Here is a 225,690-nt window from a genome sequence, read left to right on the forward strand (position 1 = left end):
GCGTACGTCCCGATAGCGGCTGACCAACCACAGCCCGGAATTGGGATCGAAATGCACCGGCGCCTGGTCGCGCAACGCCTCCAGCCACGGGTACGGATCGTGAGTGAAGTCGTCGCCGAACAGGTCGAGCGCAGTGATATCGGGTGCCGATGCGCCCAGAGCCGGGGAAGTCACGGCCGGGACGCTAACACGCGCCCGCGTGCCCTCTGCGGGTATGTGCGCGGCATCACTGAGGGCCTGGCAGGGAGTATGTCGACCTCTGGGCTGACGCCCCCGACCGCAGACCTTAGATGATGGATCAACTAACGGCTACACTTTCGGCATGACTGAGACGGTGCGTTGGCTGACGGCGGAGGAGCAGCACGCCTGGCGGTGCTTCGTGCGGCTGCAGGAGAGGCTCGGCGGCCGGCTGGCGCGCCGGATGCAGTCGGAGTCGAAGCTGTCGGCCGCCGACTTCCAGGTGCTGGTCCAACTGACCGACGTACCCGAGGGGCGACAGCGGTTTCTGGATCTTTCCCAGGCGCTCGAGTGGGAGAAGAGCCGGATGTCGCATCACATCGCCCGGATGACCAAGCGCGGGCTGGTGACGCGCGAGGAGTGTCCCGAGGACGGGCGCGGCGCGTTCGTGGTGATCACGCCGGCCGGCCGGCAGGCGATCGAAGCGGCCGCCCCGCTCCACGTCGAAGCGGTGCGCTCCCTGTTCCTCGACCATGTCACCCCGGCGGAACTCAGGACGCTGGCCCAGATCTCCGAGCGAGTCGTCGCACAGCTGGACGAAGACCCCCGTCCCTGACAGGCGTACCGCTGGAATAGCGGAGACCGGGCCCGCGTTACGGCCATATGGTTGATGTATCAACCTCATGGAAAGGCTGATCACGATGCAGTTCGGCATCTTCACCGTCGGCGACGTCGCCACCGACCCGACCACGGGCCGCACGCCCACGGAGCACGAGCGGATCAAGGCGATGGTGGCCATCGCGCAGAAGGCCGAAGAGGTCGGCCTGGATGTCTTCGCGACCGGGGAGCACCACAACAAGCCGTTCGTGCCGTCGTCCCCGACCACGATGCTGGGCTGGATAGCCGCGCGCACCGAACGCATCATCCTGTCCACCTCGACCACGCTGATCACCACCAACGACCCGGTGAAGATCGCCGAGGACTTCGCGATGCTCCAGCACCTGGCCGATGGCCGGGTGGACCTGATGATGGGCCGCGGCAACACCGGCCCGGTCTATCCGTGGTTCGGCAAGGACATCCGCGACGGCATCAGCCTCGCCATCGAGAACTACGCGCTGCTGCACCGGCTGTGGCGCGAGGACGTCGTGAACTGGGAGGGGAAGTTCCGTACCCCGCTGCAGGGCTTCACCTCCACGCCGCGGCCGCTGGACGGCGTACCGCCCTTCGTCTGGCACGGTTCCATCCGGTCCCCGGAGATCGCCGAGCAGGCCGCGTACTACGGCGACGGCTTCTTCCACAACAACATCTTCTGGCCGAAGGAGCACACCAAGCAGCTGATCGAGCTGTACCGGGAGCGGTACGCGCACTACGGCCACGGCACCGCCGAGCAGGCGATCGTCGGACTCGGCGGGCATGTCTACATGCGCCGCAACTCCCAGGACGCCATCCGCGAGTTCCGCCCGTTCTTCGACCACTCACCGGTGATGGGCGGTGGGATCTCCATGGAGGAGTACATGGAGCAGACCCCGCTGACCGTCGGCACCCCGCAGCAGGTCATCGAGAAGACGCTCACCTTCCGTGAGCACTTCGGCGACTACCAGCGGCAGTTGTTCGTGGTGGACGGCGGGGGAGTCCCGCTGAAGACCGTGCTGGAGCAGATCGACCTGCTGGGCGAGGAGGTGGTCCCCGTGCTGCGCAAGGAGTTCGCCGACAACAGGCCGGCCCAGGTGCCCGACGCCCCCACCCACGCGTCGCTGCTCGCCGCGATCGCAAACGAGGACTAACGAGGACTGAGGAGGACTGAGGAATGACGACGGAGAGCTTCAACGACTACACGGCGCACGACGGAGTCGCCCCCGACCGCTGGGCCAGCGCCCTGCACCTGTTCGACAACGGCGCCGGCGTCCCGCACGAGGAGACCGTCCTCGAGCGCTGGGAGAGGGCCCAACTCCTCTTCGGGGCCAAGGACTACATCGGCGCCGCCCGCCTCCTCACCGACGTCGTCGAGGAGGCCCCGGAGCAGACCGGCCCCCGTCTGCTGCTGGCCCGCGCCTACTACCACTCGGCCCAACTGAGCCGCGCCGAGGAGCAGTTGCGCCGGATCATCGACCGCGACCCGGTCGAGCACTACGCCCACCTGATGCTGGGCCGCACGCTGGAACGCCAGGGTCGCCGCGACGAGGCGGCGCCGTGGCTGCGGATGGCGGCGGCCTTTGCGGGCGAACTGCCCGGGGAGGACTGAGCGGCACCTGAGACGGGGCACCGGGCAACCGGTGCCCCGCCCCGTGCCCGCTATGCATGGGCCAGAGCGCTCGGCGTCCGGCAGCCGACGATCGCCGGGGCCTCCTGGACGAGCGTGTCGTCGGTCAGGGCCTCGACCATGAACAGCGCGAAGTCCACCCGGCGGGTGAGATTGCTGGCCAGCACCGGGTCGCCCACGTGCCGGCTCCACACGGGCAGGCCCTGGCTCTCGCCCTCCTCCAGGGAACTGCCGCGCACCACGGTCCACCGGGTGTCACTGGCGAAGATCCGACGGCAGGCCTCGACCTGATCGTCGATCTCGACCGCGCGGACCAGCTTGGCCAGCACGGCGGCGACCCGGACACCCAGGGTGAACAACCGTGAGTACTTGTCCTTGCCGTCGCGCGTGATGTGCCAGCCGCAGGAGAAGATCAGGCGCGCGCCCGGCCGTGCGTGGTCGAGCACCGCCTGCGCCGTACCGGACGAATACTGCTGCACACCCCAGGGCGCCAACACCGTCAGCACTCCGTCGCACCCGGCGACCGCCTTCCGGATCACCTCCGGGTCGTTCGTGGGCCCGGGCACGACGGTCATCCGCCCCTCGAACGCGGCCAGCTTCGGCACACTGCGCTCCCGGCACACGCCGACCACCTCATAGCCGCGCTCCAGCGCGTGCCCGACCATGTACTGCCCGAGCTTCCCCGAGGCTCCGACGATGCAGACCCTCTTGATCCGATCCGTGCTCATGGCGCAGCCCCTTCGCCGGCATGCTGACCTTATGTTGTAAGGCACGCTAGCCTTATGGTGTAAGGCAGTCAATGAGGGAGTGGTGAATGACCGGGGATGGCAAGAGTCGGCGCGTCCCGCTCAGCCGTGAGCGCGTGATCCGTACGGCCGTGGCGGTGGCCGACGAGAAAGGCTCCGCCGCGCTCACCATGCGGGCCATCGCCGAACCCCTGGGCGTCGAGGCGATGTCGCTCTACCACCATGTGAAGGGCCGGGAGGACATCCTCGACGGCATGGTGGACGCCGTGTTCGCCGAGATCGAGCTGCCGCCGGGTGACGCGGACTGGAAGAGCGCCATGCGTGACCGCGCCCTCTCCGCCCGTGCCGCCCTCAAGCGCCACCCCTGGGCCATCGGCCTGATGGACTCCCGCTCCCAGCCCGGCCCCGCGACCCTGCGCCACCACGACGCTGTGATCGGAGCGCTGCGCGCCGGAGGCTTCTCCGTCCCGATGACGGCACACGCGGTCTCGCTGATCGACAGCTACCTGTACGGCTTCGTGCTCCAGGAGCTCAGCCTGCCGTTCAAGGGCGAGGCGGAACTGGACGAGGTGGCGGGCGCCATCCTGGCCGAGATGCCCGCCGACGCCTACCCGCACCTCACCGAACTGGCCACCGAGCATGTCCTCAAGCCCGGCTACGACTACGCCGACGAGTTCACCTACGGCCTCGCCCTCATCCTCGACGCCCTGCACCCGGACGCCTAGCTCGTTCATGTCCATGAACATTGCTCACGTAGGTGTTCAACGGGTGGGCGGCTGTGCCAGACTCCTCAACTCCCGGACCTGACTGTGAAGTTGGAGAGGCGGACGATCTGTGACTGTTTCCCGGCGAACCGTGCTGGCAACTGCGGCGGGTGCCGCGGCCCTTGGCGCCACCTCGGCACAGAACGCGCAGGCACTGCCCGGACAGCCCCCGGCTTCCATAGCGCGCATCTTGCGGGACGCGGCCGACTACGCCGTCGAGAAGATCAGCGCCGTCTCACCGCGTGTGACCGCCTTCCCGTCGGCACCAGGTTCGAGAAGTGGGTCTACTCCCAGAACGGCGACTGGGTAGGCGGATTCTGGCCGGGCACGCTCTGGATGGCCTGGCTCCACAGCGGCGACGACGCCCTGAGAGCGCGGGCCATCGAATCGGCGAGAAAGCTGGCGCCCCGTCAGAGCGACACCACCACCCACGACCTGGGTTTCCTCTTCTACCCCTCATGGGTCACGGCCTGGCGTCTGACCGGCGACGACACCTGGCGAACCGGAGCCCTGAAGGCGGCCGACTCGCTGATCAAGCGCTACAACCCGCGCGGCCGCTTCATCAGGGCATGGGGAGCGCTGAGCGACCCGAACAACGCGGGCCGCGTCATCATCGACACGATGATGAACCTCGACCTGCTGGCCTTCGCGAGCCGGCAGACCGGTGACACGCAGTACCTCGACATCGCCGTCGAACACGCGAAGACAGCCCAACGAGTGTTCCCACGCCCCGACGGATCGACCCCGCACGTCTACGACTTCGACCCGGCGACCGGAGCACCGCTCGGCCCGGGCACCGTCCAGGGATACAGCGCCACCTCGTGCTGGGCCCGCGGACAGGCATGGGGCCTGTACGGCTTCACCACCATCTACCGCCGTACCGGAGACAAGGAGTTCCTGAACACGGCGCGCAAACTGGCCGACTACGCACTCGGCGCCCTGACCGCGGACCACGTCCCCGTCTGGGACTACCGCGCTCCGCAACAACCGCACGACATCAAGGACGCCTCGGCCGGAGCCATCATGGCCTGCGGCCTGCTCGACCTGTCCACGGCAACCGGCAGACCGGAATACCGCACAGCGGCACTCCGTATCCTCACCGCCCTGTCCCAGACCTGCCTGACGCAGAACTCCACCCGGGCCGAGGCGGTCGTAGCCCGCTGCACCCGCCACCGCCCGGCCGAGGACGGGGTCGAGATCTCCCTGCCGTACGCCGACTACTACCTGCTGGAGGGCATCCTGCGGGTGCTGCGACCGCAGGACGTGGACCGGGCGATCGACCTCTCGTCGGTGTGAGGGGCTCCGGCCGACGGGCAAATAGACGGATGTATATTTCATGTGTCGTCGTGAATGCGCGGAGGCACTGATGGGCATACGGGACCGGATCACCGACGAGCTCAAGGCAACCGTGCACGGCGGCGACCTCAAGCTGGAGCGCTATGCGGGGCCGCCCGGTGATCCCGGACTCTTCGGCATCGCCCCGGACAGCCCGGCCTGGCGGGTGCACGGCCATCCGACCGGCATGCTCACCGGCGGCTTCGCGGCGCTCATGCTCCAGTCCCTGCACCCGCTGGCGATGGCCGGCGTCGACCAGCACTCCGACTTCCGTACCGACCCCGTCGGCCGCCTCACCCGCACCGCACGGTTCATCACCACAACCACCTTTGGCTCGCAGCAGTCGGCGCGGGAGGTGATCGACGTCGTACGGCGGATCCATACGCACGTCCAGGGGACGGCGCCGGACGGGCGGCCGTACCGCGCGGACGACCCGGAGCTGCTGACCTGGGTGCACACCGCCGAGGTGTACAGCTTCGTGACGGGTTACCAGGTCCACGCGCCGCGCAAGTCCCGTCTCACCCGGGCCGAATGCGACACCTACTACATGCAGGTCGCCCCCGTCGCCGAGGCGCTGGGTGCGAGGGAGGTGCCGCGCACGGCACGCGAGGTCACGCGCTATCTGGCTCGCATGCGGCCCGAACTCCACGTCACCCCGGCCGCGTTGGAGGCCATGCGGTTCCTGCGCGGCTTCGGTCGCAACCGGCGGGAACGGCTGGTCGCGCGGCTGTTGATGAACGCCTCGCTGGGACTGCTGCCGAGCTGGGCGAGGGCCGAACTCGGCATCCGGCGTCCCGCCCTGGTGCGCGTCGCGTGGGACCGGCCGCTCGCCACCGCGGTCGGCCGTGGGCTGGAGTGGGCTCGCGGCCCGTCCCCGATCCACGCCGCCGCCCGCGCCCGTCTGGCCACGGCGACACCGAAAGCGCAGCCGGGGCCGCTGCGCTGACCCCTCGGGGGGCGAGTTCGGCCTGGCGAAGGCCGCGGAACACTTCGGGGGTCGCCCAGCCGCGCAGCACGGCGTTAACGCCTTCCTGCGCGATCACAAATAGCCGCGCCCACGGCCGTACTGTGGCCACCATCGCCCCACCGTCGACCTCCGGAGGCATCGGCACCATGGACGAGCCGCAACCGCTCACCGGCGACTCGCTCAGCGAAGCGGCGGACGCGTTCGAGCGGCTGCGGCCGCGGCTGTTCGGTATCGCCTACCGCATCCTGGGCAGCGTCGCCGAGGCCGAGGACGTGGTGCAGGACGTGTGGGTGCGCTGGCAGGGCGTGGAGCGCGGGGCGGTGCTGGATGCCGGGGCGTTCCTGGCGAAGACCACCACACGTGTGGCGATCAACGTGGCTCAGTCGGCGCGCGTCCGCCGCGAGGCGTACGTCGGGCCCTGGCTGCCGGAGCCGGTGGACACGAGCGTGGATCCGCAGGTCGGGGCGGAGCGCGGCGAGGCGCTGGAGCTGGCGGTGCTGCTGGTCCTGGAGAAGCTGAACCCGGTGGAGCGGGCGGCCTATGTGCTGCGGGAGGCGTTCGACTACGCGTACGAAGAGATCGCGGGCATCCTGCAGCTGACCCAGGCCAATACACGGCAGATCGTCAGCCGGGCCCGCAAGCGGCTGGCAGCCGAGCGCCGTGCACCCGTCGACACGGCACAGCACCGGCGCCTCCTCGAGGCCTTCGTCGCCGCCGCGCGGGACGGTGACGTCGGCGCGCTCGAAAGCGTGCTGTCGGCCGACGTCGTCACCTACGCCGACGGCAACGGCCTGCGCGGTGTGGCCCGGCTGGCGATCGTCGGCGCCGAGCGCGCGGCCAGGGTCACCGCCTTCGCCCAGAAGTTCTTCCCCGGCGCCGAGTACGGCGTGGTCGAGGCCAACGGCCGGCCCAGCCTGCGGCTCACCCAGGACGGGGCGACGGTGGCCCTCGTGAGCATCACGCCGGGACCGGACGGCATCGACGGTCTCTACTGGGTCATCACGCCGGAGAAGCTGCGCGCGTACGAACGGTCCGCGCGCAGGCTCACCGGGCGGCCGTAGCGGTCAGTTCCGCTGGAGCCAGTCCTCGTAGCGGGTGGCCGCGACCTGCACGGTGTCGTCGCCGGCCAGCACATCCGGCATGCCCGCGAAGAGGCCGGCGGACTCGTCCGTGACGACGGTACGGCCGTCCGGCTTCGCCGCCAGGGTGATCTCACCGAGCCGGTCCAGCCCGTACACCTCGGGCCCCGCGATATTGCGGATGCCGTTGGACGGCTCGCCCTGAGCCGCCCCCGCGACCGCGGCGGCGACATCCGCGGAGGCGATGGGACGCAGACGCGTGGAGGTCAGGCGTACCTCGCTCCCCTCGGTGGACATGTCCATCACCGGAGCGATGAACTCGAAGAACTGGGTGGCGCGCACGATGCTGTACGGCACGCCGCTGCCGCGCACGGCGTCCTCCTGGGCGACCTTGGCCCGGTAGTAGCCGTAGTCGGGCACCTGGTCGACGCCGACGATGGAGAGCCCGACGTGGTGGCGGACCCCTGCCTCCTTCTCGGCCGCGAACAGATTCCGCGCCGAGCGGGTGAAGAAGTCCAGCGCGGGCTCGGGGTCGAAGGACGGCGAGTTCGACACGTCCACGACCACGTCCGCGCCCTTGAGCGCCTCGGCCAGCCCCTCGCCGGTGAGTGTGTCCACGCCGGTGGAGGGAGCGGCAGGCACGACCTCGTGCCCGTTTGCCCGCAGCAACGCAACCACCTGGGACCCGATACGTCCCGTACCGCCGATAACCACGATCTTCATCACTGTCTCCGTCACCTGATTCGCGCTCAACGGACCCCGACGACACCCGCCGGACCCGGTGCGTCACACCGCACATCAGAAGGACAGGACAGCAGCCGGATCTGTGACAGCTCGGCGGCGCCGGTCAGAATGGAGAGGCCGAGACCGGCCCACTGTTTGTCCGAGCGTTGCGTTCAGCCGCGGCATGCCACCAGCCGGGCGGCGACGGACCTACGACCTTGGAGGCGGGCTGATCGGGATGGAGCCCGAGCCGCCGCAGCGCGTCGCCCCGGACACTGACGTCGAACCAGCCCCGCCAGTGGCCTTCAGGCCCGACGCCACAGGCCAGACCCCACTGGATCTCGTCCGGCCGGAAGGGCATCCAGTCGACGCCCCGATCACGCAGTCAAGCGCGGACCGCGGCCATCGGGTGGAGGCAGCCCGGCAGGTTCTCGTAGGCAGCGACGGTGATCCACGAGGTGCTGGAGGTGTCCATGGCATCCATGATGCCGGTGGTCCGCGCACCTGTCACAGCCATTGATCGAGGCCGGTGCAGAGCGCCCCGCCGCCGCCTCCGCCTCCGCCTCCGCAAAGAAACTCGCGTGCCCCACGCAGCCTCGTACGTAGCCGATCCTGCGTTGCGCGACTGTCCAGGCGCACCTCCAGGCCCCCGGGCAGCGGGGTGTCGGCTCGGCGCCCGGTGGGCAGCAGCTCGCTGTCGAGTCCGTCCCGCCGGGCGATGAGCACACCGAGTTCATGGCGGCTCACGGCGTCCGCGCCGCCGAGGTGGAAGACCCCGGCCGCGTCGGACAGTGCGAGCTCCCACAAGGCAGTTGAGAGGTCGGCGACGTGTACCGGACAGCGGATGTCGTCGGTGAACAAGACCCCTTCACGGGTACCGGCCGCCAGAGCATGCACCATGCGCTCGTGGACGGACCGGCGGTGTCCGACGATCAGGGAGGTGCGGGCGACGACCGCGCCCGGTACCAGGAGCCGCACCGCCGTTTCGGCGGCCGCCTTCGCGGCGCCGTACGGCGTGACTGGATCGGGCAGACAGCTCTCGTCGTAGTGAATGTCCGCACCGGAGAACACCGCGTCACTGGAGACATGCACCAGGCGGCAACCTTGCTCGGCCGCGGCCAGCGCCACACGGACCGCGCCGTCGGCGGTGGCGGCCCAGTTGGCCCCGCCGCTCGATGCGTTGATCACCACAGACGGTGTCACGTCGGCGATCACTCGTGCGACCCGAGCAGGGTCCCTTACGTCCAACGGATGCCAGGCGGCCTGCGGAACTGCGCCGGGTCGCGAGGCGAACGTCGCTGCTGTCTCATGCCCCATCTCGGTGGCCCGGCGGACCAGTTCCGTGCCGAGGAACCCACTGCCGCCGATGATCAGGACGGTCATGGACCGACACGGTAGCGAACGCCCGCATTCGGCCTTGCGCCGGACGGCCTACAGCCCCCGAGCCCGCTGTGCGGATCCCTCCCGAACAGCCCCCCGCCGCCGTTCCGCCCACACCCCCGACATCCACCGCATCCCCCGATTGGCCACCGCCGCATATCCGATCCCGAACAGAAGCGCGGCAATCAGCGCCAGCCAGCCCGAGAAGTCGTCGATCAGTGGATAGATCTGCCAGTGCGTCAGATAGATGTACAGCGAGCTGCCGGCCAGCACACCCGCCACTTTGTTGACCACCCCCACGCTCGGCAGACTCCGCACCCACACCAGCAGTACGAACCCGCCCGCGATCACCGCGTCCCGGAACGGCTCACCGGGAAAGAACCCCGGAATCGTCGCCACCGCGACCACAGTCACCAGCACCCGCTGACGCGTGCCGTCCGCCTTCGCCGCCGCCCACCCCAACGCGAACAGCCAGAAGATCACGACCGCCGACGGGATGTGCATGCGATCGCGCAGCCCGAGAAGGTCGTAACGCGTGATGAGCCCCAGCGCCACGATCGACATGGGCAGGGCGAACGGGAAACGCCTCTCGGCGCGGTCCACGAACCGCAGGCCGAGCAAGGCCACGGCAGCCAGCAGGATGTACGTCAGCGCCTCGATGAACCAGAAGTGCATGGCCGTATCGCTGTCGTGCGGCCCGAGGACGCTGTGCAGCAGGAAAAGGTTCGTCAGGCCGTAGTCGTCGGTGAGCGGAAGGAGCACGGCGATCCAGGCCAGGCTGGGCAGCACGATCCGCGCGATGCTCCGCAGCCCGTGCCGGACGCGTTCGCGGCGCTCGGCGGACGGGGTGAGGTGGAAGCGCGCGAGGTTGTACCCCGCGACCGCCAGCAGCAGATGGGCGCCGCCTTTGACGTAGACGACATGGATGTGCGAGCCGACGATCAGGACGATGGCCGCGGCGCGCAACGCGATGCCCGTCTCCAGCGTGCGTCTGCGCGAGGTCTTCAAGGGCTGTGCGGGGCGGCGCAGTTCGCGGATGGGGCGCGTGTGCCAGTCGGGCGGCAGATGGCCGAGCACCTGTTCCAGGTTCAGCGACATTTCGACGTACGACAGTGAATCGCCGCCGAGCGACACGAAGCTGCTGTCCTCGGTGACGTCGGGTCGGTCCAGTATTCGGGCGTACAACTGGCAGAGGTTCGATGGCGGTTCGGACGGTGGTGAGCCGCCGGCCAGTTTCCGCACCGTCTCGTAGTCCGGCTTTCCGGTGGCCAGCCTGGGCAGTTCCGGCAGGACATGGACCGCGACCGCCCGCGCCGGAAGCCCGCACTCACTGGTCACCATGCGCCGTACCGCCTCGGGAGCCGTGCTCCCGTCGCCCGATACGGCCACCACGAGTTCGTCGTCGCGCCCCGCGCACATCGCACGGAATCCGTGCCGCAGCAGCAGTGTCTCCACCCGCTCCGGATCGATCCGCAATCCGAGGATCTTCGCGAACCGGCTGCTGCGGCCGACGATTTCGTACAGCCCGTCCGGCGTGCGCCGGGCGATGTCGCCGGTGTGCAGGTCATGGGTGGTGCGGCCCAGGGCCAGGTCGCTCGGGTGCTCCGCGTAGCCGAGCATGACGTTGGGGCCCGAGTACACCAGCTCGCCGGTGGAGTCGGCAGGCCACTCGGGGTGGGGTTCCAGGTGGAAGGAGCCGCCGGGTATCGGGATGCCGATCGCGGAGGGGTGGGTCGAGGCCAGGTGCGGTGGCAGGTAGGCCATGCGGGCGGTGGCCTCGGTCTGGCCGTACATCACATAGAGGTCCCAGCCGTCGCGTCGGCCCAGCTCGGCGTAGCGGCGCACTCGGTCGGGTGCGAGGCGGCCGCCTGCCTGGGTGATGTAGCGCAGGTGGGGGAGGGGCAGGTCGGCGAAGCCGATGCGGTCGAGCAGATCGAAGGTGTAAGGGACCGCGGCGAAGGTCGTGGCGCGGGCGGCGCGGAAGAGGTCCCAGAAGCCGTCGTCGGCGACGGAGAGGTCGGTGAGGATCAGTGCGGCGCCGCGCAGGAGGTGGCTGTTGATGACGGACAGGCCGTAGCAGTAGTGCAGGGGGAGGGTGGTGGCGGCGCGGTCGGTCTCGCGGATGTCCAGGTAGGTGGCGATGGATTCGGCGTTGGCCTGGAGGTTGGCGTAGGACAGCCGGACCAGTTTGGGGGATCCGGTGGAGCCGGACGTGCTCAGCAGCAGGGCGAGGTCCGGGTGGAGTTCGTGTACGGAGACCGGCCGTCGCTCGTCCATCCGCAGCCGGCCCGCGGCATCGGTGGTCACCACGATGTCGGGGTCGTAGGCGGCGGTCAGCGACCGTACGGCCTCGGGGTTGTCGCCGGGGACCAGCAGGACCGGGTGACCGGCGGCGAGCGCGGCGAGGTAGGTGACCAGGACGTCCGTGGTGTGGGCGCCGGTCAGGAGCACCAGGCGCCGGTCAGCGCCCAGGCGGGTGGCGGTCCGGGTGACCATTTCGGCCAGTCGGCGGTACGACAGTTCGCCGTCCGCGGTCAGTAGGGCCGGACGGTCGCCGTGCGTGGCGAGGTGTTCGGCGAACAGCGGCGAGCGGACGCCGGGTCTGCCGGACAGCAGGTCGGAGGGGTTGAGCACAGGCGCATATTAGGTTTGCCTAACCTCAAAGGAAAGGCACAGGAAGGTCACGGCGGTCGCACGGCGGGCGCACAGATGCGCGCATCGCAAGTTGAGCAACGCCCGTTATCAAGCCGTTCTTGACGGTGAGGTTAGCTTTACCTTATTCATGGCTCATTCACAGCATTCTCCTCGGCACCGCTCCCGCGCTCGCTCCCCTTCGCCGTCCCCACGGCGCGTTGCCCGGCACCGGAAGTGAGCCACTGTCAGGAAGGCCTCACCATGCGACGCTCCTCGGTCAGACGTCTCGCCCTGCCCGCTCTCGCCCTCGGGCTGCTCGCCCCGGCCCTCGCGGCGTGCAGCGACGAGCCGGCCGACCTGGTCATCTACTCCGGCCGCAACGAGGACCTGGTCGAACCGCTGCTGGAGAAACTGGAGAAGGAGCTCGACGCGAACGTCGAGGTGCGCTATGGCGACAGCGCCGAGCTCGCCGCCCAGATCCTGGAGGAGGGCGACAAGACCGAGGCGGGCCTGTTCTTCTCGCAGGACGCCGGCGCCCTCGGTGCCCTGTCGAAGGAGGGAGTCCTGACCCCCCTTCCGCAGCCGACGCTCGACAAGGTCGAAGAGGCCTACCGCGGCGGCGAGGGCGACTGGGTCGGCGTCTCGGGCCGCGTCCGTGTCCTCGCGTACCACCCGGGCAAGGCCGGCACCCCGCCGGACAGCGTGCACGAACTGACCGGGCCGGAGTGGAAGGGGAAGGTCGGGTTCGCGCCGAACAACGCCTCCTTCCAGGCGTTCGTCACCGGCATGCGCGTCCTCGAGGGCGACGACGCCACCCTCGAGTGGCTCAAGGGCTTCAAGGCCAACTCCCCGAAGACGTACGAGAGCAACACCGACATCCTGGAGGCCGTGGACTCCGGCGAAGTCTCCGCGGGCCTGATCAACCACTACTACTGGTACGAGAAGGCCGCCGAGGAAGGCGAGGACAAGCTCACCGCCAAGCTCCACTTCCTGCCCGGCGGCGACCCGGGCGGTCTGGTCAACGTCGCCGGTGTGGGCCTGCTCAAGGGCGCCGACACCAAGGAGGCCGACTACGCGCAGCGGGCCGCCGACTTCCTGCTCGGCGAACAGGCGCAGACCTACTTCGCCGAGGAGACCAAGGAGTACCCGCTGGCCGCCGGCGTCGCACCGGCCGAGGGCCTGCCCGCACTCGACTCCCTGGAGGCACCCGAGATCAACCTCGGTGAGCTCGACTCGCTGAAGGAGACACTGGCCATGCTCCAGGAAGCCGGACTGGTCTGAGGCCGCGGCCCGTCATGGGGGTATCCGTCGGGAAAGACCCCGGCACCCGCCCGGTCCCGCGGCTGCGGCCGCCCGGGCGGGTCCCGTGGGCACTGGCCCTGCCGGCGGCGCTGGCCGCCGCCTTCGCCCTGCTGCCGCTCGTGTACCTCGGCGTACGCGCCCTCGAACACGGGCCCGGCTACGCCTGGAACATCGTCACCACCGAGCGCGCCGCCCAACTCCTCGGCCACAGCGTCGCCCTGGCGGCAGTCGTCGTGACGGCCTGTCTGGTCCTCGGCATCTCCCTGGCCTGGCTGACCACCCGTACGAACCTGCCGTGGGCGCGCGGCTGGGCTGTACTGGTCACCCTGCCGCTGGCCGTGCCGAGCTACGTCGCCGCCTTCGCCTGGCTGTCGGCGGTCCCGGAGCTGTCCGGCTTCACCGGCTCGGCCCTCTCCCTGACCCTGGTGAGCTTCCCGTACGTCCATCTCCCCGTCGCCGCCGCACTGCGCCGCACCGACCCCGCCCAGGAGGAGGCCGCCCGCTCCCTCGGCCTCGGCCCGCTGCGCACCTTCCGGCGCGTCACCCTCCCGCAACTGCGCCCCGCCGCGGCGGGCGGAGCGGTCCTGGTGGCGCTGTACGTGCTCTCCGACTTCGGCGCGGTCTCCCTCATGCAGTACGACACCTTCACCCGCGGCATCTATACCTCGTACCGGGCGTCCTTCGACCGCACCCCGGCCGCCGCGCTCAGCGTCGTCCTGGTGGTGCTCACCGTGGCCCTGGTCGCCACCGAGGCACGCACCCGCGGCCGAGCCGGATACGCCCGCACCGGCACCGGCACCGCACGACCCGCAGACCCCGCCCCTCTGGGCAAATGGCTGGCCCCGGCGCTCGGTTGGTGCGCCGCCGTGACAGCCGCCGCCGTCGCCTTCCCGCTCGCCACCCTCGGCTACTGGCTAGCCGTCGGCAACTCCGCGACCTGGGACCCGGCCCGCCTCACCGAGACCGCCACCGCCACCCTCGGCGTCGCCGCCGCGGGCGCCGCGCTGACGACCGTACTCGCCCTGCCGATCGGCGTGATCGCGGCGAGACACCGAGGCCGCACAGCCCACCTGCTGGAACAGGCGGCCTACGCGGGCCACGCACTGCCCGGCATCACCATCGCCCTCTCCCTCGTCTTCTTCGCCGTCCGCTACGCCCACCCCCTGTACCAGGAACTACCGCTGCTGGTCGGCGCGTACGCGGTGCTGTTCCTGCCCGTCGCGGTCGCCGCCACACGCGCCGCCGTCCTCCAGGCCCCGCCCCTCCTGGAGGACGTGGCCCGCTCCCTCGGCCGAGGGCCCTGGCGGGTCCTGCGCGAGATCACCGTGCCGCTGGCCGCACCCGGCGTGGCAGCGGGAGCCGCGCTGACCTTCGTCGTGTGCATGAAGGAACTCCCCGCCACCCTCCTGCTCCGCCCCACCGGCATGGACACCCTGGCCACCCGCCTGTGGACCGAGACCGGCACCGCCTCCTACGCCGCCGCGGCCCCGTACGCCGCCGCCCTCATCCTGCTGGCCGCGATCCCCTCCTACCTCCTCGGGAGGCACCGAACATGACCGAACTGCGCATCGAAGGACTGACCAAGTCCTACGGCCCGCAGGCCCCGCGCGTCCTCGACGGCCTCGACCTCACCGTCCCCGCCGGCGCCCTGGCCGCGGTCCTCGGCCCCTCGGGCTGCGGCAAGACCACACTGCTGCGCATCATCGCGGGCTTCCTGCGCTCGGACGCGGGCAGCGTCACGGTCGCCGACCGCGTCCTGTCCGCCCCCGGCGTCCACCTGCCACCCGAGCGCCGCCGCATCGGCATCGTCCCCCAAGAGGGCGCGCTGTTCCCGCACTTGAGCGTGGCCCGCAATGTGGCCTTCGGTCTCACGGGCGCGGACCGGACGGAGCGCCGCCGCCGAACGGACGCCATGCTGGAGCTGGTAGGGCTGTCCGGCTACGGCGACCGCATGCCCCACGAACTCTCCGGCGGCCAGCAACAACGCATCGCCCTGGCCCGGGCCCTGGCCCCACGCCCCGCACTGGTCCTGCTCGACGAACCCTTCAACGCCCTCGACAGCGCGTTGCGCGCAGGCGTCCGCGCGGACGTCCGTACGGCCCTGCGCCTCAGCGGCGCCACCGCCGTCCTCGTCACCCACGACCAACAAGAGGCCCTGTCCACCGCGGACCTCGTCGCGGTCGTACGCGACGGCCGCGTGGCCCAGTGCGACACCCCGGAACAGATCTACCGCCGCCCGACCGACCCGTGGGTGGCGGGATTCGTGGGCGACGCGGTACTACTCCCGGCGACGACGCAGGCCGGCGGCACGGCGGAGACGGCACTGGGCGTCGTTGCGCTCGCCGGAGACGCGCCTGCCGGCGCGGGCACGGTGCTGCTGCGCCCGGAGCAACTGGAATTGACGGCCCCATCCCCCGCGACGGCCCACGGCACGGTCACCGACGTGCGCTTCTATGGCCACGATGCGATGGTCACGGTGACGGTTGACGGGCTTGCCGAGCCGGTGGACGTACGGGCGGCGGGGCCGGTCGTCGTACGGCCGGGGGAGCGGACCGGGATTCGGGTGAACGGGGAGGCGGTTCTGCATCCGTGAGGGACGGTAGACCTCCGAGCCGTGCCTGGATAATCGCGGTGTGCTGCTGGGCGCCGCCTTTGAGCGCACCGCTGCAGCCCTCCGGCTCCGTATCCGCGTATCCGCGAGATGGGCCATGTCGGCGTGGCGACGTTCTACGTCTGGCACGACATACAGGCCGGCCAACTCCGTTGCTCAACCGGCTCGGTGGCCGCGGACGACTTGCCCTTCGGCGGCGCATACCTGCCACACGACGACCTCGGCCCGCTCATCGACGGCTTCCTCAATGACCGGCAGCCAGGGGTGATCCCTTGGTCGGACCTGGAAGACGGCCACGACATGGCGCCAGAGCCGGAGGTCGCACCCTTTGCCGTGTGGGTGCGCAGCGTGGGAAACGGCGCGTAGGGGCTCGGTCCGAACGTTCTGCCCTCGACCGGCGTCGTAGCAGCAGTAACCGTGTCGAAGGGACCGCACCATGAACCCACGCGCCCGCGCAGTCTCCGCCGCCCTACTGGTGGGGGCTCTCCTGTCCGTGACCGTCGCCTGCGGCGCCGAGGACGAGGGCAACGGCAGTCCGGCGCAGAGCGGGGCGGTCTGGGAAGAGCCCGCCGCGTACACCTACACACTGGAGTCGACGCAGGGAGAGCGCGCGCTGATCGGCAAGTTCCAGGTGACGGTCCGGGACGGCGCCGTGACCAAGGCGGTCGGACTCGACGACAGCGCGCGACGGCTGGTCGACCAGTCTCCCGACCAAGTCCCCACGATCGGCGACCTGTTGGACGAGCTGAACCAGGCCCGCAAGGAGAACGCGGACAAGGCGGAAGCCGAATACGCCGACGACGGCCACCCTGAACGCATCACCCTCGACTGGCTGGAGAACGCGATCGACGACGAGGCGTTGTACGTCATCAGCGACTACGAGCCGGCCGACAAGTAGGTCAGGCAGCGCGGTTACGAACCCTGCGTGGGCCCCATTCCCTGGAGCCGCCGGATCGTCCCACCGAGCTTCTCGCGGAACGCCCCGAGCAGCTCCGGCTCCGCGCTGACCACCCAGCGCGAACCGACCAGATACGTCCCGCCGTAGACACTGGCCGAGTCCAGCCACGTCCGCTTGTACTTCTCCTCGGGGAACGTGGTGATGAGGTAGTCGGCCTTCTTCGTATGGCACAGCCCCTGGCGCAGTTCGTCCGCCTCGATGCGGATCTTGGCCTTGCAGCCGGTGAGACCGGCGATCACTTCGACCTTGGCGGGCGCGACGACTCCGGCGGCCGGGGCGGCGGACACCGTCGACGACTCGGTCGCCCTGTCCTCCCCGCCACCACAGGCCGTGGCCAGCGGAAGGAACACCAGACTCCCGACGACGGCCAAGCGTCTCGCGGACGCGAAAGACTCCTTACGGCCGATGGATCCCAACGGTTGCTGCTCGGGCACGTCACCCCACCCTGTCCCAGTGCTGATGGTCGTCGGCCGGAAGTACGGATGAACACCCGGCCCCGTTCACCGCGCAGGAACCGCACGCAACATCTAGTCAACGTTGACTAGAGTGAAGTCATGACTGAGAAGACCATCCCGATCCTCCCGTGCCAGACCCTCCAACCCGTGCTCGACTTCTACACCGCCCTCGGTTTCGAGGTGACCTTCGAGCAGCGAAACCCCAATCCGTACGCGGTCGTCGAGCGCGGTGACATCCAGCTCCAGTTCTTCGGCATGAAGCGGTATGAGCCGGCCGACTCGTTCAGCACCTGCTACGTCCAGACCGACGACGTCGACGGGCTGTACGAGGCGTTCCGGGGCGGGCTCAAGGCCGAGTACGGAAGGATTCCGACGCGAGGGCTGCCGCGCATCGGGCCGCTGAAGGACATGTCGTACGGCGTACGGCAGTTCCTCATGACCGATCCGGGAGGCAACTGCATCCGCATCGGGCAGCCGACGAGCGACGACCCGCACCACCGGCCCGCGCCCAAGGATGCCTTCGCGCGCGCCCTGCACCACGCGTCCCTCCTCGCCGACTCCAAGGAAGCCCCGGCAAGCGCCGCGAAGATCGTCGACCGTGTGCTGGACCTGGAGGACGAGCAGCCGACGCGCGTGCAGCTGTTCCAACTCCTGGTGCTGCGTGCGGACATCGCCGGGCACCTCGGGGACAAGAAGGCGGCGGCTTCGGCGCTTGCCCGGGCCGAGGCGATCCGCCTCACCCCCGAAGAACAGCACGCAGCCCGTGATGCTCTCAGGCGCCTGGAGGATCTGGAACAGGGGACGTGACGCTTGTGCGGCCAAAGTCAGTTGAGGCACCGCCACCTGTGAGGGAGGCTCTGCCGTCATGGAGTACCTCTGCTACCACCGCGACCGCCCCGGCTCCCTCCCCCTGCGCGACGAACTGCTCGAAGCGCACTGGTCCTACATGGACGGATACGCGGCGCAGATGATCGCACGCGGCCCGACGCTCGCCGACGACGGCGATACACCGACGGGCAGCGTGCACATCGTCGACCTGCCCGATTCCGCCGCGGCCCGCGCCTTCGCCTTCGACGAGCCCAACTACCAGGCAGGCGCGTACCGGGACGTGCTGGTGCGCCGGTGGCGCAACCTCCTCGGACGCACGATGTGGGACTTCCCCGGCGGCCGCAGCGGCGGCAACCGATACCTCGTACTCGGCCTCGGCGAAGGGCAGCCCGCCGACCTCACCGTGCCACCCGACCGCAACGAACTCATCGCATACGGCCCCCTGCTGTCCGACGACGGCGACACCTGGCTGGGCACCGCGATACTGCTCAGAGCCCCCAACCCGGACACGGCACGCGCCGCCCTGACCTCGGACCGGTACGCCGAAATCGAGGTCCACAACTGGCAGTTCGGCGGACGGGAGTAATGAACCGTACGGCGCCTCGATCGCGCGCCGGCCCTGGCCAGCGCCACCCCGTCCGAACCGACGCTGAGCCGGGTCGCCCCGCCACAGGCGACGCCCAGGACCGCACCGGCGAGGCCCAGGGTTGATCCCCTTCTCAACCCTGGGGTGGAGCAGTGACCGGTTACTCGATGTAACCGGTGGTCGGATCGACCTGGGAGAGGAAGTCCCGGACGGCCTCTTCGAGCTCGGCCCGGCCGACCGGCGCCGGGGGATGGATGCGGAAGCCGAAGCCGTACTGGGGATCAGGTCCGGTCACCCAGCTGAGGTGGTACGTCCCCAGGCTGTCGTACGGCTGAACGACCTCGAACTCCTCGCCGTCGACCGTGATCCGCGACCGCTCGCCGTCCTCCGTCATGACGTGATCCCGGAAACCGTCGCGGCTCGGTCGGACTCGCTGCGCAGAACGCAGAATTCATTGCCCTCGGGGTCGGCCAGTACCGCCCAGCCGGTGCCGTCGGGATTCCGCAGATCCGTGACCAGGGTGGCACCGAGGCCGAGCAGCCGTTCCACTTCCTGCTCACGTGTGGTCTCGGGGCGTAGACACAGATGGATGCGGTTCTTGTCCTTCTTGGCCTCGGGCACCTGGTTGAAGTACAGGACCGGGCCCTCCGCCAACATCACCTGCGTCTCCCGGGCACCCGGTTTGTCCTCCGGATGCAGCGGACGGCCAGTCACCCTGCTCCAGAACAGGGCCAGTTCATAGGCGTCCGCACAGTCGATCGCCACGTTCTGCAATACCGAAACCATGCGCGCGAGCCTTCCTGATTTCCACGCCGGACGCCACCGAGTTCCGCGTCGGCCGTACCGCGGGGATGATGACCCCATGCTCCTTCGCATCGACGCCGACGACCTGCCCGGCCTGACCTGCCTCACCGCCGAGGGCGAGGACCCGGGCTACCGCAACGTCCACGTCGCCGTACAACGCCGCGACCGCCCGGCCGAACTCCTCGACCTCCAACCGGGCGATGCGCCGCACGCGACCTGGACCCTGGAGTGCACCACGACCGCATCGGCCACCGGCATCGACGTGCGGGGCCCGTACGTGCAGGGCCGCCCGGGCGAGCGGTTCATCTACCTGTCCTGGGGCACCGTCGACGAATCCGGCACCTTCACCATGTTCCGCCGCGCCAAGCTCATGCTCGACGCCGTCCCCACCGACATCCTCGACACCGCGGCCCGCGACGGCCTGTTGGTCGGCCACCTGGGCCTGACCGACGCATGCGGCATGCCGCTGTGCGCGCGGGTCGTACCGCCGCGAATCACCTGGACCGCGGAACGCATTCCCGTTCGCCCGGGACAGGCAGGCAGGGTTTCTTGAACGAGGACGATCGGGGGGAGAGCGCAGGCTCCGTATACGACCGCGTTGAGCGGGCGCTCGTGAGCGAGATCGAGGCTGGGACTTACCCCCTCGGCGCGATGCTTCCTCCCCAACGTGAAATGGCCGACCGTTTTGGCGTGTCCCGCGACACGGTGCAGCGTGTGCTGAAGTCGCTGCAGGACCAGGGATACATCGAGTCACGGCAGGGCAGCGGAAGCCGCGTAGTCCGGACACCGAGCGGACGCGGAATTCCAACGAGGACGGCGCGCGTTGCCCCCCACTTACGAGAGGAGACCAGCCGCGGGGAGAACTCAGGCTCCGTACACGATCGCGTCGAGCGGGCGCTGTTGAGTGAGATCGAGGCTGGGACTTACCCCCTCGGTACGAGGCTTCCAACCCAACGTGACGTCGCCCGGCGTTTTGAGGTGTCTCGCGACACGGTGCAGGGCGTGTTCAGGTCGCTGCGGGACCAGGGGTACATCGAGTCACGGCAGGGCAGCGGAAGCCGCGTTGTCCGGACGCCGAGCGGACGCGGAAGCCGGGCGAGGACGGACCAAGGTCCTGTGCGCCTTGACTCCCATATAGACGAGGCCTTCAGGTCCCGGGACGTCACCATCGATGCCTTCACATTGACGGGTGAGTCGCTGGACCTGCACATGCGTTTGTGTGCCGAGAAGATGCGGGCCGGGGAACTCAGGCCCGAGTCGATTCGTGTGCGACTGCTGCAGCCCCGGACCGACGGCGACTTCAAACTGGCCACGCCGGTGGGTGATCCCGAAGACCGACGGGCACTTGAGCGTCTCCGAACTCTGCGGTTTTCGTTCACGGCCTCGATCAGCGGCGTGCTCCGAGAGCTTCAGGCCGTGGGGCAGGTGGCGAGCGTCAGCTTCGAGCACAGGGAGACTCCGATGGCTCCCATGCAGAAGCTGTACCTGTTCAACGGCACCGAGGTCCTCGCCGGCTACTACACCGTCCTACGGCGCCCGGTACACCTCGAGGCGGAGGAACAGATCGAGATATACGACGTCCTCGGACTCGGCGCGGCCCTCTACCACCACTCCGCGACCGGCGCGCCCCCGGATCCGGAGAGCACCGCCATCGTGAACAGGGCCAGGCGATGGTACGAGCACATGTGGGCGAACGCGGAGTAGTACTCGGCACCGGACTGACCCAAGAGCGAATTCCCGCTGCTCACCCCGCGCTATGGTCGTATCCGGCAAAGGGAAGGGCCAAGGGGGCGAGAGGGTTTGCGGGTCCTTTGTATGCACGGCACGGGCGTCGGAAAGTTCCCCGCGGCCCGCCGGTCAGGGTCAGAGGCGGCCGGGTGACCCCTCAGCCCGACGACCTGCCCGACATCGCAGCCCAGCGAACGTACGCCCTTGTGGTCGGGGTGGAGTCCTACGACGTCAGCAGCGGCTGGCGGCTACCGGGAGCGGCCCTCGACGCCCACCACTTCGCCCGCTGGCTCACCGGTTCCGGCCAGGTGCCGCCCGCCAACGTGCGTCTGTTCCTCTCCCCGTTGCCCTCGACCACCGTCCCCTGCGTGGACGACTTTCCGGAGCATCTGCCGGCGACCGAGGCGAACATCAAACAGGCCCTCCTGCATGAACTCCCGTCCTGTGACGGCGACCTGCTGTGGATCTACTGGGCCGGACACGGCTTCGTCGACGACCACGGAGACGCGCTGCTGCCCTACTCCAACGCCGCCGCCCCCAGCATCAGCAATCTCAACCTGGGCTCGGCCCTGCGCTTGTGGAAGTCCACCTCCGTGGCGCATGGACGCTTCCGGCACCAGGTCGCCGTCGTCGACGCCTGCCGCGTGGACCGTCGGCGCACCCCCAAACTGCACTTCGAGGCACACGAATACGGCAAGGGGGCCATGACCGACGAGCGCCGTCAGTTCGTTCTCTACGCGGCACCGCCAGGAGGGGCGGCCCGGAACGAGGCGGGTCGGCAGTCGGGCCTTTTCACCAGGTCGCTGCTGCACAGGCTCGATGGTTTGAGCGTCGGGCAGGGCACGCACCGCCTGACGGCCATCGCGCATGGAGTCCAGGCCGACTTCGATGAACTCCGCCAGGCGAAAGGGGGCATCTGGCAGACACCGACCTTCGAGATCCACCGCGGATGGAACGGCTCAGCGATCTTCGGCGACGCCTGGACCGCATCCGCCCCCAGCGGCGCCCCGCAACTGGACCAGGAGGCCTGGAACCGACTCGCCGCCCTGACCAAGGGCCGTGGTCTGCCGCCGTACGCCCACGACGCCTACCGCTGGGCCTTCGACGTCTGCGAGTGCGCTGCCCCACTGGCCGGCAGCCCGCCCATGGTCGGGCTCACGGAGATCGTCCGCGATCTCGACGCGCGGCAGGGGCGGCCCGGCATCCCGCTCACCCTGCCGTTCGTCCGTTACCTGGCCGCTCACGCCCAGGACCGGGAGTGGGGCGCAAGGCTGGACGCCTGGGTGGAAGACACCCGCGCCCGGATCGGCGCCGGGCCGGTACCACCCGCACCGGAACCCCCGACGGAGCCTGCCGCACTCCACGTCCAACTCGCCAAGGACCACAGGCAGGATGACGCGTACACGGTGCGTATATGGCGGTACGAGGGCCGATTCACCTCGGAGTGGGAGTCCGAGGCCTCCCTCAAACTGTCGGAGGCACGCAGCGAGGTCGGCGGGCGCATCGCGGCCCTCATCGAGGAGTTCGACGACAGGGACCCGCAGGGAATCGCCCCGGGCGTCGGACGCATCGAGGTGCATATCCCTCGCAAGCTGATCGACGAGGAGTTCGAAGGCTGGGCGGTCCCCGCCGGGCCGGAGGGCACGTTCGAGCCCATGGGGGTCCTTTTCGAAGTCGTGGTGCGCTGCCCCGACGAGAGAAGGGGAGCCGCACGTCAGAAGTGGCGGCAGAAATGGGAGTCGTTCGAACGCCACGGCAAAGGCCGGTGGGAGGCGCCCACGCTCGATGCCCGCCACCCGATCTGGCTCCTCGCCGAAGACCAGGCGCCGGGCATCCTCTCCAGGCTCCTGCAAGCCGGGGAGCTACCGGTGTGCGTCCTGGTCCCCGGTGACCGTGCACTGCTGAGTGACGCACTGGACGCCGCGCACATGTCCGGGGTCCCGATCGTGGTGTGGCGGCGGGGCGCACCGCTGAACGGCTCCGCAGGCGATCTACCCTCCGCGCTGACCGCGTCCGGCGACGAGATCGACCTGCGGAACCTGCCGAGCCGGCTGCGCAGACGGCGTATCGAAGCCAGTGTCGCTCTGTCGTCGGAGCAGGCGGACCAGGGCGACAGCCACCCCTTCGCACTCCTGTGGGACGATCCGAACCGGAGACCCGACCCCAGGGCACTGAGACCGTGATCGACAGGCTGCACCAGATTCTCGCGGGCGCCGGCGTGGAGACGGGGCCTGAGGAACTCGCCGACATCCTGTGGCTGGCCCGCTGCATGGCAGCCCCTCACCAGGCCCCGGTGGCGGACCATCACCCCAGCCCAACCGGTCGGCCGGGCCGTGCCAAGGGCCCCGAACCCGCCGTACGGCAATCTCCCGCCCCTGGGCCGCCCCGGCCCAAGTCCCGCCGTACGGGCCCGAAGAGGGGCGACGCCCTGTTCGCCGCCACCGAGCCGCCACGGAAGCCGTCCACCGAGCCCCGGCCCCCGGGCGGTCCCGAAGCCTCGCAGGAGCGAAGTCGACAGTACGGCGTACCGGTGCGCGTCAGCCGGGCAGCGTCCCTGGACGACCCCCTCGCCGTCATGCGTGCGCTGCGCCCCCTGGGCCGCCGCCGTATCGCGGGCAACCGCATGGAACTGGACGAGGAGCTGACCGTCGAGGCCGGCATCGACCATCACATGCTGCTGCCGGTCCTACGCCCGATCCGGGACCGATGGCTCGACCTGACCCTCGTCGTGGACACCCACCGCTCGATGCTGCTCTGGCACGACCTGCTCGCGGAAATCCACACGCTCCTCACCCAGACCGGTCTCTTCCGCACCCTGCGGATATGGTTCCTGCGCGCCACCGACAGCGCGCGACCGGGCGAGCGCATCACCGTGTCCGCCACCCCCGACGGCCAGCCACGCAGCCCCCGGGAAGTCACCACCGGCCGGCAGCACGGCCTGATCCTGCTGGTGAGCGACACGGTCTCCGACGTATGGCACCGGCCCGAACTTCGCGAGACGGTCGGACAGTGGTGCACACACAACGCGGTGGCGCTGCTCAACGTTCTGCCCGAACGCCTTTGGGCCCGCGGTGCCGTCCACCCGGCCCCCTGCCTGATACGCGCCACCGGACCCGCCACCCCCAACATCTCCTGGAGCCTCGCCGCACCGCCCGATGACCCCGCGAGCGGCCAACCCCGTCCGCAGGCCGTGCTGCCGGTGGTCGACGCGTCCCCGCAGATGCTGTCCGTGCTCGCCTCGCTGGTCTCCGGTAGCGGCCGCCGGCACAGCCTGCCCTGCCTTCCGCTGGACGCCGACTGGTCCAAGGGCGAGTTCCCCGGCGAGCCGCAGCTCGGGCCGGGCGACGACGGGCCGACCGACGCCGGCGACACGGACCGGGCCGCGCTGCGCGCGGTGCGCTGGTTCGAGGAGAGCGCCTCGCCCGCCGCCAGAGAACTCGCGGGATACCTCTCGGCCGTTCCCCTCACCCTCCCCGTGATGAATCTCGTACGTCGCGTCATGCTCCCCGATTCGGACCACGGGCATCTCGCCGAAGTGGCGTTGGGCGGACTCCTGGAGCCCTGGGAGGAGTACCACCGGGCCGACCCGACGTATCTGGAGTTCCGATTCCTCCCCGGTGTCCGCGACGCGCTCATCGGCGGCCGGCTCCGGCAGCAGATCGCCACCGTGCGCGAACTCGTACGCCAAGAGGTCACCGCCTACCTGGACGAGCGCCGCACCACCGACGACTTCCCGGCGCTCCGGCACACCACCGCCGAGACCGCCACCCGCATCATCGCCCCCGACGCGGTCCCTTTCGCCCGTACGACGGCTCCCGGGGCCCCGGCCGTCTCCGACCTGCTCCTGGACGGCATCGCTCGCGCCTTCGAGGAACCCGAGGTCAGCATCGACGCTGTCGTCGGCAGTGCCATAGCGCTGCTCGCGGCGGTCCTGCCGCAGGTGCGCCGCATCACCGAAGGGCAGGTGCTGCCCGCGTCGATCCGCGTGCGCCTGCTTTCCCTGGGCGGCGAGGGGGACAGCGGCGACATCGAGGCACTGCGCCACCTGCTGGAAGATGTGCGGAGCTCACCCATCGAGGTGACCTTCGAGGCGAGGGCCTCCGCGTCGCAGCCCCCCACCGAGCTCTACCTGATCAATTCGCGCACCGTGCTGACGTCGTACTTCCACCTGCCCGGGGAGAGCGCGCAGGAACTGCACGCGCAGCCCGAGGAGCGGCTGGAGGAGACCCTGGAGTGGTTCAACTCCTGGTGGGAGCTGCTCGGGGAGCGCTAGCCGCGGCGCCTACGGGGCCTTGCGCACGGCCTCCGCCACCTGAGCCTCGATCCCGCCGAGGGACGCACCCTGCTCCTTCGCGTACTCCGTAACGGCCGTATGGGCGTCCCGCACAAGGTCCCGCCAGGCCCGCCGAGCGGTGTTGTACGTCTGCGTCTGCGTATCCGACCAGCCGACCTCGGCCGGGGGACCGTACTGCTCCCGCAACGCCTCGACCCGGCGGTTCGCCTCGTCCGCGGCGCGCTGCTTCTCGATCAGCTCCTCGAAGGTGTGTGCCACATGATGATCGTAAGAAGCCTTGCCGCGGACCGCGCGCTGAGCGCGGCCCGGTCGCTGTCTGTGAAGGCGTCGGGCGACGGCTTACGATCATCGGCCATGGACTGGCTCGAACGCACCGCGAAGCTCAGGCAGTGGGCGAGAAACGGGACGCGCGCTCCCCATAAACCGCTGCTGCTCCTGTACGCCCTCGGTCGTTTCCAGGAGAACGCCGAGGGCGAGCTGCGGTACAGCGCGGTGGAGGAAGACCTCCAGAAACTGCTGACGGAGTACGGCCCGCCCAACAAGACCACCCCTGCCTACCCGTTCCACCACCTGGTCAGCGACGGCGTCTGGGAGGTGCGCACCGATCGCGGACCCGGCAGCCCCGGACCCGTACTGCGAGAGCTCCGGGAAACGGGAGCCGCCGGACGCCTCGCACCCGAACTGAGATCAGCGCTCCGACGCGACCCCCAACTGCTCGGCCGGATCGCACGCGTACTGCTCGACCTGCACTTCCCGCCCTCACTGCACAGCGAGTTGTGTGAATCCGTCGGCCTGGAAATGGAGCCCGTGGAGACCGAGCGGCTCTCGCCCGCGCGGCGCCAACGTGACCGGCGCATGCGCGAGTTGGTGCTCACTGCTTACGAGTACCGGTGTGCGTTCTGCGGCTACGACGGCAGGATCGGCGCCGTACCGGTCGGCCTGGAGGCGGCGCATGTGCGGTGGTGGGCGTTCGACGGCCCCGACGACGTCGACAACGGACTGTGTCTGTGCTCGCTGCACCACAAGCTCTTCGACAAGGGAGTCCTCGGCGTCGGCGACGGTCACCGGATCCTGGTCTCGCAACGCTTCGTCGGCCACAGCCCCGCCGCCCGCGAGCACGTCATAGCACTCGCGGGCCGCCCGCTCGTCGGCCCACAGCCGGGCGCCCGGTCGGTCGCGACCGCCCACCGCGACTGGCACACCCGCCAGGTGTTCCACGGAAGTCCACGCCCGGCGGCTGCCGGCCCGCGAGGCGAGCTCGCTTGCCGATTCGGCAAGTCGGGCTCCCGGCAGGAAATTCGCTCGCCCGCGATGAGCCCGCGCCGTTAGGCTCCCGCCCCGAAGCAGGGCGCGACACGCGACCGCGAGGGGGAGCCGGCATGGAGATCTCGGGCACGCGAACCGACCGTCTGGGCCTGCTGATCGACCAGTTCGACCGCGCCAGGGAGATGGCCCAGGTACGGCTGGCAGGACTCGGCGACGAGGAGTACCTGTGGGAGCCCGCCTCCGATTGCTGGTCGATCCGGCGCCGGAGCGAGGCGACGACACCCAGGGCCTTCGGGCCCGGCGAATGGGTCCTCGACCAAGGCGCCCCGGAGATCCCTGCGAACGAGTACGAGGAGGTCGCCCGCCAGGCAGCCGGCGGCATGAGCGTCGCCAAGATCGCCGATGACTGGAGCGTGAGTGTCGAGCGCGTCGAGGAGATCCTCAACCACACCGGCCCGCTGGAGCCCGACACGTCACCGGTCACGACCATCGCGTGGCGGCTGGGGCACCTGCACTTCTGCTTCGCGGGAACCTGGGAGTGGACCTTCGGCGAGCGAAAGCAGGAACCGAAGTCACTGGTCGACTTCACGCCTTCCGCCGCCGTAGCGGCCGAGCGCTTCTGGGCAGTGATGGACCGCTGGCGGGCCGGCATCACCGCCCTGACCGACGAGCAACTCGACACGGTCGGCTTCTCGCAATATCCCTACGGCTCCGACCCCGACGAACCGTTCATCAGCGTCCTGTGGGGCTCCAACCTCGAGTTCATCCACCACATGGCCGAAATAGCCCTCCTCCGCGACCTCTGGCAGGCACGCCACAAGAGCGCCCCATGAGTCGACGCAGGCCCTAAAACCCCGCCATCGACTTGTCGAGCACCCCTCCCAGCGCACCGTAAAGGCTGCACCGGACGGAGTGCCTCGCCTTGCGGCGGAGGGCGAACCCGACGAGGAAGAAGAACGCGAAGAGCCCACCGAGGACCGCCGCCACCAGCGGGTCGTAGACGACGTACACGAAGCACGCGACGCCGCCCCACACGAGGATCGGCAGGAAAGAGCCGAGCAGTACCACCCAGAACGGGATGCGTTCAGGGCCCGACGGCAGCACGCGCCCGTGCCACACCTCGATGTGGTCCCTGGTCACGCAGTGCTCAAGACGCATGGAGTCATCAGACCACCACGCCGGCGGGCGCCGACATGGTGGTCCGAAAAGGATCGCCTACGTCGCAGAGTTACGACGGACCCCGCGGCGGTCGGAACCGCGGCCGCCGCTGGCACCAGCGCCGCCCGTGGCTCCGCCGGCCGTCGCGCGTCGGGCGGTTCCGCGGACAGCCTTGCCGGAGGCAGCGCTGGTCCCTGTACCGGCTGCGGCCCGGCGGTCGGTGCTACGGCCGCCCGCGGCGCCGGCAGCAGTCGTAGCACCCGCTGCTCCGGTCCGGCGGGCAGTACCGCGCCCCCCGGTCGTGGAGGTCCCAGCAGCCGCGGGGGTTCGGCGGTCGGAGCCGCGGCCCCCGGTTGCGCTCGTAGTACCCGTCGCCGCTCCGGCCCGGCCACCGTTGCGGCGGCGGCCCTTGCCGGCCTCGGCGCCGGACTTCCGGCCCGGGCGGGACGCCGTCGGTTGCGTCGGCTGGGGGACCTCGATGATGACGGGCACGCCGGAGGGCTCGCGGGCGCCGGTGATGGTGGTCAGTTCCGCGTCGCTCGACGTGATGCGGGCCGTCCGGGGACGGATTCCCGCGTGCGACATGAGCTGGGTGACATCCCGCTTCTGGTCGGGCAGGACCAGCGTGACCACGCTGCCGGAGCCGCCGGCGCGGGCCGTGCGGCCGCCCCGGTGGAGGTAGTCCTTGTGGTCGGTGGGGGGATCGACGTTCACGACGAGGTCGAGGTCGTCGACGTGTATACCCCGGGCCGCGACGTTCGTCGCGACCAGCGCGGTGACCTGGCCGGTCTTGAACTGTTCCAGCGTGCGGTTGCGCTGCGGCTGGGAGCGGCCGCCGTGCAGGGCCGCCGCGCGCACACCGACGGCCAGGAGCCGCTTGGCGAGCCGGTCGGCGGACCTCTTGGTGTCCAGGAAGAGGATGACCCGGCCGTCACGGGCCGCGATACGCGTGGTGACGGCCTTCTTGTCGGTCTCGTCCAGGACATGGAGCACGTGGTGCTCCATCGTGGACACCGCCCCCGCGGACGGGTCCACGGAGTGCACCACGGGGTCGGTCAGGAACCGCTGCACCAGGCGGTCGATGTTGCGGTCCAGAGTGGCCGAGAACAGCATCCGCTGTCCGTCGGACCGCACCTGCTGGATCACCTTGGTGATCTGCGGCAGGAAGCCCATGTCCGTCATCTGGTCGGCTTCGTCCAGCACCGTGATGCGCACGTTGCCGAGCACGCAGTCCCCGCGCTCCACAAGGTCGTTGAGCCGGCCCGGAGTCGCCACGAGGACCTCGGCGCCGCGCCGGAGCACAGCGGCCTGCTTGGTGATGGACAGCCCGCCCACCACGGTGGCCATCCGGAGGTTCACGGCCGTCGCGTAAGGCGTCAGCGCGTCCGTCACCTGCTGGGCGAGTTCACGGGTGGGCACCAGTACGAGCGCGAGGGGCGCCTTGGGCTCCGCGCGCTGTCCGGCCGTACGGGCCAGGAGCGCGAGCCCGAAGGCGAGGGTCTTGCCGGAGCCGGTGCGGCCCCGTCCCAGCAGGTCACGGCCGGCGAGCGAGTTCGGCAGCGTGGCGGCCTGGATGGGGAAGGGGGTGGTGACGCCTTGCGCGGTGAGGGTCTTCAGCAGCCCCGCGGGCATGTCCATACCGGCGAAGTCCTCGACGGCGGGAAGTGCGGGTGTCGTGCTTTCCGGCAGCCGGAATTCCCTGGGCGACGACACGGAGGGTGAGGGGGACGAGGCGCGCCGGTTCGACTTCTGGGGCCTACGGGTCATGCAGTGATTTGCCTTCCTGGAAACAGCACAAACCGGGGTCCGCACCATGCGGTGCGGACCCCGGTCGAGCGGATACGCGTCCGAGCGATTAGGCGGGGACGATGTTCTCCGCCTGCGGGCCCTTCTGGCCCTGCGTCACGTCGAAGGAAACGCGCTGGCCTTCCTGAAGCTCACGGAAGCCCTGCGTCGCGATGTTCGAGTAGTGGGCGAAGACGTCGGGGCCGCCGCCGTCCTGCTCAATGAAGCCGAAACCCTTTTCGGCGTTGAACCACTTCACGGTTCCCTGTGCCATGACGTTCTCCTTCTGGTAGGCAGAGGCCCCATCCGGAGATGCCGGTAAAAACAAAATATGCGCCCGATGGAACATTCCCGTCAGGCGCACATAGGTTCATGGGTACCACAACTGCAACACGAAAACCGTAGCACAGATCGGCGGCCGATGTCGATCACTGAGGCGGGCCTCACCGCCGGATCAGCCCGGCTCGCCGTCGGCGGGCAGCGGCTGCTCCACCCAGATGGTTTTGCCGCGCGAAGTGGGGCGGATACCCCATCGCTCGGAGAGCTGCGCGGTGATGAAGAGCCCGCGGCCGCCCTCGTCGTTCTCCTCGGCACGTCGCAGGTGCGGCGAGGCGTCGCTCTGGTCGGTGACCTCGCAGATGAGCGTCCGGTCGCGGATGAGCCGGAGCTCGATGGGGCCCTGGGCGTACCGGAATGCATTGGTCACGAGCTCGCTGACGATGAGCGCACTGCCGTCGGCGAGGGCGTCCAGGCCCCAGTCGGAAAGGCGCGCGGTCACCTCTTTGCGCGCGCGGGATGCGGATCGCGGGTCGTTGGGGAGTGTCCACGTGGCCGTGTGATCGCTGTCCAGTGGACTGACTCGGGCCAGGAGGAGGGCGACACCCTGGGTCGGCTGCCTGAGGGCGATCGCGTCGGTGATCGCGTCGCACATGGCCTGCAGGGAGGGCGGGGGAGGTGTGGCGACGCGGCGCAGCTCGTCCACGTGCAGGGCGGAACCGTGATCGGCGTCCTGGAGCAGGGAGGTGCCGGACAGCACGAGGGTGCTGTGCTCGGGAAGGACGTGCTTCACGGCGGTGTGCCGGGCAATGCCATGGCCGAGCGGCGGACCCTGGGAGACATCAAGCAGCTCGACGCCACCGTGGGCATGGACGAGAGCGGGCGCCGGATGCCCCGCGCTGACCATCGTGCAGACGCGCCTGACAGGGTCATAGACGGCATAGAGGCAGGTGGCGGGCGAGTCGCGGTCGGGCGAGCGTGATCCGCCGACTGTGTCCCGGGGCGCGGGTACGGGTCCTGCGGCCACGTCGTGGAGCCGCTCCATCAGCTCGTCCGGCGGGATGTCGAGCTGGGACAGGGCCGCGACGGCCGCTCGCAGTTCGGCCATGGATGCGACGGCGTCGAGGCGGTCCCCGGGGCTGTCCCCGGCCACGAGGGCGACGCGAGCACCGGACAGCGGGATGACGTCGAACCAGCCGGCGTCCGTGCCCGTGGGCAGGTAGGCGTGGGCGGTCTCCACGGCGGGGGAGCTGGACGTCGCGGACTGCCGGACGTGGTGGTGCAGCATCCGGGCGGCGGCCAGCTCGCGGTGGTACAACCGGGCGTTGTCCAGACACAGGGCCGTGTACGCCGACAACTGCTCCGCCAGTGCCAGGTCGTCGGCCTCGAAGGGAGCCGGATTTCGCCAGCGGTAGAAACGGGCGAGTCCCAGCAGCCCGCCGCGTGCCCGCAGCGGCATCACCATCATCGAATGGACACCGGTGGCGAGGAGCGCCGCCTCTCGAATACGGGTGGGGTCCAGCCACGTATTGTCCGGGTCCGGGAGGCGGACCACCCGAGGCGCCAGGGTGGACAGCACCTGTTGGTAGGGCGTGCCGATGGGGTGGATGTCGGCCTCTCCCATGGTGCGCGGGTCCGGGGCGTGGGCGCCGACGCCGGCCGGCGCATGGAAGCCCACGCGACGCAGCAGCGCGCTCTCATTCATGGCCAAGGGAGCCGAGGTCTCGCCGCGCAGTACGGGGTCGAGTACGTCCACGGCCACTGCGTCGGCCAGCTGCGGCACGGCCAGGTCGCACATCTCCTCGGCCGTACGGAACATGTCGAGCGTGGTCCCGACGCTGACGGCGGCTCGGTTCAGCAGTCCGAGGCCGGCCTGCACACGGGTCTGCGCGCTGATGTCGGTGACCGCCGACGACATCCCCAGGACCGTGCCGTCCGTGTCGTCCAGACGGAAGAGGGCCACGGAAAGCACGAGCTCTGCCGCTGGATTCCGAGGGGACCTTGCGTGGACGTGCAGGTCGAGCACCGGATTCCCGGTCTCCAGAACACTTCTGGCCGTGTGGAGCACAAAGTCGGGGTCGGTGACGGCGAAGGCGTGCAGTACCTCATGGAGCGGTCGGCCCACCAGCTCCTCCAACGCGACGTTCTCGATACGGCGGGCGGCGGTGTTGGCCCGGACCAGCCGCAGCTCCGTGTCCCAGACCTGGAGGCCGATCGGCGACTGCGAGAAGAGGGCGGACAGCAGCGCGTCGTCCAGACTCCTTCCCGCCGACGTCCGTCCACGGTGCGGCGTACTCACAAGACGGGCCTCCTCGCGGTTGAAGCGGATGCGGAAACCGTCTGCTGAACAACATCCTGCTGAAGAACATCAAAGACCCCACCATGAGACATTTCCATTCGATACGCCTCAAAGTCTCCGCCGGTACGCGGCAGCGCTCGCACGCCTGGTGCGCGAGCGCCCCAGGTCAGGGTCTCGCAGGAGGGCGATAAAACCGTGCGACCGTCGGGCATGCTCGTCCGCTGCCTCCGGCGCCCGATCGGTGTCTGGCCGGCCGTGTGCGTCACCGTGGCCGTGCTCGCGGTGACCAACGTCGCCAACCATCGCTGGGCGTCCCCCATCGAGCCGGTGACGGCGGTCGCGGTCAGCGCGCTGCTGTTCGGCGTCCTGTGGTGGGCCGGCGGCACCTGGGCGGAAGCGGGGCTGGACCCGGCGTCATGGGCGCGTGGCGCGCGCTGGGCAGGGGTGCTGGTCGGCATCGTCGCGGTGGTCTACCTGGCCGGTGCGCTGCTGCCGATGACGCGTGACCTCTTCGAGGACGAGCGCTACGACCGGCTGACGGGGGCGCAAGTGGCGTGGCGGGTGCTGGTCACGGTCCCCTTCGGCACGGTCCTGCTGGAGGAAGTGGCCTTTCGCGGAGTGCTGTACGGCCTGCTGCTGCGGGCGCGCGGCGTTGTGTGGGCCACGGCGGTGTCGAGCACGCTGTTCGGCCTGTGGCACGTTCTGCCGTCCCTGCATCTGACGGCGGCGAAGCCGGCTTTGACACCGGTGTTCGGAGACGCTCCGCTGGGCGTGGTGGCGGCCGTACTGTTCACCGCGGCCGCGGGCGTGCTCTTCTGCGAACTGCGCCGCCGCAGTGGGAGTCTGCTGGCGCCGATGGGCCTGCACTGGGCGGTCAACGCGCTCGGCTACGTAGCGGGCTTCCTCCTGCGATGACCGGGTGCCTGCCGCTGCCGTCTCTCAGGCCGAGGAGGCAGACACCGGGAACAGCATGCAGCTGCTGGTGGCGTGGGCGAGCAGGCGGTCCTCCGCGTCGACCAGCTTGGCCTCGGCGAGCGCAGTCCGCCGACCCCGGTTGACGACCGTGCCGATGGCCCGGACCCTGCCCGTGTCCACGGTGATCCGCTTCAGGAACTTCACGTTCAGGTCGAGCGAGGTGTACCCCATGCCCGGCGGGAGCGTGGACTGGACGGCGCAGCCCGCCGCCGAGTCGAGCAGGGTGGCGTAGACGCCGCCGTGCACGCTGCCGATCGGGTTGTAGTGCTCCTCGCCCGGCGTCAGCGAGAACACCGCCCTGCCCTCCTCCACCTCGTCGAGCGTGAAGTCGAGGGTGGACGAGATGGGGGGCGAGGGCAGCCGGCCCGCCAGCATCTCGCGCAGGAAGTCCATGCCGGAGGCGCCCCCGACAGCGGCCGCCGTGACGGCGGGGTCCTCCCACTCGTACGTACGTGTCCGTCCCATGCCTGAGCATCCTCCCCGCTGGCTTCGTCGATCGAAGCTAGCCCTGCCCGCACCTGACTGTCAATGACGAAGCCAGGGTTCTATGATGTCGGGATGGAGTGGCTCGACGTCAGCACCGACAACTGTCCCGTCCAGCGCACGCTCGACGTGGTCGGCGAGAAGTGGACGCTGCTGATCCTGCGCGACGCGGCCAACGGCGTACGCCGGTTCGACGACTTCCGCCGTCATATCGGCCTGTCCGACGCGGTCCTGAGCGACCGGCTCCGCAAGCTGACCGCGGCCGGCATCCTCACGACCGTTCCCTACCGGGAGCCGGGCAGCCGCGCGCGCAACGAGTACCGGCTCACCCGCAAGGGATGGGACCTCTGGCCCGTCCTGGTCGCCCTGCGCCAGTGGGGCGAGACGTACGATCCGGACCCCTCGGGCCCGGTCCTGGACATGCGCCACGCCGACTGCGGGGCCCCGGTGCACGTCGTCGTCGAGTGCGCGGAGGAGCACGTCGCGCTGGCGCCCAGGGAGGTCGCCGCCAAGCCGGGACCGGGCGCCCGGCGCCTGCGCTGAGACCGGGGGCGCATCCTCACGCAAGCATCCGAGGGGGCGAGGCAGTCACGGTCGGGTTTGTGGCGCCACGGCGGCCATGGCCTTGTCGAGGGCGGCGGCGGTGATCGCCCGCAGGGTCGGGTCCCCGGCGGGGTAGGGGGTTCCGGCCGCGGCGGCGCGTTCGCTCAGCGCGGCGACGATCACGTCCTGCATCTGCTGCTGCTTCGACAGGTAGCCGGCGAGCAGGTTCGGCGTACTGAAGATGACCCGCTGGATCGGCGGATCGACATCGTCGTCGTCGAACCCGGATCGATCCGCACCGGATGGGGCGCCATCGCCGCCGAGACGCTCAAGGAGACCTCCAGCAAGGGCGCGTACGCGACCATGGTCGGCAAGGTCGCCACCAATTGTTCAGGCGTCCGGACTCGGGGGAGGGTAGGCGGCGAGCACGAGGTCGATGAGAGCTTTGGCCGCGGCGGACGGGCGACGGTCGGCCGCGGTGATCAGCGAGGGCACGAACAGCGGTTCTGGCCGCACCCTCCGCAGGGTGACACTGCGCGAGCCCGAGGCCACTGACGCGCTCAGAAACGCGAATCCGAAGCCTGCTCTGACGAGTTCGACGACGGTGGGGATGTCGGCCACTTCGACGGCGACCACGCGCCGCAGACCGTTTTCCTGGAACAGCCGGTCGACGCTGAGGCGGGTGCCCCATCCGGAGGGAACGTCCACGAACGGCTCGCCGTCGAGCTCGTCGAGCGCAATGACCTTGCGCTTGGCGAACGGGTGGTCGTCCGGACAGGCCAGCAACATCGGCTCGGACGCCAGCGGGTGCACCGTCAGGCCAGGCGGATAGTCACTGGGCAACGCGGCGAAGGCCAGGTCGAGTCTGCCGTCGATCACCTGGTTGACCAGCTCGACGGAACCGCCCAGGGCGGCGCTCGGGATGATCTGGACCTGCGGGCGTTCCCGGTGGAAGCGGGTCAGCACGGCGGCCAGGTCGATCACGGTCATCGAGTGCATGATGCCCACCCGCACCGAGCCGCGGAGTCCCCCGTGCACGGCGGCGACGGCGTCCCGGGCGGCGTCCGCAGCGGACAGTGTGTTGCGTGCCTCGACGAGGAGCGCCCGGCCGGAGTCGGTGAGTTCGACGTGGTGCGTGGTGCGATCGAACAGCTGGCTGCCGAGCTCGCGTTCCAGTGACCGGATCGAAACGGACAGCGCCGACTGTCCGAGATGGACGCGGGCGGCGGCGCGAGTGAAGCTGCGCTCCTCGGCGACGGCGACGAAGTGTTCCAGGTGCCGCAGCTCCACGTCATGCTCCGGATCAATGACTTTCTTCGAAATTCTTTGTTGGACAGCATAACCGCACCACAGGAGGCTGAAGGGGCTGGGCGCGGCAACGGGCTGCGGCCATCGATCGTCTATCGCGACAAGGACACCCCCTTCATGTCTTCTGTCATCAGCGCCGGAGGTGAGCGGGCCGGGCTCGGTCACCTGCACCCCTCGCATCCCGCGCATCCGCGACGCCGCCTGCACCACTCGTTCGGTTTCTGGGCCGCGACGCTGGCCTTCCTGGTGAACATGGGTTTCTCGGCGGTCCCGACGCCGCTGTATGTGCTGTACCAGCAGCGCGACCACTTCTCCACGATCATGCTCACCGTCGTGTACGCCGTGTACGCGGTCGGGGTGATCGTCAGCCTGTTCCTCGGCGGTCACCTGTCCGACTGGGTGGGGCGCAAGTGGGTGTTCGTGCCCGCGCTGCTGCTCAACGTGGTCAGCGCAGTGATCTTCCTGCTCGCGCCGAGCCTGTCCGGACTGATGGTCGCCAGGATCATCTCCGGCATATCCATCGGCCTCACGACGGCCACGGCCACCGCCTACCTCGGTGAGCTGCACATCGGGGTGCTCGGCGGCGACACGAGCTCGCCGCGCCGCGCCCAGGTCGTCGCCACCGCGGCCAACCTGGGCGGCATCGGCGTCGGCCCGCTGGCCGCCGGCCTGCTGGCCGAGTACGCGCCGCAACCGCTGCGCCTGCCCTACATCCTGTTCGCCGCCGTGCTGCTGGTGCTGGCCCTCCTGGTCGCGCTCTCACCGGAGACCGCGGACCGGCCGGTTCCCGCCCCGCGCTACCGGCCGCAGCGGATCGCCGTACCGCGGCACGCTCGTGGGATGTTCTTCGCCGCCACCGCCACGGGCCTTGCCTCGTTCTCCGTCTACGGCGTGTTCAACTCGCTGGCTCCGAGTTTCCTGGCCGGCACGCTGCACCAGGGCTCGCACGCGGTGGCCGGCGCGGTGGCATTCGCCGCGTTCGCCGCGGGCGCCGTCGCACAGATCGCACTGAGCCGGGCCGACCTGCAACTGTCTCTCCGCATCGGCCCGTTCCTCCTCATCCCGGGCCTCGCGCTCCTTGCAGGCGGGATGTGGCTGCCGAACCTGGCGACGTTCGTGATCGGTGGCGTGCTCACCGGCGCCGGAGGAGGTCTGGCCTTTCGGGGTGCGCTGGTCGCCGCGGGGTCGACGGCCCCGCCGGAGTCTCGGGCCGAGGTGCTTTCCGGCTTCTTTCTCGGCGGGTACATCGGGCTGTCGGTTCCGGTCGTGGGGCTGGGCATCGCCACGCAGTACGTGTCTGCTCGCCTGGTGATGCTGGTGTTCGTGGTGCTCGTGGCCGCCGCCGTGGTGCTGTGCACCCGCTCGGTGCTCGCGCAGCACGCCCAGGGCGACACGGGGGTGCGACCCGAGTGACCTGGTCGCTGACAAGAGTGACCTGGTGGCGATCGAGAAGGACAACTCCCGCATGCCGTAGAGCAGCCGCGCGTGCGCCTGAAGGGGGAAACAGCCACGACCACCACCAATTCACCCCGGCCGGCAGCTCTTGGGCCGGCTCCGACGGAGAGGGGCCTTCGATGCCTCGGTCCATCACCAACACTCTGGTCTCCACTGCGGCCAGAACCGCGACGGTAGGCGGTAGAACCGGCCGACACCGCGGACAGCGCGCAGAGGATGACGGGCCTGTGCCTGGCACACCCGGCACCGGGCACGGGCGTCACCGCCGCACCGCCCCCGCACTATCGATGCGGTCCGACACGAAACGAGGCGTGCCGGGTCGGGAGCGAATCCGACGCGGAGCGCAGCGCGCGCTTCGAACGGGACGCGCTGGCCTTGCTCGACCGGATGTACTCGGCCGCGCTGCGCATGACCGGCAGCCCGGCCGACGCGGAGGAGCTGGTGGAGGAGACGTACGCGAAGGCGTGCGCGTCGTTCCACCACCTCCGTACGGACAGTGAGCTCAAGGCCTGGCTCTACCGCACCCTCATCAACACGCTCATCGACTCCCACCGGGGGAAGTGGAGCGGCAACGTGGCGGAGATCGAGGCGTTGCCGCCGGCGAGCGGCCAGTCCCGTATGTCGACCGGCATGCGCGGGGCCGATGCGCAGGCACTCGAGGCCCTGCCCGCCGCGCGCGTCAAGGCCGTCCTCCAAGCGCTGCCGGAGGAGGAAAGGACCGCCGTCTTCCTGGCGGACGTGGACGAGTTCACCCGCAAGGAGATCGCCGACATCATGGGCAGGCCCGTCGCAACGGTGAACTGATGCCTGCGCCGAGGGCGGCGACAGCTACGTGGGCTGCTGGAGGACTGCGCACGTGAGCGCGGGCTCCTCCCGGCAGGCGGGCGAGATGGTCAGGAATCGGGCTGGTGAGTGCCACCTTGGCACGGGCCCTCGGCCCGGCAGCCGATCTCTCCTGACAGCACCACGCGTTGCGCCACCTCGCCGAAGGCGTCGAAGTCCCGCGTAGCGGAGGGCGGCGCCAACCTGCCCGCCCTGAACCGCCCTTCGGGCGGTCGGATGGGATCCCGGGCTGACGGCAGATCTGTCCACGACCTTCGAAGAAAGTCGCGTGCAGCGCGCTGATCTGGGGCGACTGGGGGGTGTGCTGTCTCGGGAGGTTGGTGCCGCTAGGCGGAACCAGTGGTGTCGGTCGGCAGGGCCTGTTGATAGAGCGCCACCAACACACCGTGCACGGGCTGGTCCTCGGCATCCTCCTCGGCCTCATCGACCAGTTGGGCGAGGGCTTCGCCGAGTTCTCTTGCCTTCGCAGGGCTCAGTCGCAGGTGGCGCAGTGTCAGGTGAGGCTCGACAGGAGAGCGGTCCAGCTCCTGGGCGACCGCGGCGAGCATCGCGGCGGTGCCTGCCGCTTGGGGTTCGGCTACGACCATCTGGCGGGCCGTGCGCTGGTAGTACTGCTCGGTGCCGCCGCGGACCTGGCGGGTCTCGGCGATGTGGACCAGCCCGGCTTCGCGGAGCACTTTGAGGTGGTGGGCCACGTTGCCCTTCTTCGCGTCGAGCTGCGCCGCAAGCTGGCTGGTGGTGGCAGGCCGGTGGCCCAGGGCGAAGAGCAACCGCTGACGCAGTGGGTGGGAGAGCGCCGCGAACTGCTCAGGCGCACCGATCTCCAGGACGTCCTCAGGAGGCGGCGGATAGGGAGGCTGATCACGCATACCGAAAGTGTCTAAAGCCTTTGACGCTTTCGCAAGGGCAGTGCTCTACTCCCTGCCATGACGACTGTGACGAAGCTTGTGCCGGCCCCTGTCATCGACGAGACGGCACGGCTGCTGACCGAGCACTACGTTTTCCCCGAGATAGCTGAGCAGCTGGCCGGTCTGCTGCAACGACGCCTCACCGAGGGCGCCTACGACGTCGACGACGCCGAGGAGCTCGCCCGCCTGGTCACCGCGGACCTGCAGTCCGTCAACGGCGACCGGCATCTGAGACTGAAGCACCACGCCGCCCCGGTCTCCCCGAAGCAGGGGGCGGCCACCCGGGACGCCATGCGCCGGGACTTCGACTCCTCTCTGGGCGGTGCGCCCCGGGTGCAGTTGCTCGACGGAGGGGTCGCCGTGGTGGAGCTGGCGCCGATGCTGTTTCCGCTGGAGTGGGCCGCCGAACCGCTGAGCGCCGCGCTCACCATGGCCTCCCGTGCCCAGGCGCTGATCGTGGACCTGCGCGCCAACCGGGGCGGCGACCCGGACACGGTCGCCTTCGTCTGCAGCTACCTGCTCGACGAGCGCACCCACCTCAACACCATGTACTGGAGCGGCGGCGAGCGCAGCGAGCAGTCGTGGAGCCTGCCGCACGTTCCCGGCGCGCGCTTCGGCGGCAGCAAGCCGTTGTACTTGCTGTCCAGCGACAGCACCTTCTCTGCCGCTGAGGAGCTGGCGTACGACCTCCAGCAGCTCGGCCGCGCCGTAGTCGTCGGCGAGCCCACCCGCGGCGGCGCGCACCCGTGCCAGGGCTGGACCCTGCACCCACACCTGGAAGCCACCGTCCCCGTCGGCCGCGCCATCAACCCCGTCTCCAGCACGAACTGGGAGGGCACCGGTGTGCAGCCGGACATCCCCTGCGCCGCTGCTGACTCCCTCGACCACGCTCACGCCCTGGCGCTCGACCGACTGGCAGGCTGACCCAGTCCAGCTCATCGACAGCACTGCGCGCAGCTCGACGCGGTCGCGGGTGGCGATCACTCGCGATGTTCATGAGTGTTCAGGCGCCGGCGGGGGGTGTTTCTATGTGTTCGGTCAAGGTCTGCGGGCTTGGTCAGGCTGCTTGTTCGCGCCCGGGTTGGTAGAGGGTGCGGTGCTTGAGCATGGCGTGCAGGACGTCCACGCGGCGGCGGGTGAGGCAGATGAGGGCCGCGTTGTGACCCTTCTTTTCCGCCCGTTTCCTGTCGTAGTAGGCCCGCGACTCTGGGCTGCTCAGCGAGGCGAACGAGGCCAGGAACAGAGCCCGTTTGAGCATCTTGTTGCCGCCTCGGGGTGGCCCTTCGCCGCGGATTGAGGTTCCCGAACGACGTGTGGTGGGGGTCAGTCCCGCGTAGGAGGCGAGGTGGGCGGCAGTGGGGAACGCGCCGGCGTCGCCGACCTCGGCCAGGATGCGGGCACCGGTCCTGACTGCGACCCCAGGCATGGAGGTCAGGACCTTCGCGAGAGGGTGGGCCTCCAGCAGGGCCGTCATGCGGGTCTCCAGGATCTCGCGACGCCTGAGGAGAACGGCGAGAGACTCGGCCAGACAGGAGATGATGTCGCCGGCCGAGGCCGTGCCGTGGTGGGTGGACTTGCCCACGTCCAGGGCGCAGAACACGTCGATGGATGTGAAGTCGTTGCTGGTCACCGGGCTTTCCCTCCCCGGAGTCACCACCGGTGGCCCGCCCAGGCACCGGAGATCGGCAGCCACATTACGCAGCCCTGCCCATCGGCGGACACGCTTCCATCAGCGACCATCCGGTGCCGCCAGAACCGGCGACAGCCCCGGGGAGTTCCGCGTACGCACTCAACGCCCACCGCCCTCTCGGACTCGAACTCCCGCCCGGTGGTGCTGCCGTCGGCTCCCGACGTCTCGTTGGGCGATGCCCGTAGTGGGGGCGGGTGTTGTTCTATGCCGCGAGGACGGGTTCGGTCGGCGTCTGCTGGTGTCTGACCGGTGGTGCGGTCCGGGCCGTGCGGCGGGTGGTGAAGACGTAGAGGCGGAGGGTGAGGTAGCGGGCCGTGCCTGCGAGGGCGGAGGCGCTGAGGTAGACGGTCTGCTCGGTCAGCATGCCGGGGCAGGGCTGTATGAGGTGCAGGGCCCATATGGCGAGGCTGGTCGTGAGGTAGGCGGCGGTTGCTGTGCCGGCTGACTGCCAGTGCTCTCGCCATCGGGCGCCGCGTCCTCGGGCGAAGGTGTAGCGGGCGTGAAGTTCGGTGCACAGCAGGGTGGAGACGATCGTGATGACCGCGTTCGAGGCCGCCCAGGGCATGGCCATGGCCAGCAGCGGTACGGCGAGGCTGGCGAGGATGCCGGTGCCGCCCCCGAGGATGACGAACCGGATGAAGGAGGCGAGGGGGCCGGGGCCTGCCGGGGTCGCCGCCTTGGGCTTGTGTGAAAGCGGCGACTTCATGGCGATGTCCTTCCCGGTGGGTTGGGTGTTCCTGTCAGAGGCTGCGGGCGGTGATGTCGCCGTGGGTGGTGGTGGCGCGGATGTCGAGTTCGGCGGTGCCGTCGTTCTTGAGGGCGTTGCTGATCCGGCCGTAGCCGGTGCCGGCGTCCAGGGCGGCGGAGACTCCGGCGGCGGCGGTGACCGAGATGTCGCCGGACTGGGTGCTGAGGACGACCTCGCCGCGTACGGCCTCGGCGATGCGGATGTCGCCCCGCTGGGTGCTGATCTTCGCGGGGCCGCCCAGCCGGCCGACCTCGACGTCGCCGTCGGTGGCGGTGAGGCGCAGGCTCGCGGCCTCGTCGATCTTGATGCGGTGGTAGGCGCCGTCGAACTCGACGTCCCCGAGGCGGCCGACGACGCGCAGTTCGCCGGCGGCCGTCTTCGCCTCGACGCGGGAGCCGGCGGGCAGCTTGACGGTGACCTCGACGGACCCGGACGGGCCGAGGAGCCGGTTGCCTCCTTCCGGGGCCTGGATCCGCAGGACGCCGTCGTCGTAGCCGACCTCCAGCTGCTCCGCCGCTTTCACGTCACGGGACTTGGCGGCGTTGGCGGGCCGGACCTCGACGACGGTGTCGGGCCGGTCGGCGGCGATGAGCTGGATGCGTCCGGCGGGGATGTCCAGGACGGCGGAGATCGGGGCGGGGGTCTTGAACGTCTGCATCGTGCTCTCCTTCGTCTTCCGGCGGGCGCCCTGTCGGCCCGGCCGTTTCTGACGATGGAAAAGCTACGTTGCGTTCAAGAAACTGGCAACACACTCGTTGCGCTAAATCACCGTCACAGCAGCTCACAGCCGCTAAATCATTGCAACGGCTTGGAAAGTAACGCAACAGCCACACCCTCATCCGTTGCAATGGTGCGGCGATGAACGCTCCCTTGGCCCAGGGCCTCAAGCGAAGGAGGCCCCTCTGTTGTCAGCGGCTCGTGAGACAGTCGCCCCGCGCCGGGCACCGTGGGAGGGGATGCATGAAAGCGATGCCTGAGATTGTCGGGCGGGATGAATTCGACGCTCTGGTCATCAGGACTGACTTCGATGACGCCGCCGCATGGCAGGCGGTGGCGGCGGCCTTGGCTCAACCATGGGGAGACAACGGCGAGTTCGAAGCCTCCGTGTACCTCATCGACGATCCTGCTTGGGCCGAGCTCGGGCCCGATGAGGTCCTCAACGCCGTGAGACGCGACGAAAACCTGAGCGTGGTGTTCCTCGCCGACCGAGTCACGATGCAGTCTGTCCATCACGCGCTGCTGGCCCTCGACATCGCCGAGGACGAAGACGACGACCTCGACCCGATGTACTACCAGGAGCTCATCGACTCCCCGCCACCTCGCGAATTCCGGACTGTTCCGGCGGGCGTCCACGCGGTGCACGGAAACCTGTCGATCGGCAACATGGACTTCGCGGAGTTCGCAGAGGCGGCGTTCGCCGATCCCGACCGGATCTATCGGTCCTTCTGAGCGCGCTGCTCCCGCCAACAGCCTGCTGGAGGCGATGCGCACACGCACGCGGACCGAGAGCGCTGACCTCGCCGTCGAGGAGCGTTGCTGCGCGGGGCTGTTACGGGTGGTTGGTGCGCGGGCGGTCCTGGGCCTCGCCGTTGAGGATGAGGCGCTTGTACGTCCAGAGCTTTGTGCGTTCCTCGCGGGTCAGGTAGTCGGCGAGGCGGTTCACTTCGTCCCAAGCCGCCGAGCGTGCGGTGCGGGCGGCCTGCCAGTCGCGTCGGCGGATGGCTTCCTCCAGCTGTCCCATGAGCTGGGTGAGCTGCTTGCGGGCTGCCTGCTGGCTCCTCGTGAACCCGGCCTGGCGGGGTACCGCGTGTCGTTCCTCCCACGCGGGACCGCCCGTGACCAGATGCACGCGAGGGCGGGGTCGGTGTGCCATGAAAACCTTGTCTGTCGGTAGCCGGGGCACCAGTGTGCCGTGCGGGTGGCTTCCCTCGCCGGCGGGGCCGGGCGCGCAAGGCGGATGGGCCGCCTGATAGCCAGTCAGGACAAGGGCCATGGTGGCTGGTCCGGGGTGCGCGCAGTGCATCGTGTGAGCGAAGCGGGTCTTGATCACTCGTGGATAGGTTTGGGTCGTGACAGGTGACAGGTGACAGGTGACAGGTGACAGGTGACAGGTGACTGGCGGACGGACCGGATCGGTGCTGCTCTGCGTGGCGAGAACCCGACCGTGCTGCGGAGGCTTGAGTCGGGGTTTGCGGTGATCGGCGATGTGCAGTTCCTGCCGGGCTACTCGGTTCTCCTCGTGGATGAACGGAAAGTTCAACGGCTGTCTGACTTGCCGAGGGCGAAGCGGCTGTCGTTTCTGTCCGACATGGACCGGCTCGGCGAAGCGGTCGAACGGGCCTGTCGCCAGCTGGACCCCCAGTTCCGCCGGGTCAACCTTGAGATCCTGGGGAACACCGACCCGTTCCTGCACGCCCATGTCTGGCCGCGGTTCGAGTGGGAACCAGCCGAGTTGGTGGGCCGGCCGGTGTGGCTGTATCCGCGTGAGCGATGGAGTGACGAGCGGTTCAGGCTCGGTCCGCAGCACGATGTGCTGCGGGACGCGATCGCCGGCGAACTGGACAGGCTGCGTTTGATGGGCTGACGGCGCGGGCTCGGTGATCAGTGACGATGGGTGGACGTCGTCGCCAGAAGACTGCCTCCCGCTATTGCGGTGCGATCGCTTTGAGCCAGTCCTCGACGGCGAGGACATCTGCCCACTGAGGGAACAGCCTCTCGGTGAGCATCGTGTGCACCTCGGGGTCGGGGTCGAGGCAGGCATCCGCCAGGACGGTGAGGCCGAAGTCCAGGTCGATGGCGCGCCACAGGGTGGACAGCACTACAGCGCTGGTGGCGATGCCGGTGAGAACAAGGCTGTCGATATCGCGAGCCCTGAGTACCAGGTCGAGGTCGCTGCCCGAGAACGCGCTCCCTCGCCTCTTGGTCACCACGACGTCGCCCTGCTGAGGCGCTACGTCGTCATGGATCTCGGTGCCAGGGGCACCCTCGCGGAACAGTCCGGCCCGCACGGCGTTTGTGATCACCTTGTTGCGAGGGCTGACTTCCGGATCGCCCGGCCGTAACCCCATCACCACGTAGATCACGGGGATGTCGGCGGCCCGGGCACCGTCGATCGCCCTGCGCAGGCGCGGCAGATATCCGGAACCGTCGTCGGCGATGGCCACGACGTCCCGCTGGACGTCCATCACCAGAAGTGCGCTGCTCGCCATGCTTGCCGTCCCTTCTCCGTTGGGAAACAAGAGCAAGTCTGGCTGATCAACCGTCAAACAGATAATCAGTTGCGGGCCGGCGACGGTGGTGGTTGCAATGTGCGCATGATCACCCGGGTGCCCCCGCAACGGCTGGATGAGATGAACGTGTACGACTGTGCCGTGCCTCCCTGCGGTCGGCGCGAACTGCGCTCGAACCGTCACGCGGGAAGCGCCGACGCATGAGTACGCCGCCATCGCCGCCTGGAGCGGCACAGGCTGACGGAACATCAATCCGCATCGGCGCTCTCGTCCCGCTGACTCGGCCTGGCTGGGTCGAGGCGGGTCGGCACCTGCTCGCTGGACTCGAACTCGCCGTTCACGAAGTCAATGACGCGGGCGGGATCCTCGGAAGGCCGCTCGAGTTGGTGGTCCGGGACACCGCTGCTGATCCGCAGAGAGCTGCGGCAGCCGTCGACGAATTGGCCGGCCTGGGCGTGACCGCGGTGGCGGGGGAGTACCACAGCGTTGTCGCCCGCGCCGCTGCCACCAGGGCGGACGCGCTCGGCCTGCCGTTCCTGTGCTCGTCAGCGGTCCTCGACGCGCTCACCGAACAGCCGACGCCATGGGTCGCGCGCCTCTCCCCGCCGCAGTCCCGAGGCTGGCAGCTCTACGCCGACTTCCTCCTCGGCGCGGGCCACAGCCGTATCGCCGTAGCAACCCAGCCGAGTGTCTACTGGGCAGCCGGGACCCGCATTTTGCGGGACTACCTCGCGCCACGCGGCGGCACCGTCATCGAACTCGACATGCCGGCGCTCAACCCCGCGGCCGTGTGCGACGAACTCGCCGACCAACGCGCGACTGCCCTCCTTCTTCTGGTCGGCCACCCGGAGCCGGCCGTGCCGATCGTGAGATCTGTCCGCCGCGACGAGCGCCTCGCCGGGCTCATGATCGGAGCTCCGGCCGGGCAGCCGGAGTTCGCGGAATGGGCCGCGTTGCTCGGCGACGACGGCGCAGGGGTCCCGTTCCTGCGCTACCTGCCCGAGCGCCTCAGCCCACTGGGTGCACGAGTCGAGACTGCCCTGCGCGAGCGGCTGGCCGAAGCGCCCTCCTTCGTTGCCTTCGAGGGCTACGACACGATCGCCGTCCTTGCCGATGTGCTGCGTTCTCACGGCGCGGACCGGGCGCGCCTCGCCGAATCCTGGCCGCGCGTTGCGGTCGAGGGCACCCGCGGGCAGGTCCGGTTCTCCCGTACGCCGGGCATCAGCGTGTGGCAATGGGTCGGGACGCCGATCCAAGTCGTTGATCGAGATCCGGGGGAACCGGGCCGCTTTCGGGTCCTTCACGCAGCGCACGAGACTTCCTGATCTGCTCCCGTCCTCAATTGAGGGGCGGCGCCAGGCCGTCGGTTTGGAGGGTCGTGGCTCGTTCGCGGGCCTCTGCGGCCTCCCGCTCGGCGCCGGCGCGCAGATAGGCGTCGGCGGAGTGCTGCCAGCAGGTGCGCGCTTCGGCCTGACGGCCCATGCTCTCGTAGGTTTCTGCCAGGTATTGCTGTGTTTCGCCTACGGCGTGCCAGTCCTCGAACTCATGGTGGGCCTCGAGAGCTTTCTCGTACGCGTGCACCGCCTCCACCGACCGTCCCGTGGACCACAGTGCGCGTCCCGCGTTCTGCCAGGCTTTGGCCTCGCGGTCCCGGTTGCCGGCCGCCCGGAACAGGTCACGGGCCTTGTTGTGCGCGCTGACGGCCTCCTCCGGGCGGCCCAGGTCCACGAGAGTGAGGCCCAGGTTGTTCCACACGTACGCCTCCCCATTGCCGTCGTTCATGGCTTGGAAGAGCGCGGAGGCTTGTCCGAGGACGTCGACGGACTCCTGCAGTCGGCCGGCCACGCGTAGCGCGGACCCGAGGTAGTTCCAGGCATAGGCCTCTCCATTGCGGTCGCCGACCGCCTTGGACAACTCACGTGCGCGGGTGAGGGCATTGATGGACTCATCGGCGCGGTCCGCCGACCGCAGGGCCAGGCCCAGGTCGTTCCAGGCACGGGCCTCTGCCTCGTGGTCGCCGAGATGCTCGGCGGCCGCCTGGGTGTAGCCGCTGATGACGACGAACTCGTCGAAGTATCGGCGGAAGTACAGATACCTGCCCAGCATGTAGCCCAGCTGGATCACCGCGGTGTTGTGGCGGGCGTCGACGGCCCATTGCATGGTGGCCAGCAGGTTGACCCGCTCGGTGTCGAGCCATGCGATGGCCTGGGCCCGGCTCTCGAACTTCTGTGACACGAGCGTGCCCGGCCACCAGCGCAGCCGTTCCACCGCGGCTGTGGTGCGCTCGAGATAGTGATCGAGTAGGCGCCCGCGGGCGACTGTGGCCTCCTGCATGAACGCGGCACTGCGCTCCGCGACCTCCACGGCGTACTCGCGGACCAGATCGTGCATGCGCCAGCGGTGTCGGCCGCTGCCCCTTTCGACCAGGTGCGCGCGTTCCAGTGCGGCCAGGTCGCCGAGCGGTGGGCGGTCGTCGCCCAGCAGCGCGGTCAGGGCGTCGATACCGGTCTCCGGTCCGGGAGCCAGAGCCAGCATGCGCAGCAGCCTGGCTTGTTGCTCGGGGAGGGCGCGGTAGGAGAGTTCGAAGGTGGCACGCATGCTGCGGTCTCCATCGTCCAGTTGGTCAAGACGGTTGCGAGATGCGCTCAGTGCGCGGCCGAATTCGCTGATGGGCATGTGCTGGTCTGCGATCAGCAGGGCCGCGGCGATTTGCAGGGCGAGCGGGAGGCAGCCACACAGCTGTGCCAGTACGGACGCCGACGTGACGTTGTCCGCCACACGTGCGTCGTCGGGATTGGCCGTACGGAGCGCGCGCCGGAGCAGGTCGCACGCGCTGTCCGTGGATAACTCGTCCAGGGTGAGCAGGCGTGCTCCGAGAGTGGGGAACTTGTGTCGTGAGGTGGTCAGGAAGCGGTGAACGGAGTCGCCGGGCAGGAGGGGACGGACCTGCGTGACGGACGACGCGTTGTCCGCCAAGATCAGCGCCGCCCCCTTCTCGCGGGCAAGTCGGGCCAGCGCGGTGCGGTAGAAGGCGGCCCGGTCCTCGGCTCGTACGGGGATGTGCTTCGGTTGGGTGCCGAGTGCTCGGAGCAGTGACTGCAGCGCCAGGTCGGCGGTGACCGGCGTCTCGTCGTACCCGTGCAGGTCGATGAAGAGCGTGCCACCGGGAAACCAGCCCCGGTTGCGCGCTTCGTGTGCGGCTTCCACGGCCAGTGCTGTCTTACCGATGCCACCGAGGCCCGAGACGGCAGCGACCAGCACGGCCTGCGGCCCCGGCTTGGTGGGGTTGAGCGCGTCGAGCAGGGCGCTCAGTTCGTCGTCGCGGCCGGCGAATCCGGTTGCCCTCGCCGGCAGCGAATCGAGCGCCGTGGGCGCGACCTGGTACGGGTGGTACTCGACCTTGCCGATTACCGGTCCGGTGAACTCCCCACCTGCGAAGTCCAGATGGTCGTCATACCTGGCACTCATCGCGCGCTCCCCCCCCGCAACGGTGTGCCCCAAAGGTACGTCACCGACACGAAGATGGGTGACAGGCTTGTCGTGCTCCTCGTAACGTGGAGGACGGCGAGTCCTGGAGGGGGGATTAGTCAGGGTGAGCGTGATCGCGGATCTTGAACGCGAGCTGTCCAGACGCATCGCGGATTACATCAGCGGCAGCCAAGAGTCCCTCGCCGAAGCCTTGTCCGTAGTGGCTCGCCCCTCGGCCTTTCCCCGTCTGATCTACGCCATCACCAGGGACGAGGACAGGTTCTCCGGCGTCGTCCACCGTTCGGTCGTGCACCCGAACGGGTTCGTCAAGATCGTGCTGCTTTCCACCGTCGACTATCGGCTCCGACTCCACGTCTGGCGCGAAAACGGTACGGCGCCAATGGAGTTCCAGGAGAGCATCCACAATCATCGCTGGGACTTTGCTTCCACGATCCTCGCAGGAGCTTATCGGCATCAGGAGTACCAACTGTCTGAAACCGGAGAGCCGTTCCTCGAATACCGCTACCAGCCGGCCGAGGACCGCCGTTCCTACACGCTCGTCCCCGTGGGAAACCGGACTCTTCGCTGCGTTTTCGACGCCCGCCTTGCCCAAGGCACCGGCTACTCGATGACCAGCGTTGTGCTCCACAGGGTGGTACCTGACCTTGCGCACCCTACGGTGAGCCTCGTGCTGGAAGGGCCGCATCAGCCCACCAGGGTCAAGGTGTTCGCCAAGTACGATCTCGGACTCAAGACGTCGACCTCGTTTGCCACGCTCGCTGCGTCCTCTTTGAAAGACCATCTCGATGCAGTCGTGGCTCTGCCAGTCTTCAGCGGGGGTCCTGCGTGAGTTCGGCAAGGGGGCAGGTGAAGGCGGCTGGGGGATGAGGTCCCGCTGCCGAAGTTGACAGGTGCGCACCTGGGGCCCGTACATCAGGGATCATGCAGCATGCGCCCAGATGACTGGCACCTCACCGAAGACATCGACGACTTCCTCGCCCGAGCCGGTGACTTCCTGCGCTCGCGCCCTGCCCTGCACAACACGCCGCTGACGGACATCGAGAGACTGCGAACACGCGGGGCGGGCGCACCCGGTACCGAAGGCACCTTCTTCGGCCGGCTGGAGTCAGAAGGCGAAGTCCGCGCCATCTGTTACCGCACTCCGCGCGGCTACCTAGGCCTCACCCCCCTCTCCGCAGAGCAGGCCGGCACCCTCACAACTCACCTGGCTGCGCTCGGTTACTCCCCCTCCGGCGTCATCGCGGACCACGACACCGCCACCGCGTTCGCCGAGGCATGGCAGCGAGGCACGGGCGCAGCGCCGGTGCCCTTCTGGCGCACTCATCTCTACCGTCTCGGCACGCTCACCCCACCGCTGCCGCGCCCCGAGGGACGGGGCCGCGTGGCGGGCGAGCAGGACCATGAGCAAGTCGTGCGCTGGTGCCGTGAGTTCTGCGTCGCTGTCGGAGAGAGCGTCACCATAGACCTCATCGACGCCGATGCCTGGGCCGATACACGTTTCGCGGACAAGCACTTCACGTTCTGGGAGACCCCGGACGGCGTTCCCGTCTCCATGGCGGGCTCGACTTCCATGGTCGGCGGCATGGTCCGGGTGGACCCCGTCTCCACCCCGGCCCCCTTCCGGGGCCGCGGCTACGCGGGCGCCGTGACGGTCGAGGTGAGCAGAGCCGCCCTGACCGCGGGCGCGACGGACGTCGTCCTGTTCGCGGACCCGGCCAACCCCACCAGCAACGCCCTCTACCAGCGCATCGGGTACGTCCGCGTGGCCGACTTCACCGGGTACAAGTTCTCCTAGGGCGCACCAGAAGTCTGCGGTACGGATGCAGAGCGGGCACGCAGAACGTCGATACGGCGTGCCGTCTGCGCGTACGGCCCGACCAGGACCGCCTCGTCGATTCGGTCGTCACTTCCCTGACCGAGGCGTATGCGTACGGGGAGGTTGCCTGGCCCCGTGTGACTGAGCGCGCTACTTGGCCACTGCGCGCTTCACTTGGCCAGCTGAGCACGATAGTGGCCCCGAACACCTCGCTCATGGTGTCCTGTCGCACTGAGGCTGTCGGATTCTCACTCGTTCTCGTTCGTGCTGTCGGATTCTCATTGCGTCGTGCGCTGAGCGACGGTGTTTGCCCCGTACGTGGGGTTTGATCTCATTTTCTTGGTCCGGTTCTCGCTGTACCTGTCACGGTCGTTTTCGGCAGGTACGCGGAGCCGGGGGCGGCGATGAATTTGGGTCTGGTCGATGTCGAGTGGGCTGACGGTGAGGGTGGCGGGCTGCGGAAGTCCGTGCTGGAGGCGGTGTCCCGGGTTCGGTTCGAGTCGGTGCTCCCGGTACGGCGGTTCACGTCGTACCGCGGGCAGCGGCACTTCACGGGCTGGTACTGGGCGGCGACGACGCAGTCGCTGGTGGGGTTCGAGTCCTGGCTGGAGCGGGACCGGGCCATGCTCCTCGATCATGACCGGAGGGTGGTGGGGCTGGCCTCGCAGCCGTTCCGGGTGACCTGGCAGGGGGAGAAGCGTCGGCTCTCCCATACGCCGGACTACTTCGCACGGTTGGAGGACGGCTCGGGCCTGGTCGTCGATGTCCGGCCAGCGGACCGGGTCGGCCCGGAGGACGCGGTGAAGTTCTCGGCGACCGAGGCGATGTGCCAGGAGATGGGCTGCTGGTCCTTCGCGCTGGTGCACGAGCCCGATCCGGTGGAGATGGCCAACGTCCGCTGGCTGTCTGGCTATCGGCATCCACGCAACCGGGTCGGCGACGTCGCGAAACGGCTCATGGACGCCTTCGGTGACCCGCGGTTACTCATGGACGGTGCCGAGGCAGTGGGGGACCCGCTGTCCGTCCTGCCGACGCTCTTCCACCTGCTGTGGTGCGGTGACCTGCGTCTTGACCTGGCGGTGCCGCTGGGAGACGGCTCCATGATCGGCTGCGCGGCGGTGAGTCATGGCTGAACTGGCGCCACGCGGGGTTCTGCGGGTCGGGGACCGGATCCGGTTCGAGGGCCGGAACCAGCAGGTCATCGGGCTGGAGGGAACGGCCCTGCGGCTGCTCAGCGACGAGGGTGACACCAGTGTCATGGCTGCGGCTACGTGATGGCGGCCGCCGATTTCGAGGTGCTGGACCGGGGGCTGGAGGCGGTCCAGGAACGAGTCCTGCCGCCGTTCGCGCTGGTGGACGCGTTGCCGCGGTCGGCTGTCGAGCAGGCCCGGTTCTGGGAACAGCACGTGGTGGAAGTACTCACCGGGCTGCCTCCGAACGCTCCGGAGGGCACGTCTCCTCGGCCCGAGTACGACCCGGCCTGGCGGACGCTGATGGAGCGAGAAGCTGCGAAGGTCGCCGAGCTGGCGGCCGGCGGGCAGCAGATCAGCAAGCGGACCTTCCGGCGGATGCGGCAGCGCTACGAGGCCGAGGGGTTGTGGGGACTGGTGGACGGCCGGTCCCGGAAACCGCCGGCCCCGGTCCCCGGCACCGGAAGGACGGACGAGCGCGTCGTCGAGGCGGTCACCGAGGCACTGGCCGGGCAGACGGACCTTTCCACGGGCGACCGCAAGCGGCTCATGCTGCAGGCCGAGCAGATCCTCGCCGCGAAGCACGGCGAGGAAGCGGTGAAGCTCCTGCCGACGAGGGCGACCTTCTACCGGCTGGTGAACAGCCTCGCCAAGAACAACGAGTCCTTCGGGTCGGACACGGTCCGCCGTCAGCGGGCGCTTCGGCCCGTGGGGCCGTTCACCCCGTCCATGGCCGCCCGCCCCGGGGAGATCGTGCAGATCGACTCCACGCGGCTGGACGTGATGGCGGTGCTGGACGACGGAGTCGTGGCCCGCCCGGAACTGACGATCGCGGTCGATGTCACGACGCGCACGATCTGCGCGGCCCTGCTCAGGCCCGCGGGCACGAAAGGCGTGGACGCCGCGGTGCTGCTGGCGAGGATGCTGGTTCCCGAGCCGATGCGGCCGGGCTGGAGCCAGACCCTGGCGATGTCGGACTCGATCCTGCCGCACCAGCGGCTCATGGCGGTGGACGCGCGGTTGGAGAAGGCCGCGGCCAAGCCGGTCATCGTCCCGGACACCATCGTGATCGACCACGGCAAGGTGTTCGTCTCCGATACGTTCTCCTCCGCCTGCTCGCTGCTGGGGATCTCCTTGCAGCTCGCCCGGCCCAGGACCCCGACGGACAAGGCGATCGTGGAGAGGACTTTCGCGTCGATCAACTCGCTGTTCTGCCAGTACGTCGCGGGCTACACCGGCTCCGATGTCACCCGTCGCGGACGCGATCCGGCCTCCGAGGCGGTCTGGACCCTCGCTCAGCTCCAGGACCTGTTGGACGAGTGGATCATCTGCTGGCAGCAGCGTCCCCACGAGGGGCTGCGCAACCCCTATATGGCGGGGCGGACGCTGTCGCCGAACGAGTCGTACGCCATCGCCGTCGCCCGCGCCGGATACTTGCCGGTCGCTCTGTCGGCGGAGGATTACATCGAACTGCTGCCCGCGGTCTGGAGGGCCGTCAACGACTACGGCATCAAGGTCAACTACCGCACCTACGACAGCCCCGAGCTCAACCGGCTGCGGAGGCAGCCGTCCGGGGTGACGGGCAAGCAGGATTTGTGGGAGGTCCACTACGACCCCTACGACGTCTCCCGCGTCTGGGTACGGCGAAGCGACAGCCGCCGGTGGATCGAAGTCCCGTGGACCCATCTGCCCATGGTCCGGGCTCCGTTCGCCGACTTCACCTGGCGCCACGCACGCCAGCTCCTCGCCGACCAGGGCCGCGACGACACCAGCGAGACCGCTATTGCCCAGGTCCTGGCCAAGCTGCTGCGCAGGTCGGGGAAGCCGCCGACCGGATCGGAGCAGGTCATGGCTCGCACCCGGGCAGCCCTTGAGGCCCCCGCACGGCCCGCACTCCCGCCTGCCCGATCCGCCGATGCGGACGACAGCGAGAACGAAGGGCCGGAGGAGGGGCCGGTCACCCCGTTCGGCGTCTTCAACCCCCTGGAAGAGGAAGTGAATCCGCTGTGGTGACTCCGCCCGACGCCCATGACGGCGAGCACAACCCGCTGACCACCAAGGACGGCTGGCGACAGTTCGTCGACGACGCCCCGGCCTGCCCGACCATGCTCTCGCTGCGGGCCTTCAAGGCCCTGACCAAGGAGAAGCGGCTCGCCTACAACGAGCCCCGGCTGGACTACCACTCCCGGCTCGTGATCGTGGCCACCCCCACCGTCCGCAACGTGTTCACCACCGGACGGCGCCTGGTCCTGCTCAACCGGCACCAGATTTCCGGCCGCCGAGGGCTGATCGTCACCGGCCAGGCCGGGACCGGCAAGACGACCGCCATCGCCCAGCTCGGACGCAACCATGAACTCCTGGTCCGCAAACGACTCGGCCCGGCCGCCGCAGGGCGGCTGCCGGTCGTCTACGTCACCGTCCCGCCCCGGGCCACCCCGAAGATGCTCGCCATCGAGTTCGCCCGGTTTCTGGGCCTCCCGGTCATCCGGCAGGAGACCCAGGCGTCCATCACCAACGCTGTCTGCGACCTGCTGATCAAAATGCGCGTCGAACTCGCACTCGTCGACGAGATCCACAATCTCAACCTCGCGACCCAGGCCGGGGCCGAAGCCTCCGACCAGCTGAAATACTTGTCCGAGCGGATCCCCGCTACCTTCGTACTCGCCGGCATCGACGTCGCCGCGAGCGGCCTGTTCAGCGGTGTCCGGGGTCAGCAGATCGCCGGTCGATACACCGTCACCGAGACCGAACCGTTTGCCTACGGCACCACCGCACAGCGGCAGAGCTGGCGGAACCTGGTCGCCTCGCTCGAAGACGCCCTGCGACTCCACCGGCACAAGCCCGGCAGCCTGCTCAAACTCGACGGCTACCTCCACGAACGCACCGACGGCGCGATCGGCAGCCTCTCCCAACTCGTCCGCGGCGCCGCCCTTGAGGCCATCATCAACGGCAGCGAGGCCATCACCCGCAAAACGCTGGAGGCCATCGAGGTCGACCAGACCGCCGAGGACGCTCACCAGGAACACCGCCGCAAGCGGCGTCCCCGCCGCGGGAGGCCGGATGCCGACGCAGCCTGACCGACTCCGCCAGCTGCCTATCGCTCTCGGCCCCGTCCATAACGAGACCCTCGGTTCCTATCTCCACCGCCTGGCCGTCGCCAACAACCGTCCCGCGGGCTTCCTCGCCCGCCTCCTGGGCCCGCTGCCGCCGGAGTTCTCCCCGCTCAGCAACACCGCGGCCGGCTGGACTCCCCACTCGCCTGAACGCCTGGCCACACTCTCCGGGCGCCCAACGTCCCAGCTCGCCCGGGCCCTGCCCGCGCTCGCCGACTTCCTCAGCCCGCATGATCCCGGGCGGCGAACGGAACAGCTGATCAGCCGCCCCTGCCGCTGCTGCACAGCCCGCCGCAGCCCCACCGCTTCCGTGGTCATCACCCTCTCGCCCGCCCACGTCCACCTCTGCCTGCGGCATCAGCTCTGGACCCGCTCCACTCACGACATCCCGCTCGTCTCCTTGCCGGAAGTCATCGAGGCCCAGCGTCGACTCGACCAGCTCGCCCGCTGTCACCGCACGGTCCGGCAAGCCCTCGACCTGGCGCGGAGAATCGTCGAGGACTGGTCGGCCTCCGGAATGCCGATCGACCTCGGAAAAGAGTGGACCGATCGCCTCGACCGAGTCGAAGCTCTCGCTGTCAGCAAGAAGGTCTCGGCTGAGGACCGCAGTCACCTCGCGGCGTTCCCCGAGATCGTGGTGCTGACGCACCTGATCCTCGACCCGCCCACCACTGCCCTCGATCCCAAGGAGCTCTATCTTGCGACGACCGCCGAGCTGAGCCGACAATTCGCGCGGATCTACACCACCCTCGGAACCCAGGACCCCCTCTACCGGCGCTTCTGTCTCTACCGCGAACGAGACTTCCGTGAGGCTCCGGGCTAAGTTCGACTCGTGGACGGCACTGAGATCACCATCAAGCTCACCCCCGACGAGGCACTCGTCCTCTCGGACTGGCTGGAGCGAGTTCAGATGACGGACCTCAGCCGTCTGGTCGACGATCCGGCCGCCTGGGCCCCGATCCACAAGCTCGCGGGGACGCTGGACAAGGCACTTCCCGGGATCTTCGCTGCTGACTACGCGGAGCGTCTGGATGCAGCACGGCGCCGCCTGAGGGAGACCATGGGCAGCTTCGCTGAAGAGCAAGACGGCTGAGTCAGCTATCCCATCCGTCAGCACGATTCCGTGAAAGCCATGTCGATTGAGAACGCTGAGGGCCAGCGTTCTCAATCGACTTGGCACCCCACCAGGTCAGCGGCTCGCCATCTGACAGATGCACTTCGACAGGACAACTCATGTCCAGAAGGTCGTCGTGGTGGTGCTGAATCGGGTGAGCCGTGTGCGGGCGCTTCCTTCCGTGTTCAGCAGTCCTGTGGCGGGCCGAGTATGCGGTGCAGGCCCGGCTCGATGTCCGGGGCGCTGATCGAGCCGTAGCCGAAGACGAAGCCCGGGCGCGCGGAGCGGTTTGCGGCGACCTCCGCCAGGGTGTAGACCGCCACGCCGGATGCCCGGACGCGGCCCGCCCGGTTCGCAAGGGCGTCGGGCTCGGCGAGATGGCCCCGGGTGAAGACGGTCACGTGCAGGCCCGCGGCGGACGGCACCAGCTCGGCCAGGCCCGCGAAGTGGTCGGTGAGCGCACGGGTGATGGTTTGGTGCCGGGTCGCGTACGTGTGCTGCATCCGGCGGATGTGCCGGGCGAGCAATCCGTCGTCGACGAAGCGGGCGAGCGCCGCCTGCGTGGGGACCGCTGTGTGCCAGTCGGCGGTGTACTTGGCGGTGCGCAGCGCTGTGCGCAGTGGGGCGGGCGCGACCAGGAAGCCGACGCGCAGGGAGGGCAGCATCACCTTGGAGAAGGACCCCACGTAGATGACGTGTCCGTCCCGGTCCAGACTCTGCAGCGTCTCGACCGGCCGTCCGCCGAACCGGAATTCGCTGTCGTAGTCGTCCTCGATCACGGCCGCGCCGTGCCGCCGCGCCCATCGCAGCAGCGCCGTTCTGCGCCGCAGGGACATCGGCATGCCGAGGGGGAACTGGTGGGCGGGGGTGACGTACACGGCGCGGGTGTCCGGCGGGATGGCGTCCACCAGCAGGCCCTCGGCGTCCACCGGTATGCCCGTGACCTTGGCGCCCTGCGCCAGAAACGCCAGCCGGGCCGGTGGGTAGCCCGGCTCCTCGACGGCCACCCGGTCGCCTGGTGCGAGCAGCACCCGCCCGATGAGGTCCAGTGCCTGCTGCGTGCCGGTGGTCACCAGCACGTCGTCCGGGCCGGTCCGCACGCCGCGGGAGAGTCCGATGTGCCGGGCGAGTGCGGCCCGCAGTCCGGCGTGGCCGGCCGGATCGCCGTATCCGACCGCCCCGGCCGCCGAGAGGCGCAGTTCCCGGGCGATCAGGGGACGCCAGGCGTCGTACGGGAAGAGCCGGGCGTCCGGCAGGCCCACCCGGAAGTCGTGGGCCGCTGTGGTCGGTCCCGTGGTCTCCGGGGCTGCCCATGGGGACAAGTCCGCCCACAGGGCACGCGGGCGCAGTCCCGAGCCGGTGGTGTCGGTGGCGGTCGCGGTCCCGCGCGTGGGCAGGCCCGTCGTACGCACACGGGTCCCGGAGCCGACCCTGCTGTCCGCGTAGCCCTCGGCGACGAGCCGTTCGTAGGCCACGCCGACGGTGTTGCGGGCCACCGCCAGGCGGCGGGCCAACTCCCGGGTCGGGGGCAGCGGATCGCCGGGCCGTAGCAGCCCGTCGTGGATCGCGGTGCGCAGTTGGCGGTAGATCTGGCCGGACAGGTCGCGCTGCCCATCGAGCCTGACGTGCATGTCCATCCCGGCTTTCCGTTTTCGGCTCGGTTGTTGTTGGCTTTCAGGCCGGCGATTGGCTCAATCGATTGGCAGCTTATTGGCTCTGGAGCTGAACCGCTGTGGATTTTACGCTCCGGCCATGGACATACGACGACTGGACCGCCAGGCGCTGTTGCTGACCGGGGAGGTGGTCTCCCAGGTGAAGACCGACCACCTGAGGTTGGCGACGCCGTGCGCGGATTGGACCCTGTACGGCCTGCTTCGCCATCTGGTCAGCCAGAACGAGGGGTTCGCCGCCTCCGCCCGCGGTGCGGGTGAGCCGTGGGCCGTATGGCGCGACGGCGACCTCGGTGATGACCCGGCCGGAGCGTATGAGGCGTCGGTGGGCGAGGTCACCGCGGCGTTCGCGGAAGACGACGTGCTGGAGCGGCGGTTCGCGCTGCCGGAGGTGGGCGAGGGCTTCGCTGTCCCCGGGCGGACAGCGATCGGCTTCCACCTGCTCGACTACGTGGCGCACGCCTGGGACGTCGCGGTGACGATCGGCGCCCCGTGGGAGCCCGCCGCCGAACTCACCACGGCTGCGCTGCGCGTCGCTGCCTTGGTCCCTGACGAGGGCCGGGGGGCCGGTGCCGCGTTCCGCCGGCAGATCGCCGTTCCCGACGACGCCCCGCCGGGCGACCGGTTGCTCGCCCTGCTCGGCCGCGTCCCGTCCTGGACGCCGGGGCCATGCTGAGGAGCCGCTGGTGCCAGGGCCCGGCCGGGGACATCCTTGGCGACCGTGCCGCAGCGAATGGCGTCGGCAGCGGCATGCGCGGTCGCCGGGACGGCCCGCTGATCGTCAGCGTCACCGACTTCACCAGCGACGCATACCGAGACTTGCCCGGCATCGCGCGCCGCGGCCTCGCGCTGCGGCGCCGCTGGCCGCATCTCGACGGAGCGGTCGGCATGTGGCTATGGGTCGTACCCTCGGCCCGGCGCTGCGGATCGGTCTCGGTGTGGACCGGACGGCGAGCCCTGGCGGAGTTCGTACGCCTGCGGAGCATGTCGCGATCATGGACGAGTACCGCGAGCGAGGCACGATCAGGTCGGTGATCCGGGAGTACCGGAGCTTCGACGCGGCGCGGATCCGCCAGGACGCGGAGGCATGGCTGATGCCGGACGATCGCTGCCGTGCCGCGCGGGGGGCGCCACGGCAGGGCGGCTGACAACGGCTTCTCAGCTCAGGGGCCAAGATCATGAGACAGAACCAGACTGGCCCACGAGCGAGACAGACCCAAGGCCCAAGGTCAGGGCACCGATGAAGGCCAGAAGAAACGAGAACCTACATGAGGTGTAGGTTCGCATTTCGCGTGTCCCTTTCTCATTGACCGTGGCCTTTGTCCGGCCCAAAGGACAGCGCGATGAGACGAACTCCTTGTCCTGTCGCATTGAAGCTGTCGGATTCTCACTCGTTCTCAATCGTGCTGGCGGATCTCATTGTGTCGCGCTCTGAGCGGTGGCGTCGTGTCTCATCTCGTTGGTGTTGGGGCAGTCTCACTGATTAGGTGAGTCAGCTGCGCTGGTCTGGTCAGATGATTTTGATCGAGTCGAGGAACCTAACGGCGTAGTCTGAGTCGCCGGTGATGGACAGGTCATGCTCCCGCCAGTTCTCCCGGCCGGTTGCCCAGGCGGGGAAGTCAATTGACCGGCCAGTGATAGATGCGGCGGCTGTTGGTCCAAGAGTGCCGGAAACGACGGTCAGCCGACCCCCGCCAGCGGGGGAGACTTTCCAGAATCCACCGGCGGGGGCGGTCAGTTTGAGGTCGATGGTGCGGTCGAGCCAGCCCATCGTCGCCGTATTCATCTGTTCCAGCCCCGCCATCATCCATTCCAGTACGCAATACATCCGGTCGAAATCGGTCTGCGGGGTTGGCCTAGCGAGCGCAGGCACGATGTCGTGACGCAGATGGGTGTGCCATTCGAACATCAGGAAAGAGGGGAGGAAACGTAGTGGGTAGCGGCCGAGGTTGCCGAAGGACACTTCGAAAGTATCGAGGCTCCCATGCAGCCGCATGACCTTCAGCACAAGATTGCTCCGCCGGTCGTACTCACGGAGGATGCGACTGGCTGGCCAATCACGGCGTGCATCGACCTGCACCTCGTTCGCAGCCTCGACGTCGTCACTCCTGAGCAGCCTAATTTTAGATAGGTTAGGCAGTATTCGGCAGCTGGCACCAAGGTGCGCCACCACGTCGCGGACCCGCCATCCGCTGGCACGACTGCCAGTCTCCCACTCTGACCCGCCGAGGTCCCGATAAAGGGCCAGCGCTGCCTGTCTCTCGGCGCGCAATGCAGCCAACTGGTACTGGAACATCCCGTCTCCTGGCAGCGTGCTTCCCACCGGGCTCGGCAGGGTAACGGACTCAAACTCGACAAGACCGCTGACGTCAACCCGCCGCCACCGGAACACAACTCGACGCGCGACAGGCCAACTGCCCCATGAGTAGCTAGGTAAACAGGGTCTTCGAAGTAAGCGGTGCGACATGGCCATGCCATCTCGGCGACCGTAGACCAGGAGCCACTCCGGGCAGTTGCCGCACAGACGCCGAGCCGCGCCAGCACTCCCGTCAACGGCTGTCATGTACGCGCGCACCGCTTAACTTCGAAGACCCGGTAAACAGCCCACTGCTGCGCAGCTCAACGGGCTGTCCGGGACCCCCTCTGCCTCCGCGAACGTGACTTCCGCGAAAGCCAAGTTGCTTGAGAACACCGATCGCCCGCCTTCTCAAACCACCTGTCACCCCCGCAGGTCAGCGAACCGATAGCTGCCAGATGCACTTCGACAGGACACATGGCGCCGTAGGTGCCGTGGCCACGCTCCTTAGAGGTCCTAACAGAAGCTGTTGATCATGTGACCTTCGGCTTGGATGGTCGTTGGTCTGGTCGTGGGAAAGCGACAGTCGCGGCCTTGGATCGTGTCGGATGAACTGTGGTCGCTCATCGAGCCGTTGCTGCCCGAGCCGGGGCCGAAGCTGGTGGAGGGCCGGCCGCGGGTACCGGACCGGCAGGCCTTGTGCGGGATCCTGTTCGTGCTGCACACCGGCATCCAATGGGAGTACCTCCCACAGGAGTTGGGCTTCGGCTCGGGCATGACGTGCTGGCGGCGGCTGGCCGCCTGGAACGAGGCCGGCGTGTGGGACGAACTGCACCTGATACTGCTGAAGAAGCTGCGGGTAGCGAAGAAGCTGGACTGGTCGCGGGCGGTGATCGACTCCTCCCACGTGCGGGCCGCTCGGCGCGGCCCAAAAGCGGCCCCAGCCCGGTCGACCGCGCACGGCCGGGCAGCAAGCACCACGTCCTCACCGACGCCCAGGGCATCCCGCTCGCGGTGTCCCTGACCGGCGGAAACCGCAACGACGTCACGCAGTTGCTGCCCCTGCTGGACAAGGTCCCGGCCGTGGCCGGCGTCGTCGGCCGGCCCCGACGCAGACCCGATGCGCTCCTCGCCGACCGCGGCTACGACCACGACAAGTACCGCCGATTGCTCTGGGCCCGCGGCATCCGTCCGGTCATCGCCGAACGAGGACAGGAACACGGCAGCGGCCTGGGCATGTTCCGCTATGTGGTCGAGCGCACGATCGCCTGGCTGCACGGTTTCCGCCGCCTGCGGATCCGCTGGGAACGACGCGACGACATCCACGAAGCCTTCCTCGGCCTCGCCACCTGCCTCATCACCCACCGCCACGTCCAACGCCTTTGTTAGGACCTCTTAGACGCCATCCGCTTATCGATCACGGGGCTGGGCTGGTCGAACAGGGTTCCTGATCGGGTGATCGCGGGAAGGCCGACGCATGGCAGCAGGGCCTCTTGGTAGTTCGGGGGTGCGATCCCAACCGAGCACCAGGAGGCCCTGTTGCCGCAGTCTTTCGCGTCCGCGTGCGTGGAGTCCAACTCGCTGCCACCGTCGTGTGACTGTCTCGCGCACAGGTTCGGCAATGCGGCGGACCGGCCGGACCGCACTGCGAGTTATGGCTCCGACATGACGGAGGCGGAGTGGCGGGTCGTACGGCCGTTGCTTCCGGTTCCGGCCTGGCTGGAGGGGCGAGGCGGGCGGCCGGAGGGCTATTGCCACCGCGTGATGCTCGACGCGGTGCGCTATGTCGTGGACAACGGTGTGAAGTGGGCCAACCTGCCCGCGGACTTCCCGCCGTATCGGCGTGTGCATGCCTTCGCCCGCCGCTGGCAGGTCACGGGGCTGCTCGCTGAACTCCACGACCGGCTGCGCGACCGCGTCCGGGAGAAGGAGGACCGCACGGCGGACCCGACGGCCGCGATCGTGGACTCCCAGTCGGTGCGGGCGGCGGTGAACATCCCGCGCTCGACGTCCGGCTGGGACGGCGGGAAGAAGGTGGGCGGCCGCAAGCGACACCTGGTGGTGGACTGCCTCGGCCTGGTCCTGGCCGTCGCGGTGAGTGCGGCGAGCGTGCAGGACCGCGACGCCGCCGTCCCGCTGCTTCAGCGGCTGCGACGAGAGTACTTCTCCATCCGCCTGGTGTGGGCGGACGGCGGCTATGCCGGCCGGCTCGTTGACTGGGCCCGCGAGAAGCCCCGGCTCACCCTTCAGATCGTCAAACGCACCGATGACACAGTGGGGTTCGTGGTGCTGCCGCGCAGGTGGGTGGTGGAAAGGACGCTGAGCTGGCTGATGCGCTCGCGTCGCCTGGTGCGCGACTACGAAACACTGCCGGCCATGCACGAAGCCATGGTGCTGTGGTCGATGACCATGCTCATGAGCGGTCGCCTGGCCGGACGCCGCCCCGGCGCTTTCAGACGGCCGGCACCGCGAGAGCGGTGAACACTCCCGGCCGCACCTGGAGTGCCCATCCCCGCTCCACCAGGCGTTTCGCCTTCGATCGCAGTCCCTCGACCTTCGCCGGGACGGCCTCGAGCCCGAGAGTGACGGCCAGTTGCTGACAGCGCATGCCCTCCCGGCCCGCTTCAGACTCCAGCACCGACAGGATCCGCTGGTAGTCCGGCGCGAGGGCTGTCGCCGCCATGCCCGTCTCCCGCCGGGGCACCGTCGAACCCGCCACCGCGCTTCCCATCGGCTCCGGGACGACCGAGGGCGGCCCGGCCAGTACCTCGGTCACTGTCACCCGGGCGTCCACCAGCCGCTGAAGCACAGCTTCCGCCTCACCGAGCGCGGCCTGCACCCGCTCGGCCTCCTCCCGCAACCGCGCGATCTCTTCCCGGACCCTCTTCTCCCTGGCCTCCAGCAGACCGAGCACCGACGCCACCAGCGACCTCCACGAACCAGACCAGCGGACGAACCACGCCCATCACTCCCGCCACGAACGGGAGTTCATGCCCACCCACCCGAACTAAACGATCACGTTCGGAAAGCGGATGGCGTCTTAGACCCGAACCGCGCCTGACCGATCCGGCGCCGGTCCCGTACGCACCCGGTAGACGCCGGGGCGCACCTCGTCGGACTGCTCAGCGACAACCGATGCCAACTCGGCAGGCCATGTAGTTTCCCAGTCCCAGATTGCTCCTGGCGGAAGACGCATGCCCACGGCACCCATGAGCTGTGCACCGGTCAGGTCCGCGCCGGCCAGGTCCGCGTAGCTCAGCTCCGCGCGAGTCAGGTCTGCGCGGGTGAGATGCGCCTCGGTCAGGTCCGCGTTGGTCAGGTCTGCACCGGTCAGCTGCGCATCGGTCAGGTCTGCATTGGTCAGCTGCGCATCGGTCAGATCCGCGCCAGCCAGGTCCGCGCCAGCCAGGCGTGCGGCGGGCAGGGACGCGTAGCTCAAGTTCGCGCCGTTCAGGTGCGCTGCGGTCAGGATCGCGTCGCGCAGGAACGCGCGGTTCAGGTGCGCGCCGACCAGGTCCGCGCCGGTCAGGTCCGCGCCGACTAGGCGCGCGTCGCTGAGATACGCGTCGGTCAGGATCGCATTGGGCAGGTGCGCGCGGTTCAGGTACGCGTCGACTAGGTTCGCGCCGGTCAGGTCCGCGCCAGCCAGATTCGTGTCGCTCAGGAACGCGTTGGTGAGGTCCGCGCCGACCAGGCGCGCGTTGGTCAGGTCCGCGCCGCCCAGGTCTGCGCCAGCCAGGTCCGCGCGGCTCAGGTGCGAGCCGACCAGGCGGGCGTTGCCCAGGTCCGAGCCGACCAGGTTCAGGAAACCGCCAGACGGTGGTGAGTGCTTCCTGAGCTCTTGGGCCTCGGGAACGGCCTCTCGGGGTGTTTCCTGTGCGCGCTGTGCGATGGCCTCAGCAGTTGCGGTGATAGCTGTAGCGGGTGCGTCGGGGCACGCGAGATAGAGCAGTCCGCGCAGGGCGGCTGCACGCTGGGCGCGTTCGGCGTCCGTCACCACGTCTCCAGGGTAGGCCGGGGTCTCATAGCGGACCGCGCCGCCGTTTGATGCAGATGGGACAGCGGTAGTCGGGCCGGTTGTTGACTGCCAGCAAGAAGTCGATGGCTGCGTTCTCAGCCTGTCGCACGGTGGCTGCGGCGCCGGTCTGTGGGGCTGCGGCCGTTCCCATGATTGCCTCGATCAGGTAGGTGAAGTGCTTCTCTGCCCATTTCCAGTCCGGTTCGGCGTCCGGTCCGGCGCCTTGAGGGCGATGGCGGGCACCGAACGCGTGGACCGCGGCCTTGACGGCGTCGCTGCCCTGTTCGTACACGTCGTGCAGGGAGATCACGTGTGGGCCCCGGATGAGGGGGGCGGATCGGATTGCTCAGCCAAACGACGCAGTTCGTCGAGGACGTCTCCCAGTTCACGCGCGTGGTGAGCCTGGATCTGCTCGGTGATGACGTAGCCGGCCGCAGCTCCGATGATGGCGGGGATCGCGGCCCATCCAATCAGGGACAGCGGCCACGCGCACCACTGAGGGCGCACGTCCGCGGGGGAGGTGATCCCCGTCAGCACGTTGTAGGCGTTCGCCCACCCGATCAGAAACCCGTCGAGGACGTACAGCGCCCCGCACACCGTGAGCACGACGGCGCCCCGGCTGAGCAGCCAGTAACTGAACCGGGGGAGGGCGTGCCGGTCGGCCCACCACGCCCGCAGTCGTTGCCACCGACCAGGTGGCGGGGGACCGCCGGGCGGGGACACGGGTTCTGTGGACACTCTGATGACCATATGGGCCAGGGCGTCCTCCCGGGAGGAGAACGGCGGTCATGAACTCCCAGAATATTCTGATGAGTTACTTGTCCCCTGCCATCTGAACCAGGACGACGGGCCGTTTTGCAGGCGAAGGGCTTACCGCGTGCGGGCAGGCTCACCAGTCGAACGGTGTGGCCAACTGCCTTGCACAGGGTGGCCAAGTAGCGCACTCAGTCACACCTCGGGTGATCTGCGACGGCGGGCAGGTGGTCGAGTTCGTGATGGCCGGCTTCGACCCGGCGCATGAGGTGGAGCCGTACCGCAGCTATCTCTGGCGGCTCAACATTTCCGCGGACCGGCAGGGGCAGGGGTACGGCACCTTCGCGGTGGCGGCGGTGTGTGCCGAGGCCCGGAGCCGCGGCCAGCGCCGGCTGTGGGTGTCCTGGCAGCCGGGGGACGGCGGGCCGGAACCCTTCTATGTACGGCTCGGCTTCCGGGTATCCGGCGAGGTGGTGGACGGAGAGATCGTCGCCGAACGGGAGCTGTAGCTCCGCTCCGTTGTGGATTCGTGCGCGGCGGACCGCTCACTCTGACGGGCCATCCGAGTACGCCACACCGACCCCCGAGCACGGGCTCAACTGCTTCGATCCGCAAGGAGTTCCCGGCGGCCTTTCGCAAGATGCGTCGAGGCCGTACCTACCTCAATGTCGGCCTGTTGTCTGCACCGCGCCGGATCCTGTGGGGGAGAGGCCATGCCCGCGGCCATCGTGACGGATCCCGAGCGGGAGCTGCGGATCGCGGCCGAACTCGCCGCGGCGCGCGGCAGAGTGGCATGCCTCCAGCTCCCGAGCAGCGACCAGTTGAGCCACCACCCTCGTGACCCGGTGCGCACAGCCGGACTTCTCCCGCCCTCTGCCCGGCCCTTAATCGCCTTTCGTGCCTTGCCGGGCGGGAGCTAGTGTGCGCGCAGGGAGTGACCCATGAGGAGCGAAGACATGGTCGGTCGTCCGAGCACGCGTTGACGTCTGAGGCCGTGAGCGGCCTGTCATCGCGTGCTGCCCTTGATGCGCGGCACAGCGAGCGTTCCTTTTCCCGCTGCCTGACATGTTGGCGGGTCTCGTCTTCGGTCATCCGAGGGGTCCCTGTGCCGTCCTCTTCCTCCGCTGTATCCGATTCCGGTCGGCCTGTTCCGTCCACCCTGTGGCGGGACGGCGACTTCCGCAGGCTCTGGGTGGGCCAGACGGCGTCCCAACTGGGCGAACATACAAGTCTGGTGGTTCTGCCGCTCTTCGCCGTCCTGACGCTCAAAGCCGGTGCCGGCCAGTTGGGCGCGCTGCGCGCGGTGGGGCAGACGCCGATCCTGCTGCTGTCGCTCTTTGTCGGCGCGTGGGTGGACAGGTGGCGGACCCGCACGGTGATGGTGGTGACGGACGCCGGTCGGGCCCTGGCACTGGGCGCCGCTGCCGTGGCAGGCCTCCTCGGTGTGCTCGGCCTGCCGGCGCTGTTCGTAGTCGCCTTCGCCGTCGGGGCTCTGTCCGTGTTCTTCGACGTGGCGTACCAGGCGTCTTTGGTACGGCTGGTGAAACGCGATCAGTTGGTGCGCGGCAACAGCGCGCTCGAGGGCAGTCGGTCCGCTGCGCAGATCGGTGGTCCCGCCCTCGGCGGTGCCTTGGTGTCTGTGCTCTCGGCGCCGATCGCTGCCGCCGCCGGCGCAGTGTTTTTCGCGCTGTCGTTCCTGTCGATCCGACGGATCGGTCGCCGCGAATCCATCCCGGAACGCCCGGAAGGCCCTGCCCGGGTCTGGCGCCGGATCCATGAGGGCCTCCGCTTTGTCGCCGGCGACACCTCGCTGCGGACCGTGTGCCTCGCCTCGGCCGCCTTCCAGTTCTTCTTCGCGGCCGTGATGACGGTCTATCTGCTGCTTCTGACACGGGACCTGCACCTGTCGGGCACCGCCGTCGGGCTGGCGCTCGCGGCGACGGGGCCGGGTGCGCTCCTGGGCTCGCTGCTGGCCGCCCGCCTGCCGAGCCGTTTCGGATATGGCACTGTGCTTGTGTCCGCGGCAGCACTCGGCGATGGCGTGTTCCTGTTGGTGCCGGCACTGCACGGCTCCTCTGTGGTGACGGTTGTGGCCCTCCTTGCGGTCAATTTCGTCTTCGGGACCTTCAGTCAGCTGGTGAATGTCACGGTCATGGCCGTCCGGCAGACCGTCACTCCGGACGGGATGCAAGGCCGCGCGGCCGCGACGATCAACTTCGTCGGCATGGGGCTGACCCCGCTCGGCTCGCTGCTCGGCGGCGCTCTCGCGGACGCGTGGGGGACGCGCACCAGCCTCCTGGTAACAGCCGCAGGCATGCTGCTGTCGCCGGCGCTGATGGCCCTGTCCCCACTCGCCCGCCTGGGACGGACGCTCCCCGCCCCTCCGAAGCCTCCGGTCCCGTCCGCATGAGAGCTTCCAGTGCCGCGAACAGCCGCAACTCCGTCCTGCCCGGGGCGCGGTGGTCAGTAGGTGAGCGCGTCCTCAGCGGTGCCGAAGAAGCTGGTGACCTGGCCGTCGTTGACCGTGACGGGGCCATCGTTGATCGGCACTGTCGTAGGGCTCTCGGAGGCGGAGAGCGCCACCTCCACCTGGTCGGCGCTCTTGCCGCCCGCGGTATCGGCGCGCGAGAACATGATCCCGGCATAGGCGTTCTCACCGGCCTTCAGAATCCAGTCCGCACCGTCGGGTCCCATGTGCTCCGCGGCGCCGTCGAGCCCCGGAATCGTGATCACCAGCTCGTTTGCCGGAAGCAGACAGGGGTCACTGCCCTTGTTCTGGGCGGTCAGCAAGGCGTGGTTGACGGGCCGGGACGCGACGGTGACGTCATAGCTCAAGTCGGTTGTCTCGCACATGCCGACGCCTCCGTCCTGGCCGTCGTCGGCCCCGGGCGCAGCCGACGGCGGGGTGCTGCCACCGCTGCCCGAGGAGCCTTCGCCGGCGCTGTTGTCGTCACCCGGGCCGGCGGTCGGGGGCGTGTCGGAGCCCTGATCCGTACCGGTAGCGGACGGGTTCGCTGTCGCGCTCGGAGCGGCCGTGTCCTTCTCGGCTTCGCTGTCGCATGCGGTCAGTGCCAGGAGGCCGAGCGAGAGAGCGGCCAGTACGGCGGTGGTACGGCGTGAACGAGCTGCGTAAGCCATGTGAAGTCCCCCGGGAGTTGGAATGTCCCGGTGATCGTGCCGTATGGGAGCGATGCTTTCGCCTGCTCACATGGAGTGAGAGCCGTTTCCGCACACGTCTGTGACACTGCGACAGCGACCACGGCACAGCAATAGCGGGCAGGGAGCGACGCCCCTGGCCGCGGTCAACACCTCACGGTGCGGCAGCTGCGTCCGCTGCCGGGCGCCAGCAGGGACGGGTCAGCGTCGGCTGGACACCCGTGCCTGGGCGGGCGGTTGGCCCGGACGTTGGATCGGGGTCGGTTCCGGAAGGGCGGGCCAGTAGTGCTCGGTGAACAGGCGCGCGACCAGCTCGCCCCGGCTGGAGACTCCGGCCTTGGCGAAGACGGTCTTGAGGTGGTCGCGGACGGTGTGTGGGGAGATGACCAGCGTCGTGGCGATCTCGGCGGTGGTCTTGCCGCGCGCGACGAGTTGGGTGATCTGCAGTTCCCGCGAGGTCAGGCCGTACGCGTCGGCGACCAGGACCGCGAGATCGGCGGGGGTGGCGGGCTCGATGACGAGCGCCACCGGGCCCGGCAGGCCGCCGGGGCGGGTGAGGCAGGAGGCATGGCAGGTCAGCCAGCGCCCCTCGGTGGTCCGGATGCGCATCCGCGCGTCGCCGTGGTCGCGGCCGTCGGCAACAGCCCGGGCCTGCAGCGCCGTGCCGATCACCCAGATGGGCAGCCTCAACCCCAGGGGTGACGGGAAGGACGGTCCCTTCGGCAGCAGCGCGAGGTGCTGCCGCGCCTCGTCGTTGATCGACATGGCCTCGCCGGACTCATCGAAGAGGATCAGGCCGGGTGCGGGCTGGCCGGTGCGGGGTTCGGACTCGGGCGGCCGGGCGCACCTGCGCAGCTGTTCGGCGAGCGGGCGGGACAGGCCGGCGAGCAGCATGACGTCGTCCGTGCCGAACGAGTCGGTGGTGCGGAACAGGCTCACCAGGCCCCAGGGCCGTTCGCCGATCCGCAGCACGGCACGCAGCTCGTCGTGCATGCCCTGGCCGAGCATGAGGCGGCGGAAACGGGAGCTGCGGGCGGGCAGATCGCCGGTGGCCGCGCGCAGCCCGGCCGCCGGCACGGAGGCCCGGGCCAGCTCGCGGAACGGTACGACGTTCTCCTCCAGCAGTTCGCTCTCCCAGTAGTCCGCACAACCCTCACCGGAGCCGAGGTTCTCCACCAGCATCGGCGCCGTGATCAGCCCGGTCTCGGGATCGGCTGCCGTCCACACGGCCGCGTCGAACGGCACCAGCCGCCGCAGCCCGGCCGAGGCCCGGCTGAACAACTCGAACGCGTCGACGGCCCGTTCGGCGCCCGAAACCACCCGACTGGTCATACGCATCCCTCCGCCGGCCATCCTGCCCGGCCTGCTGCTCGGCACCAACCGTTCCTATTCAGTGAGCAGGGGTGAGTTGTGGACCCACGCCTGCGCATCTGGCGCATCCCGAACGGTTTTGGATGCACTGGTCGCCCGCTTTCGCTCCGTGTCCGGCGACACGCATCCTGTGCGTGGTCCGGGAATGCGGGGGCGGGTTTCCTCACGCCCGCGGGATCCGTGTCCGGCCTGGGCGGTCCGATGCCCGCGACGATCGCTCCGGTCGTCGCGGGGCGGTGCCGTCCGTCGCCTGATCGGGTGCCCGAGGGCGCGTCTTGCGATGGCCACCGCGGCGGCGTCGTGCCGCGTGGTGGCCCGCTTGGAGCTGGCCAGGGGCTTGCGCCAGTGCTGGGCGCCCCACTTGCTGGTGTAGGCGGGATCGACCGCGACGACGCAGATGCCCAGTTCGGCGGCCATCGACACCAGCCGGGCCCGCAGTCTGGCGGTGGGCATGCCCGAGATCAGCTTGCGAAACCGCTTGTGCCGTCCGTGCTTCTCACGGGTCTTCTCCGCGGCGAAGTCGAGGTCCTCAACGGCGACGGCGAGATGCCGGCGTTTCGCGAAGTGCAGCAGCCGGATCAGGGCGTGCCGGATCTGGGCGTCGCGGTGCGCGGCGGTACCGGACAGGTCGTAGCCGAACCGCAGCGGCGCGCCGACCGGGTTGCCATGCTGGTCCAGGCGCCAGGCGGCGAAATGGTCGGCGTTGGTGTCGATCCCGATCAGCCCCTTGGTGCGTGCCGCCGCCAGCGGCACCTGTGGCACCGGTGGGATGGTCCAGGAGGCGGTGAGATACCAGCGGCCGCGGAGCACGTCTTCGTGGATGCGGTACGCCACGGCCCGGTTCGCGGTGATGCGGTCGCGCCACTGCTCGCCCCGGTGCGCGAACCGCACGCGCGCCGTGAGCACGTACCGGCCGTGCGGCGCGTTGGCCAGATGGACCAGCGGCACGGGAAGCTTGATGCTCACCTCACCCTCTGGCGTCACGCGGATGGTCTCGTTGCCGTACCGCTTGCCCGACTCCCCGTCGGCCGTAAGGAACCGCCGCCCGGCCTCCCACCGCTGCCGCCACTCCTCTTCGGTGAGCTGGGCGGCATCCAGGTGGTGGCGGGTGTTCAGCAGCTGCTTCCCACCGCGCACCACACGCACGACGCCGGCCTGCCGGTCGGCACGCGCCGCCTCAAGCCGGTCCTGAAGCACCCGCAGACGGCGGGACTTCGCATGCCACTCCCGCCGCGAACAATAACCCCCGGGCGCATGCCTGCCCGCCTTCTCCCCCAGAGGCTGCGACAACCGGCACGCGACCGTCCGGACACCGGCCTCAAGCCCCTGGATGTGCCCGAGCTGGGCGCGGCGGGCCAGAGCCCACTGATCGTGCGTGGCCTTCGTGATCGACCCCGCCCACCGCGACGACGACTCCCCCGTCAGCACCCGCTTGCGCTCCGCCCACGCCTGCCCGTCGTGATCCAGCCCCGCCGCACACCGCGCCCGCAGATCACGCGAGGCGAGCGAGCCGAGATGGTCACCGACCAGGCGCAGCACCCGCTCGTCAGCGGCGGTCAGCTCCTTGAGCCGGTCCCGGACCGCCACCCCGGACGGGCCGGGCACCACGAACGGCGCCGCCACGTCCCGCAGACCATCCAACCCGACCACCCCCGCCCACAGACCGACGCTCTCCCCAACACACCCAACGACCACCACCCACAAAAGGTCACCCATTCGACGAAGGAACTCCCGTTCCCCACCCAGGCACGACAGCCTCAATACCCGATCAAGCGCACTCACACACGCCCAAGCAGACTCCTGCACAGCCATCCCGCAACAGTTCACAACCCCTCGTTTGAGGGGGGCGCGCCAAGCCGATCGCCCGCAGGCGGGGGATGGGGCTCTCCGCCGCTGACGGCGAAGGTCGAGGCATACGACCGGCGGAGAGGGAGATCATGGACATCGCGATTGTCGGAGGCGGCGCGGCAGCGGTCGGCCTGCTGGACGCGCTGGCCGCGGCGGAGGAGGGCGAGACCGGCACGATCACGGTCTTCGAGCCGTCCGAGCACCTGTGGCGCGGGCGCCCGTACGGGCCGGACCTGGATTCGGTGCGGGTGAACGCGCCGCCCGCCATCATGTCGATCCGGCACGGCGACCTCGGTCACTACGCGGCCTGGCTGGGCCAACGAGGCAGCGCGCATCTCGACGAGCTCCTGGGGCAACCACTGGTACCCCGTGCGCTGTACGGCGACTATCTGGCGCACACCGCCGAGAAAGCCGTAGCCGCCCTGGGCGAGGCGGGCCGGCTCGTGCGTGTCGTCCCGGCCCGCGTCAACGAGGTCGTCCGCTCCGGTGTCCGTCTCGTACTGCGCACCGAGGACACGCGGGAGTACGAGGCCACCCATGTGGTGCTGTGCGTGGGCGCAGGGGCGCCACCGGACCTGTACGGCCTCGCCGGGGCCCCGGGCTTCACGTCCGACCCATATCCGCTGGCCGCCACGCTCGCCCACGTTGACGCGGGCGACGAGGTGGCGGTCATCGGCAGCGGCCTGACAGCCGTGGATGTCGTCGTGTCACTCGCCGCACGCGGACACACGGGGCGGATCACCCTCCTCTCGCGCACCGGAGTGCTGCCGCACGTCTGGCAGCGCCCGATCGACCGCCGTCCGCGGCACATGACCGCCGAGCGGCTGACGGAGCTTCACCAGGCAGGGGCGGGCCACGTCGGGCTCGACGACCTCATCGGGTTGCTGCGCGCCGAACTGGCGGACGCGGGGGAGGACTTCGACGCGTTCGCGGACGAACTGCTGGCCACCGAGAACGAGGATCCGGTCCGGCGGCTCCGACGCCAGATCGACGCCATCGACGACCCGCGCATCGGCCGACGCGTGCTGCAGGAAGTGGCGCACACGGTCGGGCCGTACGCCTGGCGCCTGTTGCCCGAATCCGGTCGCGCGCACCTGCGGCGCCACCTCCGCACGGCCACCAGCGTGGCCTCGCCCATGGTCCCGGTGAACGCGACCACCCTCATGCGGCTCCTGGATTCACGACAGCTCGCTATCACCCCCGGCGTCCGCGCGATCGAGCGAGTGAACGGACAATTCCGGGTCTACGGCGTTGACCACGGCGAACGCACCGCGGACACCGTCATCAACGCCGTGAATCCGGCGCCGCAAGCCGTACCGGACCGGGCCCGGCAACTGGTCCGTTCGCTGGCGAGCACCGGTCTGGCCACGCTGCACCCGTCAGGCGGGCTGATACCGGCCGACCCGCGCCTGCACGTGATCGGCGATCTGACCGGCGGCGGCCCGTTCATCACCGCGAGCATCCCCGGCGTAGCGGCCCAGGCATCCCGCACGGCACAAGCACTCCGCGCACCGTGATGTTCCTCGCGCCGGCGGAGTGGGCTATGCGCCGTGGGATGTTTCGTGTCCGGGTTTTGCTCCGGCTGTCATGAGGAGTTCGGCGGTCTCGGGATGAGGCCCATGGTTCGCCCAGTCCAAAGGGGACCAGCCCGTTCCGCCATCCTCACGAAGGTTCGGATCGGCTCCGTGCGTCAACAGCACGCGCACCGTCGCGGTGTGTCCCCAGCACGAGGCCGCGCACAACGGTGTGCCTTCCGAGCCGACTCCGCTGCTCTCGGTGGCAGGTGATGCACCCGCTTCCAAGAGCAAGCGCGCCACCTCAGCTTCTCCCTGCACAGCCGCCAGATAGAGAGGCGTGGTGCCCTCGCTGCTCCCGCGCTCGGGATGCGCCCCCTTCCGCAGCAGCGCCTTCACTCGTGCAGGGTCAGCGGCCAGAGTTGCCTCGAAGAGATGACGGGTGAGCTTCTTTTGCTGCCGCTGTTTCATGTCGGCGAGGTTAGCGATCACGGACGCGATGCGACCACTCAAGCCGGTGCGGTGCCAGGATGCCTGATCACGGAGCGCACGCGCCCGCCCCGCAGCACGCGTCGTCGAGGCCCACCGGCCGCGTCGACCAGCTCGCCCTGGCCGTCAAGTTCCATCTCGGCCGTTTCCCAGACCCAGTCCCGCAACGCGTGGCTGTGTCGCCCCCCGTCGAGTGTCGTCAATCTCCGCCTCGGTCCTCACCCTGGAACGCCAACGCTCCAAGAACGCAGTGGCGCAAGGTGCAAGTGGGCGGCGGCTTTTCTCAACTCCTGTATGTGGATGAGCCGCATGGAAGGATGTCGTGGGTGACCGAATTGTCTTCGTCGCCCGTCGCCGGGAGCAGGCAGCGCGACAATGGCCTGGGTTCCCGTGCAGCTGTCCTGCTTGTGTTCGCCTCCTCGGCCGCGGTCCTGGTGGTCGAGATCGTCTCCTTGCGACTGCTGGCTCCCTACCTCGGCCTCACCCTTGAGACCAGCACCATGGTGATCGGCATCGCCCTTACCGCGATCGCCCTCGGCTCCTGGCTGGGCGGGCGCCTCGCCGACCAGGTCAATCCACGCCGGCTCATGGGCCCCGCGCTGGGGCTGTCGGGAGCGGTCGTGGCGCTCACTCCTGCCGTGCTGCGTACCACGGCCGAGTGGGCACCGGCGCTGCTGTTCTTGATTGCCTCGCTGACCATCCTCGTGCCGGGCGCGCTGCTTTCTGCGGTGACGCCGATCGTGACCAAGTTGCGTCTCACCAGCCTCGCCGAGACCGGAACGGTGGTCGGCCGGCTGTCCGGCGTCGGCACCGTGGGGGCCATCGTCGGCACCGTCCTCACCGGTTTCGTTTTCGTGTCGCGGTGGCCGGTCAGCGGCATCCTGATCGGTCTGGGGACCCTACTGGTGGCCGGTTCGGCGCTGGTTGAGTGGCGAACACGCGGGTGGAGCAGTTTCCCTGCCCTGGCACTCGTGATCGTTGCCGGCGGCCTCGCGACCACGGTCGCACCCGGTGGCTGCGACACGGAGACCAGATACCACTGCGCAAGGGTCGTCACAGACCCCGACCGGAGCAGCGGCCGCACACTCGTCCTGGACGGCCTGCGACACTCCTACGTCGACCTCGACGACCCGACCTATTTGAAGTTCACGTATGTGCGCGCCATCGCGTCGGTGGTCGACGCTGCCTTTGTCGAAGCCGAGCCGCTTGCTGCCTACCACCTGGGCGGCGGCGGGCTCACGTTTCCCCGCTACCTTGCGGCCACGCGGCCCGGGACACGCAGCCTTGTATCCGAGATCGACAGCGGGGTCGTGCGTATCAACCGCGACCAACTCGGCCTGAGATCACAGGCCGGCATCGACGTACGCGCCGAGGACGGCCGACTCGGCCTGCGGCGACTGGACGCCGGCAGCCGTGACCTCGTCGTCGGCGACGCCTTCGGAGGCGTCAGCGTGCCGTGGCACCTCACCACGAGGGAAGCGGTGACGGACGTACGGCGGGTGCTCGACGAGGACGGCCTGTACGTCGCCAACCTCATCGATCATGGTGATCTGGCCTTCGCACGTGCCGAAGTAGCCACCCTCAGCGAGACTTTCGAGCACGTCGCCCTCGTCGGCGAACCCGCCGATATCGGCCTCGACCCGACTGCCACCCCCGAGGGCGGCAATCTGGTAGTGCTCGCCTCCAACCGCCCCGTCGACCTACCCGCGGCCCAAGTGGCGCTGGACGACCGGAAGACCGGCTGGAAGATCGCCAGCGACGACGACCTCACCTCCTGGATCGGCGACGCCCAACTCCTCACCGACGACTACGCACCCGTCGACCAGCTCCTTCAGCCCTACAGCCCGCAAAGCAGCCAGTGACGGGACACACGCCCAGGCCCTGCCGGCGCACCTGAACAGAGAACTGCCGCGTGGGAGTCACGGCCGGGCGGCTGACCCAGAACCGGGCAGCCAATCGGGTTGTTGGGGGCGACCGGCCCGGCGGGCCTGAGGCTGGCCCGTCGGCTTCCTCTTACGCTCGCAGGGGATCAAGGGAGGCTGTAGCGCACGCGCACGCAGCCGCGGGTTTCCCCGGCTCCGGCTCCCGAGATTCCGCTCCTCTCCCTGCCGAAAGGTCGCACTGTCGTGCCCGAAACCGCCCTGACCGGCGCGCCGCCGTCGGCCGGCCGCATCCGACGCCGCCGGACCCGCGCCACGCTCATCACCGTCCTGTGCACGCTCCTGCTCGTACTGCCCGGGTCGTTCACGGCAGCCACGGCCGACGAGCACCCGGTCCAGCTGAGGGTCCTGACCCGCAACATGTACCTGGGGGCCGATCTTCGGCCCGTCCTCGGAGCCACCGACAACGCTTCGGTCATCGCCGCCGTGACCAGGGTGTACGCACAGGTCGAAGCCACGAACTTCCCCGAGCGTGCCGAGGCCATGGCCGACGAGATCGCCGACTCCGACCCCCACTTGGTGGGCCTGCAGGAGGTCAAACTGTGGCGGAGTCAGACCCCGGCCGACTTCAGCCCCACACCCAATGCCACCGTTGTCGAGTACGACTTCCTGCAGACCCTGCTCGACGAGCTCGCTGCGCGGGGCAAGCACTACGCCGCAGTCGCGACCAGCACCAACAGTGACCGCGAGATCCCCCGGTCCACGCCCACTGGCCTGCAGGACATCCGCCTCACCGACCATGACGTGATCCTGGCCCGCACCGACCTGCCCGCGAAGAGGTTCTCCGTCGCCAACCCGCAGCAGGGTCGCTTCGACGCCCGCCTGGTGATTCCCCACCCGGTGCTCGGCAGCATCGCCTTCCCGCAGGGCTGGGCCGCCGTCGACGCCACCCTGGGCGGCCGCACCATGCGTGTGGTCAACACACACCTCGAAGCCCTCAGCCCCGCCGTCCAGGCACGGCAGGGCGCCGAACTGCTCGACGGCCCGCTCGACACCGAACTTCCCACCGTGCTCCTGGGCGACCTCAACTCGGCTGCCGGTGGCGTCGGAGCGGTGCCGGGCATGAGCGACACACCGACCTACGCCAACTTCCTGGCAGCCGGCTTCCGCGACGTCTGGACGGAAACCCGCCGCAGGGACCCCGGCTTCACCTGCTGCCAGGCTCCCGACCTGCGCAATCCCACGTCGACCCTCAGCCAGCGCCTCGACTATGTGCTGTTCCGCAACGGTTTCGAGGCCGTGCGGGCCGAGCGCGTGGGCGAGGAGCCGGCCGACCGCACTCCGTCAGGTCTGTGGCCCTCCGACCACGCGGGCGTCGCGGCCGCGCTCAGGCTGCCGCGAGGCTGACGGTCTCGTTCTGCTCGTATGGGCGCCGGTCAGGTCAGGGAGTCGCAGGCTGCTTCGGCTCGGCCGGCGTCAACTGGGTCAGCGTGCATCGCCACCCCTTGCCGTCCCATACGAACAGGTCGGTGGCCCACTCGTCCGCGGTGAACGGGGCACCCCGGAAGGCGCCGCTGTTGGTGCCGCGGGTCGTCACCAGCACCGTCGTGTCAGACACCGACGTTACGCGTTCGACTTCGAGGTTCATGGTGTCGTGGGTCAGCTCGCCGGCGGCCACCAGCTTGAGGAACGTCGAGCCCGGCGTGATGCCGTTGTTGGCGACGAACATCCAGTCCGGGGTGGCGAAGCGCCCGATCGCTTCGGCGTCGTTGGCGACGATGGCGGCGGCCCATTCGTCGAGGAGGGCGGCAAAGGTCTCGCGATCGGCCTTCGGCGCCGCGCCCTCGCCCCGATAGGTGCCGAAGCTCCAGAGGTTGCCTTCGGTATCGCGGACGGTGAAGCCGCGTGAGCCGTAGTCCTCGTCGACAAGGCCACGAACGATCTCGGCACCGGCGGCGACGGCTCGGTCGAAGAGCGCGTCGGGCTCGTCGCACACGACGTACACCGCGTCGTTGCCCGGTGCGCGTCGCCCCCAGGCGGATTCGTCCTTGTCGGCGGTACCCAGCATCACGCCACCGCCGAGCGGCCAGCGCAGCTCGGCGTGCTCGACGATCGAGGGGGCGTCCTCACGGGCGTAGACCGCGCTCTCCTGGAAGCCGAAAACCTCGGTCAGAAAGGCGATCGCGGCGCGCGCGTCACGGTAGGTGAGGCACGGCCAGACGGTAGTTGTCGTTGTCGTGGTGGTTGCGTTCATGCGATGACGATGCCTCTGCGCCATGGGGGCTGTCTTGGACGGATGGAACATCCCCCGCGAGCAGCTCGGTCGGCGTGCAGCCGGCCAGCGCGGCGAAGTCCCGGGTCAGATGCGCCTGGTCGTAGTACCCGCACGCCGCCGCCACCTGGGCGATCGACACGAAGGGCGGCGAGCGCCGCAGCATGTGCTGGGCTCGCTCGAATCGCACCACCCGGGCCGCGAGTTTCGGCGACAGGCCGAACTCGCTGCGGAAGCGGCGGGCGAGGTGCTGGCGGCTCCACCCGCTCTCCTCGGCCAGGTCACGAACGGACACCCCGCCGCTGGAGGCGACCACCCTTTCCCACGCGAAGCGGAGCTCGGGCGCCGGCGCGCCGTCCCCGGCCAAGCGGCCAAGGACGGCGTCGCAGACGGCGAATCGGTCCCCCCATCCGGCAGTTCCCTGCAGGCGTTCCCACAGCTCGCGGCCGACGGCCCCGACCACATCCACGAGCTCGACCGAGACGTTCCACAGCTCGCCCGCAGGCATGCCGAACAGGGCCCGGCTTCCGAGGGGCGTCAGCTCGACCGCCACTCCCTCCTGGTCGCCGCTGTGGGAGATCAGTGCCGACGAAGCCTGGAGGCCGCTCAGCACGCACCCGTAGTGCTGCGGAGGCTGCGCCGGGTCCGTCTGAGCCACCACGTCGATGTCGTCGCCGATGCTCACAATGAACGTCATGTGCCGCGACGGCAGGCCGCGGTGCATCGCTGGCGGGAAGCCCGTCAGCCGGTAGCCGCAGTAGCGCTCGATGTACGGCCGCAGCGGCGACGCCGGTGCGGCGGCCACCCACTCCTCACGCCGCTCCACCATCCCAAAAGTGTACAAGCGGCGCCTCATGGGCAGCAGGACATCTGCTCGCCGACTACGAGGAGCAGCAGCCCGAACTGCCCGTCCCCGTGCTGGGCTGTCCGCCGTGGAGGTCGTCGTCGTGGCCTGCGGCGAGTCTTGCCCATTGCGCGGTCGGCCGTCCGTCCCTGCGGAACTGCTGGCCGAGCGCCTCGTACGGCTGCGGCCAGCCGCTTGGGGAGTCCTCCCAGGTCTCCTGGCGGCCGTAGAGGGTCATGTCGAGGATGCCGTAGGACGGCGCCATGGGTTCGACGCCGCGGCCGGTGGTCCAGTACGTCTCGTAGACGCGGTCCCCGTCGCGCAGGTAGCACGCCTTCATCCCGAAGTGGCGGCCGGCGACGAGCCGTTCATGCGACTCGGCGGGTACGGAGTACCAGGGCATGTCCCAGCCCATGAACCGGCGGTAGCGGTCGGACTCCTCGTAGGGGCCCTGGCAGAAGACGGCGAAGGTGACGTCACGCTGGTGCAGATAGGACAGTTCGCGGACCTGGCCGGTGAAGAAGGTGCAGCCCTCGCACTGGTCGGCGGCAGTGTGGCCGTCGTGCCACATGTGGTACGACACGAACAGCTGGGTGCGGCCCTCGAAGACGTCGATCAGGGGGACGTGCCCCTTGTCTCCGACGAGCGGGGCCGAGGGATCCACCTCGGTCATGGGCAGCCGTCGCCGGGCGGCGGCGATCGCGTCGCCCTCGCGGGTGTGCGCCTTCTCCCGGACGCGCAGGGCGTCTATCGCGGCCAGCCACTCCCGGCGGGAGGCGACCGGCGGCTTGTTCACATCAGTCATGGCCCTACTGACCCTGCAGCTCACAAGAAATCATCGGTGGAGCCGATGGCGGCCGGCGGCACGGACGTCGGAAACGGCGCTCGTAGCGCGGGAGGGGGTGATCAGTCGTTGCTTTTCCGCTCACGCGAGGGGATGTTCGCCTGCCCGGCGCGGCGCATGGCCTCGTAGAGGGCGTCATCCTCCGGCGGGTCCGGCAGGGGCCCCGACGCAGGGGCCTCGAATGACTGCATCATCAGGGCGACGAGGCGGCGCCATGCGTCAGGGAGGGTGTCGCCGGCGAAATTGACGACGCCGGCGTTGGCGACGAGCAGGAGGACGAGGTCCTGGCTCGCGAAGTCCTCCCGCAGGCGCCCGCTGTCCTTGGCGCGGCCGATCAGGTCCAGGAAGCCGTGGTACGCCGCTGCGTGGCGCGCTTGCAGGGCCTCGGAGGCCGGGAAGGTCGCCGTCAGCACGTCGGCGAAACCGCGATCGGCGGCCTGCATGGCGCAGACGGCCTCGATGAACCCGCGGAAGCCGTCCCAGGGGTCGGGGTCGTCGAGGGCGTCGTTGACGGCGGCGACGTACGCGTCCATGCGGTCGGCGAAGACGGCGGCGATCAGATCTTCCTTGGTGCGGAAGTGACGAAAGAGGGTGGCGATCCCCACCCCTGCTTCCCGAGCCACTGAAGCCATCGACGCACCCAGACCGTCGCGCTCGAACGCCGTGCGTGCAGCAGCGATGATCCGCCCGCGGTTGCGCTCGGCGTCGCTCCGCAGGGGCTGAGCAGCGGGCTGCTGGGGGTCTGGGGTCATGCCCGCCACCCTATCAATCGGAATGTCCTATCCATTTTCAGTGTTACGCTGCCAGAGGTAAACGGATAGCACTTTCCGTTTTCCTGGTTCTCAACCGGATAGCCCCGCCCGGTCCGAATCGGCGGGCGCGTGCGTTGCCCGCACCACAGGCAGACACCCACCGCCCCGACATCGCAAACGGTTCCCCCGTGACGCCGTACGAAAGGATCGCTGTGACCAGCATCGCCATCATCGGAGCCGGGCCCCAGCTGGGCCTGGCCATCGCGCGCACCTTCGGCTCCCGCGGCTTCGACGTCGCCCTGATCTCGCGCAACCCCGACAAGCTCGACACCCTCGTCGGCGCGCTCACCGCCGAAGGCATCTCCGCCGCCGCGTTCCCCGCGGACGTGCTCGACCGCGGCGCGCTCACCCAGGCGCTTCAGGACGCCGCCGCACGGTTCGGCGGCATAGACGTCCTGGAATACTCCCCGGTCGGCGGGTTCGACTCGACCGTCCTGACAACTCCGAGCACGACCGAACCGTCGCATGTGCAGCATGAGATGGAGTTCCAGCTCTACGGCGCGATCGCCGCCACACAGGCGGTCCTGCCCGCAATGCGCGAGGCGGGCGCCGGCACCCTGCTCTACACCACCGGCGCCGGATCCATCGACCCTGTGCCGCAGGTCGGCAACGTCAACGCCGCCGCTGCCGCGCTGCGCAACTGGGTGATCAACCTCCACAAGGAACTGGCCGACACCGGCATCCAGGCCGCCCACATCGGCATCGACGTCTCGATCGGCACGTCAGTCATTCCCGGCTTCCCGACGGCCAAGCCCGAGGAGATCTCCCCGGTCTACTGGGAGTTGCACACCAGCCACCGCGAGGAGGCCGAACGCGTCTTCAGCGGCTGACGCCTCACGGGGTCCCGTACCCGCCCTTCGCGGGGGTTCTGATCGCGTCGCGGCCGTCCGGTCGCGACGCGATCCTCAGAGGCCTGCTGCAGCGAGGGCGGACACCGCCTCATGCCTGGCCGACGTGGATCCGGCCGTGTCGCCGCCCCGCACGATGCGAGGGCAGCCGTGGTGGCTGCCGCCCATGTGGTCCGACGCATGGGCGAGAAACACCAGCTCATCGGAAGGGCGTCCTCGACAGACCCCAGTCGTCGAGCCGACTTGGCCGGTCATCCCGCGGAGCCGATAACCCGGTCTGGTCAAGACTCTCCCCGCGCGAGAGCCTGCAGGTGGGAGAGAGCGATTCGCCGTCGAGTGGGGTCGACGTCGAGGATCTTCACGCAGAGAGCGTCGCCGACCTGGATCACGTCCTCGGGGGTGGCAGCGGGTTCCTCGGACAGCTCGGTGATGTGCACGAGTCCTTCGAAGCCATCCTCGCGGTCTTCGATACGGACGAAGACGCCGATCGGCACAAGTTTGGTCACGACACCGGTCACCACTTGGCCGACCTGTTGAATGAACTGAGTCATCGGGTCCACCTGCAATGACTTCAACGACAGCGGCACACGCTCTCTCACCAGGTCGACGTCGAGGACCTCGGCCGCGATTTCCTGCCCGACGGTGACGACGTCGGAGGGATGATTGATGTGCCTCCAGGACAGCTCTGGAACGTTGATCATTGCAGTGAAGCCGCCGATGTCCACGAAAGTGACGCCGAAGTCGGCGATCTCCGTGACCACTCCGGTGACGACCTGCCCGCGGTGGAGATTCTTCAGAAAGGCCCAGTTCCGGTCACTGCGGCTCTGCTCGGTCCTCCACCGGGCCCGCAGAACGCCGTCACTGTCGGGCAGCACGGCGGAGAACAGGGGTTGACGTGAATCGACGTCCAGGGGCAGTGCGGCAGCGGCCCGCGCGCCCGCCACGTGGGCGGCCAGTGCTTGATACTCGGTTTCGTCGGTGATTGTGCTGGTGATGGCGCCGTTCCTGTCTTCCCAAACGAGTTCCACCAGGCCTTCGTCGGGGAGTGTGGCGAGAACGGCATCGACGTCGGCGGACAGGTCCGGCCAGACAGACAACTTGGCGCGTGGGGTGAGCTTGGCGCGTACTGCGTCAAGGGTGTGCTCCGTTATGCGGTGCCAGCGGGCGGCGTTGTCGACGTACGCCTCCTCCAATATGGCTGCCTGCCCCCCTGTGATGGACCAGCGCAAATGGGCCCAGAAGTCCTCGTCGGCGGGGCGCTGCACGCCGGGCTCGTCGAAGTCCGCCTCGTAGGGCGACGCCTGCAGTCGTTCCGGGAAGAGTCCGAGGGCCCGCGTGCGTGCAAGGGCGCTCTCGCAGGGCTGCTCGCTGCTGACATAGACGTACTGGTCCCACCCCACGTGCACAGCGAATGCGTCCTCCACTTCCAGGTGGCACCAGGCGCCGTTGTCGCGGAGCATGACCCGCACCAGCTCCAGACCGACGGAGAGGGAGACCTCTGCGCCGTCGTGGAATCCGCGGAGATCACGTGGGAAGAGATCGTCCAGACCGTGGCCTTCCATGGCCGGCTCCAGGCCGAAATGGGCGACGCCAGGGATCTGCGGCTCGCGAATGGCCAAGTGGTCGATGCCGGCGGCCGCGGCAAAGGCAGCGACAGCCTGCAAATAGGCGGACTCCACTGCCCCGTGGTCGCTGGTCGGCTCCTCGACACCGATGTAGTGGCCGTGCTCGTCGCGATCGGCGGGGTTGTACTTGGTAATCCGGTAGACGAAAGGCGGCACACTGCTCCCTGTGGTGTCAACTGCGCGCTCAGCGGTCGATCTCGTGACCTGGGAGCGTAGGGCAGGGCGGAATGGGCGGACACACGGTCGTGCGTGCCGCGCGTTCGCTCTGGCCTGCCGCCTTGGAGAGAGCTCGGTTCTGCCGGTGCGGGCCTCAGTCGGCTGTCAGGGCCGTGTTCGTCAGACGCAGGTGCAGGCGAAGTGCGCTGTGGCCGTCGGCGGTCAGCTTCACGATCCGTGTGTCGCGTGTGTGGACAAGCCAGGACTCCCCGACGGCGTGTCGGAAGACGGCGGCCCCGACACCGCCCGCCAGGTGGAGCCGTTGCTCGGTCCAGTCGAGGCACGTCCGCACATGCGGGCGGGGCGACGACGCGGCGGGTTCGTCGACGATGCCCAGCTCCCGCATCCAGCGGGCTCCCGCAGCAGTGAGCGTCGGCCCGTAGTCCCAAGTCAGGAACCGTTCCTAAAGACTGAGTGGGAGAAGCTCCTATAGATCGTCAAGCGGCTTGCTTGAACTGTTCGGCGGTGATGTGCGGGCGGGGCAGATGCTGGTAGACCTCGCGGGCGACGAACCGTTTCAAGCAGCGCATGATGTCCTTCTTGGTCATGCCTTCGGCGGTGCGTCTGGCGACGTACTCGCGGGTGCGCTGGTCGTGGCGCATGCGGACCAGCACGATCGTGTGCAGGGCCCGGTTGGCTTGGCGGTCGCCGCCCCGGTTGAGGCGGTGCCGGTTGGTGCGGCCGGAGGAGGCCGGCAGCGGGGCGGCACCGCACAGGTGGGCGAAGGACGCTTCCGAGCGCAGGCGGTATGGGTTGTCGCCGACGGTGGTCAGCAGCTGGCCCGCGCTCTCGGGGCCGACGCCGGGCAGAGCGATCAGCCGTGGTGCGGCCCGGGTGACCAGCGGGCCCAGGTCCACGTCGGCTTCGGTGATTTCCTCCTCCAGCCGCTGGCAGCGGCGGGCGAGCCGTCGCAGCGTGATCCTGACCGCGCAGTGCGGATCCGCGAGGTCGCCCGCGGGCCGGGACCGGGCCAGGGCGTCGATCAGCTCGCCGGTGGCCAGGCCGCGCAGCCTCTCGCGCACCGCGGCCGGTGCGGTGATGATGAGTGTGCGGATCTGGTTGATGGTCTGGGTGCGGGCCTTGATGGCCGAGCTGCGGGCCACCCGCAGGGTGCGGATGGCCTCCACGATCCCGTTGCGAGTCTTCGGAATGCCCGAGGCCCGGCCGGACAGCACGGCGGTCGCGGCGGCGTAGGCGTCCACCGGGTCGGACTTTCCGTTGTCCCGCCTGGCCTTGCGGTCGGGCCGGTCGACCTCGATGACGGTGACACCCTGTGTGGTCAGGAAACGGGCGATCTCGGCACCGTAGGCGCCGGTGCCCTCGATGCCCACTGCCAGAACCTCGCCATGCGAACGCAGCCAGTCGAGCAGGCTCTCATAGCCGGCGGGACCGGTCGGGAACGGCTCGGTGGCCAGGTGCCGGCCCACGGTGTCGATCACGGCCGCCTGGTGCAGGTCGGTGTGGGTGTCGATCCCGCCAATGACCGCTATCTCATCTGCTGCCATGCTGGATGTGCTGTCCTTCCGTACGACGCGTCAGGGAGGGCACGCGCCGGTCGGACGGACGGACAAGACAGTGATGGGACCTTTGGCCGGGCTCCTATGAGGTCACGAACGCCTGACCGGCACGCGCGCGGTGGCACCGCCCGACAGACCGACGGTTCTCCCGACAGACAGCCGAAGCGCCAGTGAGTCCTTGAGTCAGGCCTCCGAGCGGTGCCACCGCAATCATCACTGTGAGTCCTGGTGCCAGGACTCGTGCTCAGCCGAGCGCCCCGAACGGTGTTGGGCGTTCTGGTCGACCGCTTTCGCTCCGCGTCCGGGCGGCACGGATCGTGTCCGTGGTCCGGGGATGCGGGGGCGGTTTCCCTCGCGCCCTGGGGCGCCCGGTGGGGCCTGGACGGTCCGATGCCCCGCACGATCGCTCTGGTCGTGTGGGGGCGGTGCCGTCCGTCGCCGGATCGGGTGCTCCAGGGCGCGCCTGCCGATCGCCACGGCGGCTGCGTCGTGGCGGGTGGTCTTGCGTGTGGTGCTGGTGAGGGGCTTTTGCCAGTGCTGGGCGCCCCATCGGCTGGTGTAGGCCGGGTCCACGGCCACGATGGCCAAACCCTGTTCGGCGGCCATGGAGATGAGGCGGGCCCTGAGTTTGCTGGTGGGCATGCCGGAGATCAGCTGCCGGAACCGTGTGCGACGCCCGTGCTTCTCGCGGGTCTTTTCCGCGGCGAAGTCGAGGTTCTCGATGGCGATCGCGGCTACGCCGCGCTGCTGGGCCCAGTGCAGCAGGCGGGTGATCGCGTGCCGGACCTGGGCGTCGCGGTGGTCGGCGGTGCCGGTCAGGCCGAAGGAGAAGCGGTGCGGGTTGCCAACAGGGTTGCCGTGCCTGTCCAGTGTGTAGGCGGCCAGGTGGTCGGCGTTGGTGTCCACGCCGATGAGGCCGTGGGCGCGGGCCGCGTCCAGCGGGATCGGCTCGACGGGCGCTGCCAGGACGCGGTGAGGTACCAGCGGCCCCGGCCGGTGTCGTAGTGGATGCGGTAGGCGACGGCCCGGTTCGCCTCCACGCGGTCGGCCCATTCGCTGCCCCGGTGCTTGAACTGCACGCGGCCGGTGAGCGTGTACCGGCCGTGCGGGGCGTTGGCATGTGTGGCGAGGGGTGCGGGCAGTTTGATGCTGATCTCGCCGTCGGGGCTGACGCGGATGGTCTCGTTGCCGAACCTCTTGCCGGACTCGCCGTCCGCGGCCAGGAACCAGCGTTCGGTCTGCCACCGCTGCCGCCACTGCACTTCGGTGAGACCGGCCGCCTCCAGGTGGTGGCGGGTGTTCAGCAGTGCTTTGCCGCCGCGGACGATGTGCACGCGCCCGGCCTCGCGGTCCGCCCGCGCCCGCTCCAGCCGGTCACTGAGCACGTGCAGGCGGCGGGACTTCGCCAACCACTCCCGCCTGCTGCCATAGCCGCCCGGCGCCTTCTTGGACCCCTTCGCTCCGAGGGGCTGGGACAGCCGGTGCGTGATGGTGCGCACACCCGCCTGCAGACTCTGGATGTGCGCGAGCTGACTACGGCGGGCCAGCGCCCACTGGTCGTGCGTCGCCTTCGTGATCGACCCGGCCCAGCGCGAGGACGACTCGCCGGTGAGGATGCGCTTGCGCTCAGCCCATTGCTCGCTGCCGTGGTCCGGCCCGGCCTGGCAACGGGCTTTGAGATCACGAGAGGCCAGCGTCCCCAGATGCTCCCCGACCAGACGCAGAACCTTCTCGTCCGCGGCGGTCAGGCCCTTGAGCCGGTCACGAACCGCGACCCCGGCCGGGCCGGGCACCACGAACGACGGCCCCACCTCCCGCAGCCCGCCCACCCCGCCACCTCCCTGCCGTGGACTGAAGATCCTGCCATCACATCCAACGACCGCTACCCGGCAAGGTCACGCACTCGACGGACGAACCTCCGTTCCCCTGCGGCATCACGATCTCCGCGGACAAGGCGCCCACACGCGCACGCCAGAACACACTCATACACAGTCACTGAGCAGCAGCTCCCAACCCCCGCACCACGCATGTGCTCTTCAGTGACGAACTGCACGGCAGGATCGCCCAGTTGCCGAACGTCAGCTCGATCAAGATCCCGGGTGTTCCCGAGGACCCGGCACAGGCCAAGGCCCGGATCGACGCACTGCGGACGCTGGTCCCCGACACGGTCACCATCGGTGTGAGCGGCGACTGGATGGCCGTCCGCGGCCTGAACGCAGGGTGCGACGCGTGGTACTCGGTGATCGGTGGCACCTTCCCGCTGACCGCCCTCGTACTCACCCGCGCCGCTCAGGCCGGTCATGCAGGGTCGGCCCTCGGCCTGTCCGACGCCCTTGATCCCCTGTGGGCACTGTTCCGCCGCCACGGCAGCCTGCGGGTCATGTCCGCCGCTGCCTCCCACCTCGGCCTGACCGGAGAGCCGAACCTGCCGCGTCCTCTGCGTGGGCTGGACGAGACCGCACGTCAGGACGTTGTCGCAGCGCTGGACGCACTCGGGCTCACCGCCTGAGCCCGGTCGCCATGAATCACCATCACATCGCGACCAGAACGAATGCAGTGCCTCGTCAAGGCAGGCGAGTCCTTTGCCGGCGGTCACCTCCTGGCGGTGCCGGCTTCCGCCTCGAGGGGCTTGCCGCCCAGGCCCGGGATCAGCACCGCTGCCACGGCCAGGTGCATCAGTGCGAGGCAGAGTCGGGTGCTGCCGTCCATGCCGTCGCCGATGAACGGCAGGAAGGACACGGCCAGTACGGTGCCGGCCGCCGCGGTCCAGATGGCGCGGGCGCGCCGCGCCCCGGACCGTTCCAGGGCGGCCAGCAGTGCCCAGCCGGAGAGCGATGCGAGCAGTGCGGCGACCGCTACGGGCAGGGCGCCGATGTCGAGTGTCTGCTGGCCGTCGGCGATCCGCAGCCGGTGCCCCAGCAGTGGGTCCGCGACCAGCCACACCAGGACGGGGGCCAGGACGGCCAGGGCCGTAATCCCCAGGCGCCTTCTGGGCGTGCTCACTTGGCGCCCCTTGAGAGTGCCCCGTGCAGGAAGACGTCCACCAGCTCCTTTGGGGTCAGGTCGGGCTCGTCGTCCGTGCGCGGCTGGGTGAACAGCAGCCCGAAGAAGAGGGCCGCGATCTGCTCCGGCGGCCGGCGCAGGTCGGCCTTGTCGGGCTCCAGCAGCTCTGTGAGGGCCGTGCGGATACGGGTCGTTGACTCGTCGCGGCCCGCGCCGCGTACCGTGCCGGGGTGTTTGCCGCCGCGATGGCCCAGCGAGCCGGCGATGGCGCCCATCCTGGACAGGTGGGCCTGCAGCGCTTCGGCTGCTTCCGCGAGCCGGTCGGGCAGCGGCTGGGATACGTCGATCGCGTCGAGCTCGCGGACCGCGTGCTCGGGGGAGAGTGCCTCGGCCATGCAGGCGTGCAGCAGCTCGTCCTTGTCGGCGAAGACCCTGAAGATCGTGCCCTCGCCGATGCCCGCGGCGCGGGCGATCTTCGCGGTCGTCACCGCGGCGCCGTACTCGGCGATCAGCGGGATCGCGGTCTGGATGATCATCGTGCGCCGCTGCTCCGGCGACATGGCGGGGGCGCGGCGGCGGGTGGTCTGGTTCTCCTTCGGTGCTGTCATGACCGCGAGACTACGGAGTGAGGACTCACTCCGTCAATGAGTGAGTCCTCACTCCGCTCGCTGTTTCCGTGATCGACTGCTTGAGGGGCATGTCCAGTTCGGCTGGTGCGGCCGTGGCTACTTGCGAGTAGGATCCTGATCCGTTGTCAGAATTCAGCACCGCCCTGCAGCCAGGAGGACGCGTGGCCGACGACACGCTGACGGATTTCGCCCGGGAGCCGTTCACGCACGAGGGCCGATCGCATGTCGTGCTGCGCTCCGGGACCGGCCCGGCCGTAATCGTCATGGCCGAGATTCCGGGCATCACTCCCAAGGTCGCCCAATTCGCGCGGCGGGTCCGCGACATCGGCTGCACGGTGGTTCTGCCGGACCTGTTCGGCGTCGCCGGCCGCGATCCCGATCCGAAGGCCCACGGGCGGACCGGAGCGGCGATGACAGGCCTGCGCGCTGCCGCCCACATCTGCGTGAGTCGCGAGTTCACCATGCTCGCGGCGGGCCGCACCTCACCCGTGGTCACATGGCTGCGGGCACTCGCGGTCCACGAGCACGAGCGGTGCGGCGGCCCGGGCGTCGGCGCGCTCGGCATGTGCTTCACCGGCGGCTACGCCCTCGCTATGGCCACCGATGAACGCCTCCTCGCGCCCGTGCTCTGCCAGCCCTCCCTCCCGCTCGCCGTCACCGCGCGAAAGCGCCGCTCCCTCGACATCTCCCCGGGCGACCTGCGCACCGTCCAGCAGCGCTGTGAAGCGGGCCTGACCGTGCTCGGCCTACGCTTCCGCGGCGACCGGGTCGCACCTGCCGAACGCTTCGCACTGCTACGAGAAAAGCTCGGCAAGGCGTTCGTCGGGATCGAACTCGATGACGGGGCGGCGAACCCCGACGGGCTGCTTCCCCCGCACTCGGTTCTCACGGAGCATCTGATCGACGAACCCGGCCAGCCCACCCGCCAGGCCCTCGACCAGGTCCTTGACCACTTCCGCACCCGGCTGCTTGCGCTGCCTGATCCGGCGTAGAAGTTCGGGACTGCTCGGCCACGATGGTGCAAGCCGGTGTCGACGACCAAAGCGCCGGATGGCTCTCTCGCGCCCGCACGTGCTGCTGAGGACCTGCGCGTACGCTCCTGTGTCGGTAACAGCCCCACACGGCAAGGAACGCAACATGCCCAGGTGGATCCGCACGCTCCGTCAGGCCGGCATTACCGAACCGGGCTTGACGGCTGCGTACGGTCAACAGCGTGCACTCGTCCGGCGCTTCAAGGCCGAGGAGTATCTGGCGGTCCGACTCCTCCTGCCGACGCGCCTGCACCCCGCGGTGATCGCCGCAGCCGCCTTCATGCACGAGACGGACCGGCGCATCGACACCGGCACAAGCGACGCCCGCAGGAAAGCGCTGGAAGAGTGGGGGACCGCTGCTCTGAAGGCCCTCGACGGCGCGCCTGCCACTTGTGCGACTCTTAGCGCCCTCGGGGACGCGGCCATGCGCCATCCGCAGTTGAAGCAGCGGGTTGAGGCATTCCTGCAGGGAGCACGACACGAGGTGGACTACGCCGGGTTCGGCACTGAGGACGAACTGCAGTCCTATGTCGACGGGTACTCACTGCCCGCCTTCATGCTCCTGGCCTGTCTGCTGGAGCAGGAGAACAGAGCAGAAGCCGCCGCCTTCGAGAGCCGCTGCCGCGACCTCATTGAGGCGATGCAGCGCGTCGACTTCCTCGACGATCTGGCTGAGGACGCGGCACAGGGCCACGTCGGCCTCCCCGGCGAGGAGTTGCGGCGTCACGGACTGTCCGTCGAGGGCCTTCGGGCGCCCACGGAAGCAGTCCGTGCGGGACTTGAGCAACTGGTCCGTGAGCAGGCGGAACTTGCACATGAACGGCTGACCGCGAGCCGGCCACTGGTGAACCTGGTGCCACGCCATACGCGCCCCTTCATCACAGCCATGGTGCAGGTGCAGGAACTCCGGCTCCGAGCAGTCCGCCGGAAGGGCGGCAGCCTGGCAGACGGAGGTGCTCGACCGGCTCTGCCCGCCCTGCTGCGGGTGTTGGCTCGCCAGTACCGTGCCGCACGGCGGACGCGGTAGGCCACTGGCACCGCCGATCAGGCTGACCTTCTGCGGTGTGAACGGGCCGAGGTGAATGGCCGGAGTTCCCCCTGGGCGCGTCCCAGGTGGCTTCCTACGATGCAGTCGCCCCGGCTCTTCACAGAAGCTTCATTGGTTGTCCACACAATCAAACTGGGGAGGGTTCGGCGCATTCACCCCCCACCGATCCGAGCGAAGGGGAGAGACCATGACAGGTGGGCTGTTCCTGAGCGGCGCTGCTGCCGTTCTCACCGCCGCCGTGCTGCCCGCGCACAACCCGTCCACCGGGTTCGTCGACCCGCCCCCGGACAAGATCGTCATCAACGTCGCCACCGTCAACGGCTCAGGCTGCCCGGCGGGTACCGCCGCCGTCGCCGTCTCCGAGGACAACACCGCCTTCACGGTGACCTACAGCGATTACCTCGCCCAGGCCGGGGGCAACTCCGCCCCCACGGCGTTCCGCAAGAACTGCCAGCTGAACCTGGTCGTCCATGTCCCACAGGGCTTCACGTACGCCATCGCCAGCGCCGACTACCGGGGCTTCGCCTCGCTCCAGCCGGGCGCCACCGCCGTCCAGCGAGCCTCGTACTACTTCCAGGGCTCATCGCAGACGGCGTTCGTCAACCACCCCTTCGCCGGCGCCTACAACGACAACTGGCAGGCCACGGACGTCACCGACTGGGCGCAGCTCGTGTGGGCACCGTGCGGGGTTCAGCGCAACTTCAACATCAACACGGAGATCCGCGTCAACGCGGGCACGTCCTTGCCGGACAAGGTCAGCTTCATGACGATGGACTCGACCGACGGGGACATCAGCACCGTGTACCACGTGGCCTGGAAGGAGTGCCCCGGTAGGTGAGTGAAGGGGGGCCGCCCGCTGAGCGGGCGGCCCTGACTCTGGGCCCGGTCAATGAGTGGCCGTCGTGCTCAAAGACCCTTGACCTTGCCGCTTGCGGAGAGTTCGTACACGAGGGTGACCGTGTGGCGGCCGCCGGGTGGTAGGGCGATGTCCCAGCGGGCGATGCCTTCGTCGTCAACCGCGTCGGGGAGAGGGGAACAGTCCTCCTCGCGCAGCCGTACGTTTACTGCCGAGACTTCGGAGACCGGTATCCGTTCCCGCAGCACGACGGTCTGATCGCTCTCCGCCCCCGGAGCGGAGAAGCGGGACAGGTGCAGGCGTACCGTGTGGGTGACAGTGGTCCGTTGGGTCATGGTGGCGGTGTCGTGGGACTCCTCGGCGTACCGCAGCACGCGGTAGTCGTCGTGGCTGCCGAACGCGAGCTCGACCGGTCCGCCGGGAGCGGTGAAATCCAGTGTTCCGCGGCCGCTGAACCCGCTGCCGCGCACCAGGTCCACAGGACCGGCGAGCAGTGCGTGGCCGGAGCAGTTGTCGAACCGCACTACCTGGGTCACCAGCGGCGACAGTTCGGGGGAGCAGGCGTACTCGGTGCCGGCGGGCGTCGCGATGGAGGAGAGCGGAATGCGGTGGGCGCGTCCGTCGGCGGGGACCGAGACGGGTGCGAGAGCGCGCAGCACCCTGGTTTCACCGCCGTCGTCCACGCCGGGCAGGCCGAGCACGGGGGCCGGGCCGAGATCGGCGATCTCCTGCTCGCGCAATTCCACCTCGACCGTGCGCCGCTCGGCGGGGGAGCTGTCGGTCAGCATCAGGCGGTCCTCGACCAGGCGCGGTGGCTCGTTCGCCGAGGCCGAGCGGGCCGTCGACAGCGTCAGGGTGACGTCGGACCAGTTCTCGCCGGTGCGCTGCCAGACCATGGCATCCGTCTCCAGAGTCACGGCTTCCTCGTCGAGCACAGCCCGGTAGGCGGGGCGCCACAGTGCACAGGGGACGAGATGGGTCAGCCGTAGCTGTGCCTGCCCCGCGGCTGCGGACCGCACGGTCAGCTCGACATGGCCGAGCAGCTCGGCGGGTTGCTGCTCGGACAGAAGAATGGCGTGTTCGGTCTCCTGGAGTTCGGTGGCCAGGACCGCCAGCCGGGCCTGTGCGGCGCGCAACTGCTCGCCGTACGCATCGCGTTCGTCGTCCACGCGGTCGAGTTCCTCGGTCCAGCGAGTCGTGTCCGTCTCACCCGTACCGGCTCCCTCGCCGATCTCGCGCAGGAGGTCGGTGGCGAGCCGGCCCAGCAGGTCGAGGCGGGCGCGCAGCCGGTCGGTTCGCTGTTCCAGCGCGAGCCGTTCCTCCTCCAGAGCGTGTACGCGCAGGCGCAGAGCCGAGTCCTCGGCGGTGGGCAGCGGCCCGCGCGGTGTCCAGGCGCGGACGATTCTGGCGTCGAGAATGCTTGCCTGATGGTCGGCGGTCAGCTCGGCGTGCAGCGTGCGGTCGACGGCCAGCGCGCTGACCGGTCCGAGGCGCAGCTGTTGCACGCCGGCTCGCAGGTCGAGGGCGAGGGTGCGTTCGACCTGTGCGCGGTCTTCCAGGCAGGTGACGGCGGTGACAGGGGCGGGGATCAGTTCCGGATCCGTGGGCATGGTGACTGTCAGCTCCTGCGGTTGCCGCCGACCAGGGCCTTCGCGGCCGGGATACGGATTTCGTAGCCGCCGTGCAGGACGGCTGTGCCTCCGGGGGACAGATTGACACGCCACACGCGGGTGCCCGGGGTGTGGTGATCGGGCCCCACGGCGTCGTCGGGGACCGTCCAGTCGGCCCGTTCGTCGATCCGCACGTCCGGATCGGAGGTGACCGGCACCTGTTCTCGGACCTCGACGCAGACGGTCCGGGCGAGCCGGTTGGCCAGGTCCACCTGTACGCGGTGGTCCAGCACGGTGATGTTGTTGCGCAGGCCCGCCGTCGACTCGTTGAGGTGCGCGCGCCGGGTGACCTGGACGCCCTCCGCGGGCCCGAGCCCCATCCGGCGGACGCCGCCGGGTGCGAGCGTGGGCAGCGCGGCGGTCAGTAGGAAGTCGTCGTCGACGGTGACCTCCACCGGGCCGGCCAGCAGTGCCTGGTCGGTGGCGTTGGAGAGGACGAGCGTCCCGTACACCCGTTGTTCCACGGACGGGACGCACAGGTACTCGGTACGCAGACCGACAGGGATCTCGCCGATGGTGACGGTGTGCCAGGTGCCGTCCGAGGGGATGTCCGCGCGGGCGACGGCGTCGTAACGATGGTCGAAGGAGCCTGCCGACTCGCGGGGCCGGACGGCATGCCCGGGCAGCGGCAGCGATGCCACCGCTTCGGCACGACGGCGGTGTTCGACCATCACCGGGTGGAACGGCGCGTCGGGGAACAGACGGCCCCTGCGGCCGGCGGGCTCGTCCGGACCGCTGAGGTGGAGAGCGGCGTAGTCGAGCTCGTCGTTGGTGGGCCGCGGCGGACCGGTCACCGGCGTGGGGGGCGCCGGTGGCGGCGGGGCGGTCGGGTTGGCGGGGGCCGGTGGCATGGAGGCGGGAGCGGGGACCGGCGCGCCGCCTGTTCGGGGACGGCCGAGTTGCTGCGGTGGCGCCTGCGCGAAGGCGGGCGTCGGTGGCATGCGGGTGCTGCCGGGATCGGCGGGCCGCGCGGGCGCTCCGCTGTACGGCGGCGCCGTCGGGGGCACAGGGAGTGGAGGGGGGACGGGGAGTGGAGGGGGGACGGGGCCGCCGACGACCGGTGGCGCGGGCGCGGCTCCGACGGCGGCAGGTGCGGCGTGGGATCGCGGCTGTGGGCGCGGGCCTGCCGCGTCGTACCCGGTGAACAGGTCGGCAAGGCCCGTAGGCGGCTCCCGCCACCCGGATGGCGCGGGAACGGGCTGACGGCGGCCGATCCGAAGGGAGCGCAGCTTCGGCAGATCGGTGCGGCGTCGCAGATCGGCGGTGGCCAGAGCGATACGGACCCCGGTCCAGTCCTCTCCGGTGCGCTGCGCGATCGAGGCACGCAGCACCAGGCTGCCCGAGTCCGCGCTCTGACGGTAGGCCAGCCGGTAGGCCGGTACCCAGAGGGCGCCAGGAACCCCGTACTCCAGCTCCAGTTCCACCTCACCTGCTCCGTCGAGGGTCAGGACGGCGCAGACCGTGGTCTCGACGTGGGCGGAGGGCGCGTCGGTGGAACCCCGGGCCAAGCGGTCGGCTGCGACGGCGAGTTCGTGCTCGACGTGCCGCAACTCCTCCTCCAGCCCGGCGAGGCGGCCGTGCAGGGTCGTCAGCCGTTCCTCCACGAAGTCGGCGAGCGTCAGCCACGCTTCGGCGGGGGTGCGGCGATGCGGGTCCTCACGCTTGCGCGGTGGTGGAACCGGGCGCAGTTCCGTGATCTCCGTGATGCGAGCGAGAAGCCGGTCACGGCGCTCTTGCACCGCGTCATAGGCATCGCGCAGCCGCTCCACTTCCTGCCGCAACCGGTCGGAGGAGTCAGTGCCGGACGGCTCGGCGTCCACTTCCACCCGCACCTCGGTGACTCGCGCACCGCTGTCGCCGACCACGCGGGCGCGCAGGGAACCCGGGTCCATCGAGCGAGGCAGTCCCGTGACCCGCAGTCGCCCCTGCGGCGGCACGGAGCCCCGCGCCCGGCGGCTGCACAGCGCACCCTGCGCATACACCACAACCGCGTCGAGGGCCGATGCCCACCGCGGTGTCTCCTCGGACTTCATATGTTCCGCCCCCGTCATGTCCGTGCCGGGCGAAGCCTAGCGCCCGTGGCGCGGAGGCCTGAAAGCCTCCCCTGGCCTGCCCACTTGGGCCGATGCCGCGCGTCGTGGTGATCCGCAGGACCTTGTCGGCGCTCGAAGGCAGGGGCGGTCAGAACTCGCAGAAGCCCGAGGACTTCAATGCCTCGTTGATCTTCGCAGCCTGTTCTTCCGTAGTTGTCACGTCCTTGTACGTGAACCGCTGCGCGGCGAGATAGTCGAGCATGCCCGCGCCACCGTTGATCGCCGAGCACTGATTGCGGGCCGCGTCGATCGCCTCGTCCTCGTACTGCACGACGTCCGGGGCCGCAGATGCCAGGGTGTCGAGGAGGGCCTGGCGGTCGGCGCCGGTCGGTACGGGTGGGATGCCGGCGGCAGCAAGAGCCTCGTCCTTCTCCTTCTGGGAGACCTCACTCGCGGTGGTTTCCGCCTCGGAGCTGGGCTGGTCGGTACTGCTGGAGCAGGCGGTGAGCGCGCAGACGAGCGCGACGGTGGCGACAGCGGCAGTGCGGATGCGCATGGTTCCCCTTGAGCACGGTGACGGACGGGCATCATCGCGCTGCTGGCGGTGGCGCAGTAGGGGTGTGGCGGTTCTGTGACTTTCCGTTATCTGAGGCAGGGAGTGCGGATGGTCCCGCTGCGAACCGTCAGGGGCAGGCGTACGTGAACTGAGCGGTGACCGTTGTGTGGGTCGGCGAGAGGATCTGAAGCTCGGCCCGTGCTGGGCGGTGACCCTTGCCCTGGAAGGTCCACAGCAGGTGCAGGCGGGCGTGTTTCTGGCCGCGGACCATCACTTCACGCAGGACGTCGGAGGCGGTGCCGTCGCTTCTGGTCCAACGGTAGGTGAGCGTTCCGGGACTGCCGTTCGTTGTGATCACGCCGACGATGTCCGCTGTCTCGTCGCACCCCAGAACCGTCGGCTGGGCCGTGACCGTCACCGTGCTCACCTCGACGGACGGCCCGAGGCGCTGCCAGGCGAGGAAGGCGAGGACACAGATCAACACCAGGGCGGGCAGAGCGTGTCTGCGCAGCGGTCGACGAGGGGGTGCTGGGGGTGCCGTCACTGCGGGGAGTGTCCCGTGCGTGCGGTGCGCGACGGCGGCGGTGACGCCGGGGCCGAAACGCAGGACGGTGCCTTCGACACGGTCGGGCGGGGGCGTCGCCTGTGTCGGTGAGGGGGTCTCCTCGACGAGCGTGGTGTGCGATGTCGGTCTCTGTATCCAGTGGCTGGCCAGCACGGTGGCGCTGTACTCGGCGTCGAGGACGTGCGTCGGTTCCCGATCCTCGGCGGGCGGGGGAGCGGGGTCGTTCTGAGCGGTCATCTGATGTCACACCGCCTGGTCAGGAGCTGTTGAGAGGCATCACCGCCGGCGGCGCCCGGGTCGGTTGCCGCATAAATCGACCAGTAGCAGCCGGTGTTCTGGAACGTGTGGTCGACGGTGATCGAGTACGTGGTGGCTCCGCTGCGCGTGAAGGTCTGAGGAGCACCATCGGCGGCGCCGAGTTGTCCCGCGGCGTTGCTCGTGAACCACGAGGCGGTGATGGAGATCGGCCCGGTGCCGTCCGTGGTGACGTCGATGGTGGCGGTGGCGGTCGTGGGACCTGTCTGGCTGAAGCCCGACACCGCAACGGCCTTGACGGCGGGCGCGGTCGGCGATGGGGGAGAGGCGGTCGTCGGCGTCGCCGTGCTCCCTGTGCCTGCGGTCGGAGTGGTTGTCTCCTCCCCGGCTGATGTGGCGGATGCGGGGGGTTCGTCGTTACCGGGGGTCGCCGGGCCTGTGGGCGACTGGCCGGGTGGCGACGAGGGGCTTCCCGAGGCGGTGGAGGTCGGGGACGGGGAGGCCGACGAAGTCGGCGCTGTGGTCCCGGCCGGTTCCGCGTCGGGCTGGGCGCTGGTCGTGGCCAGGGCTTGGGCCGCCTGCTGCGCCGCGGTCCCGGGGTTCATCGGGATTCCGTAGGTCAGGAGCACTCCGAGGATGACGGCAGCGACCGATACCAGCATTCCGGGTCGGCCGGGCAGCCATGATCGTGCCGGGACGGGGCGCGGCCCTTGGGGCAGGACTGTGCGTGCGGTGTCCGTGGTGGTGCGGGGGGCGCTGTGGGCCGAAGGCAGCAGCAGCGGCAGGAGTGCCACCAGCGCGGCGAGCCGGCCTCGGCCCCGTTCCTCCCAGTCGTGCCCATAGGCGGTGCCGGCGACCGCCTCCAGTTCTGTGACGAACTCCTCTGCCTGCGCGGGCCGTTCCGCCGCGTCCTTGGCCAGGCCGCGGCGGACGAGCGCACGCACGGCTTCGGGGGCCTCCTCGGCAGGGACGGGTGCCTCGACGTGCTGCAGCGCCAGCTCCGCGAAGTTGTCGCCCGAGTACGGCTTGTGACCCGTCAGGCACTCGAAGAAGGTGGCCGTGGCCGCGTACACGTCGGCGGCTGGTGAGGCGGGCGCGCCTGTCCACTGCTCCGGGGACATGTACGACGGGGTTCCCGCCACACCGGCGCTGGTGCCCGAGTCCACCGCGATCCCGAAGTCGACGAGTTTGGACGAACCGTCCGGCACGACCAGGACATTCTCGGGTTTGTAGTCACGGTGGACGACGCCGATGCGGTGGGCGTCGGCCAGGCCGAGCAGTGATCCCTTGAGGATGACGAGCGCGGCTTCAGGGTCGAGGGGGCCGTGGCGGGCCAGCAGGGTCCGCAGGGAGACGCCGTCCACCAGCTCCATCACGATGGCGGCGCCGTGCGGGCTCTCGACGTACTCGTACAGACCGGTGACGTACGGGCTCTCAAGTCCGCCGAGCAGCCGTGCTTCCGCTCGGAAGTCGTACACGAAGCCAGGCCGGGTGAGCAGGGACTCGCTGAGGTACTTCACCGCGACCGCGACGCCGGTTTCCTGGTGGACGGCCAGGACGACCCGCCCGCTCGCTCCCGCGCCGAGTTCGAGTGACTCGGCGTATCCGGGCACTGCCCATGTGCTCATCGCATCCCCCAAGTGGCGGAGCCTCGGCCACTCCCCAGCGGCCATGCCACGCGCTCAGAGACACAATTTCGGCCACGGCGGTTGCGGGGCCAGACGTATCGGTGAGGCGTGCCCGGACCGTGACAAAGCTGTCGCGGGGGCGCCCTGGCCCGCATGGTGGCCGACGGTCGGCCTTCAGAAGCATGATCGGAAAGGGAACAAAGCGATAACGGCGGGCAACGGGAAGGAGGTTGAGGAGGTCTAGTCCGCCATGAAGATCTCTTTCCTGATCCACAACGCCTACGGCATCGGAGGCACGATCACCACGACCTTCAATCTGGCCCAGGCGCTGGCCACGCGGCACGATGTGGAGATCGTCTCGGTGTTACGCCATCGGGAGCGCCCGAATTTCACCCTGGACCCGAGAGTTTCGCTACGACCGCTGGTGGACTTGAGGAAGGAAAAGGACCATCCGCTGCATCTGAGACCTGCGCGGGTGTTCCCGGCCGCCGAATACCGTTACCAGCAGTACAGCGAGTTGACCGATCAGCGGATCGGTGAGTGTCTGGCGGCGACCGACGCCGATGTGCTCATCGGCACGCGACCCGGGCTCAACGTGCACCTTGCAGTTCAGGCCCCGCGACACGTCGTCCGTATCGGGCAGGAGCATCTCACCCTCGACAACCACTCACCGTCGCTGCGCACGGCGTTGCGTCAGGCCTACCGGCGGCTCGACGTGCTCACCACGGTCACGGAGGCGGACGCTGCCGCCTACCGGCGCAAGATGCGGTTGCCCGGCGTCAGGGTGGAGGCGCTTCCCAACAGCGTCCCCGATCCGGTGCTCCCTGCCGCGGACGGCCGCGCGAAGGTGGTCGTCGCGGCTGGTCGGCTGGTTCCGGTGAAACGTTACGACCTGCTCGTCGAGGCATTCGCCCGGGTGGCCGCCGAACACTCGGACTGGCAGCTGCGGATCTATGGAAAGGGGGAGGAACACGCCCGGCTGCGTCAGCTCATCCAGAGCCTGGGCTTGTGCGACAACGTCTTCTTGATGGGTGCGGCCGCCCCGATGGAGGCGGAGTGGGTCAAGGGATCGATCGGGGCGGCCGCGTCCAACTTCGAGCCGTTCGGCATGACCATCGTCGAGGCGATGCGCTGCGGACTCCCCGTGGTCAGCACCGACTGCCCGCACGGACCGGGCGAGATCATCAAGGACGGGGTCGACGGCCGGCTGGTGCCGGTCGGGGACCGTGACGCGCTTGCCGACGCTCTGCTGGAACTCGTCGGTGACGACGAGCGGCGCAGACGGATGGGCCGCACGGCCATGGAGAACGCGCGACGGTTCGCCCCGGTCCCCGTCGTGGAGCAGGCCGAACGCCTGATCGGCGAGGCGATATCGGCGAGAAGGGCCGGGCGGCCGGTCGCACCGGAGCGCGACCGGATCCATCGCGGCCTGATCAGCTGGGGCTTCGCCGCGCGCGACGCCGCCCATGCCGCGGCCGGCAGTGCGCTGCGCGCAGTACGGAGGGGACAGCGATGAACAGGGAACAAGACACGACGCAGGACACGCAACTCCGTGCCCACTGCACGGCCGAAGCGGACGGCCGAATCACCTTTGACCTTCCCGCACTTGAGGCATCGGATTCCCAGTCGGCTCAGCTGCTGCTGCGGTTGCGCCCCAAGAAAGGACAGCCCGAGGAAGTCCTTTGTGTCCTCCCCCTCGAAGCGGTGGACGACGGTGGCCGGCGCGCTGTCCTGGAGTCGCAGCCCCCTCTCGCCGAGGGACGGTGGGACGTGTACCTGCTCCCCGAACCGGGAGCGCCGCGGCGGCGGCTCCGCCCCGGTCTGCGGGACCTGCGAGCGCTGGTCGACGGACACACCCGTGACTGGCCGTCGCCGGTGGCGGTGCGGATTCCGTACACCACCAAGGATGGGTATCTCGCGGTACGGACATGGCTGCGCACCGCCCAAGCCGAGGTCGAGGGCATTGACGTAACGGACCGGTCGATGACGGTCAAGGCGCGGTTGCATGGCGCGGCCCTCTCCGCGGGAGCCGTCGTACGGCTGCGTGCGAGGGGTTCCAACGGCGTGGTACGGACCCGGGAGCCGCAGGCCGCGAGCGCCGGCCGGCGATTCTGCTTCACCGTGGACTTCGAAGAGTTGATCGCCGTCGAGGCCACCGGAAATCGCGTCTGGGACATCAGCGTTCAGACGGGACCCGCCGAGGGCGCGCCTGTCATCCGTGTCGGCCGTCTGTTTGACGACGTGGCGGACCGCAAGGAGATCTTTGTGTATCCGTCGGCCACGGTGGGCGGTGTCGCCGTGCGTCCCTACTACACGGTCGACAACGACCTCTCTGTGGAGGTGACAGCTGCCGAGTGACTACGCCGCCCTCGCACCGGAGGCCTGGGGGACACGACGTGCGCAGCGGCACTCGACCGGTTCGCCGCTGCGCTGCCCGTAGAGCCGGTGGTGCTCTGCACTCAGACCGCCGACGACCGCGCGATGCTGGGGCTCACGGAGGTGGAGCGGTTCGAGGAGAAGTCAAGCCGTGCGGGGCAGTCATAAACCCCGTTGAGGCCGTTCCTGATCTCTCCTAGGTTGGGCCGCGTGACGATCGAGGTGCCCTACGAGCCGCTTCCGATTCACCAGTCGGACGTGCGCTATGCCCATGGCCCCGACTCCGCCGTGCAGTCAGGCGTACCGGCTGGCGAGACGATCGAGCTCGACTGGAGCGACAGCGCGATCTACCCGGGAACTTCACGGAAGTTCTGGTTGCATGTGCCCGCGCGGTACGACCCCTCGGAGCCGGCGTCGCTGATGGTGTTCCAGGACGGATGGTGGTACCTGGACCCTGAAGGGGAGGTCCGAGGCGCGATCGTTTTGGACAATCTCGTCCACCGCGGTGACATCCCGGTCACCATCGGAGTGTTCGTCGACCCGGGTGTCTTCCAAGATGCTGAGGATCCGAAGAACCGCAATACCGAGTACGACGCCTACGACGATCGGTACGTCAGCTTTCTCCTGACAGAGATCATCCCTGAGGTCACGAAGCGCTATTCGATCGTCGAGGACCCCGACCGGTGGGGCATCTGTGGTGGCAGTAGCGGCGGCAACTGCGCCTTTACCGCAGCCTGGCTGCGCCCGGACAAATTCCGCCGGGTGATCGGGTACCTGTCCAGCTTCACGCAGATGCCAGGCGGCAACCCATACCCCGAACTCATCCCCCGCGTCCCTCGCAGGCCGCTGCGCATCTTCATGCAAGCGGGCCATCGTGACCTGCGCTGGAACGAACCCCGGGCAAACTGGCTCGCCAACAACCTGCGCGTCGCGGCCGCGCTCGCAGAAGCCGGCTACGACTTCCGCCTCGTCCTGGGCGATGGCGGCCACAGCCCCAACCACGGCGGGGTCCTGCTTCCCGATGCCCTCCGCTGGTTGTGGCGGTCGGACGATCGCAGGGACCAACCGGTGGGTCGAGGCGCGGCGACTTCGTAGAGGCGGCCGTCTCGGATCAGGGGCGCGCCGGCCAACACCGTCACGATCGGTGTCATCTCCACGGTGCCGCAGCTGCCGTTGGCGCTCGGTCTGGTGCACCTGCTTGGGAGAGCGCACACCCCGCCACGAACAGGGGGCGCTGGGACCGTTCCTGAGCGGACCGTACGGTCCGTTGGGCCTGTCCGAGGAGTACGCTGGGAATACCGAGGATATTTCGCGCACCGGCTTTCAGGCTCGTGTCGTTTTCGGCGATTGAATACGCCGGGCCGGTTACGGCCGGTCCGGGGCAGGGTTCGCGTCATGACTGCGACCATTTCCCTACCGCCGACACTCGAAGCCGATGACCGGTTCTCCTCGTCCTCTCTCCGTCTGTCGCTGGCTCCTGTCGGTTCCGCACCGGCTCTGCTGGACGGCGCCTGGTGGCCCCGCTCTCGCGATCTCGGGGCGGAACTCCCCTCTCTGACCGACGTACTGGATCCGCTGTGGGGGAGGATCACCCGGGTCACGGTGAATCCCACCCACTGGCCGATCGTGCCGCGCAAGGTGCCCGTCGCCGGGCACGTGGTGAAGGTGGGCTGGTTCCTGGCCGAGCAGGACCCGCACGAACTGCTGTTGCTCTCGCTCGGCATGGGCCGCTGGAACCTCCTGGTGGTCCCGCCGCAGACGACTCCCGTCTCGGCCGCCTGGCTGATGGCCGCCGCGAGCGCCCCCCTGGGCACGTCGACCGCGAGCCGGTTGATGGAGGAGGCGGCGCGCCTGCGGACGGTGTCCGAGGCCGACCGGGCCGTGGAAGCGGTCTGGGACTCCGAAGGAGGACATGAGGCCCGCGATCCGGCCGCACGTCCACAGATCCCGACCGTGACCGCCGCGATGCCGCATCAGCCGACGGGGTGGTGAGAACCATGCAGACGCTCGTGACCATGGTGGTGATCCTGGCGATGATCGCCCTTGGGGTGCTTCTCATTCACCTGCTCAACTCGCAGCACAGCGACCGCATCGCGGCCTTCCACTACGGCCGCTCCGGGATGCCCGCTGCGGGGCCGGCCCCGTCGGCTCCGCTGAAGGCCCGAGGTCGGGCGGGGGAAAGCGGCCCCGGCGGCCGCCGTGACCATCGCGACGGCGGACGCGGGCGGCGCCGCCCCCGGCGCCGCACCCGTAAGGGAGCGGGATGATCCCATCGTTCCCGCAGGCTCTCCCGGCCCGTCGAACGGGCCGAACTCACAGCACAGCCCGCAGCCCGAGACCCCGGCCGCAGCACCGCACAGGCCGGGGTCTTCCCGTGTCCTGTGCCCCGAGCCCGGGCTGCCCGGGCTCGGGGACGGCACAGAGCCAAGGAGGCGGATGAGCCGTCCGTGCCTCGGACGGCACCCCTCCAGGACACGATGCCCGCCGGGCGCGGACCTTCCGACCGATTCCACGGCGCATCCCCGGACGACCGATCCGCCCCCGTGCTCGCCAACTCGGGCCGGCGGACCGGCCGTCACCCGTCATCGCGCACCCCCGTATCGGCGGCACGCCGCGACGGCCGGACCCGGCCCTGCCGCGCGGCACTCTCCGACGGGCACCCCGAACCGAGGAGCCATGCCCCTTCCCCAGCTGAATGTCTACCGGCACGACCACACCACCCGTGCGCTGATCACCCTCGCAGGAGAGATCGACCTGGCCACCGCCCCGCTCGTGCGTGACGCACTGGCCGCATGCCTCAGCGACGGTATCCGCTCCGCCGACGTCGATCTCACGGCGGTCACCTTCTGTGACGCCAGTGGACTCAACGCCTTCCTGACGGCATCCCGGCTCGCCACCGGTGCCGGAATGACCCTCCAACTGCACTATCCGCCGCCGTCCATGACCCGCATCATCGAGATCACCGGCTGCGGCTTCCTGCTCCACGAGCTCCACACCGCTCGACCACCATCACTTCGGGTTCCCGCAGCCGCGGGCGGTGCGCCGTGATGGCCCCGCTCCGCCGCGAGCCGCCACGGGGTGAGGCAAGCAGACCGACTTCCGCCCACGCGGTACGTCTGCGCCGGCTGAACCGCTGGCAGGCCGAGACCCTGCGGGAGGACCTGGCCGATCTGTACGTGGAGTCCTCCCGCGCGCAGCCAGGCGAGGAGTACCGAGGCCGGGAGACGTTTCTGCGGCGGCTCACCGGCGACATCCGGCGCGCCGGATTCGCCCTGTTGATCGCGGAGGAAACAGCCTTCGCCGGGTGTGCCTACGGATTCCCCGTACCCCGCGAGGGGACATGGTGGAGGGGGTTCGACGGGACACTTCCGCAGAGCGTCGAGCAGCTCACCGCGTCCGGACACGTCTTCGCGATCACCGAGATCGTGGTGCACCCTCATACGGACGACCAGGACCTCGCCCGCCGACTCCAGCAACGGCTGCTCGCCGACCATCATGCCTCGCTCGGGGCGACACTGGTCGACCAAGCCGACGCTCTGGCCTACGACGCCTTCCTGTCGTGGGGATGGCAGGACATCGGGGCGATGCGTCGGCCGTCGGATCCCACGGTCCTCCGGCCATCGCACCCTGTGCTGCTGCGGGCCCTGGTCCTTCCCTTCGGGCCCCGCACGCACGGCCTCGCTCACGAATACCGCACCCAACGGCCCGACTGACGACCACCACGCGGCCGCGCGAACGTTCGGGCGGCGTCGTTGGGAGCGGGGCGCTCAGTCCCAGAGCGGATAGGACTGGGTCTGCGAGAACCGCTCCGGCCGACTGTCCGTGTACACGAGGGTGATCCGGGAGTAGTGCGAGAGCTGAGGCCGCTTCTTCCAGGGCTGCGGATGGTCGAGCCGTACGGTCACCGGATATGCGTGGAAGCGGCCTGCCGCGCAGTACGGCTTGCAGTCGTTGACCCAGTTCACACCTTCGGCCCGCGCCGAATCCGCGCCCCACTGGGACCAACGCAGTGAGGCCAGGCGGCTGTTGCCGTCGCCGCAGGCAAGCATGAATTCGGATGGACGCACCTGCGGGTGCCACAGACAGTCGACGAGGACCGGAAGACCGGTGCGCTGCTGTGCGGTCTGCGCGGCGGGTGCCGGGGCCGGCCGGGCCCCAGGAGGCGCGCCTGCCGCGGCGGCGAGGGCGGCGACCGCGCAGAGCGTGACCGTCGTCGTGAGTGCGCGTATATGCATGGCCGTTCCCCGCTGCCGCTCGCCGACATGTCCCGGACTCGACGCTACGACCGGGGGCCTGAACGCACCACTCGAACGGAGTAGCGCGCCGTTGGTCATGCGGCCAGGGATCGCAGCGCGGGCGTCAGCGGCCCTTGCGTACCCTGGCCGCCGCGCGGGCTTCCGCGGTCTTGCGGGCCTCGGCGGCTTTGCGGGACTCCTTCGCGGGGCGGCCCGTACGGGAGCCGAGACCGCGGAAGGGGGCGTTGCCGCTGCTCTTCTTCGCCGCGGTCGGCGGGCGTTTCGCGCCGGTGATGGCGGTCAGCGTCGCCTCGCCGGAGCGCACTTGCGTGACCGTGGGCCGGATCCCGGCCTCGGACATCATCCGGTTCACATCGCGCCGTTGGTTGGGGGTGACCAGGGTGACCACGGTCCCGGCCTCGCCGGCGCGTGCCGTGCGCCCGCCACGGTGCAGGTAGTCCTTGGCGTCGGCCGGCGGGTCGACGTTGACGACGAGGTCGAGCGTGTCGATGTGAATGCCCCGCGCGGCGACATTGGTGGCCACCAGCACGGTGATCTCACCGTCCTTGAACTGGCCGAGCGTGTGCGTACGCTGCGGCTGCGACTTTCCGCTGTGCAGGGCACCGGCCCGCACGCCGCTGGCACGCAGGTGACGGGTGAACTGGTCCACGCCGGCCTTGGTGTCCAGGAACATCAGTACCCGGCCGTCCCGCGCGGCGATCTCGGTCGCGGTCGCGTACTTGTCGGCGGCGTGGATGTTCAGCACATGGTGTTCCATCGTGGTGACCGAGCCCGCCGCCGGGTCGACCGAGGCGAGAACCGGGTCATGAAGGTAGCTCTGCACCAGCTGGTCGACGTCTCGGTCGAGGGTGGCCGAGAACAGCAGCCGCTGTCCGTCGGGGCGCACCTGGTCCAGGATTTCCGAGACCTGCGGCAGAAAACCCAGGTCGCACATCTGGTCAGCCTCGTCCAGCACCGTGATCCGTACCTGGTTGAGGTGGCAGTCGCGGCGCGACACCAGGTCGGTCAGCCGTCCCGGCGTGGCGATGACGACGTCGGCTCCGGTCCGCAGCAGGGCCTGCTGCCGGTTGATCGACAGCCCGCCGACCACCGTCGCCAGTCGCACATTCAGAGTCTGCGCGTACGGGGCCAGCGCGTCGCTCACCTGCTGTGCGAGTTCTCGGGTCGGCACCAGGACCAGCGCGAGCGGCCGCTTCGGCTCCGCTCGCAGACCGGCGGTCCGGGCGAGGAGGGCCAGCCCGAAAGCCAGGGTTTTGCCGGAGCCGGTCCGGGCGCGGCCGAGGACATCGCGGCCGGCCAGCGCGCCCGGCAGGGTAGCCGCCTGGATCGGGAACGGCTCCGTCACTCCAAGGTCGGCCATCGTCTTCATCAGCTTCGTCGGCATCCCGAGTGCCTCGAAGGACGCGGCCGGAGGCAGGCCCGGAGACACCGTCTGCGGCGTCGACGGCTTCGCGTTCATGGGGGAACCTTCCTGATCAGGCGCCCCGGAATGATCCGGGGCCCGTACCCCTTGGTACGGGCCCCGGCGAAGTCGAAGCGAGCCTTCATTTTACCAGCGGGTGCCTGGATGCCCGTATAGACCCCGGACACAGCCGCTGCCAATGCCGTGCCGCCGGCGAGGTGGCCTGCTGGACAGAGCGGTGTATGGCGGCCTGAAGCCGCAGCCCGATCGGCGTGTGCGCCGTGGGTGCTCGGGGCGCTGGGATGGAGTGGTGGCGGGGCTACCGTGGGTGCACGGCGTAGGTCAGGTGTGTCACCCGCGACGAGGGCTCCGAACGGACCGGCTCCAGCGCGACCCTGGATGCGTCCACGCCGTCGAACAGACGGGTGCCGGCGCCGAACAGCACCGGTGACAGCGTGATCGAGAACTCGTCGACCAGACCGGCGTTCAGGTACTCCAGGATCGTCGCGCCGCCGCCCGCGATGCGGACGTCGCGGTCGGCGGCGGCCTCGCGGGCCTGGTCGAGGGCGTGCTCGATGCCGTCGTTGACGAAGTGGAACGTGGTGCCACCGGGCCGCTCCCACGGGTCACGCTCGGTGTGCGTCACGACGAAGACCGGGGTGTGGAAGGGCGGCTCCTTCGGCCATGCCTGCTCGCCGAGGTCGAACATGCGCTTGCCCATGACGCTCGCGCCGGTGCGCTCGAACGTCTCTCGCGCGATGTCGTTGTCGCGGCCCTCCTCGCCGCCCTCGCCCAGCTTCAGGTTCTCCCGGAAGAACCGCAGCGGGAAGACCCACTGCTGCAGCTCCGTCCACTGCGCCATCCAGCGCTGAACGTCCGGGTCGCCCTGCCTGTCGGGCGCGAAGAGGTCAACGGGCTCGGGCTCGGGCGCGATGAAGCCGTCCAGCGACATCGTCACACTGAAGAACACCTTCCCGGCCATCAGCCCTCCGCCTCCTTTCGCGCGAGGTCGGTGACGTAGGCCGCCAGGCTGCTCAGGGTCTGCCGGCCGCCCTCGATCGCGTGGTACTTCTCGACCGCCTCGTCGCGCAGTTCCTTGGTGGGGAACACCGTGCGCATCACGATCCGGGTCGCCGCGCCGTCCGGCGCGAAGGTCAGGACCGACTCGAAGGCGTTCGGGTCGTCGCGGGACTCACCGTGCAGCAGCGCGATCCGCTCCGGTGGGGCAATCCGCAGCCAGCGGATCCACTCGGAGTAGTCGGTCCCGTCCGGCCCGTGCAGCACGAAGTCCCACTCCCCGCCCTCGCGGAACTCGAAGGACCGCGTGGTGGTGGTGAACCCCTCCGGGCCCCACCATCGCGACAGGTGCCGGACCTCGGTGAACGCCTCGAACACCAGCTCCCGCGGGGCGTCGATGACCCGGGAGATCACGATCTCCCGGTCGGTCGTCGCCGACTCCGCCCGCGGTTCTTGCCTTGCCCCTGCCATCGGTCATTCCTCCTGCCGTGTCTGCTTGAGGTCCTGCACGTAGGTGTCCAGCCGGTCGAAACTCTCGTTCCAGAACCGCTCGAATCCGCCGACCCACTCGTGGACCGGCCGCAGCCCGCGGGCGTCCAGGCCGTAGAGGCGCTGCTTGCCCACCCCGCGGACCCGCACCAGCCCCACTTCCCGAAGCACCCGCAGGTGCTTGGACGCCCGTGGCTGGCTCATCCCCAGCTCCTGGGCCAGGTCGGTCACCGGCCGCTCACCCGCCCGCAGCAGCGCGAGGATGTCCCGGCGCTGCGGCTCGGCGATCGCATTGAACGCGTCCGACGTCGTCGCTGCTCGTGCCACGGCAGCCATCATATGCCTATATCGGAATATGTGAAGCCGGTTGGAGAGCGGGCGAGTCTTGTCGGATCACGATTGCAGCGTCATACGGCCACGGATGCCCCAACTTTCAGGGGCGTAGGGCGTAGCAGCGGAGCACGTCGAGATCGGCCGTACGGACAACAGACCAGCCCACGGTGAGCATCTCGATTTCGGCTTGAGTGATGCCGAGATTCGTGCGTGGGTCGGATTCGGCGCGGTGGCCGGCGATCTCAGTGACGACCCAGAACGTCCCGCCGGGTGCGAGAACACTACGGACGCGGTTGAGGAAGGCCGGCTTGTCGTCCATCCACCGGTAGACGAGTCGGCAGGTGATGACCGCGTATGGCGGATCGGGCAGCTTGCCGAGGTCGTCGGTGGCGAAGTCCATGCACTGCCATGCCGGGCCGGGGGCGGGGTTGGTGTCCTGGGCGGCGAGGGTGATGGCGCTGGGGGCGCAGTCGATTCCGGTGGTGTGGTAGCCGAGACGGTGGTGGAGGTGGCGGGCGAGGTCACCGGCGCCGGTGCCGATGTCGAGGGCCGGCCGGCCGCGGCCAGGATCGAGATGCTCGGCCAGCAGTCTGGTTTCGGCGTCGGTGATCTGGCGGTAGCGGCGGCCTTGGGCCCACAGTGGCTCCCAGTACGCCTGGGTCGAGGTCGTCATGATGTTCCTTCACGTGTGGGGCGGCACGGCCGCCGGTGTGGGCGAGTTGGGCATCTCGCGCAGGACGCGCACGGAAGGCCATGGTGCTCACGGACGGGGAACACCGGATCTGGTCTGTAGTCCGTTCGGCCAAGAGCTCAACCAGCCGGCCACGATCCGCTCCTCCCTCACCGATCGTGGGGACACCCTGGTGGACCCTCCTCCTTGCGCCCTGCGCGTATTACCGCACCGAGGCCATGTGGGTGCCTTACGGAGTGCACACCCGGACTCGATGACGTACGCCCTGGCCGGCGCCCCTCAGTGATGGTCCCGCCTCGTCTCCGTCTGCCGGAGTTGGGGGTTCGGTTTCGGAATGAATGATCCGTACAACTCGGTGGCGTCCTCGCGGGTCTTCCCCACATCCGGACCATGATCCGGCCCCTCGTGCTGGGAGAACCATGCGCAGGCATTACACCGTGGTCGTCACCGTCGCCCCCCTGGTCGTCCTTGCCGCAGTGGCGCCCGCGGCCCACGCCGACACGACCGTGGGAGACACCCGCATCACGTCCATCACCTTCGGCAAGGCGACCACGGGCGTCGGCGCCACGCTCGGGGCATCGGTCAGCGTCACGCTGACAGCCATGGACGACTCCGGGATCGACAGTGTCATCGGCCCCAAGGTGGTGGGCCCCGACGGGCTGGTCATCCGTCCCACCCGCAACGAGTGCACCGAGCAGAGCGCGACCACCGTGCAGTGCGTCTACAGCTTCCCGCTCTCGCCGGACGGCACGGACGCGCAGGACCTGCGGAACAGTTCGGCGGGCGCCTGGCACTTCAAGGCCAAGGCCGTGGCCGCCGACGGCGACTCGCACCACCTGTCGCCGGGCGCACCGCTCAGCGTCAAGCGGCACGCCAAGCTGGAGAACGCCCAGGCCACGCCCGAGCCGGTCGACAATGGCGACAAACTCACCGTCACGGGCTGGCTCCGGCGGGCCAACTGGGACACCAACGTCTGGGACGACTACGCGGGCAAGCTCGTGGCCCTCCAGTTCCGCAAGTCCGGCACCGACACCTTCAAGACTGTAAAAACGGTCACCACCGACAGCGCAGGCAAGCTGCGCACCACGGTCACCGCGAACACCACCGGCACCTGGCGCTGGCGGTTCACCGCCAACACCATTGCCACGGGTGCGACTTCGCAGGGCGACCGGGTCGTCGTGAGCTAGCGCCGGAGGCGTCCCCGGCACAGGCGAACCGGGAGTCCGCCCTGTCCGCGAGCACCCCGTGCGGACAGGGCCTGCGGCCGCGATCAGGCGACCATGAGCCGGACCAGGGGATCCGGCCGCCCGGCGCGCAGCCCCGGCCGCGGCTGGCCAGCGGCGCGCGGGCGGCTTCTGCAGCGAATTGGATGGCGGGTGCCATCCAATTTTGAGGGGCCTGGGTCACTTACTCATGTGGCTCATCGACGGTCGACGGGTCGGTCCGCACGGCGGCAGGCGTCTTCACGGGCGCTGCAGCCACTCGGTGTACCAAGTGCGAAAACCGGGGCTCACTTGAACGAAACCGCCCCAGTCCGGATCCATCCGCCAGACCTCGCCCGCCCGCGGGCCGTTGAGGATCAGCCGGATGTAGATGCCGCAGCCCTCTTCGGCCAACATGAGCGTGCCCCGGGTCAGTTCATCGCCTGGTGCGTCAATCGGGCTGGGCAGGGGTTCGGTGAGGACGAACGGCTCGGCGAGCCTGCCCGAAAGGCGGTCTTCTTCCCACTCGTCGTCCACGGCCCACTCCTCGCGGGCCTTCGTGCGGGGGACGGCCAAGGGCATCAACCCGTAACCGGGACCGGCGGGGCCGTCGCCTACCTGCGCGACGAAGGACCGGTACTCGGCCGGCAGATCGATGCCGTGGGTTGCCTCGAACGCCCGAATCTCGGCCTCCGGCACTACAGGCGCCAATTCGTACCGGTGCGTGTCCGACCCGAAGCGCTCCCGCCTCGGGTCCTGTGACGCCATCTCCCGTATCCGAGCGCGTACGCCCCCCTGGTCCCAGCTCTCCATCCCGTGACCGTAACAATGACGTCGGCTCCCGGTCCGCCGCACCTCGCCCTGCCTGCGGCAACGGCCGCTGTGCACCAGGGCGTCTCCCTCCTGGAACGACCGAACACCGAGCTGTTGGCGCGGCTGGAGGAGAGGGGTGCGGAGCTGGAGGCTGCCCGGCGGTAAACCCCAAGTTGGTCCGGGCTCTGGATCAAAAGGGGACCGTGGACCGCAAGGGTCGGCCCGGTCGTCCGGCTTCCGGGCGACGTGACGCAAGGTCTGCTCCGCCGGGCACCTGCCGCCTCGACCGTCGCCCCGAGACCGCCGACGCGACCCCGACCGATCTTGTGCAGCACGAGCGGCAGGAAATACTTGGCTAGCCACATGTTTGCTGTTAGGTTAATTATGTGTCCAGCCACCTAAATGGGTGGCGGCACGAGAGGAGTCGTCATGAAAGCCATCCTGTTCGACCGATTCGGCGGCACGGACGTGCTGCGCGAGGCGGACATCGAGGTCCCGCAGCCCGGCCCCGGCCAGGTCCGCGTCCGCGTCAAGGCGGCCGGGCTGAACGCCCTGGACGGCAAGATCCGCTCCGGGGCACTGGAGGCCGTGTTCCCCACGCCGCTGCCCTCCGTCCCCGGTCACGAGCTCGCCGGCGTGGTGGACGCCCTGGGCGAGGGCGTGAGCGACGTGCAGGTGGGGGACGAGGTGCTGGGCTGGTCGGACACCGGCTCGTACGCCGAGTACGCGCTGGCCACCACCGTGGCCCCCAAGCCCGCCGGCCTCGACTGGAGCCACGCGGTCGCGCTGCCGGTGGCGGGCGAGACGGCCGAGCGGGTCCTGAACCTGCTCGGGGTCGTCGCCGGGGAGACCGTGCTGATGCACGGCGCGGCCGGATCCGTCGGCACCCTGGCGGTCCAGCTCGCCACGGCCCGCGGGGCGCGTGTCATCGGCACCGCCGGCCCCGCGAACCAGGAGTACCTCGCCTCGCTCGGCGCCACCGCCACCCTCTACGGCGAGGGCCTGGTCGAGCGGGTCCGGGCGCTCGTCCCCGAGGGCGTGGACGCGGTGTTCGACCTGGCCGGGAAGGGAGCCCTTGAGGACTCCATCACCCTGCGGGGCGGCACCGAGCGCATCGTCACCATCGCCGACTTCCGCGCGCACCAGCTCGGCATCACCTTCGCCAACGGTCCCCAGGAACGCTCGACCGCCCGCCTGGCCGCTCTGGCCCAGGACGCCGCGACCGGCAAGGTCGTCACCACCGTCACCGCCTACCCGCTCGACCAGGCCGCCACGGCCCAGCAGGTCAGCGACGCCGGGCACGTCCGGGGCAAGCTCGTCCTCACCCTCGACTGATCACGCCCGCCACTGCACCATCCGCCGCTGTCCCGATGACCACCTGTTCATTACCGCACCTTAGGACCCACTCATGCTGAACTCCCTGTGGACGCCGATCACCGTCGGTGACATCTCCCTCCCGCACCGCCTGGTCATGGCCCCCATGACCCGTGACCGCTCCACACCTGAAGGCGTACCGACCGAGCTGAACGCCGAGTACTACGCTCAGCGTGCCTCGCACGCGCTCATCATCACCGAGGGAACCCAGCCCAATGCCGACGGCCAGGGCTACCTCCTCACCCCCGGCATCCACAATGACGAGCAGATCGCCGGGTGGCGCAAGGTCACCGACGCCGTGCACGCGGCCGACGGACGGATCGTCATCCAGCTGATGCACACCGGACGCATCGCCCACCCCGACAACACCCCGCACGGGCGCCAGCCGGTCGCCCCTTCGGCGATCCGGCCGCAGGGCCAGATGTTCACCGCGTCCGGGCCCCAGGAGATGCCCACGCCCCGCGCCCTGTCCACACACGAAGTCGCGGCAACCGTCGACGACTTCCGCCGCGCCGCAGCGGCTGCCGTCGCGGCAGGCGCCGACGGCGTGGAGATCCACGCAGCCAACGGCTACCTGGTGCACCAGTTCCTGTCCGACAACACCAACCAGCGCACCGACCGCTACGGCGGTTCCCTCGAGGGCCGCATCCGCTTCGCCGTCGAGGTCGCCGCTGCCGTGGCCGACGAGATCGGCGCCGACCGTACCGGCCTGCGCATCTCTCCCGGCAACCCCTACAACGACATCGCCGAGTCCGACACTGCCGAGCTGTATCCGGCTCTCCTGCGCGCCCTCAGCCCGCTCGGCCTCGCCTACCTCCACGTGATGCACGCGGGCGACGACGCGCTGCTGGGCATCCTGCGCGCGCTGTGGCCGACCACGCTGATCCTCAACCGGGCCGGTACCGACCTGCCCACCCGCGCCAAGGACATCGACCACGGCGCGGCCGATCTCGTCTCCGTCGGCGCCCTCGCGCTCGCCAACCCGGACCTGGTCGAGCGGCTACGCTCTGACGCGCCGCTGAACACCCCCGACCCGGCGACCTTCTACGGCGGCGGAGCGGCCGGCTACACCGACTGCCCCACCCACACCGTCTGAGGAACCAACCATGGCCGCCCCCACACCCCGCACCCCCTCCACGGCGAGCGAGGGACCGATGAGCTACGCGATCTTCCAGCTCGCCCGCGCTCACCGCGCCCGCGCCGCCGCCATGCTCCGGGGGATGGACCTGCATCCCGGACAGGAACTGCTGCTGATGCAACTCCTCGACCGGGACGGCCAGACTCAGTCCGAGCTGCTCGAAAGCGTCGGCCTGGACCACTCCACCGTCTCCAAGTCGCTGCGCCGCATGCAGGACGCCGGCCTGCTCGTCCGCGAGCCGGCCGAACACGACCGGCGCGTCATGGTCGTCCACCTCACCGACAAGGGCCGTGCCATGCGCGAACCCATCGCAGCCATGTGGCAGGCCCTGGAGGAGACCTCCGCGCGGAACCTGTCGGCGCAGCAAGCAGAGTCCTTCGTCCGCACCGCCTACGCCATCGCCGACGCGATCAACAGCCCCGCTCTTCCGCAGGAAGAGTCCGCGTAACTCCCTGCTGTGCACTCCCGGTCCGCGTACGCCATACGACGCATGGAGAAGTTCCGGAGGAGACACGCGGGCACCCCTGCGCGGACAGTGGCCCCTTCCCCACTGCCTGCCGACTGCACATCGAGGACGGCCGCACCACCCGCGTGCGCGCCCCGTCGACGTCGGCGGGCTGCTGCGTGCCGACGCGCCGGGGATGCGCCCACCACAGGCCCGCCCCCTGAGTTGCCCGGTCCGACGGCGCCCACGTCCGCGGCCACCACTGCCCTGCCTGCCCAATCCCCCCACCACTGACCTGACCTGATGGAAAGTGAGCCTCCCATGAGCACCACCCTCCCCGTCCTTGTTGTGGGCGCGACCGGCTCCCTCGGGGGCAAGGTCGTCGACGAACTGCTGGGGCGCGGTAAGGAGGTCCGTGCCCTGGTCCGGCCGACCACCGACGCGAGCAGGCTCAAAAGCCGGGGTGTCGAGATCGCCCGCGGCGACATGCTCGACCTCGACTCACTCGTCGCCGCCATGAACGGCGCCGATGCCGTCATCACCACCGCCGCCGGCTACACCCGCGGCGGCAAGAACGCGTACGACATCGACACCGTCGGCAACGCCAACCTCGCCGAGGCCGCCCACCGCGCAGGCATCCGGCGGTTCGTCCTGACCAGCATCCTCACCAGCGACCAGACGCCCCAAGTCCCGCACTTCTGGCACAAGAAGGTCGCCGAGGACAAGCTCGAACAGCTCGGCGTCCCGTTCGTCGCGCTGCGCCCGGGGGCGTTCGTCGACCAGATCGCGAGCATGGCGGGTGACCCGGTCGACAGGGGCCGCCTGATGTGGGTGGGCAAGACCAGCGTCCCGCTGACCTTCGTCCACACCTCCGATCTCGCGGCGTACCTGGCGGCCGCCGTAGATGCCGAGGCCGACGACGGCGAGCGCATCGACATCGGCTGGGACCGTCCGGTCAGCATGCGCGAGGTGGCCCACCTGATGGGCAGCCGGGCCGGAAAGAAGATCAAGGTGTGGGCCGTCCCTTCCGTCGTCGCCCGCGCCGCAGGAGCCCTCCTCGGCCGCTTCATGCCCTTGGTCAAGGACATGGTCGCGATGTTCGCCTGATTCGACAGCGGCCGTTACGTCGCCGACCCCCGGCGGCAGGAGCAGCTGTTCGGCCCGGTCCCCACGGCCGAGGACGCCCTCGCCCGGTTCACCGACGAGCTGGGCACAGCGCGGCAGCGGTGATGACGGGCCCCGGCCAGGAAGGGGATAACTCGTGGCCGGGGCCGGTGGTTTGGTGCTAAGTGTGGGTGCTCGCCGGTTGTCCGAGGAGCGCCGATTCGTGAGTTCATCCCTGTTTCTGGCAAAGGTGACGCCGGAGAATGTCGCTGCGGTGTGCCGTGTGCGAGTGCGGTCCGATCAGGACCGCTTCGTCGATCCGGTCGTGACGTCGCTTGCTGAGGCGTATGCGTATGGGGAGGTCGCCTGGCCCCGGGTGATCTGCGACGGCGAGCAGGTCGTCGGGTTCGTGATGGCCGGCTTCGACCCGGCGCACGAGGTGGAGCCGTACCGGTGCTATCTGTGGCGGCTCAACATTGCCGCAGATCGGCAGCGGAAGGGGTACGGCAGCTTCGCGGTGGAGGCGGTGTGTGCCGAGGCCCGGAGCCGCGGCCAGCGCCGACTGTGGGTGTCCTGGCAGCCGGGCGACGGCGGGCCGGAACCGTTCTATGCGCGGCTCGGCTTCCGGGTCACCGGCGAGGTCGTTGACGGCGAGATCGTCGCCGAGCGGGTGCTGTAGCGCCGCTGCGCCACTTCCACCCCGGCCCGTCACCGTCGGCCCAGTGTTCCGGGTGGGTCCGGCTGGGCGCGACAGACCTCGTCGCGGGACTTTCAATGGAGGAGTGAGCAGGTTCGCATGGGTTGCTGCGGCCGGGCTGACGGCGCTGCTGGGCGTCACCGCGCCGGGGCCTTCCCCGCCCCCGCCCCAACCGCCGCCCCAGCTCGACGACGCGGATGTGCAGCGGGCCGTCGACCGGCTGGACGGGGTGGTGGAGTCGGCCATGAAGCGCACCGGTGCGCCGGGCGTGGCCGTCGCCGTAGTCCACGACGGCAAGGTGCTGCACCTGAAGGGGTACGGCGTCCGCAAGGCGGGCGAGGAGGGCGCCGTCGACGCCGACACCGTATTCCAGCTCGCCTCCCTCTCGAAGCCGATCGCCTCGACCGTCGTCTCCGGAGCCGTGGGCGTCGAAGGCTGGACCAAGCCCGTCGCCCCGAACGTGCCGGACTTCCGCCTCAAGGATCAGTGGGTCACCTCCCATGTGACGGTCGCCGACCTCTTCTCGCACCGCAGCGGCCTGCCCGATCACGCCGGGGACCTCCTCGAAGACCTCGGCTACAACCGCGCGTACATCTTGTCCCACCTGCGCTACGAGCCTCTCGCGCCGTTCCGTGCCAGCTACGCCTACACCAACTTCGGTCTGACAGCAGCCGCCCAGGCCGTCGCCGACGCCAAGGGCGTGTCCTGGGAGAAGCTCGCCGCCGACACCCTCTACAAGCCGGCCGGCATGGACTCCACCAGCTCACTCTTCGAGGACTACGCGAACGCCGCCAACCGGGCCTGGGGGCACGTCAAGACCGAAGGCGACACCTGGAAGGCCGAGTTCGTGCGGGACCCGGACGCGCAGTCGCCGGCCGGCGGCGTCAGCTCCACCGCCCGGGACATGGCGGTCTGGCTGCAGCTTCAGCTTGCCGACGGCAAGCTCGACGGCAAGCAGATCATCGACGCAGAGGCGCTGCAGCGCACCCACTGGCCCGAGTCGATTGCCAATCCGCCCCATGCCCCGGCCGCCCGGACCGGCTTCTACGGCCTGGGCTGGAACGTGAGTTACGACGACGAGGGCCGGCTCAGGCTCTCCCACACAGGAGCATTCGCGCTCGGCGCGCACACCAACGTCACCATGCTGCCCGGCGAGCAACTCGGCATCGTCGTCCTCAGCAACACCTCACCGGTCGGCGTCGCTGACGCCGTCGCTCTGGACTTCTTCGACATCGCGCAGACGGGCGAGATCAGTCGCGACTGGATCCCCCTCGTGGATGCGTTGTACCAGCAGCAGGAGGATGCGGGCCGGTCGAAGACCGACTACGCCCACCCGCCGTCCGACGCCGCGCCCGCGAAGGCCGCCGACACTTACACGGGGACGTTCGAGAGCGACTATTACGGGCGGGCCCAGGTCGTTGCCGACGAGGACGGGGCCCTGACGCTCCGTCTGGGGCCGAAGCCGCAGACGTACCGTCTCACGCACTACGACGGCGACACGTTCAGTTTCCCGACCGCCGGCGAGAACGCCGTCGGCCTCACCGGAGTCACCTTCACCCCGGACCAGAAATCCTTCACCGTGGAATACCTGGACACCAATGGGCTCGGCACCTTCACCCGCACCGGCGGGGCGTCCAGGTAACCGTGTGGGTCACCGGCGTTGCTCGGTTGACAGCATCGGCACCCAGTGATCCATCACCAGGCGCAGACGCCGACGGTGGTCGGCAATCCAGTTGTCCGGCGGGACGAGCGGGACCCGCACAGTGACCATGGACCCGGACTCGTCCTCCACAACCACCTCCGGGCAGCCACGGTCGCCGGTGAGCTGGATGAAGACGGACGGCCCGCTGCTCATCTGCATCCAGGCCACCTCCTCGCCGGCGTCCAGCCTGTCCAACGCGCGGGCCCAGCCGTCCAGCCGCGCGACGTACAAGGCGAGATCGATACGGCCGGACACGAAGGGCGTCTTCACGACGATCTCAGCGTCGAGTCCAGCGGTCCACCGGGGATTGCGTCCCAGGACATTGACCGCGACGCTGTTCCCCTCGTCATCAGCGAGGGAGATGAGTTCTCTCGGGGAACTGCCGCCCATGGCTGCCCTTTCGTCGGCGAATAGAGAGATCCTCGCCTGCCCGAAGGGCGCCTTCCACTCCATTTGTCGCGGGCGAGTTGAGTCAGCCGGGTACCGTCCAGGCAGTGGCCCGGCTCATATTGAGCACGCCGGTGTAGGTGATACTGGTGAACGTGTATCTGATGCCGGGTCAAGCCCGTCTGAAGTCCCGCACTATCTGGGAGAGTCGTGACAAGTAGGTTCCTGGAGTTGGCCGTTGACTGCCACGATCCGGAGAGGCTCGCGGCCTTCTGGTGCGAGGTCCTGGACTTCAAGGTGATCGAACGGAGCGAGGGCAAGGTCGAGATCGGCTCCTGGGTGCCGACCGTCGAGGATGTTCGGGCCCGCCAGATGCCGCCCACCCTGCTGTTCATCCAGGTCCCCGAGGGCAAGACCGTGAAGAACCGGCTTCACCTCGACGTCAGCCCGATCGACAGCAGCACCGAGGACGAAGTGACCAGATTGCTCGGCCTCGGCGCCTCCAAGACGGATGTGGGCCAGGGCTCAGACCGAAACTGGGTGGTCATGGCAGACCCTGAGGGCAACGAGTTCTGCGTCCTACGCAGCCTGGCACCGCAGAACTAGGCCGCGAGCGGGGCACCCGCACCCGTCACACACCGCATCCGTCACGCTGCCGAGAAGACTACTGTCGCGGGCATGGTCGGACATGATGCCTTCGGTGCCACCCGCGAAGCCTACGACGCTGTTGCGCCCACCTACGCGCAGCTGTTCCGCGGCGATCTGCGTGACAGGCCCCTGGACCGTGCGATGTTGGGCGTCTTCGCCGAGGTCGTTCGTGCGAGTGGTGGTGGGCCGGTCGCGGACCTGGGTTGCGGGCCGGGTCATGTCACCGCCTATCTGGACGGGCTCGGGCTGTCGGCGTGTGGTGTTGATGCCTCGCCCGCGATGATCAAGTTGGCTCGGCAGGCCTACCCGGGCCTGCGGTTCGAGGTGGGCTCGATGGCGGCGTTGGACATCGCTGACGGTGTGCTGTGCGGCGTACTCTCACGGTGGTCCGTCATCCATACTCCACCGCAAGAACTCCCCGTCATCCTGGGCGAGTTCCACCGTGTGCTGGCACCTGGCGGCCACCTCCTGATCGGCTTTTCCGCCAGCGATGGTCCGTCTCACCCGACACAGGTCTTCGATCACACCGTCGCGCCGGCCTATCGGTGGTCGCCGGATCACCTCGCCGCGATGCTGCGCACGTCCGGGTTGGCCGAGGTGGCCCGGATGGTTCGCGAGCCTGAGCCCACTGACCGGCGGCAGTTCCAGGAGGTTCACCTGCTCGCCCGCAAAGCCCGGGCAGGGGCTGCTGCCTGACCCCGAGCAGTTCCTCTGAAGCCAAGGGCTGAGCCGGAGAATGGATGGGTTCTCCATAGATTCGGGATTGCCCGCCGACCACGTTCGGCGCAGATATGGTGACCGGGTGGACCGGAATGAACTGGCGCTCCACGCCTCGTCGTTCGGTGCGGCAGCGGTCGCCTACGCCGCGCACCGACCGGACTACGCGCAGGCCGCGGTGCATTGGGCGCTCACAGACGCGCCCGGCCCGCGCGTACTCGACCTCGGCGCCGGAACCGGCAAGCTGACCGCCACGCTGGTCGCGCTGGGTGCCGAAGTGTTCTCGGTCGAGCCCGACTTGGCCATGCTGACCGAGCTGCGCCGCTCGCTGCCGGGTGTCCGTGCCCTGTCGGGCAGTGCCGAGGCGATCCCGCTGCCGGACGCCTCCGTCGATGCCGTGCTGGCGGGCAACGCCATGCATTGGTTCGATATGGCCGTCGCGGGACCCGAGATCGCCAGGGTCCTCGCGCCCGGCGGCATTCTGGCCGGCCTGTGGAACCTGATGGACGACCAGGTCGAGTGGGTTGCCGGGCTCGCGCGGGTCAGCGGGAGCGCGGCCATCGGCCCGCGTGACACGCCTGCGAGCTGGCGGGCCGAGACGGCCGACATGCACCTGCCGAAGACCGGCGTCGCCGCCCGGTTCGGGTCACCGGAGCAGGCAGAGTTCCCGCACGGGCAGCGCCGCACCGCCGACTCTCTCGTCGCGACCCTCGCGACGCGCGCGGGGATGCTGGTCATGCCCGAACAGGCACAGCAGGCCACGCTCGGACGGATCCGTACATTCCTCGCGAGCCGACCGGAGACCGCCCGCGGCGAGTTCACTCTCCCGATGCTGACCGGGGTGCTGCGCGCCCGGCGGCTGTGAAAGCCGTCGAACGCCCCATTGCACTCAGACAGGCCGTTCCGGCATGAACGGATCGGGCCGGCGCGCCGTATCCTTACCCGATCGAGGTTCGCATTCGGCCGGATTTCTCGGTCTTCATGGGGTTTGTGCACACGGGTCGTGAGTCGTGCGGCCCGGGGGATGGGGGGCGACCATGATGGCGGCGAGTAGCACGGTGCGCACTGGCAGTCTGCTTCCGGTGGATGCCGCGCGCTGGGTGATGTGGACGTTTGTCCTCGTCAACGTGGCGGTTGTCGAGGCGTTGTTCCTCAGTGCCGGTGAGGGCAAGAACGAGGTGCTCACGGTCGCGAAGTTCTTCGGACTGCACGCGGCCCTGCTGATCCTGTTTCAACTGCTGTTGGTGGCCCGGCTGCCGTGGTTGGACCGTCGCATCGGGATGGACCGGCTCACGGTGTGGCATCGCTGGGTGGGGTTTTCTCTGCTGTGGACCGTCCTTACCCACGCCACTTTGGTGGTGCTCGGCTACGCGACACTCGACGACACGTCCATGGGGAAGACCTTCGTCGCCTTGAGCGGTGTCCCGGCCTCCCTGCTGGGCATGCTCGCCGCGGCCGTCATCGTCGTGATCGCCGTGACGTCCACCCGGTGGGTACGACGTCGGCTGCAGTACGAGGTGTGGCACGGTCTGCACCTGCTGCTCTACGTGGCCCTGGGGCTGGCGTTCGTCCACCAGTTGCAGGAGACGACGACGTTCACGTCCTCCGCGTTCGCCACGGCCTACTGGTGGTGCCTGTGGCTGTTCGCGTTCGGTGCGCTGCTGGCCGGGCGTCTCGCCCTGCCGCTGTGGCGCAACGCCTACCACCAGTTCCGTGTTGTGGCCGTGGTGCCGGAGTCGCTGAACGTGGTCTCCGTGTACGTGAGTGGACGGCACCTGGACAAGTTCCCTGCCCGGGCAGGCCAGTTCTGCATCTGGCGGTTTCCCGGGCACCACCACTGGTGGATCGCCAATCCCTTCTCCCTGTCGGCGGCGCCGGGCGGACAGGGGCTGCGTCTGACGGCGAAGGCGGTGGGTGCCAGCAGCGCCGGCCTGCACAACGTCCCGGCCGGCAGCCGCGCCTTCGTCGAAGGGCCGTACGGGGCCTTTACGTCGTTGCACCGGAGTCGGCCCGGCGCTCTGCTGATCGCCGGCGGCGTGGGAATCACGCCGGTGCGGGCCATGCTGGAGGAGCAGTCGACCGGCGATGTCGTCGTGCTGTACCGGGTGCGCAGCGAGGCCGACGCCGTACTGCTGAACGAGGTGCGCCACCTGGTTGCGCAACAGGGCGGACGGCTGCACTTGCTCGCCGGCCGGACTGGAGAGCACGGTGTCCCGCCGTTCGGGCCGAGCGTCCTGCACCAGCTGGTCCCTGACATCACCGAACGTGACGTGTACGTCTGCGGCCCGCCCGCCATGACCGCGGCCGTGCTCTCCGGCCTGCGCGACTTGCAGGTCCCCGCGCGGCAGGTGCATGCGGAGCGGTTCGGCCTGGCCTGACCCGGAAGGGGGACGAGACCCGAGGCGTCACCACGAAGTACTCGTGAGTCAGCCCCTCATGACGGGCTGTCAGCCACTCGTAGGGGACGGTGTGGGCCGCAGCGGGGGCTTGGTCACTGCGGGTGTGTTCTGTGCGCTGCCGGGGGCGAGTCCACATGTGCCGGAACTCCTTGCCCCGTCCAGTCCGGTCAGCTCCACGACGACTTGGCCGTCGGCGTCCTGGCTGTAGGCGATCGTGCAGGTCAGCTGGCGCAGGGCGGTGCTGTCGAGGCCCGCCAGGGCCAGGGGCAGGCGGGTCGTTACCCTGCCGCCCGGGAGGGCCTCGACCTCGACGGTGCCGCGGCGGGCGGGGGGAAGGGCGGTGTCGAGGCCGACGGCCCGGTCTTCCTCCCGGGGTCCGCTGAGCAATGCGGAGACGACCTTCTCCGTCGGCACCGGTCCAGCAGTGTCGCCTGCGGAGCCCGACTCGACGTATCCGTTGCCGAACACACTTGAGGGCCCGGTCGTACGGATCACGGGGCTCAGCCCTCCGTCGGGGGAGCGGAAGAAGAGCAGCATGTCGTAGTCGCGGTTGAGGAAGGCCTGGAAGCTGGCGGGACCACCCGCCTCGATGACGTCCGTCTCCGGGATACCGCAGCCACCGAGCAGCGGTACGGCCGCCGCGAGTGCGGCGGCCGCCGCACGTCGGCGCTTGCGCGCACGCCTCATCCCCCGGCCTCCTCCGCGTGGAGCGGTATCTCGACGGTGAAGACGGCGCCGCCCCCGGGCAGGTTCCCCGCGCGGATCGTTCCGCCGTGCAGCTTCACGTTCTCCAGGGTGATCGCCAGCCCCAGGCCGCTGCCCGTCGAACGGGTGCGGGCCGCGTCGGCCTTGTAGAAGCGGTCGAAGATGTGCGGAAGCACCTCGGGCCGGATGCCGGGGCCGCTGTCCGTGACCTCGGTGATCAACACGAGTGGGCCCTCGGGGCGGGCCGCGGTGCGCAGGCGTACTGCGACGGGCGTGCCGCCGTGCCGCAGGGCGTTGCCGACGAGGTTGGCGATCACGAGGTCGAAGCGGCGCGGGTCGAGCTGGGCCCGGATGCCGCCGGGCAGGTCGACGCGGACCCTGCCATCGGTCCAGTGCCGGTTCTGCAGGGTTTTGCGGATCGCCTCGGCGACGTCGACCTCGTCGGTGTTGAGGTCGGCCGCGCGTGCGTCGAAGCGGGAGATCTCCATCAGGTCCTCGACGAGCACGGCGAGTTTTCCGGTCTCTGCGCTGACCAGCCGTACCGCCCGGGCGGTGTCGGCGTCCAGGCGATCCGCGTCCTCGTCGAGGACCTCGGTGACGGCGAGCATCCCGGCGAGGGGGGTGCGCAGTTCGTGCGAGACGTCGGAGGCGAAGCGGCGGGCGCGTTCCCCGGCTTCGCGCAGTTCCCGTACGGAGCGCTCCAGTTGGCCCGCCGACTCGTTGAAGGTGCGTGCCAGGTCGGCCAGTTCGTCGCTGCCGCGCACCCGGATCCGGGTGTCGAGTCTGCCGCTGCCCATGTTCCGGGCCGCGTGGCGCAGTTCCCGCACCGGGCGCAGCACGCTGCGCGCGGCGATCAGGCCGGGTATCAGTGCGATGGCGAGGCCGGGCAGGGCGCCGTCCCGGGCGGCCATGAGGAGGGCGTCGACGTTGATCTGCTCGTCGGTCATCGGCATGACGGCGTACAGGACGAGTCCGCTGGGCAGCAAGCTGTCCGGGCTCGCTTTGAAGACCATGGGCATGGCGATGGTCAGGTAGGGAACGCCGTCCTTGACGACCCGCTCGAAGCTGCCGTGGGGGTTGGCCCGCGCGGTGCGGCGCAGTTCGGGTGTGATGACGGTGGAGACGGGGTTCTCGCCCGAGGAGGCGCGCAGCGAGCCGTACTCGGCGAACACCACCCAGGGGTGCGGTTTGCCCTTGCGGGCGATGTCACGCAGGATTTCCTCCAGGCCCTCCCCGCCCTGCATGGGCAGTCCGAAGCCCGTTTGCTGGACCTGGTCACGGAACGACGTGACCGCCGTGTCCTGGGCGGTCTCCAGCAGCGCGTTGCGGGCCTCGCGGTAGGTCAGCGCGGCCGTCGTGCCGGCGCTGACCGCGGCCACCAGCAGGAAGGCGAGCAACAGCCGCGTACGCAGCCCGAACGCTCTGACCCGACGGGGACGAGGGGTCGTGATCACAGCGGCCCGAAGCGGTAGCCGAAGCCCCGCAGTGTCTGGACGTAGCGGGGGCTGCCGGCCTCGTCCTCGATCTTGCCGCGCAGGCGTGCGATGCAGGCGTCGACCAGCCGGGCGTCGGCGTGGAAGCTGTGCTCCCAGACGCGCTCCAGCAGTTGCTGCCTGCTGAACACCTGCGCAGGGGCGGCGGAGAGATACAGCAAGAGCTTGAGCTCCGAGGGAGCGAGCGTGAGCCGCCGGCCGGCTTTGGTGACGGTCAGTCCGACCCGGTCGATGGTGAGTTGGCCGTAGACCTCGATGGCCGGGCGGCCGGGGCTGTCGTCCAGGCGGCGCAGTACGGCACGGATCCGGGCCTCGATCACCTCGGGGCGGGCGGGCTTGACGATGTAGTCGTCGGCACCGGCTTCCAGGCCGACGACCACGTCGAAGTCGTCGCCGCGTGCGGTGAGCATGATGATCGGCAGTTGGCTGTGCTCGCGGACCTGCCGGCAGACCTGTACGCCGTTCATCCCGGGCAGCATCAGGTCCAGCAGCAGCAAATCGGGGCGGAATTCGGCCAGCGCGGCGAGACCGGTCTCGCCGGTCGCGGCCGCTCGTACCTCGTGGCCGCGGCGGCGCAGACCGATTTCGACCCCCTCGCGTACGGAAGGGTCGTCCTCGATGAGGAGCACGCGGGACATCGGCGGTTCTCCCTCGGTGGTCATCAGGTCCGGGTCAGTCTGCGGCGTATGCCGGAGAGCAGCGCGTCGAGTTCGGCGAGGCGCAGTGGACGGGCGAGCAGGGCGAAGGCGAGGACGACGACGGCCGCGCCGGCGGTTGCGGCGGCCAGGGCCCCCGCCGGTGCGGCGGCCCAGGCCGCGAGGTGGCTCAGCGCGGTGGCCGGGACGGCGGCGAGCAGCAGCCGCGCGTGCGCGCCGACGGCGGAGGACCGCAGGGGGCGTACGACAGCGAGCCGGCGGCTCAACACCCGGGCGGTCAGTGCCCAGCCCGCGCACAGCGCCAGGGAGTACGCCGCCGCCATGCCCGTCACCGCCCAGCGAGCCGGCAGCAGGTGTGCGGCGGCCACGGACAGCCCTGCGTTGAGGGTGACGATCACCAGGTTGAGCAGGAACGGCGTACGGGTGTCGGAGAGCGCGTAGAAGGCGCGGGAGAGGACGTACTGGCCCGACAGGGCGAGAAGTCCCGGCGCGAAGGCCATCAGGATCCCGGCCATGGCGGCCGTGTCGGCGGCGCTGGTTTTGCCGTATCCGAAGACGAGGGCCATCACCGGCTGGGCGAGGGCGAACAGCGCGCAGGCGGCGGGTACGACGGCGGCGGCGCTGACGCGCAGGGCGTGGGAGACGTCGCGCCGCACGGCGGCGGTGTCCCCGTCGGCGGCGGCCGCGCTCATCCGGGGCATCAGCGCGGTCACCACGGAGACCGTGATGATGCCGTGCGGTACGACCCACAGGGCATAGGCGTTGTTGTACGCGCCGTATCCGGGGCCGCCGTCGAGGCCCGCGGTCGTGGCCAGCCGGGTGGTGACCCAGTAGGCGGCCTGGTTGGCCAGGACCAGCAGCACCAGCCAGCCGGCCGAGCGCAGCGGGCGGGTCAGTCCGCTGCCGCGCCAGTCGAAGCGGGGCCGCCAGCGGAAGCGGGCCGAGCGCAGCGCGGGGACGAGGGCGAGCGCCTGGACGGCGATACCGGCGGTCGTGCCCCAGCCGAGCACCGCGATCTCGGTCGCGGTGAGGGTGTCTCCACCGCCCATGGCCAGGGCGAGGTACAGACCGAAGACGGCCATGACGACGACGTTGTTCAGGACCGGCGCCCACATCATCGCGCCGAACCGGCCCCGTGCGTTGAGCACCTGCCCGAGCAGCGTGAACAGGCCGAGGAAGAAGATCTGCGGCAGGCAGTAGCGGGCGAACGCGGTGGTCATGGCGGCCTGTTCGCCGGTGTAGTCGGTGTACGCGTCGATGATCGCGGACGCCGCCCATACGGCGGTCGCGGTGATCGCCAGCAGGGCGACGACGCAGACGGTGACGAGCCGGTCGGTGTACGCGGCGCCCCCGTCGTCGTGCTCCTTGGCGGCCTTGACCAGCTCGGGCACGAAGACGGCGTTCAACGCGCCGCCGAGGAGCAGCATGTAGACGATGGTGGGCAGGGCGTTGCCGACCGCGTAGCCGTCGGCGGTCGGCCCGATCGTGCCCAGCGCCGCCGCGACCACGGCGGACCGGGCGAAACCGGTGGCCCGGGAGACGATGGATCCGGCGGCCATGACGGCACTGCCGCGCGCCGCGGAGACCGGCGTCGCCTTGGGCGTCGTAGGTGTCACCGACGTCGTCTGGGTCATCGGCGGTTCAGGTACGCCTGGAAGGCGCGGTAAAGCGTGTGGTTGGCGCTGCCGCCCAACGGTCTCTCCCATTCCCCCAACGTCTCGACGACCTGTCCTCCGGTGCCGAGCTTCCACCGCAGCAGTCCGTACGCACGTTCGTGTGGATCAAGGGTGGAGGGTACCCCGCGCATGTCGTAGACGTCGGCGCCGAGGGCGTGGGCGTCCTGCAGCATCCGCCACTGCAGGGCGTTGGAGGGCCGGACCTCGCGGCGGTGGTCGGCGGAGGCGCCGGTCTGGTACCAGGCCCGGCGGCCCACCGTGATCATCGTGTGGGCGGCCAGGATCTCGCCTCGGTGCCGGGCGAGGTACAGCTTCATCCGGCCCGGTTCCTCGGCGTTGAGCGCCGCGTACTGACGCTCGTAGTAGGCGAGCGAGCGGCCGAGCCGAAAACCGTCGCGGCGCTCGGTGATGCCGAGCAGCCGGTAGAACTCGGGGAGTTGGGCGGCGCTGCCCACCACGACCTCCACGCCTTCCTTCTGGGCGCGGCGCACATTGCGCCGCCACTCCTGGTTGAGCCCGGCCCACAGGTCTTGAGGGGTGCGTCCGGCGAGCGGTACGTGGAAGACGTGCCGGGGCTGGGCGTCCCCGTCCTGTCCGTTGCCGTCTCCACCGCAGCGGCGCCAGCCCCGGGCCCGCAGCCGCTCTGCGACGGCGGTGCCGAGCGGGTCGACCTCAGTGGCGAGGACATCGCCGAGGTGCCGGCCCGGTCCGGTGAGCGGCTTGAGCCGGGCGGCGTCCCAGCGCCGGTAGGCGGGTGACGGGCCGATGCGCACGGCGAAGGCGCCCGCGCGGCGCAGGTGTTCCAGCAGAGGACCGAGCCAGCCGTCGATGTCGGGGTCGCTCCAGTCGGCGACGGGCCCTTCGGGGAGGTAGGCGAAGTACTTGCGGGTGCCCGGGAAGTGCCGCAGCAGCACCAGGGCCACGCCCGTCAGCTCGCCCGCCTCCGGATCCGGCCCCCAGCCGAGCAGTTGGGCCCGCCAGCCCTCCTTGACCTCGGCCCAGGAGGGGCATTGCAGGAAACCGGCGCCGAGGGCCGCGCCGTCGGGGGACGCGAGGAAGGCGCGGTAGGTCTCCGGGGTGATGGGGCGCAGGGCAAAGCCCCGGTTCCGTGCCTGGGGCACGCGGCTGGGCGGAACGAGCAGCGCTGACACAGTCTGAGCCTCTCCTTCTCCCCGGTCCGTCGCGGGGACATACAGCAGGCTCACAGCGGTCCATGACCGCTCCGTCCGGCGAATGTGACCGGACCATGACCGTTTCTCACCAGTCGTCGTCACATTGCTCCACGGCGGCTGACCTCGGGTTTTGCGGCTCTACAGTCACGACATCCACCACCTTGTCGCCCTTCCCGGAGGTCCTGTTGTCGCGCACCCGTGTACTCGCCCCTGCCCGCGTCCGGGCCGCCGTCGTGGCCGCCCTACTCGCACCGCTCGCCGCCGCCTGCTCGTCGAGCGGCTCCCCAAGCGCCGCCCCGGACACCAAGGAGAGTGCCGACGACCGCCCGGTCACGGTCACCGTCACGCCCAAGGGAGAACAGGCCGCGGCCGGCGAGCCCGTGCGGGTCACGGCCGCGGGCGGCACACTCACCTTGGTGACCGTCACCGACGGCGAGGGCCACCGGCTCGCCGGCAAGGTCGCCGCCGACGGCCGCTCATGGGTCTCCGACCGCAAGGCCGTACCCGGCGCGGCGTACACGGTGACGGCGCAGGCCCGGACCGCGGGCGGAACGGCCAAGACCACCAAGGCCGCCTTCACCACGGCTCCGGCCGACAAGGTCAACAAGGTCGACTGGCGACCCGGCGCCGACGCCACCGTCGGCATCGCCCAGCCCATCTCCCTGGTCTTCGACCATCCGGTGAAGAACAAGGCCGAGGTCGAGAAGCAGCTCAGGATCACCACCTCGAACGACACCGAGGGCTCCTGGGGCTGGATACGCGACTGGTCGGGCCGCGACCGGGTGGACTGGCGGCCCAGGACGTACTGGAAGCCCGGAACCAAGGTCACGCTGAACGCCGAGCTGAACGGCACCGATTCGGGCGCGGACGGCGGCTGGTTCGTACGCGACTACACGACCACCTTCACCATCGGCGCCCAGCAGATCGTCAAGGTCGACCTCGACAGCCATCAACTCACCCTCGTGCGCGACGGCGAGACGGTCCGGCGCATACCGGTCTCCGGCGGCACGCCCGGCGGTGACAAGCGCTCCTGGCGCGGAACCGCCGTGCTCATGGCCAAGGAAGGCACGATCAACATGAACTCCGAGACCGTGGGCCTGGGTGACGCCTACGACAAGATGGTCGACTACTCGATGCGGCTGACCTGGTCGGGCATGTACGCGCACGCCGCCCCGTGGAACGCCCGCTACTTCGGCAACTCCAACCAGAGTTCCGGCTGCATAGGCATGAGCGACGCGAACGCGGCCTGGTTCTACCGGCAGGTGCGGCCGGGTGACCCGTTCGAGATCACCGGCAAGGACACCAAGGGCGTGGTCGAGGCCGGGAACGGCTTCGGCGCGTGGAATCTCTCGTGGAGCCAGTGGCAGCAGAAGAGCGCGGTGCGTGGATAGCCACGTGAGTTGTCCGGGATCTCTCCCGGAATTGTCCGTGATCTGCAACGGACGGATCCTCCGGCCGCCGTTTCTCGTCCTGCCAGGTGATCGTGAGGCAGTTCGGGATCGATGGGAACTACGGGAAAGCGGGGCGGACATGGCGCGGCACGGTGCTGGGCGGGGCTGGTACGGCAAGCTGATCGGGGCGGCGCTCGGGGTGACGGTGCTCGCCACCGGGGCCTCGGTGTGGGCCGCGCAGGCCGGTGCCGTGGGCGGCTCGTCGCCGAAGCCGAGTGCGTCGGCCACGCCGGGCGGTGACGTCAAGCCGGTCGCGGTGACCATCGCGCACGCCTCGGACAAGGGCGCACGCGGCGTCAACATCACCATCGACGACGGACCCGACCCCGTCTGGACTCCTCAAGTCCTCGACGTGCTGCGGGAGTACGGGGTCAAGGCCACCTTCTGTGTGGTCGGCACGCAGGCGCAGGCCCACCCGGATCTCGTGAAGCAGGTGGTCGCCGCCGGGCACCGGCTGTGCAACCACTCCGTGTCGCACGACACCACCATGGACAGACAGCCCAAGTCCTACCAGTCGGAGCAGATACTCGACGCCGAGCGCATGATCACCGAAGCGTCCGGGGGCGTACGGCCGATGTACTACCGGGCGCCGGGCGGGGCCTTCACCCCCTACAGCCGTACGCTTGCCGCCTCCCGGGGTATGCGTCCGCTGGGCTGGAACGTGGACACCAAGGACTTCGAGCAGCCGGGCGCGGACGCCATCGTCGCCACCGTCGAGCGGGAGCTGCCCAATGGGCCGACGCTCCTCTTCCACGACGCGGGAGGCGACCGCTCCCAGACCGTGGAGGCCCTGCGCCGGATCCTGCCCTGGCTCAAGGACCAGGGCTACTCCTTCGGCTTCCCGGTGCGGTGAGCCGGGGCCCGGCGCGACGGTCCAGCCCGCTGCGCGTCGAGAATCCTGACACCCATCAGCCTTCTGGTCTGGGCCGAAGTATGCGGACGCGTCAGGCCGGTTGAGGGGTGAAGGGATGCAACTCGTCGGCTCCGGCATGTACGACGCCGTAACTGCTCTCGGGCACCTCGTTCCAGGCACCCGGCAGGTCGCCGAGGGGTTCGGACACGATGAGGCGGGTCTCGTCGGACACTTCCTGCAGGAACGTCATATCGGGGTGCAGCCTGCGTAGCGCGTCCACGCGGGTGCTGTAGAACAACGACCGGGAAGCGCCCTGGCTCGAGTAGCGGAAGGCCCATACGCGTTCGCCGTCGGTCACGGCGATCGTCATCTGGAGGGGGAACTCCACACCGTGGTCCCGGCCGCTGCGCTCCACCACTCCCACCATCCGGGCCACGGCGCCCGGCGGGTCCTCGTCCAAGCCGAAGGTGACCGCCAGGTAGAACATCATCTCCGAGTCCGTCGTTCCTTCGATGTCGGAGTACAGCTCAGGGGCGACGAGCAGGGACAACTCGCGGCGCATGAGAGGGAAACCTGCAATGGCACCGTTGTGCATCCACATCCAACGGCCGTGCCGGAACGGGTGGCAATTGGTCTGCTGCACCGCCGTGCCGGTCGACGCCCGTATGTGGGCGAAGAACAACGGGGAGCGGACATGATCCGCGATCTCCCTCAGGTTGCGGTTGTTCCAGGCGGGGCCGATGTCCCTGATCAAGGCTGGCGTGTCGATGTCTTCCTGCGCGTACCACCCGACGCCGAAACCGTCGCCGTTCGTCGTCTCGACACCCAGTTTGGAGTGCAGGCTCTGATCGATCAGTGAGTGCGCCGGTTTGTAGAGGATCGAGTCGAGCAGCAGGGGCGTTCCCGAGTAGGCGAGCCATCGGCACATGAGCGATCACCTGAGTTCCTACCTGCACCTGCGGGAATACCTTGATGCCCCGCTCGCGGCGTCCGGATTCTTCGCTTCCCCCGCCCTCAAGGCGACGCCGTGTCCGCTGATCGGGCGGCTCTTATTTGGTTAGTCTCATTTTCGCCTCCCTCGCCGCGCATCGCCATGCGGGCGCGGATCGGACGGCCGTCACTCCGGGCTCACAGAGTGGCCCGGGACGGCATGGCCTTCAATCCAGTGAACGCTCGCGTCTGATCAACCGTTCGCGACGCGAGGACGGTCCGCGCGACGGACGCGGGCAATCTCAAGGCCCATCTGGCCTACGGGATGCGGCAGTTCATTTCCCAGCAGGACTGGTTGAAGGTCCTTTATTGGTGCTCCTCGAAGTATCGGAGAAGTGCCGCCTGGATGTTCTGAAGTGCGAGGGTGTTCTGTTTGATCCGGGAGAGGCGTGCCGCCGCGGAGCGCGCGTAGCTGTTCTCCACGTCGGGTTCCCCGTTCTTCTCCGCGTCGCCCGCCGCTGCGGCGAGCAGGAACGCGCCGAGTACGTCCACACCCGTCGTTGTGTCGGCGAACTGGCCGGCGGGCACCAGGTAGCGGTCCAAGGGCTTGCTGTTTTCCGCGATGACGTTGGCGACGAGGGAAGGCTGCCAGTCCTCCGCATTGTTGAGCGTGTGATGGGTGTCGAACAGAACGGTGACAGATTCCCCGGGGGGAATGTCCACGCTGTAATAGCCGTCGTCGTTGGTGTAGGCCTTGCCGATGAGAGTCAGATCAGGGCGATAAACACTGACCTTGATCATGAAGATGGGTTTCTTGTCGCTGATGGTTCGCACATGACCGAACATGAGGCTCCCTCTCTCAGCGATTGCACGCGTTCCAAAGCCCGAGCCAACGAACAGGGTGCGTGCTGTATGTGTCGCCGCGGGAAACGGGCAGCTCATCGGCGGGATGACCTGCAAGCCTGCTTGAAGTATGGACCTTTGGAGATAATCCGATCATGGCCTCATTTCAGGCTCTCTCGACGCAGTTGCGCTGTCAACTCCGTGGCCGATCCGTTCCGGTGAGAGACGCGGAGTGTTGGGGGTCTGGTCTTTGAAGGCTCGAGCCGTTGGTGACATGCCGCGTTTTGTGCGATCCGTGAATCACGACGCGGACTTCCCGCCGCCCGTCATCCGCCACCGCCGCTATGAGCGCAAGCCCGAACACACTTCCTCGCCCTGCACGGCCCCCCTCAACCGGTCTGCGTCACGTCCGCCCCGTGAGCCGTGTCTCACCGCGGCAGCGTTGCTATGCAACGAGGTGCATAGGAAGATCGTGGACATGGCGCTCGAGCACGCGATCCTCGTCTCCCTGCTGGAGAAGCCGGGCTCCGGCTATGAGTTGGCCCGGCGGTTCGAGCGGTCCATCGGGTACTTCTGGACCGCCACCCACCAGCAGATCTACCGCGTGCTCAAGCGCATGGAGAGCGACGGCTGGGTCGACGTCCGGGACGTTGCGCAATACGGGCGTCCGGACAAGAAGGAGTACTCCGTCGCCGGGCCCGGACGGGCCGCACTCTCCGCGTGGCTGAACGAACCGACCGAGCCCGAGAGCGTACGGCACGACCTGGCAGTAAAAGTCCGGGGCGCCGCCTTCGATGATCCGGCCGCCCTGATCAGTGAGGTCGAGCGGCACCGGCAGGCGCATACGGACCGCCTCGCCCACTATCTCGCCGGCGAGGCCCGTGACTTCGGGGAGCCCCCGGCGGACGGACCGCTCGACGCCGAACGGGAGCTCCAGCACGTCGTGCTGCGCGGCGGCATCGCGTACGAGCGGATGATGATCGCCTGGCTCGACGACGTCCTCGCCACACTCGCCGGCTTTGACGCCGGTCGCTGACCGGCCGAGAACAGCCCACCCCGGGACCCGTACCCGGACCTACCCTCACCCCTCCCAGCCGAAAGGCGGCACCCATGGCCGACGCGCTGCTCTTCAACCCGCGCACCTACGACCCCGCGCACTTCGACCCGGAGACCCGCAGGTTGCTGCGCGCCACCGTCGACTGGTTCGAGGAGCGGGGCAAGCGCCGGCTGATCGAGGACTACCGGACCCGCGCCTGGCTCGGCGACTTCCTCGCCTTCGCCGCCAAGGAGGGGCTCTTCGCGACCTTCCTCACCCCCGCCTCCGCCGCGACAGAGGGCGAGGGCGACAAGCGCTGGGACACCGCCCGCATTGCTGCCCTCAACGAGATCCTCGGCTTCTACGGCCTCGACTACTGGTACGCCTGGCAGGTCACCATCCTCGGCCTCGGCCCCGTCTGGCAGAGCGACAACCCCGCCGCCCGTGCCCGCGCCGCGGAACTGCTCTCCCAGGGTGAGGTGTTCGCCTTCGGCCTGTCCGAGAAGGCCCACGGCGCCGACATCTACTCCACCGACATGCTCCTGGAGCCCGACGGTACGGGCGGGTTCCGGGCCACCGGCTCCAAGTACTACATCGGCAACGGCAACGCCGCCGGGCTCGTCTCCGTCTTCGGCCGCCGCACCGACGTCGAGGGCCCCGACGGCTACGTCTTCTTCGCCGCCGACAGCCGCCACCCCGCGTACCACCTGGTGAAGAACGTCGTCGACTCGTCGAAGTACGTCAGCGAGTTCCGCCTCGAGGACTACCCCGTAGCCCCGGAAGACGTCCTGCACACCGGCCGCGCCGCATTCGACGCCGCCCTCAACACCGTCAACGTGGGCAAGTTCAACCTGTGCACCGCCTCGATCGGCATCTGCGAGCACGCGATGTACGAGGCCGTCACCCACGCGCACAACCGCATCCTCTACGGCCGCCCCGTCACCGCCTTCCCGCATGTGCGGCGCGAGTTGACCGACGCGTACGTCCGGCTCGTCGGCATGAAGCAGTTCAGCGACCGTGCCGTCGACTACTTCCGCACCGCGGGCCCCGACGACCGTCGCTACCTCCTCTTCAACCCGATGACGAAGATGAAGGTGACCACCGAGGGCGAGAAGGTCATCGACCTGATGTGGGACGTCATCGCCGCCAAGGGCTTCGAGAAGGACAACTACTTCGCCCAGGCCGCCGTCGAGATCCGCGGCCTGCCGAAGCTGGAGGGCACCGTCCACGTCAACCTGGCGCTGATCCTCAAGTTCATGCGCAATCACCTCCTCGACCCGGCCGCGTACGAGCCCGTCCCGACCCGCCTCGACGCGGCCGACGACGTCTTCCTCTTCCGGCAGGGGCCGGCCCGCGGCCTCGGCTCGGTGCGTTTCCACGACTGGCGGCCGGCCTTCGACGCGTACGCCCACCTGTCCAACATCTCCCGGTTCCGCGAACAGGCCGACGCGCTCTGCGAGTTCGTACGCACGGCCGCTCCTGACGAGGAGCAGAGCCGGGACCTCGACCTGCTCCTCGCCGTCGGGCAGCTCTTCGCGCTCGTCGTCCACGGGCAGCTGGTCCTGGAGCAGGCAGCCCTGACGGGCCTGGACGAGGACGTGCTCGACGAGCTGTTCGCCGTCCTCGTGCGGGACTTCTCCGCGCACGCAGTCGAGCTGCACGGCAAGGACTCCGCGACCGAGGAACAGCAGCTCTGGGCGCTCGGCGCGGTCCGGCGCCCGGTCGTCGACGAGGCGCGCTCGGAGCGCGTCTGGCAGCGCGTCGAGGCGCTGTCGGGAGCCTACGAGATGATGCCCTGAGTCACCCCGACGCGGCCTTGAACCGCCTCGCGGAGAACGGCAGCCGCCGCACCCCGCGAGGCGTTCGCCCGCGGGAGCGGCGCACAGGAGGGGTGGCGCCCTCAGCAGGGCGGCCTCGCCCCATCTGAAGCCTCCGAAACGCTCCTGTCCGCCGTGGCGGCCGGGGCCGAAGCCGCCAAGGCGGCCCGGCCCGCACGGACGACGCCGGGACTCGGGTCGCCATCATCCTCGGGTGACGCGCGGCCGGGTGGACGCCCGCTCGCAGCCGGCCGCGCTCAGCCGTCGGAACGCTGGTAGATCGCGCCCATGAAGATCGAGACGAGGGTGTCCAGGAGACGCTCCTCGGCAACGGCCGGTATCTGGCCGCTGAAGGTGCTGAACAGGGCGCGCTCGACCATCCAGTTGAGCGAGATGGCGAGGTCGCGGGCGGGAACGCCCTCCGGAGCGGCCCCGCGGCCGCGCTCGGACTCGATCGCCGCCGTCACCTCGGCCACGAACTGCTCCATCACCTGGGACCACAGGTCCTTGACGGCGGCGCTGGTGTACTGCGCGGCCCACGCCGCCGACGCGATCGCGCGGCCGATGCCATCGACCCCCGTGAGTTCGTCTACGAACGCCTCGGCGGCCGCTTCGAGATGGACGTGCTGGTCGCCAACGCCTGGACGCCGAGACTCACCGTCGCCGACTCCTTCGGCCGGGGCCGCGTCTGGCTCGCGGGCGATGCCGTCCATCAGGTGACCCCAACCGGCGGTTACGGCATGAATACCGGCGTCGGCGACGCGATCGGCCTCGGCTGGGCGCTCGCCGCGGTGCTCCAGGGCTGGGGGACACCTGGCCTGCTGCGTGCCTACGCACACGAGCGCCGGGCTGTGGCCCTGCGCAACCGCAAGGCCGCCGCGCGGCACAGCCTCGTGCGAGCGGCGATCATGGCCACCAACCGGGCCGACCTGCACAGCGAACGCTGGCACGGTGCCCGCACCCGGCAGCGCATCGGCCGCGAGATCAGCGACCTGGGCAACCTGGAGAACGAGGCCCTCGGCATCGAACTCGGCTACCGCTACGACACCTCGCCCACCATCTGCCCGGAAACCGCACCCGGCGCCCGGGCGCCGCGCCAGCCGATGGACGAGTACACGCCCAGCACCTGGCCCGGCGCCAGGCCCCCGAGCGTGCTGCTGGAGGACGGCCGCGCCCTGTTCGACCTCTTCCACCCCACCGGCTTCAGCCTGCTGCGCTTCGCCGACCTGGACGTCACCGCGCTCACCGACGCCGCCGCCGAACGCGGCGTCCCCCTCCGCGTCGTCGACGTCCGCGACGCACACGCCCGAGCCCTCTATGAACGGGATCTGGTCCTCGTACGACCCGACCAGCACGTCGCCTGGCGCGGCGACGCACCACCCGCCGACCCGTCGCACGTCATCGACCGTGTGCGGGGCGCTCAGAACTGAGCGCGCAACCCACGAGCGGTGCGCCCGAGTCGGACCTCGGACTCACCGCTCGCCAGTCCGTCCAGGAGAAGACATGAGCCGACCTGAGAAGACCACCTCCTTCATGTCCCCGGTGTGGTTCCGCGCGGACCTGCCGAGAGAGTCAGCCACCCGTTACTGGGAGGGGCCGCACGCGCAGATCGCCGGGCGGCTGCCCAACATGGCCGAGTACGTGCAGCGGCACTTCTCGCCGACCGATCACGGCTACTGGCCGTCGTCGCCCACCGTGGGCACCACCGTCCCCTCGGACTGGCGCTGCGACGGCGTGGCCGAGGTCCGCTTCGGAAGTACGGTCGCCGCGCTCGGCATGCCGATGCACATGCGGGAGGTGTACCTGGACGAGCAGAACGTGTTCGAACGGGTCCTCGGGCAGGTCACCGGTCCGGGCGGCGGCCGCTGGTGGACCGACGGCCACGACGACGCCGTAGGACACCGCACGGTTCTGCTGCTGCGCCGGCGGCGCGGAGCGCGGGGCCGGGTGTTCCGGAGTTACGTCCACGACCGCATCGGCCCCGCGCTCCACGAGGCCGGCGCCCGCGACCTGCGGACGTACACCTTTCTGCCCTGGACGCGGTACATGCACCCCACGCTCGGTGTCTGCCACCACAACCCCACCTTCCGCCGCTACCACGCAAGCGTCGTGATCGGAGCCGACAGCCGCGCCGCCATGGACGACCTGCTCAAGTCGGAGCAGGTCGCCGGGATCGTGGCCGAGCAGCAGACGGTCCTGACGGCCGTCCACGCGTACACCGTGGAACGGAGCGTGCCGGTCATCCGTGTGTGAGGCGGTCCCGCTTCAGGCCGGGGCTCTGCTTGACCAGCGCGCGCAGCAGTACGCGTTGGGGGGGGGCAGCCGCATCAGCCGGCTGGCGATCGGTATGGGCAGCCCGGTGACGACCACGCCGGGGCACGACGGACGGTGTGGGTGTTATTTGAGGTGGGCGAAGACGACGAGGTTGTCGGTGTAGTCCTTGGCGGCGCGGTCGTAGTCGCCTGCGCAGGTGATGAGGCGGATCTGGGCTTGGGGTGTGTCGGCGTAGACGCGCTGGTCGGGGAAGTCGTCCTTGGCGAAGCTTTCGACGCTGTCGACGACGAAGGTTGCCGTGCGTCTGTCGGCGCGTTTGATGCGGAAGACGTCGCCCTTCTTCAGGTCGGCGAGGTCGGCGAAGACGGCGGGGGAGGTGGCGGTGTCGACGTGCCCGGCGACGACCGAGGTGCCTGCTTCTCCGGGGGTGGGGCCTTTGGCGAACCAGCCGACGAGGTTGGTGTTGTCGGCGGGCGGGGGGTCGAGTTGCCCGGTGCGGCCGATGGCGAGTTCGGTGAAGGGGGCGTCGACGGAGATCTTCGGGATCAGCAGCCGTACGGGTTTGGAGCGGGGCAGGTGCTTGGGTGCGGGATGACGGGCCGGCTGGCCTGCGGGCGGTGTTGATGCGGTGGCGGCTCGTGCGGGGGGTGGGGTCGGCTCGTCGTCGCTGAAGACGGTCATGGCCAGCACGGTGAGGGCCAGGCATGTCATGACCAGTACCCAGGCGCGGAATCTGGGCTTGGGCCGGGTCGTGTCAGAGGGGGGAGTCGTCATGGGGTGTCCACCTGTGGTGGGGGCGGTTCGTTGGTGGCCGTGGGCCGCCACGCGGCAGGTGCGTGGCGGCCGCGGTGGCTATGGCGTGGGGCATGGTCAGGCCAGGGTGGTGGAGTTCTTGCGGCGGCGGGCTGCGTACAGGCCGGTGCCGGCGACGGCGAGGACGGCAAGGCCGCCGGCGGTCACTGTGGGTGTGGCGAGTGCGCCGCCTCCGGTGTGCATGCCGCCCTTGGGCTTGTCGTGGTCGCCCTTCCAGGAGTTTTCGTCGTGGTCGTCTTTCCAGGTGTTCTCGTCGTGCTTGCCGTTCCAGTCCTCCTCGTCCTTCTTTTCGTGCTTGGTGCCGTTCCAGGAGTCCTCGCTGTCGTGCCCGTAGTCCTGGTTGCTGTCGTGGTCCTTGCTGTGGGAGGAGTCTTCGTGGTCGTTGTTGGGTGCGGTGGCGTAGGCGGCGGGAGCGCCGAGGAGGAGGGCGGCGGTGGCTGCCGCGGTGGCGAGCAGGGTGCGTGCAGGGTGCATGTGTGATCCTTTTCTGCCGGCGGGGGGTGGCTGACGCGGTATCAGCTGGTTGCGGTCCCGCTCCGACGTGATCCACGCTCGGTGGGGAATGGGCCGCCCGCCACTTGGGGCGACCCGCCGGGTGACGGACCGTCGGCTACCTGCCACACCGTCAGGCTTTGGCCTGACGCGCCGTGAGAGTCGGCTCGGTGTGGCGTTTCTGGGTGCGCGGGCCCTTCGGCATCGCGATCTCCCGTCGCCGGGGGCACTGGCACCTGCGTCCGCCCGGAGCGGGACAAGTGCCGCAGGCCGGAGTTCTGGTGCGTCGATGCATAGGGCCAAACGGTCCTGTGAGGAACAGGTGCCCTGATCGATCGAGCGCGGAGCTGCTGCATCAGCGGCGCTGGATGTCGAAGGCGCGGGCCCGACTGAGATTGCTCCGCCGACTGTCGTACCGTAACCACCGCGTCGCCACTGCGCGCTCGGCCACCTATGGACCGCCCAGGGGCAGCAGGTCGGGCCGCCCGGCTGGGCCGAAGCGGCCAGCGACCAGATCGTCCAAGGGCAGGCTGGTCAGCCGGATGCGCTCGTCGAAACCGATGTCGTCCCAGCGCTGATACATCCCGTCCGGGAACGTGATCCAGCGCCAACGGTCATCAGTGTTCAGGATGTCCCCGGTCGGCACTTCGCGGATGAACGCGCGATGGTAGGGGTGGATGTTGTTGGTGAACGGCGTGGGCAGCCCGGAGAATACGAAGGCACGCAGCACCTCGTAGTGCGGCGGAATGATCGACTTCTGCTCGTTTTCGAGCAGGTCCCGGTTGCCCTCGGCGACCAGGCCAGTGGTGATCTTGTTCCAGGCTGCTCCGTAGGAGCGGGTGGGGAACCCGGGGGCGAAGGTCGGCACGAGGGCGGCGTAGGTCGTGTATTCGTTGAACCGGTCGTGCAGGTGGCCAAGCTTGATGGCCTCGCTCGGATGATCCAGGAATGCCTCGTGCAGCCAGGCAAGGTCGAAGAAGATGTCCCGGCCGATCCGCACCATGATGGACTGCTCGATGAAGCCGGGGTCGCTGTCCAGCCCGCCGACGACCGCGCCCCCGGCCATGCGTCCGAGACCGGCCCAGAGCAGCTCCTTCGGTGCGGCGAGGTACAGGTCGCGGTAGTAGCCGTACAGGTCGACGATCCGCGCTCGGTTTGCCGCCCACCCCGCCTCCGGCAGCCACTCGGCGTGCTCGGCATTCCGGGCTTTCGCCAGTGCGCGGTTGCTGTAGAACGAGCGCCGGTCCGAGTAGTGCATCTGTTGGTCGTCGAGGCTCGGTAGGGGCTCGCTGTCGAGGCGGTTCATCGTCTGCGGGCCGACCTTGCCGTCCTGCGAGAGACCGCGGGACTCCTGGAATGCGCTGACGGCGCCGAAGGTTTCGGAACCGAAGTCGCCGTCAGCACCGAACATCGGCAGGTCGAACCCCAGGTCCAGCAGCGCCCATTGGACGCGACGCACCGCCAGCCCCTTCTCCTGCGGCCCCATGACGTGGGTGTTCGCCGCGCACTCCTGCAGCACAGTGTCGTCGGCAAATCGCGGATTGCTCAGGCCCATCGTTGATCCCTCCAGGTTCCCAGGTCGATCACGGGCGTCGGCAGCCCGGGCCTGCCGACCTGGGCTCTCATTGCAGAGGAAGGCGTGGGAAGGGATTCTGCTGCGGAAAACACGCTCAGCAGCCGAGAGAATTCTTCCATCGCCAACGCGGCAGCGACCGGCGCGACCCACCGAAGAGACGCGACCCACCGAAGAGAGCGGAACAAGCGAGCAGCCATTGACCAGTTCCGTCACATCGCCCGCTCCGGTTGAACGGCGACACGCGCCCCGCCCCGAACATCGGCCGAGTGGGATCGACGCCATTGGTTGGGCGGCCACTCGTTCGAGAACATCGGACCCAAGGTGTCAGCGCAACCTGACTGCGTGTGGCCTGCCGGTCAGCGGATCTGGGCGATAGACCAGCCCATACTCGCGGCCGAACCGACTGGCTTCAGCAGTGTGGTTCGCGGATCGCTGTCGCTACCCCGTCCCCGCGCATGCCTGCGCCTCTGTCAGGTATCGCGTCACCGGGCCCAGGGTCAGCATTCCGCTGGAGGCGCCGGCGTGTTCTGCGTGGGCATTGCGCAGGGCAGCCTCGGCGCGTGCGGCGGTTTCGCCGTCGTCGAGGCGTACGGCGGCGCGGGCGGTCAGGCACCACAGCGCCTCCTGCATGTGGTCACGCGGTGGTTCGGGCACCGTGGCGAGGGCGGCACGGGCCTCCTCGGCCCGGTCCTGGGCGAGCAGGACGAGGGGTCGCGCCCAGGGTCGGTACGGGCCCCAGTCGAGGTGCGGATCGGTGGGGGCGGGCCGGTCGTGCAGCAGGCGTAGCCCCAGTAGTGCGAGCGCGAACAGGCCACGGTGCAGGCCCGGCATTCCGGCCGTCCGGAGGGCGTCCTCGGCAGCGCGGTAGTGCGCTGCGGCCGTGGCGGGGGTCGGTCCACCGGGTTCCGTGCTGCGGGCGGCCGTGGCCCGGGCCCGGAACCAGCCGGTGAGGACGGAGACGAGAGGCGCCTCGGTGGTGGCGGCGAGCCGTTCGGCCGCCTCGGCGTGCGAGGCTGCGGCGTCGAGGTCGCCGAGGGATGAGGCGGATTGCAGGCGGACGAGCCGGCCGAGTACGGCGAAGTTCGGCAGCCCGTGCCCGGTGGCCAGGTCGAGGATCTCGGCGCCGATCCCGTCCCGCAGGGCTGCGAGCCCGGGGCGGGTGAAGGACTGCAGGAACACTCCGTTGAGGGCGAACGCCAGCAGGGCGGGATCGGCCAGGTCCCGTGCCAGCGCCTCGGCCTGCCGTGCCGCCTGCTGCGCGCGCTTCAGCTCGGTCCCGGACTGATCGGCGCTGCGGCTCTCGACGGCGACCGTGGCCAGGAGGCGGGTGCGCAGGTCGGCGGGGCCGTCGGGGCCGAGTGCGGTGAGCGTGCGTTCGGCGGCTGCGACGACGGCGCGGGACTGCTCGGGGTCGTCGGCGCGACTCCAGAGGGCGGGCACGTCGTAGGCGCCGATGATCCGGGCGGTCAGCAAGGGGTCTCCCGTGCGTTCCGCGGCCTGGACGGCGGCGAGGCGGTCGCGGCGCGAGTGGACGAGCGCGTCGCCACCCGCCAGGGCGAGAGTGCGGGCCAGGTGCACGGTGGTGCGCGGGCCGAGCCGCACACCGGGGCCGGTCCACGCGGGAGGTGCGCCTTCGAGGGGTGCGGACCGGTTGAGGATGTCCGTCTCCAGGCGCTGGAGGTCGGCACCAGGGTCGAGCCCGAGTTGATCGACGAGCATTGTTCGGGCGCGGCGGAGAGTGGCCAGCGCGTCGGCCTGGCGGCCCGCGCGGTACAGGGCGCGGGCAAGGAGCCCCCAGGCCGGCTCGCGCCACGGATGTTCGGCGACGTGGGCACCCAGTTCGGCGACGAGATCGGCCCCTTCCCCGGAGTCGAGGAGGATGCGGGCGCGCAGTTCCACCCCCTCCAACCTCAGCTCCTCCAGCCGGGTCCGCTCGCGCTGTGCCCATGCGGAGCCGGTCACGTCGGCATAGGCGGGTCCGCGCCAGTCCGCGAGTACCGCGCCGAGGTCGCTCACGGCCTCGGGGGCGCGGCGGGTGCGGGCCAGGGTGTCCTGGAACCGATGGACGTCCACGTTCTCGCGCGGCAGGCGCAGTGCGTAGCCGGGACCTTCGGTGACCAGTACGCGCGGGGGATTGCGGGGTGGCCGGTCGGGTTCGAGGGAGCGGCGCAGCGTGGCGACAAACGTACGCAGAGCGCCCACCGCGCGGGTCGGCGGATCGGTCCACAGGTCGTCGACGAGGGTGTCGGTGGTGACCATCCGTCCCTCGGCGGCGACGAGTCGGCCGAGTACCTCGCGATGGCGCGGTCCGCCCAGTTCAACCGGGCTGCCGTCGTCGTGGAAGGCCCGCACGGCACCGAGCACGTCGATTCGCATGCGCTCATCCTCTGTGCCAGGGGTCGACCGCGCCCAACCGTACTGATCGGCTGCTGATCGCCGTCGCCCACGCTGAGCCGGTCAGTCCCCAGCAGAAAAGATGGCCCTTCATGACGCTCACCCTTCCCGGCTTCGATCACATCCGTCTGCCCGGTGCGGACGGTGTGGAGTTGGCTGCCGCTGTCGGCGGCAGCGGCAGCGGCACCCCGGTCGTGCTGTTGCACGGTTTCCCCCAGACCCACCTGATGTGGCGACACGTTGCCGAGCGGCTCGCCGACGAGCACACGGTGATCTGTCCTGACCTGCGGGGCTACGGCGCCAGCGACAAGCCGGCGGCCACCGACCCCGATGTGTACGCCAAGCGCACCATGGCCGCCGACGTGGTGACCCTGGCGGCGGCGCTCGGCCACGAGCGGTTTGCCCTCGTCGGCCATGACCGGGGCGCCCTGGTCGCCTTCCGGGCGGGTTTGGACCATCCCGAGACCATCACGCACCTGGGCATCCTCGACATCGTGCCGACGCTCGACATGTGGAACGTCCTGCACGGCGCCTCGGCGGCGGTCGGCTACCACCTCTTTCTCATGGCGCAGCCGCCGGGCCTTCCGGAGACGATGATCGCCAACAGTGCGGACGCGTTCTTCGGCTCGTTCCTCGACGCCTGGGCCAACGACCCGAGTGCCATGCCGCAGGAGGTGAGTGCCGAGTACCTGCGGGCGAGCGCTGCGGCGGTGCCGTCGGTCGTCGCGGACTACCGGGCCTCGGCGGGCATCGACGTTCTGCACGACCAAGCGGACCTGGACGCCGGGTCGCAGCTGGCCATGCCCGTGACGGTCATCCAGCAGGACTGGGGCGCGCAACTGGGCTACGACGCCGCCGCGGTGTGGAAGGCGTGGTCTCCGGACGTGGATCACCGGCTGACCCGAGCGGGGCACTTCATGGCCGAGGAGGCACCCGACGAGATCGCGGGGGCGATCCAGGACTTGTTGGCCCGTTGAGCCTGGTGTCTCTTCGCGCCCCCAGGACGGCGAAGCCGGGAGGCAAAGAACTACCGATACCGCCGCACTACCGCGCGCGGACAGGCCGAACTCAGGAGCGCAGGGTGTCGCGGAGGGTCGTGGCGGAGTTGGCGAGGGATTGGAGTTCGAGGGTGCGGGGGTCGGGGGGTGGTGGGGCGCCGAAGAGGAGGAGGCTGATGAGACGGTCGAGGAGGGTGGCGGCGCGGGTGCGGTCTGCCGGGGGACCGGTGGGGAGGGTTTCGGAGAGGGTGAGGATCAGGGTGGTGGCTTCAGCCGCGGCGTCGCGTTGGTGGGTCTGCTCGGCGGCGGGGTCAGAAGTGCCGGAGACGAACGAAGTCTCGTGGTGGCGCTGGGAGAGGGCGGTGAGGGCCTCGGCGAGGTTGAGGCGGTGGTCGCCGGGGAGAGCCGTATAGACGCGGCGGAGCAGGTTGGCGGCGCGGACGCTGGGGGTGGAGTCGGGTGAGCCGAAGGAGGCCACTCCGATCAGGCGGGCCAGGTGGGGCGCGATGCGGGAGAGTTCGGTGGCGGGCGCGGCGTGTACCAGGGGGTCGAGGAGTGTGAGGGCTTCGGCGGCGGCCTGTCGCTGGCGGGCCAGTTCGGCGGGTTGGTCGGGGCATCCGGGGACGAAGGCGGTCTCGTGGTGGCGGACGGCCAGGGCGACAAGGGCCTCGGCGAGGTTGAGGCGGTGATCGCCGGGGAGAGCGGCGTAGACGTGGCGGAGCAGGTTGGTGGCGCGGACGCTGGGGGTGGAGTCGGGTGAGCCGAAGGAGGCGACTCCGATCAGGCGGGCCAGGTGGGGCGCGATGCGGGAGAGTTCGGTGGCGGGCGCGGCGTGTACCAGGGGGTCGAGGAGTGTGAGGGCTTCGGCGGCGGCTTGGCGCTGGTGGGCGAGTTCGGCGGGTGGGTCGGGGTTGCCCGGGCGGAAGGCGGCCTCGTGGTGGAGTTGTGCCTCGTTCGTCCAGACGGCGGCGATGTCGAGGGTGTGGTCGCCGGGGAGGCGGGCGTAGAGGTCGCGGGCCAGGGCCGCTGCGGCGGTGGCGTCGGTGATGACGGGGGCGCCGAAGGCCAGGTAGCCGGGCAGGTCGGCGATGCGGGAGGCGAGGTCGGGGGCGGGCGGCTGTTCTGCGGCCAGGAATTGATAGATCTGCCAGGCGTTCTGGGCAGCGGCCAGTTGGAGCGGGACGTCGGTGGGGTGGGCGGCGCGGGCGACGGCGTGGAATTTCTCGGCGGCGGCGGAGAGTTCGGCGGTGCCCAGCTCGGGGGTGTCGAGACGGGCCTGGCGAAATTCGTCCAGGGTCTCGCGGGTGAGGGACCGGGCGATGGTGGTCTCGCCCTTGCGGAGTCGGTCGACGGCCAGGTCCGTGTAGGCGGCCCACAGCCTGTCGTACCAGGTGGGACAGGCAGGTTTGCCGGTGCGTTCGGGGTCGAGCGCGGTCCGGTAGTCGAGGACGAGCGGGGCGTCGGAGCCTGGAGTGTGGATCTCCAGCCGGCCGGTGTGGCCGTCCGAGCGCAGGAACTCGCCGCTGACCAGGGGCAGGGTGTCCAGGTCCGGGGTGTCGCCGCTTTCGTCGGTGATGCGGGCGCGGTACTTGCGTCCTTGGTGGCTGAACCAGATGCGGAAGCGGGTGCCGTCCGGGGCCTGGAACACATGGGACGAGCCGTGCTCCAGGACGGCCGGCAGGTGGGTGTTGGCCTGCAGGATCCGGGTGCGGAAGTCGTCGAAGGCACCGGCCGAGGCCTCGGCGGCGTACACGAACCCCAGGGTGTCCAGGGCGGGTAGGAAGGGCGGAGGTGGCGGCGGAGTGTACGCGGCGGGGGCGCGGTAGACGGCCAGGTGGATGCCGAGGTGGGACAGGTCGGCGAAGATCCACGGGCCGGGTGCGGTGAAGGAGCCGTCACGGGTGACGCGCAGGTTGAGTTTGTCGGCGCCCTCACCCTTCCACGCGAGATGGAGCAAGCCGGCCGCGGAGCCGAGGGCGGGCGGTTGGGTACTGATCTCCGGGAGGGAGACTTTGGACGCGATCCCGTCGATGCCGAAGTCGCCGGCGGTGCTGGCGTACAGCCCGACGCGGGCGACGTTGAGGTTCTCGTTCCCGGATCCGCGCCAGCCGAGATACAGCAGGTCGTCGTGGGTGGTGAGGGCCGGGCCGTGGGTACTGTCCTCGGCGAAGATGTGCTTGCCGTGGAACGTCAGGCCGTCGTCGTCGGAGAACGCGAGGTTGAGTTCCTCGTTGCCGGAGCCGCGCCAGCCCAGGAACAGCCGTCCCGAGTTGGAGGTCAGCGCCGGGGCGCCGTCGCTGGTGTCGCCGAGGACGGTCTTCCGCTCGATGCCCTCGATGTCGTACCTGCCCGCGGTGCTGCCGATCAGCACGACCCGGGCCACATTCAGCTGCTGCTCTCCCTCGCCCGTCCAGGCGAGGTAGACGCGGCCGTTGTGGGCGGCCAGCGCGGGCGCCATGTCGGAGTGGTCGCCGAGAGTCGTGGCGGAAGAGAACGTGCGCCCGTCGTCGGCGGAGACGGCGAGGTTGAGCTGGTTGTTCCCGGCGCCCTTCCAGGCCAGGTAGAGCAGGCCGTTCTGGGAGGCGATGGCCGGAGCGACCTCGGTGGTGAATCCATGGGTGACGACGCCCTGGAGCCCCTCGACGCCGTCGATGCCCAACAGCGTGGTGGTCTGCGCCGTCCCGACGCTGATGTTCTCGTTGCCCGAGCCCTTCCACGCCACATACAGGCGGCCCTTGTGCTCGCACACCGCCGGTCCGTGCGAGCTGGACTGCTCCTCGACGGTCTTCTTCTCCGCCGGACGCAGGTTCGCGCCCGCCATGATGCCGCGGTGGACCCCGAGGTTGACCGAGGACATCTTCTCGGCGAACGGGTCCTCGTCGGGGTCGTATCTGTTGACGGCATACGGATCGAGCTGCAGATCGGGCCAGGGCTCGAACCTGATCAGGTCGGCGAAGGCGACCTCGGCGCCGGTCGGGATGAGCGTGGTGGCCTGGGCGCGAGAGGTCTGCTCCCAACTGTTGACACCGATGTCGAACTCGTCCTTGCCGTAGCCGCTGTTGAGGAAGTTGCCTCCGGCCGTCAGCAGGAACGACGGCGAGTGGTAGTAGATCTCGAGGCCACCGTCGGCGTCGTCGGGTGACGCGGTGAGGCGAGGACGGCTGCCGTGGAAGAAGCGGTGCAGCGCGGGCGGCGTCGTGCGGTCCATCGCGATCAGGTAGGCCGCGGCCGGCGGACGGTAGGAGCTCGTCCCCGCGATCAGCGCGTTGTCGGTGAGGGAGGCCGGGAAGCGGGCGGGATTCCCGGCAAAGTCGATGAAACCCGTATACGCGGCGAACATGCCCGTCACCTGGTCGCCGAAATTGGAGAACAGGTCGTTGCGATCGTTCGCGGTGTGGTTGATCCGGTGCTGCTGACGCCGGAAGGGGCTCACGCGGCGTCCCCGGTTGCTGGAGACGGCGTATTTGACCATGGTGTAGTCGAGCAGGACCCGGGCAGCCGTGCGGATCTGGTCGTCTCGCGCGAAGTCGTATAGGTTGAACAACGGGTGCAGTGCGAGGCGGGCGTAGGGCCGGGAGTTGAATTCCAGGAAGTCGTGTTTGGCGACCCGCTGCAGGTATCCCAGGAGCCAGTCGCGCAGCCCGTTCTTCTCGTTGTCGTACTGGACGTCGGAATTCCGGTCATGCAGGAGCTGGTTGTAGAGGTACCGGCAGCTCTCGATCATGAGCAGATGGTTCTCGGTCTCGGGGACGTCGATGTTGAGGAACGTCACCTCGTAGATCTCGATCTCCGGGCGGTGGCCGCCCGACATGTGGCCGGGGATCAGCGTGCCGAGGATGAAGTCGTGGTCCTCGGCGCCGAACAGGTCGGGGTAGCGGCAGACAGCCGTCAGCAGACCCTTGAGCGCGATGTCGTAGTCGCGTCTCGTACCGACCTCGCCCTTTCCCGGGTGCCATTGCCGCAGCACCTTGGGGACGAGGGTGCGACTGGGCTCGGCGCCGGGGGCGGCGAATACCGGGTCCGCGGCCGCGGCGTGGAGATGGGCAATGAGCGCGGTGGCGGCGTTCTCATCGAACTCCCTGCCGCCCGCCTGAACGAAACCGGCCAGAGGATGTGTATGGGCGTAATGGCGAGCGATTCCCAGAGCCCGTGCCCGATGGCTGGCGTAAGCCGCCTCCGGGGTGCCGTTCAACGCCGTAGCGTCTAAATAAGAGTCGGGGATGGGCATCGTCGCATCACCTTAGCCACGTACGTTGACGTCACTGCACCCTGGCTGCGAACTCAACACCCGCGCTGCAATTCTCGTCAAGGGTGAGAAGTACGACCCGAGTTGACGGTGGTTCCACCCCTTACTGGAGGGCGGGCCTTGGGAATGGGTGTACGGGCGCCTGCTCGGAGGAGGCCGAGAAGTTCGCCTGGACGACCAAGCGGCGGGGTGGTCCGATTTCGGGCTTGCACCATCGGCATCGAAGTCGGCCAGGGGGAAAGCCCGGGGGTTGTTGGTGATCTTCACTCGGTGAGGTGGAAGGCGGGCGGCTGGGGCCGTTTCCTGCTGTGACTCACGGCCCGGCGTAGTGGCGCTCCGAGTCTGCTGCGAGGGGAAGACTTGGTCGTTCTGCGCGGCAACAGCGCTTCGGGGAAGTCGTCCGTCACGGCCGGCCTCCCGCCCATTGAGGGTCCAAACAGGCCAGCTCAATCTCGCTGAACCGGTGGATCACGTCCCGGACGGTGTCCTCGTCGGCCTGGACCGGCTGCGCGATCGCCGGGACCGGGCGCCGTCGCCCGGCGAGGCCGGCAGCATCATCGCCCGCCGGTACCGCACCGAACTGGTGCTTCCCCGACGAACGATCCGCTGCAGCTTCTGCCCCTCCTGCTCGGTCAGTCGGCGAACCCTCACCGGTGACTGCGTACCGCCTGTTAGGCCTGGCCCAACAGTCGGCGTCTGCGCTCCGCCGAGGTCTCCCCGGCACGCACGTACTTCCACTCACGCACAAGCTCGGCGGTGGTTATCCGGCACAGAATTCCCTTGTGGTCAATTCCCCGGACCTCAACGAGCCATGAGCCGTCGGCGACTCGGAACACCTTGCGTGCGGGTGTGTCCCCCGAGGCGACGCTGACCCCTTTGGGGACATACTCCATGGCGAGCTTGCGTGCCAGTCTGTCAGCCGCCGCACGACCTCCGTCCGAGACAGCATGCGTTGCGACGAGCTGCCATCGATGGTCTTCCTCGTAACCGGGGCAGGTCTCGGCCTCCACGAGGACGACCCACCGAGCTTCCTTCGGAACCGCGTCATTGATCACAGCCGCAACGTAGTGCCTGGTGCCTTCGCAACTGAAGGCCCGCAAGGGGGAGTCGACCATGACTGGCGTCCTCATCCGCTTGCACCAAGGGTCGACCGGGACCGAGCTGCGGCATCGGACCTCCGACCAGTTTCGTCTGGATCAGCCGGTCGTCGGGCAACGCAGTGGGTCCACCTGCGGGCGGTTGTACGGGGGCGTGCTGGGGGGAGCAGGCTGTGCCGTCGGCGACGTAGCAGCAAATATCCCGCGGCCGGCTGCCCGGCACATGGCACTGATCAGTCGGCTGCCGCCAATGCCGTGCGCGCAGCGGTGAGGATCTCCTCGGAGAGCGGGGAACCGTTGGTGGCTCGGGCCAGGACGAGTGCGCCGAACATGGTGCACAGCCGCGTGATGCCGTCCTGGTCCTCGGTGGCGAGCCACTCGGCGAAGTCGCGCACGCCCTCGGTGTAGGTCCGACGGGCCTCATGGTCTTCGCCCTCGCGCGCCATGTCGGTGGCGAGTGCGGCGACGGGACACCCGTCCGCCGGGCTGTCGCGGTGTTCGGGGGAGAGGTAGGTGTCGATCATCGCCTGCTGGGCGGCGCCGCGCTGCCCGCCGTGCTGTTCGAGTCCCTCCACATAGTGCTGGGTGAGTTCGTCGAAGGCGTGGGCTGTGGCTTCGTCGATGAGCGCCTCCTTGGAGGCGAACTGCTTGTAGAAGCCGCCGTGCGTCAGGCCGGCCGCCTTCATGAGGTCGGCGACACTGACGTGCGTCCCCTGTTCCCGGAAGAGGCGAGACGCGGTTTCCACGACCCTTCGGCGGTTCGCCTGCGCCTGCGCCTGCGATACGCGGCCCATTGGCCACCTCCCGTTTGGATGTCGACTGGCATCTATTCTAGCAACGTGTTTAGATTGTGCTTGCAATCTAATTTTGCGGGCCGCCTGACAGCGCCCGTAACGCTGGGAGTGGGCATGGAACTGAAGGGCGCGGTCGCGGTGGTCACCGGCGCAACCGTGGACTCGGACGCCATCTGGCCGCCCAGCTCGTGGAGCGCGGAGCGACGACGGGGTATGCGGCGGCCCGGCGCCCCGAGACGGTGGACCTGCCGGGCGTCGCCCCGCTGCGGCTCGATGTGACGGACGAGGAGTCGATCCGGGCCGCGGCCCCCACCGCGTACCGCCGTCCCGGCGCTGCACGTCGGATACATGGACACCGACATGGCCGCGAGCGTTCCTGCCGACCACGGGGTCGACCAGGTCGCCGCCCAGGCTCTGTCCGGCATCGAGGCGGGGCTGCGGCATGAGGCGCCATCGCCCCACCGGCGGCCTTGATGCCCGGCCACAGATACCGCGCCGGCGACGGATGCCCGCCGGATCGCAGAGGGCTCCAGCAAACCGAAACAAACCCCACAAAGTGGGTCGTACTGGCAGAATCCCGGGACGAACAGCAGCCACGTCCCCCTGCGGACGGGAACGGAGACGACGATGAAGGCGTTCATGATCGAGCGGTACCGCGACAAGGGCGGCGGCCGCGTCACCGAGGTCCCGGACCCGCAGGTGGGCGCCGACGACGTCCTGGTCCGGGTCCACGCGGCGAGCGTCAACCCGCTGGACTTCAAGATCCGCGACGGCGCCTTCAAGGTGATCCTCCCGTACCGTCTCCCTCTCATCCTGGGCAACGACTTCGCCGGGGTGGTGGTCGAGGTGGGATCGGACGTCACCCGGTTCGCGGTGGGCGACGAGGTCTACGCCCGGCCCGACAAGGACCGTATCGGCACGTTCGCCGAACTCATCGCCGTCCACCAGAACGACCTGGCGCCCAAGCCGGCCACCCTCACCATGGCGGAGGCCGCCTCCCTCCCCCTCGTCGCCCTGGCGTCGTGGCAGGCGCTGGTCGTGAAGGCACAGGTCCAGCCAGGACAGAAGGTCCTGATCCACGCGGGCTCCGGCGGCTTCGGCACCATCGCCGTCCAGCTGGCCAGGCAGCTGGGCGCCCACGTGGCCACCACCGCGAGCGGGGCCAACGCGAGCCTGGTCAAGGAGCTCGGTGCGGACGTCGTCGTCGACTACCGGACACAGGACTTCGAGGAGGTCTTGGACAGCTACGACGTCGTCCTGGACACCCTCGGCGGCGAGACCCTGGAGAAGTCCCTGCGGGTCCTCAAGCCCGGCGGGAAGGCCATCAGCCTAACCGTGCCTCCCGACGCGAACTTCGCCCGCGAGCTTGGCGTGAACCCGGTCCTGCGGCAGGTGATGAACGCGCTGAGCTGGAAGATCCGGCGCCACGCCAAGCGCCATGGCGTCACCTACTCCTTCCTGTTCATGAAGGCCAGTGGCGACCAGCTGCGCGAACTCACCCGGCTCATCGACGCCGGAGAGATCCGCCCCATCGTCGACCGCGTCTTCCCCTTCGACCAGACCCACGAGGCGATGGAGTACGCCGAGAAGGGCCGAGCCAAGGCCGGCAAGGTCGTCGTCGCGATGACGTGAGGGCCGGCCGTGAGGCCGGCCCCCACCACGACACGATCGGTAAGCCCCGGGCAACGGGAGGATCCCGCCCCCTGCCACCGCCATCCCCACAAGAATCGATATCGATCATGAGCGCACTGCGGAATTCCCCCGGCCCCACGCCCGCCCCCTCGTTGCACAGACGCGCCGAATCGTTCGGTGTCCGTGCGCGGCGTCGACTTCGTCTACCGGCAGATCGGCCCGGAAGGAGACGGCGTACCGCTGATCTTGCTCCACCACCTCGCCGCGGTACTGGACAACTGGGATCCCCGCGTCATCGACGGACTCGCCGCCCGGCGCCGGGTGATCACCTTCGACAACCGCGGAGTCGGTGCGTCGGGCGGCTCCACGCCTGACACGATCGAGGCGATGGCCCGCGACGCGGTGCTGTTCATCCGTGCCCTGGGCTTCGAGCTCGACCTGCTCGGCCTGTCGATGGGCGGTTTCATCGCCCAGGTCATCGCGGCGGAGGAACCGCAGCTGGTGCGCAAGGTCATCCTCGCGGGCACAGGCCCCGCCGGAGGCCCCGGCATCGACAAGGTCACCGCACTCACCCTGCGGGACACCCTGAAGGGCTTCCTCACCGGCAAGGACCCCAAGCAGTTCCTCTTCTTCACCGACACCGAGCACGGCCGACGGGAAGCGCGCGCCTTCCTGGAACGACTGAAGGAGCGCACAGAGGACCGCGACAAAGCCATATCGCTGACGTCGTTCCGCGCCCAGCTGAAGGCCATCCACCGATGGGGCCTTCAGCCGCCGGCCGACCTGTCCCGCATCGGCCAGCCGGTCCTGGTGGCCAACGGCGAGAGCGACCGGATGGTGCCGAGCGAGAACACACTCGACCTGGCCGCGCGGCTGCCCCGGGGCGAACTGGTCCCCCTCTACCGGGATGCCGGACACGGCGGCATCTTCCAGTACCACGACGAGTTCGTCGCACAGACGCTTGGATTCCTCGAATCGTAGGCAGGCCGGGGCTCGACACCGATCCGCGCGGCCCTGTGAGGTGCTCCGTTGCGGACCCGACGTACTCAACTCGTCGTCAGCCACCAAGCCCCGATCCCTCACAGCCGGTGCCAGAGTCCTCTCCGACAACGAGGCGCAGACCTGGTTCGCCCGTACCTCGTCCACCGAGGGACCGCGGTCTCCAGGCAGCGGCGGTACGGCGGTGCGGCGCTCCCAGTTGCGCATAGCCGACCGGCTCGGCTGCCTCCGCCGTGGCGCGCCGTTGACGGTGGCACCCGGCTGACTGGGCAAGGGAGACGTGGTCAGTCGCCTGCGTGCTTCCAGGCGCGCTGGGCCAGAGTGGTTGCGATGGCGGCGAAGGCGACCGCGTGGCCGCGGGCGTTGGCGTGGATGCGGTCGGTGGCGTAGATGCCTGGGTCGGTGGCGAGCGGGTGGTGGTGGGTGTCGACGTGGATGCCGCCGAGTACGTGCGCCAGGCCGGCGGTGATGCGGTCGAGCTCGTCGAAGCGGCGGGCCATGCCGTCGGCGTGTTCCGGTGGGACGAGGCCCGACCGGGCGAGGTCGAACAGGCCGATGGTGACGACGAGGGCGCCGCTCTCGGCGAGGGGCGTCAGGAACGAGGCCAGTTCGGCCCGCAGCGCATCCGAGTCGAAACCGCGGAAGGCGTCGTTGCCGCCCGCGCTCACCATCACCACGTCCGGCTCGAAGTCCAGGGCGGGGCCGAGCTGCTGGTCCCGGATCTCGTCGAGGAGCAGATGAGGCTTGGCCAGGTTGACCGCGGCGAAGCCGGGGCGGGTGGCCGCGAGGGCGTCGGTGAAGCGGTCGGCGAAGGATCGGTCGCGGTAGCCCGGGAGGGGCTCCATCACGCCGGCGGTGACACTGTCGCCCAGCACGGCCAGCCGGTTCCAGGGGAGATCGCGGAGTAGTTCGGCGGCGGCGTCCGGGGCCACGCAGTACGGGTCGGACAACTCGGCGGCGTCGGCGGGCAGATCCTGGACGGAGGGCTGGTCCGGCTGGGAGGTCATCGCTGGTCTCCTTTGAGGATTCGGGCGGCGGCCGGGGCTCGGTCGGCCGAGGTCGCGGGTTGCGGCGGGGGTGGGGCCGTGATGCTCAGGGCGAGACCGCCGACGGCGGCGGCCAGGTTGACGGCGGTGGCGAACCAGTACACGGCGGCATACGGTTCCGCTCCGGCGCCGGAGACCTCCGCGATGATCACGGCCGTGGCGGCGATGCCGAGGCCGCCGCCGATCTGGCGGGCCGCCATGACCATGCCTGTCGCGGCGGCGAAGTGCTGGGGCGCGACGGAGAAGGCGGCGGCGCTGGAGATGCCGACGGTGGCCATGCCGACGCCGACTCCCATCACGGTTCCGGTCGGCAGCCACAGCGTCCAGAAGTGTGGCTCGGTGTCGATCAGCAGGGCCAGGGCGGCCGTTGAAGTGGCGATGAGGGTCGAGCCCGCCGCCACCATCGTGCGCGGGGTGAGGGTGACGGGGAGCCGTCCGATGCCGATGCCGACCACGGCGGTGACGAGCGCCGCCGGGCTCATCGCGAGGCCGGCCTCCAGGGCGGAGTAGTTCCAGGCGTCGGTCACGAAGAGCACGCCGAGCAGCATCGAGGTGAACAGCGCGGCGCCGTACGCGAGTGAGACGCCGCTTGCGACGGCGAAGGGCCGGCTCTGGAAGAGGTCGAGTCGCAGCGCCGGTCGCGGATGCCGAAGCGCCCGCATCACGGTCGCCACGCCCGCGAGCACGGTGACGCCGGCGGCGGCCAGCACGTACACCGAGGACCAGCCGTGGTCGGTGCCCTGCGTCAGGCCGTACACCGCCGAGCCGACGCAGAGGGCGAGCAGCAGGCCGCCTGCGACGTCGGGCCCTTTGCCGGTGCGGGGCTCGCTGGTGAGCAGCTTCCTTCCGGCGATCAGCACCCCGATGCCCACCGGCAGGTTGAGGCAGAACAGCGCGCGCCAGTCGAGCACCTCGACCATGACGCCGCCGATGGCGGGTCCCGCTGCGGCGGCCAGGGCGCCCGCGGCGCTCCATGCGCCGATCGCGGCGCGCCTGCGTTCGGCGGGGATCTCCCCGAGCACCAGCCCCAGCGAGGCGGGGACCAGCAGAGCCGCCCCCAGCCCCTGGACGGCGCGGGCAGCGAGCAGCACGGGCAGGGTCGGGGCTACGGCGATCAGCAGCGACGATGCCGTGAAGACGGCGACACCGATCAGGAACAGGCGGACCCGGCCGACCGCATCGGCCAGCGGGCCGGCCGGGGCGAGCAGGGCGGCGAACGGGATCACATAGGCGGTGGCGACCCACGAGACGGTGGTCAGCGAGACGTCGAAGTCGTCGGCGATCGGCGGCACCGCCAGGTTGGTCACGGTGGCGTCGAGAAAGCTCAGGAAGGTGCCCGCGCAGGCGAGTAACAGGGCGACGGAGGCTCGTCGGTTGGCGGCGGAAGGCGTCATGGCGAGGATTTAAGAGTACGATCGTTCGTACGTCAATGCCGTACGGTCGTTTGCTAAACTGTTGGGTATGGCAGGACGTGCATCGGCTCAGGCAGCACTCGAAACCCGGCGATCGGTACTGCGCGCCGCCGCCGAACTCGCTTCCGTGGAGGGCCTGGACAGTGTCACCATTGGCCGGCTCGCGGACCGGTTGGGGATGAGCAAGGCGGGTGTGATCGGCCAGTTCCGCAGCAAGGAGAAGCTGCAATTGGAGACGGTGGACCTGGTCATGGAGGATGTCCGCGTCCGGGTCTGGGAACCGGTGCGGCACGTCGATGCGGGGCTGCCGCGGCTGTTGGCACTCTGCGCGTCCTGGGTGCGCTACGCCGCCGATCCCGGCTACTCCGGGGGCTGCCTGCTCACCCAGGTCACCTACGACTACGACGGTCGCACCGGCGCTGTGCACGACCGGATCGCCGAGGGCCGCGCCCGCTGGCGGGAAACCCTTCGCCGGGACATCGACCTCGCCGTCACCGCCGGGGACCTCCCGCCCGGGACGGACGCACCCCAGGTCGTCTACGGCCTGGAGTCCCTGGCCGCCGGTATCACCCCGGCGAGACTCCTGCACGGCGACAACCAGACGGAGGACTGGGCCCTGCGCGGTATGCACGCCATCCTGGGCGTCCCCTCGGTTGCCTGATCCCTGCGCAGGAGGGCCCCCGCGACGATAACTACGGGAAGAAGCAGTGCATCCCGCCGGGTGCGGCGCAGGCACCGCCCCAAGTGCGGAACAGCGTCACCGGGCCGGGATCGGCTGAGTGAGGTGCACCGGGTTGCCGTCGGGGTCCTGGATGTGGGCGACGCGCTGTCCCCACGGCATGTCGTTGACGCCGCCGCGGACCGAGCCGCCCAGCGCCGCCACCCGGCCGAGCGTCTCATCGACGTCGTCGACACCGATGCTGAGCAAGACCCGCGGTGCCGCCCCGCTCCCCGGATCCGTCTTGGCCACCAGCCCGAGGTCGGTGTCGCCGATGCGCAAGCCGACGTAGAAGGCAGGGCCTTCCGCCCCCACCCGCGACGAGGCCACCCGTCGTCCTCGCTACCCTCCGGGCTCGGGTCCTCGCCCAGACCAACGAGCCCCACAACAAGATCAAGACGACGCGTTAACGATCTGCGAGCCCCTAGTTGAGGTAGTCGGCGATCAGGGCGGCGAATTCGTCCGGGGTGGCCAGGCGGATACCGAGATCCTCGGCCTTGGCTCGCTTGGACCCCGCGCCGTCTCCGGCGACGACGAGGGTGGTCTTCTTGGAGACGCTGGAGGAGGAGCGGCCGCCGGCTTGTTCGATGAGCTCGTTCATCTGGTTGCGGCTGAGCTTTTCCAGGGGGCCGGCCATCGCGCCGGTGACGACCACGGTCATCCCGGCCAGCGGTCCGCCCGCAGGCACGGTGTTCTCGTCTTGGTCGCCGGTGGCGCCGTCGTATGGGGTGGGTGGGGTGGCGCCGGGTTCGGTCATGTTCATTCCGGCGGCTGCGAGTTTGTCGATGAGCGGGGCGAGCTCGGCGAGTTCGGCGACGATCGAGGGGGCCTTCTCGGTGCCGATGCCCTCGACCTGCTGCATCGCCTCGGCATCCGCGGCGCGGATGTTGTCCATGGTGGCGAAGTGCCGGGCAATACGGCGGGACATGGAGCGGCCGGTGCCGCGGACCCCGAGCGCGCACAGCACCCGCGACAGCGGCTGGCCCTTGGCCGCGGCGAGGGCGGCGAGGAGGTTGTCGGTGCTGGTTGCGCCCATCCGCTCCAGGCCCAGGAGCTGCTCGCGGGTGAGGGTGAACAGGTCGGCGAGATCGGCGACGAGGCCGGCGTTGACGAGCTGGACGACGCGGGTGTGACCGAGGCCTTCGATGTCGAGCTGGTCGCGGCCGGCCGCGTAGGACAGGGCGGCCACCAGGTGGCAGTTGCGTCCGTTCTGGCAGCGCCAGCGCTGCTCGCTGGTGTCAATGCCGGCCCCGCAGCGCGGGCACGTCTCGGGGAAGGCGATGGGCTGCTCGTCTCCGGTGCGCAGGTGGGCGACGGGGGCTTCGATGCGGGGGATGACGTCGCCGGCCCGGTGGACCATGACGTGGTCGCCCAGGCGCAGGTCGCGGCGGGTGATGTCGGCCGGGTTGTGGAGGGTGGCGTAGGTGATGGTGGCGCCGTCGATCTCGACCGGTTCCAGGACGGCGCGCGGGGCGATGATGCCGGTGCGGCCGACGTTCCACTCCACTTCAAGCAGCCGGGTGATCTTCTCGACGGCCGGCAGTTTGTAGGCGATCGCCCAGCGCGGGGCGCGCGAACCCGAGCCTGCTGTGTGCTGGTCGGCGGCGAGGTCGGCCTTGATGACGATCCCGTCGATCCCGAACGGCAGCTCGGCCCGCAGGGCGGCGATCTCCTGCACCCGGGCCAGCACCTGCTCGACGGTGTGGGCGGTGATGCCGGGCACCGCGGTGGTGGCGGTGGTGTTGATCCCGAACGTGGCGGCCTGCGCCATCAGCTCACTGTGCGCGAGTTCGCCCAGCCGCGCGGCGAGCGCCGTCTCGGTATCGGGCAGGGCCAGCAGGCCGTAGCCGAAGAACGTCATCGGCACGGTGTAAGCACGCTCCTTGGCGCGCAGGGAGCCCGCCGCGGCGCCGCGCGGGTTGGCGAACGGCTGCCCGCCGTGCCCAGTGCGCACCTCGTTGGCGTGCTCGAACTGAGCGGTCGTCATCAGGATTTCGCCCCGGACTTCCACGGTGACCGGCTCGGCGAGTGTCTCGGGCAGGCCCTCGATGGTGCCTATCGCGTGCGAGACGTCCTCCCCGGCCGTACCGTCCCCGCGGGTGATCAGCTGTCTGAGGCGACCGTCGGCGTAACGGGCGGCGACCGCGAGCCCATCCAGCTTCGGCTCGACGCTGAACCGCTCGATCTCGTGGCCGATGCGCCGGGCCAGGGAGGCGGTCCAGGCGGTGAACTCCTCCGGCGAGAACACGTTGTCCAGACTCAGCATCGCCACGGTGTGCGGGACATCGCCCTCCACGGCGCCGCCGGCGACCTTCCCCGTCGGCGAGTCGGGCAGCACCTGATCAGGATGCTCGGCCTCCCACGCGGCGATGCCTCGCACCAGCCGGTCAAAGGCGTCATCGTCCAACGCCGACGTCCCGCCCCCGTAGTAGGCGGCCGACGCCGTCACCGCGTCCTCGACCGCCTGCGCGTAGGCGGCGGTATCCGTGATCACAGCTGCAGGTGTTGTCATGCCCGTCATCCTGCCTGCCACCACTGACAATGCCCGGTGCGCACATCTCAGCTCGGGCAAGCACGCGAAGGCGCCTGCCTCGCCAAGGTGGCTGGGGAGAAGGAACAAGAGCGAGCCCGGCGTGATGGACCGGGCCACGTGCTGCGGGGTCCAGGTTGTCCTCCAGGAGGACCCAGAAGCCAGTGAAGATCGTTGCTGTTTCAGGACGGCAGTGGTCTCCGCTCGATCGCCACCATGGCGGCGTCATCCCCGAGACGGCCGCCGACGTGGCGCAACAGGTCCTTGCACAAGTGGGCCAGGAGCGCGTCGGGGCCCTTGTCGGGCCTGCCGGCCACTCGTTCCGTGAGTGGGTAGAACATGCCGTCGCGGTCGCGGGCCTCGATGACACCGTCTGTGTACAGAAGAACGATGTCGGAAGGCTCGAAGGCGAAGACTTCCGTGATCAGATCAGCTTCCGCGAACTCGGTGAGACCGAGAGGCGGTGCCGGTCGGCGGGTTTCGAGCAGGCTCACTTTGCCGTGGCGCAGCAGCAATGGAGGCGGATGCCCACAGTTGATCATGTGAAGGACTTGCTCGTTGTCCGGGATGTCCAGCACGGCGGCGGTGATGAAGGCCTCGCCGCGGTCCTCGGCCGCGCCTTCCAGAGCCGCCGGATCGTCCAGGTCCGAGGAGACGGTGCCCTCCAGGAAGGTGACCAGTGCGGTCAGGTCGGCGCGCCGGTGGGCTGCCCCCCGGAAGGCGCCCAGGAGGAGAGCGGCATCTCCGACCGCCTCCAGGCCCTTGCCCCGGACATCGCCGATGACGAACCGGGTTCCTTGTTCCGTGCGGGCAGCGGCATACAGGTCGCCGCCGATCTGGGCCTCGGATTCGGCGGCCAGATAGACCGAGGCGATACGCAAGGGGCCCACCCGGTGGGGGAGAGGCTTGAGTACCACCTCTTGGGCTGCTGTCGCCACGGACCGCAGCTGGGTCAGCTCCCTTTCATGGCGCTCGCGCCTGGCGGCAAACGAGGTCACGAGCACGGACATCAGAATGAGAGTGATCAGCTGGAAGCTGTGGTTCAGATCAGTGAGGCTGGTGCGCACCACCGCCACCACGGCCTGGGCCAGGACGGCCAGCGCGCCGATACACGCGGTCGCCCGGGGGCCGGCGAAGGAGGCGGTGACAGCCGGTGCGGCAACCAGGAACGGTCCGAGGTGGACGCTGGGCGGGGCCAGGATGTCGATCACAGTGACCAGCACGATCAGCACGACCGGTACCGCCAGCAGCGCGTGACGTGGCTCCCGTGACAGATGCTGGTCTTTGTGGCGTCTCGGAACCATATGTTCTGGATACACCTCAATGAGCCCCGGCGCTCGCGACAGCGGAAGCCGTCCAGGGGCTGGCTGGGAGTGCACCGGCCCGTCGCCGATCCGGGCATGCTCCCAGCCGACGTCCCCAGTGGTTTGCATGCGCCGCCGCAAACATGCGCCGCCGTCCGGCTCGTCGTGCCGTAGGACTCCGGGAGGTCGGCCCATCCAGACTTTGTCCAGTGAATGGAAAAAGAAGAGCCCTACTCGTGCGTAAGTACTACCCAGTCTGGAAAATCGTTGTTACGTTCCTCCCCGACAGCCTGATGGCACAGTGGGCGGGGACAAGGGGAGAGGAGCGATCGTGCGGCGGATGACTGCTCGACCTGAGAACGCGCATCAGGCGCGGCTGCTTCGTCTACTGCGTGACGACGGGTCCAACTCCCGTGCCCAGATGGGCGATCGGGTGGAGTTGTCCCGTTCGAAACTGGCCGTCGAGGTGGACCGGCTGCTGGAGACGGGGCTGGTTGTCGCGGACGGACTTGCCCCCAGCCGGGGCGGCCGGCGCTCGCACAACATCCGGCTCGCGCCGACGCTGCGCTTCCTCGGTGTCGATATCGGTGCCACGTCGATCGATGTCGCCGTGACGAATGCGGAGTTGGAGGTCCTGGGGCATCTGAATCAGCCAATGGACGTCCGGGAAGGGCCGGTTGCGGTCTTCGAGCAGGTGCTGTCGATGGCTGCCAAGCTGAAGGCCTCCGGTCTCGCGGAGGGCTTCGACGGCGCCGGGATCGGGGTCCCGGGGCCGGTTCGCTTCCCGGAGGGCGTGCCGGTCGCGCCGCCGATCATGCCGGGCTGGGACGGCTTCCCGGTACGGGAGGCGCTCAGCCAGGAACTGGGCTGCCCGGTCATGGTCGACAACGATGTGAACCTGATGGCGATGGGGGAGCAGCACGCGGGCGTCGCGCGTTCCGTGGGTGACTTCCTGTGCATCAAGATCGGGACCGGCATCGGCTGCGGGATCGTCGTCGGTGGCGAGGTCTACCGAGGGACGACCGGCAGTGCCGGCGACATCGGGCATATCCAGGTGGAACCGGCAGGCCGTGCGTGTGCGTGCGGCAACCGGGGTTGTCTGGAGGCGCATTTCAGCGGTGCCGCGTTGGCCGCTGACGCGGAGCAGGTCGCGCGTGAGGGCCGGTCTGCGGAGCTCGCTGCCCGGCTGGAGACGGCCGGGCGTCTGACGGCCGAGGATGTGTCGGCTGCCGCCGCAGCAGGGGACACGGTGGCTCTGGAGCTGATCCGGGAGGGTGGGAAGCGTCTGGGGCAGGTCATCGCCGGGCTTGTCAGTTTCTTCAATCCGGGACTGGTGGTGATCGGCGGCGGTGTGACCGGGCTCGGGCACACGCTGCTGGCCAGTGTTCGAACCCAGGTGTACCGGCAGTCGTTGCCGCTGGCCACGGGCAACCTGCCCATCGTGCTGGGGGAGTTGGGGCCGGCCGCCGGAGCCATCGGCGCGGCCCGGCTCATCAGCGACCACGTCTTCTCTCCGGCCTGACCGCTGCCGGGCCCCGCCGGCAACACCATGTCGAGCGCCACTGCAACCCATGGCGCCCTTCCCAACCCACGGCGCCACCACAACAGGCGCCTCGGCAACCTCACCGGCGTGCCGGCCCCGATGCGCCTGGGCAACACCCGTACCGCCACCGCAACACGCACAGCACCGCCGTAGCCACTCCATGGCACCCCGGTGGGCGGCCACCCACCACCGCACATGATTGCCGGGCCATCAGGCCCCGCTCCGCCCTGCCCCTACGCCCGGCGCACACGACGTCGTCGGGCTCCCCAGAGGCGCCCACATACCCGAACCACCCTGTCCAGCTCTGCCCGCTCACGGCCCGCACCTGCCGAGGGGATTGCTCATGGCACCACAACCACCCCTGCTCACCATGTCCGGCATCACCAAGTCATTCCCGGGCGTCCGCGCCCTGGACGGTGTGGATCTCGAAGTCCAGGCCGGGGAAGTCCATTGCCTCCTCGGCCAGAACGGCGCCGGCAAGTCCACTCTGATCAAAGTGCTCGCCGGAGCTCACCAGCCCGACGGCGGTGAGATCACCTGGCAGGGCGAGCCGGTGTCCCTGGGGTCGCCGATCGCCGCCATGCGTCTGGGCATCGCCACCATCTACCAGGAACTCGATCTGATCGAGGGGCTGTCCGTCGCGGAGAACGTCTTCCTCGGACATGAACCGACGTCCGCCGGGTTCGTCGTGCGCGGCGCCGCCGCCCGTACGGCGACCGCAGACCTGCTGCGACGCCTCGGGCACTCGGAGATCGATCCCGCGCGGCTCGTCGGGGACCTGTCCGCGGCGCAGCAGCAGATCGTCTCGATGGCCCGCGCACTGTCCCATGAGGTTCGGCTGATCGTGATGGACGAGCCGTCCGCGGCGCTCGACCCCGAAGAGGTCGACAACCTCTTCAGGATCGTGGGCGACCTGACGGCCGACGGTGTCGCCGTCATCTACATCTCCCACCGGCTTGAGGAGATCCGGCGCATCGGCGACCGGGTCACGGTCCTGAAGGAGGGCCGGTCGGTCGCCGGCGGTCTGCCCGCGGAGTCGACGCCGACCCATGAGGTCGTTGCTCTGATGACCGGGAGGAATGTCGAGTACGTCTTCCCCGAGCGCCCCGAGGCCGGGTTCGCAGCGGGGCGGGAACCGGTGCTGAGGGTCGAAGGGCTGACCCGGCGAGGGGAGTTCGCGCCCGTCGATCTGGAACTGCGGCCCGGTGAGATCGTGGGTCTGGCCGGGCTCGTCGGGTCCGGGCGCAGCGAGATCCTGGAGACGATCTACGGGGCTCGCAAGCCCGACGGCGGCCGCGTCCTCGTTGACGGCACGCCGCTGCGCCCCGGCAGTGTGCGCGCCGCCGTCCGTGCCGGTATCGGCCTCGCGCCCGAGGAACGCAAGGCGCAGGGCCTGCTGATGCTGGAGTCGGTCAGCAGCAACGTCTCGGTCTCCACCCTGTCCCGGTTCGCCCGCGCGGGCTGGCTGGACCGGCGTGCCGAGCGTGCCGCGGCGCACGAGGCGGTTCGGGAGTTGTCGCTGCGCCCGGACAATCCCGATGCCGCGATCAGGACCCTGTCCGGCGGCAACCAGCAGAAGGCGGTACTCGCCCGCTGGCTGCTGCGCGGCTGCAAGGTGCTGCTGCTGGACGAGCCGACCCGGGGTGTCGACATCGGCGCCCGGGCGGAGTTGTACGCCGTGATTCGCCGGCTGGCCGACGAGGGCCTGGCCGTACTGCTCGTCTCCAGTGAGGTGCCCGAAGTCCTGGGGCTCGCCGACCGGGTGCTGGTGCTGCGTGAAGGCAGCGTCGTGCACACGGCGGACGCCCGGGCGCTCGACGAGCACCGTGTACTTGATCTTGTGATGGAAGGGAGCCCGACGCCATGACGCAGCCGGCCACCGCGGAGCAACAGGATGCGCCGACGTCCGCCGCCAAGTCCGCGACGGACAAGGAAAGTTCACGCCGACCACTCGGACTGAGCTGGGACGTGCGCACGCTGTCGTTGCTCGCCGTCCTCGCCGTCCTCGTCGCGGTCGGTGGGATCACCGCACCGGACGAGTTCCTGGCGACGAGCAATCTGCAGCTCGTCCTCACCCAGGCGTCCGTGATCGGTGTCGTCACCGTCGGCATGACGTTCGTCATCACCAGCGGCGGGATCGACCTGTCGGTCGGCGCGATCGTGGCGCTGGCCTCGGTGTGGGCGACGACCGTGGCCACCCAGGAGTTCGGCTTCGCGGGCATCCTGTTCACCGCGGTGATCGTCGGTGTGGGCTGCGGTCTCGTGAACGGTGTGCTGGTTGCCTACGGCCGGATGGTGCCCTTCATCGCGACGCTGGCCATGCTCGCCTCCGCCCGCGGTCTGGCGCTGCAGATCACGGACGGCAGTACCCAGATCGTCACCGTCGAATCCGTCCTCGATCTCGGTGCCAGGGACGCCTACATCCTCGGCATCCCGCCCCTTGTTCTGATCTTCGCCGCGGTCACCGTCATCGGCTGGCTGCTGCTCAACCGCACCACCTTCGGCCGCCGCACCGTCGCGGTCGGCGGCAACGCGGAAGCGGCCCGCCTCGCCGGAATCGACGTCCGCCGCCAGCGTCTGTACCTGTACCTGTTGTCGGGCCTGTGCTGCGGTATCGCCGCGTTCATGCTGATCGTGCTCGCCGGGTCGGGTCAGAACACCAACGGCAACCTCTACGAGCTGGACGCCATCGCCGCCGCGATCATCGGCGGCACCCTGCTCAGCGGCGGCCGCGGCACCATTGTCGGCTCCGTCCTCGGTGTCCTCGTCTTCACCACGATCACCAACATCTTCGCTCTGAACAACCTGGAGACCGCTGTCCAGCAGATCGCGAAGGGCGCCATCATCGTCGCCGCCGTCCTGGTCCAGCGCCGCTCGCTGCACGGCGACGCCTGACGCCGTGCAGCACACCGCCGGACGGCGGGCCCTGACACCGCCGTCCGGCACCCCCACAGCCTCCATCTGACGCACAACGCCCACCGAAGGGTCGATCCGCCATGGCAAGAATCCCCGCCACCAGCCGCAGAGCACTGCTGTTCGGCACCGCCGCCGTTTCCGCCGGCGCGCTACTGACGGCCTGCACGAGCAATGAGCCCACGAACCAGGAACCGGCCGCGGACAACGCTCCCGTCGCGGACGACAAGCCGGGCAAGGCCGTCACCATCGGCTTCGCCGGCCCTCAGGCCGACCACGGCTGGCTCAACGCCATCAACGACAACGCCAAGTCGCGTGCGGAGAGGTACTCCGACGTCACGCTGGAGATCACCGAAGGGTCCAATGACACCGCCCAGCAGATCGGCCAGATCCAGACGCTGATCAACAAGAAGGTCGACGTGCTGGTGATCCTGCCGGCCGACGGCAAGGCGCTCACCCAGGTCGGACTTGAGGCCATGAGGGCAGGCATCCCCGTCATCAACCTGGACCGCGTCTTCGCCTCCCCGCAGGCGTACCGCTGCTGGATCGGCGGCGACAACTACGGCATGGGCCTCAACGCCGGGCATTACATCGGCGAACAGCTCAAGGACAAGAAGAACGCCAAGGTCGTCGAACTCGCCGGGCTCGACAACCTGGAACTGACCCAGCAGCGCACCCAGGGCTTCGACGACGCCCTGAAGAACTACCCGAACATCAAGAAGGTGGCCCGCCAGGCGGCCGACTTCACGGTCGAGTCCGGTCAGGCCAAGATGGCGCAACTGCTGCAGGCCCAGTCCCAGTTCGACGCGCTGTGGAACCACGACGACGACCAGGGCGTGGGCGCGCTGCGCGCCATCGACCAGGCCGGCCGGGACGACTTCCTGATGGTCGGCGGCGCGGGTGCCAAGTCCGCGATGGACGCCATCAAGGCCGGCAACAGCGTGCTGAAGGCGACGGTCCTGTACCCGCCGACGATGGCCGCTTCCGCCATCGATCTCGCCCGGGCGCTCGGCCAGGGCAAGGGCGTCGGCGGCCTCGCCGAGTTCGAGATCCCGTCCTCGCTGACGCTCTACTCGGCCGTGGTCACCAAGGACAACGTCGACCAGTACCTGCCGACCGGCTTCATCTGATCGGCCCGGGCCGTGGGTCCCACGAATACAGCGATGAGTCAGTGACACTCCGACGAGGAGGAATCCGGATGGAACACAGGGGCAGTCGGACCGCACCGCCGACACTCGGCGTGGGCATGGTCGGCTACGCGTTCATGGGCGCCGCACACTCACAAGGGTGGCGCACCGTAGGGCACGTGTTCGACCTGCCGCTGCGGCCGGTCCTGGCCGCGATCGCCGGCCGCGACGCGCACGCCGTGCGGGCGGCGGCCGACAAGCACGGCTGGGCCGCGGCGGAGACCGACTGGCGCGCCCTCGTGGCCCGCGACGACGTACAGCTCGTCGACATCTGCACTCCGGGTGACAGCCATGCGGAGATCGCGATCGCGGCGCTGGAGGCGGGCAAGCACGTGCTGTGCGAGAAGCCCCTGGCCAATTCGGTCGCCGAGGCGGAGGCCATGGCCACGGCCGCCGAGGCGGCCCGCGAGCGCGGACAGTTGGCCATGGTGGGCTTCAACTACCGGCGTGTGCCTGCCCTCACGTACGCCCGTCGGCTCATCGCCGACGGCAGGCTCGGCGCGCTGCGGCATGTGCGGGTGACGTACCTTCAGGACTGGCTGGTCGACCCCGACTTCCCTCTGACGTGGCGGCTGCAGCGCGAACACGCGGGGTCAGGGGCGCTCGGCGACCTCGGTGCGCATATCGTCGACCTCGCCCAGTACCTGGCAGGTGAGGAACTGGTCGGGGTCTCCGCCCAGATGGAGACCTTCGTCAAGGAACGCCCCCGCCTCGACGGCGCCTCCGCCGGCCTGACCGCATCCGGCTCCACCCGGCGCGGGCCGGTCACGGTCGACGACGCGGCGGTCTTCACCGGCCGGCTCGCCTCGGGCGCGCTCGCCACGTTCGAGGCGACCCGGATGGCGTCGGGGCGCAAGAACGCCCTGCGGCTGGAAGTGAACGGCGAGTCCGGTTCGCTCGCCTTCGACCTGGAACGGCTCAACGAGCTGTCCTTCCACGACCACCGGGAGCCCGCCGCCACGGCGGGGTTCCGCAGGATCGTCGTCACCGAGCCCGAGCATCCGTATCTGGAGGGCTGGTGGCCGCCGGGTCACGCGCTCGGCTATGAGCACACCTTCGTCCACCAGGCCCGCGATCTGGTCGAGGCCATCGCGTCCGGCACCGACCCGATGCCGTCGTTCGCCGACGGTCTGCAGGTGCAGCGGGTGCTCGCCGCGGTGGAGGACAGCGCGCAGAAGAACTCCGTCTACACCCCTGTCCAGGCAGTCCAGGCCGAGGTCCGGTAGAGATCCGGCAGAAACACCGTTGGGAGCCGCCATGCCACGCCCGTTCACCCTGTTCACCGGTCAGTGGGCCGACCTGCCCTTGGAGGAGGTCTGCCGTCTGGCCCGTGACTTCGGCTACGACGGCCTTGAACTCGCCTGCTGGGGCGATCACTTCGAGGTCGACAAGGCGCTCGCCGATCCGTCGTATCTCGACTCGCGGCATCAGCTGCTGGAGAAGTACGGCCTCAAGTGCTGGGCGATCTCGAACCATCTGGTCGGCCAGGCGGTCTGCGACGCCATCATCGACGAACGCCACCAGGCCATCCTGCCCGGCGCGGTGTGGGGCGACGGCGACGGCGAGGGGGTACGGCAGCGGGCGGCGGACCGGATGAAGGACACGGCGCGTGCCGCGGCCGCGTTCGGCGTGGACACCGTCATCGGCTTCACCGGTTCCGCCATCTGGCATCTGGTCGCGATGTTCCCGCCCGCCCCCGAGTCGATGATCGAACGCGGCTACGACGACTTCGCGACCCGCTGGAACCCGATCCTCGACGTCTTCGACGCCGAGGGCGTGCGCTTCGCCCATGAGGTCCATCCCAGCGAGATCGCCTACGACTACTGGACAACGCAGCGCGCGCTGGAGGCGGTTGACCACCGTCCGGCCTTCGGTCTGAACTTCGACCCCTCGCACTTCGTGTGGCAGGACCTCGACCCGGTGGGCTTCCTCTACGACTTCCGGGACCGGATCTACCACGTCGACTGCAAGGAGGCCCGCAAGCGCCTCGACGGCCGTAACGGCCGGCTCGGCTCCCATCTGCCCTGGGGTGACCCGCGGCGCGGCTGGGACTTCGTGTCCGCCGGCCACGGTGACGTCCCGTGGGAGGACGTCTTCCGGATGCTGCGCTCCATCGACTACCAGGGCCCGATCTCCGTGGAGTGGGAGGACGCCGGCATGGACCGCCTCCAAGGCGCTCCGGAGGCGCTGGCCCGCCTGAAGGCGTACGACTTCGAACCGCCGTCGGTCTCCTTCGACGCCGCCTTCGGAGGTGGCGACAACTGATCGCTCCACGGGGAGCCGCGTGGTGAAGCAGCCCCAAGTCCCCTTGGGGCGCCGCCGAACCGCAGTTCTTGCCCCGACCTGAGCAGAGCCCGTCCAGGTCAGTGCCCGGCGGTGGGACAGCCGCCGGGCAGGTCCGGGCTGCCCGGACACACCTTTGTCCTGGGTCGGGAAAAAGTTCGTTCCATTCGTTGCGCGAGGGCTATCGGTCGAGGACGAACAGGGCTACGGTCCCTCTCGTGTACAGGCGCCACACAGGGGTTTGAGACTGACGGCACATTCCGGCCGTACGGCTCACCGCTCGTTCGACCGGCCTACGGAGGACATCCGCGCACCGCGCAGGGCCAACAGCCCTCAGGCATCCCGCATTTCGCTTCACCGCCACTCTCACGCCGTCACCGCCAACCACGCGCCAGCCCCTCCTGGGCCGCGGCCGAAACCGTCCCTATGCCGACGGTGGACGGGAGGCCCCCGAGCCCCCGCCCACCGTCCTCCAACCACATCGGATCATCGACATGGCAGGAAGGCAGCCCGTGAACAATGACGGGAACGCATCAAAGCCGCAGTCCGGCGGGCCGACCGTACGCACCGGTGTCTGGTTCGTCGGAGCCCGCGGATCGGTGGCCACCACTGCCGTCGCCGGGTGCGCGGCGGTCACCGCCGGACTGCATCCGCCGACCGGCATGGTCACGGAGACTGCACCGTTCGACGGCACCGGCCTGCCCCGCCTGTCCTCCCTCGTGTTCGGCGGCCACGACACGGCCGACTGCCCGCTGCCCAAGCGGGCCGAACACCTCACCGGCGCCGGCGTCCTGCCGCACGGGCTCGCCTCCGCCGTGTACGCCGAACTCCAGGCCGCCGACGAGGAGATACGGTCCGGCGGCCCGCTCCCGGGAGACACACGCGGCGACGAGGAACTCATTGCGGACTTCGCCGCCGACCTCACGTCGTTCCGCCGGCGCAACGCCCTGGCACGGGTGGTCGTCGTCAACGTCTCCTCCACCGAGCCGCTGCCCGCACCCGACGCCGTACGGCTGCCGCCCAGTTCCCTGTACGCGGCCGCGGCCCTGCGAGCCGGCTGTTCCTACGTCAACTTCACGCCGTCCACGGGGCTGCGCACCCCGGCCCTCACGGAGGCCGCGGCGGCCGGCGGGCTTCCCCACGCGGGCCGTGACGGCAAGACCGGCCAGACGCTGCTGCGGGCTGTGCTCGCCCCGATGTTCGTCCAGCGCGCCCTGGAGGTACGGGCCTGGTCCGGCACCAACCTGCTGGGCGGCGGCGACGGGGCGGCGCTGGCCGACCCGGGAGCGGCCGCGGCGAAGAACGCCGGCAAGGAGCGCGTTCTGGCCGACACCCTCGGCCACACGCCTCAGGGCGAGGTGCACATCGACGACGTACCGGCGCTCGGCGACTGGAAGACCGCCTGGGACCACATCGCCTTCGACGGCTTCCTCGGCTCGCGGATGATCCTCCAGACCATCTGGCAGGGCTGCGACTCGGCCCTGGCCGCACCGCTCGTGCTGGACCTGGCCCGCCTTGTCGCCCGCGCCCACGAGGTGGGCCTGTCCGGACCGCTGACGGAGCTCGGCTTCTACTTCAAGGACCCGGACGCCGGTCCGTCGGGGCTCTCGGAGCAGTTCACCGCGCTGCTGTCGTTCGCCGACCGCCTGCGGGAGGCGAAGTGATCCGCTCCCTCCTGTCCCGCCTCGCTCCACCCGCACCGGTGCGTGCCCCGCAGCCTGCCCGACGTGGGAACGGCCAGGGCCACGCGGGCGCCGCACCGGGGCGCGGGCGGCGGGCGCGGCTGCGGGACTGGGCCGAACTGCTGCGCGTCTCGGCGCTGTTCACCGTGCCCGGTGATGCCCTCGCCGGTGCCGCGGCCGCCGGGCTGCGGCCCAACCGGGGCACGGCGTACGCCGTGGGCGCCTCGCTCTGCCTCTACGAGGCGGGCATGGCGCTCAACGACTGGGCCGACCGCGACGAGGACGCCGTCGACCGCCCCCATCGTCCCCTTCCTTCCGGCCGTATCTCCCCGACTGCGGCGCTGGGTGCGGCCGGACTGCTGACCGCGGCCGGCCTGACCTTCGCCGCCCGCGCCGGCCGCCCCGCACTCGCGGTGGCGTCGGCACTGACCGCCACGGTCTGGGCGTACGACCTGAGGTTGAAGCACACCCCCGCGGCCCCGGCGGCGATGGCGGCGACACGCGCCCTGGACCTCCTGCTCGGCGCCGCGGCGACCAAGTCGGCGCCCACCGCGAGGCCGTCGGGCCGAACAGCCGCCGATACGGCACCGTCCGCGCCCGCCCGCGGCCCGGCGCTTTCCGGCCGGGACGCCCGCACGCCACGAGGCGCAGCCGCCGCCCGGAGAGGGCGCATACAGCCCCCGACGCCTGGGGGATCCCCCGTCACACTGCGCACCGCGGCCCCCGCCGCCGCTGTGCTGGCCGCCCACACCTACGCCGTCACCGCCGTCTCGCGGCACGAGGCGCACGGCGGTTCGACCCTCACCCCGCTGGCCGCGCTCGGTGCGACGACCGCGCTCGGCCTGCTGCTGGCACGAACGCGCGCGAGGGCAGGGAACGTCCCGGCGCTGTCGGCCGCCGCGTACGTCCGTACCGCCGCCGTGCCCTGTCTGCACGCCGCCCTCAACCCGTCTGCGCCCCTCACACAGCGCGCCGTCGGCGGTGGGATCCGCGCCATGATCCCGCTCCAGGCCGCGCTCGCCGCCCGGTCCGGGTCGGCCGGCACCGCTCTGACGGTGCTGGGGCTCGTCCCCCTGGCCCGCGCGCTCGCACGGAAGGTGAGCCCCACGTGAATCGCCGACAGGGACTCCGCCTCGGTTACGGCACCAATGGCCTCACCGACCTCCGACTCGACGACGCCCTCGGACTGCTCGCCGACCTGGGCTACGACGGCGTCGGACTCACCCTCGACCACATGCACCTCGACCCGCTCGCCCCCGATCTCCCCGCCCGCACCGCCCATGTCGCCCGCAGGCTCGGCCAACTCAGTCTCACCGCAACCGTCGAGACCGGCGCCCGTTACGTGCTCGACCCGCACCGCAAGCACGGTCCGTCGCTGCTCGACCCGGACCCCGAGGGGCGTGCCGCCCGCACCCGCCTGCTGATCACGGCGGTCAGGGTCGCGGCGGACCTCGGAGCGCACGCCGTGCACTGCTTCAGTGGCATCACGCCGCCCGGCACCGACGAAGACACCGCCTGGCAGCGCCTTCAGGAGACGCTCGAACCCGTAGTCGACGCCGCGGCCGTCGCCGGCGTACCGATCGCGATCGAACCCGAACCGGGACACCTCCTCGCCACCCTCGCCGACTTCCATCACCTGCGCACCTTGCTCGGCAGCCCTTCCTCTCTCGGCCTGACCCTCGATATCGGCCACTGCCAGTGCCTGGAGCCGGACCCGCCCGCCGAGTGCGTCCGTGCGGCCGCGCCCTGGCTGCGGCACGTGCAGATCGAGGACATGCGTCGGGGGGTGCACGAGCATCTGCCGTTCGGCGACGGCGAGATCGACTTCCCGCCCGTCCTGGACGCCCTCGCCGCCACCGGCTACCAGGGCCTCACCGTCGTCGAGCTGCCCCGTCACTCCCACGCCGGGCCGGAACTGGCCCGATCCTCCATCGAGTTCCTCCGGACCCTGGCAGCCACCACCACGAAGGGAGCGTCGGCGGCATGACGCAACCCCCTGCCCGGACCCGCGACCACGTCACGGCGGCGCTGCCCGACGACACGGCGCGCGCCTGGTTCGACGAAGCGCTGGCCGACGCAGCCCACGCGGCGAAGGCACCCCCGACGGCCCCCACCTCGTACATCGCCCACACCTGGGAGCTGCGGTTCGCCGCTGCCGGGCGGCACTGCGGCCACGACAACGCCGACGCCGTCCGTACGCTGCTGCTGGTCGAGGCCCGGGCGGGACTCGACACCCTGACCCGGCTCTACCAGCACGGCAGCGGCGCCGAACGCCGCGCCGTACTCCAGGTGCTCCCGGATCTGGTCGAAGGACCGCACGCCCTGCACCTCGTCGAGGATGCCCTGCGCACCAACGACACCAGGCTCGTCCGCGCCGCCGTCGGCCCCTACGCCGCCGCCCACCTCGACCCGCACGCCTGGCGTCACGCCGTCCTGAAGTGCCTGTTCACCGGCGTCCCCCTCGACGCGGTCGCGCGCTTGGCGCAGCGGGCGGCCGGCGACGGCGAACTGGCCCGCATGCTCACCGACTACGCCGCCGAGCGCACCGCCGCCGGCCGCGACGTACCCGACGATCTCGGTCGCGTGCTGACCCTGACGGGCGAAGAGCCCAAGGAGCCTTGATGCGTATCTTCGACCCGCACATCCACATGACCTCCCGCACCACCGACGACTACGAGGCGATGCATGCCGCCGGTGTGCGCGCCGTCGTCGAACCGTCCTTCTGGCTCGGCCAGCCCCGCACCTCGCCGGCCGGCTTCTTCGACTACTTCGACGCCCTCCTCGGCTGGGAACCCTTCCGCGCCGCCCAGTACGGCATCGCCCACCACTGCACGCTCGCCCTTAACCCCAAAGAGGCCAACGACCCCCGCTGCACGCCCGTCCTGGACGCGCTGCCCCGCTACCTCGTCAAGGACGGCGTCGTCGCCGTCGGTGAGATCGGCTACGACTCCATGACCCCGGCCGAGGACACCGCGCTGGCCGCCCAGCTTCAGCTCGCCGCCGACCACGGCCTGCCCGCCCTCGTCCACACCCCCCACCGCGACAAGCTCACCGGCCTGCACCGCACCGTCGACGTCGTGCGCGAGTCGAACCTGCCCATGGAACGGGTGCTGCTCGACCACCTCAACGAGACGACCGTCCAACACGCCAAGGACAGCGGCTGCTGGCTCGGCTTCTCGGTCTACCCGGACACCAAGATGGACGAGGACCGCATGGTCGAGATCCTCAGGACGTACGGAACGGAGAAAGTCCTCGTCAACTCGGCCGCCGACTGGGGAAAGAGCGACCCGCTCAAGACCCGCAAGGTCGCCGACGCCATGCTCGCGGCCGGCTTCGGCGAGGACGACGTCGACCAGGTGCTGTGGCGCAACCCGGTCGCCTTCTACGGACTCAGCGGCCGCCTGCGCCTCGACGTCCCCCAGGCGGAGGGCCTGCACGAGGGCAACTCCATCCTGCGCGGCGGGGAGTGAGTCATGCGCTTCCGGCACCCCGACGGGTCCACCGTCCACCTCGCCTACTGCACCAACGTCCACCCCGCGGAAACCCTCGACGGTGTCCTCGCCCAACTGCGCGACCACTGCGAGCCGGTCCGCAGATGCCTGGGACGCGACCGCCTCGGCATCGGCCTGTGGCTCGCCAAGGACGCCGCACGCGCGCTGATCACCGACCCGGTGGCACTGCGGGAACTGCGGACCGAGCTGGACCGGCGCGGCCTCGAAGTCGTCACGCTGAACGGCTTCCCCTACGAGGGGTTCGGCGCCCAGGAGGTCAAGTACCGCGTTTACCGGCCCGACTGGGCCGACGCCGAACGCCTCGCGCACACCACCGACCTGGCCCGGCTCCTGACGGCGCTCCTTCCGGACGACGTCACCGAGGGAACGATCTCTACCCTTCCGCTCGCCTGGCGCACCGACTTCGACGAGCGCGCCGCCGCCACCGCAGGCGCCGCGCTGACCACCCTGGCGGAGCGGCTGGACGCGCTGGAGGAGCTGACCGGCAAGTCGATCCGCATCGCCCTCGAACCGGAGCCCGGCTGCACGGTGGAGACGACCGCGGACGCGATCGGACCGCTCACCGCGCTGCCGGGCGACCGTATCGGCGTGTGCGTGGACACGTGCCACCTGGCCACCTCCTTCGAGGACCCGGCAACGGCGCTGGCCGCGCTCGACGCGGCCGGTATCGGCATCCCCAAGGCGCAGCTGTCGGCAGCACTGCACGCCGAGCACCCTCACCTCCCCGAAGTCCGCGAGGCGCTCGCCGCCTTCGACGAACCGCGCTTCCTGCATCAGACCCGCACCCGAACCGCCGCCGGCCTACGCGGCACCGACGACCTCGGCGAGGCCCTCGGCGGCCAGGCGCTCCCCGACGCGGCGCCCTGGCGCGCCCACTTCCACGTCCCCCTGCACGCCCCGCCCACCCCACCGCTCACCTCCACCCTGCACGTGCTGAAGGAGGCCCTGAACCTGCTGGTGGGAGGCGGGGAGCCGCGCACCCGTCATCTCGAGGTCGAGACCTACACCTGGCAGGCGCTCCCGCCCGAGCTGCGCCCCCGCACGAGGACCCAGCTCGTCGACGGCCTCGCCGCCGAACTGACCCTCGCCCGCGACCTGTTGACGGACCTCGGCCTGAAGGAGCTGCCATGAGCATTCGCCCCACGGCGCTGCTGGTCCTCGACGTGGTCGGCCTCACCCCCCGTCTCCTCGACCACATGCCCCGCCTGAAGGCGCTCGCGGCCTCGGGCTCGCAGGCGAGCCTGTCCACCGTGCTGCCCGCCGTCACCTGCGCCGCCCAGTCCACCTTCCTCACCGGCGCGCTCCCGGCCGAGCACGGCATCGTCGGCAACGGCTGGTACTTCCGCGAACTCGGCGACGTACTCCTGTGGCGCCAGCACAACGGCCTGGTCGCCGGCGACAAACTCTGGGACGCCGCCCGCCGCGCCCACCCCGGCTACACCGTCGCCAATATCTGCTGGTGGTACGCCATGGGCGCCGACACCGACATCACCGTCACCCCCCGTCCGATCTACTACGCCGACGGCCGCAAGGAACCCGACTGCTACACGCGGCCGGCGGCCCTGCACGATGAACTGACGGAGAAGTTCGGCACGTTCCCGCTCTTCCACTTCTGGGGGCCGGGCGCGGACATCGTCTCCAGCCGCTGGATCGCCGAGGCGACCCGCCACATCATGCGCACCCGCCGGCCCGACCTGGCCCTGTGCTATCTCCCACACCTCGACTACGACCTGCAGCGCTACGGCCCCGACGATCCCCGCTCCCACCGAGCTGCCGCCGAACTCGACGCCGTCATCGGCCCGCTGCTCGACGACGCCCGCGCGGAAGGCCGTACCGTCGTCGCCCTGTCCGAGTACGGCATCACCCGCGTCAGCCGCCCCGTCGACATCAACCGCGCCCTGCGCCGGGCCGGACTCCTCGAAGTCCACACCCAGGACGGCATGGAGTACCTGGACCCGATGGCGTCCCGTGCCTTCGCCGTCGCCGACCACCAGGTCGCGCATGTCTACGTGCGTCGGCCCGAGGACCTGGAAGCCACCCGCGCGGCGCTGGAGGACCTTCCGGGCATCGACGCGATCCTCGACGACGAGGGCAAGAAGGCCAACGGGCTCGATCACCCGCGCTCCGGGGAGCTGGTCGCGGTCGCCGCACCGGACGCCTGGTTCACGTACTACTACTGGCTCGACGACGACCGCGCCCCCGACTTCGCGCGACTGGTCGAGATCCACCGCAAACCCGGCTACGACCCGGTCGAACTGTTCATGGATCCCGAAGATCCTTACGTGCGGCTCAAGGCGGCCAAGGCGGTGGCCCGCAAGAAGCTCGGCATGCGCTACCGCATGGCGTTCGTGCCCCTTGACCCCTCTCCTGTTCGCGGCAGCCACGGCCGCCTCCCCACGAGCGACGAAGAAGGTCCGCTCGTCCTGGTTTCCACCCCCCGCGCAGTGTCCGGCCGCGTAGCGGCCACCGATGTGAAGTCCCTGCTGCTGCGGCTCGCCGGCCTCTCCTGAGACGGCTGCCGTCAGGCACCGCAGCACCGTGACAACGAAAGCGAGAAACACTGTGACCGCGTTCAACGACGAAGCCGTCACCGGCGACGCCCTGCGCCGCACGCTCGGCATCAGCCGCCGCCGTTTCCTCAGCACCTGCACGGCCGCCACGGCCGTGGCGATCGCCGCACCGGTGGTCGGCGCCGCACCCGCGCTGGCGCAGGACGGCGCGGAAGCCGCCGTCGAGGACCGGGGCAGATCCGCTCTGGTCCCGCCGCACAAGCGCGGCATCATCCTCTACACCGTCCGCGATGCGATCGGCCGCGACCCGCTGGCCTCGAACCTGCCCTCCGGCTTCCGCGAGGTGTTCCAGCAGCTGTCGCGCTTCGGCTACCGCCAGGTGGAGTTCGCCGGCTACGGCCAGCACGCCAACGCGGCCGGCGGCGCGAACCTGGGCACCGTCGAGGGCGCGAAGCTGATGCGCTCCTGGCTCGACGAGTACGGCCTGCGGGCGCAGGGCAGCCACGGCTTCATCCCGCCGTCCTGGCCGCTGACCCAGGCCGACCTGGACACCTTCAAGCGGTTCCTGGAGATTGCCAACATCCTCGGCATGGACCACATGGGCACCGGTGGCGACCCCACCGGCACCCCTTACCGGGCCGACTGGGACGTCGCCGCGGAGAAGTGGAACACCATGGGCGCCATCGCCCGGAGCGAGGGCGTGAAGCTCTACACCCACAACCACGACAGCGCCTACGACTTCCTGCTCGACGGCGGTCCGCTCGACGCCCAGGGCCGGCCGACCCGCAGCTCCGGCATCCGGAAGCTGGAGTACTTCCTGGAGGTGACGGACCGCAAGAGCGTCTATCTGGAGCTGGACGTCTTCTGGGCGCACGTGGCCCAGTACAAGTTCCACACGTTCACCGCTCACGACGGCTCGCAGCAGGAGCAGGTCTTCGATCCGGCCGCTCTCGTGGTCCGCAACACCAACCGCTTCCCCCTCTTCCACGCGAAGGACGGCGTGGTCAACCCCCAAAGCGGCCTGGGTTACGACATGGTGCCGTTCGGCACGGGTGACATCGACTACCGGAAGTTCTTCACCCGGGTGGGCGCGAAGAACTACCACAACCCGATGGTCGAGCAGGACAACGCGCCGAGCGCGAGCACCCCCGGTCAGTCGCTGGAGTTCGCCCGGGTCGGCTACGACAACCTCGCGGCTCTGCGCGCCTGCCACTGACGGAGCATCACCCGCAGAACCTGCCCGGCGCCTTGGCGCCGGGCGGGCCCCGGGCGTGCCCAAAACGCCCTGAACACCCCGAAATCGCCGGGACAATCTTTCCCTGAGGAAGTTGAAACTTTGTCCTTGACGAGTTGAAAGTGGGCGCTCTAGCGTCCAACTGCCTCACTTCGTACGGGTTTTCACCCGATGTCACTCTGCAGCGGCCAGCCGGGGCCACGCCCTGGGCTTTTGCTGCCGCCGGCCAGAAAACAGAGGAGTTCTGAGTGCGCAACAGACGGATCGTCACCCTGGTGGGGGCGGCTGCGTTGGCCGGAGCCGTCGGCCTCCTGCCTCTCTCTCCAGCACAAGCCGCCAAATCGGATTCCGCACCGCCGGCCCCGTCGGATTTCCAGAAGGTCACCCTCAACGACCGCCCGGGCGAGCCCATGGCCCTCGCCGTCCTGCCCGACCGGCGCGTACTGCACACGGCACGCACCGGGGAGGTCCGGATCCACGACCCCAAGAGCGGCGTGAACTTCCTCGCCGCCGACCTGAAGAAGAGCCCTGCCGGGCTCTATCAGCACGATGAAGAAGGCGTGCAGGGTATCGCCGTCGACCCCGGCTTCGCCAAGAACCGCTGGGTCTACCTCTATTACTCGCCCCGCCTCGACACCCCCATGGACGACCCGGCCACCGCGGGCGTCAACGAAGGGGACGCACCGCAGTTCGGCACGGCCGCGGACTTCGCCAAGTACGAGGGCGTCACGCGCCTTTCGCGGTTCAAGCTCGTGGGCAACAAGCTCGACTTCGGCACCGAACAGAAGATCCTCGATGTCCCGGCCGACCGGGGCATCTGCTGCCACGTCGGCGGCAAGATCGACTTCGATCACAAGGGCAACCTGTTCCTGTCGACCGGCGACGACTCCAACCCGTTCGCCTCGGACGGCTACGCCCCGCTCGACGACCGCCCCGACCGCAACCCGGTCTACGACGCGCGACGCACCTCGGGCAACACCAACGACCTGCGCGGCAAGGTCCTGCGCATCAAGGTCAAGCGCGGCGGCGGCTATGCGATACCCGACGGCAACCTCTTCGCGCCGGGCACCGCGAAGACCCGCCCCGAGATCTACGCCATGGGTCTGCGCAACCCGTTCCGCTTCGGGGTGGACGACAAGACCGGCGAGGTCTATGTCGGCGACTACTCGCCCGACGCCCGCAACGCCAACGCCAACCGAGGCCCCGGCGGCCAGGGCCGCTGGATGGTCATCGACCGCCCCGCCAACTACGGCTGGCCGTTCTGCGTGACCCAGGACATGCCGTACCAGGACTACGACTTCGCCACCCAGAAGTCGAGCGGCGCGTTCAACTGTGCGAAGCCGGTCAACGACTCGCGTCACAACACCGGCCTGAGCGAGCTGCCGCCGGTCGAGGACGCGGAGATGGTCTACGGCTATGGGGCCTCCGAGGAGTTCCCCGAGCTCGGCACGGGCGGCATCGGCCCGATGGGCGGCCCGGCGTACCGCTACGACAAGTGGAACACGGCCGAGAACCGCTGGCCCGCGTACTTCGACGGCAAGCCGCTCTTCTACGAGTGGACCCGCGACCAGATGAAGGCCATCACCCTCGGCAAGCAGAACGAGATCCAGAAGATCGAGGACGCGATCCCCTCGATCACGACGGACGGCCCGATCGACGCCGAGTTCGGCCCGGACGGCGCGCTGTATGTCCTTGAGTACGGCACCGGGTACTTTGCGGAGCTGCCCGAGGCCCAGCTCTCCCGCATCGACTTCACCCGGGGCAACCGCACGCCGGAGCCCAAGGCCGCCGCGGACGTGACCAACGGCACCAGCCCGCTGACGGTCCAGTTCTCCAGCGCCGGTACGAAGGACGCCGACGGTGACGCCCTCAGCTACGCCTGGGACTTCGATGCCGACGGCACCGTGGACTCCAGGGAGGCGAACCCGAAGCACACCTTCACCAAGAACGGCGTCTTCGACGCCACGTTGAAGGTCACCGACCGCACCGGGCGCTCGGCCTCCGTGTCTGTCCCCGTGGTGGTCGGCAACAAGGCGCCGGTCGTCTCGCTCACCACCGACCCGGCTCCGCACGGCGGTACGCCCTTCCACTGGGGTGACACGGTCACCTGGCAGGTCACCGTCACCGACGACCAGCCGGTGGACTGCTCCAAGGTCACCGTCTCATTCATCCTCGGCCACGACTCGCACGGCCATCCGCTCTCGTCGAGCAACGGCTGCTCCGGATCGTTCGAGACATTCGTGGACGGCGGTCACGCCGGCGCGGACGACCTGAAGGCGGTCTTCAACGCCACCTACAGGGACACGCCCCCGGACGGCCTGCCGTCGCTCTCGGGCAGCGCCGAGGTCGCACTGACACCGGCCGACTGACCCGCGGCAACATCACCGAGCCGAGGCACCCCGCTGCCGCGGCCCCCGCTGCGGGCCTCACGGTTCACTGACCGTGAGGCCCGCGAACGCGTGTCCGCTCGGCGTCCACTCGCCGCGTCGGGAAGCTCGCTGAGTTGCTCGGTGAGGCGGACGCGCGGCGCTGCGTGGGTGAGGAGGCACTAACGGCTCGGAGACGGCTGCGAAATGCGAGGGAAACGAGCTGTCCCTAATTTCTGTCACTCGATAGGAATTTCGCTGGAACTCGCCTCCGCGACAGGGGACCGCCATGACCGTGACCACCGATCCCACACCGCCGGCACCTCCCTCACCCGGCGACGCGGGTGACGGCTCGCTCGCCGAGTTCGGCTACCGCCAGGAGCTGCGGCGCCGGATGGGCCGCTACGCGTCCTTCGCCGCCGGATTCTCGTTCATCTCTGTGCTGACCACGGTCTTCCAGTTCTTCGCCCTCGGCTACTCCTTCGGCGGGCCCCTGTTCTTCTGGACCTGGCCCGCCGTTCTCGTCGGCCAGCTGCTCGTCGCCGCCTGCTTCGCTGAACTCGCGGCCCGGCTGCCCATCGCGGGGGCGATCTACCAGTGGGCGAGCCGGCTCGGCAGTCCGGCTTTCGGCTGGTACGCGGGCTGGATCATGGTGGTCGGCCGGGTCGTGGTCGTGGCCGCCGCCGCACTCGCGCTGCAGGTCGTCCTGCCCGCCATCTGGTCCGGCTTCCAGATCGTCGGCGGCGACCCGTCACCGACCACGACCAGCGGCGCCGCCAACGCCGCCCTGTTGGGACTGGTCCTGCTCGCGCTCACCACGCTGCTCAACGTCCTCGACAACCGGGCGCTGTCGGCCGTCAACACCGTCGGCGTCACCGCCGAGATCGTCGGCGTAGCCCTGATCGTCACGCTCCTTGCCACCCACGCGGAACGCGATCCCGGCATCACCCTGCACACCGGTGGCGAGGGCGGCCTGATCGCGGCACTGCTGGTGGGTTCGTTCACCGCCGCGTACGTCCTCATCGGCTTCGAGAGCGCGAGCGAGATGAGCGAGGAGACCGTCAACCCACGGCGCACCGCACCCCGCACGACACTCAGCGCGCTGACGACCTCCGGCCTGTGCGGCGGACTGCTGCTGCTCGGCGGACTGCTCGCCGCACCCAGCCTGACCGACGGGCGGCTGGCGACAGAGGGTCTGAGCTATGTGCTGACCAGCACTCTCGGCGACGGCCTCGGCAAGGTCCTGCTCGCCGACGTGGCCCTGGCCGTCTGCGCGGCGACCCTGGCGATCCAGACCTCGGCCACCCGCATGCTCTACTCCATGGCGCGTGACGGTGTCCTCCCGCAGTCGGCACGGCTGGCGAAGGTGCCGCGGCGGACCGGGATGCCTGGTACGGCCGCGGTGGTGGTCGGCGTCTGCGCCGGGCTGTTGCTTCTGCTCAACCTCGGCTCGCCGCAGGCGTTCCTGGCCATCGGCACCACGTGCATCGCGATGGTGTACCTGGCGTACGCGATGGTCACCGGCCCGATGCTGATCCGGCGGCTGAAGGGCCAGTGGCCGCCGGCGGACGGCGGCGATCGCGACGAGCTCGGCAAACCGCTGTTCTCTCTCGGCCGTTGGGGACTGCCCGTCAACGCGCTCGCGGTCGGCTACGGACTGTTCATGACGGTCAATCTCTCCTGGCCGCGTGGAGAGGTGTACGACCCGGAGGGCGGCCACTGGTACTTCCAGTGGTTCACCGTTCTGTTCGTCGGTACCACGGTCGCCACGGGTGCGGCGTATCGCTGGTACCGCAGCCGCAAGGACGCGGCGTCCACGCCGAAGGGCCCGGACAGCCAGGTCCCGGCCGGGCCCGTCCTGGACGAGGGCGTACGTAACTGACAGTCGAGGCCGTGCGTAACCAAAAGTCGAGCAGGACGCCGCGTCAGGCACCCGCCGCGAGGAGCTGCTGCCCCTCGCGGCGCAGCCGCGCCAGGGAGCGCTGCGGCACGCCCGCGACCCGTAGCGCCGCGTCGGCCGTTGCGGCCGCCAGGGCCTGCGGATCGTGGCCGGGGTCTGCGCGCCGGATGAGGATCACGCTCTCGGTGAGGCCGAAGAGAAGGTCCGTGCGCAGCGCCAGGTCCTCCGCGTCGAGCGCCGCCCCCGGCTCGGTGGCGGCCAGCAACTCGCCGTAGGCTGCCTTGAGTTCGACCCGGACCCGGTGGAAGACGGCGAAGCGCTCGGTCTGCACCTCGGGCAGGAGGTAGAGCGCCCCGAGGTTGTGCGGGCCGCCGCACAGCAGTGCCGCGTCGGAGTGGCACAGCGCCCACAGTCGTGCCTCCGGGGACGTCTGCGTACGGGACACCAGCTCGTGCGCCACCTCCAGCGAGGGGCGGACGGTCCCCTCCAGCAGGGCGGCGAGGATCGCCACCTTGCCGTCGAAGTAGTGGTACAGGGACGCCTGACGCAGACCGGCCTGCTCGGCGACTGCGCGGGTCGTGGTCGCGGTGTAGCCATGGGTCGTGAACAGCTGGGCCGCAGCGGCCAGGACCTCTTCGCGCGGCTCCAGCCCGCTGGCGGGGCGCTCCTGTGCGCGCGGACGGCCGACTCTTCTGCTGCTGCGGGTGTTCACGCAGTGATCCTCGCACAGGCCCGCGCGAGTCCTCCGGGGCGCGCGCGTCCCGTTCCTGCGGAGTGAGAGTTTGCGGTAACTGGCCCGAAACGCACGGGCAATGGCCTCGAATCCCCCGCGCACTAATTTCTGTCGCACGACAGAAATTAGGCCGAGTCGGAGGTTGAGCCGTGGCAGCAGCGTCAGTGACAGCGTCGGCGCACAGCGCCCGCGACCATGCCCGCGCCCAGGAGGGCACGAAGGTCGACACCATGCCCGTACTCCCCGCCCGCAACTGGCCGGCGCCTCCCGAGGGCATCGCCGCCGAGGACATCGTGTGGGCCGAGACCGTGGCAGGCGGCAACTACACCCACCAGGTCCTGGCCCGTGGCACCGAGCTGCGGCTGACCGACCTCACCGGCGACGCGTGCGCGCACCTCCTGCTGTTCAGCGCCGACCGCCCCTGGGAGCGGCTGAACGCTGCCGACACCGTCAAGGTGCTCTGGAGCGCCTACCTCGGCAAGGGGCACCTGCTCCTGTCCGACCAGGGCCGGATCCTCGCCTCCGTCATCGAGGACACCTCCGGCCGGCACGACTCCCTCACCGGCACCTCCACCCTCGCGCGCAACACCGAGCGCTACGGGGACGGAACCCCTCAGTCCGCCTCTCCGGCCGGGCGCGAGCTGTTCAAGCTCGCCGCCCTCAAGAACGGCCTCGCCCCGCGCGACCTCCCGCCGTCCCTCTCCTTCTTCCAGGGCGTGCGGATCGCCGAGGACGGCTCCACCGAGTTCACCGGCTCCGCGGGCCCCCGCAAGGCCGTCACACTGCGCGCCGAGCAGGACGTCACCGTCCTCATCGCCAACGTCCCGCACCCGCTGGACCCGCGCCCCGAGTACACCTGCACACACCTTGAGGTCCTCGCGTACCGGGCTGCGCCGACAGCCCCCGGTGACGCGCTGTGGGACGCCACACCCGAGGGCCGCCGCGTCTTCCTGAACACTGCCGGCCACCTCACCGCCCGGGGGATCGCATGACCACCACCGTTGCAGGCCGCGTCGTCTCCGACGACACCGTCCCCGCCCGCGCCGCCTGGTCCGCCATCGTCCGCAAGGGCCGACTGCTGACCATCACCGACCTGCACGGCAACCAGGCCGCGGACTTCCTCGTCTACGACGCGCACGACACCTCCGTGCGCTACAGCGCTCCCGACACCATCCACGCCCAGGGCAACATCTTCCTGACCACGGGCTCGGTGCTGCTGTCCAACGAGCACACGCCCCTGATGACCGTCGTCGAGGACACCTGCGGGCGGCACGACACCGTCGGCGGGGCCTGCTCCAAGGAGTCCAATACTCTCCGCTACGGCCACCACACCTGGTCGCAGCACGCCTGCGTGGAGAACTTCCTCGCCGAGGGCAGCAAGCACGGCCTCGGCAAGCGCGACCTGGTCTCCAACGTCAACTGGTTCATGAACGTGCCGGTCGAGAAGGACGGCACCCTCGGCATCGTCGACGGCATCTCGGCCCCGGGCCTGAAGGTCGTCCTGCGTGCCGAGACCGATGTCCTCGCGCTGCTGTCCAACTGCCCGCAGATCAACAACCCCTGCAACGGCTTCGACCCCACCGCCGTGCGGATGACGATCACCGAGCCGGACGAGAGCGACGAGGGCTGAGCACCATGACGTTCGACACCCTGCTGGTCGCCAACCGCGGCGAGATCGCGACCCGCATCATCGGCACCGCCCGCAGGCTCGGCCTGCGCACCGTCGCGGTCTACTCCGACCCGGACCGGGGCGCCGCGCACGTCCGGCTGGCCGACGAAGCCGTACGGCTCGGCCCCGCGCCCGCCAAGGAGTCCTACCTCGACGCAGAGCTGGTCCTGAAGGCCGCCAAGGACACCGGTGCCGGCGCCGTCCACCCCGGCTACGGATTCCTGTCCGAGGACGCCGATTTCGCCCGCCGCTGCGCCGACGCCGGCATCGTCTTCGTCGGCCCCACCCCCGAACAACTGAACCTGTTCGGCGCCAAGCACACCGCGCGCGCCGCAGCGCAGGCCGCCGGCGTGCCGCTGGCCCCCGGCACCGGACTGCTGCCCGACATGGCCGCCGCCCTCGCGGCGGCCGAGGAGATCGGCTACCCGGTCATGCTCAAAGCGACCGGCGGCGGTGGCGGCATCGGCATGCAGGCCTGCCACAACGCCGCCGACCTCGCCGACGCCTGGGACCGTGTGCAGCGCGTGGCCGCGGCCTCCTTCTCCTCCGCCGGCGTCTTCCTGGAGCGGCTGGTGGAACGGGCCCGCCACGTCGAGGTGCAGGTCTTCGGCGACGGACACGGCAAGGTCGTCACCTTCGGCGACCGCGACTGCTCACTGCAGCGCCGCAACCAGAAAGTCCTGGAGGAGGCCCCGGCCCCAGGCCTTCCTAACCACGTGCGGCGTCAACTCGCCACTAGCGCACGGGAGCTGTGCGCCTCCGTGGACTACCGCTCCGCCGGCACGGTCGAGTTCGTGTACGACGCCGTCCGCGAGGAGGCCTTCTTCCTCGAGGTCAACACCCGCCTCCAGGTGGAGCACCCGGTCACCGAGGAGATCTACGGCGTCGACCTCGTGGAGTGGATGCTCCGACTGGCGCAGGGCGACACCGCGGTCGTCACCGAGCCCCCGGCCCCCAAGGGCCACGCCGTCGAAGCACGTGTGTACGCCGAGGACCCCTCCCGCGACCACCGGCCCAGCGCGGGCCTGCTGACCCGCGTCGCCTTCCCCACGGACGTCCGCGTCGACACCTGGGTGGAGACCGGCACCGAGGTCACCACCTCCTACGACCCGATGCTCGCCAAGGTCATCGCACACGGCGCCGACCGCGCCGAGGCGCTCGACCGGCTGGACGCGGCCCTCGCCGCGACCCGAGTCGACGGCATCGAGACCAACCTCGGCCTGGTGCGCGCCGCGCTGCGGGACACCGACGTGCGCGCCGCGGTCCACTCCACCGCCTCGCTCACCGAGATCGTCGACCCGACGCCACGCATCGAGGTCGTCACACCGGGCACCCTGACCACCGTGCAGGACTGGCCCGGACGCACCGGCTACTGGCAGGTCGGCGTCCCCCCGTGCGGGCCGATGGACGACCTGTCCTTCCGGCTCGGCAACACCGCGCTCGGCAACGACGAGGGCGCGCCCGGCCTCGAATGCACGCTCCAGGGCCCCTCGTTGAGGTTCACCCGCCCGACGACGGTCTGCGTCACCGGCGCTCCCGCGCGGGCGACGATCGACGGCACCCCCGTACCGCAGTGGGAGCCGGTCACCGTCGACGCCGGACAGACTCTCGCCGTCGCAGCGCCCGAGGAACACGGCCTGCGCACCTACGTGCTGTTCGCGGGCGGTCTGGACGTACCGGAGTTCCTGGGCAGCGCGGCCACCTTCACCCTCGGCCGGTTCGGCGGGCACGGCGGACGCGCCCTGCGCGCGGGCGACGTCCTGCACGGCGCCCAGGCCCGAACGCAGACCTCCGTCGTCCCCCTCGACCAGCGCCCCGTCTTCGGCGGCGAGTGGCGGGTCGGTGCGGTCGAAGGCCCGCACGCCGCCCCCGAGTTCTTCACCGAGGGCGACATCCGCGACTTCTACGCCGCGCACTGGAAGGTCCACTTCAACTCGGCCCGCACCGGCGTCCGCCTGGTCGGACCCAAGCCGCGCTGGGCGCGTACGGACGGCGGCGAGGCGGGCCTGCACCCGTCCAACATCCACGACACGCCGTACTCCGTCGGCGCCGTCGACTACACCGGCGACATGCCCGTCCTCCTCGGCCCCGACGGGCCCTCCCTCGGCGGCTTCGTCTGCCCGGCGACGGTCGTCACCGGGCAGCGCTGGAAGCTCGGCCAGTTCCGGCCCGGTGACACGGTCCGCTTCGTCCCGGTCACCGCGACAGCCGCCGGCGAACTGCGGCGGAACCCGGTCGCGGCCCCGCGGGCCGACCGCGACGTGATCGTCGACGGCGGCATCCTCGCCCGTCTGGAGGAGACCGAGGCCCGCCCGTCGGTCACCTACCGGCGCAGCGGCGACGACAACCTCCTCGTCGAGTACGGGCCCATGCAGCTCGACCTCAGCCTGCGCATGCGCGTCCACGCGCTCGCCGAGGCACTGGCCGCGCGGGAGGTCGACGGCATCGTCGACCTCACCCCGGGCATCCGCTCCCTGCAGGTCCAGACGGACCCCGACGTTCTGCCGCAGGACAAGCTCCTCGATACCGTGCTGCGGGTGGAGGAGGAACTCCCGGCCACCGACGAACTGGTGGTGCCCAGCCGGATCGTGCACCTGCCGCTGTCCTGGGACGACCCGGCGACCCGCGAAGCCATCGCCCGCTACATGGCGGGCGTACGCGACGACGCCCCCTGGTGCCCGTGGAACATCGAGTTCATCCGCCGTGTCAACGGCCTGGAGACGGTCGACGACGTCTACCGCACCGTCTTCGACGCCGAGTACCTGGTCATGGGGCTGGGCGATGTGTATCTGGGTGCGCCGGTCGCCACCCCGCTGGACCCGCGGCACCGGCTGGTCACCACCAAGTACAACCCGGCCCGCACCTGGACCGCGGAGAACTCGGTCGGCATCGGCGGCGCGTACCTGTGCATCTACGGCATGGAGGGCCCCGGCGGCTACCAGTTCGTCGGCCGCACCACCCAGGTGTGGTCGGGCTGGCAACAGCGCGGCGCCTTCGAGCCGGGCAAGCCCTGGCTGCTGCGCTTCTTCGACCGGATCAAGTGGTACCCGGTCGACTCCGGTGAACTCCAGCAGCTGCGCGCGGACATCACCTCCGGCCGCTTCGTACCGAAGACCGAGGAAGGCACCTTCTCGCTCGCCGCGTACCAGACGTTCCTCGCCGAAAACGCCGAGTCGATCGCCGCGTTCCGAGCCCGGCAGGGCGCGGCGTTCGGCGCCGAGCGGGACGCCTGGGAAGCGGCGGGCGAGTTCGCCCGCGCCGATACGGCCATCGAGGTCGCCCCGCCGACCACCGACATCGCCGTCCCCGAAGGCGGCCACCTGGTCGAGGCCGAGTTCACCGCCTCCGTCTGGCAGGTCAACGTCGAGGTCGGCGACAGCGTGTCGGCCGGCCAGCAACTGCTCGCGCTGGAGGCGATGAAGATGGAGTCACGGGTCCCGGCCCCCGCCGACGGCATCGTCACGGCGGTCCTGACCAAGTCGGGCAGCCAGGTCGAGGCGGGCACCCCCCTCGTCGTCCTCGCTCCCGCCGAGACCGCGCAGGCGGCTGCCTGATGCTGAAGTCAAGGGATGAGACGCGGGTGTGGCCGTGCCAGGTAGGGCGTGCGGTCACGGAGCATGGCGTAGACGACGGACGCGGCCGTCGGCCGTGCGAAGGAAGGCAGGGCCGCATGAACCGCACGATCACCGCCGTGGAGCGGGTACGGGCCGCGTACGCGCGTATGGCGCAGGTGGACCGGCCCGAGGTGTGGATCGGCCTGCGCCCGCAGGCCGAGGCGGAGCGGGACGCCGCCGAGGTCGACGCGAAGGTCGCCGCCGGCCGGCGGCTGCCGCTGGCCGGAACGGTGTTCGCGGTCAAGGGCAACATCGACGTGGCCGGGCTGCCGACCACCGCCGGCTGCCCTTCGTACGCGTACCGGCCGGAGGCGGATGCCCCGGCCGTGGCCCGCCTGAAGGCAGGGGGCGCCGTGGTCCTCGGCACCACCAACCTCGACCAGTTCGCGACCGGCCTGGTCGGCACCCGCAGCCCGTACGGCGCGGTCCGCAACGCCGTCGACCCGCAGTACGTCTCGGGCGGCTCCTCCTCCGGCTCGGCGGTCTCGGTCGCGCTCGGCATCGCGGACTTCGCGCTCGGTACGGACACCGCGGGGTCGGGCCGGGTACCGGCGGCCTTCAACGGAATCGTGGGCCTCAAGCCGACCATCGGGCTCGTCCCGACCGAGGGCGTCGTCCCGGCCTGCGCATCGCTCGACTGTGTGACGGTCTTCGCCCGAACCCTCGCGGAGGCCGAGCGGGCGCTGTCCTGCATGGCGTCGCCGTCGGGGCGGCAGCTCCCGGCGCTGGAACAGCGGCGGCCGGGCCCGTGGCGGATCGCTGTCCCCGAGCCCGCGCAACTCGGCGAGCTGGACAAGGGCTGGGCCGAGGCCTTCCGGACGGTCGCCGCCGTGCTCGCCGACGCGGGCGCCGAGCTCCTGCCCATCGACCTGGAGCCCTTCACCGAAGCCGCGGCGATGCTCTACGAAGGCGCGTTCGTCGCCGAGCGCTACACCGCCGTCGGCACCTTCATCGACGAGCACGCGGACTCCGTGGACCTCGACCCGACCGTGGCCGCGATCATCTCCCGGGCCCGGGACATCCCGGCCCACCGGCTCTACGCCGACAACCAGAAGCTGTTCTCCCTCCGCACCAGGGCTCTGGCCTCACTGAACGACGCGGACGCGCTGCTCCTGCCGACGACACCGGGCCATCCGACCATCGCCGAGGTCGCGGCCGACCCGCTGGGGGCCAACGCCCGGCTCGGCCGGTTCACCAACTCGACGAACCTGTTCGACCTGGCGGCGGTCGCCATCCCGGCCGGCGAGGTGAACGGTCTGCCCTTCGGCGTCATGCTGATCGGCCCGGCGTTCACGGACGAGCGGCTCGCGCGCATCGCCGGGCTCCTCAGCGCTCCGCCGCTGCTGCTCGCGGTGGTCGGTGCACATCTGTCCGGGCAGCCGCTGAACGGACAACTGCTCGCCCTGGGCGGCCGGCTGGTGCGTACGACCACGACCGCGGACGCCTACCGGCTGTACGCGCTGAACACGGTGCCTCCCAAGCCGGGCCTGGTCCGGGCCCGCGAGGGCGGCGGCGCGATCGAGGCCGAGGTGTGGCAGCTGCCCGCCGAGGGCCTGGGCGCGCTCCTCGCGTCGCTGCCCCGCCCGATGGCGCTGGGAACCGTGGAACTCGCGGACGGAAGCCTCGTGCCAGGCTTCCTCTGCGAGCCCGAGGCCCTCGACGGCGCCCGCGAGATCACCACGTTCGGCGGCTGGCGCGCCGCCCTGTCCGCCCTCCCTCCCTCGGCAGACCCGCACTGACTCGTCTTCGCCCCTGGGCGGCCCCGCGGCGGGCCCGGTCGACGCCGGGCCACTGCGCTACAGCCCTGGGTCGGCTGCTTCCACCCTGCTGAGGAAGGATTCGAGGACCTGGCGGAAGCATTCCGTCTCCTCCGCCGAGGCCAGATGCGCGCTCTGCTCGAAGATGACCCACTCGGCGTTCTGGATACCGTCGGCCAGCGGGCGGACCACCGCGGGGGTCGTCACGTCGTGGCGACCGGAGGTGATGAGTACGGGCAACTCCAGCTCGCCCAGACGGGCAGTGACGTCCCAGTCCTTGAGGTTGCCGGTGATATTCCACTCCGTGCCCCACATCGTTTCGTACACGTCCTGGCGCCAGTTGGTGAACGAGCGCAACAGGTGATCGGGCCACGGATCCAGTCGGCAGAGCCACCGCTTGTAGAACTCCATGGTGGCTCGCTCATAGGCATCGTCACCGGTGGTGCCCTCCGCCTCGTGCTGGTCGATCACCTCTTGCACCTCAGGGGGAAGGGATTGCTTCAGCCGGCGTGCTTCGGCCTCGTAAGCGGGAGCACTGGCAAGAGGGCTGGCAAGCACCAGTCCCGCCAGTCCGGCGGGTCGACCGAGCGCATACTCGAGGGTCACCTGGCTGCCCCACGAATGGCCGAGGAGGTGCATCCGGCCGAGCCCGAGCGCCTCCCGCACGGCTGCGACCTCCTCGACGAAGGTGTCCATGACCCATAGGGCCGGGTCGTCCGGGTGGTCGGACCGTCCGCAACCGAGCTGGTCGTAGAAGACGACCGGGCGCCCGCTCTCATCGGCCGACGCCGCCAGGTCCTGCATGTAGTCGTGGGGGCAGCCCGGCCCGCCGTTGACCACGACCAGCGGCAGCTTGCCGACGGGCGACGGCAGCTCGCCCACGACCTGGTACCAGGTGCGGTACCCGCGGAAGGACACGGTTCCTTCGGCAACCGACATGACGCACCTCCCGGGGCTATCGGTTCGCCCATCATGGGCATACAGGACAGGCGTTATCGCGGGACTCGCCCATTTCCGAGCCGCCTTGCGCTCCCACCCCCCATGGGGACTCAGGTGTGTCGTGGGTCGGCGGGTTGCTCATGATTCTGCGCTTGCCGCCTCGACCACCGCCTCTCCCGTATGGGTTCGCGCGTACAGCATCTGCCGCCCGTACCGGTGGGCGCTGACCAGGCCCGCTGTGCGCAGGGCGGTGAGGTGCTGGGAGACGCCGCCGGGCGTGAGGCCGGTACGGCGGGAGAGTTCGGTCGTCGAGGCGGGAGCCGTCAGCTCGGCCAGCAGCAGAGCGCGCGAGCGGCCCATCACCCCGGCAAGCGCCTCGGGGACGGGTGTCGGGCGGGTCTGCCACAGGGCGCCGACGCCCCGCGGCGGGTAGCGCAGTGACGGCTGCCACGGCTCGCCCAGCACGGAGAAGATGCGCGGCCACACGAAGGCCGACGGCACCAGCAACAGGCCCCGGCCGTCCAGCGCGCGGGGACCTCGCACGCTGCGGTGGGACAGGTGCAGGGTTCCGTCCGCCCAGGCGACCTGCGGGTCCAGGTCCGCGAACAGGCGCTGTGCGCCGCCGTCCACCAGGCGGCCCGCGCGATAGCGGATATCGCTCTCCAGGAGGGTGAGAATCCTGGGCCAGTACGGGGCGAGAACCAGCTCCCAGTACGCCTCGATGGCTTCTGCCAGGCGGGCGAGTTCCGCTTCCGGGTTCGCGCGTAGTGCCGCCATGCGCTCGGCCGACACCGCCGATGTCGTCCTGATCAGCTCCGGCGGGGTGGCCCGCAAAGTCGCGAGCTCCATGGCGAGCGAGGGCAGCGGAGTCGTGGGTGGCGGGCAGAGGAACGACGGGACGCTGCCCGCCCACGGTGACCGGGACGGCACGGGGACCAGGTCGAACAGCACGCCGAGGTCGAGTCCGGCGGCCGCGAGCCGTGGCCGGGCCCGATCTGTCCAAGTGCGGTGCAGGCCCTGCTCGTCGGCGCCCTTGAGCACCCGTACGCTCGCCACCACCTCCCACAGCGGAGACAGCGCGAACCGCGTACGGGCCACGTCCTCCATGCTGAACCCGACCTCGATCATTCAGCTGAGGCTAAATCAATAGGCGCAGCCGCGGAACGCCACGCACGGTACGCGCATGCATCCACCACCGGAGTCTCCGTGGCGCCTGCGCAGCTTCCGTGCGCTCTTCGCCGCCAGCGCGTTCAGCCATCTCGGCACCAACATCGGCTACGTGGCGATTCCGCTGCTCGCCGTCACCGTCCTCAACGCGGGTCCCGGCCAGGCGGGCGCCCTGGCGGCTCTGTCGACCGCCGCCTTCCTCGTCATCGGGTTGCCCGCAGGGGCCTGGGTGGACCGGCTGCCGCGCCGCCGGGTCCTGGTCGCCGCCGATGCCGCGCGCGCCGCGCTGCTCGCCTCCGTACCCGTCGCCTGGTGGCTGGACGTGCTGTCGCTGCCGCAGCTGTACGCGGTCGTGCTGCTGAACGGCTGCGCCACCGTGTTCTTCGACATCGGTTCACAGAGCGTCCTGCCGGAACTCGTCGGCCGCGAACGCCTGGTGCCGGCCAATACCGCGGTGGTGAGCCTGATGGCCGGCGCCAACATCGCCGGCCGCGGCGCCGGCGGCCTCCTCGTGCAGCTGCTCACGGCTCCGGCGGCCATTCTGGGAGCGGCCATCGCCTATCTGATCTCTGCCGCTGGCCTCTCCGGTGTGCGCGACAGCGACGCCCACACCACCACCTCCACGGCGCCGTGGAGGCGGTTGGGGGCCGAGATCGGGGAGGGTCTGCGCCACGTCCTCGGCAGGCCCGATCTACGTGCGCTGGCGCTCACCGCGACACTCAGCAACCTCGGCGCACAAATGATCAACGCCGTGCTGCCCGTACTGTTCACGCGCGACCTGGGTTTGTCGGCCGGGGCACTGGGTCTGTACTGGGCGGTCGGCGGACTGGGCATCCTGCTCGGCGCCGTCTGCGCCCGCCATGCCGCCGCCCGCTTCGGCCACGGCCGCGCCCTGGCGCTCGCCGGCCTGTGGTTCGCTCCCGCCGCGTCGGCCGTTGCGCTGATCGGACGCGGCCCCTGGCTGTGGGTGGCCGCCGCCGGCTGGCTGGCGGCCACCACGAAGATGGGGTTGGACAACGTCCTCGGCGTCAGCATGCGCCAGCGCCTGACCCCGGACGCATTGCTGGGCCGTATGAATGCCACCTTCCGTTTCCTGCTCACTGGCGCTCTCGCCGTCGGCTCCGCGCTGGGCGGACTCATCGGTGAGACCGCAGGCGTACGCGTGGCGGTGTGGACCGGGGCGGTGTGCTTGGCAGGCGCTTTCCTCCCGGTCCTCTGTTCCCCTGTGCGCCGGATGCGGGAACTTCCCACCAGTTCCCCCACCGCCGGCCGCCGCACCCTGCCCCACCACCACCGCGCAGCCTGACCGAAACGGCACCGTCCGGCGAGAACGGCATACCTAGAGCGCCGCGCGGTGGATGGTGGGCCCCGGGGCAGCCGGTCAGATATGCATGGTGAGGCACTCGCCGCGGCAGCCGACCTTTCAAGGCGGGGGCCAGTGCGAACGCGTGGTGGTCGAGCCCCGTGGGTGCCCGCCGCGCAGGGCGCGTGCTGATCATGCGTCGGTGCTCTCGCCGGCCTCGTCGACCGACGCACCCCGTGCTCTGTGAACGCACCGGGACGACACCGACGAGTAGCCGTAGGCGAAGAGGGCTGTCCGGGAATCCGGCTGTCGCTGGGTTCCCGGACAGCCCGGCGGATCGGTGGGCGTGATGGCCCGGCAGGTCACATGGTGTGGTTGATCCATCGCCGGACCGCGGCGTGGGTCGTGTCGTCCAGCTGGCACAGGGCCTTGATGGCGTCGAGGTCGCCCGGCAGGGGTGCGATACCCGCGGTGGTGAGAGCGGCATGCAGTTCCAGACGGCGACGGTCGGCTGGTTCGAGCGGAGTGGACAGGCGGCTCGCCGGGTCGGGTGCGGGCAGAAGGTAGTCGTCCAGATCCGTGACGCCGAGGGCCGCCGGCGTCTGCTCCGGCAGGTCGTCGATGCGCGCGGCGGGGAAGCGATAGGGGTCGAGATCTTCAAATGCCGCGGTGTCCGTGGTGAAAGCCTGAATTCGAGTCACGAGTGCCTCCTCAGGTGTGATGTCGTTGGAGAGGACGACGGGCAGGGGAGGGAGGGCAGTTGCGGCGCACCGGGTAGTCCACCCGAATGTCCCCTACGGCATCTCTTCACAAGACAGATGAACCAACGGGCCGGGCAGTGCGTACGGGGCGAAACGCCTGCCCCGAACAGGGGACGATTTCACCGAACTTGAGTAGGACGCGGCTGCCGTACGGTGCGGTAGCGCTCGGCGAGCCGGGCCAGGGCGACGGCACCGAGCAGGAGACCGAAGTCGCGTAGGGCGATGTCGTAATGACCGGGGATGGTCAGCAGGTTGACGATGATGCCGGCGAGCCAGGCGGCTACCAGCCAGCCCCCGAACCGCGGGGCCACGGCAACGGTGAGGCCGGCGACGATCTCAATGACACCGACGGCATACATCGCGTCCTGGGCGCTGCCCGGAGCCACGTCGTTGATCCACGGCGCCAGGTAGATCGGCCAGTCCACGAGCAGATTGGCGAACTTGTCCAGGCCGAACAGGATCGGGGCAACGGTGAATCCCGTCCGCAGGATCCAGAACGCCTGGTAGGCCGGGTCGGCAGCGAGGCTGTGCCGGGACGTGGCCGGCGCGTGGGCGGTGGATGACATGACACCCTCCTCTATCGACAACTTTCACTATCGATAGAAGCGCGCCTCGTCTCTTTAGTCAATGGCTGTTGGTTTTACACTGGGTGCGTGGACCACTCGAAGGAAGCGGCAGACGCCGATGTCTCCGCCGTCGCGGCTCTGGACGAGCCGACGCGTCGGCGGCTGTACGAGCACGTGGTGCGCCAGTCGGAGCCGGTCGGCCGGGACGACGCGGCCCAGGCCCTCGGGCTGGCGCGGCAGACGGCGGCCTTCCACCTGGACCGGCTGGCCGATCAGGGGCTGCTGGAGGCGGTGTACGAGCGGCGCAGTGGACGCACCGGCCCTGGCGCGGGCCGACCCGCGAAGCTCTACCGGCGCTCGGGCCGACAGATCAGCGTCAGCCTGCCCGAGCGGCGCTACGAGCTGGCGGGCCGGCTGCTGGCGCAGGCGGTGGAGGAGTCCGACGCGACCGGCGAACCGGTCCGCATCGTGCTGCACCGCAAGGCGGGGGAGCTGGGCGAGCAGTTGGGCGGGCAGGAAGCCGTCGGCGTGACGGACCTGCTGGAGCGCCACGGGTTCGAGCCGCGCCGCGACGGGGAGGCGATCGTGCTGGGCAACTGCCCGTTCCATGTGCTGGCGCGCGAACACACCGAGACGGTGTGCGGGATGAACCTGCATCTGCTGCGCGGCGTGCTCAGGGGGTTGGGCGAAAGCGGCCTTGAGGCGTGCCTGGTGCCGGCGCCGGGACGGTGCTGCGTCCGCCTACAGCCGGCTGTCTGAACGGCGCGCTCGGATTCGCCGCGTGCCTGCCTGCTGATCGGCTCACGGTGAGGCCGTACCGGCGAGCGGTCCCCGACGGCGTCCGCCTGTGGCTGCCGGACGCCGGATGATCGAGGGGCTGCTGCGGCACTGCACCGACGCCGAGATCGAGTCCAACTACGTCGACACACACGGCGCGAGCGTCGTCGGGTTCGCCTTCACCGAACTGCTCAACTTCCGCCTGCTGACCCGGCGGAAGAACATCGGCAGCATCCGCCTGTACCGCCCGGACGACGCCGAACAGGTGCAAAGCCCCGGCCGGGCTCCGATCCGCCCTCCGTCAGGGCGTCTGCCGCACGGCCGTGACACGGTCCGTTGGTCCGCCGCTGGAGGTAGCCTGGGAGTGGATGGTTGGATCTTCAATCAAATCCTTGCTGGAGGCCGCCATGGACGTCCTGGTCCTGATCGGGCGCATCCTCTTCTCGGCGCTGTTCATCGTCAGCGCGGTCGGCCACTTGACCCAGACCAAGGCCATGGCCGGATACGCGACGTCACGCGGAGTGCCGGCCGCAGTTCCCGCCGTGCTCGGCAGCGGTGTGCTGCTCCTGGCGGGTGGGCTGAGCGTCCTCCTCGGCGTGTGGGCGGACCTCGGGGCGCTGCTGCTGGTCATCTTCCTCGTGCCGACCGCCGTACTGATGCATGCCTTCTGGAAGGAGACCGACCCCCAGGCACGTCAGATGGAGATGGTTCATTTCCAAAAGGACATGGCACTCGCGGGCGCCGCGCTCATGCTGTTCGGGTTCGTCGCCCACGTCGGCGGCGCGCTCGGCCTGACCCTCACGGGTCCCCTCTTCGACATCGGCTGAGGGCGCCTGTTCAGCCACGGGTATGGCACGGGCGCGGCCGGCCCGACTAGAGCACAGCGGTCCGCGCGAGCACGATCGGCGGCGACCGGCGTGCGTCCAGGCACGCGAGGCAGACGCCCCCGCGCCTAGCCTCCGGTGCCCACACGGCCTCCGCCGTCGAGGCCGACGGCCTGCCTGTGCAGAAACCTGGGCGTGGGGGCCGCCCCCCATCGGCTGTGCGGGGACGCGGGACGGCATCCACCGATGGGGAAGGCCTTCACAGGATTGCTCGGGAAGAGGTCCGCTCCAGTCCGTACCCGAGGCGGTCGCAGACCCAACGGATCAGATGTGCGGCGGGCACGCGCGCAGCCGTACCGAAAGCATGTCTCGCGTCGGACTCTTCGCGGCCCACAGGCGTCCCGGCGCCTCGGCTATCTGCTCGGCCAAGTGCGCAGGCGCCATGCTGATGTGGGTGAAGGGTGTGCCGCCGTGGGTGGCCATCGCCCAGACGCGCGGGACCTTAATTGCTGCCTTGCCCACCTTCACGAACAGCTGGGTCGGGCGGCTGTGGACGGGAGTTGTGTCGTCATTAGGCGGTCCCGCCTGCGTCATGGGAGCCGGCCACCGCGTCACCCTGGACTTCGTGCCCGGCGAGCACTTCGACGTCATCCACGCGCACGGGATCTTGGTGTGTTGGCGATTCGGTGGGGGAGTTCGTGCTTGTGGTGCCTGGCGCCGTGGGAGCGGACGACTTCGTCCATGGCTCGGGACAGGACGCGTTCCATGGCCTCAGGCGCATTGAGCGTGCCGCTGCCGTCGGGAGGGCAGAGCCAGCGCAGGTCTCCCCAGCGGCAGTGCGGCGCAGGGGTGGCGATCCAGCCGCCTCTTGTGACGTAGCGCGTGCCCTGGCCGATCCAGGTGGTCGCGGGCTCAGGTGGCAGGAAGAAGCCGACGTGTTGCCGCCTGTCGTCCAAGAGGGCGGGGCCGGGATTGAGGCGAGGGATGCCGTCGAGGAGGTCGGCGGCGCGCAGTCCGAGGCAGGTGGGGACGACGAGTACGTCCCAGAAGCGTCCGGCGCCCAGGAGGTGGATTCCGGTAGTGCCGTGCTGCCAGTCGTTCTTGCAGGTCCGTGGGTCCTGTGCGGCTGCGGCCAGCCACTCCATCGCGTTCGTCCACTGTGTCAGTGCCATGAACAAACCTCCTGCGTGGTGCCGGGTCCAGAGTGCCCGGCGGGCCAAAGGTCGTTTCGATCACGACGGGCATCTGTTGCAGCGAGCGGGAGGGAGTGAAGTGGGGCCTCGGTGACGGGCCGGCTGGAGCCGGCGTCGCGGTCAGGACGTCCCACTGTGCATCGCCGCTCCGGCACTATCCGTCCGGTGGGGGCCACTCGCTCAGGAGAGCCGCGTAGAGCGGGCGATGCATCCCTATCGCTGTGCAGTGTGCATCGGATGACCTGCTGTGATCTTTATGCTCTGATTGGCGCCTTGCTTTCGTCGGTGGGCGGTTCGTGTCCTAGTGCTACGGGGCGCACAACACCGCGGTCATAGAGCGGGGGCGCAGTTCACTGGATATGGCGAGCGCCAGCGCACCAAGGGCGCAGATATATGCAGACGAGCGCCGTCGTGTGCTCCTCTGCTGCGCTTGATCAACGAGCCTGTGGGCGAAGCGGCCGCACTGATCACGGTCCTCAACGAGTGGCTATGACTGAGCACTTCGGTCCCCGGCTTCCGTACGGATCACGCTGCTGGCCGCGCCGGCGCTGCGCGGCGGGGCTCGGACGGGTGCGGCGAGGGCGAGGGCGAGTGGCACGGGGAACTCCACCCGCCAAGGGCGACCCGGCACCGTGAATCAGTTGGGGAGGCGCAATGCTCAGCGCTCGCGGGTCTGCTGTAGCGGTGGTGAGGTGCGATCCAGAATTCTCGGGGTTCGGCGGTCTGAGGATGTCGAGAACGTGCCACCGGCTCCGTCCCAGGGACATCAGCGGCCACCACCGGCCGCCCGAGGCAGAAGGGGAAGTCGGCATGGCGATTCAGCGGATGGACAACGTCGGCATCGTCGTCGAGGACATGGATGCCGCCATCGCGTTCTTCTTGGAACTCGGTATGGAGCTGGAGGGCAGGGCGGAGGTCAAGGGCCTCGTCGCCGACCAGTGCACCGGACTCGACGGCGTCCACTGCGGCATCGCGATGGTCCGGACCCCGGACGGCCACAGCCGGCTCGAGCTGGCGAAGTACCGCAGCCCCGCGGTGATCAGCGCCGGGCCGCGCAACCGGCCGCACAACGTTCTGGGCACGCACCGCGTCATGTTCGCCGTCGACGACATCGAGGACACCGTTGCCCGTCTGCGCCCTCATGGCGCCGAACTCGTCGGCGAGATCGCCCGGTTCGAGGACAGCTATCTGCTCTGCTACCTCCGCGGCCCGGAGGGCATCATCGTCGGACTTGCCGAGCAACTGCGCTGAACAGCGGAGCCCCGAGGCCAGCGCCCCGGTGACCGGCCCCCAGGTGTGCTGCAAAGGGGTTGCCCTCGAAGCGGTCGAGGAAGCTTTCGCGGTAGCCGCGCTGGGCTAGCAGATGCTGGTGAGTCAGCTGCGCTCGGTGGCCACGCTCACTCCCTGGCACAGTGAGGCCCGGCCACATACGGTCGCGGCCGGGCCGGAGTTGGTGGCTGATCAGGATTCGGGGCAGAGTGTTTTGCGCAGGCCGACGTTGATGTGACTTCCGTCGTCATCGGTCAGCGTGACGCCGTTGTAGGAGAACCGCTGTGCAGCGCTGTGGTCCGGGTTTGTCGCGCCGCCGTCGAGGGCCGCGCACTGGTTGCGGGCCGCGTTGATGGCCTTGTCCTCGTCATGGGTGAGGTTGGCGTTGACGTCCATGATGGCCGCGAGGACGGCGTCTCGCTCGGCGCCGGTGGGCTCGGGTGGCATGCCGGCGTTCTTGGCGGCGGCGCTGTTGTCTGCGGCGCTCGATGTCTCGGGTGCGGTGCTCTTGGTGGTGTCGGCCTTGCTGTCGCTGCCCTTGTCGCTGCTGCAGCCGGCGACGGTGACGGTGAGTATGGCGGCGATGGCCGCGGTGGCGGTGCGGATGCGCATGGTCCCCCCTGGTATGACACGTGTAGGGACATGGTGTGGCAGGTGGGGCGCTGGGGCTGTAGCGGTGACAGAGTTGTGACACGCTGCCCGTCGAACACGGACTCGCAAACCTGAAGGCGTGGCGCGTCCTGACCAAACTCCGCACTGCCCCCGGCCGCGCCACTGTCGGCGTACACGTGAACGTGGCTCTGGCAAGATCTTCGTAGCCGGGGATCATCTCGGTGACGTGGTCGGCCGGTCCGCGCAGCGGGCAGCCTGTGACAGGGCTCTGTTGAACTGGCCGGCCTGTCATCGCAGTTGGCGGAGATCACGGACGCGCTGGTGGAGTTGCTGACGCGTGCCCCGGGCACGTCGGGGGGTGCCTCTATGTCTTTGGTCAAGCGAGGCGTGGGGTTCTGGGTTCGTAGAAGGTGCCGTCGCGGAGCATCGCGAACAGCACGTTGATCCGTTGTCGGGCCAGGCGGTAGTCGAACCTCTCATCAGCGTCTCCAACGGCGCCTCTCGGGCCCGGTGACACCACCCCCGGGTCATCCGTTGTCCCCGGGGTGAGCCGGGGCGCGGGGTGGCGGTCGGTGGGGTCCTGGTCAGCCGAGCGGGTTGGTGGTGTCGCGCAGGGTGGACAGGGCCGGGGCGTACATCCGGGCCTTGATGGTGCCGAGGGTGTCGCCGGCCTTGGCCACCTGTGCCTGGGCGATGTCGATGGCGGTGGAGCGCACGGCTTCCTCGGTGACCGCCTGGTCGACGATGCCGACGACCGCGGCATCGTCGCCGCCGTAGCGGCGGGCGGTGAGCATGGCCTCGTGTGCGGTCTGCGGGGCCAGCCTGGACTGGATGAGGGCGGCCATGCCGGGCGTGAAGGGGATGTTGATGTCCGCTTCGGGCAGGCACCAGTAGCCGCGGTCGGCGCGCATGACGCGGAAGTCGTGGGCGAGGGAGAACATCGCGCCGGCGGCGAAGGTGTGCCCCTGCAGCGCGGCCACGGTGATGACGGGCAGCGACAGCATCCGCGCGAACAGCTCATGGACGGAGACGACGTAGTCCTGGTGCTGGTCGGCGTGGGCGAACAGCCAGTCCAGGTCGAGTCCGTTGGAGTAGAACTTGCCGGTGGCGGCGGTGACCAGGGCGCGGGGTCCTTCGGCCTTCTCCACCTCGTCGAGCGCGGCACTGACGGCGGTGAGCCAGTCGGGGTGGAAGCGGTTCTCTCCGTCTCCGAGGTCGAGGACGAAGACGTTGTCGTGGCGGTCGAGCGAGGGCATGGTGACTCCTTCGAGCTGAGTTGACTGGGTGAAGTGGCTGCGGGCTACGGCCGGGGCCCGGGTTCGGCGCCAGGGCGGTCGCGCAGGGTGTGGAGGAGCAGGTCGTGGATCTCGGCGGCGGCTGCCTCGATCGGGGCGGTGCTCTGCTCGGCCCGGCACATGATCACCGCGCCTTCGACCGCAGCGATGATGAAGGCGCCGAGTCGGCGGCTGCGTTCCTCGGTCAGGCCGTGCCGCAGGAAGAGGGCCGCGAGGGCCTCCTGCCAGCGGGCGAACACGGCGGCGGCGGAGCGGGCAAGTTGGGGTGCGTCGTCGTTGGTCTCGACGGCCACCGCCACGATCGGGCAGCCGGCCCGGAAGCCGCTCTCCACGAGCCGGTCACGCCACAGCACGAAGAACGCGTCGACGGCCTCCACCGGATCATCCGCCTGCATGGCGGCGTCGATCAGCCCCGCTATGAAGTCCCCGGCCAGTGCGACCGCTTCGTCGATGAGCTGCGTACGCCCGCCGGGGAAGTGGTGGTACACCGAGCCCCGGGGGGCTCCGCTGTGTGCGAGCACCCGGTCGATGCTGGTCGCGCTTGCCCCGTACTCACGCAGCAGCGCAGTAGCACTGAGGATCATCCGGTCACGGCTGTCACTCTTGCGCGGACTCACTTGCCTATCACCCTCCCAACGACGAGATGGCCCGCCGAGCGAGCTACCCGCCGGTAACTTATGGGTTATGGCATAGAACATGCAAGGGGGGCAGGTCGCTCGATCGAAGTTGGCGAGTGTTGTGACCTGCCGGGTTGTTCGTTGTGCTGGTTGGAGGAGCACTTCACCCCGCGAGGGCCGGGCGTTCGTCCTACGCGGGAGTGCGTCAGCCGGCTCGGGGTGCGCTCGACCCCGCACGTGACGGTGCCCGACCACGGAGCTCACCGAAGCCAGGGAGCTGGCACTGGTCGCCTGACCGCAGCCCCAGGCCGAGCGTCCGAGGTCGGTCACGCGGAACGCGGCCGCGGAGGTCATCTCGCGGAGGTGCGGGGGTGGTTCTGGTCGCGCCAGGCCCGGGGCGAGATTCCGTACGCCTGTTTGAACACCTTGCTGAAGTGGGTGGCGTCCGCGAAGCCCCAACTCCGTCCTATCGCCGTGTGGCGTCAACTTGAGGCGGTGCACTACTGACAAAGGTCCGTCCACGGATGACAAAGTCCGTAGCCCACGATGACCCTAAGGTCCATGGACAGGGCTCACTGTGCCCGTCGTATTCGATCCGCCCACTCCGCTCCGAGGAGAGAAATCAATGAAGGTTCTGACCAAAAAGCGTTCCGCGTGCATCCTTTCGGCCGGCGCGCTCCTTGCCGGCCTGCTGGGCGGCGCGATTGCTGCCGCACCGTCCGCCGTAGCCGCTGCAAGCTACGAATGCAACACCTCCAAGAAGCTCCCCACGGGGAGTTATTACATCCGGTTGCCGCACCAGAATTACGCCCCCCGCCGACCCGTACTGGTGCTACCTCAAATACGGGAGCTCGAACAGCGGAGTGAGTGCACTTCAGTTCACGCTGAACAAATGCTATGGGGCGGGACTGGCGGTAGACGGTGAGTATGGTCCCGCAACCAGGTCTGCAGTGATCACAGTTCAGAATCGTGTTGGCGTCGCCGCAGACGGCGAATACGGACCGAATACCCGCGATGCAATGAAGTGGTCGCACCGGACCAGCAGCGGTGCACACTCGCACTGCGCCTAGAGCTGACCTGCGACTACCCCACCACGACGGAGGGGGCCCCGGCGATGCCGCCGGGCCCAGTTGGCTGTGTGGCCGGTCGAGGTGAATGCGTGCCAGAGGTTGTCTGGGCGGAGCCGGATCTTCACGGCTGGGGGGAAGAGGAGCGGTCGGAAGACCCCCCGGTGGGAAGTACACCGTCAAGGTTGCCCGAATCTGCCCTTGCTACGGCGTCCTTGCCTCAGTCGCGCCGGCACCACCGTTGCGATCAACAGGCCGACGAAGACGAGCGCAGCCATCGCCGGGTCTACGGCGTCGAGGGCGTCGGCGATGGTGCGTTGGACGGTTCCCGCCGCGTCGATGACCGGGTCCTGGACGGTGGGGTCGTGCTGGACGCGGATTTCGTACCAGCCGTAGTAGGCCACGTAGGTGCCCACGAGGAGGAGCAGACCGCCGCCGAGGCGGGGTGCGATCGTGCCGAAGCGGCGCAGGCGGGTTACGGCTGTGGCGCGGGTGAGGGCGACGGTGAGCGAGGCGATGCCGACGATCAGGCCCATTCCGCCCGCGTAGGCCGTGAACAGGGCGACGCCCTCGCCGGTGGAGCCGGTGCGGAAGGCGGAGACCACGATGGCGAGGAACGGTGCGATGGTGCAGCCGAGTGAGGCGGTGGCGTAGGCCATGCCGAAGAGCGCCATTGAGGGCAGGGAACGGGTGACGGTGGGTGCCCGGCGTATCTTCGGGGTGAGGGTGGGCAGTTGGCGCCCGGCGAGCATCCAGGCACCCGCGATCGACATGAGCAGCCCGAAGCCGATGGTGAACCAGGGCAGATGCTGTTGCACCTGGCCCGCGACGGGCTGCACGGCGAGGCCGAAAACGCCGAAGAGCGCGACGAAGCCGACCGTCATCGCGGCGGTCGCGGTCAGGGCGCGGCCGATGGAGACGGCTCGGCTGGGGGAGTCGTCGCCGAGGACGAGCAGGGACAGGTAGGCGGGGAGCAGGGCGAAGCCGCACGGGTTGACGGCGGCGAGCATGCCCGCACCGAGTGCGAGGGCGAGGGGCAGGTCGGCCATGGGGCTCAGCCGGTGAGCCCGGCGACCTTGTCGGCCAGGCCATCGCCGCCGGGCAGGACCCCTTCGTAGACGGTCTTGCCGGCCTTGTCGAGGATGACGTAGCGGCTCTGCTCCGTGACCTCGAACCGCTTCCAGACGGCACCGTCCTCGTCGGACAGGTGGGGGAAGGAGCCGGTACCGGTCTCGGCGACGAAGTCCTTCATGGCGGCGTTCGTGTCGAGGCCCGCGACGCCGACCACGTTCGCCTTCCCCGCGTAATCGGCGGCGACCTTCGCGGTCTCGGCGGCCTGGGCGCGGCACTTGGGACACCAGGGGGCCCAGAACCACAGCACGGTGGGCTTGCCCGCGAGGGTCTTGCCGTCGAAGGATTCGCCGTCCACGGTCGTGCCTGAGAAGGCCAGCACCTCGGGCACCCCGGCCCCGGCGCCGCCCGCGTCCGGCGTGGTCGGCTGCTCGGCGGCGGATGAAGCCGCCGATGCTTCCGGCGCCGAGTCACCTGCTGCGCCGGAACTGCCGTCGGAGCCGCAACCGGTCACGGTCAGCAGTGCGGCGGCCAGGGCGGCCGGGACGAGGGCGCGGGCGCGCATGGAGACTCCTCTGGTTGTGGGCTGGCTGTGACTGTAGGTCACCTGGCCCGGCAGCGGCAGGGCGGCGGTCTTACGGTTCGGTGACGTCAGCCCGCGGCGTCCCTGAGGCGTTCGCTGTCGAGGACGGTGATGCGGCCCCGGGCGAGGCGGATCAGGCCGTGGTCGGCGTAGTCGCGCAGCACCTTGGTGCACGTCTCGCGGGAGGTACCGGCGAGGGCGGCGAGTTGTTCGTGGGTGAGGGCCACCTGGGGGCGGCGTCCGACGGGACGCAGGGGACTTGCCGGGGGCTGGGCGGCGGTGAGTGTGGTGAGGGTGGTGGCGACGCGCTGGGCGACGGTCTTGAACACGCTGTCCGACAGCCGTCGTTCGAGGTCGGCGAGGCGGCGACCGAGGATCGCCGTGATGCGGGCGGCGATCCGGGCGTCGGCGAGCAGGAACTTGTGGACATCGGCGCGGCTCATCACACAGACGGTGACGTCGTCGAGGGCTTCGGCGTAGTTGTCGTACATGTGCTGCCCGAGCAGGACCATCTCGCCGAAGATGGTGCCGGGACTGATGATCGCGGTGGTGAGGGCGCGGCCGTCCGCGGAGACCCGGAAGATGCGCACGCGGCCGCGTTTGAGGATGAACAGCACCTCGGACGGCTGGGACGGCGAGTGAAGGATCTCCCCGGCGGCGTAGGTCTTCATCGGCGCCGCCTCGGCGATGGCTGCCATCTCCGGCTCGGACAGATCGCAGAAGATGTCGACTTCGGACAGGCACCAGGTCCGCTCGGTGGGGTCGGCGTCTTCTGCGGCGTCGGCCATGATGTGCGTCTCCTCGCGTCGTCCCGGGGCCCAGGGCGGGGGCGCGGCGCCCCATGCCGGGCCGGCCAGCGCCTCGGCGCTGTCGGCCAGACAGTAGGGCACCGCGCCTTCGTCGCCTGTTATGTCGCGCGGCGTGCCCTCCGGCCGGGGGCTGCCGGGGCTCGGTGTTGACGCGGGCGGTACGGGGCTCATCCTCGGGCCGATCCGCTGTTCTCGCCCATCGCCTGCGAGACGATGGCGTACGTCGCTCCGGCCAGCAGCCCGAACACCAGGTGTGCGCCGAGGCTGGAGGAGGTGACGTCGTTCCACTCGAAGACGGGCATGCCCATGTTGGCGGGCATGATCCACAGTGCGCCGAGGACCCACCACACCATGCCGTAGGCCAGGCCGAGTGCCAGGGCGGGTGCGAGGCGCTGAGCGAACCGGCCCAGCAGGACGCCGAAGCCGACGCCCGCGAAGAGGGCGATGCCCAGGTGGATCAGCCACCCGGCGAAGGCATTGGTCGAGCCGAGCAGCCCGGCCACCATGGTGATCACCGCGGTGTCCATCATGGGCCGGGACACCGACATCCAGATGCCCATCCCGATCCCGCCGGCCAGCCCGGCGGCGGCACCCCACACCGCGTGGACCGGGATGACGGCTGTGCCCGGGGACACCCGCAGGGTGGTTGTCATGATGAGCGCCCCTCTCACATACGGTGACTTCTCCTGTGAGTGCGACGCTATGACTCGTGCACTGGGCAGGTATGTGAGGGCGCTTACGTAAGCGGGAGTGCTTTCGCCGCGATCAGCAGGGCGTAGCCGAGCGTGCCGTCCGCGACGGCGGCACGGGCCGCGTTGAGCACGGCGGGGGCGGCCGTGAGGTCCACGCCGGCGTCGGCGAGGCGGGTGGGGGAGGTGATCCGCAACAAGTTCAGCCGCGCCTCGATCTGGTCGATCATGCGAGCCATCGCCTGATCGTGGCGCTCGGTGAGCGTGACGCGCAGGCCGGCTCGGGACAGGATCTCGGCGTACTCGTCCAGGGGGCGGGCATCGGCGACGCAGGCGATGCGGGCGCCGAGGCCGAGCAGTTCGGGAGGCAGCCGACGCGGGTCGGAGGTGACGTCGGTGATGCCGACGCGCCCGCCGGGCTTGAGCACGCGGGCGAACTCGGAGGCGGCCTGCGCCTTGTCGGGGAAGGTGCACAGGGCGCACTCGCACACCACCGCGTCGAACACCCCGTCCTCGTACGGCAGGTGTTCGGCGTCGCCGGTGACGAACACGGTCTGGTCGGCGAGGCCCGCGGCCTGAGCGGCTCCCTGGGCGAGTGCGGTGTTCGCGGGCGCGTAGTCGACGCCGTCCACGCGCACTCCGTGGGCGTAGGCGAGCCGCAGGGCCGTGGTGCCGCGGCCGGAGGCCACGTCCAGTACACGCATGCCGGGGGCGAGAGCGAGAGCATCGGCCAGGCGGCGGGTGAGGGCGGTGCCGCCGGGGTGGTAGGAGTCGCCGAGCAGCAGGGCGACGATGTCCTTGGAGTAGGCGTCGGCGCAGCAGGACTTGATCTCGTCGTGGTTCACTGCTGGTGCTCCGGGGGTCTGGTGGTCTTCGAGCCGTACGGGGTGTCGGTGAGCCGGTCGGTGAGGGGCAGCGCGTTGGGTGCCACGTCGGCGACGGGCACGCCCGACATCTGGGAACGGACCTGTTCGCGGTAGCCGACGGAGTTGTAGGCGCAGAACGGGATGAGCCTCCCGTCCGGGGTGATCTCCTCGACGCAGCACTTCATCAGCTGTTTGACGTTGAGGGTGTAGGGGTCCTGGAAGTCCTGCACGACGATCATGAACGCCTTGTCGTTGAGGTCCTTCACAGCCTCGGGCAGGTCGATACCGCAGGCCTCCGAGCAATCCAGGGCCTCGGCGGTCGCCCGGAGCTTCTCCTCGGTCGTGGCCGTGCCCATGAACGCGGAGGCGGACCACAGTTTCTCCAGAGCCTCGCGGATGCCGGTGTCGGGCAGCACCCGGTTGGTGACGTAGTCCAAGTAGTCCTCGACGTCCAGCAGCCGCGGGATGGGGACAACCGTGCGGTTGCCCGGCAAGCCGTCCACCAGGAGGTAAGTGATGGAGCGGCAGGTGGGGAAGCAGCACGGCACGGGGAAGAAGTCGCCCTTGGTGAACCAACCGGGCAGTTGCTCGCCGATGAGGCGGATCACGTCGGGGTTGGTGAGCCGGTTCAGCGGGTCGAAAGGGACGTGTCGCCCGGAGTGGGTGACCGGCTGGAAGGCCACCGAGCGGACGGCCGGGTGGTCGACGCCGTACTCGATGATCGCGCCCAACTCATGCTCGTTCAGGCCGCGTTCGACGGCCGCGACCAAGGTGACCGTCAGCCCGGCCTCCGCGCAGTTGTCCAGGGCCCGCTGCTTGAACGTACGCAGATCCCGGCCGCGGATCTCCCGGTGGGTGCGCTCGTCGAAGCCGTCGAACTGGAGGTAGATGTTCACCGACTTCCCCGGGACCTGGTTGCGCTTGCCGAGTTCGGCCACGAGGGTCTTGTCGGTGGCGAGCCGGATGCCGTTGGTGTTGAGGGTGACGTTCTTGATCGGGCGTGCCTGGGCCAGGTCGATGAAGTCGAGGATCTGCTTGTGGATGGTGGGCTCCCCGCCGGAGAACATCACCACTTCCGCCTCACCCTCCGACGCGATGAAGGTGTCGAGCATCCGCTCGCACTGCTCATGGGTGATGGAGTAGCCGTCCGGCTGGTGGCCGGAGTCGGCGAAGCAGATCGGGCAGTCCAGGTTGCAGCCGGTGTTGACCTCGATGATCCCCAGACAGGCGTGCTGCTTGTGCTCCGGGCACAGCCCGCAGTCGGAGGGGCAGCCGTCCTTCACCTCGGTCTGGAAGGCGAGCGGGATCGTGCCGGGTTTGTTGAAGCGCGCCGAGGACAGGTACTCCTCGGCATCCCCGTACACCAGCGCCTCGAACTCCCCGTGATCGCGGCAGCGTTTGCGCAGGTACACCTTGTTGTCGCGGATGTTGACCTGCGCGTCGACAGGCGTCTTGCACATCGGGCAGATCGACTTGGTGAACTCCACGAACACCTCGTCGCGGTCCACCTTGCGCCGGGGAGTGGGTGCCTGGGTCACGCGGAACTCCTCCATGGGTAGGTCTCTTTCAGTCGCCGGGCAACGCCACGGCCTGGGATGTCGTCCGCTTGCGACGCAGGTGGGGCGGGACGGCCGGGCGCCCAGGGCCGCCGCTGAGAGCGGAGCGGTCACGGGATGCCGACATGGCGGCTCGCCTCCCCCCGGTCGACGTGCGAGGGGGTGGGCGCGGTGCGGGCGGAGCGGCGTAGAGCAGAGTCAGGGCGTCTTGGAGCAGCACGAACCAGCTCAGGTGCTGGGAAAGGTAGATCCCGAAGCAGCCACAGTTGCCCACTGGCAGGCCCCGTGCGTACGCCTGCACTGCAAGCAGCGACCACACCACCGACACGCCCGTGTACACCCACACCGGTGCCAGGGCCTTCGACCGTGGGCGGGCCAGGAACCAGATTCCGCACACCAACTCGCCCGCGATCAGCGCCACGGCCGGCGTCGTCGCGGTGCCACCGGTCACCAGCCCGTATGCGGACAGAATCCGCGGCATGTGTCCGAAGGAGGCGATCTGGCCGACGGCCATCGCTGTGTACACCGTCCCGAGCACGATCCTCAGCACCATGATCCGACCGTAGGCCGCTTCGGAGGGCGAGAACTGTAAGCGCGCTCACCGAACCTCTCGCTCGGCCCAGGGACGATCGATGGTGCGCAGCGGTGTTCGCCGCCGCGCGAGCCCGCGTCCCGAGGAATCGGGAGGTGCCGGGTGAACGGTCAGCAAGGCGACCGCCCGCGACGGCGGCAGGCCATCAAGGGGCGCGCGGGAGTGATCGGTGCGGCCACAGTCCTGCTCGTCGGCGGGGGCGTCATCGGCCGGCAGAGGTCAGCGGCCCGTTGAAGGGCACCCGGCTGGACACCGTCCCCTGGTGTGGATCACGTGGAAGCAGTGGCGCATCGCCCATCCCGGCACGGAGGTGCTGTCCACTGACACCGGCGCGCTGCGCAGCAACGGCAGCGCCCGTACGGCGCCTACGACTCCTATCAGGACCGGGGCGGCTACTACGTGAAGGGCCGGCCGATCTTCCCCGTCCTGGCCAGCAGCGACTGCTTCGGCGACAAGGACGTCGTCATCGGGGGCCGGGCAGCAACCGGCGGCTGGCCATCGACAAGGACCTCGCCCGCACACAGCGCCTCGTACGAGCACGGGTCGACGGCACGCAGGTGGAGGCACGCGGGGCGACTACCTGGGCGCCACGCACGTCGTCCAGCGCTCAGGCAGGCGCCTGCGTCAAGCCGGTGACACCGGCGAAGCGGCAGCGCCCACACCCCCTGCTGTCCCGGACACGCAATGACCAAGAGCGTCACGCACGGTTGATCAAGCAGGGCACCTCACACCGACCGCCGCCACCGCTGACGCCGGTCGGTGAGGTCGCGGCGGTTGGCGCATTGGCCGACCGCCGCAACGGTTCACGACTGAGAAGGGTGCTCAGGCGAGAGCGTCCAGGGCGGCGAGGACGTCGGCCGGTTCGGCGCGGGCGGTGTAATCGGTGTCGACGAAGGCCCAGCGGATCGTGCCCGCGCGGTCGATCACGTAGGTCGCGGGGACGGGCAGGGTGCGCGGGTGGCCGGCGTTGGACCGGTGAAGGTCGATGCCGAATCCTTCGTAGACGGCCGCCAGGTCCTCGGGCAGGTCGAAGGCGAGACCGTACTGCTTGGCGGTGTCGCACCCGACGTCGCTCAGCACGTCGAACGCCAGCTCGTTCTTCTCCGCGAACGTGAGGGACTCATCGGGGATCTGCGGGGAGAGGGCCACCAGGCGAGCACCACGGGCAGTGATGTCGTCGTGGTGCTGCTGCAGGGAGCGAAGCGCGATGTTGCAGTAGGGACACCAGGCGCCGCGGTAGAAGGTCAGCACCACCGGACCCTGGGCCAGCAGTTCGTCCAGACCGATCGTCCGCCCGGTCGCGGAGGGCAGGACGAAGGACGGGGCCTTGGCGCCTGTGGCCAGGGCGCGGTCGGCCTGGCCGGAGGCGGCCAGATCCTCGGCGGCCCGCTGCATGACGGCCCTGATGCCTGCGGGGATCTGCTCCTGACGGCTTGCGTAGAAGGCGCGCAGCTCGGCGTTGACGCTCATGAATCTTCCCTCCGAAAATCTTGGAACGGTCGTTTCAAGATAGAGGTTCGAGTGCAGTCCACGTCAACGCCCGAGGCGGTATCCTGGAATTCTCGGTTCAAGATGGGCGGGATGAGGCATGCCGGACGTCAAGCACTTCGACCCGGACGCCGTCCTGGACACGGTGGTCCGGCTGTTCTGGCGGCAGGGCGCGGCCACCACCGGCATCCAGGACATCGTGGGGGCGACCGGGCTCAACCGCTCCAGCCTCTACGCGACCTTCGGCGGCAAGCAGGAGCTGTACCGCGCCGCCCTCGAACGCTACGTCGAGCTCCGCTCCCGCCCGACCCTCGGCAGGCTCACCGAGGACGACCGCGGGCTGCCGGCCGTTGCAGAGTTCTTCGACACACTGATCGACACCCGCTGTACGGGCGAGCACGCCCAATGGGGCTGCATGATCTCCAACGCCCACGCGGGCACCGAGAACAACGACCCCGCAGTGCGCGCCATCCTCGACCGCCAGCACCGGCGACTGCGCGACGCCCTGCACGCTGCGCTCCTCACGGCTCAGCGGCAGCGGCAGCTCGGTAAGGGCGCGGACCCTGGGTGCGCGGCCGACATGCTGGCCCTCCTGGCACATGGCGTGAACCTGCGCTCCCGCGCCGGGGCGGACGCACAGGAACTGCGGAGAACCGTCACGGCGTCGATCGAAGCAGCGACCGGCACGGCCGGAACCTGACGCGACCTGGACTCCGGCCCGGCCGGTCTGCCGCTCATCCCAGGGCCGCGCGCCGCTCCGCTTCCTCCTTGACCGCCGTCAGCGTGGCCGCGACGGTCGCCTCCCAGCGCGGGGCGACCGCACCGCCCCACCACTGGCCCAGCGCCCACAGGTCGGTGCCCAACTTGCCGCGGTACACGAGCCGGGTGCCCGCCTGCTCCTCGGTGAGTTCGAACGTCTCGGTGACCGCCGGGACGGGCCCGCGCACCAGGCGGAAGTCGACCCGCTCCGGCCTGACGAACCGCACGGTCTCCACCGTCGTCGCCGTCAGCCGTCCGCCCGCGACGGGGGTACGGTGCGCGGCGAGGACCATGTCGCTGCCCTGCTCCAGCACCGTGACCTTCTCCCGCATGGCCCGGGTCGCCCGGCCGAGATAGGGCTGAGCGATCACGTCGAAGACCGTCTCGCGCGGTGCGGCGATATCGACGCTTCGCGGGCCGAGCGGTCGCGTGCGCCGGCCCACCCCGAGATCGAGCGGCACCGCGCCGGTCACCAGCCCCAGATACCCGGCCGCCACGCCCGTACCGACCGCGGTCACCGCCGCCAGAGCACCGATCCGCACCATAGTCCCGACCTCTCCGTACGTCCGTCCCCGTCTCCGTCCGACGCTAGGCCCGGCACACCTGCCGATCGGTGAGCGCGCTCACCTTCCTCCCGGCGCGTCGCGCTCTACCCTGAGCCCGAGCCTGGTGCTGGAGGACGGAGGAGCGTGGAGCACGTATCCGACATGGCCGACAGCCGCGCCGCGACCAACGCGCTGCTGGCCGGCCTGCGCGAAGACAACCTCGCCCCGGGCGCCGCCGTACGCTTCCTCGGGCAAGCCGCACACCGGTCGCTGCGCCAGGCCGCACACCGCCCGCGGGCCCTGGCCGAACTCACCGTCCTGCACGGCGTCCTGTACGCACTGGCGACCGGCAGACGGCCCGGACGGCGCTGGGTGGCCACCAGCTGGGCCCTCACCGTCCTGCACCTGGGGCTGCTGGAGCACCGCACCCGCCTTGCCACGGCAGACATCCTGACGCTGACGCGCGCCAACCTCCCAGCCCTGCCCGGCGGGGCCGGCCGTGCCTCCGGGGTGGTGGCGGTCGGTCTGGATCTCGCCGACGGGCGCCTCGCCCGCAGGCACGGTACGACCTCCCCCTTCGGCGACTACGCCGATGCCCTCGCCGACGCCGCCTACTGGACGTGGCTCACCCTGCGCCACGAACCCAGCCGCACCGTACGGATGGCGGCGGTCGCCTCCTGGGCGCTCCCCGTCGCCACAGTCACCGGCCTTGCGCTGCGCCGCGGCACCATGCCCGAGCGGCCCCGCCCTGTCCTCCTCCGCCCCGCCGCCGCGCTTCAGGCCGTCGTCGCCCTGCGGCACCTCACGCGCCGCTGACCCGCTTGGTCGTGCCCTCCACGCGTACGCCCCGCCAGAACGCCACGGTCCTTGATCTTCCGCACCAGTAATAGTTGCCCTCGACGATCACCGTGCGGGGGGTCTCCGCGATCACTTTTCCGTTCCACACATCGAGGACCTGGACTTCGCCTGTCTCCGCGGCCGCCTGAACGCGGGAGCGGTTCTGTGCTGTTCCCTGCCGCTGGGATGCCCTCTCGGGACAGGAGATCAGGTGTCCAGTGCGAGTGCGTTCCTGGCGTGCGCGGCGGATTCCTCCGGGGGCGGCGCGTTCTCCAGGCTCCGTTGCCGGGCCGGGCGAAGCGTTCTTGTGCCTAGTTCTTGCGGACGGTTGCGACGTCGAACGCTGTTCCGTGCATGACGACGTAGACGCCCGGTGGGAGTGTTCTGGCGGCGAGGACCGCGGAACTGAGGTTGAAGGCGGCGTCGCTGTGGCTCATGGCCGCCGGCTGCAGGGCTCCGGTGAGGACGACGGTCTTGTCGTCGGTGCGGCCGATGTGCTTGAGCAGGTGTCGGCCGGTCTCCGGCATGGTGTCGGTGCCGTGGGTGATGACGACGGCCGCGCCGGGCGGGCAGCCGTCGACCAGTTCGGCGAGGCGGTCACGGTCCTCAGAGGTGAGGTCGGGGCTGTCCTTGGTCAGGACGGGGACGATTGTGTGGCCGGTGACGCCTGCCCGATCCAGCAGTTCACCGGCTGCGGGCGGCCCGATCTCCATCTCTCCCTGCAGGGCGTAGATCTTGTCGATGCTGCCGCCGGTGGTCAGGACGTAGACCTGCGATTCGTCGGCGCTCGGCGTGTGCCCGGTCATTCCTGGCCGTCCGCGTCGACGGCTGCGACGGCCTGGACCTCCACAGCCGCGCCGTAGTGCAGGCTGCGCACACCGGCGACCGCGCGGGCGGGCCGGTACGAGCCCAGCCATTCGGCATAGATCGTGTCGAACTCGGGCCACTGGTCGATGTCGGTGACGTAGACAGTCACGGAGAGCAGGTGCTCGCGATCCGTACCGGCTGCCGTCAGGCAGTTGTCGAGGTTGCGCAGGACCATCCGCGCCTGGGTCGCGAACGGCGCGTCCGTCGCGGGCGTACCGTCCGCGTCGAGCGGGAGCTGGCCGGATATGTGGGCGACGCCGTTGTGGACCGCGACGTGCGAGTAGTGGCCGAGCGGGGCAATCATGGCGGTGCTGTTGGCCAGGCGGATGCTGCTGGAGCCGGTCGTCCGGTGGGTCGGAGGGTTGGTCATGGTGCTACTTCCTCGGTCACAACAGGGTTGTTCTGGCGGGTACTTGGGGTGGCTACTTCGTGTAGTTGTAGACGGTCGCCCGGGAGACGCCGAGCCGGTCGGCGATGAGCTGCGCGGAACTCCGGGTCTCGAAGAACCCCTCGCGATGCAGCTGCCGGACCAGTTCGCGCTTCTGGTCGCGGTTGAGGCCGCGGGGGGTGCTGGAGCGCTTGGCGGCGAAGGAGTCGATGGCCGACCGGAGTTCGCGTCCGGTGCGGTCGCGCAGCGTTTCCAGGGCCTCACCCCGGTGTTCGACGTCCGTGGTGACGAGGTTGGCCAGGGTCAGCGCCAGCGGGGACAGCGTGCTGACGTCCAGGTTCAGGCAGAGGGCTGCGACGTAACGCCCGTCGGCGTTCTTGATGCCGATCGAGGTGCTCTTGGCCGGGCGTCCGTCGGGGAACTGGTTGCTGTAGTTCTGGATGACGCTGGGGTAGTCGGGGTCCGCGATGCGGCGCAGCCCCAGTTCGGTGGCGGAGTCGCCGACTTGGCGCCCGGACAGGTTGTTCTCGATGGCGCGGATGGCGCTGTCGGGCCGGCGCAGGTCGTGCAGGACGACTTCGCACAGGCCCGGGAACATGCGCCCGATGGCGACGGCGATGCGCTCGGCTTCCCGTACGAGGTGCTCGTCCTCCTGTACGGGGTATTCGTCCGTGAGATCGTCTTCGGAGGGGTGTGCCATCGCGCTCTCCTTTCCTGGCACGGGCTCAGGCGGCGGGCCCGGCGAACACCGAGGCCATCTTCTCGGCGGACTTCAGCCCCGCACCGGTGAGCACCACCACGGTCGTCTCGCCCGGCGCGATGTCGCCCGTGGCGATGAAGTGGTCGAGGGTCGCCGCGGCGACGCTGCTGGTCGGCTCGGCGAACAGGCCTCGCGCGCTCAGTGCGCGGACCGCGGCGTGGATCTCCGTCTCCGGGACGGCGTAGGCGGCGCCGTCGGAGCGGCGGATGGCGTCCACCGCCTCGGGCAGCCGGACCGGGTGGGCGATGGACGCGCCCTCGGCGATCGTCGGTACCCGCTCGCCGCGCTTGGCCGGGTCGATGCCGTTGAACGTGTCGGCAATGGTCGCCCAGTGCTCGGGCTGCCCGACGAACAGGCGCGGGCGCCTGGCGATCTGGCCGGCGTCGAGCAGCTCGCCGAAGGCGATGTCGCACCCGATGATGTTGCTGCCCGCCCCGGCCACCAGGACGACGTTGTCGGGCGCAGTGAAGCCGAGGGACTCCCACATCTCGTAGGCGATGGTCTTGGTGCCCTGGATGAACATGGGGTGCCAGTTGTGGCTGGCGTAGGGGATCTGCTCCGACTGGCGGATCGCCTCGTCCGAGACCTCGTCGCGGGTGCCGCCCACGAGTTCGATCTCCGCCCCGTAGGCGCGGGCCTGGAGGATCTTGGCCTCCGAGGTGGCGGCGGGAACGATGATCTTGGCGCGGATGCCGGCAGCGGCGGCGTAGGCGGCTACCGCGGAACCGCCGTTGCCCGAACTGTCCTCGAGTACGCGGTCGGCACCGTGTGCCGCGAGGTGGGACATCATCACCGATACGCCCCGGTCCTTGAAACTGGAGGTCGGATTGAACCACTCCAGCTTGAAGTGGACGCGGCGGCCGGCCCAGTCGACCGGGACCATCGGCGTACACCCTTCGCCCAGGCTCACCCGGCGGGCGGCCGGGACGGGCAGGGCCGCGTGGTAGCGCCACAGGGACCGTTCGGCGGTGTCGATCTGCTCGGGACGCAGGCCCGGCAGTGCACTGACGGCGAGCGGGCTGCCGTTCTCGCCCCGCCAGCGGGGGTCGTCCAGGGAGTAGCGCTTTCCGGACCGGTCGTACAGGTCGGGGGCGGTGACGGCTGAGTGCTGTTCGGCGTTCATGGACGGTTCCGGCTTCTCCTCGCTCGACGTGCTGTCGCTGGGTCTCACGACCCGGCTGGCACCCTGCCATCCCCAGGTTAGATGAACTTTCCAGATATAAACAGCAAGTCTAACCGCTCGTCGATGCGCCGCACTGCGCCGACCGGGAGCTGACCGAAGCCGACGAGGTTCAGCAGAGTGATCCGGGCTGGGACGGTGAGCAGCTCCGACTGCGCTGGCTGCGGGGCCTCCCGTGTGGCAACTTCCTCGCGGTCGGCCATCCGCATCAGCTCGACCGGCTACGGCAATGCGCAGCTCGAGCACTTGAAGCGCATCGCCGACGCGCTCGCCGTCACCTTCCCCTTCGAGCCGATCCGGGAAGCCGTGGGGCTGCAGGGCGCCGCATCCGCGGAAAGATTGTGGGCAACTTTCAAAAGCGTCACCGCGCGACCCGTCCGCAGCGCCGTTCACTCCGGATCGGTCTGATCGGCAGCGACGACTTCCCCGCCGAGGCCAAGCGCCAAGCCGCCCGCGACCTCACCTCCGCAGCAGCCGTCGGCGCCCTCACCGTCGTGGGCACCTCACATTTCTGTTCCCACGAGGTTCGTCCTTGCACCGGGGTCCCCGAAGCGGCCTTCACGTCACGGAGCCGGCGTGTCTGCTGCAGAAGCAGGCATGTGCAGCCGATCGGCGAGTTTGACCCAGGCAACACCTCCTACGGTCCCCGCCCGCCTCGGGGCAGATCTCCCCGCGACGCGTGACGATGCAGCCGCGGACCGGCAACTGCCTTCACCGCCCGCCGGGATCCCCAGTGCCGGCGGCGGCCCCAGCGCCCACGCCCGCGCAGAGGGTCACAGTGGGCCGGCGCCTGTCCTGCGTCAGTGAGCGCAGGGCTGAACGTTTACGCTCGGTGCCTGGCGCGGAGATGATCGCGCCCGGTGAGTTTCAACGGGGGAGTGTGCGGTGCGCGCGGGGTGGATCAGGCTGTGGCGGTGGACGGCGTGGGGCGGGATCGGGCTGAGCCTGTACGGAGGTTGGCTGACGGTCGATGACGCACGAGACCGCGCGTCCAGCGAGCGGGAGATCAGTGCGGCGTGCGGTCGGCTCGTGTCACCGGCCACGGTGATGGACCTGCGCGGTGGGATGGTCCGAGCCAAGGCCAGCGACTACGACCGGTTCGACGCGCGTGAGCTGCCCAGTTCCTGCACCATCTACGAGGTGCCCGGTCCGGGCAAGACGATAGGCCTGTTCACGCTGGTCGTGCAGGGCACCAATGCCTCCGAGCCGTTGCACTGGATCGGTGATGACAGCCGACGCGAGCCGTTCTACGGCCTTGACAGCAACGGCAGTCAGAAGCCGGACGTCACCGCTGTCGCCGATCGGCGCCCTGAACCGCAGCCCGTGGGCGATGGCACCTTGGGCTGGTACGGGAACTGGTACACCACGATCCGCGCCGAGTGCGGACCCGGAAGCAGCGCGAGGGCCCCTGAACTGCTGCACGTCACCGCCCGGGCCGAATACGACGACGTCTCCGTAGCAGACCGTCAGCGCCTGGCCCGCATCGCCCGTTCGGCCGCCGAGAAGTTCACCGCCGGGATCGGCTGCCGGACCCGGCTGCCTGCTCTGGCCGAGCGCTCGTTGGCCACCGCGCCGTCCGCCCTTCGCCCCGCGCAGGCGGGCAACGGTTCCTGCCGCTGGTTCGCCCGGCACCTCAAGCAGCAGGGGCAAGGCCGCCTGCCCGACCGCGCCCTCGCGACGCCCACCCAAGACGCGAACCCGGTACAGAGCTGCCTTCTGGCGGTCAGCCCCGATCAGGTGGGACACATCGCCGATGACCTGCCCGAGGACAAGCGTCGTTACGCCCGCAGCGCACTGACTCACTCGCCCTGGTGGCTGCGCACCGTCTCCTACTTCGGCCCAGAGGCACGCACGGTGGGATTCGACAGCCTCGGCAGTAAGGACGAGATCATCAAGACGGGAACGACCGGGCACACCGACGGCGCCTGGTGGGCCTCCTCCATCTGCAACGGCAAGCCGGCCCTGCACACCCTCAGCTCCAGCTACGCCTACGACAACGTGCTCGACTCCCAAGCGCTGTCCGCTCTGTTCCGCGCGTACGTCGACGACATCACGACGCAGCGCGGCTGCACCCACGTGACCTACCCGGATGCGAAGGACTTCCGCAGCCCGTGAGCACGGCCGGTCTGCCCAGCGCGGGGGCTGGGTCGTCATCCGTGTTCAACAGCTCCAAGAGTCCTGGGAGCAGACCTTCCAGTTGGACTGGATGACTGTGATGCGGTCTTCGCCGTGGCGTCGTTGACGTGACGCTGGTGCTGGGATCGAGGCCTCGCGGGCGCCCTTGACGGACTTGGCGCCCCTTGACCGGTCGCCGGCTGCCCGCTTTCCCGCGTGGTCAGTCGGACTGCTGGGGGCTGTCTTCTCCAGCCGGGATGGGAGCGGCGTCCGGGCCGCTGTAGAAGACGGAGTGGCCCTGCTTGCTGCGCTGAGCCTGGCTCTTGGCCACCAGCCCTTCCAGCGTCGTGCGTACGACCGTTGTCTTGACGGTGCGCTCGGGGTACTTCCGTCCAAGCTCGGCAGCGATTTCGGCAGCAGAACGGGGCTCGCTCTGGCCTGCCAGGTGGGCGCGCACGAGCTCGACGAGCGTGGGCGAGGCGGACGACGCGGCCGCTGCCGTGGCGACGCTCTTCGTGCCGGTCCGCTTCCGGGCGGCGGTACCGGTCTTGTCGTTTGCCCGCTTGGCCTTGCCTGATCCCTTCGTGCGCGGCGCAGGCACCGTCGAGGCGGGCTCGGCGTCGGGCACTGAGGGCGTTGCCGCAGCGCCGAGCGCCTGCTGAATGTTGACCAGGACCGTGTGATCGTGCCGCAAGGCAGTCAACTGGGCCTGCAGCGCTGCGATTTCGCCGTCGATGCGTTCTTGCTCCTTGAGGTTACGCTCAAGATCGCCAGCTACTTGGGCGCTGTACTGCGAGGTCAACTCGGTTGGTTCGGCGATGGTTTCGGACATGGCGCTCACACCCTTGCTCGGCGCCGGGGCTACGAGAAACAGCGAGCCCTCGGCGTATGCGAAATTTAACGCGTGCGTCTGTTCTGCCTGGTCTTGTGCCAGCAGTCGTAGTTACTGCCGCACAGTGGCGTCGTAGCGATAGTACGGAAGACACCTGTGCTCGTCTCTGCTCCAGCGCTGAGATACCTCGTTGGAGGTGTCCACTTCGCGTTCATCACTGACGCGATCACTGGCCGCTGGCCGGGATTCGGCGCGCGGCGGATTCCCGACCGGGTGGGAGTCAGGTCAGGCGCCGTCGACGTCCGGTACGCCCATGAGCTGGTGGAGCACGCGGCGGTCGATGATGATGATCGGCGTGGTCAGACGGGCGCCGAACTCGACCAGGGCTGTTTCGATGCCGAGCAGTGCAGCGGTGAGCCTGGCCCGGCCGATGACTCCGGCCCGGACGGCGGTCTGGCTGATCAGTACACGCATCGTGCCGAGCACCCCGGCCAGCTTCGCTGCGGCCTCCCGCCCGTTGAGGGGAAGCTGCCGGATGGAGTTGAGCACGGACTGGAGAGCCGACTGGGTGGAGGGGATCAGTCGTGGCTCGATTCCCCGGGCGGTCAGCTGTCCAGACATGGCGTTCAGCTGGTTGGTGACGAGGGCCTGCGGAGTGCGGCCGATCTCGGGACCGAGGCTGCCCTGCCCGAGTACGACCCCCTGCAGGCGGATGGGATCGGTCTGCCGCAGCACGGTCGCGGCGTTGTTCGTCTCCCGGGCGATCCTCAAGTAGTCATCCGCAAGCTTGAGGACGGGGTCGCACAGGCTGCGTACACGTACCCCGAGCGCGGGTCCGACGCCCTGCAAACGGTTCAAGGCCAGTTCGGCCGCGTCGCGGTGGGTCTGGATGTTACGGGCGGTGTTCAGCACGTCCCCGAGGTGGTTGAAGCCGCCGGGACCGATGACCCCGCCCTGAGCTTCGAACAGCGCGGCCTCGTGCGAACCCTGGTAGATGCCGTGCATCGCGCCCCGTGAGGAGTTGAACAGCGCGACAAGGGCCTGGGATGCTCCAGGATCAGCTCTTCGGTCGGATCCACAGCCTGCGCCCCTACTCCGCGAAGATTGACTGTACGAGGGTCTGCAACTCGGCGTCGTCGAGCACCGGGTCCTCCACGACCGGAGGCTCCTCCTCGACCGGCCGGTGGGAGAGGAGCAGCGCGAACATGGTGACCGTGCGCAGCTCGTCGAGCACCCCCGCCGTCTGCTCTTCGAGCGCCGTGATGGCCTGCGCTCCAGGATCGACCCGGCCGTCGACGATCCCCGTCACAACTGTCTGGTACTCCTCGATCGCCCCGATGGTTTTGGGGCCGACGAGTCCATCGAGGTCCAGCAGGGTCTGGCCGCGCTCGGCGCGGAATACGTTGAGCAGGGCTTGGACGTACTGTGCTTCACGCCGTAGATTTGCGCCGTTACGGCCGACCGACTGGCTGATGGGCATTGGGTGGCCTCCACACAGACTCAACTGGGCCTCGTTCGTCCACAATGACAGCATCGCCGTCCGCCCACCGAGGCCCAGCCCTGGGCTGTCACCCGGGTTCCCTCGGCCGCAGCAAGCCGGCTCTGCGTGGTGAGGGGGCGTGGATGCCGCCGAAGTCCAAAGTCGATCTGTATGAGGCGATCCGCCGTGATTCCCGGGCTGGGCTGTCGAATCGGGCCCCTGCAGAACAAGTACGGGGTGGGCTTCCGCACGGTGCAGAAGGCGCTGACCTCGATCTGGCCGGTGCCGCGCAAGAAACGGCCGCCACGCAAGACCCGGGCTCGAATGGAACAGAACCCCGCGAGCTGACACACCCAGCACAACAGTTGAGGATCGCACGCATCGACGGAGGGCTGATGAGCGCTCTTTTCCGTTCCAACGCCGATCAGAACAGCGGGCTGGAGATCACTATCGCCCTCACTCCATTGGAGACCGATGCGATCGGCGAGGACACCACTCTGATGGCCGAGATTCTCGACAACTGTCTGTGGGCCATGGGCATGCTTCGCACTGGGATCAACTCCCGCGACCGGGGCGCACCTCCACCAACTCCCGGCGACTGGGCCTCGGCTCTCCGTGGCCTTGACCGGCTACCACCACGTGTCCAAGGCGTCTGCGAAGCACTGATCCGAGCCCATGCCGCAGCGAACGGAAAGCTTGAGCACTTGGCCAGCGCCACAAATGTCAGCACGACGGCCGCACAGGACCGCCGCACGACGGTCACCCATCAGCCCCCCCCGGAACCTGGGAACAGTGGGCGGCGACTGTCCGCACAGCACGCCCGACCGACAACGATGCAGACGCCCACGCCTGACCGCTCCTTCACGCATGAGCATGCCGAGGATGCTGCCACGAGCAGAGTGGTGTCAAAACTCGGTTCTGGCACAGATCTTGGGGAATCGTCGCGGAGCGTTACTCAAGCAGGATCATCTTGCGGAGTAGTTCGAATCCGGCGCGTCCGTAGAGCTGCCTCTTGATCTTCTTGATGCGGTTCACGGCGCCTTCGGTGCCGCCTGAACTCCAGTGCAGGGTGAGGCCAGCGGTCAGCGCGTCGAGGTCTCGGAGCAGGTGGAGGGCGAAGTTGGTGAGGCCGGGCAGTTTGCTGGAGTCGACGACGGCGATCCATGCGGGGAGCGTGGAGCCGCGGCGCTGGGTGAGGATCTCGCTGAAGTCGCGGACGTGCTCGGCCGCGGCATCCAGTTCGGGACAGCGAGCCAGGACCTCCTTCAGCGCAGCGCGCTCGTCCTCGCTCAGGGCTGCGAGGTGGCGGGTGAGCCAGCCGGTGACCCGCCGCACGGTCGGTGGAGGAGGCGGCACCTGCGGCGGCGCGGCCCGCAGGGTGGCAATGTAGGCGCGGACCATCTGGTAGGTGACGGGGGCGTTCTCTGCGGTCAGTTCGCGATGCAGGCGTGTGACGTTCGTGGATTCCGCGGCGAACCGCCGCTCCAGATAGGGCTTGAGGGATCCAGGCGACTGGGCCGGGTCCGGTTCTCCCGAAGGGCGTCCTGCCAGGTGACGGCACGTGCGTAGCGCAGCACGGTGTTGAGCCCCCAGCCCAGATGCGGGCTATCGCCCGGCGCGAGTGCCCCTGGGCGAGCAGTTCGTGGACCAGGGCGTGCGCGGCCTTCTTGCGCTGGGCCCGTCGGCCGTCAAGGCCCGGTCCGCTGGGCGCCGAGTCGTCAGTCGACCTCAACACCCGCTGTCGTAGAAGGTGTTGGTGCATTCAGGCACTCGCGGTGTGTGGCGACGCAGGTCTCCACGGCCCGGCCGATGCCCTGCCACAAGTGGAACCGGCCCAGAGTCGCGCGTTGGGAGCACGTCGACCACGCGATGGATTTCCCCGCAAGTCAAGACGGTGGAGTAGATCTGCCCGCGGCGGGTCGCGAAATCGTCCACGCCCAGCACGCGCGGCGTGCTGGGCTGCGGATCGGGCAGTGCCATGACCCTGCGCAGCAAGGTCATCCGTCCGACACGAAAACCCAGTTGGGCAGTCAGTCGAGCCCCGCCCGTCCGTCCAGCGAGGGCGAGCCCGACACTCTCCAGGGTGGGTCCAGCCGCGTGGTAAAGCGTGCGTACGGTGCGGCCAACTGCGCGAACGGCTCAGCAAAAGTGCGGCGCCGACAGTTGGCCGTGCCGCCCTATGGCCCCAGGCAGTCGTCGCCGCACGTACGGATTGTCGGCGAGTCGAGCGTGTGGCGCCGGAATGTCCCCTCCGGCACCTCCACGGCACGCTGCCTCGACAAGATTACGGGCTGGCGCGACGAGACTCGTGAGATCACGCTGGAGGCGATGGTGATCTTCTGGTGAGGGTGGAGTCAACAAGCCCACTTGGGCGCAGACTTGTGTGTGCCGACGCGGCGGCGATTCTTTCACGCTGCAGCGTCAGAGCGATGGAGTTAGCCTGAAAGAGACGTGCGGATCCGCTCTAACCCACCCTCTTGCCTGGCTTAAGGGGCATGACCATGACCAGGGTTATCGGAACGGAAGACGGATCGGACGCCGTAGCCGTTGTGGGGACCTCCACGGGAGAACGTTCCGTCGGGGTGCGCGGAAGCGGTCATTACGGGGTGGTGGGGGAGAGCTCCATTGGAGAGGGAGTTCACGCTCACACGGATTCTCCTGCTTTGGCGGCGCTTGCGGCGTACAGCGTGAATCCGGGCGGTACGGGGTCCGCTGTGCATGCCCATGCGGTGCGGAGTGAGGCGGTCCACGCCCACTCGGAGTCTCCGGACAGGGCTGCCCTGGCCGCCTACAACGTAAATCCGAACAGCACCGGGGCTGCCGCTTTCGCGAAGAAGGAAGGCGAAACCGGGCATGCCGGATTCTTCGCGGGAGATGTGCACGTGACGAGTGACCTCTCCGTCCAAGGCGATGTCGTCGTCACAGGTGACATGGTTCTTCCCGGCGCGGATTATGCGGAGGAAATGACCGCAGGCCCCGGCGAGGTAAGCCCCGGAACGGTGGTCGTTATCGACGAAGCCGGTCAGGTCCAGCCGTGCACCGATGAGTACGACTCACGGGTCGCCGGCGTCGTGTCCGGTGGCAACAACGTGCGGTCCGGTCTCGTCCTGGACCGTCAGGAAGAGGGCGTCCCGGTGGCGTTGATGGGGAAGGTGTGGGTGCTGGCCGATGCCGGAGATCACTCGATACGCGCCGGGGACATGCTGACGACCTCCGCGCGATCGGGACATGGTCAACGGGTGACCGAACCGTCCCCCGCATTCGGAGCGATCATCGGGAAGGCTCTCACGGACCTGTCATCAGGACGTGGAATGGTTCGCATCCTGGTGACCGCGAGCTGAGGCGATTGCCGTGTCGCGTATACGCATGGCGGTCGAGATCCGCAACGAGTCGCACGAACCGCTGGTATGGGATCGTGATGAGCTGGCGTCGGGGGAATGGACCGATCCGTGGTACCCGTCCCGTGCGAGCACGATCGCCCCTGGCGCCACAGCCGAGTGGCGAGCCGAAGGAGACTATTTTCTGGCGCCGACCTCCGGCACCGAGGGTCGGGTCTGGTACAACGTGAACGGGGATCGTGCGCGTCAGCTGTACATACATTTCAACAGTCCGCTCATCGAGTCCCAGTACGGGAACACATTCCACGTCCATGCACCTCCGGGTTCCGCGGCCGCTTACGACGGGGGGCAGGGCCATCACGGGCGGCTGACGGTTCGCTTCCGTGATGCCGTCCGGCGTCAGGTGCGCGGCTTCGCTCCGTCCCTCAATGGGTTCCAGTTCTCGAACTCCTGGGATCCATCCCTGCCGGCGATGACCGTTGGTTATCTCTGGAATCGGCTGCTGGACGAACTTCCCTCCGAAGCCGCCGGACTGCTGGAGATCGCCCATGTCGACGACGAATGGCTGCCCATCACTCATGCCAGTGCCGGACTGTGCGGTGGAATGGTGTTCGCTGTCATGGACTACTTCGAGGCCGGAAAACTTCCCCCCGAAGTCGGCGCAGCGCCCGCCTCGGAAAACGATCCGCTCTTCCAGCACATACGAGACAGGCTTCTGGACAGCTTCGACATAAGCGGCTCTGGGCATCGATGGCTGGGCTACTCCTCGCCTCACTATCCCAACGGGGACGAGGGATTCATGCAAGTGACTGGACTTGCCCGAGGCCGGTCGTGGGTGGCATACCGCGATGAGTGGCCTCGGATCAGGAACGACATCGACAACAACATGCTCTCACCTATCGGACTGATCCAGACCGACTCGCTTGACATCGGGAAGAACCACCAGGTGCTCGCGTATGCCTACGAGCAGAACGGCCAATCGGTGCGGCTGTGGGTGTATGACCCCAATCACCCCCGCGCTGACGATCTGGTCCTTCAGTTCGACATCACCGACACGACGAGCGGCGTCCACGTCACCCGACACGGGTTTCCGAGCCCTGGACCACGGATCTTCTGCATCATCCGCACAGACGGTTACAACCCGCATACCCCGCCCGGCGGGCGCCAGTTGTCCATACGTCAGGCGCTGGAGCGCGTCACTGGTCGCAATTGCGGCCGCGTTCCCGGCGACATCGGGTTCCTCCGACCGGTCTCTCTGCGCCATTGGCTGACCACGTTGTGAAGCGCCGGGCTACCTAGAGCCACGGCATGTTCCCCACGTCGCTTGGCGATGCGCTGACCTTCTGAGATCGCTGTCTGTCCCGCGATAGCCATAGTTCTTACTGGACGCGGCCACGCTGCGATCACGGGTGGCCACCAGAGTGCCGTTGACGTTGTAGACGGTGTCTTTGCGCGGCCGGCGGATGGGCAAGTTGGCCAGCAAGGGTGCCAGGCGGTCGAGGACGCGGTCGGCCGAGACGCCGACCAGGGGCGCCATCTGTCGCAACGTCAGGTTCATGCGCCAGTACATCGCCACTGCGACGCCGCACCAACGCCACTAGCCTGGTGAACTTACTGAGCTTGAACTCGGGTTGTCGTATTGGGTTATGAGGGGTGGAGGGTGAGTCCCGTTTCTGCGAGGCAGCCGTCGAGGAGGGCCGGCCGGTACTGGATCTTGCGGAGTCCCTGGCGGACGGTGCGGATGAGGTGGTCTGTGCTGGTGAAGGCGACGTTGGTGGTGTAGCCGCGTCGCAGCAGCGACCAGATGCCTTCGACCGGGTTGAGCTCGGGAGCGTAGGCGGGTAACTGGACGACGGTCAGCCAGTTCTGGCCGTCGATGAAGCGGCGCATGTCCGCGCAGAGATGAGTGCCGAGGTTGTCCCAGATAAGGATGATGGGGGCGCCGAGCTGACGGTGAGCGGCGATCAGGAGGTCTCGGTAGTCCGTCCAGGCAAAGCTCCGGCGGCCCTCACGTCGGCTGCCATGCCGCTTGGGCCGGTAGATCAGGCGGGAGGGTTGGCCTGTCTTGTAGCAGGCCAGGGCGGCGATGGACAGCTGGCGCGAGGTGCGGCCGCGCACCCTGATCACCGGGGTGTGGCCGCGCCTGGCCCACGTGCGTGCGGTGGGCGGCGTCATCGAGAAGCCGGCTTCGTCCTCGAAGACGACCCATGCGTCGAGCGCCGCCGCGGTGTTTCCACGTGCGGCCAGGTCTCCTTCACCCAGCCACAGATGGCCTCCTCGTCGCGTTCGACGGCCCGTCTGGTCGGCACCTGGCAGGAGAAGCCATGCCTGATCAGCAGCTTGCGCACCCCTTGCAGGGTGTAGCTCTTATGGAAACGCCGGCCGATCACGGTCTTCACCCGTGACAGTGTCCAGCGCTGGTCCGGCCAGCCGTGCGCCACCGGCCCCTTCGCCAACTCCGCCTCCAGCTGGGCGAACTGGGCATCGCTCAACCGGGGAACGGAGGCGGATCCCGCTGACCGCAGGGCCCGCGGGCCGCCCTTGTCCCACAACCGCCGCCACCGCTGCACCGACCGGACGCTGACCCGTAACTCCGCCGCGATCGCCGAACTCGGCTCACCAGCGGCGAACCGCTCTGCGGCCATCATGCGGATCCCCTCGCGGAACTGCCGGCGCTCGTCCGACAGACCGCCGCCCTGCGCGTACCTCATGACAACGGAATACCGCGAGGATCAAGCCCTGTCAGCAACTGCGACAACCCGAGTTCAATCTCAGTAGACACGGCCGCCCAGGGATCGGCTCAATCCACTTCGAATTGTCCGCTGAAATCACCCATCCATGCCCAGGCAACGCAGCAACCACCACACCGCTTACGGGACAACCGCTTACAAGCTTGTGCACGGTAGGCGGTGAGACGTCGAGGGTCCCTAGCCTCGATCTTTCGTGATGGGCCGCTGACGGAGTCGGGGGCCCATTTCGTTGTCGGTGGCCGGGGGCGGGCAGGCCAGGGGCCCGGGTGTCGTCTCGGGTGGACGCCGGGTTCCACTGCTCCGGGCTGGATCCTCTTCTCCGTAGGGACAGGCGAGTTCGCCGGTCAGCCGGGGTTCGGCAGGAGTGCAAGCCGTGCGAGGGCGTCTGCGATCTCGCGGGTCCAGGGCCAGTGGTGGGCGAGGCGGAGGATGCGGCGCCGGCCGGTGGTGACGAGCTGACCGGCCGCGGAGAACAGGCGGAGCCGCAGGCGGCGCGGTTCCCAGAGGCGGGCTCTGCCGGTCAGGGCGAGCACGGGCATCCAGGCCAGCAGGTCGAGAGCGATCTGGACGATCTCCAGCCAGACCGTGTTCTGCGCGGTCTCGTGCAAGGGGAGGTTCCGCAGGCCGGTGGAACGTGCGACCCGGATGCGGTCCTCCGCGCGGGCCCGCAGCCGGTGACGGAGTTCGAGTTCGGCGATCGGCCGGTCGGGGGTGTTGGTGGCGAAGCAGGTGATCCGCATGCCGTCCGCGTCCGTGATTCTCAACTGGGCTCCGGGGTGCGGCCGTTCCTTGCGGACGATCAATCGCATGCCCTTCGCCCATCCGTCGAGCAGGTCACCGGTGAGTTCGGCGACCCAGGCCCCCTCACGGACTTCGCCGCTTGTCTCGACGGCCGGTGTCCAGGCTGAGGCGGGGATCTTCAGGACGTGCTGGTGGACGGCCTCGGTGATCACCATGCCGACCGAGTAGGACAGCCAGCGTCCGCGCTGGGCGAGCCAGGCCACGAACTCATGGGTGCCGCCACCGGAGTCGCAGCGGATCAGCGTCCGCCGCCCTCGCCGGTACTTCCCCGGCAGTTGAGCGAGGGCGAGGCGGGTGGCGGTGATGTGGTCGGCGGCCGTGTTCGAGCCTGCGTTGCCTGGGCGGAGGAGAGCCGCGACGGGTTCTCCGGTTCCTCCGGGGCCGTGGTCGACGAACCCCATGAGCGGGTGGTGGCCGTAGGTTTTCTTCCAGGTCGGGGCGGCGTCCTGCTTGTCCGAGTGCGCGACGACCAGGACCCCGTCCAGGTCCACGATCACCTGCCCGCCGGCATCCGGAGCCTGCTCGCCGGCCAACTCCCAGACCCTTTTGCGTACTTCGGAACGTGCGGCGCGGATCGCGGTCAGCGCCTTCTCGCCCGAAGCGGCGAGGGTGTCGATCAACCGGGAGACCGTCGGATCGGAAGCCACCGGGCCGAACACGCCCGGCTCGGCCCGCAGCATGCCGACGTCGGCCAGGCAGTCGCCGCCGAGTGCGACGGCCAGGGCCACATCCAGCAGGACCTTGCCCGGATCGTGCACGGCCCGACGGCTTGCGCCACGGCGTGAGTCCCGCCGACATTGCCGTGTCCAGGCCGGACTTGCGGACCGTCTCGACCAGCAGCACCGACCCGGCCTGCGAGACCACCCCACGGCCCCCGCCCTCGACACGGACACGCGGGTACGACCCGCTACTCTTCTTCACCTGGAGAGTGCTTCTTTCCTTGCAGCTGACAGGACCCTCGACAAGTCCCATCGTTGCAGGTCAGCAGCACTCTCCATTTATTTGATCAAGACCCGGACAGACCCACTTGCGAAAGCGCGAGGCTAGGTTGGGGTGGATTCTCTGGTGAGGCGTCGCGCTATCAGGGCGATCATCGCGACGTAGATCATGGCGGTGGAGCGGGTCGGCAGGGCTTCGTAGTCGCGGGCCAGCCGGCGGTGGAACATCAGTCAGCCGAGCGTTCTCCACGGCGTCCTTCTCCCGCGCCGCATCATCGCGGTACCCGGAAGTGGCCGGTTCCGTCACTGTCTGCCCGGGCGGGCGGCCGTCACCGGGCGGTGTTTTGCCGCGGGTGGTGGGGGCGTGGCTGCCGTCCCGCCTCCCTGGTGAAACCGCCCGTCGCCGCGGCCGGTGGCAGGGGCGTCGGCGGCTGGTGAACGCCGCGGGAGATTCGGTGCCCACAGAGTCCCGTCGCCCGGAAGGCATGCGGCAGGGTGACTTGAACTCGTCGCCAGGGCAGGGGAGTTGTAAGACCCTCGATTGGGTTGTCAGTGGCCGGCGTCAGCATGGCGAGGAATTGAATGCGTCATCGTAGGCCAAGAAGCGATTCTCGACCTTCTCGGTGAGCCGTTCCCGGTCACGCTTCGTCCCGTCTGAAAAGGTCGGACGGCACCGACGCCTTCGTCGCCGCCGGGGTCGAGGCCGACCGACGGTCTCGTGTCCAGACTGTCCACCTTGGACCACAGCGGCCAACTTGCCGCGTCGACCAGCAGCTTCCAGATGACTTCGTGAGAGGCGCTCGTGGTCACCGGTGAGGACGGCATACTCGGTGACCAGCCACAGCCCGATGCATCGGAAGCGCATCAGCGCGGGATGCCGAACGGGATCCGGCACCGGCTGGGTGATGAACTGGCTGTGGATCAGCGGCCGGTCGAGCCGTCGATCAGTTCGCGCAGGATGTCCGCGTGGCCCGCGTGCCGACCGGTCTCCTCGATCATGTGGGTGAGTGCCCAGCGGATGCTGGGGGCGGAACGGTCCGGCTGCGGTCGAGGGACCGGTGCTCCCAGATCGGTGCACCGGTCGAGCACTTCGTTCGCGCGCTCGACCGCCTCTCGGTAGCGGGCCACGACATCGGCCACACTGTCCGCCGGCGCGGCCTGGAAGGTCGCCTTCCAGTTGGTGACGTCGTCTCCGAGGAACATCGAGCGCTCGACGAATGTCAGATGGTTGAGAAGCCCGAGCAGGTTCGTGCCCGTCGGCACCGCGGCTGTGCGCACCTGTGGTTCGGGAGCGCCGTCGACCTTCGCGGCGATGGAAGTCCGGAGGTAGTCGAGGAATCCGCGCAGGACCTCGCTCTCGTTGTTTCCGGTCCGGGGCGGCGGGGTGTCGCGGCGGCGGTTGCGGCGCGTGGTGCTGGGCACAGGAGTCTCCTTGCTTTCCGGGAGAGGCGGCCGCCCGGTCAGCCGGTGCGGCGGATTAGGAGGACGTGGTCGGTGACCTCGGCGGTGCGCCCGCCCGGGCCAGTCGCGATCCGGCGGGGTGTATCGGCCCGCTCGACCGTCCAGGTGGCCGGGTCCAGATCGATGTCTACGGCGACTGCCCAGGGGCTCGGATAGCGGATGTCGGGATTCTGGTCCCACGACCACGGCGCGGCCGAGCCATGATCGACGACCAGCAGTCGCCCGCCCGCGCGCAGTGCGTGCGCGGCCGAGCGCAGGACGCTTGCCCGGTCCAGGTGAAAGGGAGTGTGCAGGTAGTGGGCGCAGATCAGGTCGAATCCGCCCGACGGAAAAGCCTTGTGCAAGTCGCGCCGCACGGCGATGACGCGCTCGCCCAGACCACGTGAGCGGACGAGGGCGGCGAGCCGCTCGACCGCCACGGCCGAGATATCGGCGGCGGTGACGTGCCATCCCTGACGGGCGAGCCACAGTGCGTCGCCGCCGTCGCCGCATCCGAGGTCCAAAGCGTCACCGGGTGGCAGGTCCGTCACCGTCTCGGTGAGGCGGGTATTGGGCTGCGGGTCGCTGGCTGCCGGTCGGGCCGCATATACGCCATCCCAGAACGCGACCGCATCGGTCGTGGCCATCGAGACTCCTTGCGTCGATATGTGCTCAGTCTTGCGAGCACCCCACGACTTGGCACGGAATCTTGCGGTTATGGCAAGGTGCGTCTTCTGGCCCTGGCCGCGGCAGACGGCAGCCGTTTCGCGCAGCAGGTGACCGGCCGGGGACGTTCGCCGCTGCGTCTCCAGTTGGGAGATGAGCGCAACGGCTCCCTCTCCCGTGCGGGGCACGCTTGCGGCGAGCTCACTGGGTGAACGTAGCGTGCTGCCCAGGCATCGCTTCCTGCGAATGTCCCGGCAGGTGGAGTGGTTATGTCCCGCTGGTGCCTGAGGTGCGGGGGCTTGGGCGGAACCTGGGTCGGGGGAGGGTGGCGTC

218 protein-coding genes and 9 pseudogenes (2 of these 227 running past the window's edge) are annotated in these 225,690 nt (G+C 69.5%); 114 read left to right on the forward strand and 113 right to left on the reverse strand.

Going from position 1 to position 225,690, the window contains the following annotated elements:
• Positions 1-174, reverse strand: the 5' end (the start) of a protein-coding gene (locus OHT76_RS40915) for a cytochrome P450 (protein WP_328875947.1). It extends 1,074 nt beyond the left edge of the window; the window shows 174 of its 1,248 coding nt (coding positions 1-174); the start codon lies at positions 172-174; its stop codon lies beyond the left edge, outside the window.
• 148 nt (positions 175-322) lie between these two features.
• On the opposite strand from OHT76_RS40915, the gene OHT76_RS40920 reads away from it, so the two are divergent.
• From OHT76_RS40920 to OHT76_RS40930, 3 genes are all read left to right on the forward strand, one after another.
• Positions 323-793 carry a MarR family winged helix-turn-helix transcriptional regulator gene (locus OHT76_RS40920; protein ID WP_328875948.1) on the forward strand — a complete coding sequence of 157 codons (471 nt, stop codon included), beginning with the start codon at positions 323-325 and terminating at the stop codon, positions 791-793.
• A gap of 85 nt (positions 794-878) precedes the next feature.
• Positions 879-1,961, forward strand: coding sequence for an LLM class flavin-dependent oxidoreductase (locus tag OHT76_RS40925; protein WP_328876742.1), 1,083 nt, complete (start codon positions 879-881; stop codon positions 1,959-1,961).
• Between the two features lie 23 nt (positions 1,962-1,984).
• Complete coding sequence (locus tag OHT76_RS40930) at positions 1,985-2,419, forward strand: tetratricopeptide repeat protein (RefSeq protein ID WP_328875949.1); 435 nt, start codon at positions 1,985-1,987, stop codon at positions 2,417-2,419.
• Between the two features lie 50 nt (positions 2,420-2,469).
• Here the strand turns inward: OHT76_RS40930 and OHT76_RS40935 are convergent, their stop codons facing one another.
• The gene (locus OHT76_RS40935; RefSeq protein WP_328875950.1) at positions 2,470-3,165 is read right to left on the reverse strand and encodes an NAD(P)-dependent oxidoreductase; all 696 of its coding nucleotides are present in this window, start codon (positions 3,163-3,165) and stop codon (positions 2,470-2,472) included.
• An 86-nt stretch (positions 3,166-3,251) separates the two neighbouring features.
• Here OHT76_RS40935 and OHT76_RS40940 point away from each other — a divergent pair, with 86 nt between their 5' ends.
• The 4 genes from OHT76_RS40940 to OHT76_RS40955 all read left to right on the forward strand — a co-directional run bounded on the left by OHT76_RS40940 (position 3,252) and on the right by OHT76_RS40955 (position 7,310).
• The gene (locus tag OHT76_RS40940; protein ID WP_328875951.1) at positions 3,252-3,908 is read left to right on the forward strand and encodes a TetR/AcrR family transcriptional regulator; all 657 of its coding nucleotides are present in this window, start codon (positions 3,252-3,254) and stop codon (positions 3,906-3,908) included.
• Positions 3,909-4,283: 375 nt separating this feature from the next.
• Positions 4,284-5,243 (forward strand): glycoside hydrolase family 88 protein, encoded by a 960-nt coding sequence (locus OHT76_RS40945; RefSeq protein WP_328875952.1) that lies wholly within the window; start codon positions 4,284-4,286, stop codon positions 5,241-5,243.
• 70 nt (positions 5,244-5,313) lie between these two features.
• Positions 5,314-6,228 carry an oxygenase MpaB family protein gene (locus OHT76_RS40950; protein ID WP_328875953.1) on the forward strand — a complete coding sequence of 305 codons (915 nt, stop codon included), beginning with the start codon at positions 5,314-5,316 and terminating at the stop codon, positions 6,226-6,228.
• Between the two features lie 167 nt (positions 6,229-6,395).
• Positions 6,396-7,310 (forward strand): sigma-70 family RNA polymerase sigma factor, encoded by a 915-nt coding sequence (locus OHT76_RS40955; RefSeq protein ID WP_328876743.1) that lies wholly within the window; start codon positions 6,396-6,398, stop codon positions 7,308-7,310.
• Positions 7,311-7,313: 3 nt separating this feature from the next.
• Here OHT76_RS40955 and OHT76_RS40960 read toward each other — a convergent pair whose 3' ends face one another.
• The 4 genes from OHT76_RS40960 to OHT76_RS40975 form a co-directional block, all read right to left on the reverse strand.
• Positions 7,314-8,051: an SDR family oxidoreductase gene (locus OHT76_RS40960; RefSeq protein WP_328875954.1), complete on the reverse strand. Its 738-nt coding sequence runs from the start codon at positions 8,049-8,051 to the stop codon at positions 7,314-7,316.
• 124 nt (positions 8,052-8,175) lie between these two features.
• A complete protein-coding gene (locus OHT76_RS40965) occupies positions 8,176-8,412 on the reverse strand; it encodes a hypothetical protein (protein WP_328875955.1) in 237 nt (78 codons plus the stop codon).
• 146 nt (positions 8,413-8,558) lie between these two features.
• Positions 8,559-9,434 carry an SDR family oxidoreductase gene (locus tag OHT76_RS40970; RefSeq protein ID WP_328875956.1) on the reverse strand — a complete coding sequence of 292 codons (876 nt, stop codon included), beginning with the start codon at positions 9,432-9,434 and terminating at the stop codon, positions 8,559-8,561.
• Positions 9,435-9,482: 48 nt separating this feature from the next.
• Positions 9,483-12,065 carry an AMP-binding protein gene (locus OHT76_RS40975; RefSeq protein WP_328875957.1) on the reverse strand — a complete coding sequence of 861 codons (2,583 nt, stop codon included), beginning with the start codon at positions 12,063-12,065 and terminating at the stop codon, positions 9,483-9,485.
• A 261-nt stretch (positions 12,066-12,326) separates the two neighbouring features.
• Between OHT76_RS40975 and OHT76_RS40980 the strand changes: the two genes are divergently transcribed.
• The 5 genes from OHT76_RS40980 (at position 12,327) to OHT76_RS41000 (ending at position 16,876) form a co-directional block, all read left to right on the forward strand.
• Positions 12,327-13,346 carry an iron ABC transporter substrate-binding protein gene (locus tag OHT76_RS40980; protein ID WP_328875958.1) on the forward strand — a complete coding sequence of 340 codons (1,020 nt, stop codon included), beginning with the start codon at positions 12,327-12,329 and terminating at the stop codon, positions 13,344-13,346.
• Between the two features lie 14 nt (positions 13,347-13,360).
• Positions 13,361-14,923 carry an ABC transporter permease gene (locus OHT76_RS40985; RefSeq protein ID WP_328875959.1) on the forward strand — a complete coding sequence of 521 codons (1,563 nt, stop codon included), beginning with the start codon at positions 13,361-13,363 and terminating at the stop codon, positions 14,921-14,923.
• A complete protein-coding gene (locus OHT76_RS40990) occupies positions 14,920-15,960 on the forward strand; it encodes an ABC transporter ATP-binding protein (protein WP_328875960.1) in 1,041 nt (346 codons plus the stop codon). Before OHT76_RS40985 ends, OHT76_RS40990 begins: the two co-directional genes overlap by 4 nt.
• Before the next feature lie 123 nt (positions 15,961-16,083).
• Positions 16,084-16,344, forward strand: coding sequence for a hypothetical protein (locus tag OHT76_RS40995; protein ID WP_328875961.1), 261 nt, complete (start codon positions 16,084-16,086; stop codon positions 16,342-16,344).
• 70 nt (positions 16,345-16,414) lie between these two features.
• Positions 16,415-16,876: a DUF6174 domain-containing protein gene (locus tag OHT76_RS41000; RefSeq protein WP_328875962.1), complete on the forward strand. Its 462-nt coding sequence runs from the start codon at positions 16,415-16,417 to the stop codon at positions 16,874-16,876.
• 14 nt (positions 16,877-16,890) lie between these two features.
• On the opposite strand, the gene OHT76_RS41005 is transcribed toward OHT76_RS41000, so the two are convergent.
• Positions 16,891-17,370, reverse strand: a complete 480-nt coding sequence (locus OHT76_RS41005; RefSeq protein ID WP_443049889.1) for a hypothetical protein — start codon at positions 17,368-17,370, stop codon at positions 16,891-16,893.
• A gap of 120 nt (positions 17,371-17,490) precedes the next feature.
• Here OHT76_RS41005 and OHT76_RS41010 point away from each other — a divergent pair, with 120 nt between their 5' ends.
• Positions 17,491-18,198, forward strand: coding sequence for a bleomycin resistance protein (locus tag OHT76_RS41010; protein WP_328875963.1), 708 nt, complete (start codon positions 17,491-17,493; stop codon positions 18,196-18,198).
• 58 nt (positions 18,199-18,256) lie between these two features.
• Entirely contained in the window at positions 18,257-18,805 is a 549-nt protein-coding gene (locus OHT76_RS41015) for a YciI family protein (RefSeq protein ID WP_328875964.1), read from the forward strand.
• Between the two features lie 160 nt (positions 18,806-18,965).
• Here OHT76_RS41015 and OHT76_RS41020 read toward each other — a convergent pair whose 3' ends face one another.
• Together OHT76_RS41020 and OHT76_RS41025 are read right to left on the reverse strand one after the other, a co-directional pair.
• Positions 18,966-19,199 (reverse strand): hypothetical protein, encoded by a 234-nt coding sequence (locus tag OHT76_RS41020; protein WP_328875965.1) that lies wholly within the window; start codon positions 19,197-19,199, stop codon positions 18,966-18,968.
• Positions 19,196-19,591 (reverse strand): VOC family protein, encoded by a 396-nt coding sequence (locus OHT76_RS41025; protein ID WP_328875966.1) that lies wholly within the window; start codon positions 19,589-19,591, stop codon positions 19,196-19,198. Before OHT76_RS41025 ends, OHT76_RS41020 begins: the two co-directional genes overlap by 4 nt.
• 76 nt (positions 19,592-19,667) lie before the next feature.
• Here OHT76_RS41025 and OHT76_RS41030 point away from each other — a divergent pair, with 76 nt between their 5' ends.
• From OHT76_RS41030 to OHT76_RS41045, 4 genes are all read left to right on the forward strand, one after another.
• The gene (locus OHT76_RS41030; protein ID WP_328875967.1) at positions 19,668-20,162 is read left to right on the forward strand and encodes a DUF5990 family protein; all 495 of its coding nucleotides are present in this window, start codon (positions 19,668-19,670) and stop codon (positions 20,160-20,162) included.
• Positions 20,159-21,313, forward strand: a complete 1,155-nt coding sequence (locus OHT76_RS41035) for a winged helix-turn-helix domain-containing protein (RefSeq protein WP_328875968.1) — start codon at positions 20,159-20,161, stop codon at positions 21,311-21,313. Before OHT76_RS41030 ends, OHT76_RS41035 begins: the two co-directional genes overlap by 4 nt.
• 173 nt (positions 21,314-21,486) lie before the next feature.
• Entirely contained in the window at positions 21,487-23,520 is a 2,034-nt protein-coding gene (locus OHT76_RS41040; protein WP_328875969.1) for a VMAP-C domain-containing protein, read from the forward strand.
• Positions 23,517-25,610 carry an SAV_2336 N-terminal domain-related protein gene (locus OHT76_RS41045; protein WP_328875970.1) on the forward strand — a complete coding sequence of 698 codons (2,094 nt, stop codon included), beginning with the start codon at positions 23,517-23,519 and terminating at the stop codon, positions 25,608-25,610. Before OHT76_RS41040 ends, OHT76_RS41045 begins: the two co-directional genes overlap by 4 nt.
• A gap of 9 nt (positions 25,611-25,619) precedes the next feature.
• On the opposite strand, the gene OHT76_RS41050 is transcribed toward OHT76_RS41045, so the two are convergent.
• Positions 25,620-25,889 carry a hypothetical protein gene (locus tag OHT76_RS41050; RefSeq protein WP_328875971.1) on the reverse strand — a complete coding sequence of 90 codons (270 nt, stop codon included), beginning with the start codon at positions 25,887-25,889 and terminating at the stop codon, positions 25,620-25,622.
• Between the two features lie 96 nt (positions 25,890-25,985).
• Here OHT76_RS41050 and OHT76_RS41055 point away from each other — a divergent pair, with 96 nt between their 5' ends.
• A complete protein-coding gene (locus tag OHT76_RS41055; protein ID WP_328875972.1) occupies positions 25,986-26,960 on the forward strand; it encodes a phosphorothioated DNA-binding restriction endonuclease in 975 nt (324 codons plus the stop codon).
• Positions 26,961-27,010: 50 nt separating this feature from the next.
• A complete protein-coding gene (locus tag OHT76_RS41060) occupies positions 27,011-27,730 on the forward strand; it encodes a DinB family protein (protein ID WP_328875973.1) in 720 nt (239 codons plus the stop codon).
• A 13-nt stretch (positions 27,731-27,743) separates the two neighbouring features.
• Here the strand turns inward: OHT76_RS41060 and OHT76_RS41065 are convergent, their stop codons facing one another.
• The 4 genes from OHT76_RS41065 to OHT76_RS41080 form a co-directional block, all read right to left on the reverse strand.
• The gene (locus tag OHT76_RS41065) at positions 27,744-28,055 is read right to left on the reverse strand and encodes a hypothetical protein (protein ID WP_328875974.1); all 312 of its coding nucleotides are present in this window, start codon (positions 28,053-28,055) and stop codon (positions 27,744-27,746) included.
• A 57-nt stretch (positions 28,056-28,112) separates the two neighbouring features.
• Positions 28,113-29,822 (reverse strand): DEAD/DEAH box helicase, encoded by a 1,710-nt coding sequence (locus tag OHT76_RS41070; protein WP_328875975.1) that lies wholly within the window; start codon positions 29,820-29,822, stop codon positions 28,113-28,115.
• Between the two features lie 88 nt (positions 29,823-29,910).
• Positions 29,911-30,114: a cold-shock protein gene (locus OHT76_RS41075; protein WP_030069301.1), complete on the reverse strand. Its 204-nt coding sequence runs from the start codon at positions 30,112-30,114 to the stop codon at positions 29,911-29,913.
• A gap of 180 nt (positions 30,115-30,294) precedes the next feature.
• Positions 30,295-32,415, reverse strand: coding sequence for an ATP-binding SpoIIE family protein phosphatase (locus OHT76_RS41080; protein ID WP_328875976.1), 2,121 nt, complete (start codon positions 32,413-32,415; stop codon positions 30,295-30,297).
• A gap of 195 nt (positions 32,416-32,610) precedes the next feature.
• On the opposite strand from OHT76_RS41080, the gene OHT76_RS41085 reads away from it, so the two are divergent.
• On the forward strand, positions 32,611-33,330 hold the full coding sequence (locus OHT76_RS41085; RefSeq protein WP_328875977.1) for a CPBP family intramembrane glutamic endopeptidase: 720 nt from the start codon (positions 32,611-32,613) through the stop codon (positions 33,328-33,330).
• Positions 33,331-33,354: 24 nt separating this feature from the next.
• Here the strand turns inward: OHT76_RS41085 and OHT76_RS41090 are convergent, their stop codons facing one another.
• Complete coding sequence (locus tag OHT76_RS41090; RefSeq protein ID WP_328875978.1) at positions 33,355-33,855, reverse strand: PaaI family thioesterase; 501 nt, start codon at positions 33,853-33,855, stop codon at positions 33,355-33,357.
• Between the two features lie 93 nt (positions 33,856-33,948).
• On the opposite strand from OHT76_RS41090, the gene OHT76_RS41095 reads away from it, so the two are divergent.
• Positions 33,949-34,416 carry a winged helix-turn-helix transcriptional regulator gene (locus OHT76_RS41095; protein WP_328875979.1) on the forward strand — a complete coding sequence of 156 codons (468 nt, stop codon included), beginning with the start codon at positions 33,949-33,951 and terminating at the stop codon, positions 34,414-34,416.
• 45 nt (positions 34,417-34,461) lie between these two features.
• Here OHT76_RS41095 and OHT76_RS41100 read toward each other — a convergent pair whose 3' ends face one another.
• Complete coding sequence (locus OHT76_RS41100) at positions 34,462-34,608, reverse strand: hypothetical protein (RefSeq protein ID WP_328875980.1); 147 nt, start codon at positions 34,606-34,608, stop codon at positions 34,462-34,464.
• 198 nt (positions 34,609-34,806) lie between these two features.
• Complete coding sequence (locus OHT76_RS41105) at positions 34,807-35,706, reverse strand: LysR family transcriptional regulator (protein WP_328875981.1); 900 nt, start codon at positions 35,704-35,706, stop codon at positions 34,807-34,809.
• Between OHT76_RS41105 and OHT76_RS41110 the strand changes: the two genes are divergently transcribed.
• Both OHT76_RS41110 and OHT76_RS41115 read left to right on the forward strand, forming a co-directional pair.
• Positions 35,683-37,137 (forward strand): MFS transporter, encoded by a 1,455-nt coding sequence (locus OHT76_RS41110; RefSeq protein WP_328875982.1) that lies wholly within the window; start codon positions 35,683-35,685, stop codon positions 37,135-37,137. The genes OHT76_RS41105 and OHT76_RS41110 overlap by 24 nt on opposite strands.
• 269 nt (positions 37,138-37,406) lie before the next feature.
• A pseudogene (locus tag OHT76_RS41115) lies at positions 37,407-38,091 on the forward strand (sigma-70 family RNA polymerase sigma factor).
• A 257-nt stretch (positions 38,092-38,348) separates the two neighbouring features.
• Here the strand turns inward: OHT76_RS41115 and OHT76_RS41120 are convergent.
• Positions 38,349-38,891 (reverse strand): ArsR/SmtB family transcription factor, encoded by a 543-nt coding sequence (locus OHT76_RS41120; protein ID WP_328875983.1) that lies wholly within the window; start codon positions 38,889-38,891, stop codon positions 38,349-38,351.
• A 57-nt stretch (positions 38,892-38,948) separates the two neighbouring features.
• Here OHT76_RS41120 and OHT76_RS41125 point away from each other — a divergent pair, with 57 nt between their 5' ends.
• On the forward strand, positions 38,949-39,854 hold the full coding sequence (locus OHT76_RS41125) for a S41 family peptidase (protein ID WP_328875984.1): 906 nt from the start codon (positions 38,949-38,951) through the stop codon (positions 39,852-39,854).
• Positions 39,855-39,987: 133 nt separating this feature from the next.
• Here the strand turns inward: OHT76_RS41125 and OHT76_RS41130 are convergent, their stop codons facing one another.
• The 3 genes from OHT76_RS41130 to OHT76_RS41140 all read right to left on the reverse strand — a co-directional run bounded on the left by OHT76_RS41130 (position 39,988) and on the right by OHT76_RS41140 (position 42,026).
• Complete coding sequence (locus OHT76_RS41130) at positions 39,988-40,560, reverse strand: transposase (RefSeq protein WP_443049890.1); 573 nt, start codon at positions 40,558-40,560, stop codon at positions 39,988-39,990.
• A 262-nt stretch (positions 40,561-40,822) separates the two neighbouring features.
• Positions 40,823-41,326 (reverse strand): GtrA family protein, encoded by a 504-nt coding sequence (locus OHT76_RS41135; protein WP_328875985.1) that lies wholly within the window; start codon positions 41,324-41,326, stop codon positions 40,823-40,825.
• A gap of 34 nt (positions 41,327-41,360) precedes the next feature.
• Positions 41,361-42,026, reverse strand: coding sequence for a DUF4097 family beta strand repeat-containing protein (locus tag OHT76_RS41140; RefSeq protein WP_328875986.1), 666 nt, complete (start codon positions 42,024-42,026; stop codon positions 41,361-41,363).
• A 311-nt stretch (positions 42,027-42,337) separates the two neighbouring features.
• Here OHT76_RS41140 and OHT76_RS41145 point away from each other — a divergent pair, with 311 nt between their 5' ends.
• Positions 42,338-42,817, forward strand: a complete 480-nt coding sequence (locus tag OHT76_RS41145; protein WP_328875987.1) for a DUF6924 domain-containing protein — start codon at positions 42,338-42,340, stop codon at positions 42,815-42,817.
• Between the two features lie 100 nt (positions 42,818-42,917).
• Here OHT76_RS41145 and OHT76_RS41150 read toward each other — a convergent pair whose 3' ends face one another.
• Positions 42,918-43,241, reverse strand: a complete 324-nt coding sequence (locus tag OHT76_RS41150; RefSeq protein WP_328875988.1) for a hypothetical protein — start codon at positions 43,239-43,241, stop codon at positions 42,918-42,920.
• A gap of 231 nt (positions 43,242-43,472) precedes the next feature.
• On the opposite strand from OHT76_RS41150, the gene OHT76_RS41155 reads away from it, so the two are divergent.
• Positions 43,473-43,952, forward strand: a complete 480-nt coding sequence (locus OHT76_RS41155) for an HIT family protein (RefSeq protein ID WP_328875989.1) — start codon at positions 43,473-43,475, stop codon at positions 43,950-43,952.
• Positions 43,953-44,013: 61 nt separating this feature from the next.
• Here the strand turns inward: OHT76_RS41155 and OHT76_RS41160 are convergent, their stop codons facing one another.
• Positions 44,014-44,577 (reverse strand): cysteine hydrolase family protein, encoded by a 564-nt coding sequence (locus OHT76_RS41160; RefSeq protein WP_328875990.1) that lies wholly within the window; start codon positions 44,575-44,577, stop codon positions 44,014-44,016.
• A 221-nt stretch (positions 44,578-44,798) separates the two neighbouring features.
• Between OHT76_RS41160 and OHT76_RS41165 the strand changes: the two genes are divergently transcribed.
• Positions 44,799-45,923: an ABC transporter substrate-binding protein gene (locus tag OHT76_RS41165; RefSeq protein ID WP_328875991.1), complete on the forward strand. Its 1,125-nt coding sequence runs from the start codon at positions 44,799-44,801 to the stop codon at positions 45,921-45,923.
• Positions 45,924-45,936: 13 nt separating this feature from the next.
• On the opposite strand, the gene OHT76_RS41170 is transcribed toward OHT76_RS41165, so the two are convergent.
• A complete protein-coding gene (locus OHT76_RS41170; protein WP_328875992.1) occupies positions 45,937-48,066 on the reverse strand; it encodes a tetratricopeptide repeat protein in 2,130 nt (709 codons plus the stop codon).
• 124 nt (positions 48,067-48,190) lie between these two features.
• Here OHT76_RS41170 and OHT76_RS41175 point away from each other — a divergent pair, with 124 nt between their 5' ends.
• The 8 genes from OHT76_RS41175 (at position 48,191) to OHT76_RS41210 (ending at position 55,299) form a co-directional block, all read left to right on the forward strand.
• Positions 48,191-48,916 carry a hypothetical protein gene (locus OHT76_RS41175; protein WP_328875993.1) on the forward strand — a complete coding sequence of 242 codons (726 nt, stop codon included), beginning with the start codon at positions 48,191-48,193 and terminating at the stop codon, positions 48,914-48,916.
• Between the two features lie 99 nt (positions 48,917-49,015).
• Positions 49,016-49,882, forward strand: a complete 867-nt coding sequence (locus OHT76_RS41180) for a GNAT family N-acetyltransferase (protein ID WP_328875994.1) — start codon at positions 49,016-49,018, stop codon at positions 49,880-49,882.
• A gap of 425 nt (positions 49,883-50,307) precedes the next feature.
• A complete protein-coding gene (locus OHT76_RS41185; RefSeq protein ID WP_328875995.1) occupies positions 50,308-51,036 on the forward strand; it encodes a TnsA-like heteromeric transposase endonuclease subunit in 729 nt (242 codons plus the stop codon).
• Positions 51,029-51,178 carry a hypothetical protein gene (locus OHT76_RS41190; RefSeq protein ID WP_328875996.1) on the forward strand — a complete coding sequence of 50 codons (150 nt, stop codon included), beginning with the start codon at positions 51,029-51,031 and terminating at the stop codon, positions 51,176-51,178. The genes OHT76_RS41185 and OHT76_RS41190 overlap by 8 nt, the downstream gene beginning before the upstream one ends.
• Positions 51,178-53,106, forward strand: coding sequence for a Mu transposase C-terminal domain-containing protein (locus OHT76_RS41195; protein ID WP_328875997.1), 1,929 nt, complete (start codon positions 51,178-51,180; stop codon positions 53,104-53,106). The genes OHT76_RS41190 and OHT76_RS41195 overlap by 1 nt, the downstream gene beginning before the upstream one ends.
• Positions 53,100-54,170, forward strand: coding sequence for an ATP-binding protein (locus OHT76_RS41200; RefSeq protein ID WP_328875998.1), 1,071 nt, complete (start codon positions 53,100-53,102; stop codon positions 54,168-54,170). Before OHT76_RS41195 ends, OHT76_RS41200 begins: the two co-directional genes overlap by 7 nt.
• Positions 54,154-55,029, forward strand: a complete 876-nt coding sequence (locus OHT76_RS41205; RefSeq protein WP_328875999.1) for a TniQ family protein — start codon at positions 54,154-54,156, stop codon at positions 55,027-55,029. The genes OHT76_RS41200 and OHT76_RS41205 overlap by 17 nt, the downstream gene beginning before the upstream one ends.
• Positions 55,030-55,038: 9 nt before the next feature.
• Entirely contained in the window at positions 55,039-55,299 is a 261-nt protein-coding gene (locus OHT76_RS41210) for a hypothetical protein (RefSeq protein ID WP_328876000.1), read from the forward strand.
• A 206-nt stretch (positions 55,300-55,505) separates the two neighbouring features.
• Here the strand turns inward: OHT76_RS41210 and pdxR are convergent, their stop codons facing one another.
• Positions 55,506-56,957: a MocR-like pyridoxine biosynthesis transcription factor PdxR gene (pdxR, locus tag OHT76_RS41215; protein ID WP_328876001.1), complete on the reverse strand. Its 1,452-nt coding sequence runs from the start codon at positions 56,955-56,957 to the stop codon at positions 55,506-55,508.
• Between the two features lie 115 nt (positions 56,958-57,072).
• On the opposite strand from pdxR, the gene OHT76_RS41220 reads away from it, so the two are divergent.
• Both OHT76_RS41220 and OHT76_RS41225 read left to right on the forward strand, forming a co-directional pair.
• A complete protein-coding gene (locus OHT76_RS41220) occupies positions 57,073-57,666 on the forward strand; it encodes a TIGR03086 family metal-binding protein (protein ID WP_328876002.1) in 594 nt (197 codons plus the stop codon).
• A gap of 214 nt (positions 57,667-57,880) precedes the next feature.
• Complete coding sequence (locus tag OHT76_RS41225; protein ID WP_328876003.1) at positions 57,881-58,138, forward strand: hypothetical protein; 258 nt, start codon at positions 57,881-57,883, stop codon at positions 58,136-58,138.
• Between the two features lie 362 nt (positions 58,139-58,500).
• Here OHT76_RS41225 and OHT76_RS41230 read toward each other — a convergent pair whose 3' ends face one another.
• Positions 58,501-59,286 (reverse strand): maleylpyruvate isomerase N-terminal domain-containing protein, encoded by a 786-nt coding sequence (locus tag OHT76_RS41230; protein ID WP_328876004.1) that lies wholly within the window; start codon positions 59,284-59,286, stop codon positions 58,501-58,503.
• 553 nt (positions 59,287-59,839) lie between these two features.
• On the opposite strand from OHT76_RS41230, the gene OHT76_RS41235 reads away from it, so the two are divergent.
• Both OHT76_RS41235 and OHT76_RS41240 read left to right on the forward strand, forming a co-directional pair.
• Positions 59,840-60,675 (forward strand): IS5 family transposase gene (locus tag OHT76_RS41235; RefSeq protein ID WP_328868630.1). Its coding sequence is split into 2 segments (ribosomal slippage): positions 59,840-60,215 and positions 60,215-60,675, totalling 837 coding nucleotides; the frame shifts between segments, so codons are not numbered across the junction.
• A 276-nt stretch (positions 60,676-60,951) separates the two neighbouring features.
• The gene (locus OHT76_RS41240; protein ID WP_328876005.1) at positions 60,952-61,767 is read left to right on the forward strand and encodes an IS5 family transposase; all 816 of its coding nucleotides are present in this window, start codon (positions 60,952-60,954) and stop codon (positions 61,765-61,767) included.
• Here OHT76_RS41240 and OHT76_RS41245 read toward each other — a convergent pair.
• From OHT76_RS41245 to OHT76_RS41260, 4 genes are all read right to left on the reverse strand, one after another.
• On the reverse strand, positions 61,739-62,209 hold the full coding sequence (locus OHT76_RS41245) for a hypothetical protein (RefSeq protein WP_328876006.1): 471 nt from the start codon (positions 62,207-62,209) through the stop codon (positions 61,739-61,741). The two genes, OHT76_RS41240 and OHT76_RS41245, sit on opposite strands and share 29 nt — an antisense overlap.
• 117 nt (positions 62,210-62,326) lie before the next feature.
• Positions 62,327-63,286 (reverse strand): pentapeptide repeat-containing protein, encoded by a 960-nt coding sequence (locus OHT76_RS41250; RefSeq protein WP_328876007.1) that lies wholly within the window; start codon positions 63,284-63,286, stop codon positions 62,327-62,329.
• 22 nt (positions 63,287-63,308) lie between these two features.
• Positions 63,309-63,614, reverse strand: coding sequence for a hypothetical protein (locus OHT76_RS41255; protein WP_328876008.1), 306 nt, complete (start codon positions 63,612-63,614; stop codon positions 63,309-63,311).
• The gene (locus OHT76_RS41260; RefSeq protein WP_328876009.1) at positions 63,611-64,042 is read right to left on the reverse strand and encodes a DUF6313 family protein; all 432 of its coding nucleotides are present in this window, start codon (positions 64,040-64,042) and stop codon (positions 63,611-63,613) included. The genes OHT76_RS41255 and OHT76_RS41260 overlap by 4 nt, the downstream gene beginning before the upstream one ends.
• 221 nt (positions 64,043-64,263) lie before the next feature.
• Between OHT76_RS41260 and OHT76_RS41265 the strand changes: the two genes are divergently transcribed.
• Both OHT76_RS41265 and OHT76_RS41270 read left to right on the forward strand, forming a co-directional pair.
• The gene (locus OHT76_RS41265) at positions 64,264-64,566 is read left to right on the forward strand and encodes a GNAT family N-acetyltransferase (RefSeq protein WP_328876010.1); all 303 of its coding nucleotides are present in this window, start codon (positions 64,264-64,266) and stop codon (positions 64,564-64,566) included.
• A gap of 596 nt (positions 64,567-65,162) precedes the next feature.
• Positions 65,163-66,467: an MFS transporter gene (locus OHT76_RS41270; RefSeq protein WP_328876011.1), complete on the forward strand. Its 1,305-nt coding sequence runs from the start codon at positions 65,163-65,165 to the stop codon at positions 66,465-66,467.
• Positions 66,468-66,520: 53 nt separating this feature from the next.
• Here OHT76_RS41270 and OHT76_RS41275 read toward each other — a convergent pair whose 3' ends face one another.
• The 3 genes from OHT76_RS41275 to OHT76_RS41285 all read right to left on the reverse strand — a co-directional run bounded on the left by OHT76_RS41275 (position 66,521) and on the right by OHT76_RS41285 (position 70,225).
• On the reverse strand, positions 66,521-67,195 hold the full coding sequence (locus OHT76_RS41275; RefSeq protein ID WP_328876012.1) for a DUF4232 domain-containing protein: 675 nt from the start codon (positions 67,193-67,195) through the stop codon (positions 66,521-66,523).
• Between the two features lie 219 nt (positions 67,196-67,414).
• Positions 67,415-68,545 (reverse strand): helix-turn-helix transcriptional regulator, encoded by a 1,131-nt coding sequence (locus OHT76_RS41280; protein WP_328876013.1) that lies wholly within the window; start codon positions 68,543-68,545, stop codon positions 67,415-67,417.
• Positions 68,546-68,599: 54 nt separating this feature from the next.
• Positions 68,600-70,225 carry a transposase gene (locus OHT76_RS41285; RefSeq protein ID WP_328876014.1) on the reverse strand — a complete coding sequence of 542 codons (1,626 nt, stop codon included), beginning with the start codon at positions 70,223-70,225 and terminating at the stop codon, positions 68,600-68,602.
• 296 nt (positions 70,226-70,521) lie between these two features.
• On the opposite strand from OHT76_RS41285, the gene OHT76_RS41290 reads away from it, so the two are divergent.
• Complete coding sequence (locus tag OHT76_RS41290; RefSeq protein ID WP_328876015.1) at positions 70,522-71,949, forward strand: FAD/NAD(P)-binding protein; 1,428 nt, start codon at positions 70,522-70,524, stop codon at positions 71,947-71,949.
• Positions 71,950-71,973: 24 nt separating this feature from the next.
• On the opposite strand, the gene OHT76_RS41295 is transcribed toward OHT76_RS41290, so the two are convergent.
• Positions 71,974-72,417 (reverse strand): ankyrin repeat domain-containing protein, encoded by a 444-nt coding sequence (locus OHT76_RS41295; RefSeq protein ID WP_328876745.1) that lies wholly within the window; start codon positions 72,415-72,417, stop codon positions 71,974-71,976.
• A gap of 335 nt (positions 72,418-72,752) precedes the next feature.
• Between OHT76_RS41295 and OHT76_RS41300 the strand changes: the two genes are divergently transcribed.
• A complete protein-coding gene (locus tag OHT76_RS41300) occupies positions 72,753-74,297 on the forward strand; it encodes a fused MFS/spermidine synthase (protein ID WP_328876016.1) in 1,545 nt (514 codons plus the stop codon).
• 264 nt (positions 74,298-74,561) lie between these two features.
• Positions 74,562-75,722, forward strand: a complete 1,161-nt coding sequence (locus tag OHT76_RS41305) for an endonuclease/exonuclease/phosphatase family protein (RefSeq protein WP_328876017.1) — start codon at positions 74,562-74,564, stop codon at positions 75,720-75,722.
• A 34-nt stretch (positions 75,723-75,756) separates the two neighbouring features.
• Here OHT76_RS41305 and OHT76_RS41310 read toward each other — a convergent pair whose 3' ends face one another.
• The 4 genes from OHT76_RS41310 to OHT76_RS41325 all read right to left on the reverse strand — a co-directional run bounded on the left by OHT76_RS41310 (position 75,757) and on the right by OHT76_RS41325 (position 79,027).
• Positions 75,757-76,569 carry a VOC family protein gene (locus OHT76_RS41310; protein ID WP_328876018.1) on the reverse strand — a complete coding sequence of 271 codons (813 nt, stop codon included), beginning with the start codon at positions 76,567-76,569 and terminating at the stop codon, positions 75,757-75,759.
• Positions 76,511-77,416, reverse strand: coding sequence for a helix-turn-helix domain-containing protein (locus OHT76_RS41315; protein WP_328876019.1), 906 nt, complete (start codon positions 77,414-77,416; stop codon positions 76,511-76,513). Before OHT76_RS41315 ends, OHT76_RS41310 begins: the two co-directional genes overlap by 59 nt.
• Positions 77,417-77,468: 52 nt before the next feature.
• Positions 77,469-78,236 (reverse strand): DUF899 family protein, encoded by a 768-nt coding sequence (locus OHT76_RS41320; RefSeq protein ID WP_328876020.1) that lies wholly within the window; start codon positions 78,234-78,236, stop codon positions 77,469-77,471.
• Positions 78,237-78,337: 101 nt separating this feature from the next.
• The gene (locus tag OHT76_RS41325; RefSeq protein ID WP_328876021.1) at positions 78,338-79,027 is read right to left on the reverse strand and encodes a TetR/AcrR family transcriptional regulator; all 690 of its coding nucleotides are present in this window, start codon (positions 79,025-79,027) and stop codon (positions 78,338-78,340) included.
• A gap of 212 nt (positions 79,028-79,239) precedes the next feature.
• On the opposite strand from OHT76_RS41325, the gene OHT76_RS41330 reads away from it, so the two are divergent.
• Positions 79,240-79,917, forward strand: a complete 678-nt coding sequence (locus OHT76_RS41330) for an SDR family NAD(P)-dependent oxidoreductase (RefSeq protein WP_328876022.1) — start codon at positions 79,240-79,242, stop codon at positions 79,915-79,917.
• Between the two features lie 299 nt (positions 79,918-80,216).
• Here OHT76_RS41330 and OHT76_RS41335 read toward each other — a convergent pair whose 3' ends face one another.
• The 4 genes and pseudogenes from OHT76_RS41335 to OHT76_RS41350 all read right to left on the reverse strand — a co-directional run bounded on the left by OHT76_RS41335 (position 80,217) and on the right by OHT76_RS41350 (position 85,122).
• Positions 80,217-81,716, reverse strand: a complete 1,500-nt coding sequence (locus OHT76_RS41335; protein WP_328876023.1) for a S1 RNA-binding domain-containing protein — start codon at positions 81,714-81,716, stop codon at positions 80,217-80,219.
• Between the two features lie 154 nt (positions 81,717-81,870).
• A complete protein-coding gene (locus tag OHT76_RS41340) occupies positions 81,871-82,122 on the reverse strand; it encodes a hypothetical protein (RefSeq protein WP_328876024.1) in 252 nt (83 codons plus the stop codon).
• A gap of 91 nt (positions 82,123-82,213) precedes the next feature.
• Complete coding sequence (locus OHT76_RS41345; RefSeq protein WP_328876025.1) at positions 82,214-83,281, reverse strand: IS110 family transposase; 1,068 nt, start codon at positions 83,279-83,281, stop codon at positions 82,214-82,216.
• A 225-nt stretch (positions 83,282-83,506) separates the two neighbouring features.
• Positions 83,507-85,122, reverse strand: a pseudogene (locus tag OHT76_RS41350) (IS200/IS605 family accessory protein TnpB-related protein).
• Positions 85,123-85,322: 200 nt separating this feature from the next.
• Between OHT76_RS41350 and OHT76_RS41355 the strand changes: the two are divergent.
• Positions 85,323-85,802, forward strand: a complete 480-nt coding sequence (locus tag OHT76_RS41355) for a dihydrodipicolinate synthase family protein (protein WP_328876026.1) — start codon at positions 85,323-85,325, stop codon at positions 85,800-85,802.
• Between the two features lie 83 nt (positions 85,803-85,885).
• Here OHT76_RS41355 and OHT76_RS41360 read toward each other — a convergent pair whose 3' ends face one another.
• Together OHT76_RS41360 and OHT76_RS41365 are read right to left on the reverse strand one after the other, a co-directional pair.
• Entirely contained in the window at positions 85,886-86,296 is a 411-nt protein-coding gene (locus OHT76_RS41360) for a DUF6069 family protein (protein ID WP_328876027.1), read from the reverse strand.
• Entirely contained in the window at positions 86,293-86,904 is a 612-nt protein-coding gene (locus OHT76_RS41365; RefSeq protein WP_328876028.1) for a TetR/AcrR family transcriptional regulator, read from the reverse strand. The genes OHT76_RS41360 and OHT76_RS41365 overlap by 4 nt, the downstream gene beginning before the upstream one ends.
• Positions 86,905-87,086: 182 nt before the next feature.
• Here OHT76_RS41365 and OHT76_RS41370 point away from each other — a divergent pair, with 182 nt between their 5' ends.
• From OHT76_RS41370 to OHT76_RS41380, 3 genes are all read left to right on the forward strand, one after another.
• Entirely contained in the window at positions 87,087-87,917 is an 831-nt protein-coding gene (locus OHT76_RS41370; protein ID WP_328876029.1) for a dienelactone hydrolase family protein, read from the forward strand.
• Between the two features lie 196 nt (positions 87,918-88,113).
• Complete coding sequence (locus OHT76_RS41375) at positions 88,114-88,983, forward strand: phytoene/squalene synthase family protein (RefSeq protein ID WP_328876030.1); 870 nt, start codon at positions 88,114-88,116, stop codon at positions 88,981-88,983.
• Positions 88,984-89,191: 208 nt separating this feature from the next.
• Positions 89,192-89,842, forward strand: a complete 651-nt coding sequence (locus OHT76_RS41380; protein ID WP_328876031.1) for a DUF4360 domain-containing protein — start codon at positions 89,192-89,194, stop codon at positions 89,840-89,842.
• Positions 89,843-89,910: 68 nt separating this feature from the next.
• Here the strand turns inward: OHT76_RS41380 and OHT76_RS41385 are convergent, their stop codons facing one another.
• From OHT76_RS41385 to OHT76_RS41405, 5 genes are all read right to left on the reverse strand, one after another.
• A complete protein-coding gene (locus OHT76_RS41385; protein ID WP_328876032.1) occupies positions 89,911-91,470 on the reverse strand; it encodes a mucoidy inhibitor MuiA family protein in 1,560 nt (519 codons plus the stop codon).
• Between the two features lie 8 nt (positions 91,471-91,478).
• A complete protein-coding gene (locus OHT76_RS41390; protein WP_328876033.1) occupies positions 91,479-93,563 on the reverse strand; it encodes a DUF4139 domain-containing protein in 2,085 nt (694 codons plus the stop codon).
• Positions 93,564-93,711: 148 nt separating this feature from the next.
• The gene (locus OHT76_RS41395; protein WP_328876034.1) at positions 93,712-94,119 is read right to left on the reverse strand and encodes a hypothetical protein; all 408 of its coding nucleotides are present in this window, start codon (positions 94,117-94,119) and stop codon (positions 93,712-93,714) included.
• Between the two features lie 127 nt (positions 94,120-94,246).
• Positions 94,247-94,921 carry a hypothetical protein gene (locus OHT76_RS41400; RefSeq protein ID WP_328876035.1) on the reverse strand — a complete coding sequence of 225 codons (675 nt, stop codon included), beginning with the start codon at positions 94,919-94,921 and terminating at the stop codon, positions 94,247-94,249.
• Positions 94,918-96,567, reverse strand: coding sequence for a serine/threonine-protein kinase (locus OHT76_RS41405; RefSeq protein ID WP_328876036.1), 1,650 nt, complete (start codon positions 96,565-96,567; stop codon positions 94,918-94,920). The genes OHT76_RS41400 and OHT76_RS41405 overlap by 4 nt, the downstream gene beginning before the upstream one ends.
• A 250-nt stretch (positions 96,568-96,817) precedes the next feature.
• Between OHT76_RS41405 and OHT76_RS41410 the strand changes: the two genes are divergently transcribed.
• The 7 genes from OHT76_RS41410 (at position 96,818) to OHT76_RS41440 (ending at position 102,656) form a co-directional block, all read left to right on the forward strand.
• Positions 96,818-98,083, forward strand: coding sequence for a glycosyltransferase family 4 protein (locus tag OHT76_RS41410; protein WP_328876037.1), 1,266 nt, complete (start codon positions 96,818-96,820; stop codon positions 98,081-98,083).
• Entirely contained in the window at positions 98,080-98,925 is an 846-nt protein-coding gene (locus tag OHT76_RS41415) for a transferase (RefSeq protein ID WP_328876038.1), read from the forward strand. Before OHT76_RS41410 ends, OHT76_RS41415 begins: the two co-directional genes overlap by 4 nt.
• A gap of 228 nt (positions 98,926-99,153) precedes the next feature.
• The gene (locus OHT76_RS41420; RefSeq protein ID WP_328876039.1) at positions 99,154-100,038 is read left to right on the forward strand and encodes an alpha/beta hydrolase; all 885 of its coding nucleotides are present in this window, start codon (positions 99,154-99,156) and stop codon (positions 100,036-100,038) included.
• A gap of 300 nt (positions 100,039-100,338) precedes the next feature.
• The gene (locus tag OHT76_RS41425) at positions 100,339-100,935 is read left to right on the forward strand and encodes a DUF5994 family protein (RefSeq protein ID WP_328876040.1); all 597 of its coding nucleotides are present in this window, start codon (positions 100,339-100,341) and stop codon (positions 100,933-100,935) included.
• Positions 100,936-100,940: 5 nt separating this feature from the next.
• Positions 100,941-101,210, forward strand: coding sequence for a hypothetical protein (locus tag OHT76_RS41430; protein ID WP_328876041.1), 270 nt, complete (start codon positions 100,941-100,943; stop codon positions 101,208-101,210).
• A gap of 409 nt (positions 101,211-101,619) precedes the next feature.
• Positions 101,620-101,991, forward strand: a complete 372-nt coding sequence (locus OHT76_RS41435) for an STAS domain-containing protein (RefSeq protein ID WP_328876042.1) — start codon at positions 101,620-101,622, stop codon at positions 101,989-101,991.
• A complete protein-coding gene (locus tag OHT76_RS41440) occupies positions 101,991-102,656 on the forward strand; it encodes a hypothetical protein (RefSeq protein WP_328876043.1) in 666 nt (221 codons plus the stop codon). Before OHT76_RS41435 ends, OHT76_RS41440 begins: the two co-directional genes overlap by 1 nt.
• A 54-nt stretch (positions 102,657-102,710) precedes the next feature.
• Here OHT76_RS41440 and OHT76_RS41445 read toward each other — a convergent pair whose 3' ends face one another.
• From OHT76_RS41445 to OHT76_RS41470, 6 genes are all read right to left on the reverse strand, one after another.
• The gene (locus OHT76_RS41445) at positions 102,711-103,178 is read right to left on the reverse strand and encodes a hypothetical protein (RefSeq protein ID WP_328876044.1); all 468 of its coding nucleotides are present in this window, start codon (positions 103,176-103,178) and stop codon (positions 102,711-102,713) included.
• Positions 103,179-103,302: 124 nt separating this feature from the next.
• Entirely contained in the window at positions 103,303-104,658 is a 1,356-nt protein-coding gene (locus tag OHT76_RS41450) for a DEAD/DEAH box helicase (protein ID WP_328876045.1), read from the reverse strand.
• A 262-nt stretch (positions 104,659-104,920) separates the two neighbouring features.
• Positions 104,921-105,583: a dihydrofolate reductase family protein gene (locus tag OHT76_RS41455; protein WP_328876046.1), complete on the reverse strand. Its 663-nt coding sequence runs from the start codon at positions 105,581-105,583 to the stop codon at positions 104,921-104,923.
• Positions 105,583-106,089, reverse strand: coding sequence for an SRPBCC family protein (locus OHT76_RS41460; protein WP_328876047.1), 507 nt, complete (start codon positions 106,087-106,089; stop codon positions 105,583-105,585). The genes OHT76_RS41455 and OHT76_RS41460 overlap by 1 nt, the downstream gene beginning before the upstream one ends.
• Positions 106,090-106,092: 3 nt before the next feature.
• Complete coding sequence (locus OHT76_RS41465) at positions 106,093-106,434, reverse strand: ArsR/SmtB family transcription factor (protein ID WP_328876048.1); 342 nt, start codon at positions 106,432-106,434, stop codon at positions 106,093-106,095.
• 106 nt (positions 106,435-106,540) lie between these two features.
• Complete coding sequence (locus tag OHT76_RS41470) at positions 106,541-107,113, reverse strand: class I SAM-dependent methyltransferase (RefSeq protein ID WP_328876049.1); 573 nt, start codon at positions 107,111-107,113, stop codon at positions 106,541-106,543.
• Positions 107,114-107,550: 437 nt separating this feature from the next.
• Between OHT76_RS41470 and OHT76_RS41475 the strand changes: the two genes are divergently transcribed.
• Positions 107,551-108,318 (forward strand): calcium-binding protein, encoded by a 768-nt coding sequence (locus OHT76_RS41475; protein WP_328876050.1) that lies wholly within the window; start codon positions 107,551-107,553, stop codon positions 108,316-108,318.
• 276 nt (positions 108,319-108,594) lie between these two features.
• Here OHT76_RS41475 and OHT76_RS41480 read toward each other — a convergent pair whose 3' ends face one another.
• Positions 108,595-109,032 (reverse strand): SMI1/KNR4 family protein, encoded by a 438-nt coding sequence (locus OHT76_RS41480; protein ID WP_328876051.1) that lies wholly within the window; start codon positions 109,030-109,032, stop codon positions 108,595-108,597.
• 129 nt (positions 109,033-109,161) lie between these two features.
• Between OHT76_RS41480 and OHT76_RS41485 the strand changes: the two genes are divergently transcribed.
• From OHT76_RS41485 to OHT76_RS41515, 7 genes are all read left to right on the forward strand, one after another.
• Positions 109,162-109,311 carry a hypothetical protein gene (locus OHT76_RS41485; protein WP_328876052.1) on the forward strand — a complete coding sequence of 50 codons (150 nt, stop codon included), beginning with the start codon at positions 109,162-109,164 and terminating at the stop codon, positions 109,309-109,311.
• Between the two features lie 264 nt (positions 109,312-109,575).
• Positions 109,576-110,481 (forward strand): NADP-dependent oxidoreductase, encoded by a 906-nt coding sequence (locus OHT76_RS41490; RefSeq protein ID WP_328876053.1) that lies wholly within the window; start codon positions 109,576-109,578, stop codon positions 110,479-110,481.
• 73 nt (positions 110,482-110,554) lie between these two features.
• Positions 110,555-111,616, forward strand: coding sequence for an alkene reductase (locus OHT76_RS41495; RefSeq protein WP_328876054.1), 1,062 nt, complete (start codon positions 110,555-110,557; stop codon positions 111,614-111,616).
• 10 nt (positions 111,617-111,626) lie between these two features.
• A complete protein-coding gene (locus OHT76_RS41500; RefSeq protein ID WP_328876055.1) occupies positions 111,627-112,106 on the forward strand; it encodes a MarR family winged helix-turn-helix transcriptional regulator in 480 nt (159 codons plus the stop codon).
• 318 nt (positions 112,107-112,424) lie between these two features.
• The gene (locus tag OHT76_RS41505; RefSeq protein ID WP_328876056.1) at positions 112,425-113,210 is read left to right on the forward strand and encodes an SDR family oxidoreductase; all 786 of its coding nucleotides are present in this window, start codon (positions 112,425-112,427) and stop codon (positions 113,208-113,210) included.
• 286 nt (positions 113,211-113,496) lie between these two features.
• Positions 113,497-113,886, forward strand: coding sequence for a GNAT family N-acetyltransferase (locus tag OHT76_RS41510; protein WP_328876057.1), 390 nt, complete (start codon positions 113,497-113,499; stop codon positions 113,884-113,886).
• A gap of 103 nt (positions 113,887-113,989) precedes the next feature.
• Positions 113,990-115,546 (forward strand): serine hydrolase, encoded by a 1,557-nt coding sequence (locus tag OHT76_RS41515; protein WP_328876058.1) that lies wholly within the window; start codon positions 113,990-113,992, stop codon positions 115,544-115,546.
• A 9-nt stretch (positions 115,547-115,555) separates the two neighbouring features.
• Here OHT76_RS41515 and OHT76_RS41520 read toward each other — a convergent pair whose 3' ends face one another.
• Complete coding sequence (locus OHT76_RS41520; RefSeq protein ID WP_328876059.1) at positions 115,556-115,996, reverse strand: DUF5959 family protein; 441 nt, start codon at positions 115,994-115,996, stop codon at positions 115,556-115,558.
• Positions 115,997-116,203: 207 nt separating this feature from the next.
• On the opposite strand from OHT76_RS41520, the gene OHT76_RS41525 reads away from it, so the two are divergent.
• From OHT76_RS41525 to OHT76_RS41540, 4 genes are all read left to right on the forward strand, one after another.
• Positions 116,204-116,599 (forward strand): VOC family protein, encoded by a 396-nt coding sequence (locus tag OHT76_RS41525; RefSeq protein ID WP_328876060.1) that lies wholly within the window; start codon positions 116,204-116,206, stop codon positions 116,597-116,599.
• 72 nt (positions 116,600-116,671) lie between these two features.
• A complete protein-coding gene (locus OHT76_RS41530; protein ID WP_328876061.1) occupies positions 116,672-117,337 on the forward strand; it encodes a class I SAM-dependent methyltransferase in 666 nt (221 codons plus the stop codon).
• Positions 117,338-117,443: 106 nt separating this feature from the next.
• Positions 117,444-118,223 (forward strand): class I SAM-dependent methyltransferase, encoded by a 780-nt coding sequence (locus tag OHT76_RS41535; RefSeq protein ID WP_328876062.1) that lies wholly within the window; start codon positions 117,444-117,446, stop codon positions 118,221-118,223.
• Positions 118,224-118,395: 172 nt separating this feature from the next.
• Entirely contained in the window at positions 118,396-119,736 is a 1,341-nt protein-coding gene (locus OHT76_RS41540; protein ID WP_443049891.1) for a ferredoxin reductase family protein, read from the forward strand.
• A gap of 69 nt (positions 119,737-119,805) precedes the next feature.
• On the opposite strand, the gene OHT76_RS41545 is transcribed toward OHT76_RS41540, so the two are convergent.
• Genes OHT76_RS41545 through OHT76_RS41565 form a run of 5 tightly spaced genes read right to left on the reverse strand, consistent with a single transcriptional unit; the run spans position 119,806 to position 125,438 of the window.
• Positions 119,806-120,444: a hypothetical protein gene (locus OHT76_RS41545; protein ID WP_328876064.1), complete on the reverse strand. Its 639-nt coding sequence runs from the start codon at positions 120,442-120,444 to the stop codon at positions 119,806-119,808.
• Entirely contained in the window at positions 120,441-121,916 is a 1,476-nt protein-coding gene (locus OHT76_RS41550) for a HAMP domain-containing sensor histidine kinase (protein ID WP_328876065.1), read from the reverse strand. The genes OHT76_RS41545 and OHT76_RS41550 overlap by 4 nt, the downstream gene beginning before the upstream one ends.
• A complete protein-coding gene (locus OHT76_RS41555; protein ID WP_328876066.1) occupies positions 121,913-122,593 on the reverse strand; it encodes a response regulator transcription factor in 681 nt (226 codons plus the stop codon). Before OHT76_RS41555 ends, OHT76_RS41550 begins: the two co-directional genes overlap by 4 nt.
• A gap of 23 nt (positions 122,594-122,616) precedes the next feature.
• Positions 122,617-124,245 carry a murein biosynthesis integral membrane protein MurJ gene (gene murJ / locus OHT76_RS41560; protein WP_328876067.1) on the reverse strand — a complete coding sequence of 543 codons (1,629 nt, stop codon included), beginning with the start codon at positions 124,243-124,245 and terminating at the stop codon, positions 122,617-122,619.
• Positions 124,242-125,438, reverse strand: coding sequence for a lipid II:glycine glycyltransferase FemX (locus OHT76_RS41565; RefSeq protein ID WP_328876068.1), 1,197 nt, complete (start codon positions 125,436-125,438; stop codon positions 124,242-124,244). The genes murJ and OHT76_RS41565 overlap by 4 nt, the downstream gene beginning before the upstream one ends.
• A 206-nt stretch (positions 125,439-125,644) precedes the next feature.
• Between OHT76_RS41565 and OHT76_RS41570 the strand changes: the two genes are divergently transcribed.
• Positions 125,645-126,850 carry a L,D-transpeptidase gene (locus OHT76_RS41570; protein WP_328876069.1) on the forward strand — a complete coding sequence of 402 codons (1,206 nt, stop codon included), beginning with the start codon at positions 125,645-125,647 and terminating at the stop codon, positions 126,848-126,850.
• Between the two features lie 139 nt (positions 126,851-126,989).
• Complete coding sequence (locus OHT76_RS41575; RefSeq protein WP_328876070.1) at positions 126,990-127,763, forward strand: polysaccharide deacetylase family protein; 774 nt, start codon at positions 126,990-126,992, stop codon at positions 127,761-127,763.
• 91 nt (positions 127,764-127,854) lie between these two features.
• On the opposite strand, the gene OHT76_RS41580 is transcribed toward OHT76_RS41575, so the two are convergent.
• Both OHT76_RS41580 and OHT76_RS41585 read right to left on the reverse strand, forming a co-directional pair.
• Positions 127,855-128,691: a class II glutamine amidotransferase gene (locus tag OHT76_RS41580; protein WP_328876071.1), complete on the reverse strand. Its 837-nt coding sequence runs from the start codon at positions 128,689-128,691 to the stop codon at positions 127,855-127,857.
• Positions 128,692-129,059: 368 nt separating this feature from the next.
• Positions 129,060-129,539, reverse strand: a complete 480-nt coding sequence (locus tag OHT76_RS41585) for a carboxypeptidase regulatory-like domain-containing protein (protein WP_328876072.1) — start codon at positions 129,537-129,539, stop codon at positions 129,060-129,062.
• A gap of 475 nt (positions 129,540-130,014) precedes the next feature.
• Here OHT76_RS41585 and OHT76_RS41590 point away from each other — a divergent pair, with 475 nt between their 5' ends.
• Together OHT76_RS41590 and OHT76_RS41595 are read left to right on the forward strand one after the other, a co-directional pair.
• The gene (locus tag OHT76_RS41590) at positions 130,015-130,572 is read left to right on the forward strand and encodes a PadR family transcriptional regulator (protein WP_328876073.1); all 558 of its coding nucleotides are present in this window, start codon (positions 130,015-130,017) and stop codon (positions 130,570-130,572) included.
• Between the two features lie 74 nt (positions 130,573-130,646).
• On the forward strand, positions 130,647-132,371 hold the full coding sequence (locus tag OHT76_RS41595) for an acyl-CoA dehydrogenase family protein (RefSeq protein WP_328876074.1): 1,725 nt from the start codon (positions 130,647-130,649) through the stop codon (positions 132,369-132,371).
• 275 nt (positions 132,372-132,646) lie between these two features.
• Here OHT76_RS41595 and OHT76_RS41600 read toward each other — a convergent pair whose 3' ends face one another.
• A complete protein-coding gene (locus tag OHT76_RS41600; RefSeq protein ID WP_328876075.1) occupies positions 132,647-133,102 on the reverse strand; it encodes a hypothetical protein in 456 nt (151 codons plus the stop codon).
• Here OHT76_RS41600 and OHT76_RS41605 point away from each other — a divergent pair.
• Together OHT76_RS41605 and OHT76_RS41610 are read left to right on the forward strand one after the other, a co-directional pair.
• A complete protein-coding gene (locus tag OHT76_RS41605; RefSeq protein ID WP_328876076.1) occupies positions 133,007-133,819 on the forward strand; it encodes an FAD-dependent monooxygenase in 813 nt (270 codons plus the stop codon). The genes OHT76_RS41600 and OHT76_RS41605 overlap by 96 nt on opposite strands.
• A 73-nt stretch (positions 133,820-133,892) precedes the next feature.
• Entirely contained in the window at positions 133,893-134,642 is a 750-nt protein-coding gene (locus OHT76_RS41610; RefSeq protein WP_328876077.1) for a hypothetical protein, read from the forward strand.
• Positions 134,643-134,786: 144 nt separating this feature from the next.
• Here OHT76_RS41610 and OHT76_RS41615 read toward each other — a convergent pair whose 3' ends face one another.
• From OHT76_RS41615 to OHT76_RS41630, 4 genes are all read right to left on the reverse strand, one after another.
• On the reverse strand, positions 134,787-135,437 hold the full coding sequence (locus tag OHT76_RS41615) for a class F sortase (RefSeq protein WP_328876078.1): 651 nt from the start codon (positions 135,435-135,437) through the stop codon (positions 134,787-134,789).
• A 96-nt stretch (positions 135,438-135,533) separates the two neighbouring features.
• Positions 135,534-135,950 carry a hypothetical protein gene (locus OHT76_RS41620; protein ID WP_328876079.1) on the reverse strand — a complete coding sequence of 139 codons (417 nt, stop codon included), beginning with the start codon at positions 135,948-135,950 and terminating at the stop codon, positions 135,534-135,536.
• Positions 135,951-136,419: 469 nt separating this feature from the next.
• Positions 136,420-137,757 (reverse strand): peptidoglycan-binding domain-containing protein, encoded by a 1,338-nt coding sequence (locus OHT76_RS41625; RefSeq protein ID WP_328876080.1) that lies wholly within the window; start codon positions 137,755-137,757, stop codon positions 136,420-136,422.
• 225 nt (positions 137,758-137,982) lie between these two features.
• Positions 137,983-139,920 (reverse strand): AfsR/SARP family transcriptional regulator, encoded by a 1,938-nt coding sequence (locus tag OHT76_RS41630; RefSeq protein WP_328876081.1) that lies wholly within the window; start codon positions 139,918-139,920, stop codon positions 137,983-137,985.
• Positions 139,921-140,030: 110 nt separating this feature from the next.
• Here OHT76_RS41630 and OHT76_RS41635 point away from each other — a divergent pair, with 110 nt between their 5' ends.
• The gene (locus tag OHT76_RS41635) at positions 140,031-140,915 is read left to right on the forward strand and encodes an alpha/beta fold hydrolase (protein WP_328876082.1); all 885 of its coding nucleotides are present in this window, start codon (positions 140,031-140,033) and stop codon (positions 140,913-140,915) included.
• A 91-nt stretch (positions 140,916-141,006) separates the two neighbouring features.
• On the opposite strand, the gene OHT76_RS41640 is transcribed toward OHT76_RS41635, so the two are convergent.
• The 4 genes and pseudogenes from OHT76_RS41640 to OHT76_RS41655 all read right to left on the reverse strand — a co-directional run bounded on the left by OHT76_RS41640 (position 141,007) and on the right by OHT76_RS41655 (position 147,073).
• Positions 141,007-145,128, reverse strand: a complete 4,122-nt coding sequence (locus tag OHT76_RS41640) for a hypothetical protein (protein WP_328876083.1) — start codon at positions 145,126-145,128, stop codon at positions 141,007-141,009.
• A gap of 460 nt (positions 145,129-145,588) precedes the next feature.
• A pseudogene (locus OHT76_RS41645) lies at positions 145,589-145,833 on the reverse strand (helix-turn-helix domain-containing protein); the annotation flags it as partial.
• A gap of 20 nt (positions 145,834-145,853) precedes the next feature.
• Entirely contained in the window at positions 145,854-146,297 is a 444-nt protein-coding gene (locus OHT76_RS41650) for a hypothetical protein (RefSeq protein WP_328876084.1), read from the reverse strand.
• 215 nt (positions 146,298-146,512) lie between these two features.
• A complete protein-coding gene (locus tag OHT76_RS41655) occupies positions 146,513-147,073 on the reverse strand; it encodes a TetR/AcrR family transcriptional regulator (protein WP_328876085.1) in 561 nt (186 codons plus the stop codon).
• A gap of 114 nt (positions 147,074-147,187) precedes the next feature.
• Between OHT76_RS41655 and OHT76_RS41660 the strand changes: the two are divergent.
• From OHT76_RS41660 to OHT76_RS41670, 3 genes and pseudogenes are all read left to right on the forward strand, one after another.
• Positions 147,188-147,511: pseudogene (locus tag OHT76_RS41660) on the forward strand (hypothetical protein); the annotation flags it as partial.
• 189 nt (positions 147,512-147,700) lie between these two features.
• Positions 147,701-148,705: an NADP-dependent oxidoreductase gene (locus tag OHT76_RS41665; protein ID WP_328876086.1), complete on the forward strand. Its 1,005-nt coding sequence runs from the start codon at positions 147,701-147,703 to the stop codon at positions 148,703-148,705.
• A 177-nt stretch (positions 148,706-148,882) separates the two neighbouring features.
• Complete coding sequence (locus OHT76_RS41670) at positions 148,883-149,686, forward strand: alpha/beta fold hydrolase (protein WP_328876087.1); 804 nt, start codon at positions 148,883-148,885, stop codon at positions 149,684-149,686.
• A gap of 302 nt (positions 149,687-149,988) precedes the next feature.
• Here OHT76_RS41670 and OHT76_RS41675 read toward each other — a convergent pair whose 3' ends face one another.
• Positions 149,989-150,711 (reverse strand): SGNH/GDSL hydrolase family protein, encoded by a 723-nt coding sequence (locus tag OHT76_RS41675; protein WP_328876088.1) that lies wholly within the window; start codon positions 150,709-150,711, stop codon positions 149,989-149,991.
• Entirely contained in the window at positions 150,708-152,144 is a 1,437-nt protein-coding gene (locus tag OHT76_RS41680; protein ID WP_328876089.1) for a DHA2 family efflux MFS transporter permease subunit, read from the reverse strand. The genes OHT76_RS41675 and OHT76_RS41680 overlap by 4 nt, the downstream gene beginning before the upstream one ends.
• A 67-nt stretch (positions 152,145-152,211) precedes the next feature.
• Here OHT76_RS41680 and OHT76_RS41685 point away from each other — a divergent pair, with 67 nt between their 5' ends.
• Positions 152,212-152,823, forward strand: coding sequence for a TetR/AcrR family transcriptional regulator (locus OHT76_RS41685; RefSeq protein ID WP_328876090.1), 612 nt, complete (start codon positions 152,212-152,214; stop codon positions 152,821-152,823).
• 96 nt (positions 152,824-152,919) lie between these two features.
• On the opposite strand, the gene OHT76_RS41690 is transcribed toward OHT76_RS41685, so the two are convergent.
• The 3 genes from OHT76_RS41690 to OHT76_RS41700 all read right to left on the reverse strand — a co-directional run bounded on the left by OHT76_RS41690 (position 152,920) and on the right by OHT76_RS41700 (position 156,714).
• Positions 152,920-153,210: a VOC family protein gene (locus OHT76_RS41690; RefSeq protein WP_328876091.1), complete on the reverse strand. Its 291-nt coding sequence runs from the start codon at positions 153,208-153,210 to the stop codon at positions 152,920-152,922.
• Positions 153,211-153,304: 94 nt separating this feature from the next.
• Positions 153,305-155,392 (reverse strand): NAD-dependent DNA ligase LigA, encoded by a 2,088-nt coding sequence (ligA, locus tag OHT76_RS41695; protein ID WP_328876092.1) that lies wholly within the window; start codon positions 155,390-155,392, stop codon positions 153,305-153,307.
• A gap of 200 nt (positions 155,393-155,592) precedes the next feature.
• A complete protein-coding gene (locus OHT76_RS41700) occupies positions 155,593-156,714 on the reverse strand; it encodes a PP2C family protein-serine/threonine phosphatase (RefSeq protein ID WP_328876093.1) in 1,122 nt (373 codons plus the stop codon).
• Between the two features lie 340 nt (positions 156,715-157,054).
• On the opposite strand from OHT76_RS41700, the gene OHT76_RS41705 reads away from it, so the two are divergent.
• The 16 genes from OHT76_RS41705 (at position 157,055) to OHT76_RS41780 (ending at position 177,826) form a co-directional block, all read left to right on the forward strand.
• A complete protein-coding gene (locus OHT76_RS41705; protein WP_328876094.1) occupies positions 157,055-158,236 on the forward strand; it encodes an ROK family transcriptional regulator in 1,182 nt (393 codons plus the stop codon).
• Between the two features lie 364 nt (positions 158,237-158,600).
• Positions 158,601-160,124 (forward strand): sugar ABC transporter ATP-binding protein, encoded by a 1,524-nt coding sequence (locus OHT76_RS41710; protein ID WP_328876095.1) that lies wholly within the window; start codon positions 158,601-158,603, stop codon positions 160,122-160,124.
• Positions 160,121-161,152, forward strand: a complete 1,032-nt coding sequence (locus OHT76_RS41715) for an ABC transporter permease (protein ID WP_328876096.1) — start codon at positions 160,121-160,123, stop codon at positions 161,150-161,152. Before OHT76_RS41710 ends, OHT76_RS41715 begins: the two co-directional genes overlap by 4 nt.
• A gap of 101 nt (positions 161,153-161,253) precedes the next feature.
• Entirely contained in the window at positions 161,254-162,300 is a 1,047-nt protein-coding gene (locus OHT76_RS41720; protein WP_328876097.1) for a substrate-binding domain-containing protein, read from the forward strand.
• Positions 162,301-162,368: 68 nt separating this feature from the next.
• Complete coding sequence (locus OHT76_RS41725; protein WP_328876098.1) at positions 162,369-163,583, forward strand: Gfo/Idh/MocA family protein; 1,215 nt, start codon at positions 162,369-162,371, stop codon at positions 163,581-163,583.
• Between the two features lie 31 nt (positions 163,584-163,614).
• A complete protein-coding gene (locus OHT76_RS41730; RefSeq protein ID WP_328876099.1) occupies positions 163,615-164,622 on the forward strand; it encodes a sugar phosphate isomerase/epimerase family protein in 1,008 nt (335 codons plus the stop codon).
• Between the two features lie 530 nt (positions 164,623-165,152).
• On the forward strand, positions 165,153-166,304 hold the full coding sequence (locus OHT76_RS41735; protein ID WP_328876100.1) for an inositol-3-phosphate synthase: 1,152 nt from the start codon (positions 165,153-165,155) through the stop codon (positions 166,302-166,304).
• Positions 166,301-167,434: an SCO3242 family prenyltransferase gene (locus OHT76_RS41740; protein WP_443049892.1), complete on the forward strand. Its 1,134-nt coding sequence runs from the start codon at positions 166,301-166,303 to the stop codon at positions 167,432-167,434. Before OHT76_RS41735 ends, OHT76_RS41740 begins: the two co-directional genes overlap by 4 nt.
• Entirely contained in the window at positions 167,431-168,309 is an 879-nt protein-coding gene (locus OHT76_RS41745) for a sugar phosphate isomerase/epimerase family protein (RefSeq protein ID WP_328876101.1), read from the forward strand. Before OHT76_RS41740 ends, OHT76_RS41745 begins: the two co-directional genes overlap by 4 nt.
• Complete coding sequence (locus OHT76_RS41750; protein WP_328876102.1) at positions 168,306-168,944, forward strand: EboA domain-containing protein; 639 nt, start codon at positions 168,306-168,308, stop codon at positions 168,942-168,944. Before OHT76_RS41745 ends, OHT76_RS41750 begins: the two co-directional genes overlap by 4 nt.
• Positions 168,944-169,792 (forward strand): TatD family hydrolase, encoded by an 849-nt coding sequence (locus OHT76_RS41755; protein ID WP_328876103.1) that lies wholly within the window; start codon positions 168,944-168,946, stop codon positions 169,790-169,792. Before OHT76_RS41750 ends, OHT76_RS41755 begins: the two co-directional genes overlap by 1 nt.
• Before the next feature lie 3 nt (positions 169,793-169,795).
• Entirely contained in the window at positions 169,796-170,965 is a 1,170-nt protein-coding gene (gene eboE, locus OHT76_RS41760) for a metabolite traffic protein EboE (RefSeq protein ID WP_328876104.1), read from the forward strand.
• Positions 170,962-172,344, forward strand: a complete 1,383-nt coding sequence (locus OHT76_RS41765) for a nucleotide pyrophosphatase/phosphodiesterase family protein (protein WP_328876105.1) — start codon at positions 170,962-170,964, stop codon at positions 172,342-172,344. Before eboE ends, OHT76_RS41765 begins: the two co-directional genes overlap by 4 nt.
• 52 nt (positions 172,345-172,396) lie before the next feature.
• Complete coding sequence (locus OHT76_RS41770; RefSeq protein ID WP_328876106.1) at positions 172,397-173,560, forward strand: sugar phosphate isomerase/epimerase family protein; 1,164 nt, start codon at positions 172,397-172,399, stop codon at positions 173,558-173,560.
• 266 nt (positions 173,561-173,826) lie between these two features.
• Entirely contained in the window at positions 173,827-175,947 is a 2,121-nt protein-coding gene (locus tag OHT76_RS41775) for a PQQ-dependent sugar dehydrogenase (protein WP_328876107.1), read from the forward strand.
• A gap of 286 nt (positions 175,948-176,233) precedes the next feature.
• Entirely contained in the window at positions 176,234-177,826 is a 1,593-nt protein-coding gene (locus OHT76_RS41780; RefSeq protein ID WP_328876108.1) for an amino acid permease, read from the forward strand.
• A 43-nt stretch (positions 177,827-177,869) separates the two neighbouring features.
• Here the strand turns inward: OHT76_RS41780 and OHT76_RS41785 are convergent, their stop codons facing one another.
• Positions 177,870-178,556, reverse strand: coding sequence for a TetR/AcrR family transcriptional regulator (locus tag OHT76_RS41785; protein WP_328876109.1), 687 nt, complete (start codon positions 178,554-178,556; stop codon positions 177,870-177,872).
• Between the two features lie 170 nt (positions 178,557-178,726).
• On the opposite strand from OHT76_RS41785, the gene OHT76_RS41790 reads away from it, so the two are divergent.
• The 4 genes from OHT76_RS41790 (at position 178,727) to atzF (ending at position 185,599) form a co-directional block, all read left to right on the forward strand.
• The gene (locus OHT76_RS41790; protein WP_328876110.1) at positions 178,727-179,569 is read left to right on the forward strand and encodes an urea amidolyase associated protein UAAP1; all 843 of its coding nucleotides are present in this window, start codon (positions 178,727-178,729) and stop codon (positions 179,567-179,569) included.
• A complete protein-coding gene (locus OHT76_RS41795; protein ID WP_328876111.1) occupies positions 179,566-180,207 on the forward strand; it encodes an urea amidolyase associated protein UAAP2 in 642 nt (213 codons plus the stop codon). Before OHT76_RS41790 ends, OHT76_RS41795 begins: the two co-directional genes overlap by 4 nt.
• Positions 180,208-180,212: 5 nt before the next feature.
• Entirely contained in the window at positions 180,213-183,800 is a 3,588-nt protein-coding gene (gene uca, locus OHT76_RS41800) for an urea carboxylase (protein WP_328876112.1), read from the forward strand.
• A gap of 116 nt (positions 183,801-183,916) precedes the next feature.
• Positions 183,917-185,599 carry an allophanate hydrolase gene (gene atzF, locus OHT76_RS41805; protein ID WP_328876113.1) on the forward strand — a complete coding sequence of 561 codons (1,683 nt, stop codon included), beginning with the start codon at positions 183,917-183,919 and terminating at the stop codon, positions 185,597-185,599.
• A gap of 57 nt (positions 185,600-185,656) precedes the next feature.
• On the opposite strand, the gene OHT76_RS41810 is transcribed toward atzF, so the two are convergent.
• Both OHT76_RS41810 and OHT76_RS41815 read right to left on the reverse strand, forming a co-directional pair.
• Positions 185,657-186,556 (reverse strand): proline iminopeptidase-family hydrolase, encoded by a 900-nt coding sequence (locus OHT76_RS41810; protein ID WP_328876114.1) that lies wholly within the window; start codon positions 186,554-186,556, stop codon positions 185,657-185,659.
• A gap of 138 nt (positions 186,557-186,694) precedes the next feature.
• Positions 186,695-187,684 (reverse strand): ArsR/SmtB family transcription factor, encoded by a 990-nt coding sequence (locus OHT76_RS41815; protein WP_328876115.1) that lies wholly within the window; start codon positions 187,682-187,684, stop codon positions 186,695-186,697.
• Positions 187,685-187,739: 55 nt separating this feature from the next.
• Here OHT76_RS41815 and OHT76_RS41820 point away from each other — a divergent pair, with 55 nt between their 5' ends.
• On the forward strand, positions 187,740-189,029 hold the full coding sequence (locus tag OHT76_RS41820; protein WP_328876116.1) for an MFS transporter: 1,290 nt from the start codon (positions 187,740-187,742) through the stop codon (positions 189,027-189,029).
• 359 nt (positions 189,030-189,388) lie between these two features.
• Here the strand turns inward: OHT76_RS41820 and OHT76_RS41825 are convergent, their stop codons facing one another.
• Positions 189,389-189,727, reverse strand: a complete 339-nt coding sequence (locus tag OHT76_RS41825; protein WP_328876117.1) for a hypothetical protein — start codon at positions 189,725-189,727, stop codon at positions 189,389-189,391.
• Positions 189,728-189,906: 179 nt separating this feature from the next.
• Positions 189,907-190,353 carry a hypothetical protein gene (locus OHT76_RS41830; RefSeq protein ID WP_328876118.1) on the reverse strand — a complete coding sequence of 149 codons (447 nt, stop codon included), beginning with the start codon at positions 190,351-190,353 and terminating at the stop codon, positions 189,907-189,909.
• 87 nt (positions 190,354-190,440) lie between these two features.
• On the opposite strand from OHT76_RS41830, the gene OHT76_RS41835 reads away from it, so the two are divergent.
• The 3 genes and pseudogenes from OHT76_RS41835 (at position 190,441) to OHT76_RS41845 (ending at position 191,957) form a co-directional block, all read left to right on the forward strand.
• A complete protein-coding gene (locus OHT76_RS41835; RefSeq protein WP_328876119.1) occupies positions 190,441-191,112 on the forward strand; it encodes a helix-turn-helix transcriptional regulator in 672 nt (223 codons plus the stop codon).
• Positions 191,113-191,218: 106 nt separating this feature from the next.
• Positions 191,219-191,389 (forward strand): annotated as a pseudogene (locus tag OHT76_RS41840) (Tn3 family transposase); the annotation flags it as partial.
• A gap of 148 nt (positions 191,390-191,537) precedes the next feature.
• Entirely contained in the window at positions 191,538-191,957 is a 420-nt protein-coding gene (locus OHT76_RS41845; protein WP_328876747.1) for a DoxX family protein, read from the forward strand.
• Positions 191,958-192,601: 644 nt separating this feature from the next.
• On the opposite strand, the gene OHT76_RS41850 is transcribed toward OHT76_RS41845, so the two are convergent.
• A complete protein-coding gene (locus OHT76_RS41850; RefSeq protein ID WP_328876120.1) occupies positions 192,602-193,126 on the reverse strand; it encodes a hypothetical protein in 525 nt (174 codons plus the stop codon).
• Positions 193,127-193,957: 831 nt separating this feature from the next.
• On the opposite strand from OHT76_RS41850, the gene OHT76_RS41855 reads away from it, so the two are divergent.
• Positions 193,958-194,398: a VOC family protein gene (locus tag OHT76_RS41855; protein ID WP_328876121.1), complete on the forward strand. Its 441-nt coding sequence runs from the start codon at positions 193,958-193,960 to the stop codon at positions 194,396-194,398.
• Between the two features lie 210 nt (positions 194,399-194,608).
• Here the strand turns inward: OHT76_RS41855 and OHT76_RS41860 are convergent, their stop codons facing one another.
• The 4 genes and pseudogenes from OHT76_RS41860 to OHT76_RS41875 all read right to left on the reverse strand — a co-directional run.
• On the reverse strand, positions 194,609-195,028 hold the full coding sequence (locus OHT76_RS41860; protein ID WP_328876122.1) for a DUF732 domain-containing protein: 420 nt from the start codon (positions 195,026-195,028) through the stop codon (positions 194,609-194,611).
• Positions 195,029-195,612: 584 nt separating this feature from the next.
• Positions 195,613-196,284: an enoyl-CoA hydratase-related protein gene (locus OHT76_RS41865; RefSeq protein ID WP_328876123.1), complete on the reverse strand. Its 672-nt coding sequence runs from the start codon at positions 196,282-196,284 to the stop codon at positions 195,613-195,615.
• A gap of 44 nt (positions 196,285-196,328) precedes the next feature.
• The gene (locus OHT76_RS41870) at positions 196,329-196,940 is read right to left on the reverse strand and encodes a TetR/AcrR family transcriptional regulator (protein WP_328876124.1); all 612 of its coding nucleotides are present in this window, start codon (positions 196,938-196,940) and stop codon (positions 196,329-196,331) included.
• A gap of 350 nt (positions 196,941-197,290) precedes the next feature.
• Positions 197,291-197,413 (reverse strand): annotated as a pseudogene (locus OHT76_RS41875) (AraC family transcriptional regulator); the annotation flags it as partial.
• Between the two features lie 390 nt (positions 197,414-197,803).
• On the opposite strand from OHT76_RS41875, the gene OHT76_RS44235 reads away from it, so the two are divergent.
• On the forward strand, positions 197,804-198,010 hold the full coding sequence (locus tag OHT76_RS44235) for a peptidoglycan-binding domain-containing protein (RefSeq protein ID WP_443049893.1): 207 nt from the start codon (positions 197,804-197,806) through the stop codon (positions 198,008-198,010).
• Positions 198,011-198,186: 176 nt separating this feature from the next.
• Here OHT76_RS44235 and OHT76_RS41880 read toward each other — a convergent pair whose 3' ends face one another.
• The 7 genes from OHT76_RS41880 to OHT76_RS41910 form a co-directional block, all read right to left on the reverse strand.
• Entirely contained in the window at positions 198,187-199,056 is an 870-nt protein-coding gene (locus OHT76_RS41880) for a cytochrome c biogenesis CcdA family protein (RefSeq protein ID WP_328876125.1), read from the reverse strand.
• A gap of 5 nt (positions 199,057-199,061) precedes the next feature.
• The gene (locus OHT76_RS41885; RefSeq protein WP_328876126.1) at positions 199,062-199,643 is read right to left on the reverse strand and encodes a redoxin family protein; all 582 of its coding nucleotides are present in this window, start codon (positions 199,641-199,643) and stop codon (positions 199,062-199,064) included.
• 86 nt (positions 199,644-199,729) lie between these two features.
• Positions 199,730-200,551, reverse strand: coding sequence for a Crp/Fnr family transcriptional regulator (locus OHT76_RS41890; protein WP_328876127.1), 822 nt, complete (start codon positions 200,549-200,551; stop codon positions 199,730-199,732).
• Positions 200,552-200,637: 86 nt separating this feature from the next.
• Entirely contained in the window at positions 200,638-201,123 is a 486-nt protein-coding gene (locus tag OHT76_RS41895; protein ID WP_328876128.1) for a hypothetical protein, read from the reverse strand.
• An 83-nt stretch (positions 201,124-201,206) separates the two neighbouring features.
• Complete coding sequence (locus OHT76_RS41900) at positions 201,207-202,004, reverse strand: class I SAM-dependent methyltransferase (RefSeq protein ID WP_328876129.1); 798 nt, start codon at positions 202,002-202,004, stop codon at positions 201,207-201,209.
• Positions 202,001-203,563: a radical SAM protein gene (locus tag OHT76_RS41905; protein WP_328876130.1), complete on the reverse strand. Its 1,563-nt coding sequence runs from the start codon at positions 203,561-203,563 to the stop codon at positions 202,001-202,003. Before OHT76_RS41905 ends, OHT76_RS41900 begins: the two co-directional genes overlap by 4 nt.
• 28 nt (positions 203,564-203,591) lie before the next feature.
• Entirely contained in the window at positions 203,592-204,134 is a 543-nt protein-coding gene (locus tag OHT76_RS41910) for a MauE/DoxX family redox-associated membrane protein (protein ID WP_328876131.1), read from the reverse strand.
• Positions 204,135-204,435: 301 nt separating this feature from the next.
• Between OHT76_RS41910 and OHT76_RS41915 the strand changes: the two genes are divergently transcribed.
• Positions 204,436-204,576 carry a hypothetical protein gene (locus tag OHT76_RS41915; protein WP_328876132.1) on the forward strand — a complete coding sequence of 47 codons (141 nt, stop codon included), beginning with the start codon at positions 204,436-204,438 and terminating at the stop codon, positions 204,574-204,576.
• Positions 204,577-204,995: 419 nt separating this feature from the next.
• Here the strand turns inward: OHT76_RS41915 and OHT76_RS41920 are convergent, their stop codons facing one another.
• Entirely contained in the window at positions 204,996-205,643 is a 648-nt protein-coding gene (locus OHT76_RS41920) for a peroxiredoxin-like family protein (protein WP_328876133.1), read from the reverse strand.
• Between the two features lie 118 nt (positions 205,644-205,761).
• Here OHT76_RS41920 and OHT76_RS41925 point away from each other — a divergent pair, with 118 nt between their 5' ends.
• On the forward strand, positions 205,762-206,361 hold the full coding sequence (locus OHT76_RS41925) for a TetR/AcrR family transcriptional regulator (protein WP_328876134.1): 600 nt from the start codon (positions 205,762-205,764) through the stop codon (positions 206,359-206,361).
• Between the two features lie 34 nt (positions 206,362-206,395).
• Here the strand turns inward: OHT76_RS41925 and OHT76_RS41930 are convergent, their stop codons facing one another.
• Positions 206,396-206,965 carry an SRPBCC family protein gene (locus tag OHT76_RS41930; protein WP_328876135.1) on the reverse strand — a complete coding sequence of 190 codons (570 nt, stop codon included), beginning with the start codon at positions 206,963-206,965 and terminating at the stop codon, positions 206,396-206,398.
• Between the two features lie 144 nt (positions 206,966-207,109).
• Here OHT76_RS41930 and OHT76_RS41935 point away from each other — a divergent pair, with 144 nt between their 5' ends.
• Positions 207,110-207,781: a CDP-alcohol phosphatidyltransferase family protein gene (locus tag OHT76_RS41935; protein WP_328876136.1), complete on the forward strand. Its 672-nt coding sequence runs from the start codon at positions 207,110-207,112 to the stop codon at positions 207,779-207,781.
• Here OHT76_RS41935 and OHT76_RS41940 read toward each other — a convergent pair.
• From OHT76_RS41940 to OHT76_RS41960, 5 genes are all read right to left on the reverse strand, one after another.
• Positions 207,768-207,896, reverse strand: coding sequence for a hypothetical protein (locus OHT76_RS41940; RefSeq protein WP_328876137.1), 129 nt, complete (start codon positions 207,894-207,896; stop codon positions 207,768-207,770). The two genes, OHT76_RS41935 and OHT76_RS41940, sit on opposite strands and share 14 nt — an antisense overlap.
• A gap of 217 nt (positions 207,897-208,113) precedes the next feature.
• On the reverse strand, positions 208,114-208,608 hold the full coding sequence (locus OHT76_RS41945; RefSeq protein WP_328876138.1) for an asparaginase domain-containing protein: 495 nt from the start codon (positions 208,606-208,608) through the stop codon (positions 208,114-208,116).
• Positions 208,605-209,039 (reverse strand): RidA family protein, encoded by a 435-nt coding sequence (locus OHT76_RS41950; protein ID WP_328876139.1) that lies wholly within the window; start codon positions 209,037-209,039, stop codon positions 208,605-208,607. Before OHT76_RS41950 ends, OHT76_RS41945 begins: the two co-directional genes overlap by 4 nt.
• Before the next feature lie 52 nt (positions 209,040-209,091).
• Positions 209,092-209,757, reverse strand: a complete 666-nt coding sequence (locus tag OHT76_RS41955; protein ID WP_328876140.1) for a helix-turn-helix transcriptional regulator — start codon at positions 209,755-209,757, stop codon at positions 209,092-209,094.
• Positions 209,758-209,782: 25 nt separating this feature from the next.
• Positions 209,783-210,940 carry a threonine synthase gene (locus tag OHT76_RS41960; protein ID WP_328876748.1) on the reverse strand — a complete coding sequence of 386 codons (1,158 nt, stop codon included), beginning with the start codon at positions 210,938-210,940 and terminating at the stop codon, positions 209,783-209,785.
• Between the two features lie 234 nt (positions 210,941-211,174).
• On the opposite strand from OHT76_RS41960, the gene OHT76_RS41965 reads away from it, so the two are divergent.
• Together OHT76_RS41965 and OHT76_RS41975 are read left to right on the forward strand one after the other, a co-directional pair.
• Positions 211,175-211,405, forward strand: a complete 231-nt coding sequence (locus OHT76_RS41965) for a hypothetical protein (RefSeq protein WP_328876775.1) — start codon at positions 211,175-211,177, stop codon at positions 211,403-211,405.
• Between the two features lie 477 nt (positions 211,406-211,882).
• Positions 211,883-213,112 (forward strand): hypothetical protein, encoded by a 1,230-nt coding sequence (locus OHT76_RS41975; RefSeq protein ID WP_328876141.1) that lies wholly within the window; start codon positions 211,883-211,885, stop codon positions 213,110-213,112.
• A 220-nt stretch (positions 213,113-213,332) separates the two neighbouring features.
• Here OHT76_RS41975 and OHT76_RS41980 read toward each other — a convergent pair whose 3' ends face one another.
• The 4 genes from OHT76_RS41980 to OHT76_RS41995 all read right to left on the reverse strand — a co-directional run bounded on the left by OHT76_RS41980 (position 213,333) and on the right by OHT76_RS41995 (position 216,825).
• The gene (locus tag OHT76_RS41980) at positions 213,333-213,944 is read right to left on the reverse strand and encodes a hypothetical protein (RefSeq protein WP_328876142.1); all 612 of its coding nucleotides are present in this window, start codon (positions 213,942-213,944) and stop codon (positions 213,333-213,335) included.
• Between the two features lie 285 nt (positions 213,945-214,229).
• On the reverse strand, positions 214,230-214,949 hold the full coding sequence (locus OHT76_RS41985) for a hypothetical protein (protein ID WP_328876143.1): 720 nt from the start codon (positions 214,947-214,949) through the stop codon (positions 214,230-214,232).
• A gap of 85 nt (positions 214,950-215,034) precedes the next feature.
• The gene (locus tag OHT76_RS41990) at positions 215,035-215,424 is read right to left on the reverse strand and encodes a hypothetical protein (protein ID WP_328876144.1); all 390 of its coding nucleotides are present in this window, start codon (positions 215,422-215,424) and stop codon (positions 215,035-215,037) included.
• Between the two features lie 951 nt (positions 215,425-216,375).
• Positions 216,376-216,825, reverse strand: coding sequence for a transposase (locus OHT76_RS41995; RefSeq protein ID WP_328876145.1), 450 nt, complete (start codon positions 216,823-216,825; stop codon positions 216,376-216,378).
• Positions 216,826-217,203: 378 nt separating this feature from the next.
• Here OHT76_RS41995 and OHT76_RS42000 point away from each other — a divergent pair, with 378 nt between their 5' ends.
• The 3 genes from OHT76_RS42000 to OHT76_RS42010 all read left to right on the forward strand — a co-directional run bounded on the left by OHT76_RS42000 (position 217,204) and on the right by OHT76_RS42010 (position 220,044).
• Positions 217,204-217,770, forward strand: coding sequence for a hypothetical protein (locus OHT76_RS42000; protein ID WP_328876146.1), 567 nt, complete (start codon positions 217,204-217,206; stop codon positions 217,768-217,770).
• A gap of 317 nt (positions 217,771-218,087) precedes the next feature.
• A complete protein-coding gene (locus tag OHT76_RS42005) occupies positions 218,088-218,765 on the forward strand; it encodes a hypothetical protein (protein ID WP_328876147.1) in 678 nt (225 codons plus the stop codon).
• A 25-nt stretch (positions 218,766-218,790) separates the two neighbouring features.
• Complete coding sequence (locus tag OHT76_RS42010) at positions 218,791-220,044, forward strand: hypothetical protein (protein WP_328876148.1); 1,254 nt, start codon at positions 218,791-218,793, stop codon at positions 220,042-220,044.
• Between the two features lie 84 nt (positions 220,045-220,128).
• On the opposite strand, the pseudogene OHT76_RS42015 reads toward OHT76_RS42010, so the two are convergent.
• From OHT76_RS42015 to OHT76_RS42050, 7 genes and pseudogenes are all read right to left on the reverse strand, one after another.
• Positions 220,129-220,338: pseudogene (locus tag OHT76_RS42015) on the reverse strand (IS5/IS1182 family transposase); the annotation flags it as partial.
• A gap of 68 nt (positions 220,339-220,406) precedes the next feature.
• A protein-coding gene (locus tag OHT76_RS44240; protein WP_443049793.1) for an IS630 family transposase occupies positions 220,407-221,473 on the reverse strand; the annotation gives its coding sequence in 2 pieces (ribosomal slippage) (positions 220,407-221,027 and positions 221,030-221,473; 1,065 coding nt in all).
• Between the two features lie 383 nt (positions 221,474-221,856).
• Positions 221,857-223,234, reverse strand: a pseudogene (locus OHT76_RS42030) (IS1380 family transposase).
• A gap of 122 nt (positions 223,235-223,356) precedes the next feature.
• A pseudogene (locus OHT76_RS42035) lies at positions 223,357-223,482 on the reverse strand (IS5 family transposase); the annotation flags it as partial.
• 690 nt (positions 223,483-224,172) lie between these two features.
• On the reverse strand, positions 224,173-224,673 hold the full coding sequence (locus OHT76_RS42040; protein WP_328876149.1) for a DinB family protein: 501 nt from the start codon (positions 224,671-224,673) through the stop codon (positions 224,173-224,175).
• A 38-nt stretch (positions 224,674-224,711) separates the two neighbouring features.
• Complete coding sequence (locus OHT76_RS42045) at positions 224,712-225,338, reverse strand: class I SAM-dependent methyltransferase (protein WP_328876150.1); 627 nt, start codon at positions 225,336-225,338, stop codon at positions 224,712-224,714.
• A 350-nt stretch (positions 225,339-225,688) separates the two neighbouring features.
• On the reverse strand, positions 225,689-225,690 hold a 2-nt sliver of the coding sequence (locus OHT76_RS42050; RefSeq protein ID WP_328876151.1) for a DUF2867 domain-containing protein. 607 nt of this gene lie beyond the right edge of the window; a 2-nt sliver of its 609-nt coding sequence is all that appears in the window; its start codon lies off the right edge, out of view — the gene reads right to left on this strand; its stop codon straddles the right edge of the window (only 2 of its three bases are visible, at positions 225,689-225,690).

The sequence above is a fragment of the Streptomyces sp. NBC_00287 genome (assembly GCF_036173105.1).
Taxonomy (GTDB): domain Bacteria; phylum Actinomycetota; class Actinomycetes; order Streptomycetales; family Streptomycetaceae; genus Streptomyces.

Coding starts and splice junctions, on each gene's coding strand:
- OHT76_RS40920 (WP_328875948.1), top strand. CDS start 323: ATGACTGAGACGGTGCGTTGGCTGACGGCGGAGGAGCAGCACGCCTGG.
- OHT76_RS40925 (WP_328876742.1), top strand. CDS start 879: ATGCAGTTCGGCATCTTCACCGTCGGCGACGTCGCCACCGACCCGACC.
- OHT76_RS40930 (WP_328875949.1), top strand. CDS start 1,985: ATGACGACGGAGAGCTTCAACGACTACACGGCGCACGACGGAGTCGCC.
- OHT76_RS40935 (WP_328875950.1), bottom strand. CDS start 3,165: ATGAGCACGGATCGGATCAAGAGGGTCTGCATCGTCGGAGCCTCGGGG.
- OHT76_RS40940 (WP_328875951.1), top strand. CDS start 3,252: ATGACCGGGGATGGCAAGAGTCGGCGCGTCCCGCTCAGCCGTGAGCGC.
- OHT76_RS40945 (WP_328875952.1), top strand. CDS start 4,284: ATGGCCTGGCTCCACAGCGGCGACGACGCCCTGAGAGCGCGGGCCATC.
- OHT76_RS40950 (WP_328875953.1), top strand. CDS start 5,314: ATGGGCATACGGGACCGGATCACCGACGAGCTCAAGGCAACCGTGCAC.
- OHT76_RS40955 (WP_328876743.1), top strand. CDS start 6,396: ATGGACGAGCCGCAACCGCTCACCGGCGACTCGCTCAGCGAAGCGGCG.
- OHT76_RS40960 (WP_328875954.1), bottom strand. CDS start 8,051: ATGAAGATCGTGGTTATCGGCGGTACGGGACGTATCGGGTCCCAGGTG.
- OHT76_RS40965 (WP_328875955.1), bottom strand. CDS start 8,412: ATGCCCTTCCGGCCGGACGAGATCCAGTGGGGTCTGGCCTGTGGCGTC.
- OHT76_RS40970 (WP_328875956.1), bottom strand. CDS start 9,434: ATGACCGTCCTGATCATCGGCGGCAGTGGGTTCCTCGGCACGGAACTG.
- OHT76_RS40980 (WP_328875958.1), top strand. CDS start 12,327: ATGCGACGCTCCTCGGTCAGACGTCTCGCCCTGCCCGCTCTCGCCCTC.
- OHT76_RS40985 (WP_328875959.1), top strand. CDS start 13,361: ATGGGGGTATCCGTCGGGAAAGACCCCGGCACCCGCCCGGTCCCGCGG.
- OHT76_RS40990 (WP_328875960.1), top strand. CDS start 14,920: ATGACCGAACTGCGCATCGAAGGACTGACCAAGTCCTACGGCCCGCAG.
- OHT76_RS41000 (WP_328875962.1), top strand. CDS start 16,415: ATGAACCCACGCGCCCGCGCAGTCTCCGCCGCCCTACTGGTGGGGGCT.
- OHT76_RS41010 (WP_328875963.1), top strand. CDS start 17,491: ATGACTGAGAAGACCATCCCGATCCTCCCGTGCCAGACCCTCCAACCC.
- OHT76_RS41015 (WP_328875964.1), top strand. CDS start 18,257: ATGGAGTACCTCTGCTACCACCGCGACCGCCCCGGCTCCCTCCCCCTG.
- OHT76_RS41020 (WP_328875965.1), bottom strand. CDS start 19,199: ATGACGGAGGACGGCGAGCGGTCGCGGATCACGGTCGACGGCGAGGAG.
- OHT76_RS41025 (WP_328875966.1), bottom strand. CDS start 19,591: ATGGTTTCGGTATTGCAGAACGTGGCGATCGACTGTGCGGACGCCTAT.
- OHT76_RS41030 (WP_328875967.1), top strand. CDS start 19,668: ATGCTCCTTCGCATCGACGCCGACGACCTGCCCGGCCTGACCTGCCTC.
- OHT76_RS41055 (WP_328875972.1), top strand. CDS start 25,986: ATGGACTGGCTCGAACGCACCGCGAAGCTCAGGCAGTGGGCGAGAAAC.
- OHT76_RS41060 (WP_328875973.1), top strand. CDS start 27,011: ATGGAGATCTCGGGCACGCGAACCGACCGTCTGGGCCTGCTGATCGAC.
- OHT76_RS41065 (WP_328875974.1), bottom strand. CDS start 28,055: ATGCGTCTTGAGCACTGCGTGACCAGGGACCACATCGAGGTGTGGCAC.
- OHT76_RS41070 (WP_328875975.1), bottom strand. CDS start 29,822: ATGACCCGTAGGCCCCAGAAGTCGAACCGGCGCGCCTCGTCCCCCTCA.
- OHT76_RS41075 (WP_030069301.1), bottom strand. CDS start 30,114: ATGGCACAGGGAACCGTGAAGTGGTTCAACGCCGAAAAGGGTTTCGGC.
- OHT76_RS41090 (WP_328875978.1), bottom strand. CDS start 33,855: ATGGGACGGACACGTACGTACGAGTGGGAGGACCCCGCCGTCACGGCG.
- OHT76_RS41095 (WP_328875979.1), top strand. CDS start 33,949: ATGGAGTGGCTCGACGTCAGCACCGACAACTGTCCCGTCCAGCGCACG.
- OHT76_RS41100 (WP_328875980.1), bottom strand. CDS start 34,608: ATGCAGGACGTGATCGTCGCCGCGCTGAGCGAACGCGCCGCCGCGGCC.
- OHT76_RS41120 (WP_328875983.1), bottom strand. CDS start 38,891: ATGCGTGATCAGCCTCCCTATCCGCCGCCTCCTGAGGACGTCCTGGAG.
- OHT76_RS41125 (WP_328875984.1), top strand. CDS start 38,949: ATGACGACTGTGACGAAGCTTGTGCCGGCCCCTGTCATCGACGAGACG.
- OHT76_RS41135 (WP_328875985.1), bottom strand. CDS start 41,326: ATGAAGTCGCCGCTTTCACACAAGCCCAAGGCGGCGACCCCGGCAGGC.
- OHT76_RS41140 (WP_328875986.1), bottom strand. CDS start 42,026: ATGCAGACGTTCAAGACCCCCGCCCCGATCTCCGCCGTCCTGGACATC.
- OHT76_RS41145 (WP_328875987.1), top strand. CDS start 42,338: ATGCCTGAGATTGTCGGGCGGGATGAATTCGACGCTCTGGTCATCAGG.
- OHT76_RS41150 (WP_328875988.1), bottom strand. CDS start 43,241: ATGGCACACCGACCCCGCCCTCGCGTGCATCTGGTCACGGGCGGTCCC.
- OHT76_RS41160 (WP_328875990.1), bottom strand. CDS start 44,577: ATGGCGAGCAGCGCACTTCTGGTGATGGACGTCCAGCGGGACGTCGTG.
- OHT76_RS41165 (WP_328875991.1), top strand. CDS start 44,799: ATGAGTACGCCGCCATCGCCGCCTGGAGCGGCACAGGCTGACGGAACA.
- OHT76_RS41170 (WP_328875992.1), bottom strand. CDS start 48,066: ATGAGTGCCAGGTATGACGACCATCTGGACTTCGCAGGTGGGGAGTTC.
- OHT76_RS41180 (WP_328875994.1), top strand. CDS start 49,016: ATGCGCCCAGATGACTGGCACCTCACCGAAGACATCGACGACTTCCTC.
- OHT76_RS41185 (WP_328875995.1), top strand. CDS start 50,308: ATGAATTTGGGTCTGGTCGATGTCGAGTGGGCTGACGGTGAGGGTGGC.
- OHT76_RS41190 (WP_328875996.1), top strand. CDS start 51,029: ATGGCTGAACTGGCGCCACGCGGGGTTCTGCGGGTCGGGGACCGGATC.
- OHT76_RS41195 (WP_328875997.1), top strand. CDS start 51,178: ATGGCGGCCGCCGATTTCGAGGTGCTGGACCGGGGGCTGGAGGCGGTC.
- OHT76_RS41205 (WP_328875999.1), top strand. CDS start 54,154: ATGCCGACGCAGCCTGACCGACTCCGCCAGCTGCCTATCGCTCTCGGC.
- pdxR (WP_328876001.1), bottom strand. CDS start 56,957: ATGGACATGCACGTCAGGCTCGATGGGCAGCGCGACCTGTCCGGCCAG.
- OHT76_RS41220 (WP_328876002.1), top strand. CDS start 57,073: ATGGACATACGACGACTGGACCGCCAGGCGCTGTTGCTGACCGGGGAG.
- OHT76_RS41230 (WP_328876004.1), bottom strand. CDS start 59,286: ATGTTCCAGTACCAGTTGGCTGCATTGCGCGCCGAGAGACAGGCAGCG.
- OHT76_RS41240 (WP_328876005.1), top strand. CDS start 60,952: ATGACGGAGGCGGAGTGGCGGGTCGTACGGCCGTTGCTTCCGGTTCCG.
- OHT76_RS41275 (WP_328876012.1), bottom strand. CDS start 67,195: ATGGCTTACGCAGCTCGTTCACGCCGTACCACCGCCGTACTGGCCGCT.
- OHT76_RS41280 (WP_328876013.1), bottom strand. CDS start 68,545: ATGACCAGTCGGGTGGTTTCGGGCGCCGAACGGGCCGTCGACGCGTTC.
- OHT76_RS41290 (WP_328876015.1), top strand. CDS start 70,522: ATGGACATCGCGATTGTCGGAGGCGGCGCGGCAGCGGTCGGCCTGCTG.
- OHT76_RS41295 (WP_328876745.1), bottom strand. CDS start 72,417: ATGAAACAGCGGCAGCAAAAGAAGCTCACCCGTCATCTCTTCGAGGCA.
- OHT76_RS41300 (WP_328876016.1), top strand. CDS start 72,753: ATGTCGTGGGTGACCGAATTGTCTTCGTCGCCCGTCGCCGGGAGCAGG.
- OHT76_RS41310 (WP_328876018.1), bottom strand. CDS start 76,569: ATGAACGCAACCACCACGACAACGACAACTACCGTCTGGCCGTGCCTC.
- OHT76_RS41315 (WP_328876019.1), bottom strand. CDS start 77,416: ATGGTGGAGCGGCGTGAGGAGTGGGTGGCCGCCGCACCGGCGTCGCCG.
- OHT76_RS41320 (WP_328876020.1), bottom strand. CDS start 78,236: ATGACTGATGTGAACAAGCCGCCGGTCGCCTCCCGCCGGGAGTGGCTG.
- OHT76_RS41325 (WP_328876021.1), bottom strand. CDS start 79,027: ATGACCCCAGACCCCCAGCAGCCCGCTGCTCAGCCCCTGCGGAGCGAC.
- OHT76_RS41340 (WP_328876024.1), bottom strand. CDS start 82,122: ATGCGGGAGCTGGGCATCGTCGACGAACCCGCCGCGTCGTCGCCCCGC.
- OHT76_RS41345 (WP_328876025.1), bottom strand. CDS start 83,281: ATGGCAGCAGATGAGATAGCGGTCATTGGCGGGATCGACACCCACACC.
- OHT76_RS41365 (WP_328876028.1), bottom strand. CDS start 86,904: ATGACAGCACCGAAGGAGAACCAGACCACCCGCCGCCGCGCCCCCGCC.
- OHT76_RS41380 (WP_328876031.1), top strand. CDS start 89,192: ATGACAGGTGGGCTGTTCCTGAGCGGCGCTGCTGCCGTTCTCACCGCC.
- OHT76_RS41385 (WP_328876032.1), bottom strand. CDS start 91,470: ATGCCCACGGATCCGGAACTGATCCCCGCCCCTGTCACCGCCGTCACC.
- OHT76_RS41390 (WP_328876033.1), bottom strand. CDS start 93,563: ATGAAGTCCGAGGAGACACCGCGGTGGGCATCGGCCCTCGACGCGGTT.
- OHT76_RS41395 (WP_328876034.1), bottom strand. CDS start 94,119: ATGCGCATCCGCACTGCCGCTGTCGCCACCGTCGCGCTCGTCTGCGCG.
- OHT76_RS41400 (WP_328876035.1), bottom strand. CDS start 94,921: ATGACCGCTCAGAACGACCCCGCTCCCCCGCCCGCCGAGGATCGGGAA.
- OHT76_RS41405 (WP_328876036.1), bottom strand. CDS start 96,567: ATGAGCACATGGGCAGTGCCCGGATACGCCGAGTCACTCGAACTCGGC.
- OHT76_RS41410 (WP_328876037.1), top strand. CDS start 96,818: ATGAAGATCTCTTTCCTGATCCACAACGCCTACGGCATCGGAGGCACG.
- OHT76_RS41415 (WP_328876038.1), top strand. CDS start 98,080: ATGAACAGGGAACAAGACACGACGCAGGACACGCAACTCCGTGCCCAC.
- OHT76_RS41425 (WP_328876040.1), top strand. CDS start 100,339: ATGACTGCGACCATTTCCCTACCGCCGACACTCGAAGCCGATGACCGG.
- OHT76_RS41430 (WP_328876041.1), top strand. CDS start 100,941: ATGCAGACGCTCGTGACCATGGTGGTGATCCTGGCGATGATCGCCCTT.
- OHT76_RS41435 (WP_328876042.1), top strand. CDS start 101,620: ATGCCCCTTCCCCAGCTGAATGTCTACCGGCACGACCACACCACCCGT.
- OHT76_RS41440 (WP_328876043.1), top strand. CDS start 101,991: ATGGCCCCGCTCCGCCGCGAGCCGCCACGGGGTGAGGCAAGCAGACCG.
- OHT76_RS41445 (WP_328876044.1), bottom strand. CDS start 103,178: ATGCATATACGCGCACTCACGACGACGGTCACGCTCTGCGCGGTCGCC.
- OHT76_RS41450 (WP_328876045.1), bottom strand. CDS start 104,658: ATGAACGCGAAGCCGTCGACGCCGCAGACGGTGTCTCCGGGCCTGCCT.
- OHT76_RS41455 (WP_328876046.1), bottom strand. CDS start 105,583: ATGGCCGGGAAGGTGTTCTTCAGTGTGACGATGTCGCTGGACGGCTTC.
- OHT76_RS41460 (WP_328876047.1), bottom strand. CDS start 106,089: ATGGCAGGGGCAAGGCAAGAACCGCGGGCGGAGTCGGCGACGACCGAC.
- OHT76_RS41470 (WP_328876049.1), bottom strand. CDS start 107,113: ATGACGACCTCGACCCAGGCGTACTGGGAGCCACTGTGGGCCCAAGGC.
- OHT76_RS41475 (WP_328876050.1), top strand. CDS start 107,551: ATGCGCAGGCATTACACCGTGGTCGTCACCGTCGCCCCCCTGGTCGTC.
- OHT76_RS41485 (WP_328876052.1), top strand. CDS start 109,162: ATGACGTCGGCTCCCGGTCCGCCGCACCTCGCCCTGCCTGCGGCAACG.
- OHT76_RS41490 (WP_328876053.1), top strand. CDS start 109,576: ATGAAAGCCATCCTGTTCGACCGATTCGGCGGCACGGACGTGCTGCGC.
- OHT76_RS41495 (WP_328876054.1), top strand. CDS start 110,555: ATGCTGAACTCCCTGTGGACGCCGATCACCGTCGGTGACATCTCCCTC.
- OHT76_RS41500 (WP_328876055.1), top strand. CDS start 111,627: ATGGCCGCCCCCACACCCCGCACCCCCTCCACGGCGAGCGAGGGACCG.
- OHT76_RS41505 (WP_328876056.1), top strand. CDS start 112,425: ATGAGCACCACCCTCCCCGTCCTTGTTGTGGGCGCGACCGGCTCCCTC.
- OHT76_RS41520 (WP_328876059.1), bottom strand. CDS start 115,996: ATGGGCGGCAGTTCCCCGAGAGAACTCATCTCCCTCGCTGATGACGAG.
- OHT76_RS41530 (WP_328876061.1), top strand. CDS start 116,672: ATGGTCGGACATGATGCCTTCGGTGCCACCCGCGAAGCCTACGACGCT.
- OHT76_RS41540 (WP_443049891.1), top strand. CDS start 118,396: ATGATGGCGGCGAGTAGCACGGTGCGCACTGGCAGTCTGCTTCCGGTG.
- OHT76_RS41545 (WP_328876064.1), bottom strand. CDS start 120,444: ATGAGGCGTGCGCGCAAGCGCCGACGTGCGGCGGCCGCCGCACTCGCG.
- OHT76_RS41555 (WP_328876066.1), bottom strand. CDS start 122,593: ATGTCCCGCGTGCTCCTCATCGAGGACGACCCTTCCGTACGCGAGGGG.
- murJ (WP_328876067.1), bottom strand. CDS start 124,245: ATGACCCAGACGACGTCGGTGACACCTACGACGCCCAAGGCGACGCCG.
- OHT76_RS41575 (WP_328876070.1), top strand. CDS start 126,990: ATGGCGCGGCACGGTGCTGGGCGGGGCTGGTACGGCAAGCTGATCGGG.
- OHT76_RS41580 (WP_328876071.1), bottom strand. CDS start 128,691: ATGTGCCGATGGCTCGCCTACTCGGGAACGCCCCTGCTGCTCGACTCG.
- OHT76_RS41585 (WP_328876072.1), bottom strand. CDS start 129,539: ATGTTCGGTCATGTGCGAACCATCAGCGACAAGAAACCCATCTTCATG.
- OHT76_RS41590 (WP_328876073.1), top strand. CDS start 130,015: ATGGCGCTCGAGCACGCGATCCTCGTCTCCCTGCTGGAGAAGCCGGGC.
- OHT76_RS41595 (WP_328876074.1), top strand. CDS start 130,647: ATGGCCGACGCGCTGCTCTTCAACCCGCGCACCTACGACCCCGCGCAC.
- OHT76_RS41605 (WP_328876076.1), top strand. CDS start 133,007: ATGGACGTGCTGGTCGCCAACGCCTGGACGCCGAGACTCACCGTCGCC.
- OHT76_RS41600 (WP_328876075.1), bottom strand. CDS start 133,102: ATGGACGGCATCGCCCGCGAGCCAGACGCGGCCCCGGCCGAAGGAGTC.
- OHT76_RS41610 (WP_328876077.1), top strand. CDS start 133,893: ATGAGCCGACCTGAGAAGACCACCTCCTTCATGTCCCCGGTGTGGTTC.
- OHT76_RS41615 (WP_328876078.1), bottom strand. CDS start 135,437: ATGACGACTCCCCCCTCTGACACGACCCGGCCCAAGCCCAGATTCCGC.
- OHT76_RS41620 (WP_328876079.1), bottom strand. CDS start 135,950: ATGCACCCTGCACGCACCCTGCTCGCCACCGCGGCAGCCACCGCCGCC.
- OHT76_RS41630 (WP_328876081.1), bottom strand. CDS start 139,920: ATGCGAATCGACGTGCTCGGTGCCGTGCGGGCCTTCCACGACGACGGC.
- OHT76_RS41635 (WP_328876082.1), top strand. CDS start 140,031: ATGACGCTCACCCTTCCCGGCTTCGATCACATCCGTCTGCCCGGTGCG.
- OHT76_RS41650 (WP_328876084.1), bottom strand. CDS start 146,297: ATGGTCGACTCCCCCTTGCGGGCCTTCAGTTGCGAAGGCACCAGGCAC.
- OHT76_RS41655 (WP_328876085.1), bottom strand. CDS start 147,073: ATGGGCCGCGTATCGCAGGCGCAGGCGCAGGCGAACCGCCGAAGGGTC.
- OHT76_RS41665 (WP_328876086.1), top strand. CDS start 147,701: ATGAAGGCGTTCATGATCGAGCGGTACCGCGACAAGGGCGGCGGCCGC.
- OHT76_RS41675 (WP_328876088.1), bottom strand. CDS start 150,711: ATGACCTCCCAGCCGGACCAGCCCTCCGTCCAGGATCTGCCCGCCGAC.
- OHT76_RS41680 (WP_328876089.1), bottom strand. CDS start 152,144: ATGACGCCTTCCGCCGCCAACCGACGAGCCTCCGTCGCCCTGTTACTC.
- OHT76_RS41685 (WP_328876090.1), top strand. CDS start 152,212: ATGGCAGGACGTGCATCGGCTCAGGCAGCACTCGAAACCCGGCGATCG.
- ligA (WP_328876092.1), bottom strand. CDS start 155,392: ATGACAACACCTGCAGCTGTGATCACGGATACCGCCGCCTACGCGCAG.
- OHT76_RS41700 (WP_328876093.1), bottom strand. CDS start 156,714: ATGGTTCCGAGACGCCACAAAGACCAGCATCTGTCACGGGAGCCACGT.
- OHT76_RS41705 (WP_328876094.1), top strand. CDS start 157,055: ATGACTGCTCGACCTGAGAACGCGCATCAGGCGCGGCTGCTTCGTCTA.
- OHT76_RS41710 (WP_328876095.1), top strand. CDS start 158,601: ATGGCACCACAACCACCCCTGCTCACCATGTCCGGCATCACCAAGTCA.
- OHT76_RS41715 (WP_328876096.1), top strand. CDS start 160,121: ATGACGCAGCCGGCCACCGCGGAGCAACAGGATGCGCCGACGTCCGCC.
- OHT76_RS41720 (WP_328876097.1), top strand. CDS start 161,254: ATGGCAAGAATCCCCGCCACCAGCCGCAGAGCACTGCTGTTCGGCACC.
- OHT76_RS41725 (WP_328876098.1), top strand. CDS start 162,369: ATGGAACACAGGGGCAGTCGGACCGCACCGCCGACACTCGGCGTGGGC.
- OHT76_RS41730 (WP_328876099.1), top strand. CDS start 163,615: ATGCCACGCCCGTTCACCCTGTTCACCGGTCAGTGGGCCGACCTGCCC.
- OHT76_RS41750 (WP_328876102.1), top strand. CDS start 168,306: ATGACGCAACCCCCTGCCCGGACCCGCGACCACGTCACGGCGGCGCTG.
- OHT76_RS41755 (WP_328876103.1), top strand. CDS start 168,944: ATGCGTATCTTCGACCCGCACATCCACATGACCTCCCGCACCACCGAC.
- eboE (WP_328876104.1), top strand. CDS start 169,796: ATGCGCTTCCGGCACCCCGACGGGTCCACCGTCCACCTCGCCTACTGC.
- OHT76_RS41765 (WP_328876105.1), top strand. CDS start 170,962: ATGAGCATTCGCCCCACGGCGCTGCTGGTCCTCGACGTGGTCGGCCTC.
- OHT76_RS41780 (WP_328876108.1), top strand. CDS start 176,234: ATGACCGTGACCACCGATCCCACACCGCCGGCACCTCCCTCACCCGGC.
- OHT76_RS41795 (WP_328876111.1), top strand. CDS start 179,566: ATGACCACCACCGTTGCAGGCCGCGTCGTCTCCGACGACACCGTCCCC.
- uca (WP_328876112.1), top strand. CDS start 180,213: ATGACGTTCGACACCCTGCTGGTCGCCAACCGCGGCGAGATCGCGACC.
- atzF (WP_328876113.1), top strand. CDS start 183,917: ATGAACCGCACGATCACCGCCGTGGAGCGGGTACGGGCCGCGTACGCG.
- OHT76_RS41810 (WP_328876114.1), bottom strand. CDS start 186,556: ATGTCGGTTGCCGAAGGAACCGTGTCCTTCCGCGGGTACCGCACCTGG.
- OHT76_RS41815 (WP_328876115.1), bottom strand. CDS start 187,684: ATGATCGAGGTCGGGTTCAGCATGGAGGACGTGGCCCGTACGCGGTTC.
- OHT76_RS41820 (WP_328876116.1), top strand. CDS start 187,740: ATGCATCCACCACCGGAGTCTCCGTGGCGCCTGCGCAGCTTCCGTGCG.
- OHT76_RS41830 (WP_328876118.1), bottom strand. CDS start 190,353: ATGTCATCCACCGCCCACGCGCCGGCCACGTCCCGGCACAGCCTCGCT.
- OHT76_RS41845 (WP_328876747.1), top strand. CDS start 191,538: ATGGACGTCCTGGTCCTGATCGGGCGCATCCTCTTCTCGGCGCTGTTC.
- OHT76_RS41850 (WP_328876120.1), bottom strand. CDS start 193,126: ATGGCACTGACACAGTGGACGAACGCGATGGAGTGGCTGGCCGCAGCC.
- OHT76_RS41855 (WP_328876121.1), top strand. CDS start 193,958: ATGGCGATTCAGCGGATGGACAACGTCGGCATCGTCGTCGAGGACATG.
- OHT76_RS41860 (WP_328876122.1), bottom strand. CDS start 195,028: ATGCGCATCCGCACCGCCACCGCGGCCATCGCCGCCATACTCACCGTC.
- OHT76_RS41865 (WP_328876123.1), bottom strand. CDS start 196,284: ATGCCCTCGCTCGACCGCCACGACAACGTCTTCGTCCTCGACCTCGGA.
- OHT76_RS41880 (WP_328876125.1), bottom strand. CDS start 199,056: ATGGCCGACCTGCCCCTCGCCCTCGCACTCGGTGCGGGCATGCTCGCC.
- OHT76_RS41885 (WP_328876126.1), bottom strand. CDS start 199,643: ATGCGCGCCCGCGCCCTCGTCCCGGCCGCCCTGGCCGCCGCACTGCTG.
- OHT76_RS41895 (WP_328876128.1), bottom strand. CDS start 201,123: ATGACAACCACCCTGCGGGTGTCCCCGGGCACAGCCGTCATCCCGGTC.
- OHT76_RS41910 (WP_328876131.1), bottom strand. CDS start 204,134: ATGGTGCTGAGGATCGTGCTCGGGACGGTGTACACAGCGATGGCCGTC.
- OHT76_RS41920 (WP_328876133.1), bottom strand. CDS start 205,643: ATGAGCGTCAACGCCGAGCTGCGCGCCTTCTACGCAAGCCGTCAGGAG.
- OHT76_RS41925 (WP_328876134.1), top strand. CDS start 205,762: ATGCCGGACGTCAAGCACTTCGACCCGGACGCCGTCCTGGACACGGTG.
- OHT76_RS41930 (WP_328876135.1), bottom strand. CDS start 206,965: ATGGTGCGGATCGGTGCTCTGGCGGCGGTGACCGCGGTCGGTACGGGC.
- OHT76_RS41945 (WP_328876138.1), bottom strand. CDS start 208,608: ATGACCGGGCACACGCCGAGCGCCGACGAATCGCAGGTCTACGTCCTG.
- OHT76_RS41950 (WP_328876139.1), bottom strand. CDS start 209,039: ATGACCAACCCTCCGACCCACCGGACGACCGGCTCCAGCAGCATCCGC.
- OHT76_RS41955 (WP_328876140.1), bottom strand. CDS start 209,757: ATGGCACACCCCTCCGAAGACGATCTCACGGACGAATACCCCGTACAG.
- OHT76_RS41960 (WP_328876748.1), bottom strand. CDS start 210,940: ATGAACGCCGAACAGCACTCAGCCGTCACCGCCCCCGACCTGTACGAC.
- OHT76_RS41980 (WP_328876142.1), bottom strand. CDS start 213,944: ATGTCCGAAACCATCGCCGAACCAACCGAGTTGACCTCGCAGTACAGC.
- OHT76_RS41985 (WP_328876143.1), bottom strand. CDS start 214,949: ATGCACGGCATCTACCAGGGTTCGCACGAGGCCGCGCTGTTCGAAGCT.
- OHT76_RS41990 (WP_328876144.1), bottom strand. CDS start 215,424: ATGCCCATCAGCCAGTCGGTCGGCCGTAACGGCGCAAATCTACGGCGT.
- OHT76_RS41995 (WP_328876145.1), bottom strand. CDS start 216,825: ATGGTCCGCGCCTACATTGCCACCCTGCGGGCCGCGCCGCCGCAGGTG.
- OHT76_RS42010 (WP_328876148.1), top strand. CDS start 218,791: ATGGCGGTCGAGATCCGCAACGAGTCGCACGAACCGCTGGTATGGGAT.
- OHT76_RS42045 (WP_328876150.1), bottom strand. CDS start 225,338: ATGGCCACGACCGATGCGGTCGCGTTCTGGGATGGCGTATATGCGGCC.